Origin of the sequence: Mesorhizobium sp. L-2-11 (genome assembly GCF_016756595.1) — a bacterium.
Classification (GTDB): domain Bacteria; phylum Pseudomonadota; class Alphaproteobacteria; order Rhizobiales; family Rhizobiaceae; genus Mesorhizobium.
In genome coordinates this window covers 968,303-1,196,211 of sequence record NZ_AP023257.1, presented here as the reverse complement: position 1 = coordinate 1,196,211, position 227,909 = coordinate 968,303, and the positions used below count along the sequence as shown (strand labels likewise).

216 protein-coding genes, 2 tRNA genes, 1 other RNA gene, 5 pseudogenes and 1 riboswitch (2 of these 225 running past the window's edge) are annotated in these 227,909 nt (G+C 63.3%); of the genes and pseudogenes, 94 read left to right on the top strand and 130 right to left on the bottom strand.

The genetic code is table 11. The features are described from left to right. From JG739_RS05695 to JG739_RS05655, 9 genes are all read left to right on the top strand, one after another. Window positions 1–546: the 3' portion of an amino acid ABC transporter permease gene (locus JG739_RS05695; RefSeq protein WP_023797032.1), read on the top strand. It extends 120 nt beyond the left edge of the window; only the last 546 of its 666 coding nucleotides appear in the window; its start codon lies off the left edge, out of view; it ends in the stop codon at window positions 544–546. 1 nt (window position 547) lies between these two features. Next, window positions 548–1,198 (top strand): amino acid ABC transporter permease, encoded by a 651-nt coding sequence (locus JG739_RS05690; RefSeq protein WP_202365633.1) that lies wholly within the window; start codon window positions 548–550, stop codon window positions 1,196–1,198. A 4-nt stretch (window positions 1,199–1,202) separates the two neighbouring features. Beyond that, window positions 1,203–1,997, top strand: coding sequence for an amino acid ABC transporter ATP-binding protein (locus JG739_RS05685; RefSeq protein WP_202365632.1), 795 nt, complete (start codon window positions 1,203–1,205; stop codon window positions 1,995–1,997). A 36-nt stretch (window positions 1,998–2,033) separates the two neighbouring features. Next, a complete protein-coding gene (locus JG739_RS05680; RefSeq protein ID WP_202365631.1) occupies window positions 2,034–2,495 on the top strand; it encodes a RidA family protein in 462 nt (153 codons plus the stop codon). A 24-nt stretch (window positions 2,496–2,519) separates the two neighbouring features. Further along, window positions 2,520–3,725, top strand: coding sequence for an aminotransferase class V-fold PLP-dependent enzyme (locus tag JG739_RS05675; protein WP_202365630.1), 1,206 nt, complete (start codon window positions 2,520–2,522; stop codon window positions 3,723–3,725). Between the two features lie 102 nt (window positions 3,726–3,827). After that, a complete protein-coding gene (gene purE / locus JG739_RS05670) occupies window positions 3,828–4,325 on the top strand; it encodes a 5-(carboxyamino)imidazole ribonucleotide mutase (protein WP_202365629.1) in 498 nt (165 codons plus the stop codon). Then, window positions 4,322–5,398: a 5-(carboxyamino)imidazole ribonucleotide synthase gene (locus tag JG739_RS05665; protein ID WP_202365628.1), complete on the top strand. Its 1,077-nt coding sequence runs from the start codon at window positions 4,322–4,324 to the stop codon at window positions 5,396–5,398. The genes purE and JG739_RS05665 overlap by 4 nt, the downstream gene beginning before the upstream one ends. Before the next feature lie 178 nt (window positions 5,399–5,576). Next, window positions 5,577–5,702, top strand: a complete 126-nt coding sequence (ykgO, locus tag JG739_RS05660; protein ID WP_006327841.1) for a type B 50S ribosomal protein L36 — start codon at window positions 5,577–5,579, stop codon at window positions 5,700–5,702. Window positions 5,703–5,817: 115 nt separating this feature from the next. Further along, a complete protein-coding gene (locus JG739_RS05655) occupies window positions 5,818–6,402 on the top strand; it encodes a tetratricopeptide repeat protein (RefSeq protein ID WP_202365627.1) in 585 nt (194 codons plus the stop codon). A 108-nt stretch (window positions 6,403–6,510) separates the two neighbouring features. Here the strand turns inward: JG739_RS05655 and JG739_RS05650 are convergent, their stop codons facing one another. Beyond that, window positions 6,511–7,572, bottom strand: a complete 1,062-nt coding sequence (locus JG739_RS05650; protein ID WP_202365626.1) for an NAD(P)H-dependent flavin oxidoreductase — start codon at window positions 7,570–7,572, stop codon at window positions 6,511–6,513. 270 nt (window positions 7,573–7,842) lie between these two features. Between JG739_RS05650 and JG739_RS05645 the strand changes: the two genes are divergently transcribed. Then, window positions 7,843–8,910, top strand: a complete 1,068-nt coding sequence (locus JG739_RS05645; protein WP_202365625.1) for an alpha/beta fold hydrolase — start codon at window positions 7,843–7,845, stop codon at window positions 8,908–8,910. 26 nt (window positions 8,911–8,936) lie between these two features. Here the strand turns inward: JG739_RS05645 and pyk are convergent, their stop codons facing one another. Further along, window positions 8,937–10,373: a pyruvate kinase gene (pyk, locus tag JG739_RS05640; protein WP_202365624.1), complete on the bottom strand. Its 1,437-nt coding sequence runs from the start codon at window positions 10,371–10,373 to the stop codon at window positions 8,937–8,939. Beyond that, window positions 10,370–10,858, bottom strand: a complete 489-nt coding sequence (locus JG739_RS05635; protein WP_202367351.1) for a DUF1036 domain-containing protein — start codon at window positions 10,856–10,858, stop codon at window positions 10,370–10,372. Before JG739_RS05635 ends, pyk begins: the two co-directional genes overlap by 4 nt. Window positions 10,859–11,104: 246 nt before the next feature. Here JG739_RS05635 and JG739_RS05630 point away from each other — a divergent pair, with 246 nt between their 5' ends. The 3 genes from JG739_RS05630 to JG739_RS05620 all read left to right on the top strand — a co-directional run bounded on the left by JG739_RS05630 (window position 11,105) and on the right by JG739_RS05620 (window position 13,784). Next, window positions 11,105–11,902 carry an N-formylglutamate amidohydrolase gene (locus JG739_RS05630; RefSeq protein ID WP_202365623.1) on the top strand — a complete coding sequence of 266 codons (798 nt, stop codon included), beginning with the start codon at window positions 11,105–11,107 and terminating at the stop codon, window positions 11,900–11,902. Window positions 11,903–11,927: 25 nt separating this feature from the next. Continuing rightward, window positions 11,928–12,236, top strand: coding sequence for a DUF1244 domain-containing protein (locus JG739_RS05625; RefSeq protein ID WP_202365622.1), 309 nt, complete (start codon window positions 11,928–11,930; stop codon window positions 12,234–12,236). Window positions 12,237–12,587: 351 nt separating this feature from the next. Continuing rightward, window positions 12,588–13,784 (top strand): MFS transporter, encoded by a 1,197-nt coding sequence (locus JG739_RS05620; protein ID WP_202365621.1) that lies wholly within the window; start codon window positions 12,588–12,590, stop codon window positions 13,782–13,784. On the opposite strand, the pseudogene JG739_RS05615 reads toward JG739_RS05620, so the two are convergent. From JG739_RS05615 to JG739_RS05585, 7 genes and pseudogenes are all read right to left on the bottom strand, one after another. Continuing rightward, a pseudogene (locus JG739_RS05615) lies at window positions 13,742–13,891 on the bottom strand (LysR family transcriptional regulator); the annotation flags it as partial. The gene JG739_RS05620 and the pseudogene JG739_RS05615 sit on opposite strands and share 43 nt — an antisense overlap. 104 nt (window positions 13,892–13,995) lie before the next feature. Then, window positions 13,996–14,154, bottom strand: a complete 159-nt coding sequence (locus tag JG739_RS05610) for a DUF3309 family protein (RefSeq protein ID WP_091593346.1) — start codon at window positions 14,152–14,154, stop codon at window positions 13,996–13,998. A 111-nt stretch (window positions 14,155–14,265) separates the two neighbouring features. Further along, entirely contained in the window at window positions 14,266–17,442 is a 3,177-nt protein-coding gene (locus tag JG739_RS05605; protein WP_202365620.1) for an efflux RND transporter permease subunit, read from the bottom strand. Window positions 17,443–17,444: 2 nt separating this feature from the next. Next, complete coding sequence (locus JG739_RS05600) at window positions 17,445–18,626, bottom strand: efflux RND transporter periplasmic adaptor subunit (RefSeq protein ID WP_202365619.1); 1,182 nt, start codon at window positions 18,624–18,626, stop codon at window positions 17,445–17,447. Between the two features lie 162 nt (window positions 18,627–18,788). Then, window positions 18,789–19,394, bottom strand: coding sequence for a hypothetical protein (locus JG739_RS05595; protein ID WP_202365618.1), 606 nt, complete (start codon window positions 19,392–19,394; stop codon window positions 18,789–18,791). Next, on the bottom strand, window positions 19,391–21,664 hold the full coding sequence (locus tag JG739_RS05590) for a xanthine dehydrogenase family protein molybdopterin-binding subunit (protein WP_202365617.1): 2,274 nt from the start codon (window positions 21,662–21,664) through the stop codon (window positions 19,391–19,393). Before JG739_RS05590 ends, JG739_RS05595 begins: the two co-directional genes overlap by 4 nt. Before the next feature lie 2 nt (window positions 21,665–21,666). Continuing rightward, window positions 21,667–22,128, bottom strand: a complete 462-nt coding sequence (locus JG739_RS05585) for a (2Fe-2S)-binding protein (RefSeq protein WP_202365616.1) — start codon at window positions 22,126–22,128, stop codon at window positions 21,667–21,669. A 121-nt stretch (window positions 22,129–22,249) separates the two neighbouring features. On the opposite strand from JG739_RS05585, the gene JG739_RS05580 reads away from it, so the two are divergent. Further along, window positions 22,250–22,843: a TetR/AcrR family transcriptional regulator gene (locus JG739_RS05580; RefSeq protein WP_202365615.1), complete on the top strand. Its 594-nt coding sequence runs from the start codon at window positions 22,250–22,252 to the stop codon at window positions 22,841–22,843. A gap of 3 nt (window positions 22,844–22,846) precedes the next feature. Here the strand turns inward: JG739_RS05580 and JG739_RS05575 are convergent. The 3 genes and pseudogenes from JG739_RS05575 to JG739_RS05565 form a co-directional block, all read right to left on the bottom strand. Continuing rightward, window positions 22,847–23,976: pseudogene (locus JG739_RS05575) on the bottom strand (patatin-like phospholipase family protein). A 46-nt stretch (window positions 23,977–24,022) separates the two neighbouring features. Next, a complete protein-coding gene (locus tag JG739_RS05570; RefSeq protein WP_202365614.1) occupies window positions 24,023–24,820 on the bottom strand; it encodes a 3-hydroxybutyrate dehydrogenase in 798 nt (265 codons plus the stop codon). A gap of 155 nt (window positions 24,821–24,975) precedes the next feature. After that, the gene (locus tag JG739_RS05565; RefSeq protein WP_202365613.1) at window positions 24,976–25,653 is read right to left on the bottom strand and encodes a TetR/AcrR family transcriptional regulator; all 678 of its coding nucleotides are present in this window, start codon (window positions 25,651–25,653) and stop codon (window positions 24,976–24,978) included. 103 nt (window positions 25,654–25,756) lie between these two features. Between JG739_RS05565 and JG739_RS05560 the strand changes: the two genes are divergently transcribed. Then, window positions 25,757–26,203, top strand: coding sequence for a hypothetical protein (locus JG739_RS05560; RefSeq protein WP_244749710.1), 447 nt, complete (start codon window positions 25,757–25,759; stop codon window positions 26,201–26,203). A gap of 217 nt (window positions 26,204–26,420) precedes the next feature. Here JG739_RS05560 and phaR read toward each other — a convergent pair whose 3' ends face one another. After that, complete coding sequence (phaR, locus tag JG739_RS05555) at window positions 26,421–27,044, bottom strand: polyhydroxyalkanoate synthesis repressor PhaR (protein WP_202365611.1); 624 nt, start codon at window positions 27,042–27,044, stop codon at window positions 26,421–26,423. 313 nt (window positions 27,045–27,357) lie between these two features. On the opposite strand from phaR, the gene JG739_RS05550 reads away from it, so the two are divergent. Together JG739_RS05550 and phbB are read left to right on the top strand one after the other, a co-directional pair. Beyond that, the gene (locus tag JG739_RS05550) at window positions 27,358–28,536 is read left to right on the top strand and encodes an acetyl-CoA C-acetyltransferase (RefSeq protein ID WP_202365610.1); all 1,179 of its coding nucleotides are present in this window, start codon (window positions 27,358–27,360) and stop codon (window positions 28,534–28,536) included. Window positions 28,537–28,654: 118 nt separating this feature from the next. Next, entirely contained in the window at window positions 28,655–29,380 is a 726-nt protein-coding gene (gene phbB / locus JG739_RS05545) for an acetoacetyl-CoA reductase (RefSeq protein ID WP_202365609.1), read from the top strand. An 83-nt stretch (window positions 29,381–29,463) separates the two neighbouring features. On the opposite strand, the gene JG739_RS05540 is transcribed toward phbB, so the two are convergent. Beyond that, window positions 29,464–30,714 carry an FAD-dependent oxidoreductase gene (locus tag JG739_RS05540; protein WP_202365608.1) on the bottom strand — a complete coding sequence of 417 codons (1,251 nt, stop codon included), beginning with the start codon at window positions 30,712–30,714 and terminating at the stop codon, window positions 29,464–29,466. An 81-nt stretch (window positions 30,715–30,795) separates the two neighbouring features. On the opposite strand from JG739_RS05540, the gene JG739_RS05535 reads away from it, so the two are divergent. From JG739_RS05535 to JG739_RS05515, 5 genes are all read left to right on the top strand, one after another. Beyond that, entirely contained in the window at window positions 30,796–31,374 is a 579-nt protein-coding gene (locus JG739_RS05535) for a TetR/AcrR family transcriptional regulator (RefSeq protein ID WP_202365607.1), read from the top strand. 738 nt (window positions 31,375–32,112) lie between these two features. Further along, complete coding sequence (locus JG739_RS05530; RefSeq protein WP_202365606.1) at window positions 32,113–35,544, top strand: helicase-related protein; 3,432 nt, start codon at window positions 32,113–32,115, stop codon at window positions 35,542–35,544. Window positions 35,545–35,558: 14 nt separating this feature from the next. Continuing rightward, on the top strand, window positions 35,559–35,945 hold the full coding sequence (locus tag JG739_RS05525; RefSeq protein WP_202365605.1) for an RNA-binding S4 domain-containing protein: 387 nt from the start codon (window positions 35,559–35,561) through the stop codon (window positions 35,943–35,945). Window positions 35,946–36,194: 249 nt separating this feature from the next. Further along, window positions 36,195–36,533 (top strand): ferredoxin FdxA, encoded by a 339-nt coding sequence (fdxA, locus tag JG739_RS05520; RefSeq protein ID WP_023803892.1) that lies wholly within the window; start codon window positions 36,195–36,197, stop codon window positions 36,531–36,533. Window positions 36,534–37,001: 468 nt separating this feature from the next. Then, window positions 37,002–37,583: a CarD family transcriptional regulator gene (locus JG739_RS05515; protein ID WP_027152934.1), complete on the top strand. Its 582-nt coding sequence runs from the start codon at window positions 37,002–37,004 to the stop codon at window positions 37,581–37,583. A gap of 105 nt (window positions 37,584–37,688) precedes the next feature. Here JG739_RS05515 and JG739_RS05510 read toward each other — a convergent pair whose 3' ends face one another. The 3 genes from JG739_RS05510 to JG739_RS05500 all read right to left on the bottom strand — a co-directional run bounded on the left by JG739_RS05510 (window position 37,689) and on the right by JG739_RS05500 (window position 40,073). Continuing rightward, window positions 37,689–38,462, bottom strand: coding sequence for an amino acid ABC transporter ATP-binding protein (locus JG739_RS05510; RefSeq protein WP_202365604.1), 774 nt, complete (start codon window positions 38,460–38,462; stop codon window positions 37,689–37,691). Then, entirely contained in the window at window positions 38,459–39,139 is a 681-nt protein-coding gene (locus JG739_RS05505) for an amino acid ABC transporter permease (RefSeq protein ID WP_202365603.1), read from the bottom strand. Before JG739_RS05505 ends, JG739_RS05510 begins: the two co-directional genes overlap by 4 nt. Window positions 39,140–39,299: 160 nt before the next feature. Next, window positions 39,300–40,073 (bottom strand): amino acid ABC transporter substrate-binding protein, encoded by a 774-nt coding sequence (locus tag JG739_RS05500; protein ID WP_202365602.1) that lies wholly within the window; start codon window positions 40,071–40,073, stop codon window positions 39,300–39,302. A gap of 347 nt (window positions 40,074–40,420) precedes the next feature. Here JG739_RS05500 and JG739_RS05495 point away from each other — a divergent pair, with 347 nt between their 5' ends. Next, window positions 40,421–41,284 carry an RNA polymerase factor sigma-32 gene (locus JG739_RS05495; RefSeq protein ID WP_202365601.1) on the top strand — a complete coding sequence of 288 codons (864 nt, stop codon included), beginning with the start codon at window positions 40,421–40,423 and terminating at the stop codon, window positions 41,282–41,284. A gap of 234 nt (window positions 41,285–41,518) precedes the next feature. Here the strand turns inward: JG739_RS05495 and JG739_RS05490 are convergent, their stop codons facing one another. From JG739_RS05490 to thiB, 4 genes are all read right to left on the bottom strand, one after another. Continuing rightward, on the bottom strand, window positions 41,519–42,946 hold the full coding sequence (locus JG739_RS05490) for a M48 family metalloprotease (protein ID WP_202367350.1): 1,428 nt from the start codon (window positions 42,944–42,946) through the stop codon (window positions 41,519–41,521). A 304-nt stretch (window positions 42,947–43,250) separates the two neighbouring features. Beyond that, complete coding sequence (thiQ, locus tag JG739_RS05485; RefSeq protein ID WP_202365600.1) at window positions 43,251–44,024, bottom strand: thiamine ABC transporter ATP-binding protein; 774 nt, start codon at window positions 44,022–44,024, stop codon at window positions 43,251–43,253. Next, window positions 44,021–45,637, bottom strand: coding sequence for a thiamine/thiamine pyrophosphate ABC transporter permease (thiP, locus tag JG739_RS05480; protein ID WP_202365599.1), 1,617 nt, complete (start codon window positions 45,635–45,637; stop codon window positions 44,021–44,023). The genes thiQ and thiP overlap by 4 nt, the downstream gene beginning before the upstream one ends. A 239-nt stretch (window positions 45,638–45,876) precedes the next feature. Then, window positions 45,877–46,890, bottom strand: a complete 1,014-nt coding sequence (thiB, locus tag JG739_RS05475; RefSeq protein ID WP_202365598.1) for a thiamine ABC transporter substrate binding subunit — start codon at window positions 46,888–46,890, stop codon at window positions 45,877–45,879. Between the two features lie 43 nt (window positions 46,891–46,933). Continuing rightward, a riboswitch (TPP riboswitch) is annotated at window positions 46,934–47,047 on the bottom strand. A 122-nt stretch (window positions 47,048–47,169) separates the two neighbouring features. On the opposite strand from thiB, the gene JG739_RS05470 reads away from it, so the two are divergent. From JG739_RS05470 to JG739_RS05455, 4 genes are all read left to right on the top strand, one after another. Next, window positions 47,170–47,814 carry a thiamine diphosphokinase gene (locus JG739_RS05470; RefSeq protein WP_202365597.1) on the top strand — a complete coding sequence of 215 codons (645 nt, stop codon included), beginning with the start codon at window positions 47,170–47,172 and terminating at the stop codon, window positions 47,812–47,814. 1 nt (window position 47,815) lies between these two features. Further along, entirely contained in the window at window positions 47,816–49,636 is a 1,821-nt protein-coding gene (locus tag JG739_RS05465; protein ID WP_202365596.1) for an ABC-F family ATP-binding cassette domain-containing protein, read from the top strand. A 191-nt stretch (window positions 49,637–49,827) separates the two neighbouring features. Then, window positions 49,828–50,070, top strand: coding sequence for a type II toxin-antitoxin system CcdA family antitoxin (locus JG739_RS05460; protein ID WP_202365595.1), 243 nt, complete (start codon window positions 49,828–49,830; stop codon window positions 50,068–50,070). Beyond that, complete coding sequence (locus JG739_RS05455; RefSeq protein ID WP_202365594.1) at window positions 50,070–50,369, top strand: CcdB family protein; 300 nt, start codon at window positions 50,070–50,072, stop codon at window positions 50,367–50,369. Before JG739_RS05460 ends, JG739_RS05455 begins: the two co-directional genes overlap by 1 nt. Before the next feature lie 26 nt (window positions 50,370–50,395). Here JG739_RS05455 and JG739_RS05450 read toward each other — a convergent pair whose 3' ends face one another. Then, window positions 50,396–52,006: a hypothetical protein gene (locus JG739_RS05450; RefSeq protein WP_202365593.1), complete on the bottom strand. Its 1,611-nt coding sequence runs from the start codon at window positions 52,004–52,006 to the stop codon at window positions 50,396–50,398. 73 nt (window positions 52,007–52,079) lie between these two features. Continuing rightward, on the bottom strand, window positions 52,080–53,378 hold the full coding sequence (locus JG739_RS05445) for an adenylosuccinate synthase (protein ID WP_202365592.1): 1,299 nt from the start codon (window positions 53,376–53,378) through the stop codon (window positions 52,080–52,082). Window positions 53,379–53,820: 442 nt separating this feature from the next. Here JG739_RS05445 and JG739_RS05440 point away from each other — a divergent pair, with 442 nt between their 5' ends. After that, entirely contained in the window at window positions 53,821–54,711 is an 891-nt protein-coding gene (locus tag JG739_RS05440) for a DMT family transporter (protein WP_202365591.1), read from the top strand. Window positions 54,712–54,811: 100 nt separating this feature from the next. Here the strand turns inward: JG739_RS05440 and serA are convergent, their stop codons facing one another. The 5 genes from serA to glmM form a co-directional block, all read right to left on the bottom strand. Continuing rightward, entirely contained in the window at window positions 54,812–56,413 is a 1,602-nt protein-coding gene (gene serA / locus JG739_RS05435; RefSeq protein ID WP_202365590.1) for a phosphoglycerate dehydrogenase, read from the bottom strand. Between the two features lie 67 nt (window positions 56,414–56,480). Beyond that, the gene (locus JG739_RS05430; protein WP_202365589.1) at window positions 56,481–57,656 is read right to left on the bottom strand and encodes a phosphoserine transaminase; all 1,176 of its coding nucleotides are present in this window, start codon (window positions 57,654–57,656) and stop codon (window positions 56,481–56,483) included. A 187-nt stretch (window positions 57,657–57,843) separates the two neighbouring features. Further along, on the bottom strand, window positions 57,844–58,593 hold the full coding sequence (locus tag JG739_RS05425; RefSeq protein WP_202365588.1) for an outer membrane protein: 750 nt from the start codon (window positions 58,591–58,593) through the stop codon (window positions 57,844–57,846). 191 nt (window positions 58,594–58,784) lie between these two features. Further along, window positions 58,785–59,615: an outer membrane protein gene (locus JG739_RS05420; protein WP_202365587.1), complete on the bottom strand. Its 831-nt coding sequence runs from the start codon at window positions 59,613–59,615 to the stop codon at window positions 58,785–58,787. Window positions 59,616–59,840: 225 nt separating this feature from the next. Beyond that, complete coding sequence (gene glmM / locus JG739_RS05415; protein WP_202365586.1) at window positions 59,841–61,193, bottom strand: phosphoglucosamine mutase; 1,353 nt, start codon at window positions 61,191–61,193, stop codon at window positions 59,841–59,843. Window positions 61,194–61,708: 515 nt separating this feature from the next. On the opposite strand from glmM, the gene JG739_RS05410 reads away from it, so the two are divergent. Then, window positions 61,709–62,374, top strand: coding sequence for a hypothetical protein (locus JG739_RS05410; protein ID WP_202365585.1), 666 nt, complete (start codon window positions 61,709–61,711; stop codon window positions 62,372–62,374). A gap of 537 nt (window positions 62,375–62,911) precedes the next feature. Here the strand turns inward: JG739_RS05410 and ftsH are convergent. The 9 genes from ftsH to ybgC form a co-directional block, all read right to left on the bottom strand. After that, window positions 62,912–64,840: an ATP-dependent zinc metalloprotease FtsH gene (gene ftsH, locus JG739_RS05405; RefSeq protein ID WP_023799979.1), complete on the bottom strand. Its 1,929-nt coding sequence runs from the start codon at window positions 64,838–64,840 to the stop codon at window positions 62,912–62,914. 123 nt (window positions 64,841–64,963) lie between these two features. After that, window positions 64,964–66,343: a tRNA lysidine(34) synthetase TilS gene (gene tilS / locus JG739_RS05400; RefSeq protein ID WP_244749708.1), complete on the bottom strand. Its 1,380-nt coding sequence runs from the start codon at window positions 66,341–66,343 to the stop codon at window positions 64,964–64,966. A gap of 55 nt (window positions 66,344–66,398) precedes the next feature. Further along, the gene (gene ybgF, locus JG739_RS05395; RefSeq protein ID WP_202365583.1) at window positions 66,399–67,442 is read right to left on the bottom strand and encodes a tol-pal system protein YbgF; all 1,044 of its coding nucleotides are present in this window, start codon (window positions 67,440–67,442) and stop codon (window positions 66,399–66,401) included. 202 nt (window positions 67,443–67,644) lie between these two features. Beyond that, entirely contained in the window at window positions 67,645–68,151 is a 507-nt protein-coding gene (pal, locus tag JG739_RS05390) for a peptidoglycan-associated lipoprotein Pal (protein WP_027152911.1), read from the bottom strand. Window positions 68,152–68,426: 275 nt separating this feature from the next. After that, window positions 68,427–69,710 carry a Tol-Pal system beta propeller repeat protein TolB gene (tolB, locus tag JG739_RS05385; protein ID WP_244749926.1) on the bottom strand — a complete coding sequence of 428 codons (1,284 nt, stop codon included), beginning with the start codon at window positions 69,708–69,710 and terminating at the stop codon, window positions 68,427–68,429. 76 nt (window positions 69,711–69,786) lie between these two features. Continuing rightward, window positions 69,787–70,944, bottom strand: coding sequence for a TonB family protein (locus JG739_RS05380; RefSeq protein ID WP_202365581.1), 1,158 nt, complete (start codon window positions 70,942–70,944; stop codon window positions 69,787–69,789). Window positions 70,945–70,951: 7 nt separating this feature from the next. After that, window positions 70,952–71,410: a protein TolR gene (tolR, locus tag JG739_RS05375; protein WP_202365580.1), complete on the bottom strand. Its 459-nt coding sequence runs from the start codon at window positions 71,408–71,410 to the stop codon at window positions 70,952–70,954. A gap of 9 nt (window positions 71,411–71,419) precedes the next feature. Continuing rightward, the gene (gene tolQ, locus JG739_RS05370; protein ID WP_023799988.1) at window positions 71,420–72,130 is read right to left on the bottom strand and encodes a protein TolQ; all 711 of its coding nucleotides are present in this window, start codon (window positions 72,128–72,130) and stop codon (window positions 71,420–71,422) included. A gap of 279 nt (window positions 72,131–72,409) precedes the next feature. After that, entirely contained in the window at window positions 72,410–72,886 is a 477-nt protein-coding gene (gene ybgC / locus JG739_RS05365; RefSeq protein ID WP_202365579.1) for a tol-pal system-associated acyl-CoA thioesterase, read from the bottom strand. Between the two features lie 127 nt (window positions 72,887–73,013). Between ybgC and JG739_RS05360 the strand changes: the two genes are divergently transcribed. Beyond that, the gene (locus JG739_RS05360) at window positions 73,014–74,264 is read left to right on the top strand and encodes a glycoside hydrolase family 5 protein (protein ID WP_202367349.1); all 1,251 of its coding nucleotides are present in this window, start codon (window positions 73,014–73,016) and stop codon (window positions 74,262–74,264) included. On the opposite strand, the gene JG739_RS05355 is transcribed toward JG739_RS05360, so the two are convergent. From JG739_RS05355 to ruvC, 5 genes are all read right to left on the bottom strand, one after another. After that, window positions 74,258–75,172, bottom strand: a complete 915-nt coding sequence (locus tag JG739_RS05355) for a metallophosphoesterase (protein ID WP_202365578.1) — start codon at window positions 75,170–75,172, stop codon at window positions 74,258–74,260. The two genes, JG739_RS05360 and JG739_RS05355, sit on opposite strands and share 7 nt — an antisense overlap. A gap of 125 nt (window positions 75,173–75,297) precedes the next feature. Further along, window positions 75,298–76,335 carry a Holliday junction branch migration DNA helicase RuvB gene (ruvB, locus tag JG739_RS05350; RefSeq protein WP_027152903.1) on the bottom strand — a complete coding sequence of 346 codons (1,038 nt, stop codon included), beginning with the start codon at window positions 76,333–76,335 and terminating at the stop codon, window positions 75,298–75,300. Beyond that, window positions 76,335–76,610, bottom strand: a complete 276-nt coding sequence (locus tag JG739_RS05345) for an AbrB/MazE/SpoVT family DNA-binding domain-containing protein (RefSeq protein WP_202365577.1) — start codon at window positions 76,608–76,610, stop codon at window positions 76,335–76,337. Before JG739_RS05345 ends, ruvB begins: the two co-directional genes overlap by 1 nt. A 40-nt stretch (window positions 76,611–76,650) precedes the next feature. Continuing rightward, window positions 76,651–77,271: a Holliday junction branch migration protein RuvA gene (gene ruvA / locus JG739_RS05340; RefSeq protein WP_202365576.1), complete on the bottom strand. Its 621-nt coding sequence runs from the start codon at window positions 77,269–77,271 to the stop codon at window positions 76,651–76,653. Between the two features lie 152 nt (window positions 77,272–77,423). Next, window positions 77,424–77,933 (bottom strand): crossover junction endodeoxyribonuclease RuvC, encoded by a 510-nt coding sequence (ruvC, locus tag JG739_RS05335; RefSeq protein WP_202365575.1) that lies wholly within the window; start codon window positions 77,931–77,933, stop codon window positions 77,424–77,426. Between the two features lie 399 nt (window positions 77,934–78,332). On the opposite strand from ruvC, the gene JG739_RS05330 reads away from it, so the two are divergent. Then, on the top strand, window positions 78,333–78,620 hold the full coding sequence (locus JG739_RS05330) for a hypothetical protein (RefSeq protein WP_202365574.1): 288 nt from the start codon (window positions 78,333–78,335) through the stop codon (window positions 78,618–78,620). Between the two features lie 66 nt (window positions 78,621–78,686). Here JG739_RS05330 and rcdA read toward each other — a convergent pair whose 3' ends face one another. From rcdA to JG739_RS05310, 4 genes are all read right to left on the bottom strand, one after another. After that, on the bottom strand, window positions 78,687–79,214 hold the full coding sequence (gene rcdA / locus JG739_RS05325) for a protease adaptor protein RcdA (protein ID WP_202365573.1): 528 nt from the start codon (window positions 79,212–79,214) through the stop codon (window positions 78,687–78,689). 387 nt (window positions 79,215–79,601) lie between these two features. Then, window positions 79,602–80,006: a hypothetical protein gene (locus tag JG739_RS05320; RefSeq protein WP_202365572.1), complete on the bottom strand. Its 405-nt coding sequence runs from the start codon at window positions 80,004–80,006 to the stop codon at window positions 79,602–79,604. 245 nt (window positions 80,007–80,251) lie between these two features. Next, window positions 80,252–81,022, bottom strand: a complete 771-nt coding sequence (locus JG739_RS05315; RefSeq protein ID WP_202367348.1) for a sulfite exporter TauE/SafE family protein — start codon at window positions 81,020–81,022, stop codon at window positions 80,252–80,254. Window positions 81,023–81,133: 111 nt separating this feature from the next. Further along, entirely contained in the window at window positions 81,134–81,592 is a 459-nt protein-coding gene (locus JG739_RS05310) for an Lrp/AsnC family transcriptional regulator (protein ID WP_202365571.1), read from the bottom strand. A gap of 134 nt (window positions 81,593–81,726) precedes the next feature. Here JG739_RS05310 and JG739_RS05305 point away from each other — a divergent pair, with 134 nt between their 5' ends. From JG739_RS05305 to JG739_RS05255, 12 genes are all read left to right on the top strand, one after another. Further along, entirely contained in the window at window positions 81,727–82,656 is a 930-nt protein-coding gene (locus JG739_RS05305; RefSeq protein WP_202365570.1) for a DMT family transporter, read from the top strand. Window positions 82,657–82,788: 132 nt separating this feature from the next. Continuing rightward, complete coding sequence (locus JG739_RS05300; protein ID WP_202365569.1) at window positions 82,789–83,436, top strand: thiamine phosphate synthase; 648 nt, start codon at window positions 82,789–82,791, stop codon at window positions 83,434–83,436. A 61-nt stretch (window positions 83,437–83,497) separates the two neighbouring features. Further along, window positions 83,498–84,469, top strand: coding sequence for a tetratricopeptide repeat protein (locus JG739_RS05295; protein ID WP_202365568.1), 972 nt, complete (start codon window positions 83,498–83,500; stop codon window positions 84,467–84,469). Between the two features lie 189 nt (window positions 84,470–84,658). Next, entirely contained in the window at window positions 84,659–85,225 is a 567-nt protein-coding gene (gene efp, locus JG739_RS05290; protein WP_202365567.1) for an elongation factor P, read from the top strand. A 137-nt stretch (window positions 85,226–85,362) separates the two neighbouring features. After that, window positions 85,363–86,160, top strand: coding sequence for an inositol monophosphatase family protein (locus tag JG739_RS05285; protein ID WP_202365566.1), 798 nt, complete (start codon window positions 85,363–85,365; stop codon window positions 86,158–86,160). A gap of 114 nt (window positions 86,161–86,274) precedes the next feature. After that, window positions 86,275–86,982, top strand: coding sequence for a PAQR family membrane homeostasis protein TrhA (trhA, locus tag JG739_RS05280; RefSeq protein ID WP_202365565.1), 708 nt, complete (start codon window positions 86,275–86,277; stop codon window positions 86,980–86,982). Window positions 86,983–87,097: 115 nt separating this feature from the next. Next, complete coding sequence (locus JG739_RS05275; protein WP_202365564.1) at window positions 87,098–88,123, top strand: MotA/TolQ/ExbB proton channel family protein; 1,026 nt, start codon at window positions 87,098–87,100, stop codon at window positions 88,121–88,123. A gap of 1 nt (window position 88,124) precedes the next feature. Continuing rightward, complete coding sequence (locus JG739_RS05270; protein WP_202365563.1) at window positions 88,125–89,156, top strand: peptidoglycan -binding protein; 1,032 nt, start codon at window positions 88,125–88,127, stop codon at window positions 89,154–89,156. 331 nt (window positions 89,157–89,487) lie between these two features. Next, complete coding sequence (locus JG739_RS35995) at window positions 89,488–89,619, top strand: hypothetical protein (RefSeq protein WP_274609425.1); 132 nt, start codon at window positions 89,488–89,490, stop codon at window positions 89,617–89,619. A 219-nt stretch (window positions 89,620–89,838) separates the two neighbouring features. Continuing rightward, the gene (locus JG739_RS05265) at window positions 89,839–90,375 is read left to right on the top strand and encodes a FecR domain-containing protein (RefSeq protein WP_202365562.1); all 537 of its coding nucleotides are present in this window, start codon (window positions 89,839–89,841) and stop codon (window positions 90,373–90,375) included. Window positions 90,376–90,380: 5 nt separating this feature from the next. Continuing rightward, entirely contained in the window at window positions 90,381–92,246 is a 1,866-nt protein-coding gene (locus tag JG739_RS05260) for a CHASE2 domain-containing protein (RefSeq protein ID WP_202365561.1), read from the top strand. A 324-nt stretch (window positions 92,247–92,570) separates the two neighbouring features. Beyond that, the gene (locus JG739_RS05255; RefSeq protein WP_202365560.1) at window positions 92,571–94,070 is read left to right on the top strand and encodes a carboxypeptidase M32; all 1,500 of its coding nucleotides are present in this window, start codon (window positions 92,571–92,573) and stop codon (window positions 94,068–94,070) included. Between the two features lie 92 nt (window positions 94,071–94,162). Here JG739_RS05255 and JG739_RS05250 read toward each other — a convergent pair whose 3' ends face one another. Next, window positions 94,163–95,965: an ABC transporter transmembrane domain-containing protein gene (locus JG739_RS05250; protein ID WP_202365559.1), complete on the bottom strand. Its 1,803-nt coding sequence runs from the start codon at window positions 95,963–95,965 to the stop codon at window positions 94,163–94,165. A gap of 35 nt (window positions 95,966–96,000) precedes the next feature. After that, complete coding sequence (locus JG739_RS05245; RefSeq protein WP_128181536.1) at window positions 96,001–96,189, bottom strand: hypothetical protein; 189 nt, start codon at window positions 96,187–96,189, stop codon at window positions 96,001–96,003. Between JG739_RS05245 and rpmE the strand changes: the two genes are divergently transcribed. Then, a complete protein-coding gene (gene rpmE, locus JG739_RS05240; RefSeq protein ID WP_006327661.1) occupies window positions 96,172–96,393 on the top strand; it encodes a 50S ribosomal protein L31 in 222 nt (73 codons plus the stop codon). The genes JG739_RS05245 and rpmE overlap by 18 nt on opposite strands. A 292-nt stretch (window positions 96,394–96,685) precedes the next feature. Here the strand turns inward: rpmE and JG739_RS05235 are convergent, their stop codons facing one another. Next, window positions 96,686–97,321 (bottom strand): TetR/AcrR family transcriptional regulator, encoded by a 636-nt coding sequence (locus JG739_RS05235; protein WP_202365558.1) that lies wholly within the window; start codon window positions 97,319–97,321, stop codon window positions 96,686–96,688. Between the two features lie 112 nt (window positions 97,322–97,433). Between JG739_RS05235 and JG739_RS05230 the strand changes: the two genes are divergently transcribed. Both JG739_RS05230 and JG739_RS05225 read left to right on the top strand, forming a co-directional pair. Beyond that, window positions 97,434–98,267, top strand: a complete 834-nt coding sequence (locus tag JG739_RS05230; RefSeq protein WP_202365557.1) for an NAD(P)H-binding protein — start codon at window positions 97,434–97,436, stop codon at window positions 98,265–98,267. Window position 98,268: 1 nt separating this feature from the next. After that, window positions 98,269–98,748, top strand: a complete 480-nt coding sequence (locus JG739_RS05225; protein ID WP_202365556.1) for an anthrone oxygenase family protein — start codon at window positions 98,269–98,271, stop codon at window positions 98,746–98,748. A gap of 17 nt (window positions 98,749–98,765) precedes the next feature. On the opposite strand, the gene JG739_RS05220 is transcribed toward JG739_RS05225, so the two are convergent. The 3 genes from JG739_RS05220 to JG739_RS05210 form a co-directional block, all read right to left on the bottom strand. Next, window positions 98,766–99,098 carry a SelT/SelW/SelH family protein gene (locus JG739_RS05220; RefSeq protein ID WP_202365555.1) on the bottom strand — a complete coding sequence of 111 codons (333 nt, stop codon included), beginning with the start codon at window positions 99,096–99,098 and terminating at the stop codon, window positions 98,766–98,768. A 40-nt stretch (window positions 99,099–99,138) separates the two neighbouring features. After that, on the bottom strand, window positions 99,139–99,888 hold the full coding sequence (locus JG739_RS05215; RefSeq protein WP_202365554.1) for a YebC/PmpR family DNA-binding transcriptional regulator: 750 nt from the start codon (window positions 99,886–99,888) through the stop codon (window positions 99,139–99,141). A gap of 224 nt (window positions 99,889–100,112) precedes the next feature. Then, the gene (locus JG739_RS05210; RefSeq protein ID WP_202365553.1) at window positions 100,113–100,436 is read right to left on the bottom strand and encodes an ArsR/SmtB family transcription factor; all 324 of its coding nucleotides are present in this window, start codon (window positions 100,434–100,436) and stop codon (window positions 100,113–100,115) included. Window positions 100,437–100,487: 51 nt separating this feature from the next. On the opposite strand from JG739_RS05210, the gene JG739_RS05205 reads away from it, so the two are divergent. The 3 genes from JG739_RS05205 to JG739_RS05195 are packed head-to-tail and all read left to right on the top strand — an operon-like array spanning window position 100,488 to window position 101,863. Continuing rightward, on the top strand, window positions 100,488–100,970 hold the full coding sequence (locus JG739_RS05205) for an SRPBCC domain-containing protein (protein WP_202365552.1): 483 nt from the start codon (window positions 100,488–100,490) through the stop codon (window positions 100,968–100,970). Between the two features lie 16 nt (window positions 100,971–100,986). Beyond that, entirely contained in the window at window positions 100,987–101,349 is a 363-nt protein-coding gene (locus JG739_RS05200) for a hypothetical protein (protein ID WP_202365551.1), read from the top strand. Window positions 101,350–101,398: 49 nt separating this feature from the next. Next, entirely contained in the window at window positions 101,399–101,863 is a 465-nt protein-coding gene (locus JG739_RS05195; protein WP_202365550.1) for an SRPBCC family protein, read from the top strand. A gap of 9 nt (window positions 101,864–101,872) precedes the next feature. Here the strand turns inward: JG739_RS05195 and JG739_RS05190 are convergent, their stop codons facing one another. From JG739_RS05190 to ssrS, 6 genes are all read right to left on the bottom strand, one after another. Beyond that, on the bottom strand, window positions 101,873–102,160 hold the full coding sequence (locus JG739_RS05190; RefSeq protein WP_202365549.1) for a BrnA antitoxin family protein: 288 nt from the start codon (window positions 102,158–102,160) through the stop codon (window positions 101,873–101,875). Continuing rightward, window positions 102,141–102,341, bottom strand: coding sequence for a BrnT family toxin (locus JG739_RS05185; protein ID WP_244749705.1), 201 nt, complete (start codon window positions 102,339–102,341; stop codon window positions 102,141–102,143). The genes JG739_RS05190 and JG739_RS05185 overlap by 20 nt, the downstream gene beginning before the upstream one ends. A 145-nt stretch (window positions 102,342–102,486) precedes the next feature. Further along, window positions 102,487–103,254, bottom strand: coding sequence for a TerC family protein (locus JG739_RS05180; RefSeq protein WP_202365548.1), 768 nt, complete (start codon window positions 103,252–103,254; stop codon window positions 102,487–102,489). A gap of 72 nt (window positions 103,255–103,326) precedes the next feature. Next, window positions 103,327–104,151 (bottom strand): TIGR00282 family metallophosphoesterase, encoded by an 825-nt coding sequence (locus JG739_RS05175; RefSeq protein ID WP_202365547.1) that lies wholly within the window; start codon window positions 104,149–104,151, stop codon window positions 103,327–103,329. Window positions 104,152–104,233: 82 nt separating this feature from the next. Next, entirely contained in the window at window positions 104,234–104,821 is a 588-nt protein-coding gene (locus JG739_RS05170) for a 5-formyltetrahydrofolate cyclo-ligase (protein ID WP_202365546.1), read from the bottom strand. Between the two features lie 95 nt (window positions 104,822–104,916). Then, window positions 104,917–105,072: non-coding RNA, 6S RNA (gene ssrS, locus JG739_RS05165), on the bottom strand. Window positions 105,073–105,252: 180 nt separating this feature from the next. Here ssrS and JG739_RS05160 point away from each other — a divergent pair. From JG739_RS05160 to msrB, 5 genes are all read left to right on the top strand, one after another. Next, complete coding sequence (locus JG739_RS05160; RefSeq protein ID WP_202365545.1) at window positions 105,253–106,092, top strand: AAA family ATPase; 840 nt, start codon at window positions 105,253–105,255, stop codon at window positions 106,090–106,092. Window positions 106,093–106,262: 170 nt separating this feature from the next. Further along, window positions 106,263–106,709: a GNAT family N-acetyltransferase gene (locus JG739_RS05155; protein ID WP_202365544.1), complete on the top strand. Its 447-nt coding sequence runs from the start codon at window positions 106,263–106,265 to the stop codon at window positions 106,707–106,709. 8 nt (window positions 106,710–106,717) lie between these two features. Next, a complete protein-coding gene (locus JG739_RS05150; RefSeq protein ID WP_202365543.1) occupies window positions 106,718–107,908 on the top strand; it encodes a vWA domain-containing protein in 1,191 nt (396 codons plus the stop codon). Beyond that, on the top strand, window positions 107,909–108,730 hold the full coding sequence (locus JG739_RS05145) for an MBL fold metallo-hydrolase (RefSeq protein WP_202365542.1): 822 nt from the start codon (window positions 107,909–107,911) through the stop codon (window positions 108,728–108,730). Window positions 108,731–108,841: 111 nt separating this feature from the next. Continuing rightward, window positions 108,842–109,246 carry a peptide-methionine (R)-S-oxide reductase MsrB gene (gene msrB / locus JG739_RS05140; RefSeq protein ID WP_202365541.1) on the top strand — a complete coding sequence of 135 codons (405 nt, stop codon included), beginning with the start codon at window positions 108,842–108,844 and terminating at the stop codon, window positions 109,244–109,246. 36 nt (window positions 109,247–109,282) lie between these two features. Here the strand turns inward: msrB and JG739_RS05135 are convergent, their stop codons facing one another. Then, a complete protein-coding gene (locus JG739_RS05135) occupies window positions 109,283–109,627 on the bottom strand; it encodes a hypothetical protein (protein WP_202365540.1) in 345 nt (114 codons plus the stop codon). Window positions 109,628–109,833: 206 nt separating this feature from the next. Here JG739_RS05135 and JG739_RS05130 point away from each other — a divergent pair, with 206 nt between their 5' ends. After that, window positions 109,834–110,343 (top strand): arsenate reductase ArsC, encoded by a 510-nt coding sequence (locus JG739_RS05130; protein WP_202365539.1) that lies wholly within the window; start codon window positions 109,834–109,836, stop codon window positions 110,341–110,343. Window positions 110,344–110,365: 22 nt separating this feature from the next. Here JG739_RS05130 and JG739_RS05125 read toward each other — a convergent pair whose 3' ends face one another. The 13 genes and pseudogenes from JG739_RS05125 to JG739_RS05070 all read right to left on the bottom strand — a co-directional run bounded on the left by JG739_RS05125 (window position 110,366) and on the right by JG739_RS05070 (window position 124,549). Beyond that, window positions 110,366–110,821, bottom strand: a complete 456-nt coding sequence (locus JG739_RS05125) for a hypothetical protein (RefSeq protein ID WP_202365538.1) — start codon at window positions 110,819–110,821, stop codon at window positions 110,366–110,368. A gap of 48 nt (window positions 110,822–110,869) precedes the next feature. After that, window positions 110,870–111,130 (bottom strand): DUF2312 domain-containing protein, encoded by a 261-nt coding sequence (locus tag JG739_RS05120; protein WP_023800031.1) that lies wholly within the window; start codon window positions 111,128–111,130, stop codon window positions 110,870–110,872. A 31-nt stretch (window positions 111,131–111,161) separates the two neighbouring features. Beyond that, a complete protein-coding gene (locus JG739_RS35990; protein ID WP_274609423.1) occupies window positions 111,162–111,284 on the bottom strand; it encodes a hypothetical protein in 123 nt (40 codons plus the stop codon). 7 nt (window positions 111,285–111,291) lie between these two features. Continuing rightward, window positions 111,292–114,750, bottom strand: coding sequence for a pyruvate carboxylase (gene pyc / locus JG739_RS05115; RefSeq protein WP_202365537.1), 3,459 nt, complete (start codon window positions 114,748–114,750; stop codon window positions 111,292–111,294). 231 nt (window positions 114,751–114,981) lie between these two features. Beyond that, window positions 114,982–116,100 (bottom strand): branched-chain amino acid ABC transporter substrate-binding protein, encoded by a 1,119-nt coding sequence (locus JG739_RS05110; RefSeq protein WP_202365536.1) that lies wholly within the window; start codon window positions 116,098–116,100, stop codon window positions 114,982–114,984. 139 nt (window positions 116,101–116,239) lie between these two features. Beyond that, the gene (locus tag JG739_RS05105; protein ID WP_202365535.1) at window positions 116,240–116,587 is read right to left on the bottom strand and encodes a DUF6867 family protein; all 348 of its coding nucleotides are present in this window, start codon (window positions 116,585–116,587) and stop codon (window positions 116,240–116,242) included. A gap of 18 nt (window positions 116,588–116,605) precedes the next feature. Beyond that, window positions 116,606–117,334, bottom strand: a complete 729-nt coding sequence (locus tag JG739_RS05100) for an ABC transporter ATP-binding protein (RefSeq protein ID WP_202367347.1) — start codon at window positions 117,332–117,334, stop codon at window positions 116,606–116,608. A 17-nt stretch (window positions 117,335–117,351) separates the two neighbouring features. Then, window positions 117,352–118,479 (bottom strand): annotated as a pseudogene (locus tag JG739_RS05095) (ABC transporter ATP-binding protein); the annotation flags it as partial. Further along, window positions 118,479–119,981, bottom strand: a pseudogene (livM, locus tag JG739_RS05090) (high-affinity branched-chain amino acid ABC transporter permease LivM); the annotation flags it as partial. The pseudogenes livM and JG739_RS05095, both read right to left, overlap by 1 nt. 97 nt (window positions 119,982–120,078) lie before the next feature. Beyond that, complete coding sequence (locus JG739_RS05085; RefSeq protein WP_202365533.1) at window positions 120,079–120,981, bottom strand: branched-chain amino acid ABC transporter permease; 903 nt, start codon at window positions 120,979–120,981, stop codon at window positions 120,079–120,081. A 335-nt stretch (window positions 120,982–121,316) separates the two neighbouring features. After that, a complete protein-coding gene (locus JG739_RS05080; protein ID WP_202365532.1) occupies window positions 121,317–122,318 on the bottom strand; it encodes a 4-hydroxyproline epimerase in 1,002 nt (333 codons plus the stop codon). Between the two features lie 12 nt (window positions 122,319–122,330). Then, on the bottom strand, window positions 122,331–123,581 hold the full coding sequence (locus JG739_RS05075) for an NAD(P)/FAD-dependent oxidoreductase (RefSeq protein ID WP_202365531.1): 1,251 nt from the start codon (window positions 123,579–123,581) through the stop codon (window positions 122,331–122,333). Window positions 123,582–123,655: 74 nt separating this feature from the next. Then, window positions 123,656–124,549 carry a dihydrodipicolinate synthase family protein gene (locus tag JG739_RS05070; RefSeq protein ID WP_202365530.1) on the bottom strand — a complete coding sequence of 298 codons (894 nt, stop codon included), beginning with the start codon at window positions 124,547–124,549 and terminating at the stop codon, window positions 123,656–123,658. Between the two features lie 69 nt (window positions 124,550–124,618). Between JG739_RS05070 and JG739_RS05065 the strand changes: the two genes are divergently transcribed. Continuing rightward, complete coding sequence (locus tag JG739_RS05065) at window positions 124,619–125,311, top strand: GntR family transcriptional regulator (RefSeq protein ID WP_244749704.1); 693 nt, start codon at window positions 124,619–124,621, stop codon at window positions 125,309–125,311. 127 nt (window positions 125,312–125,438) lie between these two features. Here the strand turns inward: JG739_RS05065 and JG739_RS05060 are convergent, their stop codons facing one another. The 3 genes from JG739_RS05060 to JG739_RS05050 all read right to left on the bottom strand — a co-directional run bounded on the left by JG739_RS05060 (window position 125,439) and on the right by JG739_RS05050 (window position 128,076). Further along, window positions 125,439–125,780 (bottom strand): hypothetical protein, encoded by a 342-nt coding sequence (locus JG739_RS05060; RefSeq protein ID WP_244749702.1) that lies wholly within the window; start codon window positions 125,778–125,780, stop codon window positions 125,439–125,441. Between the two features lie 236 nt (window positions 125,781–126,016). After that, complete coding sequence (locus JG739_RS05055; RefSeq protein WP_202365528.1) at window positions 126,017–126,313, bottom strand: hypothetical protein; 297 nt, start codon at window positions 126,311–126,313, stop codon at window positions 126,017–126,019. Between the two features lie 266 nt (window positions 126,314–126,579). After that, window positions 126,580–128,076: a CoA-acylating methylmalonate-semialdehyde dehydrogenase gene (locus JG739_RS05050; RefSeq protein WP_202365527.1), complete on the bottom strand. Its 1,497-nt coding sequence runs from the start codon at window positions 128,074–128,076 to the stop codon at window positions 126,580–126,582. A 221-nt stretch (window positions 128,077–128,297) separates the two neighbouring features. Between JG739_RS05050 and JG739_RS05045 the strand changes: the two genes are divergently transcribed. Then, window positions 128,298–129,179, top strand: coding sequence for a LysR family transcriptional regulator (locus tag JG739_RS05045; protein ID WP_202365526.1), 882 nt, complete (start codon window positions 128,298–128,300; stop codon window positions 129,177–129,179). A 99-nt stretch (window positions 129,180–129,278) separates the two neighbouring features. Here JG739_RS05045 and JG739_RS05040 read toward each other — a convergent pair whose 3' ends face one another. From JG739_RS05040 to rsfS, 8 genes are all read right to left on the bottom strand, one after another. After that, a complete protein-coding gene (locus JG739_RS05040) occupies window positions 129,279–130,535 on the bottom strand; it encodes a D-amino acid dehydrogenase (protein ID WP_202365525.1) in 1,257 nt (418 codons plus the stop codon). A 153-nt stretch (window positions 130,536–130,688) separates the two neighbouring features. Further along, window positions 130,689–131,840 (bottom strand): alanine racemase, encoded by a 1,152-nt coding sequence (alr, locus tag JG739_RS05035; RefSeq protein WP_202365524.1) that lies wholly within the window; start codon window positions 131,838–131,840, stop codon window positions 130,689–130,691. Between the two features lie 89 nt (window positions 131,841–131,929). Continuing rightward, window positions 131,930–132,451, bottom strand: a complete 522-nt coding sequence (locus JG739_RS05030) for an RNA pyrophosphohydrolase (protein ID WP_202365523.1) — start codon at window positions 132,449–132,451, stop codon at window positions 131,930–131,932. A gap of 2 nt (window positions 132,452–132,453) precedes the next feature. Then, window positions 132,454–133,680: a divergent polysaccharide deacetylase family protein gene (locus JG739_RS05025; RefSeq protein WP_202365522.1), complete on the bottom strand. Its 1,227-nt coding sequence runs from the start codon at window positions 133,678–133,680 to the stop codon at window positions 132,454–132,456. 131 nt (window positions 133,681–133,811) lie between these two features. After that, complete coding sequence (locus tag JG739_RS05020) at window positions 133,812–135,137, bottom strand: S41 family peptidase (protein WP_202365521.1); 1,326 nt, start codon at window positions 135,135–135,137, stop codon at window positions 133,812–133,814. Between the two features lies 1 nt (window position 135,138). Next, window positions 135,139–136,521: a murein hydrolase activator EnvC family protein gene (locus JG739_RS05015; protein WP_202365520.1), complete on the bottom strand. Its 1,383-nt coding sequence runs from the start codon at window positions 136,519–136,521 to the stop codon at window positions 135,139–135,141. A gap of 147 nt (window positions 136,522–136,668) precedes the next feature. Next, entirely contained in the window at window positions 136,669–137,151 is a 483-nt protein-coding gene (gene rlmH, locus JG739_RS05010) for a 23S rRNA (pseudouridine(1915)-N(3))-methyltransferase RlmH (protein WP_202365519.1), read from the bottom strand. Window positions 137,152–137,256: 105 nt separating this feature from the next. Further along, window positions 137,257–137,634, bottom strand: a complete 378-nt coding sequence (gene rsfS, locus JG739_RS05005; RefSeq protein ID WP_202367344.1) for a ribosome silencing factor — start codon at window positions 137,632–137,634, stop codon at window positions 137,257–137,259. A gap of 240 nt (window positions 137,635–137,874) precedes the next feature. Here rsfS and JG739_RS05000 point away from each other — a divergent pair, with 240 nt between their 5' ends. Then, window positions 137,875–138,726 (top strand): mechanosensitive ion channel family protein, encoded by an 852-nt coding sequence (locus JG739_RS05000; protein ID WP_202365518.1) that lies wholly within the window; start codon window positions 137,875–137,877, stop codon window positions 138,724–138,726. Window positions 138,727–138,749: 23 nt separating this feature from the next. Here the strand turns inward: JG739_RS05000 and JG739_RS04995 are convergent, their stop codons facing one another. The 5 genes from JG739_RS04995 to obgE all read right to left on the bottom strand — a co-directional run bounded on the left by JG739_RS04995 (window position 138,750) and on the right by obgE (window position 144,524). Beyond that, complete coding sequence (locus JG739_RS04995) at window positions 138,750–140,045, bottom strand: MFS transporter (RefSeq protein ID WP_202365517.1); 1,296 nt, start codon at window positions 140,043–140,045, stop codon at window positions 138,750–138,752. Between the two features lie 251 nt (window positions 140,046–140,296). Continuing rightward, a complete protein-coding gene (locus tag JG739_RS04990; RefSeq protein ID WP_202367343.1) occupies window positions 140,297–140,929 on the bottom strand; it encodes a nicotinate-nucleotide adenylyltransferase in 633 nt (210 codons plus the stop codon). A gap of 98 nt (window positions 140,930–141,027) precedes the next feature. Beyond that, window positions 141,028–142,314 carry a glutamate-5-semialdehyde dehydrogenase gene (locus JG739_RS04985; RefSeq protein ID WP_202365516.1) on the bottom strand — a complete coding sequence of 429 codons (1,287 nt, stop codon included), beginning with the start codon at window positions 142,312–142,314 and terminating at the stop codon, window positions 141,028–141,030. Window positions 142,315–142,317: 3 nt separating this feature from the next. Continuing rightward, window positions 142,318–143,493, bottom strand: a complete 1,176-nt coding sequence (gene proB, locus JG739_RS04980; protein WP_202365515.1) for a glutamate 5-kinase — start codon at window positions 143,491–143,493, stop codon at window positions 142,318–142,320. A gap of 2 nt (window positions 143,494–143,495) precedes the next feature. Next, a complete protein-coding gene (obgE, locus tag JG739_RS04975) occupies window positions 143,496–144,524 on the bottom strand; it encodes a GTPase ObgE (protein ID WP_202365514.1) in 1,029 nt (342 codons plus the stop codon). A gap of 130 nt (window positions 144,525–144,654) precedes the next feature. On the opposite strand from obgE, the gene JG739_RS04970 reads away from it, so the two are divergent. Continuing rightward, on the top strand, window positions 144,655–145,524 hold the full coding sequence (locus JG739_RS04970) for an endonuclease/exonuclease/phosphatase family protein (protein ID WP_202365513.1): 870 nt from the start codon (window positions 144,655–144,657) through the stop codon (window positions 145,522–145,524). Window positions 145,525–145,775: 251 nt separating this feature from the next. Here JG739_RS04970 and JG739_RS04965 read toward each other — a convergent pair whose 3' ends face one another. From JG739_RS04965 to rplU, 3 genes are all read right to left on the bottom strand, one after another. Continuing rightward, entirely contained in the window at window positions 145,776–146,363 is a 588-nt protein-coding gene (locus JG739_RS04965; RefSeq protein ID WP_202365512.1) for a GNAT family N-acetyltransferase, read from the bottom strand. Window positions 146,364–146,481: 118 nt separating this feature from the next. Then, the gene (rpmA, locus tag JG739_RS04960) at window positions 146,482–146,751 is read right to left on the bottom strand and encodes a 50S ribosomal protein L27 (protein WP_202365511.1); all 270 of its coding nucleotides are present in this window, start codon (window positions 146,749–146,751) and stop codon (window positions 146,482–146,484) included. Window positions 146,752–146,850: 99 nt separating this feature from the next. Beyond that, window positions 146,851–147,576, bottom strand: coding sequence for a 50S ribosomal protein L21 (rplU, locus tag JG739_RS04955; protein WP_202365510.1), 726 nt, complete (start codon window positions 147,574–147,576; stop codon window positions 146,851–146,853). Window positions 147,577–147,913: 337 nt separating this feature from the next. Here rplU and JG739_RS04950 point away from each other — a divergent pair. The 3 genes from JG739_RS04950 to JG739_RS04940 all read left to right on the top strand — a co-directional run bounded on the left by JG739_RS04950 (window position 147,914) and on the right by JG739_RS04940 (window position 149,953). Then, window positions 147,914–148,003, top strand: a tRNA-Ser gene (locus JG739_RS04950). A 356-nt stretch (window positions 148,004–148,359) separates the two neighbouring features. Next, window positions 148,360–149,478, top strand: coding sequence for an alpha/beta hydrolase (locus JG739_RS04945; RefSeq protein ID WP_202365509.1), 1,119 nt, complete (start codon window positions 148,360–148,362; stop codon window positions 149,476–149,478). A 121-nt stretch (window positions 149,479–149,599) separates the two neighbouring features. Next, window positions 149,600–149,953 (top strand): cyclophilin-like fold protein, encoded by a 354-nt coding sequence (locus tag JG739_RS04940; protein WP_244749700.1) that lies wholly within the window; start codon window positions 149,600–149,602, stop codon window positions 149,951–149,953. Window positions 149,954–150,222: 269 nt separating this feature from the next. Here JG739_RS04940 and JG739_RS04935 read toward each other — a convergent pair whose 3' ends face one another. Further along, window positions 150,223–151,203, bottom strand: a complete 981-nt coding sequence (locus JG739_RS04935) for a Tim44 domain-containing protein (RefSeq protein WP_202367342.1) — start codon at window positions 151,201–151,203, stop codon at window positions 150,223–150,225. Window positions 151,204–151,392: 189 nt separating this feature from the next. On the opposite strand from JG739_RS04935, the gene JG739_RS04930 reads away from it, so the two are divergent. The 4 genes from JG739_RS04930 to JG739_RS04915 all read left to right on the top strand — a co-directional run bounded on the left by JG739_RS04930 (window position 151,393) and on the right by JG739_RS04915 (window position 154,247). Then, window positions 151,393–152,286, top strand: a complete 894-nt coding sequence (locus JG739_RS04930; RefSeq protein ID WP_202365507.1) for an alpha/beta fold hydrolase — start codon at window positions 151,393–151,395, stop codon at window positions 152,284–152,286. 78 nt (window positions 152,287–152,364) lie between these two features. Next, complete coding sequence (locus tag JG739_RS04925) at window positions 152,365–152,688, top strand: hypothetical protein (RefSeq protein WP_202365506.1); 324 nt, start codon at window positions 152,365–152,367, stop codon at window positions 152,686–152,688. Between the two features lie 42 nt (window positions 152,689–152,730). Beyond that, window positions 152,731–153,084, top strand: coding sequence for a hypothetical protein (locus JG739_RS04920; protein WP_202365505.1), 354 nt, complete (start codon window positions 152,731–152,733; stop codon window positions 153,082–153,084). Window positions 153,085–153,161: 77 nt separating this feature from the next. Beyond that, on the top strand, window positions 153,162–154,247 hold the full coding sequence (locus JG739_RS04915; protein ID WP_202365504.1) for a DUF1186 domain-containing protein: 1,086 nt from the start codon (window positions 153,162–153,164) through the stop codon (window positions 154,245–154,247). Between the two features lie 36 nt (window positions 154,248–154,283). On the opposite strand, the pseudogene recQ reads toward JG739_RS04915, so the two are convergent. The 9 genes and pseudogenes from recQ to uxaC all read right to left on the bottom strand — a co-directional run bounded on the left by recQ (window position 154,284) and on the right by uxaC (window position 163,679). Beyond that, window positions 154,284–156,118: pseudogene (gene recQ / locus JG739_RS04910) on the bottom strand (DNA helicase RecQ). Between the two features lie 424 nt (window positions 156,119–156,542). Next, a complete protein-coding gene (locus JG739_RS04905; protein ID WP_202365503.1) occupies window positions 156,543–156,881 on the bottom strand; it encodes a cupin domain-containing protein in 339 nt (112 codons plus the stop codon). A 28-nt stretch (window positions 156,882–156,909) separates the two neighbouring features. After that, the gene (kduD, locus tag JG739_RS04900; RefSeq protein ID WP_202365502.1) at window positions 156,910–157,677 is read right to left on the bottom strand and encodes a 2-dehydro-3-deoxy-D-gluconate 5-dehydrogenase KduD; all 768 of its coding nucleotides are present in this window, start codon (window positions 157,675–157,677) and stop codon (window positions 156,910–156,912) included. Continuing rightward, complete coding sequence (kduI, locus tag JG739_RS04895) at window positions 157,674–158,525, bottom strand: 5-dehydro-4-deoxy-D-glucuronate isomerase (protein WP_202365501.1); 852 nt, start codon at window positions 158,523–158,525, stop codon at window positions 157,674–157,676. Before kduI ends, kduD begins: the two co-directional genes overlap by 4 nt. Window positions 158,526–158,552: 27 nt before the next feature. Next, a complete protein-coding gene (locus tag JG739_RS04890; protein WP_202365500.1) occupies window positions 158,553–159,329 on the bottom strand; it encodes a FadR/GntR family transcriptional regulator in 777 nt (258 codons plus the stop codon). A gap of 9 nt (window positions 159,330–159,338) precedes the next feature. Next, window positions 159,339–160,619 carry a TRAP transporter large permease gene (locus JG739_RS04885; protein WP_202365499.1) on the bottom strand — a complete coding sequence of 427 codons (1,281 nt, stop codon included), beginning with the start codon at window positions 160,617–160,619 and terminating at the stop codon, window positions 159,339–159,341. 4 nt (window positions 160,620–160,623) lie between these two features. Next, window positions 160,624–161,151, bottom strand: coding sequence for a TRAP transporter small permease (locus JG739_RS04880; RefSeq protein ID WP_202367341.1), 528 nt, complete (start codon window positions 161,149–161,151; stop codon window positions 160,624–160,626). Window positions 161,152–161,254: 103 nt separating this feature from the next. Then, entirely contained in the window at window positions 161,255–162,232 is a 978-nt protein-coding gene (locus tag JG739_RS04875; RefSeq protein ID WP_202365498.1) for a TRAP transporter substrate-binding protein, read from the bottom strand. A 37-nt stretch (window positions 162,233–162,269) separates the two neighbouring features. Further along, complete coding sequence (gene uxaC / locus JG739_RS04870) at window positions 162,270–163,679, bottom strand: glucuronate isomerase (protein ID WP_202365497.1); 1,410 nt, start codon at window positions 163,677–163,679, stop codon at window positions 162,270–162,272. Window positions 163,680–163,845: 166 nt separating this feature from the next. Here uxaC and JG739_RS04865 point away from each other — a divergent pair, with 166 nt between their 5' ends. Then, on the top strand, window positions 163,846–165,324 hold the full coding sequence (locus JG739_RS04865; protein WP_202365496.1) for a mannitol dehydrogenase family protein: 1,479 nt from the start codon (window positions 163,846–163,848) through the stop codon (window positions 165,322–165,324). Window positions 165,325–165,564: 240 nt separating this feature from the next. Here JG739_RS04865 and JG739_RS04860 read toward each other — a convergent pair whose 3' ends face one another. From JG739_RS04860 to JG739_RS04830, 7 genes are all read right to left on the bottom strand, one after another. Further along, entirely contained in the window at window positions 165,565–165,972 is a 408-nt protein-coding gene (locus JG739_RS04860) for a F0F1 ATP synthase subunit epsilon (RefSeq protein ID WP_202365495.1), read from the bottom strand. 99 nt (window positions 165,973–166,071) lie between these two features. Further along, entirely contained in the window at window positions 166,072–167,655 is a 1,584-nt protein-coding gene (gene atpD, locus JG739_RS04855) for a F0F1 ATP synthase subunit beta (RefSeq protein ID WP_202365494.1), read from the bottom strand. A gap of 73 nt (window positions 167,656–167,728) precedes the next feature. Beyond that, entirely contained in the window at window positions 167,729–168,613 is an 885-nt protein-coding gene (locus tag JG739_RS04850; protein WP_202365493.1) for a F0F1 ATP synthase subunit gamma, read from the bottom strand. A 34-nt stretch (window positions 168,614–168,647) separates the two neighbouring features. After that, complete coding sequence (gene atpA / locus JG739_RS04845) at window positions 168,648–170,177, bottom strand: F0F1 ATP synthase subunit alpha (RefSeq protein WP_202365492.1); 1,530 nt, start codon at window positions 170,175–170,177, stop codon at window positions 168,648–168,650. Further along, entirely contained in the window at window positions 170,177–170,737 is a 561-nt protein-coding gene (locus JG739_RS04840; RefSeq protein ID WP_202365491.1) for a F0F1 ATP synthase subunit delta, read from the bottom strand. Before JG739_RS04840 ends, atpA begins: the two co-directional genes overlap by 1 nt. 246 nt (window positions 170,738–170,983) lie before the next feature. After that, window positions 170,984–171,379, bottom strand: a complete 396-nt coding sequence (locus tag JG739_RS04835) for an AGROH133_08824 family phage infection protein (RefSeq protein WP_202365490.1) — start codon at window positions 171,377–171,379, stop codon at window positions 170,984–170,986. A 195-nt stretch (window positions 171,380–171,574) separates the two neighbouring features. After that, window positions 171,575–173,758, bottom strand: a complete 2,184-nt coding sequence (locus tag JG739_RS04830) for a primosomal protein N' (RefSeq protein ID WP_202365489.1) — start codon at window positions 173,756–173,758, stop codon at window positions 171,575–171,577. Window positions 173,759–173,947: 189 nt separating this feature from the next. On the opposite strand from JG739_RS04830, the gene fsa reads away from it, so the two are divergent. After that, window positions 173,948–174,601, top strand: a complete 654-nt coding sequence (fsa, locus tag JG739_RS04825; RefSeq protein ID WP_202365488.1) for a fructose-6-phosphate aldolase — start codon at window positions 173,948–173,950, stop codon at window positions 174,599–174,601. A gap of 92 nt (window positions 174,602–174,693) precedes the next feature. Here the strand turns inward: fsa and lptE are convergent, their stop codons facing one another. Both lptE and leuS read right to left on the bottom strand, forming a co-directional pair. Beyond that, window positions 174,694–175,281: an LPS assembly lipoprotein LptE gene (gene lptE, locus JG739_RS04820; protein ID WP_202365487.1), complete on the bottom strand. Its 588-nt coding sequence runs from the start codon at window positions 175,279–175,281 to the stop codon at window positions 174,694–174,696. Then, the gene (gene leuS / locus JG739_RS04815) at window positions 175,268–177,892 is read right to left on the bottom strand and encodes a leucine--tRNA ligase (protein WP_202365486.1); all 2,625 of its coding nucleotides are present in this window, start codon (window positions 177,890–177,892) and stop codon (window positions 175,268–175,270) included. Before leuS ends, lptE begins: the two co-directional genes overlap by 14 nt. 147 nt (window positions 177,893–178,039) lie before the next feature. Between leuS and JG739_RS04810 the strand changes: the two genes are divergently transcribed. The 4 genes from JG739_RS04810 to JG739_RS04795 all read left to right on the top strand — a co-directional run bounded on the left by JG739_RS04810 (window position 178,040) and on the right by JG739_RS04795 (window position 180,629). Then, on the top strand, window positions 178,040–178,702 hold the full coding sequence (locus JG739_RS04810) for a YggS family pyridoxal phosphate-dependent enzyme (protein ID WP_202365485.1): 663 nt from the start codon (window positions 178,040–178,042) through the stop codon (window positions 178,700–178,702). An 86-nt stretch (window positions 178,703–178,788) separates the two neighbouring features. Then, window positions 178,789–179,043: a type II toxin-antitoxin system Phd/YefM family antitoxin gene (locus tag JG739_RS04805; protein WP_202365484.1), complete on the top strand. Its 255-nt coding sequence runs from the start codon at window positions 178,789–178,791 to the stop codon at window positions 179,041–179,043. Further along, window positions 179,043–179,444, top strand: a complete 402-nt coding sequence (locus JG739_RS04800) for a type II toxin-antitoxin system VapC family toxin (RefSeq protein ID WP_202365483.1) — start codon at window positions 179,043–179,045, stop codon at window positions 179,442–179,444. Before JG739_RS04805 ends, JG739_RS04800 begins: the two co-directional genes overlap by 1 nt. 135 nt (window positions 179,445–179,579) lie before the next feature. After that, entirely contained in the window at window positions 179,580–180,629 is a 1,050-nt protein-coding gene (locus JG739_RS04795; RefSeq protein ID WP_202365482.1) for an aldo/keto reductase, read from the top strand. 49 nt (window positions 180,630–180,678) lie between these two features. Here JG739_RS04795 and JG739_RS04790 read toward each other — a convergent pair whose 3' ends face one another. Further along, a complete protein-coding gene (locus tag JG739_RS04790; RefSeq protein WP_202365481.1) occupies window positions 180,679–181,587 on the bottom strand; it encodes a LysR family transcriptional regulator in 909 nt (302 codons plus the stop codon). A 137-nt stretch (window positions 181,588–181,724) separates the two neighbouring features. Between JG739_RS04790 and JG739_RS04785 the strand changes: the two genes are divergently transcribed. Together JG739_RS04785 and JG739_RS04780 are read left to right on the top strand one after the other, a co-directional pair. After that, a complete protein-coding gene (locus JG739_RS04785; RefSeq protein ID WP_202365480.1) occupies window positions 181,725–182,903 on the top strand; it encodes an MFS transporter in 1,179 nt (392 codons plus the stop codon). 39 nt (window positions 182,904–182,942) lie between these two features. Next, the gene (locus JG739_RS04780; RefSeq protein ID WP_202365479.1) at window positions 182,943–183,977 is read left to right on the top strand and encodes an aldo/keto reductase; all 1,035 of its coding nucleotides are present in this window, start codon (window positions 182,943–182,945) and stop codon (window positions 183,975–183,977) included. Window positions 183,978–184,149: 172 nt separating this feature from the next. Here the strand turns inward: JG739_RS04780 and JG739_RS04775 are convergent, their stop codons facing one another. Further along, window positions 184,150–184,422 (bottom strand): usg protein, encoded by a 273-nt coding sequence (locus JG739_RS04775; protein WP_202365478.1) that lies wholly within the window; start codon window positions 184,420–184,422, stop codon window positions 184,150–184,152. Window positions 184,423–184,729: 307 nt separating this feature from the next. Between JG739_RS04775 and acs the strand changes: the two genes are divergently transcribed. Continuing rightward, a complete protein-coding gene (acs, locus tag JG739_RS04770; RefSeq protein ID WP_202365477.1) occupies window positions 184,730–186,685 on the top strand; it encodes an acetate--CoA ligase in 1,956 nt (651 codons plus the stop codon). A 147-nt stretch (window positions 186,686–186,832) separates the two neighbouring features. Here the strand turns inward: acs and JG739_RS04765 are convergent, their stop codons facing one another. From JG739_RS04765 to JG739_RS04755, 3 genes are all read right to left on the bottom strand, one after another. Next, window positions 186,833–188,101: an SAM-dependent methyltransferase gene (locus JG739_RS04765; RefSeq protein ID WP_202365476.1), complete on the bottom strand. Its 1,269-nt coding sequence runs from the start codon at window positions 188,099–188,101 to the stop codon at window positions 186,833–186,835. A gap of 430 nt (window positions 188,102–188,531) precedes the next feature. Next, window positions 188,532–189,950 (bottom strand): pilus assembly protein, encoded by a 1,419-nt coding sequence (locus JG739_RS04760; protein ID WP_202365475.1) that lies wholly within the window; start codon window positions 189,948–189,950, stop codon window positions 188,532–188,534. Window positions 189,951–190,288: 338 nt separating this feature from the next. Next, entirely contained in the window at window positions 190,289–191,158 is an 870-nt protein-coding gene (locus JG739_RS04755) for a transglutaminase-like domain-containing protein (RefSeq protein WP_202365474.1), read from the bottom strand. Between the two features lie 172 nt (window positions 191,159–191,330). On the opposite strand from JG739_RS04755, the gene JG739_RS04750 reads away from it, so the two are divergent. Beyond that, entirely contained in the window at window positions 191,331–191,996 is a 666-nt protein-coding gene (locus JG739_RS04750) for an HAD-IA family hydrolase (protein WP_202365473.1), read from the top strand. Window positions 191,997–192,125: 129 nt separating this feature from the next. Here JG739_RS04750 and JG739_RS04745 read toward each other — a convergent pair whose 3' ends face one another. Continuing rightward, window positions 192,126–192,365 (bottom strand): DUF1674 domain-containing protein, encoded by a 240-nt coding sequence (locus tag JG739_RS04745; protein WP_202365472.1) that lies wholly within the window; start codon window positions 192,363–192,365, stop codon window positions 192,126–192,128. A 123-nt stretch (window positions 192,366–192,488) separates the two neighbouring features. On the opposite strand from JG739_RS04745, the gene htpX reads away from it, so the two are divergent. The 4 genes from htpX (at window position 192,489) to purH (ending at window position 198,456) form a co-directional block, all read left to right on the top strand. Continuing rightward, entirely contained in the window at window positions 192,489–193,499 is a 1,011-nt protein-coding gene (htpX, locus tag JG739_RS04740; protein ID WP_202365471.1) for a zinc metalloprotease HtpX, read from the top strand. Continuing rightward, the gene (locus JG739_RS04735) at window positions 193,490–194,890 is read left to right on the top strand and encodes an RsmB/NOP family class I SAM-dependent RNA methyltransferase (protein WP_202365470.1); all 1,401 of its coding nucleotides are present in this window, start codon (window positions 193,490–193,492) and stop codon (window positions 194,888–194,890) included. The genes htpX and JG739_RS04735 overlap by 10 nt, the downstream gene beginning before the upstream one ends. Before the next feature lie 133 nt (window positions 194,891–195,023). Next, on the top strand, window positions 195,024–196,748 hold the full coding sequence (locus JG739_RS04730; RefSeq protein WP_202365469.1) for a heparinase II/III family protein: 1,725 nt from the start codon (window positions 195,024–195,026) through the stop codon (window positions 196,746–196,748). A gap of 91 nt (window positions 196,749–196,839) precedes the next feature. Continuing rightward, on the top strand, window positions 196,840–198,456 hold the full coding sequence (purH, locus tag JG739_RS04725) for a bifunctional phosphoribosylaminoimidazolecarboxamide formyltransferase/IMP cyclohydrolase (protein ID WP_202365468.1): 1,617 nt from the start codon (window positions 196,840–196,842) through the stop codon (window positions 198,454–198,456). Between the two features lie 206 nt (window positions 198,457–198,662). Here the strand turns inward: purH and JG739_RS04720 are convergent, their stop codons facing one another. Both JG739_RS04720 and JG739_RS04715 read right to left on the bottom strand, forming a co-directional pair. Beyond that, entirely contained in the window at window positions 198,663–200,042 is a 1,380-nt protein-coding gene (locus tag JG739_RS04720) for an MFS transporter (protein WP_202365467.1), read from the bottom strand. 92 nt (window positions 200,043–200,134) lie between these two features. Next, a complete protein-coding gene (locus tag JG739_RS04715) occupies window positions 200,135–204,943 on the bottom strand; it encodes an NAD-glutamate dehydrogenase (protein ID WP_202365466.1) in 4,809 nt (1,602 codons plus the stop codon). 44 nt (window positions 204,944–204,987) lie between these two features. Between JG739_RS04715 and JG739_RS04710 the strand changes: the two genes are divergently transcribed. Both JG739_RS04710 and JG739_RS04705 read left to right on the top strand, forming a co-directional pair. Continuing rightward, the gene (locus JG739_RS04710) at window positions 204,988–205,131 is read left to right on the top strand and encodes a hypothetical protein (RefSeq protein ID WP_202365465.1); all 144 of its coding nucleotides are present in this window, start codon (window positions 204,988–204,990) and stop codon (window positions 205,129–205,131) included. Window positions 205,132–205,279: 148 nt separating this feature from the next. After that, window positions 205,280–205,603 (top strand): YciI family protein, encoded by a 324-nt coding sequence (locus JG739_RS04705; protein ID WP_202365464.1) that lies wholly within the window; start codon window positions 205,280–205,282, stop codon window positions 205,601–205,603. Between the two features lie 9 nt (window positions 205,604–205,612). Here the strand turns inward: JG739_RS04705 and JG739_RS04700 are convergent, their stop codons facing one another. After that, window positions 205,613–206,227: a LysE family translocator gene (locus tag JG739_RS04700; protein ID WP_202365463.1), complete on the bottom strand. Its 615-nt coding sequence runs from the start codon at window positions 206,225–206,227 to the stop codon at window positions 205,613–205,615. Window positions 206,228–206,579: 352 nt separating this feature from the next. On the opposite strand from JG739_RS04700, the gene JG739_RS04695 reads away from it, so the two are divergent. Next, on the top strand, window positions 206,580–207,743 hold the full coding sequence (locus JG739_RS04695; RefSeq protein ID WP_202362951.1) for an IS4 family transposase: 1,164 nt from the start codon (window positions 206,580–206,582) through the stop codon (window positions 207,741–207,743). 91 nt (window positions 207,744–207,834) lie between these two features. On the opposite strand, the gene typA is transcribed toward JG739_RS04695, so the two are convergent. The 3 genes from typA to JG739_RS04680 all read right to left on the bottom strand — a co-directional run bounded on the left by typA (window position 207,835) and on the right by JG739_RS04680 (window position 213,405). Further along, window positions 207,835–209,664, bottom strand: coding sequence for a translational GTPase TypA (gene typA / locus JG739_RS04690; protein WP_202365462.1), 1,830 nt, complete (start codon window positions 209,662–209,664; stop codon window positions 207,835–207,837). Between the two features lie 746 nt (window positions 209,665–210,410). Next, window positions 210,411–211,979 carry an alkaline phosphatase D family protein gene (locus JG739_RS04685; RefSeq protein WP_202365461.1) on the bottom strand — a complete coding sequence of 523 codons (1,569 nt, stop codon included), beginning with the start codon at window positions 211,977–211,979 and terminating at the stop codon, window positions 210,411–210,413. Window positions 211,980–212,121: 142 nt separating this feature from the next. Further along, entirely contained in the window at window positions 212,122–213,405 is a 1,284-nt protein-coding gene (locus JG739_RS04680; RefSeq protein WP_202365460.1) for an MFS transporter, read from the bottom strand. Window positions 213,406–213,485: 80 nt separating this feature from the next. On the opposite strand from JG739_RS04680, the gene JG739_RS04675 reads away from it, so the two are divergent. Beyond that, window positions 213,486–214,091 (top strand): TetR/AcrR family transcriptional regulator, encoded by a 606-nt coding sequence (locus JG739_RS04675; protein WP_202365459.1) that lies wholly within the window; start codon window positions 213,486–213,488, stop codon window positions 214,089–214,091. Window positions 214,092–214,369: 278 nt separating this feature from the next. Here the strand turns inward: JG739_RS04675 and ppa are convergent, their stop codons facing one another. From ppa to JG739_RS04650, 5 genes are all read right to left on the bottom strand, one after another. Continuing rightward, window positions 214,370–214,903, bottom strand: a complete 534-nt coding sequence (gene ppa, locus JG739_RS04670) for an inorganic diphosphatase (RefSeq protein ID WP_202365458.1) — start codon at window positions 214,901–214,903, stop codon at window positions 214,370–214,372. 315 nt (window positions 214,904–215,218) lie between these two features. Next, window positions 215,219–215,725 carry a GNAT family N-acetyltransferase gene (locus tag JG739_RS04665; protein WP_202365457.1) on the bottom strand — a complete coding sequence of 169 codons (507 nt, stop codon included), beginning with the start codon at window positions 215,723–215,725 and terminating at the stop codon, window positions 215,219–215,221. Window positions 215,726–215,837: 112 nt separating this feature from the next. Beyond that, on the bottom strand, window positions 215,838–216,476 hold the full coding sequence (locus tag JG739_RS04660) for a TPM domain-containing protein (RefSeq protein WP_202365456.1): 639 nt from the start codon (window positions 216,474–216,476) through the stop codon (window positions 215,838–215,840). 8 nt (window positions 216,477–216,484) lie between these two features. Beyond that, window positions 216,485–217,390, bottom strand: coding sequence for a TPM domain-containing protein (locus JG739_RS04655; protein WP_370463542.1), 906 nt, complete (start codon window positions 217,388–217,390; stop codon window positions 216,485–216,487). A 124-nt stretch (window positions 217,391–217,514) separates the two neighbouring features. Next, the gene (locus JG739_RS04650) at window positions 217,515–218,147 is read right to left on the bottom strand and encodes a LemA family protein (protein ID WP_202365455.1); all 633 of its coding nucleotides are present in this window, start codon (window positions 218,145–218,147) and stop codon (window positions 217,515–217,517) included. Between the two features lie 162 nt (window positions 218,148–218,309). Between JG739_RS04650 and JG739_RS04645 the strand changes: the two genes are divergently transcribed. From JG739_RS04645 to JG739_RS04620, 6 genes are all read left to right on the top strand, one after another. Then, window positions 218,310–218,552, top strand: coding sequence for a hypothetical protein (locus JG739_RS04645; protein ID WP_202367339.1), 243 nt, complete (start codon window positions 218,310–218,312; stop codon window positions 218,550–218,552). A 7-nt stretch (window positions 218,553–218,559) separates the two neighbouring features. After that, the gene (gene pdxY / locus JG739_RS04640; RefSeq protein ID WP_202365454.1) at window positions 218,560–219,444 is read left to right on the top strand and encodes a pyridoxal kinase PdxY; all 885 of its coding nucleotides are present in this window, start codon (window positions 218,560–218,562) and stop codon (window positions 219,442–219,444) included. Further along, window positions 219,441–220,196, top strand: a complete 756-nt coding sequence (locus JG739_RS04635; RefSeq protein ID WP_202365453.1) for a DUF429 domain-containing protein — start codon at window positions 219,441–219,443, stop codon at window positions 220,194–220,196. Before pdxY ends, JG739_RS04635 begins: the two co-directional genes overlap by 4 nt. Window positions 220,197–220,486: 290 nt before the next feature. Further along, entirely contained in the window at window positions 220,487–221,131 is a 645-nt protein-coding gene (locus JG739_RS04630; protein WP_202365452.1) for a carbonic anhydrase, read from the top strand. A gap of 9 nt (window positions 221,132–221,140) precedes the next feature. Beyond that, complete coding sequence (locus tag JG739_RS04625; protein ID WP_202365451.1) at window positions 221,141–221,551, top strand: nuclear transport factor 2 family protein; 411 nt, start codon at window positions 221,141–221,143, stop codon at window positions 221,549–221,551. A 97-nt stretch (window positions 221,552–221,648) separates the two neighbouring features. Further along, window positions 221,649–223,703, top strand: a complete 2,055-nt coding sequence (locus JG739_RS04620) for a M3 family metallopeptidase (protein ID WP_202365450.1) — start codon at window positions 221,649–221,651, stop codon at window positions 223,701–223,703. A 67-nt stretch (window positions 223,704–223,770) separates the two neighbouring features. Here JG739_RS04620 and JG739_RS04615 read toward each other — a convergent pair whose 3' ends face one another. Then, a complete protein-coding gene (locus tag JG739_RS04615) occupies window positions 223,771–224,100 on the bottom strand; it encodes a DUF167 family protein (protein WP_202365449.1) in 330 nt (109 codons plus the stop codon). An 11-nt stretch (window positions 224,101–224,111) separates the two neighbouring features. Then, window positions 224,112–224,402 (bottom strand): YggT family protein, encoded by a 291-nt coding sequence (locus tag JG739_RS04610; RefSeq protein ID WP_023800489.1) that lies wholly within the window; start codon window positions 224,400–224,402, stop codon window positions 224,112–224,114. Between the two features lie 154 nt (window positions 224,403–224,556). On the opposite strand from JG739_RS04610, the gene JG739_RS04605 reads away from it, so the two are divergent. From JG739_RS04605 to JG739_RS04590, 4 genes are all read left to right on the top strand, one after another. Beyond that, window positions 224,557–224,632 (top strand) — tRNA-Ala (locus JG739_RS04605). 489 nt (window positions 224,633–225,121) lie between these two features. After that, a complete protein-coding gene (locus JG739_RS04600) occupies window positions 225,122–225,904 on the top strand; it encodes an SDR family oxidoreductase (RefSeq protein ID WP_202365448.1) in 783 nt (260 codons plus the stop codon). A 274-nt stretch (window positions 225,905–226,178) separates the two neighbouring features. Beyond that, window positions 226,179–227,093 (top strand): sugar phosphate isomerase/epimerase family protein, encoded by a 915-nt coding sequence (locus tag JG739_RS04595; RefSeq protein WP_202365447.1) that lies wholly within the window; start codon window positions 226,179–226,181, stop codon window positions 227,091–227,093. 45 nt (window positions 227,094–227,138) lie between these two features. Next, window positions 227,139–227,909: the 5' portion of an ABC transporter substrate-binding protein gene (locus tag JG739_RS04590; RefSeq protein WP_202365446.1), read on the top strand. It continues 264 nt past the right edge of the window; only the first 771 of its 1,035 coding nucleotides appear in the window; it begins with the start codon at window positions 227,139–227,141; its stop codon lies beyond the right edge, outside the window.

Genomic DNA, 227,909 nt, shown 5'->3' with positions numbered 1-227,909 from the left:
CTTCTGGCGGTCTGGTACGTGTCGGCCGGGCGTGCGGTGCGGACCGTCATCGCCGCCTATGTCGAGTTCATCCGCAACGTGCCGCTGATCCTGCTCGTCTATCTCGTCTTCTACGGCCTGCCGACGGTGGTCGACATCGCCTACAGCGCGCAAACATCGTTCATTGCCACGCTGTCGCTCTATAGCGGCGCTTATCTGGTCGAGGTGTTCCGCTCGGGGCTCGAAGCGGTACCGCGCGGGCAGCTCGACGCCGGCAAGGCGATCGGCCTGACGCCATGGCAAAGGCTGGTTCATGTGCGCCTGCCGACGATGCTGCGCATAACGCTGCCCGCGCTTTCCAACACGTTCCTGTCGCTGTTCAAGGACACGTCCGTTGCCTCGGTCATTTCGGTGCCCGAGCTCACCTACGGCGCCCAGTGGATCAACTTCAACACCTTCCGCATCGTCGAGGTCTACCTTGTGGTGACGGCGATGTATCTCCTGACGGGCTACGCGCTTCTTTTTGCGCTTCGGCTTGTCGAGCGCCGGTTCAGGGCGGCGCACTAGGATGCTTGGCCAGATCGCCTATGCCTTGCCCTTCCTGGCCCAGGGTTTTGCCGTGACGCTATGGGTGTCGCTGCTGGTCGTGGTGTTGTCGCTCGTCGCCGGCGTGATGATGGGCGTCGGCCTTGTCTATGGCCCGGCTCCGCTGCGCTGGCCGGTGCGCATTTTCAGCGATACCATACGCGGCATTCCGATCCTGGTGCTCATCTTCTTCGTCTATTACGGCCTGCCTGCCATCGGCCTCCATCTGGAATCCTTCTGGGCAGCCGTACTGGCGCTCACCCTGTTCAAGACGGCGCAGGTCATCGAGTATCTGCGCGGCGCGGTCGGTTCCATACCGAAGGGGCAGTCCGAAGCGGCGATGGCGATCGGACTGACCTTTCGCCAGCGACTGGCCTACGTCATCTTCCCGCAAGCGTTCAGGCGTTTCCTGCCGCCATGGATCAATGGCGTCACCGATGCGGTGAAGGGCAGCGCGCTGGTCTCGCTGCTCGGCATCACCGACCTGATGCACGCCATCAACCAGGTCATCGGCCGCACCTACGAAGCGATGCCGCTCTACATCCTCGGGGCGGTCATCTATTTCGCCGTCAATTACGCGCTCTCCCTGGCCAGCCGACGGTTGGAGCGGCGTTTCTCCTTCATCCGGGAATAGCAAGATGCCCATCGCCACGCCCGCCAGTCCGGCGCTTCTCGATGTCTGCGAGGTTTCCAAATCGTTCGGATCCGTCGCGGTCCTGCGCTCCGTCAGCCTGCAGGTGACGCGCGGCGAGGTGGTGACTGTCATCGGGCCTTCCGGCAGCGGCAAGACCACGCTGCTGCGCTGCGTCAACTTCCTGGAGAGCTACGACAGCGGCTCCATCCGCATCGACGGCAGGGAGGTCGGCTACCGCGGGACGGGAACACGCCAGCGCCGCAGCGAGCGCGACCTGGCGAAGATGCGGGCCGAGACCGGAATGGTGTTCCAGAGCTTCAATCTGTTTCCGCATCTGACGGCGGCCGGCAACATCATGCTTGGCCTGCGCAAGGTGCGCGGCAAGAGCAGTACCGAGGCCCGCGGCATCGCCGAGCACTGGCTCGGCCGGGTCGGCCTTGCCCACAAGGCCGACAGCCTGCCGGCCGAGCTTTCCGGCGGCCAGCAGCAGCGCGTCGGCATCGCCCGCGCTGTGGCGATGGAGCCGAAAATCCTGCTTCTCGACGAGATAACCTCCGCGCTCGATCCGGAACTCGTCGGCGAGGTGCTCGAGGTCGTGCGCAGCCTGGCCGAGGACGGCATGACGATGGTGATGGTCACGCACGAGATGGCCTTTGCCCGCGACGCTTCGAGCCGCATCGTCTTCATGGCAGACGGCGGCGTCAGCGCCGCAGGCCCGCCTGCCGAGATTCTGGGCGCGGAGATCGACAACGAGCGTCTCCGCAGCTTCCTGGCGCGGTTTCGCGCCTCGCATTTCTGACATCGGACGGCGAAAGCTGTCGCAAGGAGCCCTTTCATGACGCCTTACATCCGGCTCGCCGAATTGGGCCTGACGCTGCCCGAAGCGCCGGCGCCGATCGCCAACTTCGTCACCCACGCCGAAAGCGGACGGCTGATCTTCCTCTCCGGCCAAGGGCCGCTGCGCGCCGACGGCACTCTTTGCACCGGCAAGGTCGGCGAGGACGTCACGGTTGAAGAGGCTTACAAGCATGCCCGTCTCACCGGCCTGAACCTGCTCGCGGTCATGCACGCTGCGGCAGGCGACCTCGGCCGGATCGTGCGCATCGTCAAGCTGCTTGGCTTCGTCAACGCCATCCCGACCTTCGGCGACCATCCGAAGGTGGTGAATGGCTGTTCCGATCTTTTCGCCGCTGTCTTTGATAGTATCGGCGGGCACGCCCGTTCGGCGATCGGTGTCGGTTCGCTGCCGGGCAACATCACCGTGGAAATCGAGGCGGTCGTCGAGATCGCCGCCTGAAATCTACCAATGGGACCTCTAGAAATGAAAGCCTATTCCGCAAACGGCTCCAACACGACAATCCGCGAACGGCTCGGCCTTCGTCCGATCATCAACGTTTCCGGCACGATGACGGCGCTCGGCGCCTCGATCATCGTCCCGGAAGCGATCGCCGCGATGTCGGATATCGCCTCGCAGTGGGTGGAGATGGACGATCTGCAGCGCGCCGCAAGCACGGTCGTCGCGCGCCTCACCGGCGGTGAGGCCGGCTTCATCACCGCTTGCTGCGCCAGCGGCATCACCATGGCCATTGCAGGCACAATGACCGGCACCAACCTTCTGGCGATCGAGCGGCTGCCGGACGACACCGAGGGCCTCAAGACCGAGGTCATCGTCCAACTCGGCCACATCGTCAATTACGGCGCGCCGATCGACCAGTCGATCCGGCTGGCCGGGGCCAGGACCGTACCCGCCGGTACGGTCAGCGTGACGCAGGATTATCATGTGCGCGAGGCGATCCGCGACCGCACCGCGGCAGGTCTCTATGTCGTTGCCCATCACACGGTGCAATACGGCATGCTCTCGCTGGAGGAGTTCTGCGAGATCTGCCACGCCAAGGGCGTCCCGGTGATCGTCGACGCCGCCTCCGAGTACGATTTGCGCGGCTTTCTCGCACGCGGCGCCGACATCGTCGTCTACAGCGGCCACAAATTCCTCTCGGGACCGACAAGCGGCATCGTCACCGGGCGCAAGGATCTGGTGCGGGCCGCCTATCTGCAGAACCGTGGCGTTGCGCGGGCGATGAAGGTCGGCAAGGAAAGCATCGCCGGCACCATGGCCGCGCTGGAGGCCTGGGAGCGACGCGACCATGTTGGCATCCGCAAGCGGGAAGCAGCAGCGCTCGATTTGTGGAAAGACGCATTGCAGGGGCTGCCCGGTATCGCCGCGCATATCATTCCCGATCCGACCGGCAATCCGCTCGACCGCCTGCAGGTGTTAGTTGCGGCTGAGAGCAGGTTCACCGCCGCCGGTTTTGCCTCGGCGCTGGCGGCCGGCACGCCGCCCATAATCGTGCGCAACCACGAGGTCGAGCGCGGTCACTTCTTCCTCGATCCGTGCAACCTTCATCCCGGCGAGGCGGAAATCGTCGCCGAACGCCTGCGGGCGGTGTTGAGCGCGGCCGATCGTCCCGCTGATGCGATGAAGTCGGCCCGCAAGGATAGCGCCGGCGCCTTGCGCTGGCCGGATTAGGTAACATGGCGCCATGCGCCCGAATGCTGCGCCGGGGCATGGTCTCCTTGCCGTCGATCTCGAATTCCGCTAAGGCGCGCCTTTGCCGCCGGGAGCAGAAGCTTGGACGATCACCGCGCCGACGTCGCCATCATCATGGGCAGCCAGTCCGACTGGGCGACGATGCGCCACGCCGCCGAAACGCTGGAGGCGCTGGGCATCGCGCACAAGCGGCTGATCGTCTCGGCCCACCGCACCCCCGACCGGCTCTATGACTTCGCCAAGGGCGCCAAGGCGGCCGGCTTTCGGGTGATCATCGCCGGCGCCGGCGGTGCGGCGCACCTGCCCGGCATGACGGCGGCGATGACGCCGCTCCCGGTTTTTGGCGTGCCGGTGGAGTCGAAGGCGCTTTCCGGACAGGACTCGCTGCTCTCCATCGTGCAGATGCCGGCCGGCATTCCGGTCGGCACGCTGGCCATCGGCAAGGCGGGCGCCACCAATGCCGCCCTTCTGGCCGCGGCCGTGCTGGCGCTGACCGACGAAAAGCTCGCCGCCCGGCTCGATGCCTGGCGCGCCGCCCAGACCGCCAAGGTCGCCGCCGAGCCCACGGACACGCCATGAGCCTGGCCGCCGGATCGACCATCGGCATCATCGGCGGCGGCCAGCTCGGCCGCATGCTGGCGATGGCCGCGGCGCGCCTCGGCTACCGCACGGTCGTGCTGGAGCCGCAGCCGGATTGTCCGGCGGCACAGGTCGCCAACCGGCAGATCACTGCCGCTTATGACGACACGGCCGCGCTCGCCGAACTGGCTGCAGTCAGCGCCGTCGTCACCTACGAGTTCGAGAACGTTCCGGTCATGGCCGCCAGCGCGCTTGCCGTCACGGTCCCCGTCTACCCGCCGGCGCGCGCGCTGGAAGTGGCGCAGGACCGGGTGGCGGAGAAGAAATTCCTCAACGGCATCGGCATTCCCACCGCGGATTTCTGCCCCGTCGACAATGACGACGAATTGACGGCGGCGCTGAAAAAATTCGACGGCAGCTGCATATTGAAGACGCGACGCATGGGCTATGACGGCAAGGGCCAGCGCGTCTTCCGCAACATGGAAACGGGCGGCTTTGCCGGCACCTGCGAGGCGATGGGCAACGTGCCGCTGATCCTCGAATCCTTCGTCGCCTTCGAACGCGAGATCTCGGTGATCGCGGCGCGCGGCATGGACGGTTCGCTCGCCGCCTACGATCCGGCAGAAAACGTCCACCGCGACGGCATCCTGCACAGCTCGACCCTGCCGGCCGGGATAGAGTCCGAAACCGCCGCTGCAGCGCAGGCGGCGGCAGCAGAGATACTTGCCGCGCTCGATTATGTCGGCGTCATCGGCATCGAGTTCTTTGTGCTTGCCGACGGCGCGCTGCTGGCCAATGAGATCGCGCCGCGCGTTCACAATTCCGGCCACTGGACGGAAGCCGCCTGCATCGTCTCGCAGTTCGAGCAGCACATTCGCGCCGTCGCGGGACTGCCGCTGGGAAACCCCGGCCGCCATTTTGACTGCGTCATGGAAAACCTGATCGGCGACGACGTCCTGCGCGTCCCGGCTCTGCTCGCCGAGCCCGATCTGATGCTGCATCTCTACGGCAAGGCCGAGGCGCGCCCCGGCCGCAAGATGGGCCATTTTACGCGAATGAGCCGCCACCGTTGAGGCTGTTGGACAGCGCCGCTCCAATGCCGTCGGTAGGGCAGAAACTCAAACTCCGCCACATGCTTGGTTGACACGGGCAAGGCTCCTCGTTTATGAGCCACGCACAAGTTGAGAGGCGCGCTTTCCGAGCGCGCCTTAATAATTCGGCCCAAGCGGGCCCAGACCGACGGGCAAGACCATGAAGATCAAGAATTCGCTCAAGGCGCTCAAGGCGCGTCACCGCGACAACCAGCTGGTTCGCCGCAAGGGCCGCGTATACATCATCAACAAGACCGCTCCGCGCTACAAGGCGCGCCAGGGCTGAGTCTTTTCGCGTGGAGGCGCCTGCCTCGGCGCCTGCATGATGTAATTTGCCGGCCTGCCGGCCTCTCACGCTAAATTCAGTTTGACGATCCGCTGTCCGGGGTTAGATTCCGGTCATGCGGATTCTTTTTGCATTCTTGGCGGCGCTTTTTCTTCTCGGTTTCGCCCCGCTTCCGGCTCGAGCGCAAGACCCGGTCACCCCTCCGGTTGCCACCACCAGGGAGGCAAGGCTCGACCAGCTGTTTGTCGACCTGAAGCGCGAGCGCAATGAAAAAGCCGCCGAGCGCATCGCGGCGCGCATCTCGCACGAGTGGTCGCAATCCGGCAGCGCCTCGATCGACCTGATGATGCAATGGTCGCAAAAAGCGGCCGAAGACAAGAAGTTCGACGTGGCGCTCGACTTCCTCGACCAGGTGGTGACGTTGCAACCGGCCTATGCCGAAGGCTGGAACCGGCGCGCCACTGTACATTTCATGATGAATAACTTTGGGAAATCGATGGCGGACATCGACCGCACGCTGCAGCTCGAGCCGCGCCATTTTGGCGCGCTGTCCGGCCTGGCGCAGATCATGGCGGTAACCGGCCACAAGCAGTCGGCGCTGGAAGCCTGGCAGCGTGTGCTCACCATCTACCCGATGATGCGCAGCGCCCAGGATCAGGTCGGTACGCTTTCGGAAGAACTTGCCGGCGAAGGGATATGATGCCAGCAGCGTCGAGACCGAAAGTCTGGTGAGACTGTCGCGTCGGCCCCAATTCAAGGGCGCATACCACGTTTCCAGCTACCGATGTCTCTTCCGCAGGTGGCATTGTCAGTGCCGATATGAACCAGCTTCCGCGACGAGTTTCTCCACAAGGGCTTTTGCCGGCATCTCCCGCAACCTCGCAACACCCTGCCCGGCCCAAATGGGCAGGAAATCAGCCCGCCTGCTTTCATCCGCTGCCATTGACAGCGGCAAGACCAGGCTCGCCTGCAACGGAAACGCCAGCGCGGCATCTTCCTCGCCGGCCATCTCCATCACAAACCGGTTGCGCACCACGCGCGCCGGCCGGCCAGTGAAGCAGCGGGTCACCGACGTGCTCTCGTCAGTGGCCGAGCGCAACGCCGCGCGATAGGCCGGCTGCACATTGGCCTCGGGGCACGCCAGGAAGGCCGTGCCGATCTGCACACCTGATGCACCGAGTGCAAAGCTGGCAGCAATGCCGCGACCGTCGAAGATACCGCCGGCTGCAATCACAGGCACGCGCACGGCATCAACGATCTGCGGCACCAGCGCAATCGTGCCGACTGTGCCGATAGCAGGGTCGCCGGTGAATGTGCCGCGATGGCCACCGGCTTCGTATCCCTGAGCGATGATAGCGTCCACCCCCGCCGCCTCAAGCTGCCGCGCTTCAGAAACGGTGGTGGCCGAGCACAACAGAACACAGCCGGCCTCTTTCAGCAGCTGAACAATTTTGATGTCGGGCAGGCCAAAGTGGAAGCTGACCACCTTTGGGCGCAGTTCAAGCACAACGCCCAGGCGCTCTTGATCGAAGCTGGGAAAGGGCTCGCCCGGCTGGAGTACCGGCCCGAGGCCGACCTCGTCGTAGTAGCCTTGAAGGCGATCGCGCATGTATTGGGCCGCCTCATCATCGTGGACTGGCACCGGGTGCGCAAAGAAGTTTACATTGATCGGGCCATTGGTAGCGCGCTGTGTCGCCGTGAGCTGCTCCCGAATGGCCGCCCCTGGCAGAATGCCACATCCGAGCGAGCCAAGCGCTCCGGCATTGCTGACTGCCGCCGCCAGTTCCGGCATGCTGATACTGCTCATCGGAGCCTGGATTATCGGGTGCTCAATGCCGAGGAGCTTCAGAAGATCGGTGCGAGTCCACATTGGATCACCTCCTCTTTCCCTCGAAGAGACTACCTCAACCGACTTCAAGCTCAAGTACAATGGGACCTACGACCCGCCTCAAATCCGGATGCCGCCGGAGATAATCCGCCGAGTGCATCCGGCCTGGAAACTGATAATGCCGGCCCAGGCGCATTTCGACGCCGAGATTGCCCGCCAACCATCAGTGATGGTTGGCGGGCAATTCCACTTGAGCGAAAAATCTTTTAGCTGGACAGTGAACTAATTTCCCTCCGGTCCGTAGCTCTCCGCATGAACCCGATCTACGCCGCGCTCGCCTTCCTCCTCGCGCTTGTGTTCACCCTTGCAGGTGTCACCCGCGCCGGTTCATGGCTGATCGAGCGCCGCAATCCGCCGATCGGCGACTTCGCGGATGTAAACGGTGCCCGCATCCACTACGTTCACGTTCCGGCGCGGGAAAACGCCGACCTGCCGCCAATTGTCTTTATCCACGGCGCCAGTGCCAATCTCAGGGATCAGATGCTGCCGTTGAGGCCGTTGCTGGAAGGCCGTGCCGAGATGCTATTCTTCGACCGCCCGGGTGCAGGCTGGTCGGCGCGCGGCCCCGGCAACAACGAGACCCCATCGGCACAGGCCAGCACCATCGCAGCACTGATGGACCATCTCGGCATCAGGAAAGCCATCATCGCCGGCCATTCCTTCGGCGGCTCGGTGACCACGGCCTTCGGCCGCGAGCATCCCGACAAGACGCTCGGCCTGGTGTTCATGGCGCCTGCCACCCATCCCTGGCCGGGCGGCGCGACCGCCTGGTACTACAATTTGACGACCATTCCGATCGTCGGCCGGCTTTTTTCCGAAACACTGACCTATCCGTCGGGAACGCTGCAGATGAATGCCGCCACCGCCTGCGTCTTTGCCCCCAACAAGGTGCCGGACTTCTATGTCGCCGAGGTCGCGATCCCACTGGTGCTTCGGCCGAACGCCTTTCGTTCCAACGCCAGCGATGTCGCAGGGCTTTATCGCTACACGCTCGATGCCGCACCGCACTACCGCGATATCAAGGCTCCGACTGTGGTCATCTCGGGCGACCGCGACAAGGTGGTCTATGCAACGATCCATTCGGTCGGCCTCGTCCGCGATATCGCTGGGGCCGAGCTAGTCTGGGTCCACAATCTCGGCCACAAGCCGGACTGGATAGCACCCGATCTCGTTGTCGGCGCGATCGAAAAGGTCGCCGGCAGGGACGTGGACATTCAGGCAATGGCGAAGGCGGTGGAAATCAGGATTGCCGGCGACACCTACGGCGCCGGCAAATGCGCCGACATCACAGCGCCGGAAGCCGAACTCGCGCCAACTTAGAGCAACCTCGCTGAAGGCTGAGCGGCCTAGCGGCGGGCCTGCACGTCGGATCCGACATAGGCGATGCGCAGCATGTTGGTGGAGCCGGGCGTCCTCAACGGCACGCCGGCCGTGATGATGACCCGGTCGCCGGGCTTGCCGAACCCTTCATCCAAAGCGATGCGGCAGGCGCGGTCGACCATATCGTCGAGGTCGATGGCGTCGGGCGAGACGACGCAATGCGTGCCCCACAAAAGCGACAGCCGCCGCGCCGTGTTGACGATCGGCGAAAGCGCGACGATCGGCACCTGCGGCCGCTCGCGCGCGGCGCGCAGGCCGGTCGTGCCCGACGCCGTATAGCTGATGATCGCCGACAGTTTCAGCGTCTCGGCGATTTCGCGGGCGGCGAGCGAAATGGCGTCGGCGCCGGTCGCTTCCGGCTCCGAGCGCTGCGCGTTGATGATGCCGGCATAGGTCGGGTCGGTTTCGACCTTGCTGGCGATGCGGTTCATCATCGCCACCGCCTCGACCGGGTAGGCGCCAGCCGCGGATTCGGCCGAAAGCATGACCGCGTCGGCGCCTTCGAACACGGCGATCGAGACGTCCGACACCTCGGCGCGGGTCGGCACCGGCGCGGTGATCATCGATTCCAGCATCTGCGTGGCGATCACCACCGGCTTGCCGGCGCGGCGCGCGGCGCGGGTGATCTGCTTCTGGATGCCGGGCACGGCTTCGAGCGGCATTTCGACGCCGAGATCGCCGCGGGCAACCATCAGTGCGTCCGAAAGTTCGATGATCTCGGCCAGCCTGGCGACTGCCTGCGGCTTTTCGATCTTGGCCATGATCAGTGCCCGGCCGCGCGCGATCTTGCGCGCTTCCGCCAGATCCTCGGGCCGCTGCACGAACGACAGCGCCACCCAGTCGACGCCGGTCGCCAGCACAGCATCGAGATCGCTGCGGTCCTTTTCGGTCAGCGCGCCGACCGGCAGCTCGGTGTCGGGCAGGCTGACGCCCTTCTTGTCGGAGATGCTGGTGCCGGCGACGACGGTGCAGACGATCGCCTCTCCGTCACTCTTCACCGCCTTCAGCTCGAGCTTGCCGTCGTCGATCAAGAGACGGTGACCGGCCTCGACCGATCTCAGGATTTCCGGATGGGGCAGATAGACCCTGGTCGAGTTGCCGGGCTCGGGATTGTCGTCGAGCGTGAAGGTCTGGCCGAGTGTCAGCGTCTCCTTGCCGTTGGCAAACTTGCCGACCCGCAGCTTGGGTCCCTGCAGGTCGGCGAGAATGCCGATCGGCCGGCCGACCGCTGTCTCGACGGTGCGGATGCGACCGACAAGTGTGCGCATCAATTCATGATCGGTGTGGCTCATATTGATGCGAAACACGTCGGCGCCGGCTTCGAAAAGCTTCTTCAGCATGTCCTCGGAGGAGGAGGCCGGACCGATGGTGGCGAGTATCTTTACCTTGCGGCTGCGTCTCATTGACTGTTTGTTCCCGGGGCGGCTGGAACGCCCCCCGTTGCGGGGTCATCGGTCAGCTGGACCATCCAGCTTGCCTGCTCGCCCGTGTCATATTCCTGGAATCCGGCGCGCTGGAAGCCGCGGGCGACGCAATCGCTAACGCCGGCGATCTTGAACTCTTTTTCGGCCACGCACATGTTGATCGGACCATCCCAGCGCCCGCCGCGCTCGGCGTCTTCTGCATAAAGATAGTAAAATCTTGATGACAGCGGGCCCTCGATCAACGTCTTGCAGCTCGATCCCTCGATGTGCCACCAGCCTTCAGTGATCCAGCCGGCCTTGGCGCGATAGCCGATGCCAACGCCGACCAGGTTCTGCGTGGCGTTGCAGACGCGGAAGTCGGCGCGCGCCGGCGAGGCAGCTACCATCGCGGCGAGCCCCACGGCGAAGGTCAGGAACGGCATGGCGAAGGCATAGCGCACACGCGGCCTGCCGGCGGGACCCATCCTGAAACCTCTCAAGAACCACATTTGCATCTCTCAACGCCCCTTTTCGGAAAAGTCCGGGCGCATGTCAACGCGCCCTTTTGCTCAATTCCAATCGATTTAGAAAGGCCTCTAGCGCACCGTCTGTCGCCTTCTGCCAGATTTCCGCAGAAACCGTGGCCAAACGACGGCATTGCGAAATCATCCCCTTCGTGGAATGACGATACCATCCTCCCCGAAAGCCAGCGAACAGACCATTTCCCGCCGATGACCCGATCCACAGTTTTCACGCCTTTCGACATCGTCGAAGGCGACCGCAAGCGAGGCATCGTGCTCCTGGCCGACCATGCCCGTCGCGACCTGCCGGAAGAGTATGGCAGCCTCGGCCTGCCGGCGGCGGAATTCGACCGCCATATCGCCTACGACATCGGTGTCGAGACGGTGACGCGCGAACTGGCCGCGTTGCTCGGCGTGCCGGCAGTACTCGCCAACTTTTCGCGGCTTCTGATCGACCCCAATCGCGGCGAGGACGATCCGACGCTGATCCGCCAACTCTATGACGGCACCGTCATTTCGGGAAATTATCCACTTGCTCTGAAAGAACGTGAAAGGCGGCTCGACCGCTTCTATCGACCCTATCACGATGCGGTCGGGGCCATGATCGCCTCGGTGGCGCAGGCTTGCGCAAGCGCCCCCTTTATCTTGTCGGTGCATTCCTTCACCCCGTTCATGCAGGGATTCGTGCGCCCTTGGCATGTTGGCATCTTGTGGGATCGCGACGACCGGGTGGCGCGCCCTTTGATCGACATGCTCGCCGAGGACAGAAGCCTTATCGTCGGCGACAACGAGCCCTATGACGGCGCGCTGCGCGGCGACACCATGTTCAGACATGCCATCGTCAACGGCTTTGCCCATGCGCTGATCGAGATCCGTCAGGACCTGATCGCCGATCGGCAGGATGCGGTCGCCTGGGCCGAACGGCTGACGCCGATCGTTGACGCGATCAACCGCCGTCCCGATATACATCAGGTCAGACGATTCGGCTCGCGCACCGGGCCGCTCTAAGGAGGCCCAGGGAGGCCAAGAACACATGACCGAACTCAGCGACGAGCAAAAACGCGATTTCGAAGCCGCCGCCTTCCGCCGGCTGGTGGCGCATCTGCGCGAACGCACGGACGTGCAGAACATCGACCTGATGAACCTCGCCGGCTTCTGCCGCAACTGCCTCTCCAACTGGTATCGCGACGCCGCGGAAGCCGAAGGCGTCGATCTCAGCAAGGACCAGTCGCGCGAGATCATCTACGGCATGCCCTATGCCGAATGGCAGGCGCTCAACCAGACCGACGCCTCCGATGCCAAGAAGGCCGAATTCGAGGCAAGACGCCCCAGGGATCATTGAGTCTCGCCGTCGTCGTCCTAGGGCGGAGCAGTCGCGAAGCGACGTCGCAGAGACCCTAGGATCCATTCCGTGACAGTCGCCGGGGAATGCGGCAGCTCAGAATAATGCGCCAGCGATTTCCGACAGAAGTTCTGCGCCGCAGCGGCGCTCGCACGTTGCGGCATGGATCCTGGGGTCTGCGCTGCGTCGCTTCGCTCCTTGCTCCGCCCCAGGATGACGAACAGGAGATGCGCGAACGGGACGGTCCTGTGTCCTTGTTTGGCCCAAGCACTTTCAAGAACCAGCGCTTGACTGAGGATTGAATCGATCTAATTTGCCGCGCCAAGCTTTTTTCGCACCGGATTCCACACGATGGACACGCTAAACCGCATGCAGGCCGCCATTCGTGGACGATGGGCCGTGGCGGCCATCTTCCTGGCCAATGGCTTTCTGACCGGCGCCTGGGCGCCGCAGATCCCGGTGGTGCTGACCCGACTGGATATCAGCAAGTTCACGCTTGGCCTGCTGATCCTGCTGTTCGGCGCCGGCGCGGTCACAGCGATGACCTGGTGCGGCCACCTGATCTCCAGGCATGGGTCGCGCAGCGTGCTGCGCTGGTTCGGTCTCCTCGGCAGCTTCGGCCTGCTGGTTGTGGCGCTGGCTCCCAACGTGCCGCTGGCGGCCATCGCCATGTTCATCTTCGGCGGTTCGATCGGCGGCATGGATGTCGCCATGAACGCCAATGCGGTCACCGTGGAACGGCGCTTGTCCCGCGCCATCATGTCGTCCTCGCACGGCTTCTGGAGCCTTGGCGGTTTTGCCGGCGGCGCTCTCGGTGGCCTCGCCATCCAGAATTACGGTCATCTCGCCCATGCGACAGTGGTGACGGCTCTCGCCTTCGCCATTATTGCAGTGGCAGTCCGCTACCTGATCGCCGATGCCGCGCCACCCCAAGCATCATCGGGGGTCACCAGGCATCGCAAATTCGCGCTGCCTGGAAATCCGCTGGTCTATCTGGTCGGGCTGATGGCGCTGATGACGATGATCTCCGAGGGTGCGGTGCTCGACTGGGCCGCGCTTTACCTGCAACAGGAACTCGGCACCGACCTCGCCGTAGCTGGTTTGGCCTACGCCGCTTTTTCCGGCGTCATGGCCGTCATGCGCTTCGTTGGCGACGGCGTCCGCAACCGTTTCGGCGCCGTGACGACACTGCGAGTTTCGGCGCTTGTCGCCGCTGCCGGCATGCTGGTGGCGGGGCTAGCGCCCTCACCCTGGCTCGCCATCTCAGCTTTTGCCTTTTGCGGTTTCGGCATCGCCAATATGGTGCCGATCCTGTTTTCGGCCGGCGGCAACCAGGAAGGCATGTCGTCCGGCACCGGCATGAGCGTCGTCACCACGATGGGCTATTCCGGCATTCTGGTGGCGCCGTCGGCGATCGGCTTCGTCGCCGAGCACTCGAGCTTCAGTCCGATCTTCGTCGCTTTGTCGGGACTGCTGGTCGTCGTCTTCTTGATGGCCGGGCTCGCTCACCGCGCCGAATTCGCTCCCGACGCGGCCCCGGCCGAATAGCGCTTCAAGGCCTCGTAGAGGAAATCCGCGGCACGGCGAATGCGCATGCTGGTGCGCGCGTCGCGGTGCATGGCCAGCCATACCGGCAGTGTCGGCAGCGCCACGCCGAGAGTGCCGCGTTTGGAAAGGACCATCCCCAAAATCAAAAGCTGCAGCGCTTCGCCTTTAAAGCGCGCAGCGCTGCACCTCGTCGACCGCACCAATCTCTGGGTCAAATCCTGCCCATCAGCAGCAACACCAAGAGCACGATCAGGATGACGCCGACGATGCCGGAGGGACCATAACCCCAGGAACGCGAATGAGGCCATGCCGGCACCGCGCCGATCAGAATGAGGATCAGAATGATGATGAGAATGGTGCTGAGCGTCATAAGAAACTCCCCGCTTTGAGGCATTGCACGACAGGACAATGCAAAAGGCCGCTGGGTTGTTCCCGGCGGCCTTTTCTACCCTGGGGCTGAAATGGGGCTGAAGGGAGCGACCTATTCGGCGGCCTTCGGGAAGTCGATCGCCGGCTTGTCGAGCAAGCCCGGCCTTGCGGCAGTCTCCATAGCCGCATCGGCTGGCGTTCTGCGCCGGAACACCCGACGGAAGAATGCATAGAAGCGGCTGTTCTTGCTACGCGTGAACACCATCAGCATCGACGGCGTCACCACCAGCGTCAGCAAGGTAGCGAAGGACAGGCCGAAGACGATCGCCGAGGACAGTGAAATCCACCATTGCGTCGACGGCGCGTTGATCGTCGTCTCGTGATGGAAGATTTCGAGACCGAGGCCGAAGGCGATCGGCAGCACGCCGAGGATCGCCGACACCGCCGTCAGCACGACCGGTCGGGCGCGTTCGCGGCAGGTCTGCAGCACCGCGTCCATCTTGTCCCAGCCTTCTTCGCGCAGCCGGTCATAGGTGTCGATCAGCACGATGTTGTTGTTCACCACCACGCCGGCCAGCGCGATGACGCCGATGCCCGACATGACGATGCCGAACGCCTCTCCGGTCAACAGCAATCCGAGGAACACGCCGACCGTCGCCATGACCACGCAGGACAGCACCAGCCAGACGCTGGTGAACTTGTTGAACTGCATCAGAAGCACGAGGAAGATCAGGAAGATCGCCGCCCCGAAGGCTTTGCTGAGGAAGGCGCTGGCCTCGGCGCTGTCCTCGTTCGAGCCAGCAAGCTTCCAGCGTATGCCGCTGCCGAGATCCATCTCGGCGACAGCCTGGGTTACCTGCTGCTGGACAGAAGCGACCTGCTCGCCGGCGGCGACATTGGCCTGGACGACCACCGTGCGCGCGCCGTCGATGCGGTTGAGGATGCCGACGGTCGGCTCGGGCTTGCGCACGACGAAATTCGAGATCGGCACCGACCCTTGCGACGTCTGCACCCTGAGGTCGTCGAGCGTCGACAGCGTGCGTCGGTCCTCGGGCAGGCGCAGCCTGATGTCGACGGCGTCGTCAGCACCGGCCGGCCGGTATTCACTGAGCTTCAGCCCGTTCGTCACCAGTTGCACCACCGTTCCGACCGAGGTCGGGCTGATGCTGTATTGCGCCGCCTTGGCGCGATCGACGTCGAGCGCCCAGTCGACGCCGGGCGGCGGCAGGCCGTCGGAAATGTCGATGACGCCAGGCACCTTGGCAATGCGGGCGGCGACGGCGCGCGCCTTGTCGTCGAGGCCTTTGGGGTCGACGGCCGAAAGCCTGATCTGGATCGGCTTGCCGGTGGGCGGGCCGGCCTCGGGCACGCGAACCTCGACGTCTACGCCGGGAATGCCGGCCATGACGCCGCGAAGTTCGTCCAGGATCGCGTTCGCCGATTTGCGCTCGCGCCAGTCGACGAACTCGTACTGGATCACGCCGACCACGTCTTCCGGAATGTCCTGGCCGCCGCCTTGCGTCTTGCCGACGCGGGTATAGACCGATTTCACCCCTGGCCAGCCGAGAAGCCGGTTTTCAGCGGTCTTCGTGGCGGCATCCATTTCGGCGAGCGAAAGATTGCCGCGGGCGTGCACATAGAGCAGGCCGTAGTCGGGCTCGACATTCGGGAAGAACTCGACGCCGGCGCCGTATTTCGAATAGGCAAAGCCGACACCGAACAAAAGCCCGACGGTGAGCAAAAGCACGGTGATGGGAAAGCGAACCGCCTGCTTGACCACCGCCATGTACCAGCCGTCACGGTTATCGCCCTCGTGGTGCGGCGGCGCCTTGGCGAATAAGGCGCCCAGCGCCGGCGCAAAGACCAGTGCATAAAGCATCGAGGCCGAGAGCGTGACGATCAGCGTGATCGGCATGTATTTCATGAAGTCGCCGATGATGCCCGGCCAGAACAGCAGCGGCGAGAAAGCGGCGATGCGAGTCATCGTCGCGGCGATGACCGGACCGGCCATGCGCTTGGCGGCCAGCGCGAAGGCCTCTGCCTTCGGCATGCCTTCGCTCATCCGCCGCTCGGCGAATTCGGTGACGATGATGGCGTCGTCGACCAGCATGCCGACCGCCAGGATGAGGCTGAACAGCACGATCATGTTGATCGTGTAGCCCATCATCGCCAGCAGCAGGATGCCGATCAGGAAGGACGATGGAATGGCGAGGCCAATCAGCAGCGAAGCGCGGCCCGACAGCGCGTAGAGAATGACGATGAACACCAGGATCACGGCGATCATGACGTGGTTCTGCAGATCGCCGAGCAACTGGTTGACGAAGACCGACTTGTCCTGCGTGTAGGTGACGTGCATGCCTTCCGGCATGGTCTTTATGAAGGCATCGGACACCGCCGTGACCTGGGCGATCGTGTCGATCAGGTTGGCGCCGATGCGCTTCTTCACCTCGATGGCGATCGCCGGCTTGCCGTCGAGACGGGTCACCGTCTCGGCGTCCTTGAAGGTGGAGCGGACGGTGGCGATATCCTTGGCCTGAACCACGGCATTGGGGCCGGCGACGATCGGAAGCGCCGCCACGTCCTGCGGCGTTTCGATCAGCGACGGCACCTTGACCGCGTATTTGCCCTCGGACCCTTCGATGTTGCCGGCGGCGACAAGACTGTTGGAATCGCCGACCGCACCGATCAGCTGCTCGAGCTGCAGCCCATAGGAAGATAGTTTCATCGGATCGATGACGACTTCGACGAGATCGTCGCGGGCGCCCTGCAGCGAGCCCTCCAGCACGCCAGGCACTTCCTCGATGCGGTCGCGCAACTCGCGCGCCGCCGTCGTCAGAAGGCGCTCGGGCACCTCGCCCGACAGCGTCACGACAAGGACGGGAAATTCGGAGACGTTGACTTCGGAGACGACCGGCTCCTCGGCTGCCTGCGGCAGGTCGGCCTTGCCATCCTGGACCTTGCTGCGCGTGTCCTGCAACGCCGTCGCCAGATCCGTCTGCGGGTGGAATTCGACCAGCACGTAACCGCCGCCCTGGAAGGCGGCCGAACGCATCTCCTTGAGACCTTTGAGGCTTTTCAGCTTGGCTTCCATCGGCCGCAGCAGCAGGCGTTCCGAATCTTCGGGCGAGATGCCCTGATAGATCAGGCTGACATACATCATTGGAATCGGAACGTCGGGCTCCGCTTCCTTCGGTGTCGACTGATAGGCGACCGCACCGGCAAGAATGAGGAACACCAGCACCGAAATGGTCAGCCTGGCATTGCTGATTGCAAGTTTGACGATATCCATGATTACTGCGTCCCGGCCGTCGCTTCGCCCAGCAGCTTCTGGATGGTCGCCTGGTCGGCCTCGACCGGCTTGACCACTTCGCCTTCCTTCACCAGTTCCTGGCCGGCGACGATGATGCGCGCATCGGCAGGGATGCCGCCGAGCACCAGGCCGGTTGGCGTATCGTCGACCAGGTCGATCGGGAAGAACACGACCTTGTCGTCCTTGTCGACGGCGCGAATGCCGAGATCGCCCTTGTCGCCGAGCGTCACCACGGAGCGCGGCAACATGACTGCGTCGGTCGGCTGGGCGCTCAGCGCGATCTCGGCGGTCATTCCGGCGGGGATAGTGGCGTCGGGGTTGGGGATTGCGATCTCGACGCGGAAGGTGCGGGTGGCGGACGAGGCGTCGCGGCTGATATAGCGCACGGTGCCCTCGACATTCTGGCCGCTGACCAACCGTACCTTCGCCTTGTCGCCGATCTTCAGATAGCCGAGATCACGTTCGCTGACCTCGCCGCGGGCGATCACCGGATCGAGGCTCAGAATGGTCGCCACTTCGCCGCCCTGCATCACGGAACTGCCAAGCTCCACCGGCACCCGGTCGATGACGCCGTCGAACGGCGCCTTCACCTCGTTGCGGTCAAGCTCGGCCTGCGCGGCTTCCAGGTGCGACTGGGCCAGCGTCAGGTTGGAGCGGGCGGTGTCGAGCTGCAGCTTGGGCAGATTGCCGGTTTTCATCAGCCGCAATGCTGCATCGAGTTCGGCCTGACGCTGAACCAGAAGCTGCTTGGCGTTGCTGACCGCCGAAAGCTTTTCCTCGGCTGCCAACATCAGCACGAGGTCGCCGGTCTTGACGCGCTGGCCTTGGCTGACCGGCAGCTTGTCGATGATGCCGGCGACGCGCGTCGCCAGGACAGCGCGCTTGTCGGCTTCGGTCAGACCGGAAATCCGGATGGCGCGCGCATAGCTACGCCTGGGCGGAGTTATGGTCGCGACAGTGCGCAAGCTCGCCTTGGGCTGTTCTGCCGCATTGGGCTTGGCCTTGCCGGCGTCAGCCGCCTTTGGCTGCTCGACCTCCCCCGCCTTGGGTTCGCTGTCGGCGGCCGCGCTGCCGACCGATGAGAACTCGCCCGTCGCCATCCACGCAGCGAAACCAACAAGCACAACAATGGCTGCAAGCTTGTGAAACCTGTAGTTCGGCATCGTCATTTTTCCAGTGCGCGGGATTCGGCCAGGCCGCGTCTTCTAACTCGGGCGCGTCGCCGATATGGGTGCGCGCAAGGCCGCGTTCAACTTGCCGTGATCGGCGAACGAGCTTCTACATTAAAGCTGCACCGCAATATAGTCAGAAAAGTTGATGGGTTATTACTTCGCTGGGCAAGGCGCGCCCGCCGCCATCCAGCTTTCGATCGTCACATAAGTCTCTTCTGCCGAGCCCGGCGCCGGCTCGCGATTCGCCCCCGGCGCCCAACCCCAGGCGACCAGCTTGTCGTCACGGACATGCAGCGCGACATCCTGTAAGCTGCGACCGCCATTGCGTGCGGGATCCTTGATCTGGGCGCAGATTTCCGCGGAGGATTCTTCGAACCAGGCCATCTCGACCGGCGCCAGATGCCAGTTCTCGGCCCCGGGAGGTCCATGCAATTCATTGGAATTACTGGAGAAATGGCAGGTCATGCAACGCAGGCCCGGATTACCGAAGCCGGAACCGTCGGAGCCGCGCTGGACGTTGAAGGCGTGAACGCGCGTGCCGCCATAATGCGCGTCCGACCAGCGCGGCCGGTCGTCGGCGACATGGCAGCCGGCGCAGCGCGGATGCGAGAACACTGCGTAAATCTTGTCCCATTCGGGCAGGCCTTTGGCAGCATCGACGGTGACCGGCGCCGGCTGCCGGGCTTCCTGCGCGGTTGCGAAAGGCGACGCCCAGAACATGATGGCAGCAGGCGTCAGCATGATGAGGAACTTTTTCATGCGAAGGTCACCTCCTTCGACAACGGCAAGGACCTGATGCGTTTGCCAGTAAGCGCAAAGATGGCATTGGCAAGCGCGGGGGCCGCCGGGGGGGTGCCAATCTCACCAACGCCGCCCATTTTGTGGAAGTTTTCCAGAACAGCGACTTCGAACTCGGGGCATTGAAAGATCCGCATGGCGTCGAAATCGTGGAAGTTGGATTGTTCGACAGCGCCGTCAGCGAAGGTGATTTCCTGACTCATGGCCGCCGACAGGCCGTAAATGGCGGCGGAGGTGAGCTGGGCCTTGATGATATCTGGGTCAAGTGCTGTGCCGACATCGGCGGCAATCCACATCTTTTCAATCCGGATTCCGTTAGGGGTATCGGCCACTTGGACGACCTCGGCGACCCAGCTGCCGAACGACAGCGAGAAAGCAATCCCTTTGGCCTTGCCGGCCGGCAACGCCTCGCCCCAGTTCGCCATTTCGGCGACCTTCTCGACAACCTTCACCGCCGCCGGATGGTCGGCCATCAATTTCTTGCGCAGTTCGACCGGATCGATTTTTCCGGCAACCGCGATCTCGTCCATGAAGCCTTCATGGAAGAAGCCGTTGATCGAGGCGCCTACCGACCGCCAGAAGCCGGCGGGAATGGAGACGGGCGCGGCAATGCCGCTCACCCTGTAGTTCGGGATGGTGTAGGGCTGGTCGAAGGCGCCGTCGACGATGGTCTTGTCGGGACCGATCGGCGATATCGAGGGGAACAGCCGCTGCAGCACCCCTGCGATAACCGAGGGCGAGGCCAGCTTTATGTCAAGGGCGATCGGCAGGCCGTCGTCGCCAAGCCGCGCCTGGAATTTGCCGACGGCAGCCGGGCGATAGGCGTCGTGCCGGGTGTCTTCCTCTCGGGTCCAGGTCACCTTGATCGGACGCCCGCCCGTTTCCTTGGCCATCTGCGCCGCATAGAGTGCATAGTCCATCTCGATGCGGCGGCCGAAACCGCCGCCAAGGAAGGTGGTGTGCACCGTGATCTTGTCCTGCTCGATGCCGATCTGATTGGCGCAAAGCTGGCGCAAGATGGTCGGCGCCTGATTACCGCACCAGATGTCGAGGACGCCGTCCTTGAGCTGTGCCGTAGCGTTCATCGGCTCCATCGTCGTATGCGCGAGATAAGGCACGGCATAGTCGGCCACGACAATCCTCTCGCGCGGCGCATCGGCGAAGGCAGTATCGACATCGCCGTCGTCGCGCAGGGCAGAACCCTTTTCGCCGAGCGCCTGTTTCAGCACACCGTCGATGACTGCACTATCAAGCGGATAATCGGGGTCGGCCCATTTGGCCTCGATCGCCTCCGCTGCCTTGAACGCCGCCCAGGTGTTTTCCGCGATGATGCCGAAGCCGTGGCCATAATTGGTCTCGATCGGAACGATTTTGACGACACCAGGCATCTTCTCCGCCTTGGAGAAATCGGCGGCGACCGGCTTTGCCCAGAAACGCGGGCTCATTTTCACTGTGCCGTAAAGCATGTCCGGCAGCCGGACATCGATGCCAAAGATCGGCGCGCCGGTAACCTTGTCCAGCATGTCCAAGCGCTTTTGCGATTTGCCGAGCAGTTTCCAGCCGGCCTTGTCCTTCAGCTTGACCTCCGCCGGCGGCGGCAGGGTTGCGGCAGTCGCAGCGACGTCGCCATAGGTGACCGACTTGCCCGACGCCTTGTGCAGGATCGACCCGTTCAGCGTTTCCAGTTCCCCGGCGGCAACGCCGAGCGACTGCGCCGCCGCTGCGATCAGCATTTGCCGCGCTGCAGCACCTGCCTGCCGCATCTTGTCGAAACCGTCACGAGTCGAGCTGGACCCGCCAGTCCCCTGCAAGGCGAGCAGTTTTCCGACCACAAGCAGGCCTGAACGCACGGCCTCGGCGGTCGCACTTTCATCGAAAAACGCAAAGGGCCCGCCGTCTTCCATGACGCCGGAATTATAGTAGGCGTATGAAGCCGGGCCATGTTCGACCTTGACCTGATCGAGGCTGACATCGAGCTCCTCGGCGACCATGGCGGCCAGAGTCGTCGAGACCCCTTGCCCCATTTCGGCGCGCGGCGCGACGATGGTGATGGCACTGTCGGCGCCGATCTTCACATAGGGGTTGAAGGTCGCTTCGCCCTCGCCGAGTCCGGCCTCAAGCGGATTGGCAAAAGGTTTGCGGTAGTAATAGTAGCCGACGGCGACGCCACCGGCGATGGCCGCGGCGCCGATGAGAAAGGTGCGGCGGGCGATCTTTCCGACACTGGCCATGATCAGAGCTCCGCCGTCTTGAGTGCCGCGGCCTTTTTGATAGCCGCGCGGATCTTCGGATAGGTGCCGCAACGGCAGAGATTGCCGCCCATGGCATTGTCGATGTCGGCATCGGTCGGCTCGGCCACCTCGTCGAGCAGCGCCACCGCGCTCATGATCTGGCCGGCCTGGCAGTAGCCGCATTGCGCGACCTGCTCTTCCAGCCAGGCCTGCTGCACCGGATGCAGCTTGCCGTCGGTGCCTATGCCTTCGATCGTGGTGACGGCGCCGCTGACCTCGCCGACCGGCAAGGAGCAGGAGCGCACCGGCTGCCCGTCGACATGCACGGTGCAGGCACCGCAAGCGGCAATGCCGCAGCCGAATTTCGGTCCGGTCTTGCCGACGAGATCGCGCAGCGCCCACAGCAGCGGCATTTCGGGATCGGCATCGATGTCGAATGATTGCCCGTCGATGGTGAGGCGCATGGGGATACCCTTTGTTGTCGTCCATAGCCGAAGGCGTTATGGCTAATTGGCCATTTCCATCTTACTTATTGACAAATTCCGTCATTTTGTCAATTAGCTCTTGCAGGATAACGTCGCAACCATGATCGAAACCGACGACATCGCCGCAGATCCCAAGCGCGCCCGCATACTCGAGGGCGCGATGAAGGTGTTTCTGGCCTATGGCTTTTCCCGCACCACCATGGACGACATTGCGCGCGCCGCCGACATGTCGCGGCCGGCGCTCTATCTCGTGTTCAAGAACAAGACGGACATTTACCGCGCCACCGCCATGATGGTCTTGTCCCGCTCGGTCGAACAGGCGAAGGCTGAACTCGCCGGCGATGGCGCCTTCGCCGACCGCATGACGCGCGCCATCGATGCGGCGCTGATCTCGATGATGAGCACCATAGCCGCCTCGCCGCACGGTGCCGAACTGCTCGACCTGAAATCGAGCCTCGCCGACCTCGTCGGCCTATGGCGTGCGGGGCTTGTCCAGCATGTCGCCGCGGCGATCGAGGATCAGGCCAGGCAAAATGGCGCCGATCTCGCGGCCAAGGGCCTGTCGGCAAAATTGCTTGCCGACATGCTGCTTGATGGGCTGGAAGGCATGAAGCTGCGCATCAGCGATCCGCATGAGCAACGGCGCGCCGCTGCCGCGATGATCAAGGTGATCGACCTCACTCTGGCAGCATAGATTTCAGGCTCGGCGGCGCGCTGCCTGGGGCTTCAAGCGGGCCGCAAGGAACTCCTTGACCCGCCGCCCCGGTGCCGGGCCGCGCACCGGCTTGAAGCCGTCGTCGAGCTCGCCTGAGAGGTCAAGCGTCGGCCGCTTGCCGACGGCGTCGTAATTCTCTTCCAGCCAGTCGCTCGCCGCGGTGCGGCCCAGGTCGCGCAGATAGGTCAGGAACGCCCATTCGGCATTGACCTTGGACGATGCCGACAGATCCTTGAATGCCTCGTGCATCGATCCGGTGCATGCGGATGTCGCGGTATTCGCCATGCGGCAGCCGGCCGGCGGCGATCAGTTCCTTGACGAAGGCGATCGAACGGAATTCACGCAGCAGCCCGGCATTGAAGGTGATCTCGTCGATGCGGTTCTGGATTTCGTTGGCGCTCTTCGGCGTCCCCTCGCGGACCACCGGGTTGATCTGCACCAAAAGCACGTCCTCGGTGGCAGTCGACTTGAAGAACGGGAACAGCGCCGGATTGCCGCCATAGCCGCCATCCCAGTAGGGCACGCCCTTGATCTCGACGGCGCGGAACAGCTGCGGCAGGCAAGCCGACGCCATCACCGTATCGATGTCGATCTCGCCATCGGAAAAGACCCGCAACTGCCCGGTCTCGACATTTGTCGCGGAGATGAACAGCTCCATCGACTTGCAGGCGCGCACATTGCCGAAATCGATCTGCTGTTCGATCACGTCGCGCAGCGGGTTGAGGCCGAGCGGGTTGGCGATATAGGGCGAAAACACCCGCGACATGGTGTCGAAAAACAGATAGCCCGGCGTGTTCTCGATCGACCAGTTGCCCCAGGCCACGTCCCACGGCATGCGCTGCACCGGGCTGAACCGGCCCTTCCGCGCCACCGCGCGCCAGAAATCGTCGAGCTTCTGCCGCGCGCCCTCGACGCCGCCGCGAACGAAGCCGTCGGCCAGCGCCACCGCGTTCATGGCGCCGGCGCTGGTGCCCGAAACCGCCGCGATGTCGAGCCGTCCGTCCTCCAGCAGCTGGTCGAGCACGCCCCAGGAAAAGGCGCCGTGCGAGCCGCCCCCCTGCAGCGCGACGTTGATCTTCTTGGGTTCCTCCGCCTTGCCGATTTGTCGTCATGGCGTTGCCCTCGATTTGTCGGCCGGATTTGTTCGCACGCTCAAACTCACTGCGCAGTCCAGCCGCCGTCGACCGAAATATGCGTGCCATTGATCTGCGCTGCCGCATCCGAGCACAGGAACACCGCGGCAGCGGCAACTTGCTCGACCGTGACGAATTCCTTGGTCGGCTGCCTGTCGAGCATGACCTCGCGGACCACCGTGTCGCGATCCATCTTGTTGGCCTTCATCTGGTCGGGGATCTGCGCCTCGACCAGCGGCGTCAGCACATAGCCGGGACAGATGGCGTTGCAGGTGATCTTGTCGCGCGCCAGTTCCAAAGCGACCGTCTTGGTCAGCCCGATGATGCCGTGCTTGGCCGCGACATAGGCCGATTTGAACGGCGAGGCGACCAGCCCATGGGCCGAGGCGATGTTGACGATCCTGCCGCCGCCGGCTTCTCTCATCAGCGGGATGGCGGCGGCGATGGTGTGAAAGGCCGACGACAAATTGATGGCGATGATCGCGTCCCACTTCTCGATGGGAAATTCTTCCACCGGCGCGACATGCTGGATGCCGGCATTGTTGACCAAAATGTCGACCGAGCCGAAGCTCTCGGCTGCCTTTGCGACCAGCGCCCGGCATTCGGCCGGCTTCGACATATCTGCCTTGATGTACACGGTCTTCACGCCATGATGCCTGGCGATCGCGTCGGTGACGGCCTGGTCGTCGGCCGTGTCGGAAAACGAATTGACGACGATGTTGCAGCCATCGGCCGCGAGCGCATGGGCGATTGCCAGGCCGATGCCCGAGGTGGAACCGGTGACGATGGCGGTTTTTCTGCTGGGCAAGGCGAAATCCTTCATTACGGCGCTGACGGACCATATTGCAGTGCAGCATATATGTCTCGTGTGGCGCAAGAACAGCGGCACAGAGTGGCGATGACATGAAATTTTTGTCATGAATGAGGACACCCTCACTCGAAGCTGTACGCCTGACAACCAGTGCGAAGACAGTTTTGTCAGCGATCCCCGCAAGCCACGTCAGGGCGCTTTTGCGTTTTGGAATTTGTCATCTGGCTCATGAAAAGGCGAAGAGCCTTCCGTACGGCGAGCGATGGCGGCTCGGACGGATGCCACTCCGGGAAATGGCCATCGATCGCCATGCGTGCCAAGCCGTAGACAAATGCGCGGGCGGCAAGCACCAGATGATCGAAGTCGGTGTCTGAGGCAAGCCGACCTTGTTGTTGCGCTTGGGTCAGCAGGTCGATCATTTTCCGGCGAACGGCTTCATTCTGACCACGAAGACTTTCCGATGAGTCGAAATCAATCAGCGTTCGGGAACTGATGATCTGGAAATGCGTAGGATTGCTGATCGCCCACTCCAGATAGCCTTGCCCGATCGCTTCGAAGGCCACGATGGGATCGGCGCTGGCGACTTTGGCCTGTGCATCGGCAACGGCCTCGGTCAGCCGGTTCATGGCCTGTTCGGCGACGGCGGTCAGCAGTGCTGATTTCGACCGAAAATGCCGGAATGGCGCGCCGGGCGAAACGCCGGCACGTTTTGCCGCCTCGCGCACGGACACATGCTCTGCTCCGCGCTCTTCGATGATCTCTACGGTAGCGGCGATCAAGGCCTCAACGAGATTGCCGTGATGATAGCGCTTGGCGGCTTCGCCGGAATCCGTGGGGCTGGTCATGCCTGCCAATAGCACGACGACGCCGACATGTAATCACCGATTATATTCTTGCGCTCAAGCGTTTCGTATGTAATCAGTGATTACAACATCAATGGAGGTTACCATGCTTCGCATCATCGCAACGACTGCCCTTGCCTTTTCCCTATTGTCGCTTGGGTCTGCCCAGGCCGAAGACCGGCCAACCCTGCAAATCGTCTGGCCGGCGGCCGGTTCGGTCATCGAACTCGGCAATGACCCGGAGAGGGCGATAGGCGTCGTCGTCAGCAGCAACTTCACGCTCATGCCTGCGGGTGAATGCAACGGCGTCAGCCAATGCGGCCATTTGCATATGAAGATCGATCCCACCGGAGATACCTGCAACATCCCCGGCAAGCCATACAACAGCATGAACAGCGACTTTGGCGGCGATCTTGTCAAGGCTCGTTTCGGCCATTGTCCGGATGCCGCCGGCACGCACGTGATCGGCGTCCTACTTGCCGATGATCATCACAAGCCCATTCTTGTCGACGGCAAACCCGTTACCGCGCTGGTGACGGTGACGACGAAATAATGCATGTCGCGCAAAAGCATGCCCTCGGGCTTGAACCGAGGGTGTGCAGCGGTTTTTGCGTTAACGACATGCGTCAAACAACAACCTAAAGCGCTTCGCATGAGGCCGGTCAAATGCGACGCGCTATAGCGCGGGTCGGGCGGCACTCAGCCTGGATTCCAGGCGGAGATTTCCGACACGGCCTGCTGATAAAAGATTTCGGCCCGGCGGCCGGCGATCACGACATCGTGTCGAGCTTGCGCTGCATGGCGGCGATCTGTTCCTTCAGTTCCTGAAGGTCGTCGGGCTTTTCCGACGTCTCTTTCCTGGCCGGCTCCGCCAGCGCTGGGGAAGTGCCATTCGAACCTGCGGGTGTGCCTGCGGGTGGGAATGGCGTGAACAGGCGCATGGCGTTCTGGAACATCTCCATATTGCGGCGCGTCTGCTCTTCCAGGGCCTTGATCGGCGTGGCGATCTTCATCATGTCCAGCGGCGACTTGCCCAATGCACCCTTCATCTGCTCGCGGAAGCGTTCCTGCTCCTTTGAGAAGGCGATCATCGACTGTTCGAGGAAGCTCGGCACGATCATCTGCATCTGATCGCCGTAAAAAGCGATCAACTGGCGCAGGAACGGAATCGGCAGCATGTTCTGCCCTTCCTTGTTCTCCAGTTCAAAGATGATCTGGGTCAGCACCGGATGGGTGATGTCGTCGCCTGTCTTGGCGTCCTGGACGGTGAACTCCTCGCCCTTCTTGACCATTTCGGCAAGGTCCTCGAGCGTCACATAGGTGCTGGTGCCGGTGTTGTAGAGGCGGCGATTGGCATATTTCTTGATGATAATCGGTTCGTCTTTCGCGGCCATCAGCATCCTCCCGGGACTCCGGCGCACTTGAGTAAGCTGCCGGTAACGATTGCGCCTTTTTCAAGGATATGCGCAAAAGCGTCACAATTCCAAGCGGTTTGTGCAGTGCGGCATCAATTAATGCTGCACGGCGGGCTAAAAATGCTGCGCAGCAATGGGCGGGCTGTATCCACCGCGATGCGCAAACCTGCTTGCGGCGCATGGCCGGTATGCCCATTTCCGGTTTGACTTGGATCATTGAAAGGGCAAGAAAAGCCCTGACGATACAAACTGCGATACCAAAACCTCGATACCTCGAAGTCTGGAGAAGAACATGTCCGCTGCCATCGTTGTCGCCAGTGCGGCGCGCACGCCCGTCGGTTCCTTCAACGGCGCCTTCGCCACCACGCCGGCGCATGAGCTTGGTGCCGTGGTCATCAAGGAGTTGCTGTCTCGCGCCGGTGTCGAGCCGGCGGAAGTCGACGAGGTCATCCTCGGCCAGGTGCTGACCGCGGCTCAGGGCCAGAACCCCGCCCGCCAGGCATCAATCGAAGCCGGCCTGCCAAAGGAAACCACCGCCTGGGGCCTCAATCAGGTGTGCGGCTCAGGTCTGCGCGCTATTGCTCTCGGTATGCAGCAGATCGCCACCGGCGATGCCAAGGTGATCGTCGCCGGCGGGCAGGAATCGATGTCGCTGGCCCCGCACGCTCAACACCTGCGTGCCGGCGTCAAGATGGGCGACTACAAGATGATCGACGTCATGATCAAGGATGGGCTGTGGGATGCCTTCAACGGCTACCACATGGGCAACACGGCCGAAAACGTCGCTCGCCAGTTCCAGATTACCCGCGAGGACCAGGACCAGCTCGCATTGGCCTCCCAGAACAAGGCAGAGGCCGCGCAGAAGGCCGGCAAATTCAAGGACGAGATCGTCGCCTTCACCGTCAAGGGCAAGAAGGGCGACACCATTGTCGACCAGGACGAATATATCCGCCACGGCGCCACGATCGAGGCCATGGCCAAGCTGAGGCCGGCCTTCGACAAGGACGGCACGGTGACCGCCGCCAATGCCTCCGGCATCAATGACGGCGCCGCTGCCGTGCTGCTGATGACCGAAGCGGAAGCCGCAAGGCGCGGCATCACGCCGCTGGCGCGCATCGTGTCCTGGGCGACCGCCGGCGTCGATCCGCAGATCATGGGCACCGGGCCTATTCCCGCCTCGCGCAAGGCGCTGGCCAAGGCCGGCTGGACGGTCGGCGATCTCGACCTGGTCGAGGCCAACGAAGCCTTCGCCGCCCAGGCCTGCGCCGTCAACAAGGACATGGGCTGGGATCCGTCGATCGTCAATGTCAATGGCGGCGCCATCGCCATCGGCCACCCGATCGGCGCCTCCGGCGCCCGCATCTTCAACACGCTGGTTTACGAGATGCGCCGCAGGAGTGCCAGCAAAGGCCTTGCCACGCTGTGCATCGGCGGCGGCATGGGGGTTGCCATGTGCGTGGAAGCGCTGTGAAGTCATCTGCAAAGCGCAGTGAGGACGGAGTGAGCAAGCCGTGAAATGAAATGGTCGGTGGCAAACGGGGCTCGATCGCCGTTCGTCGCCCGCCGCTCATGAAAAAAGGGAGGAAACCATGACCAAGGTAGCACTCGTCACCGGCGGGTCGCGCGGTATTGGCGCCGCGATTTCGATCGGCCTGAAAAACGCCGGCTATCATGTCGCCGCGAACTACGCCGGCAATGACGAAGCGGCGCAGAAATTCAAGGCAGAGACCGGCATCCCGGTCTACAAATGGTCGGTCGCCGACTACGATGCCTGCGCCGCCGGCATCAAGCAGATCGAGGCCGATCTCGGCCCGGTTTCCGTTCTGGTCAACAATGCTGGCATCACCCGCGACGCCATGTTCCACAAGATGACGCGCGAGCAGTGGAAAGAGGTCGTCGATACCAATCTTTCCGGCGTCTTCAACATGACGCACCCGCTGTGGGGCGGCATGCGCGACCGCAAGTTCGGCCGCGTCATCACCATCTCCTCGATCAATGGCCAGAAGGGCCAGGCCGGCCAGGTCAATTATTCGGCGGCGAAGGCCGGCGATATCGGTTTCACCAAGGCGCTCGCCCAGGAAGGGGCGCGGGCCGGCATCACCGTCAATGTCATCTGCCCCGGCTACATCGCCACCGAGATGGTCAGGGCGATGGACGAGAAGGTGCTCAACGAGCGCGTCATCCCGCAGATCCCGGTCGGCCGCCTCGGCGAGCCGGAGGAGATCGCACGCTGCGTCGTCTTCCTCGCGTCAGACGATGCCGGTTTCATCACCGGCTCGACCATATCAGCCAATGGCGGCCAATATATCACCTGAGGCGGCCCGTTGACGGTGACTGTTGCGCGGGTCTAACCACCCGCACGGCCGAGTTCGCGGCCGGGACCGGATTAATCCGGCTGTCAGGCGACACGCTTCAGCTCTGGTTCGGCTGCCGACTTGGTCTGGGCGACTGGACCCGGCTGGCGCCAAGGTGCCGGCAGGCGGGCAAGCGACGCCCGGCTGAGGCCCGACAGTTTCAAGGCGATGCGACGCTTCAGAAATGGACTGAGGTTCAGCGCCGAAAGCACGAGATTGCGGACGAACCGCTTCACCGAATTGCGGGAAAGCGCCATCTCGGTCATCGTGCCCGCCAGTTCAAGCACTTCCTCGGCCGCCGGGCGGCGCAGCGTTTCGTAGAGGTCGAGCGCGGCTTCCGGGCGCACGCCGTTCACCACGTCGCCAAGCAACCGGCCAAGCACGACCGCATCGATGATGCCGGTGTTCATGCCTTGCCCTCCCGCCGGGCTGTGCACGTGCGCGGCATCGCCGATAAGGAACAACCGGTCCTTGCGATACGAGCGGACCAGGCGGTGATGCACGCGAAAACGCGAACTCCACCCCAGTTCAAGCACCCGGGTTCTTTTCTTGGTCGGACCACGGCTGTCGAGCAGCGCCTGGATGTCGGCGACCGCCGGGTTTTCCGGTGCCTCATCCATTGTCGCGACGACCCGGTACGAACCGTCCGGGAGCGGCGCCACCACCACCAGCCCGGCCGGTGCAAAGAACAGCGACACTTCCGTCGGCCCAACCGGCCAGTCGAGACGAACATCGGCGAGTACGAACGAAGCGTCATAGGCGGCGCCGTCGAACTCGATGCCGGTCGACCTGCGCACCAGGCTGTGCATGCCGTCGGCACCAACGACGTAGCGTGCCGATATCAGTTTCTCGCGGCCGTTCTCGATCACCGTCACGCGAGCGCCGTCAGCGTCCTGAACGACTGCCTTGGCCTCGACCGTCCGATGAATCACGCCGCCCAGGGCCGCAATTCGTTCGGCGAACACCTGTTCGGTCAGGTTCTGAGGCAGCATCATCAGATAGGGATGCTTTGACGGAAGCTTGCTGAAATCGAGCCTGAGCAGCGCCCGGCTGCGGTCGCGGATGGTGAAATTCTGCAGCTTCAGGGCAAGTTCGCTCAGCCGCTGCGTGACGCCGAGAGGCTCCAGAGTTTCCAGCGTCTGCGCGTGGATGACGCCAGCCCGCGAGGTCTGAAGGCCCTCAGCCAGCCTATCGATCAGGACATGATCGACACCGGCCTGGTGCAGCACGATGGACAGCGCCATGCCGGTCGGGCCGGCGCCAATGATCAGGACTTCGGTGGTTTCGGGCAGCATTTCTCTCTCCATTTGTCAACGATCGTTGACTTTCTAGACGAAGCCATTGCGTTTGTCAACGACCGTTGGCATATAGCTTCCATGACCGAGACTCAGCCGAAAAAGCCCAGCAAGTCGGACCGCACGCGCGCCCAAATCCTGGAGGCCGCGAGGCTCCTGTTCGCCGAGCGCGGCTATGACGGCGCCTCGATCCGCGACGTCGCGGCGCATGCCTCGATCGATCCGGCCATGGTGATCCGCTATTTCCGCAACAAGGACGAGCTGTTCGCCAGGGCGGCGGTCGTCGATCTGCAATTGCCGGCACTGCGGGTGATCGACCGAAACGCCATCGGTGAAAAGCTGATCAGGCGTTTTCTCGAAATCTGGGAGGGCCCGGCCAGCGGCCCTGGCATGGCAATTCTGCTGCGTTCGGCGACGTCGAACGAATTCGCCGCGGAAAAATTGCGCGACGTGTTTGGCAACCAGGTGAGGCCGGTGATTGCGGCGGTCGCTGACCCCGCCGATGCGGGTCGACGGGCCGGGCTCGTTTCGAGCCAGTTGCTGGGTCTGGCGATGTGCCGATACCTGCTGCGGCTTCCGCCCGTCGTCGCCCTGTCCCACGACGAAATTATCCAGAACGTCGGCCCTACTTTGCAGCGCTATGCCGTGGGAGAGGCTTGAACCAAGCCGTTCTGCATTGCTGGCAGTCTGGTCAGTGACTGCGCCGACCAATGGTCGTGACGCCGATTTGTGCCAATGCGGCACGCAAAGGTTAACGGCAGCCGTGCGGCCTGTGCAAAACCCTGTTCCCCACCTGTTGATAACAGGTGGAAAACCTGTTCATGACACAACATATTGGGGTGAACAAACCGGGAAACATGCGCCGGCGCCGATTCGTCGCCGTTCCGTTCCGGCTTTGAGCGCAGCGTTAATCGACAAAGGCTGAAAACATCCAAAAATGGTTAAGGCGCGTTAAGAAAGATAAATAATTTCAAAATGTTGGATGACGCCCGCCGACCCGCGTCGATCGTTCGGCGGCAAAGGTTAACGGCGACGTCAGCCCTGCATGAAACAGGCCAATTCGGCGATTCAGCATGTGGTGAGACTCGCAGGCGAGATATCCAGATGTAGCCCTGAACAAACCATGAACCCCCGCGAGTCAGCGATTCGTAGCCGATTCGTTCCAGACTCGTTCCAACTGTTAAATGACCAACTGTTAAATCGGCCAACTGTTAAATCGGCCAACTCTTAAATCGAAACGGCGGAACGGATTGTCGACGCCGACGAAAGGCTTTGAGCTGCCATCGGAATATTCTGCTTTCGCTTCGCGCCCGAAATCCCTATGTGTCGGCTGTCACCCGCGCCACCACGGGGCGCGCTCCCGACAACGCGAGGCAGAGAGCCTTAAATTCCAGGTCGATGAACATCCAGCCGAAACACACTGAGCCACTGATCCTGTCAGGCCGCGACGTGACTGCGGTGCTCGGGCCGACCAACACCGGCAAGACCCATCTCGCCATCGAGCGCATGGTGGCGCATGAAAGCGGCATTATCGGCCTGCCGCTCAGGCTGCTCGCCCGCGAGGTTTATACACGCGTCTGCGAGAAGGTCGGCGCTCACAAGGTGGCGCTGATCACGGGTGAGGAGAAAATCCAGCCCGACGGCGCCAGATATTCGGTCTGCACCGTGGAAGCCATGCCGCGCGAGACCGACGCCGCCTTCGTTGCCGTCGACGAGGTCCAACTGGCCGGCGATCTCGAGCGCGGCCACATCTTCACCGACCGCATCCTGCATCTGCGCGGCCGCCAGGAGACGCTGCTGCTCGGCGCAGCGACCATGCACGGCATCCTCCAGCGCCTGCTGAAGGGGGTGTCGGTGGTGACGCGGCCACGGCTGTCGCATCTCGCCTATGCCGGCTCGAAGAAGCTCACCCGCCTGCCGCGACGTACGGCGATCGTCGCCTTCTCCGCTGACGAGGTCTATGCCATCGCCGAACTGATCCGCCGCCAGCAGGGCGGTGCGGCAGTCGTGCTCGGTGCGCTATCGCCGCGCACCCGCAACGCGCAGGTAGAGCTGTTCCAGTCGGGTGATGTCGATTATCTGATCGCCACCGATGCGATCGGCATGGGCCTCAACCTCGATCTCGATCATGTCGCCTTCGCCCAGAACCGCAAGTTCGATGGCTACCAGTATCGCAACCTGACGGCGGCCGAGCTCGGCCAGATCGCTGGCCGCGCCGGCCGCCACTTGCGCGACGGAACCTTCGGCGTCACCGGTCAGGTCGATCCGTTGGACGAGGAACTGGTCAAGAAGATCGAAGCGCATGATTTCGACCCGGTGAAGGTGCTGCAATGGCGCACCGCGCGTTTCGATTTCGCCAACCTCGACGCGCTGAAGCGCTCGATCGAGACCAACGCGCCGGTTGAAGGCCTGACGCGCGCGCTGCCGGCGGTCGATGCGCAGGCGCTCGAGCATCTGTCCCGCGACGAGGACATCCGGGCGCTGGCCACCGACGCCAGGCGCGTGGCGCTGTTGTGGGAGGCCTGCGCCCTTCCCGATTACAGGAAGATCGCCCCGGCTCAGCATGCCGACCTGATCGCCTCGATCTACATGGATCTTGCCAGGCATGGCCATGTCGACGAGAATTACATGGCCGAGCAGGTGCGCCGTGCCGACACCACCGAGGGCGACATCGACACGCTGTCGCACCGGATCGCCCAGATCCGCACCTGGACTTTCGTTTCCAACCGGCCCGGCTGGCTGGCCGATCAGGCACACTGGCAGGAAAAGACGCGCGAAATCGAAGACAGATTGTCGGATGCGCTGCATGAGCGGTTGACGAAACGCTTCGTAGACCGCAGGACTTCCGTCCTCATGCGGCGCCTTAGAGAAAATACCATGCCTGAAGCCGAAATCAGCCCAACCGGAACCGTCCTCGTCGAAGGCCATCATGTCGGCGAGTTGCAGGGGTTCCGCTTCACCGCCGACCAGAGCGCCGGCGGCGAGGATGCCAAGGCGGTGCGGACAGCAGCCCAGAAGGCGCTTGCAGCCGAATTCGAGGCGCGGGCCGAACGCTTCGGCGCCGCGGCCAATGGCGACATCGCGCTCGGCTCCGACGGCACCCTGCGCTGGATCGGCGCGCCGATCGGCACGCTGGTCGCGGGCGACGAGCCGTTGAAGCCACGCCTGGTGCTGCTGGCCGACGAGCAGCTCACCGGTCCCGCCCGCGACAAGGTCGCGGCGCGCGCCGAGCGTTTCGTCAATTTCCAGATCGAGTCGCTGCTGAAGCCGCTGGTCGACCTCAAGAACGCCGAGCAGATCACCGGCATCGGCCGCGGCATCGCCTTCCAGCTCGTCGAGAATTTCGGCCTCATCAACCGCCGCGACATCGCCGAGGAGATGAAGTCGCTTGACCAGGAGGGCCGCGCCGCCCTGCGCCGGCTCGGCGTGCGCTTCGGCGCCTACCACGTTTTCGTGCCGGCGCTGATCAAGCCGGCCCCGGCCGGACTGGTGACGCTGTTGTGGGCGCTGCAGAACGACGGCAAGGACAAGCCCGGCTTTGGCGACGTGGTTCACGCGCTGGCCTCCGGCCGCACCTCGGTGGTCATCGATCCCACCTTCGACAAGACTTTCTACAAGCTGGCCGGCTACCGCAATCTCGGCCGTCGCGCGGTGCGCGTCGACATCCTCGAACGGCTGGCCGACCTGATCCGGCCCGCGACCAACTGGAAGCCGGGCCTCGGCCAGCGCCCCGACGGCGCCTATGATGGTCAGTCCTTCATGGTGACGCCGCCGATGATGTCGATCCTCGGCGCCACGGCCGACGACATGGAAGAAATTCTGAAGGGCCTCGGCTACCGGGCCGAGCCGAAGCCGGCTGTCGAGGTGAAGGCACGGCTCGAGGCCCAGGACAATGCCGCGCGCGAAGCCGCCGCGGCCAAGCAAGCGGCGGAAGAACAAGCCGGGCAGGCCAAGGCAGCCGAAGCCGCGATCGCGGACACAGCCGCCGAGGCGCCGGCCGACAGTTCTGAGCCGGATGCGGTGGCGGAGGCTGCAGCCGATGGCTCGGCCAAGCCCGCCGCCGAAGCGGCAGCCGAGCCCGCCACGGGAGAGCAGCCCGAAGCTGCACCCGAGATCACGCAAGAGACAACGGAAGCGGTCGGTGCCAGCGCTGCCGCCGAAGGCGCCGACGCCCTCACCTCCCCCTCGATGGGGGAGGTCGCGGCGAAAAGCGACGCGGGTGGGGGTGATGGCGCCGACGATGCAGATAGGGCTGACGGCGCCGTCGCTCCCCCCACCCCGGCGCTGCGCGCCGACCCTCCCGACGAGAGGGAGGGTGAGGCCAGCGGGCCCGCCGCAGAGGCAGAAGAACCAAAACCCATCCTGTTGTGGCGGCAGGGCCGCTTCGACCAGCGCCCACGCCACCGCCACCACGACAACCGGCCCCGTGACAGGGACAATCGCCCGCGCGGCGGACAAGCCGCGCGCGATGGCCGCAGCAACGCGCCGGCAGAGGCCGGGCAGCAGGCCGGCGCACCGGGCGGCCGGCCCGCCCGTGAAGGACGCCGCGACGGTGACGGCGCCGGCAAGCCGCGCTTCGACCGCAGCAAGATCAAGCCCAAGCCCCAGGGCGAGGCAGGGGAACGGCGCGACGGCAAGCCGCAGGGCGAGCGTCCCGATCGTCGCGAAAGCCGGCCCGACTGGAAAGGCGGCAGGCCGGACGGCAAGGCTGGCGCGCCTGGTGGAAAGCCCGCGTTCCAGCCGAAGCCTCGCGAGGAGCGTCCGGTGCGCTTCGACCCGGATTCCCCCTTCGCCAAGCTCGCCGCGTTGCGCGACCAGCTGAAGAAGTAAGTTCGTTCGCTCCGATGGTCGCTGAAGGCCGCCAGCGCATCGACAAATGGCTGTTCTTTTCGCGTGCCGTGAAATCGCGCTCGCTGGCAGCGAAGCTGGTGGTGGCCGGACGCGTTCGCATCAATCGCGACAAAGCAGCGCAGGCCTCCGATCTGGTCCGCGCAGGCGACGTCCTGACCATCACTCTCGAGCGGCGCATCTTCGTCTGGAAGGTGCTCGGCACCGGAAGCCGGCGCGGTCCCGCCGAGGAAGCGCGCTTGCTCTACGAGGATATCTCGCCACCGCCGGCGCCAAAGGGCGAAGCCGTTGCCGATGCGATCCCCGCACTGCGCGATGCCGGCAGCGGCCGCCCGACCAAGAAGCAACGCCGGGAGACCGACCGGCTGCTCGGCGACGACTGACGCATAACCGGCTTTCGCCGCATCGCCCGGAATTCCATTCCGGAAACACCGGCATCACGCGCAATGGCTGCCCTTGCAAGCGGCGGGCAAAGACGTTACCTCACCAAAAAAGGCCCACCGCGTCGGCCCGAAAATCGATATCGATTTTCCAAGAGCACGATGCGTCGATTCAAAGTGTCAGAGCGTACTTTGTGCGTCCGATTGGAAGCACGGCGCTCCAACAAAAACGGGATGTCCCGGAGCCGACCGATGACCTATGTCGTGACCGATAATTGCATAAAATGCAAATACATGGACTGTATTGAGGTCTGTCCGGTCGACTGTTTCTACGAGGGCGAGAACATGCTCGTCATTCATCCCGACGAGTGCATCGACTGTGGCGTCTGCGAGCCGGAATGCCCGGCCGACGCGATCAAGCCGGACACCGAGCCGGGGCTCGACAAGTGGCTGCAGATCAACACTGAATACGCCGATAAATGGCCTAACATCACCGCCAAGAAGGAGCCTCCGGCCGACGCCAAGTCCTTCGATGGCGAGGCCGGCAAGTTCGAGAAATATTTCTCCCCCGAGCCCGGCCAGGGCGACTAGCGCACGACCGCGAAAATCGAAATCGATTTTCGTAAAGACTGTGCGTGAGATCGAAGTGCAACAGCGTCCCCCTACGCGTCCAGTACGGGACGTGGCGCTGTAACGGCGACGTTGTTTTGATCGGCATGATGCATCGTGATAGGCACCGCACGTTAACTGCCTTGACAGGCCGAGATCGCGCTTGACCTTCGCGCGTGCAGCAAAACCTTGATTCTCCCGACTTTTTGTGCTACATCAACCAAACATGCCGGTGACACAACGTCGATTTATGGCGCAAACGCCCCAAATCACTGAAAGGTGAATTTCTCAATCCGGACCAGAGCGATCTGGGGCAGGCAGGCGCAACTATGCGGTTTGCCGGCCTTGGCTTTTCCGGCGGTTTCATCGTTGTGCGGCTAACGATCGGCACCCGATCGCGCGAGTTCGGCCGGCAGAATGCCGGTTCCACACCAAGGAGTTCATGGCGTAATGGCAACAATCACCCCGCAGAAGAAGTCCAGCGCAGCGCGTCACGGTTTTAAGACCGGCGAGTACATCGTCTATCCGGCGCATGGCGTCGGCCAGATCGTCTCGATCGACGAGCAGGAAGTAGCGGGCCACAAGCTGGAACTGTTCGTCATCGACTTCCAGAAGGACAAGATGCGTCTGAAGGTGCCGGTCGCCAAGGCGACCTCCATCGGCATGCGCAAGCTGTCGGAAGAGGATTACGTCGATCGCGCGCTGAAGGTCGTGCAGGGCCGCGCCCGCGTCAAGCGCACCATGTGGTCGCGCCGCGCCCAGGAATATGATGCGAAGATCAATTCCGGCGACCTGATCTCGATCTCGGAAGTTGTGCGCGACCTCTACCGCGCCGACAACCAGCCGGAGCAGTCCTATTCCGAACGCCAGCTTTATGAGGCGGCGCTCGATCGCATGGCGCGCGAGATCGCGGCCGTCAACCGCATGTCGGAAACTGAAGCGGTGCGCCTCATCGAAGTGAACCTCAACAAGGGTCCGAAGCGCGGCGCCAAGGCCGACAACGAAGAAGCCGAGCAGGAAGAAGCAGCCTGAGCGCTTCTCGCCTTCGAATTTGAAAAACCCGGCCTCGTGCCGGGTTTTTTGCTTTTTGGGTGATCGTCACCCCAAAACCGCTACGCACTTTTTGGGCGACAGGCATTAACCTTCGCCGCCGGTTTCCTTCTCTGCCTCCTGCTTCAGCGTCGCGATGAACCGCTTGGTTCGCTGGCGCTCGGGATTGCTGAACAAAACAGCGGCGGGGCCTTTCTCGACGACGCTGCCGGCGTCGAGAAACACCACCTCCTGCGCGATTTTGGAGGCGAGCCGCAAATCATGCGTCGCCATTACCATGGTGGTGCCCTCACTGGCGAGCCGGCCGAGCACGTCGACCACCTCCTGCGCCAGTTCCGGATCGAGCGCCGAGGTCGGCTCGTCGCACAGCAGCACTTTCGGCGATGGCGCCAGCGCCCGGGCGATCGCCACGCGTTGCTGCTGGCCGCCTGACAACGTCGCCGGCCAGGCGTCGGCCTTGTGCGCCATCCCAACCTTTTCGAGCAGGGCGAGCGCCCGCTCGCGCGCTCGCCCGGCCGGCCATTTCAACACCGTCACCAGCCCCTCCATGACGTTTTCGATCGCCGTGCGGTGCGGGAACAGCTGGAAATTCTGGAACACCATGCCGGTCTGCAGCCGCAGGCGCTGGATGGCCCTGCCGGGAACCTTGCCGCCGGGGTGGAATTCGAGTGCGTCGTCGCCGATCCGCACCGTGCCCGAGGTCGGGATCTCGAGCAGGTTGATGCAGCGCAGAAGCGTGCTTTTGCCGCCGCCCGAGGGGCCGACAAGCGCGGTGACGCTGCCTTCCTCGATGGTGACCGTCACGCCCTTCAGCACGAGGTTGTCGCCGAAGCGCTTCTCGATGTCGGTGAGGCCGATCATGAGCGCGCCTCCAGGAAGCCGCCATAGCGGCTGAGCCGCTTTTCCAGGCGCGTCTGCAACGCCGACAGCACCGAGCTCAGTGCCAGATAGAGAGCCGCCGCCTCGACATAGAGGATCAGCGGCTCATAGGTGGTGGCGACGATGCGCTGCGCCGCCTGGAACATCTCCGGCACCGTGATGGCGGCGGCCAGCGACGTATCCTTGACCAGCGAGATGAAGGTGTTGGACAGCGGCGGCACCGCGACGCGGCCGGCCTGCGGCACTATGGTGCGTCGCATCGCCTGGCTCCAGGTCATGCCGATCGAATAGGCCGCCTCCCACTGCCCCTTCGGCACCGAGCCTATGACGGCGCGGATGATTTCCGACGTATAGGCGCCGATATTGAGTGTGAAGCCGATCAACGCGGCTGAAAAGGCGTCGAGCAGGATGCCGACCGAAGGCAGGCCGTAGAAGATCAGGAAGAGCTGCACCAGAAGCGGCGTGCCGCGGAAGATCCAGACGTAGAAGCGGACCAGCGCGACCAGCGGCTTCGGGCCGAACAGCCGGACAAGCGCTGCGACCAGTCCTACCAAGAGACCGAATGCGAACGACAGCAGCGTTAGCGGTACGGTGAAGATCAGCGCCGCCCATAGCAGCGTGGGCAACGAATCCAGCATCAATTGCAGCCAGTGCGGCACGAAAGCCCTCCTTGCGAGATTGCGCCCAAAAATCGGCCCGACAGCATCGAGGCGCGACCATAGGGGGTCGTCATATCACGCCAAAAGCGGCGGCCGTCAAAGACGGCTCGCCGCGATAATTTTGCCGTGCCGGCCGACAACCGGCCTTCGGGGAATGCGGTTAATTCGAAACGTCCTGGCCGAAGTAAGTGTCGGCGATCCTCTGGTAGGTGCCGTCGGTCTTGATATCGGCTAGCGCCCGATTGATGGCGGCGACCAGTTCCGGATCGCCCTTGCGCACGAGCACGCCGGAATAGTCGGCGTTTTCTTCCTGCGCGGCGATCTTCACATTGGCGTCGGGCTTGTGCTTCTTGAAATCGAGGAAGGACAGGCTGTCGTTGATGGTGGCGTCGGCGCGGCCGGTAAGAAGCAGCTGGATAGATTGGTCGAAACCATCGGTGGCGACGAGTTCGGCGCCGTTCGCTTCGGCGAGCTTGCCGAAATTCGAGGTCAGCGACTGCGCCGCCTTCTTGCCCTTCAGGTCGGCAAAGCTCTTGATGTCGGTATTGTCGCCGCGCACGATCAGCACCGCCTTGGAAGCAATATAGGGATCGGAGAAATCATACTTGGCCTTGCGCTCCTCAGTGATGCCGACCTGGTTGATAACGGCGTCATAGCGCTTGGCGTCGAGGCCGGCGATCAGCCCATCCCATTTGCCTTCGAGGAATTCGGCCTTGACGCCGAGCCGCTCGGCGATCGCCTTGGCAATCTCGACTTCGAAGCCGACCAGTGCGCCCGAGGCATCATGATAGGTGAAGGGGGCATAGGTGCCTTCCGTGCCGACCTTGAAGACACCGGCCTGCTTGATCTGGTCGAGATTGGCGCCGGCATGGCCTGATGTGCCGGCCAGCACCTGCAGTGTTGCGGCGACGATAAGCGATTTGAGCCATTTCATTTTTCTGTGATCCCGTCATTGACCGGCGTCCGGCACATTTGTCAGCGCCGGAATCTGGCAGATGCAGGCAGCGAAATAAGGAACCAGATTTCAAAAATGAGACGTTTTCGAAATCCCATTCTCAAAACCACCCAATTCCCAAACTGCATCATGTCACGCCAACCGGCCACGGAGCGACCGCCGCATCGCGCTTTCGAACAGTGCAATCCACGCGACATCAGCGGCGGAACCATTCGCGCGGGTGGCACGTTTGTTGGCTGTTGTAGGGCGCGGCGTCGCCAATTCAACCACGATGCCAGCTCAGGGTCGAGCGATCGCACCGCAACGCCCGGAACAGGGAGCATGGCATGATGGAAGATACGGCGGGGCGAACCATGGTCCGCGCGGCGATGAAAGCCCCCTATCTCGAGCGCGACGAGGAGCATGTTCTCGCGCTGCGCTGGAAGCAAGACAACGATCAGCAGGCACTGCACCAAATCGCCATGGCGCATATGCGGCTGGTCATTTCCATGGCCTCGAAATTCCGCCACTATGGCCTGCCCTTGGGCGATCTGGTGCAGGAAGGCCATGTCGGCCTGCTGGAGGCAGCGGCCCGTTTCGAACCGGAGCGCGAGGTGCGGTTTTCGACCTATGCGACGTGGTGGATCCGTGCCTCGATGCAGGACTATATCCTGCGCAACTGGTCGATCGTGCGCGGCGGCACCAGTTCGGCGCAAAAGGCGCTGTTCTTCAATTTGCGGCGCCTGCGCGCCCGCTTGGCGAACGGTGCCGAGCCGATCTCGAACACCTCGCTCTACCGCGAGGTGTCGGAGGCGCTCGGCGTCTCCGAGGCCGACGTGGCGATGATGGATTCGCGCCTTTCGGCCCCAGATAGTTCGCTCAACCAGCCGCTCGCCGACGATTCGGGCGCCACCGAGCGGATGGAGTTCCTGGTTTCGGACGATCCTTTGCCGGACGAGGTCGTGGGCGACACGATCGATGTCGAACGCCGCTCTGTCTGGCTGAAAACCGCGCTCGGCGCGCTTAACGCCCGCGAGCTCAGGATCATCGAGGAACGCCGGTTGAGCGACGAGGGCGCGACGCTCGAAGCCCTCGGCGAGGCGCTTGGCATCTCCAAGGAACGCGTCCGCCAGATCGAGGCACGCGCCATGGAAAAGCTCAAAATAGCGCTGGTGAAGCAAAACCCCGAGTTTCTGGCGACCGCCGCCTAATCAGGGTGTGTTGAGAGTCAGGTTAGGCCGAGCCCGAGTCGAAGACGGGCGCGAAGCGACCAAACCAGGTGGTTTCCGAGAACCGGAGCGGAGCGTACTTAAAGTACGTGAGGACCGGCCTACGCCGGCTGTAGCCTTAACTGCCGCGACCGCATGAGCGCTTCGGCCGGCGAAGGCCGGAAGCGCAGGAAACTACCGTTTGCAGGGCCGGCATCACCCGAACATCGACACACCCTATTTGTCGGTGATGATCTTGACCTTGTCGCCGGCCGAAACGGCTGCGCCCGGCGACATTGCATTGAGCACCCTGAACAGGTCGAGCTTGCGGTCGACGCCGACCATCTGCGCCGCGAGCGAACCCATGGTCTGTCCGGGCCGCACCGTGACGACGCGGATGTGCAGCGGCTTCAGCGCCGCTTTTTCGGCCGCGCTCAAGATACGGAACGAGCCGCTGACCGAGTTCGCCACCGCGTCCAGCGAGGTGCTGGCAGAGGGGACTGCCGTCAGCAGCCGGTAGACCTGTCCGCCGGCGCGGATCACCGCAATACCGAACTGCCAGCCCTCGGCGCGGGCATGCGCCGTCGCCGCCTCGTTGCCGTTGATTGTTTCCTGGCGCACGCTGCTCTCGTCGAGACCGGCCACCCAGCCGCTGCGGATGTAGTCGGTCAGCGAGCGGTTTTTGTCGATCGAGACGCCGTCGAAGCGGATCGCTATGTCGCCCGGCCCGGTTGCCGTCACCGCCGCGGCCGAGTTGTCGATGATGAAGCCGTCGGGCACCGAGAACGACACGCCGAGCCCCGGATGCAGGAAGGTTTCGCCACGCACATAGCCTTCCTCCGGCGCGTCACCATAGAGCAGGCCGTCTATGCCGGCGAGGAAGGCGTCGCGGTCGCGCGTGCCGACGCCGGGCGCGCCGAACTGGCGGGCATGGCGCTGCGCCAGATCGATGCGTTGCGGCGTGTTCGGATGCGTTGCCAGGAAGTCGAGGCTGGCGTCGGTGGCGCCGCTGATCGAGCGGAAATCGGTGTAGGCCGACATCGATTGCAGGAAGCGGCCGGCGGCAAACGGATCGAAGCCCGCCTCGCCGATCGACTTGATGCCGATGCCGTCAGCCTCCAGCTCCTGATTGCGCGAGAACTGGGCAAGCCGCAGCTTGCCGCGGATCAGTGCCGCCTTGGCGGTCGGACTGTCGCCGAGCACATCCGAGACGACTTTTGTTGCAAAGCCCTCCTCGGCCTCGAGCTGCTGGCGCTGCAAGCCGTGGTTTGCGGTGACATGGCCCATCTCATGCGCGATGACCGCGGCGAGCTCGGCCGAATCGTTGGCCAGCGCCAACAGGCCGCGCGTGATGTAGAGATAGCCGCCCGGCAATGCGAAAGCGTTGACGTTGGGCGAATTGAGGATCGTTATGCGGTAGGTCTGGCTCGGATTGGCCGACACCACGGTCAGGTTGCCGACGACCTTGGCGACCATGCGCTCGAGCTTGGGATCGGAATATTCGCCGCCATAGGTCGCAAGGATGCGCGGATGCTGCGCCTTGGCCATTTCGGCGAGCTTGCTGTTGGCAGCAACATTGTCGACGGTGACCGGCCTGCTGGAAGGCTGGAAGCCGGATTCCTGAACGTCCGGAGGCGTGAACATCTGGCAGCTTGCCAGCGCCATGGCAAAGCCGGCCAGCGCCAGGAAGCGCGCCAGCGGTTTCCTTCTCACTCTGTCTGTGCCGGTCGGCAGAACAGCTTCCTTTCGGCTCTCAGCACATGGCTCCGAAATCGGGCATCGATTTTCAGAACATGCGTAAAATCAAATGCCACAGCGTCCTTCGCGCCCACGAGCACGGCCCACGACCACTCATGGCAGCGTAGTGGCAAATCACAACCTATGCCGGACCAGTATCGGAGGACCTAGCCACACTACTTTGACCATGGCAAGCAAACGCCACATCGCCTGAAGCCGGTTTGGCCGTAAATTATGTCCGCTTCCGGGCAACATCTCGTGATCCTGCGCCAAACGGACCTGCACCGATATAGCGCCGGAAGGCTTCCGGTCCAGCCTTGGTAAAAAAATCGGCGACAGTCCCGGTTGCGGCAACCGTGCCATTATCCAGGAACACCATGTCCTGGCCGATACGGTGGGCGTCCTCCGGCTGATGCGTGACGAACAGCACCGTCATGCGCCGCTCCGCTTGGACGTCGGCTACCAGATCGATCATGTCGTCGCGCAAGGCCGGTCCGAGCGAGGCGAACGGTTCGTCGAGCAAGAGCACCGGCCGGTCGCGCACCAGGACGCGGGCGAGCGCGACGCGCTGCCGCTCGCCGCCGGAGAGTTCGCGCGGCAGGCGCTGTTGCTTGCCGGCAAGGCCGACGCGCTTGAGCGCCGCGGCGATTGCGCCGTGGTCGGCCTCGGTCAGCCTGAGCGACGGCGAGCGGCCAAGACCGACATTTCGTTCGACCGAAAGATGGGCGAAGAGATTGTTTTCCTGGAACACCATCGACACTGGCCGCGCCGAAGGCGGTTTGCCGCCGACGTCGCCGCCACCGATCAGCACGCGTCCCGATTGCGGCGTCTCGAAGCCGGCCACCAGGTTGAGCAGTGTCGATTTTCCCGAGCCGCTCGGCCCCATGATGGCGGTGATCTTCGAGGCGGCGAACCGGACATCGAATAAAAACGGCGCTTCGCCATAGCTGAACGAGACCTTTTCCAGCCGCACAGCCGTACCGTTTTCGCTGTTGAGCGTCATCATCTCTCTCCCCGCCCCAGCCGGTCCGCGGCCAGGACAAGCGCGAGACAGACCAGACCGAGCAGCAATGCCAAGCCGGCCGCGTCCATGGTGCGGTAGCTGCCCATGCGGGCCAGCAAGAGATAAGGCAGCGTCTGCAGGGAGTCGCTGCCAAACAGGGCAATGACGCCGAGATCGCCGAGCGACAAAGCCATGGCGAACGCGAAACCGGTGGCGAGCGGCCGCCGCAGCGACGGCCAGTCGACCAGCCGGAACCGGTTCCAGCCGGAAATGCCAAGCAGCAAACAGAGCCGTTCGTGGCGTTCACTCGCCGCATCATAGCCGGGGCGAATGGCGCGGATGGCAAACGGCATCGCCATCACCGCATTGACGGCGACGACCATGACAGGGGCGATGGCAAAGACGTCGCTGACGGAACGCAGGAGCAGGAACCAGCCGGCGCCGATGACGACGGGCGGTACGACGAGGACGAAGCCGGCGCCGGTATCGGTGGCGTATTCGAGCAGTGTCCTGGCGCCGACGCGACGCCTCAAGGCCAGCGCCCGTCGCGCCATGACCAGCGACAGCGACAGCGACACTGAAAGCAGCGCCGCCAGCAAGGCGAGCACGGCGCTGGTCAGCGTCGCTTGCCGCACCGCGCTCTCGCCCGCCAGCCGGCCGAGATCGGCGCCAAGGCCGGACATCACCGTGGCCGCCATCGGTCCGGCGACGAACAGCAAAGCCAGGATGATCAATGCTGCGTTCAGCACGGTCTCGGCGGCGCCGGCCGAAAAATGCCGGCGCGAAGCCACCGGCAGGTTGGCGTCGCCGACGGTGTTGGCGCCGAGCCGCATCAATGCCAGCACGACGACGAAGGTCAGCGCGATCTGCAGCACTGTCAGCGTCACCGCGCGGGCAGGATCGAAATCGAAACGCAGCGCCTGGTAGATGGCGACCTCCAGCGTCGTCGCACGCGGCCCACCGCCCAGCGTGAGCACGATCGTAAAGGATGTGATGCAGAGCATGAAGACAAGCCCGGCGACGCCCGGCAGCGCCGCGCGCAGCGTCGGCCATTCGATCAGCCGGAAGGCGGGCCTGGCGCCCATACCGAGCTGGCTCGCCAACCGCCACTGGTCGTCCGGCACTGTCCCAAGCGCTTCGAGGAACAGCCGCGTGGCCAGCGGCAGGTTGAAGAAGACATGGGCGACGAGGATGCCGGACAGGCCGTATATGCCCGGCCAGCCCTGGCCGCCAATCGCAGAGAACACGCCGGCGAAATAACCGGCACGGCCATATAGAGCCAGAATGCCGAGTGCTGCGACGATGGCCGGCAGCGCGAGCGGCACGGCGAAGAGCTGCAGGATCAGGCCGCGACCAGGAAAGCGCGGATGCCGCGACAGCGCCCGCGCCACGAACAGCGCCGGCACGACGGAAAGCAGCGTCGACAGAGCCGCCTGCCAGAGCGTGAAGCGGGCGACGCGCAAGAGGTAGGAATCGAAGGCCGACGCGGCCCCGGACGGATCGCGTGCGCCTTCCACGATGAGCCCGGCGAACGCGCCGCCGACCAGCAGCGCAACAGCGGCAAGCGCAATGGTGCCGGCGGTGACGCGGGGGTCGGGTGATTGTGCGCGTTGCACGCTAGACCACCTGACGCGAGATTGTTAGCGAGGATTGCGTTCCTTCGCGCCCCCCTCTGTCCTGCCGGACATCTCCCCCACGAGGGGGGAGATTGGCCGTCACCCACGCGTTAGCCAATCTCCAATCTCGCTGGAGAAGGGCCGGCAATGGAGCTGCCGATCTCCCCCCAAGTGGGGGAGATGTCCGGCAGGACAGAGGGGGGCGCCATAGGGTGATCACCTTGATCAGCTCGCTACGATTACTTGCTCATCACCGACAGCCATTCGTCGACCCAGGCCTTGCGGTTGGCGGCGACTTTTTCGGGGCTGAACAGCAACGTCTTGGTCGGCTTGACGAGCTTGTCGAAAGCCGGATGGAGCGGCTTCTCGGTCTTGCCGGCCGGGAACATCCAGTTAGTCTCGGGAATGACATCCTGGAATTTCGGCCCGGTCATGAAAGTCAGGAACTGTTTCGCCAACGGGTTCTTGGCACCTGATTTGGTGATTCCGGCAACCTCGATCTGCAGATACGCGCCCTCCTCGAAGGACGCCGCCTGGTAGCGTCCGGTGTTTTCGGCGACCATATGATAGGCCGGCGACGTGGTATAGGACAGCACCATCGGCGCCTCGCCCTTGGTGAACAGGCCGTAGGCCTCGCTCCAGCCCGGCGTCACCGTGAGCACCTTTGCCTTAAGCTTGGCCCAGGCTTCCGGCGCCTTGTCGCCATAAACCGACCTCACCCACAACAGCAGGCCGAGACCGGGCGTCGAGGTGCGCGGATCCTGGATGACGATCTTCTCGTCGGCATCGCCCTCGACCAATTCCTTCAGGCTCTTCGGCGGGTTTTTGAGCTTTTCGGTGTCGTAGACGACGGCGAAATAGCCGTAGTCGAACGGCACGAAAACATCGTCGCTCCAGCCGCCCGGCACCTTGGCGTCGATGACGGCGCCATGCGATGAAAACAGGCCGGTGGCCTTGGCTTCCGCCGTCAGATTTGTGTCGAGGCCGAGCACGACGTCGGCTTTAGTCGCGGCCCCTTCCAGTCTGACGCGGTTGAGCAGGGCGACGCCGTCGGCGACCGCGACGAATTCGAGAGTACAGCCGCATTCGGCCTCGAACGCCTTCTTGACCGCCGGGCCTGGACCCCAGTCGGCGGTGAAGCTCTCATAGGTATAGACGGTGAGTTTTTCCTGCGCGGATGCCTGCCCGATGCCTGCGAGAATGGTTGCCGCGAGCAGCACTGCCGAAACAAGTGTGTATAAAAACGTGCGCATCGGCGCCTCCTTCGTTGGCGTTGAAGGGAATTGAGGCGTCGGCTTGTCCGAAACGTCTAATCCCTCCGCCGGTACAAACCGGATCAGGTTCAGCGGGTTGGCAGGTTGCCTCTCAGCTGGTCCGCGAAGATCGCGTCCAGCACCCCGTTAGAGCGTTTCGACACATAGGCCCGGTCCAACTGCGGCGCAAGCGCAAGTTTGTCGGGCGCAAGCAAGTTTGCCGGCCCATCCGGAACGCGGCCTTCCGTTTCGCAAGCAGGGCTGGTAAGGGCCACGCATATGAGCAAATTCACCATCCTGCTTGGCGGCGACCTTATCCGCACGCCGCTACTCGACCGCCAGGTCGAAGGCACGCGTGTCATCGCCGCCGACGCCGGCATCAACCATGCCCGGACGCTGAGCCTGACGCCGGAACTCTGGGTCGGCGACTTCGATTCGGTGCCGGCGGATTTGCCGGACGAGCTCGCCGCCGTGCCGCGCCAGGTGTTTCCGGCAGAAAAGGACAAGACCGACGGCGAACTGGCTATCGCCGCTGCGCTCGAACGTGGCGCGACCAGCCTCGTGCTGGCCGGCGCGTTCGGCGGCAAGCGCACTGACCACGCATTCCTGCACCTGGCGCTCAGCGTCCGGCTGGCCGAGGCAGGGACAGAGGTGCTTTTGACCAGTGGCGCACAGGAAGGCGTCCCCTTGCTTCCCGGAAAGGCCGGCTTCGACTACGCCGACGGCATGCTGTTTTCGATTCTCGGTTTCTCCGACCTTGGCGGCCTGACCGTGAGCGGCGCCAAATGGCCGCTGAACCATGTCGAGGTGGCGTTCGGCTCGTCGCTGACCATTTCGAACGAGGTCAAGGGCCGGCTCGAAATCGCGCTGGGCAGCGGCCGCGCGCTGCTGCTCGCCCATCCATTTCCCCTGCCTGAGAGCTGACATGGCGCCGCCGCTTCTCAATCTCGACGGGATAAAACTGACCTTCGGTGGCACGCCGCTGCTCGACGGGGCGGAACTGACGGCGTCGGCGGGTGACAAGATCGCTCTGGTCGGCCGCAACGGCTCGGGCAAGTCGACGTTGCTGAAGATCGCTGCGGGATTGATCGAGCCGCAGGATGGCGAAGTGTTCCGCCAGCCTTCGGCAACAGTGCGCTACCTGCCGCAAATGCCCGACATGGATGGTTACGCCAGCGTCCGCGCCTATGTCGAGGCGGGGCTCGGACCTGCCGACGATCCCTACCGCGCCACCTATCTGATGGAGCATCTCGGACTGTCCGGCGAAGAACGGCCGAACGATCTCTCCGGCGGCGAAGCCCGCCGTGCTGCCCTTGCCCGCGTCATGGCGCCGGAGCCCGACATTCTCCTCCTCGACGAGCCGACCAACCATCTCGACCTGTCGGTCATCGAATGGCTGGAGGAGGAGCTTGCCCGCACCTCTTCGGCGCTGATCGTCATCTCGCACGACCGCCGCTTCCTCGAGCGCGTGTCGCGCGCCACCATCTGGCTCGATCGCGGCCAGACCCGCAGGCTGGACAACGGCTTTGGCCATTTCGAGGAATGGCGCGACACCGTGCTGGAAGAAGAAGAGCGCGAGCAGCACAAGCTTGGCCGCCAGATCGTGCGCGAGGAGCACTGGTTGCGCTATGGCGTGACCGCAAGGCGCAAGCGCAACATGCGCCGGCTCGGCGAATTGCAGACCATGCGCCAGCGCTTTCGCGGCCATCGCGGCGCCGAGGGTGCGGCGACCATGGTGGCCAGCGACGCCGCCGAATCCGGCAAGCTGGTGATCGAGGCCCGGAACATCGAGAAGAGCTTTGGCGACCTCACTGTGGTCAAGGGTTTCTCGACCCGCATCCAGCGCGGTGACCGCGTCGGCCTGGTCGGCCCGAACGGCGTCGGCAAGACGACGCTGCTGAAGATGCTGACCGGCGAATTGAAGCCGGACTCGGGCACGGTGCGGCTCGGCACCAATCTGGAGATCGCCACGCTCGACCAGAAACGCGAGGCGGTCGATCCGCAAGAGACGCTGGCGCAGTATCTCACCGACGGCCGCGGCGAGAACCTCGTCATCAACGGCGAGCAGCGCCACGTCGTCTCCTACATGAAGGACTTCCTGTTCAAGCCAGAACAGGCGCGCACGCCGGTGCGCGAGCTTTCGGGCGGTGAGCGGGCGCGGCTGCTGCTCGCCCGCGTGCTGGCGCGGCCGGCAAATCTTTTGGTGCTCGACGAGCCGACCAACGATCTCGACATGGAGACGCTGGAACTGCTGCAGGAATTGGTCGCTGGTTTTGCCGGCACCGTCATCCTGGTCAGCCACGACCGCGATTTCCTCGATCGCACGGTGACCAGCCTGATCGCGCCGGACGGCGGCGGCCGCTGGATCGAATATGCCGGCGGCTATTCCGACATGCTGGCGCAGCGCGGCGGCACCAGGCTGGACGACCGCAAGACGCGACCGAAGGCCGAGACCAGCGAGGTGGCGGCGGCTGGAAGGACCGAAGCAGCTGCGCCGAAGGGCCCGGCGAAAAAACTGTCGTTCAAGCAGAAATTCGCGCTGGAATCGCTGCCCAAGAAGATCGAGGCGGTGACCGCCTCGATATCACGGCTGGAGGACAACATCGCCGATCCGGCCTATTACGAGCGCGACCCGGCCTCGTTCCAGAAAACCATCGCAGCCCTCGACAAGGAGCGCGCCACGCTGTCAGCGCTCGAGGAGGAATGGCTGGAACTTGAAATGTTGCGCGAGGAGATGGAGGGATAATGCATGTCGCGCAAAAGCATGCCCTCGGGCTTGAACCGAGGGTGTGCAGCGGTTTTGCGGTAACGACATGCATAAAACAAGAACCTAAAGCGCGTCGCATGAGGCCGGTCAAACGCGACGCGCTTTAGACGCTTCGCCGTTGCTCCAACACGAAAATGCGCATAAATTATGCGCATGCTGCGGAGGTTATCATGCGAAAGATAGCTATGAATGCGGTTCGTCAGCCGGCAAATCTGTCGATCGACTCAAAGCTCATGAAGGAAGCCAAGGGGCTCGACGTGAATGTCTCGCGCGCCGCCGAAGCTGGCATCGCAGAGGCGGTGGCTGCCGAAAAAACCCGACTATGGAAGCTTGAGAATCGCGCCACGATAGAAGCGTGGAACGAATACGTCGAAAAGCACGGTATTCCGTTGGAAGAACATCGGCAGTTCTGATGGCACGCTATGATGTCTTCGCGGGTCGGGTCGAAGGCAGCTATTTGCTGGACGTCCAATCCGACCTGCTCGACGATTTTAAAACACGGGTGGTGATCCCGCTGCTTCCGACAACGATGACGCCGCCGCCGATGCGAAAGCTCCATCCCCTCGTCGAGATCAATGGGCGAAAATTGGTTGTGGCCACCCATCTGATCGCCACGGTTCCGGCCGAGGAATTGGGCGAAAGTCGACTGAATATCTCCAGGCATCACGACGACATCGTGGCCGCGCTCGACATGCTGTTCCAGGGCTTCTGAGCCGAAGCGAGGCCGGTGAGCCCGTCTCAGCCCGCCTCTTTTGTTTGCCAGGCCTTCAGCGCCTCGTCGAACACCTTCTCGCCGGGAATGCCCTTTTCCATGGTGAGCAGCGCCCGCCGTCCAGTCTTGTATACGACCGGCACGTCGATCCATTTCTGGCCCCGGAGCAGGGTCAGGTTGGCATCTTCGTCCGGCTTTGTGTCGTTGAGAGCGACCAGGAAGAAGCCGTCGGCGATCTTGGCCGGGATGCCGATCAGCGGACTGCCGGCATCCTGTTCCGAGCCCTTCATGGCGACGCGCAGGATGTTGTCGACACCGCCGCCATCGAAACCATCGGGCGTCAGGAAAATCATCTCGATGATGTGGCTGGCCGGCAGCGTCTGGTCGGTGTTGCGGCGGATGGTCATGCGCAACTGCACGTCCTTACCCGGAATGCTCGCCTCGGCGCGGATTGCCGGCTCGGGCGGCAGATTGCCGCCGGGCGATTCCTGCACCAGCGACCAGACGATGCTGCCGGGCTCAGCCGAGCCTTGCGCGGTGCTGGTGCGCTCCTCGTAGAAGATCGCCTTTTGGCCGACCGCCAGCGCGGCTTCCGCAGGCGCGGCTGTCGGCGCGGCACCCGGGGCCGGCGCTGCCGGGGCGGCTGCGTTCGGCGCCGCCGGCGTCGGCGTGGCGCCGGCGGCAGGCGGCGCTGCGGGGGCCGCACCCGGTGCGGGCACATTCGTGGCTGGCGTGCCGGCAGGCGCTGCAGGCGCAGGTGCGGCCGGCGGCGGCGTGGTCAGTGCGGCGACCGATTCGCCCTCTCCGATGCCGCCTTGTCCTGAAGCGGGGCCGGGATCGACCTCACCGCCCTCAGGTGTCAGCCGCTGGGTGAACTTTGTGCCCTCGGCATCCGCCGGAGCCGCTGCGGCCGGCGCCCTTGCCGCGGCATCGTTAGCCGGCCGTTCGGCCGGGCTCGGCTTCACCAGCGGTTCTACGGTTGCGACCGTCGTGCTGTTGAGACCCAGCATGTTGCTGAACGCGTCCTTGTTCAGCCAGATGCCGTAGCCGCCGCCGGCGATGACCAGCAAGGCGACGACAGCGGCGATCAGCCCGCCATAGCTGCGCCTGCGCTCGGCAGGACGCTGACGCTGAAAAATGTCCGGCGCCGGCTCCTCGTCATCGGGGAAGACATCGTCTCTAAAGCTGTCGCTCTTCTCGTACGCCGCTGGAAGTTCCGCGTCCGAAGGTTCCGAATCGATGTGTTCTGGAGGAGAAGCAGCGGATGGCGGTTTTTGCCAATTCGGCGCGGCCTGGGCGGCAGGTGCCGGCTGCCATGCCGGCTCGGCCTTTGCCGGCTGCCGGACATGGCTGGGTTGGTTCTTGTTGCGGTCGATGGAGGAAAAGATGTCTTCCAGCTCCGACAGTGGATCGGATGCCGGCGCAGGCTTGGCGTAGCCCCGCTCGACGCTGGCGATGGCATCTTCCAGGGTGCGCTTGTGCTGGGCAACGACCGACGGCGCCAGCGGCGGTATGTTCTTCGCCAGCTTGTCCGCGATTGTCGAACGGGCCTTGTCATAGACCCTGGCGCGTATCTCCGGCGTCGGATTGCCAAGACCGTCGAGCGTCTTTTTCAGAGCACCAACAAAATCTGCCATGCTTCAGTCGACCTGCATTTCGTTTCTGGGCCGGCCCCGCAAATCGGCCGCGATGCCCGGAACAGCTTGGAATCTAGTCTTGAAACGGATCGGTCACAAGTATTGTGTCGTCCCGTTCAGGGCTGGTGGAAAGGAGTGCGACCGGCGCGCCGATCAGTTCCTCGATGTGACGGACATATTTGACTGCCTGGGCCGGCAAATCGTTCCAGCTTCTGGCGCCGGCGCTGGTGCCTTTCCAGCCCTCCAGCGTCTCATAGATTGGTTCGACGCGCGCCTGCGCACCCTGGCTGGCCGGCAGATAGTCGATCGCCTCGCCATCGAGGCGGTAGCCGGTGCAGACCTTGATCTCGTCCAGCCCGTCGAGCACGTCGAGCTTGGTCAGGGCGATGCCCTTGATGCCGTTCACGGCAACCGCCTGGCGAACCAGCACGGCATCGAACCAGCCGCAGCGACGCTTGCGGCCGGTGACGACGCCAAACTCGTGGCCGCGCGTGCCCAGGAACTCGCCGATCTCGTTCTTCTGTTCGGTCGGAAACGGACCTTCGCCGACCCGCGTCGTATAGGCCTTGGTGATGCCGAGCACATAACCGATGGCGCCCGGGCCGACACCGGATCCAGCGGCCGCTTGACCGGCGATCGTGTTGGACGAGGTGACGAACGGATAGGTGCCGTGGTCGATGTCGAGCATCGTGCCCTGCGCGCCCTCGAACAGGATGCGTTCGCCGGCGCGGCGCTTGTCGTCGAGGATCTTCCAGACGCGGTCCATATAGGGCAGGATCTCGTCGGCGACCGAAATCAGCTCACTCATGATCGCGTCATGCGTGACTTCGGCGTGGCCGAGCCCGCGGCGCAGCGCATTGTGATGCGTCAGCAGCCTGTCGACCTTCAAGGGCAGCGTTTCCAAATCCGCCAAATCCATCACCCTGACCGCGCGCCGGCCCACCTTATCCTCATAAGCGGGGCCGATGCCGCGACGGGTCGTGCCGATTTTTGTTCCGGAATTGGAAGCGGCGTCTTCGCGGAATCCGTCCAGCTCCCGGTGCAAGGACAGGATAAGCGCGGTGTTTTCGGCTATTTTCAGGCGCTCCGGCGTCACCTCGACACCCTGCGCCTTCAATTTCGTCACTTCCGCGACAAAGGCATGCGGATCGAAGACGACGCCATTGCCGATGATGGACAGCTTGCCTTGCCGCACCACGCCGGACGGCAGCAGCGACAGCTTGTAGACCTTGCCGTCGACGACCAGCGTATGGCCGGCATTGTGGCCGCCCTGGAAGCGCACGACGACGTCGGCGCGTTCCGACAACCAGTCAACGATCTTGCCTTTGCCCTCGTCGCCCCATTGCGAGCCGACGACCACCACATTGGCCATGTTCTTTTCCCTTGAGGCGCCGCTCCGAGCGGCTTGAATGGTTCGAAACGACAGGCTTCTATCGCATCGGCCAGAAAATCGGAATCGATTTTCGGAAAGCACGACGCGAACGTTCAAAGCCTTGAGACGCGTACTTTGTGCGTCCAGGTGGACGTACGTCGTTCTATAACGTCAACATCCGGCGAGCGCGACCATTCTTTGCCGCCGAAAGCCCCCTCAGGCACAACAATTTTCGCCTTTGACATCATTTACTTGGGCGAATCACCACAATAATGCATGTCGCGCAAAAGCATGCCCTCGGGCTTGAACCGAGGGTGCGCAGCGGTTTTGCGATAACGACTTGCGTAAAGACAAGAACCTAATGCGCGTCGCATTTGCTCCGTTCAGATGCGATGCGCTTTAGGTCGGCAGTGACCCTGCCTACCCCGGCTGGAATTTCGCGATGCATCGAACCGCCTATCTGTTCCTGCTGTTCACCACCTTGCTGTGGGGCGGCAACGCCGTGGCCGGCAAGCTGGCGGTCGACCATATTTCGCCGATGACGCTGGTTTTCCTGCGCTGGGTCCTGGCCGTCCTGATCCTGCTGCCGATCGGCTGGCGAACGTTGCGCGAGGACTGGCCGGTGGTGCGCAGGCACTGGTTGCTGCTTGGCGGGCTCGGCGCTTGCGGCTTCACCTTTTTCAACGCGATCTTCTACACGGCGCTCAGCTACACGACGGCGATCAACGTCTCGATCGAACAGGCGGCGATACCGATCGTGATCATCCTCGCCAATTTCATGCTGTTTCGCCTGCGTGTGAACCGGGTGCAGATCGCCGGTGTCGTGCTGACGATCATCGGTGTCGCTCTGACCGCCAGCCACGGCGATCTGCGCCAGCTTCTCAATCTGGATCTCAACTTCGGCGACGCCATCATGCTGATCGCAGTGCTTTGCTACAGCTTCTACTCGGTCGGTTTGCGGCTGAAGCCAGCCCTACGCTGGCAGAGCCTGATGTTGACGCTGTCGATTGCCGCACTCGTCACCTCGCTGCCCTTCTTCCTGTGGGAAGTGGCTGCTGGCAAGGTCATCGTCCCCGATGCGCGCGGCTGGGCGATAGCGTTCTACACTGCGATCGGCGCTTCGGTCGTCTCGCAGATCCTTTATATCAGGGGCAACGAACTGATCGGCGCCAACCGGGCCGGCCTGTTCATCAACCTGGTGCCGATCTTCGGCACGCTGCTGTCGGTGCTGATCGTCGGTGAGACATTCCAGCTCTATCAGGGCGTGGCCCTCGCGCTGGTGCTCGGCGGCATCAGCCTGGCCGAATACAGCGGACGTAAAATGGCGATTTGACAGCCCCATCCTGTAATGGGCCGTGAAACAACTCTCTCGATAACGACATTGTCGAAACGCCCCGTAGCCTTACAAAGCCAGCGGGGCGTTCGCGCATGATTCAGGCGACGCCGACGTCAAAATGCAGCCGCTTGGCGGAGTCGATCGACTTGTGCGCCCGCACCTGTTCCAGCACCTTCTCCGGAAATGGCGCATCGAGATAGAGCAGCGCGATGGCATCGCCGCCAGGCCGGTTGCGGCCGAGTTGGAAGTTGGCGATGTTGACGCCGTTCTCGCCGCAGACCGTGCCGAGCAGGCCGATGATGCCGGGCGCGTCGGCATTCGTCGTGTACAGCATGTGCTGGCCGACCTCGGCGTCGAGGTTGATGCCCTTGATCTGGATGAAGCGCGGCTTGCCGTCCGAGAAGCAGGTGCCGGCGATCGAACGCGTCTTGTGCTCGGTCTTGACCGTCAGCTTGATATAGCCGTCGAACACGCCCGATTTGTCGCGCTTGACCTCGGCGACGATGATGCCGCGCTCCTTAACCATGATCGGTGCCGACACCATGTTGACGTCGGAGACCTGCGGCCGGATCAGCCCGGCAAGCGTGGCGCTGATCAGCGCGCGCGTGTTCATCGTCGCGGTCGAGCCGTCGAACAGGATCTCGACCTCCTTGATCGGATCCTCGGTGACCTGGCCGACAAAAGCGCCGAGCACTTCGGCCAGCTTGACGAAAGGTTTTAAGCGCGGCGCTTCCTCGGCGGTGATCGACGGCATGTTGATGGCGTTGGAAACGGCGCCCTTGATCAGATAATCGGCCATCTGCTCAGCGACCTGCAGGGCGACATTCTCCTGCGCCTCCATCGTCGACGCGCCGAGATGCGGCGTCGCCACCACATTCTCCATACCGAACAGCTCGCTTCTCTCCGCCGGCTCGACCTCGAACACGTCGATGCCGGCGCCTGCCACCTTGCCGCTTTTCAGCGCCGCGATCAGGTCGGCCTCGACGATCAGCCCGCCACGGGCGCAGTTGATGATGCGCACGCCGGTCTTCATTTTGGCGATTGCCGTGGCGTCGATGATGTTGCGTGTCTTGTCAGTCAGTGGCGTGTGCAGGGTGATGAAATCGGCGCGGGCGAACAGCTCGTCGAGTTCCACCTTCTCGACGCCCAGCTCCTCGGCGCGGCTGTCCGACAGGAACGGATCGAAGGCGATGACGTGCATCTTCAGGCCGACGCCGCGCGTCGCGACGATCGAGCCGATATTGCCGCAGCCGATGATGCCCAGCGTCTTGCCGGTGATCTCAGTGCCCATGAAGCGGTTCTTTTCCCACTTGCCGGCATGGGTCGAGGCATTGGCCTCCGGTATCTGGCGGGCCAGCGCGAAGATCATGGCGACGGCATGCTCGGCGGTGGTGATCGAATTGCCGAAGGGCGTGTTCATCACGATGATGCCTTTGCGGCTCGCCGCCGGGATGTCGACATTGTCGACGCCGATGCCGGCACGTCCGACCACCTTGAGCCTGGTGGCGGCGTTGATCAGCTTTTCGGTCACTTTGGTCGCCGAACGGATGGCAAGGCCGTCATACTGGCCGATCACTTCGAGCAGCTTTTCCTTGTCCTTGCCGAGATCGGGCAGGTAGTCGACCTCGACGCCGCGATCCTTGAAAATCTGCACGGCGGTGGTGGAGAGTTTGTCTGAGACGAGAACGCGGGGCGCCATGGCGGCCTCCTTCAAATGAGATTTGATCCGTTTGGGAATGGGCGGCCCGAGGGCCGCCATCGGAAACTCAAGCGGCCGCCTTGAGCGACGCCTTTTGTGCGGCAAAGGCCCAGTCGAGCCACGGCAGCAGCGCTTTGAGGTCGGAAGTCTCGACCGTCGCGCCGCACCAGATGCGCAGGCCCGGCGGCGCATCGCGATAGGCGCCGATATCGTAGGCGACGCCTTCCTTGTCGAGCGCCGAGACGATGCCCTTGGCGAACGCCGCCTGTCCGTCGGCATCGAGCGCGGCGACGTCCGGGTCGGTGAAGGAAAGACAGACGGACGTGTTCGACCGCGTCGCCGGGTCGGTGGCCAGATGGCCCAGCCACGCGGATTTATCGACGAAACCATCGATAGTTGAGGCATTGGCGTCGGCGCGGGCAATCAATGCGTCGAGGCCGCCGATCGACTTCGCCCAAAGCAGCGCGTCGATATAATCCTCGACGCACAGCATCGACGGCGTGTTGATGGTTTCGCCCTTAAAAATGCCTTCGATGAGCTTGCCGCCCGAGGTGAGGCGAAAAATTTTCGGCAGCGGCCAGGCCGGCTTGTAGTTTTCCAGCCGCTCAACGGCGCGCGGGCTGAGGATCAGCATGCCATGCGCACCTTCGCCGCCCAGCACTTTCTGCCAGGAGAAGGTGACGACATCGAGCTTCCCGAAATCGAGCCTTTGCGCAAAGGCCGCCGAGGTCGCGTCGCAGATTGTCAGGCCCTTGCGGGCGGCCGGGATGAAATCGCCGTTCGGCACGCGCACGCCTGACGTCGTGCCGTTCCAGGTGAAGACCACGTCGCGGTCGAAGTCGATTTTTGTAAGATCCGGCAGCGCGCCGTAGCTGGCTTCAATCCTGCGCACATCGGCGAGCTTCAGCTGCTTGACCACATCGGTGACCCAGCCGGAACCGAAACTCTCCCAGGCGACCATGTCGACGCCGCGTTCGCCGAGCAGCGACCACATCGCCATCTCGACCGCGCCGGTGTCCGACGCCGGCACGATACCGATGCGATAATCTGCCGGAATTTGGAGAATTTCCCGCGTCAGCTCGATTGCCTGTTCGAGCCTGGTCTTGCCGATCTTGGCGCGGTGCGAACGTCCGAGCGCGGCATTGCTCAGCGCCTCGACCGACCAGCCGGGGCGTTTTGCACAGGGACCTGAGGAAAAATTGGGATTTGCCGGGCGCAGTCCGGGCTTCGTATGGATCGTCATCGTGGTCTATCCTTCCAGATAGTGGCCCCTCGTTGGGGAGGGGTGGCCCACGGACGGCGATATGCGTTCAGGCTCCCGGCGTCAAGAGGAAAGTTTTTGTCGCTGACGGGATACTGGTTGCATCCGCCACCAAAACAGAACGGCGGACCGAAGTCCGCCACTGGCATTCCCGTGGCTTTCGCGGTGCCTACCAGAGATCGTAGCGCAGCCCGACCTTGACCTGATGATTGCTGATCCCTTTGTCGATCGGATAGGAATCCAAATCCTGTGCGGTGGTATATTCGGCGTCGGGTGCGGAAAAATATTGATAGCCCAGATCGACTGAAAGGTTCTTGGACACCTGGTAGGCAAGGCCGGCGTTCAGCGTATAGGCTAAAGAGTAATGGGTCTCGTTGTCATCGCGGACGAAATCGTCGGCGGGGTTGGCGTTGTCTGTGAAGTAGTCCGCCGAGAGGCGCCGCCTGGTCTGGACAATACCGATACCGGCGCCGAGATAGGGTGTGATCCCGACATAGCTGCCAAGATCGACATAGCCGTTGAGCATGCCCGAGAACGCGTAGTTCTCCAGGTCCGCCGATGCCACGGTCGTTCCGTTGTCATAGCTGACGCTGATCTCGTTGCCGGGCAGATAGCCGAGATTGAGATCGGCGCGCAGATAATCGTTAAAATGGTAGCCGAAGCCGATGCTGGCGAAAATGTGATTCTCTTCTTCGTCGAAGTTCGCTGGCGCGAAGGCGAAGTCCTCATTGTCGAAGCTCTTGTGCACCAGATAGGAGACATCGCCGCGCAGATACCATCCCGAACCGACTTCGACCGGCACATAGTCCGGCGCCTGGTCGACATAGATCGGCGGATCGTAGTCGGCGCCAAGTGCCTGCGACAACGGCGTCAGGGCGATTGCTGCAAGCGCCAGTGCTATGCGCGATTTGACTGTCATGATCCCCGGCTCCCGAAGCTGGCGCCGTTCGCGATCGCGAGCGCCGTTTCAGGGCATTGTTAACCATAGTGGTTAAGTGGCGGTTAAGGATAACAGGGCGTTAGCGAAATGATTTGATGCGCGTCGCCGCCACCACGAAAAAAACCGCCCGGCTTTTGCCGGGCGGTCCGCAAACCCTGCTCTCGAAGCGATTACTTGGTGTAAACCGGTTCGGGTTCGTAGGCGATCGGCTCCGGCTGGACGCAGTCCGAGTTGCCGAACTGGTAGCGCAGACCGCCGCGCACTTCGTGCACATTGATGCCCTTGTCACGACCGGGACCGACATTGCTGGCGAAGTCGAACATCTTGCCGCCCTCGATATGGCTGAAGCGGTAGCCGAGATCGAGCTTGACGCGATCGGTCAGGCAGTAGGAGGCGCCCGCCATCGCCGCATAGGCAAAGCGCCAGCCCTTGCCGCCATTGTGGAAGAATTCGCCGTCTTCAATGGTGTTGTGCAGCTCATCCCACTTGACCCAGGCGCCGCCGATGCCGGCGCCGACATAGGGCGTGATGCCGTGCCAGGTGCCGATATCGACATAGGCGTTGGCGAGCAGCAGCAGCGCCGTATAAGACGACCTGTCGGTCGAAGTACAGGGATCTCCATCGAGGCAGATGCCGGTCGTCGAGCCGCGGAAATCGGATTTGCTCATCCAGTCCGCGGTCAGGTCGGTGCGGAAGTGCCGGTTGATCTGGTAACCGACGCCGGCGCCGGCCGAGAAGGCGCCGTCCAGCTCGCCGCTGTCAAAGCGGCCGGTGCCTGGATCCGCCCCGTAGGTGATGTAGTCGCCGCCTCGAAACTTCGACCAGTGATAGTCGATGTCGCCGCGAATGTACCAGCCGCCATATTCGACCGGCTGCTCATAGACGGCCGGCGGCGGGGCCGGCTCGACCACGGGCGGCTCGACGAAGTCGGCGGCGAACACTGGTCCGGCCACGCCGGCGAGCAGCGCGGCAAAGACGGCCATTCTTGCTGTATTGAACATGCTTGTCACCCCTGAGAACCCTCGGCACAGCGAACGCGTCCGAATCTGTTTGGCTTCAGTCGTGGATAATGAATTGGAAACGTTAAAAGGCGTTTAACCCTATCGCTTAACCATGAATCACTAAAATCTTTCATGATTTTCGCGTTTTCCACCAATGACTTGGCGTGCGAATACGCAAAAAAAGCCCGCCGGAGGCGGGCTTTTCAACCTGGCAAAAGCTTGGGATCAGGCGGCGCTGCGGGTTTCCGAAATGACCCCGACAATATCGTTGACGACGGCCTCGACCAGCTGCTGATCGTCGCCCTCCGCCATGACGCGGATGAGCGGTTCCGTGCCGGACGGCCGGATGACCAGGCGGCCGGCCTTGCCCAGGCGGTGGCGTCCATCTTCGATCGCCGCCTTGACCAGGGCTTCCTCGAGCGGCTTGCCGCCGGAAATATGAACGTTCTTCAGCAGTTGCGGCACCGGCGCGAACTTCTTCGACAGTTCGCTGACCGGTCGGTTCTGCCGTTTGATGCAGGCGAGCACCTGGAGCGCCGAGACGAGGCCGTCGCCGGTGGTGGAAAAGTCCGACAGCACGATGTGGCCCGACTGTTCGCCGCCGACGTTCAGGCCGTGCGCACGCATGTGCTCGACGACATAGCGGTCGCCGACCTTGGTTCTGTGCAACTGCAGGTTGATGTCGCCGAGGAAGCGTTCGAGGCCGAGATTGGACATCACCGTCGAGACGACGCCACCGCCGGCCAACCGTCCGCTCTGATGCCAGGACTCGGCAATCAGCGCCATGATCTGGTCGCCATCGACGATCGCGCCGTTCTCGTCGACGATGACGACGCGGTCGGCGTCGCCGTCGAGCGCGATGCCGATGTCGGCGCGCACCTCGTGCACCTTCTTCTGCAGTCCGGCCGGATGGGTCGAGCCGCACTCCTTGTTGATGTTGAAGCCGTTGGGCTCGACGTTGATGGCGACAACCTCGGCGCCGAGTTCCCACAGCGCCTCGGGCGCCACCTTGTAGGCGGCGCCATTGGCGCAATCGACGACGATGCGCAGGCCCGACAGCGACATCGAGCGTGGCAGCGTGCGCTTGGCAAATTCGATGTAGCGGTCATGGACGCCGTCGACGCGCTTGGCGCGGCCGAGCCCGTCCGAATCGGCGAGCGCCAGGTCGATATCCTTGTCGAGCATCCCCTCGATGCGCTCCTCGATCTCGTCGGAGAGCTTGTAGCCATCGGGGCCGAACAGCTTGATGCCGTTGTCGTAGTAGGGATTGTGCGAGGCCGAGATCATCACGCCGATGTCGGCGCGCAACGAGCGCACCAGCATGGCAACCGCGGGCGTCGGAATCGGGCCGAGCAGGAACACGTCCATGCCGGCGGCGCACAGACCCGACACCATCGCATTCTCGATCATGTAGCCGGAAAGTCTGGTGTCCTTGCCGAGCACGACGCGGTGGCGATGGTTACCGCGCTGAAACGAAAGGCCGGCGGCCATGCCGACCCGCATGGCGACCTCCGCCGTCATTGGAAACCTGTTGGCGCGCCCGCGAATGCCGTCCGTTCCGAAATAACTTCCTGCCATGCTAGTCAGCTTCCCGATGGTTCTTTTTCCAGCACGTCATGCCACAAATTGGCCCGAGCCCTATCATCACAATTCATGATTATAGGGCACCAATCCTTAGAAAACTGTTGTCTTGTGTGTTTTGTGTCACGTCAGTGCTGTGATTTCGCCTGCCCTGGTTGCAGCACAGCGTTCAGGAACTTCAGACCGCATCTGGATTCTTTCATGTGCCAGTCGATAGGCATTGAATTCGGAACCCACACTTCGTGTTGCTCCGTGCCGGCATTCAGGTCCGCCGCACTGGCCGGCCCGATCTGCCCTCCATGTGAGGCAGTTCCTGAGAGTGGTCCGCCCCATGCAAGTTTTCCGTGCAAATGCGCCCGGAAAAATCGCCTGGCGGACAGGCCCCGGCACCTATTTTGTAAAAATAATGCGCTTTCCGACAGCTTTTACGCCATTTAGCCTCTGGCGCAACCTTTCGTTGAGTGCTATTGCTTTCTTGGTACATAACGTGAACATCCAGAGGGAGAAGACACATGCTCATCCATCGACTTGCCACTTTGACGGGTCTTGCCGTCGCGACCTTATTCCTGGCGGCGCCCTCCAATGCGCTGACCATGGCCGAATGCAGCACCAAGTATAACGCAGCAAAGGACGCCGGAACACTTGGCGGGCAGAACTGGAACCAGTTCCGCAAGGCAGAATGCGGCACCGTGGCCGCCGCAACCGACGCCGTGCCAGCCAAGGCGGACAGCACGAGCGCTGCAGCTCTCGATGCGGCCGCCGCAGCGACGACCAAGGCAGCGGCAACCGCCGATGCAGGCAACGGCCTCAGCAGGGCGGAGTGCGGTGCCAAATATCGGGCGGCCAAGACCGCCAACACGCTGAACGGCATGAAGTGGAACGACTTCCGCATGAGCCAGTGCGGTGCCAGTGCTTTCGACGACGACATCAAGCCGGCAGCCGATCAGGCAAGCCTCACCAGCAAGTCGGAAAAGCCGGCCGTCATCGCTCCCCAGGGAGTGACGTTGCCGAAGACGATCTCCGCCAAGTATAGCAGCGAAACCCCGGCCAAGGCCCGCATGTACACCTGCCGCGACCAGTACCACGCCAACAAGGAGGCCGGGACACTCGGTGGCCTCAGGTGGATCCAGAACGGTGGCGGCTTCTACAGCCTGTGCAATGCCGCGCTGAAGAGCTGATCGGCATCAACATTCGAAGATGGCAAGGCCCGCGAACCGCAAGGGACGCGGGCCTTTTTGTCGGCGGCGGACACGCCAACGTCACCGCTGAATGCCACGCTATTTTTGCAGAACTTGACGCACACAATTTGGCGAGGCCACTGCCAATCTCGCCTTTGACGGGAGATTAGCAGGACAGAGGGGAAGGATCGCGGCATCATTCCAGCTTGGGTTCCTCGCCCCCACGAAGTGGGGGAGAGGTGGCTCGGCGAAGCCGAGACGGAGAGGGGGACTGCGCCCTACGAAGCCCCCTCTCCGGCCGCTTCGCGGCCACCTCTCCCCCGCCCTTGGCGGGGGCGAGGAACCAGACTTTGAGAGGTCGGCAGGACAGAGGACAGCGCCCACTGTAACCCAACATTTTCCGATTCCAGTTATGGGAGCGGATGCGATGGGGGGCTGAAAGGCTTTTAGGCCGCGATCGGCTGTCGGCACCTCCTGAACTGAAAACGCCGCGGTTCGAGCCGCGGCGTTTTCGCAATCAATCTCCTCAGCCGGATCCTAGCTTGACGGCTGAGGCTCCATGCCGCCTTCGGGCTCCGGACCCTTCTTGCGGCGGCTGCCGGACTTCGGCACGGCCGAGCCACGGCTCGGCGGCGTGTCGTCGCCGAGATCGCGGGCCGGCTTGTGGCCGGCGATCAGTTGCTTGATCTCGTCGCCGGACAGCGTCTCATATTCCAGAAGCCCCTGCGCCAGCGCGATCCATTCCTTCTTCTTCTTGGTCAGGATGGATTTCGCCGTCGAATAGGCCTCGTCGATCAGCCGGCGCACTTCGGCGTCGATGATCTGCGCCGTCTCTTCCGAGACGTTCTGCGTGCGCGCCACCGAATGGCCGAGGAACACCTCCTCCTGGTTGTCGCCATAGGCGACGTGGCCAAGCTTGTCGGAGAAACCCCAGCGCGTGACCATGGCGCGCGCCAGCTTGGTTGCCTGCTCGATGTCCGAGGAGGCGCCCGAGGTGATGTTCTCCTTGCCGAACTTGAACTCCTCGGCGACGCGGCCACCCATCATGATGGCGAGGCGCGAAATCATGTATTTGTAGCTCATCGAATAGCGGTCGCCTTCCGGCAACTGCATGACCATGCCAAGCGCCCGGCCGCGCGGGATGATGGTCGCCTTGTGCAGCGGATCGGCCGACGGCACGTTCAGCGCCAGGATGGCGTGGCCGGCCTCGTGATAGGCGGTGAGTTCCTTCTCGGCCTGGGTCATCGCCGACGAGCGGCGCTCGGCGCCCATCATGATCTTGTCCTTGGCGTCCTCGAACTCGGCCATGGTGACAAGGCGCTTGTTGCGCCGCGCCGCCATCAGGGCGGATTCGTTGACGAGATTCATCAGATCTGCGCCGGAAAAGCCCGGCGTGCCGCGTGCGATCACCTTGAGATCGACATTGGGGGCCAGCGGGACGTTGCGCACATGCACCTTCAGGATCTTCTCGCGGCCGACGATGTCGGGGTTCGGCACCACCACCTGGCGGTCGAAACGGCCGGGCCTGAGCAGCGCCGGATCGAGCACGTCCGGCCGGTTGGTGGCGGCGATCAGGATGATGCTTTCGTTGGATTCGAAGCCGTCCATTTCGACCAGCAACTGGTTCAGCGTCTGCTCCCGCTCGTCGTTGCCGCCGCCGAGGCCGGCGCCGCGATGGCGGCCGACCGCGTCGATTTCGTCGATGAAGATGATGCAGGGCGCATTCTTCTTGGCCTGGTCGAACATGTCGCGGACGCGGCTGGCGCCAACGCCCACGAACATCTCGACAAAGTCCGAGCCGGAAATGGTGAAGAACGGCACGTTGGCCTCACCGGCGACCGAACGGGCAAGCAGCGTCTTGCCGGTCCCGGGAGGGCCGACGAGCAGCACGCCGCGCGGAATCTTGCCGCCAAGCCGCTGGAACTTCTGCGGATCACGCAGGAATTCGACAATCTCTTCCAGGTCTTGCTTGGCTTCGTCGACGCCGGCGACATCCTGGAAGGTGACGCGGCCATGCGCTTCAGTCAAAAGCTTGGCCTTCGACTTGCCGAAGCCCATGGCGCGGCCGGAGCCGGACTGCATCTGGCGCATGAAGAATATCCAGACGCCAAGGATGAGGATCATCGGCAGCCAGGAAATGAGATAGCTGAACAGCGAATTGGAACCATCGGATTCGGGGCGCGCGTTGATGGTGACGTTCTTGTCCTGCAGCCTCGAAACCAGCGACGGATCACCCGGCGAATAGGTCTGGAAGCCGGTAGAGGTGTCGGTATAGGTGCCCGAGATGCGGGCGCCCGCGATGGTCACCGTCTTGACCCGGCCCGCCGCGACGTCCTGCAGGAACTGCGAATAGGGGACGTCACTCGCTGCTCCGCGCGTCTGCGGCGTCTGGAACAGATTGAAGAGAGCGATGAGCAGGACCGCTATGATCGCCCAGAGCGCGAGATTGCGATAATTCGGATTCATCAATTGTCCCGTTGGCGTCCGCTGGCGGACACGCGTCGTGAGAGGAAACTTGGGTCTAACATAGGGATGGCGCCCTTCATTGCCAAGCAGAACAGCATGTCGCGGTTAAGCTTTCGCCCATGATCAACCGGCAGTGTGGCCGCCGAAAGGCGGGGCAGGAAGTCGCGGCGCGCCGATCAGCGCCGCGACAGTTCCGGCCGGCGCCAGGTCGAAGGACGGCAGGAAGCGGGCAAAGGGCGCGACGACCGGGTATACCGCCATTCCCGGCAAGATCGGGCTGTCGCTTGGATGTTCGCTTGTGCGCCACAGCACCGGCTCGGCCGCCAGAGCTGCGCGGACAAGGCTTGGCGGCGTGCGGTTTTCGGCAATCGCCTGTTTTGCGGCACCAGCCGCGCCGAGCGGCGCGATCAAAAATTCACCCGGTCTGTCGCCCAATGTGATCCTCCGTCGGCCGTCCCAGAGGGCATTGTCTACGGCAGGAGCAGCCGGCGGCAGGTTGCGGGTTTCGCGACGCAGGAAGATGCCGGCACGCCGCGCATCGACCACCGTCCGCGACAAAGTAGCGCAAAACGGGGCAGCCAAAAATGGGGTTGTGCCAAGTGGTTCGGGCCGCAGCCGGTTGAGCAGCGCCTCGCTGCGAGCCTGGTCGGGCAGAAAGGCAACGCCACCGACAGTCGCCAGCATGACGCGCATCGCGTAGACGGCCGCCGCCTCGTCGCCGGCCGTCGCAAAGCCCGGATCGAGACGGACAAGGCCGGCGGCGGGCCTGCTGGCAAAGCCACGGATCAGCGCGGCGGTGCGATGGCCAAGCTGCTCGCGCTCCACCGCAGCCAGCGCGGCCAGCGCCAACGCGTCTTCCCGCGCACCATTGCGGTCGGCAAGCGCTGCGCGGATACGCGGCCGCTCGAAAGCCTCGTCTTCATTGGTCGGGTCTTCTGCCCAGCCGACATTCGCGCGCCGCAGGACTTCGCGCAGCGCAGCACGCCGTGTGCCGAGAAGCGGCCGTGCGATCCAGATCCGCCAGTCATAGAGGGTGGCCGGTGCCATACCGGCCAGACCTCGCCCTGGCTCTCGCTCCCCCTCCTGGCGAGCTTGCCGCATCAGCACGGTCTCGGCCTGGTCGTCGGCTGTGTGGCCGGTCAGGATCAGGCCGATAGCTTCCGCCTGCGCCGCCTCGGCCAGCAGCCGGTAGCGTGCCTCTCGCGCGGCAGCCGGCAGGCCGGTCGAAGGCTTGCGTCCGGACCAGACCAGGATGCGGTGGGCAATACCGCGCCCGGCGCAAAGCCTGGCCACGGCCTGCGCTTCCGCTGCCGAGCCCGGCCGCAGACCGTGATCGATGGTCACAGCCAGCAATTTCGTTGCCGGCGCGGTACGGTCGAGGTGATCTTTGAGGAGAAGGAGAAGGGCGGTCGAGTCGCTGCCGCCGGACACGGCCGCAACAGCGCCGCTGGTAAAGTCGATCTGCGAAAAAACCGAACGGTCAGGCTCGGTTTCGGGCGTCAAAGCATGTCGCCCAAAAGTCGCCCCGGCGCAGGGGCAACGACATGCGAGAGAAAAACTAACACGCCGCGAGCGCCCTTTCCTGCTTGACGCGTTCCTTGAGCGCGCCGGAGACATTCGGATAGCGCTTGCCGATCTCGCTGAAAGTGGCGCAGGCCACGTCGCGCTGGTTCAATCCGACCAGCGACACACCGAGCTTCAGCAGCATGTCGGGAGCCTTCTTGGCCTTCGGATAGTCCTTGCTGGCGGCGAGGAACGTCTCGGCCGCGTCGCGGTATTTTTGCTGGCCGAGCAGCGACTCACCCAGCCAGTAATGCGCGTCCGCCGTCTTGGCGTCCTTGGGGAAGCGGGCGATGTGGTCGCGAAAACCCTGTTCGGCAGTGCCGTAGTCGCCCGACAGGATGAACTGATAGGAATTGCGGTAAAGCTCCTCCGGGTCGTCGGTGGCGGGCAGCGCCGCGACCACCGTATCGTCGGACTTGCCGGCCTGGTCGCCGGCAGCCTGGTCGCCGGGAACGGCGTTCTGCGCCGGCGCCTTGCCCTCGACCACATTGCCGTTCTTGTCGACGGTGATGGTGCCGAACGTCTTCGGCGGCGTGCCCGGGATCACCGCGCCGGGTTCGCCTGTCGGTGACTCGACGATGACCTCCTGGCCGCCGGCGGGCGGTGTGCCTGCATCGGCCGGCGCCTGCGTCGCCGGAGCCTCGGCGACGCTGCGGTCGGTGTCGGTGGTGGCGTCCGACTTCTTCTGCTCGCGTGGCTGCTGCGCGCCTTGCGAGCCGCCTTCCAGCTGCTGGAAGCGGAACTCGTTGTCTTCCTGCTGCTTGCGGATCTGCTCCTGCATCTGCAGCACCTGGAAGTTGAGCTCCTCGATCTTGCCGTTCATTTGCCGGAGCTGTTCCTGCAGCCCGGTAGAGCCGGTGCCATCCTGTGCATATTGCACCTGATCCGGTTTCTTTTTCTCACCGAAAATGCCTAGCGTCGGCAGGCGGAAGGAAAAACCGCTTTTTTCTGTGCCTTGCTCATTGCCTACTGCCGGGGCAGCGACGCTTGATACGAGCAGCAGCGCAAGCGTGCCGCTCAAGACCGATCTGAAATGCATGTGCCTCTCGCCGTGAAATTGATTGCCTGTTGCATGCCTTCCGATCGGAGTGGGACCGTCGGGCGCTCGGCTTTTACCAGGACGCAGGACTTCGGCCAAATTTTGTTTCAAGTCCCATATCCGGACGCCGGACATGAAAAAGGCGGCCGCCGCCGCCTTTCGCACGTAGGTGTTGCATTTCTGCCGATCGGAAAATTGCCGATCAGGAACCGGCGCCGCTGATCGTGGTGACGGCGCGGCGGTTCTGCGACCAGCAGGAGATGTCGTCGCAAACCGCGACCGGACGCTCCTTGCCGTAGGAAATGGTCTTCAGGCGCTGGGCGGAAACACCCCTGGCGACGAGAAAATCGCGGGTGGCGGCGGCGCGGCGGGCGCCGAGCGCCAGATTGTATTCGCGCGTGCCGCGCTCGTCGGCATGGCCTTCGATGACGATGGCATACTGCCTGTACTGGTTCAGCCATTGCGCCTGGCGCGAAAGCGTCGTCTGCGCGTCGGCGCGGATTGAGGACGAATCGGTGTCGAAGAAGATGCGGTCGCCGATGTTGACGGTAAAATCCTGGGCCGATCCGGGAGTTGCCGCCCCAGCGCCGCTGAGACCGAGATCGGCGGCGCTGTTCAGGTTCTTCTTCGAGGCGCAACCGGCGATGGCGAGCAACGCCACCAGCGCGATCATCGCCGGGTTTCTGGTAAGTGCTGCGATACGGCCCATGCCGCCTCTCCTTCGCAATTCGAGTGATTTCGTTGATCGTCCAGTAACCACGTTTGGGTTAACCGGCGTTCAAGAAACACGGTTAAAATTTGGTTTCGGCTGCCGCCCGCAGCCGTTTTGCCGAGCGCCGCCCGAGGGATCCACAATGTGCGCGGACCGTAGGCAGAAATGCGGCTGAAACGCGACCAGGCCGTGGAAAGGAGCGAATTGAAGAGTTGAGGAATCCCTTTTTCTCCATCTCTTCAGTTCCTCAATTCCTCAATTCCCCTTCCAGCCTATTCCAGCAGCGGCGACCAGGCCGGGTCCGAAGCGAAGTTCGCGGTCGGGATCGACTGTTCGTTGCGGCCGGTGAGATCGACCGAAACGAGTTTCGGGCCGCCGGCCGAATCGCGGAAGAACATCAGCACCCGGCCGTTGGGCGCCCAGGTCGGCCCCTCCTGCTGGAAGCCGGTCGAGAGGATGCGCTCGCCCGAACCGTCGACGCGCATGACGCCGATCTGGAACTCGCCGGCGGTCTGCTTGGTGAAGGCGATGAGATCGCCGCGCGGCGACCATACCGGCGTCGAATAGACGCCGTCGCCGAAGGAGATGCGGGTCTGGCCCGAACCGTCGGCGCCCATCACATAGATCTGCGCGCGGCCGCCGCGGTCGGAGGTGAACACCACCTTGCTGCCATCCGGCGAATAGGACGGCGAGGTGTCGATGGCCGTCGAATTGGTGAGCCTCGTCGTCGAGCGGCTTCTCAGATCCATGGCGAAGATGTTGGAATTGCCGTCGTCGCGCAGCAGGCTCATGATCACCTTCTGGCCGTCGGGCGAGAAGCGCGGCGCAAAGGTCATGCCGGGAAAGTCGCCGACCAGTTCGCGCTGCCCGGTCTCGATCTGCAGCAGATAGACCTTCGGCTGGCCGCTTTCATAGGACATGTAGGTGATTTCCTGCCGGCTTGGCGAGAAACGCGGGGTCAGCACGATCGACCTGCCGTCCGACAGGTAGCGGATATTGGCGCCGTCCTGGTCCATGATGGCGAGGCGCTTCTTGCGCGCGTTCTTTGCGCCCGATTCGTCGATGAAGACGACGCGCGTGTCGAAATAGCCTTTTTCGCCGGTCAGCCGCTCATAGATGGCATCGGCGATGATGTGGGCGACACGCCTGGTGTTGGCGTCGTTGGCGAAGAACTGCTCGCCCGACATCTGCTGGCCGGCAAAGGTGTCCCACAACCGGTACTGGGCGCGGACGCGGCCATCGGCCTCCTTGCTGACGCTGCCGGTGACCAGCGCCTGGGCGTTGATCACCTTCCAATCCTCGAAGCGAGGCGTGGCATCGGGGTTGGAGATCTTTTCGATGAAGGCGCTCTTTTCGATCGGCGCGAACAGGCCGGAGCGTTTCAGGTCGGCGCTGACGATGCCGGAAATCTCCGCGCCCAACGCATCGCCGCCCTGGAAATCGGTGATGGCGATCGGCAGCGGCTCGACATTGCCTTTGTTGACGTTGAGCTCAACGAGCGCCCGCGCCGGCAAGGTGGCGGCGGCAGTCATGCCCAGCGCCATCGATACGATCATCAGGAGCGGCTTGAGGATGGATTTCATGTCTTCTCGCTTCTCTTCAATGATTCTACGGATCTTCGAGGCGCCGGGCCTATAGACCCAGCATCTCCCTCGGATCGAACGTGACCCGGACGTCGGCCCAGATGTCTTGCTTGCCCGCGGGAACCTGCAGGCCGGCCACATCGCATTTCTGAACCGCGCGCACGGCACTTTCGTCGAACGGGCGGTTGCCGCTCGATTTTTCGACAGTAGGCCGGCCATCCAGCTTGCCGGAAGCGTCCAGGTTGAACTGGATCACAGCGACGAAATTCTCCGAGCCCTCGAGCCCTACCGGCAGGGTCCAGCAATTACTAAGCTGGGCCTCCAACGCCCCCATCTCAGACTTCGAGAGCTTCTGACCCTGGTTTTTGTCCCCGCCGAGCGATGCTTGCTGGGTCGAGCGCTTGGCGCCGCCGCCGGACGGCTTGCGCTTGTCGAGCAGCGCCGAAATCTCGTCGGCGTTGAACTGCTTGTCTTCCGATTTCGGCCTGGACGAGGCTTCCTTGACCGGCTTGTCGGCGTCCTTGCGCTCGGGTGCCTTGGCGCTTTCGGCCTGGGCCGGCTGCGGCTTCGGCCGCGCCTGCGGGGCGGGTGCCGAGTCCGGAAGCTGCGTCTCCTCGGTTGGCGGTTCCTTGGCAATCGCTTCGGCGACGGCGTCCGGCTTGACCTCAGGCTTCGAGTCGATGGCGGCGGTCTTGTCCTGCGGCGGCGTCGGCGCCGGTTCCTTGGCCGGCGTCGGTTTTGGCTCCGCCTGCTTGACCGGCTCGGGCTTGACCTCTTCCTTCGGCTGCGGCACTGGTGCGACCTCCGTCGCCGGGACGGGCTTGGGCTGCTCCTTCGGTTTCGGCACGTCCTCGGGCTTCGGCTTTTCCTTCGGCGTCGGCGCGGGCGGCGGCGCCTCAGCCTTATCGACTGGCTGGGGCTTGGGATCCGGCGTCGGCGGCTTGTCGGTATCGACGCTGTTGTCACCGACCGTCCTCGCGTCGGCCACGATGTCCGGGCGCTGGGTCGGGAGTGGCGCCGGCTTTTCGCTCACCGCAGCTTTCTTGTCGCCTTTCTGTATCTGCGCTATCGCCTCCATCGGCACGATTTCGACCGCCAGCGACTCGGCATCGGACGCCGGCAACGCCGCCGGCGCAGATAGCGTGAACAGGCCGAAGCCGATCGCGACCGCATGCAAGATCACCGATGTGGTGAGGCCGGTTCTCATCTAGCGTCTACTGATCCTGTTTCGGCAGTGAAAGCAGCGCGATGTTCTTGTAGCCGGCGTCCTGGATGAGACCCATCACTTCCATCGCGGCGCCATAGTTGGTCGTCTTGTCGCCGCGGATGAAGAGGCGCTCTTCGTAGCCGGTCTTGGAAATCGCCTGCAGCTTGGCGACCAGTTCTTCCTGCGGAATTTCGGTCTCCTGCAGGAAAATCTTGCCCGTACCGTCGATTGTAATCGTGATCGGCTGGGTATCGGCGTTCATCGCCTTGGCCTTCGTCTCCGGCAGGTCGACCGGCACGCCGACCGTCAGCAAGGGTGCGGCGACCATGAAGATGATCAACAGCACCAGCATCACGTCGACCATCGGCGTGACGTTGATTTCCGATATCATGGCGTGATGGCGGCCGCGCCGCCTGTGGCCGCGACCACCGCGTCCTCCGCCACCCGCGCCTACAGACATTCCCATGATTGTTCCTCAGGTCTTCTGAGCGACTTTTTCATCGATTTGGCGCGAGAGTATGGCGGAGAACTCGTCCGCGAACCCTTCCATGCGCACGGCGATCTTGCTCGCGTCCGACGACAGCTTGTTGTAGGCGATGACGGCGGGGATAGCCGCGAGCAGGCCTATTGCCGTGGCCAGCAGCGCCTCGGCAATGCCGGGCGCGACCACCGACAGGCTGGTATTCTTGGATGCGGCGATCGCCTGGAACGAGGTCATGATGCCGATCACGGTGCCGAACAGGCCAATGAACGGCGCTGCCGAGCCGGTGGTGGCGAGAAAGCCAAGCCGTCCTTCCAGTTTTTCCATTTCGCGGGTCAGCGCCAGGTCCATCGCCTTGTCGATGCGGGTCTGCAGGCCAAGCGGCGATTTCGCCCCCTTCTCGAAGCTCTTCTTCCATTCGCGCATAGCGGCGACGAAAATGGCGCCCATGCCTGATGTCTTGCGGTCGGCGAGCGTGCGGTAGAGCTCTTCCAGCGACTGCCCCGACCAGAACACCTGTTCGAAGCGATTGAGCGCGAGCCGCATGCGGCCATAGGCGACGAGCTTGTCGACGATGATCGCCCAGGTCCAGATCGAGGCGCAGAGCAGCCCGATCATAACCAGCTTGACCACCCAGCCGGCCTGCGTGAACAGCGCCCAAATCGACAAATGCGCGCCCGGTTCGGCGAGTGCGATATTTTCCATGGTTACGTCCTTAAGAATTTTCCGGGCACGGCTGGCGGCTGGCCCATAGGCATCCCTTGTAATCCGTCGCGCAAAAGCTTGCGGAATAACCCCAAAATGCACCGTTGGCGGCCTTTTCAGGGCAAATCTTGGTGAAAGGAAGGCGCTGGATTCCTCCAATCTTCACCACTCTCTTCATGAACCGTTATGGTTAAGGATGGGTTAGGACGCACAGCGCGGCGCATTGCCGCGCCTTGGCGAGCCGCCTGGCATCGTCAGCAGATCATCGGGATCGATAATTTACCGATTTGATGTCTTGGGCATGAAGGCTGCGATCCATTCCTTCGGAAAGCGCCTTGGCCGGCCGTTCTCGCCGACGATCGCCGCTTCGACCCGCGCCTCGACCAGCACCTCGTCGCCGCGCTTCAGCTGCTGCGCCATGAAGATGCGGGCGCCCGAAATGTCCTCGGTGCGCGTCTCGATGGTCAGGATGTCGTCCATGCGGGCGGAGCCGCGAAAGTCGATCTCCATGCGCCGCACCACCCAGATTATTCTTTCGCCATGCTTGCCCTCGGCAAGCTCGGTGTGGTGAACGCCGGCAAGCCTGAGATAATCGGAACGGCCGCGCTCGAAGAATTCGAGATAGCGCGCGTGATAGACGACGCCGGAGAAATCGGTGTCGGCATAATAGACCCGCGCCATCAGCCGGTGGCCGAATTCGGTCAGCGCCCCGGAAAGCCCGGCGCAGAGCGCCGCCGATTCACCATGATCGTCCATCGCGCTTTCCTTTTTTGGCCTGACCGGGCACCTGAAGCGCGACGCGGTTCAGGTTCCGGGCGCGTCATTGTCGCAAGACCGCTACCAATTTTTTGGGCGACACACATTGACTTGGCGCATGAACCCGATGGCATTGTTGACGGTGATGATCAAGACCTTGATGACGGCGCTGCTTATGCTGGCCGCGCTGGCGCTGCCGGGTCAGGCCGCGAGCTTTTCGATGAAGCGCGGCCTCAATCTCGACCAATGGACGACATGGCCGGGCGAGGACAAGTGGGGCGACCGGCAGGCGATATTGCCGTATCCGGAATGGCGCAAGTTCCTTGGCGATGACGACCTCAAGGCGCTAAAGAGCGCCGGCTTCGATTTCCTGCGCATGCCGGTGGACCCGTCGCCGTTCCTGTCCGGCGAGACGCTGGCGCTGCGCGACGAGCTCTATGCCAGCGTACTGACCTCGGTGCGCATGATCAACCGCGCCGGGCTGAAGGTGATCCTCGACATGCATCTGATCCCCAGCGGCAGCAGCCGCGAGATCGGCATGGGCGAGGTGATGGACGATCCACAAATGTTCGACGCCTATGTCGAAACGGTGCGCAATATGGCGCGGACCCTGGCCAACGAGGATCCGCGCCAGGTCGCTTTCGAGCCGATGAACGAACCGGTCATCGACTGCGACGCCGACGGCGCCGGCCTGTGGCCGGAGCGCCAGCAAAAACTGTTCGCGGCGGCGCGTTCGTCAGCCACCAAGCTCACCCTGATCCTGACCGGCGCCTGCTATTCCAGTGCGGCATCGCTGGCAAAGATCGATCCGAAGGCGATCCCCGACGACAACGTCATCTGGACCTTTCATTCCTACGAGCCGTTCCTGCTGACCCATCAGGGCGCGACCTGGGCCGGCGACTTCATCCCCTACGTCACCGGCCTGCCCTATCCGCTCAGCGCCGTCCCGCGCGCCCAGCTGGAGGCTGTGCTCGATAGGATCCGCGCAAGGATCAAGGCCGAGGCGCCATGGGCGCGCCAGAGCGGCCTGCTTGCCTATCTCTACGAGCAGGTCGCCAGCCTGGACACGGATGAGAAGTTGCGCGAGACGATGGATGCGCCGTTCACCAGGGTCGAGGCCTGGGCCAAAGCCAATGGGATAAAACCGGAGAACATCACGCTCGGCGAATTCGGCATGATCCGCCAGGAATACGGCAATCCCTACGTGATGCCGGCCGAATACCGTGCCGCCTATGTCAGGGACGTGATCGCGCGCGCAGAAGCGCATGGCTTCTCATGGTCTGTCTGGAGCTATGGCGGCGCCTTCGGCATCGTCGATGCTTTTGCTGGCGACAAGGCCGAGCCGGATGTGATGGACGCGATCAGGTCACTTCATTGAAGCGCCGAACCCAATTCGATCGAAACAATCTCTGGTCGCATCCCGAAACGCACCGGCAGGATGCTGAAGCCGAGACCTCCGGAGACGATCAGGTTGCGGTTCTCCTCCACGACATGGCCATAGGCAAAACGGTTGCCGAAGCGTGATGGCACGACCGGAGAATAGCCGAGCAACCGCACCTGTCCACCATGGGTATGACCGGAAAGCGTCAATGATACCCGTGGCGGGACCTTCGGAAAAATGTCCGGCTCATGTGCGAGCAGGATAACGGGAGCCTTGTCGCTCACCTTAGCCAGCGTGCCGCGCAGGTCGTCCAGTCCTTTGAACCTGCTGCGGCCCCAGGTTTTGCCCGGCCGCAGCGCAAGTTGGTCCGCAAGTCCGGCGACCCAGAAGCCATGCCCGTCTTTTTCCAGGCGGACGGCATCGTTTTCCAGGACCGGTATGCCGGCGCTCTCGAGCGCCCGGCGCGCCACCGTCGGCCCCAACCCGGCCTTCTGCGCGGAAAGGTCCTCCCACCAGTCGTGATTGCCAAGGATTGACCACACCCCGAGCGGCGCCCTCAGGCCGGACAAGGCCGGCGCCCATTCGGAGGCATCCACCCAGTCCGTAACCAGGCGTGTGCCGGCTGCATAGTCGCCAAGCAGGACAATCAGATCCGGCTGCAGGCTGTTCGCCCGTTCGGCAAGCGACCTGATCCGCTCCGGCGTCATCCATGGCCGACAGGCATGGATATCGGCGAGAGCGACGACGCGAAGCCGCAATCCGGCAGGCCAGTTTGGCGGGGTCAGTGAATAGCGCTTTACATGCGTCAGCAGCATCGGCTCGAGGCCAACCGCATAAGCGCTGAGCGATACGGCGGATAAGAAGGAACCGCCGATGAGGCGCAGGAAGCCGCGTCTGGTGATCATTGCTCAACCCCATCTTTTGTGGAACCGACGGTCCCCACAGCGAAGCGTTAGAGCCGGCAAATGCGCCGGCAAGCTGACCAGGATTAGGAGATTTTGCGCAGGATGGAGCCGCAAGGCCGCGCGGCCTACTCTTCCTGGAACAGGCTGATCTGCTGCTGAGCCAGGTCCTTCGGCGCATCGAGGCCGAGATGCCGCCAGGCATTGGCGGTCAGCACGCGGCCGCGCGGCGTGCGCTGAATAAAACCCTGCTGGATCAGATAGGGCTCGATGATGTCCTCGATGGCGTCGCGCGGCTCGGAAAGCCCTGCCGCGATGGTCTCGATGCCGACCGGCCCGCCGCCAAAATTCCGCGCGATCATCGAGAGATAGCGGCGGTCGAGCGCGTCGAGGCCGAGCGCATCGACCTCGAGCCGCGTCAGCGCCTCGTCGGCGATCTGGCGGTCGACGTGTCCGTCGCCGGCGACGGAGGCAAAATCGCGCACGCGGCGCAACAGCCGGCCGGCGATGCGCGGCGTGCCGCGCGCGCGCCGAGCGATCTCCAGCGCGCCATCGTCGCCGAGCGGCATGGCAAGAATGCGGGCGCCGCGGCGCACGATCTGCTCCAGTTCCTCGACCGAGTAGAAATTGAGGCGGACCGGAATGCCGAAGCGATCGCGCAGCGGATTGGTCAAAAGGCCAAGCCGGGTGGTCGCGGCGACCAGGGTGAAGCGGGCAAGATCGATCTTGACCGAGCGCGCCGCCGGCCCTTCGCCGATGATCAGGTCGAGCTGGAAATCCTCCATCGCCGGATAGAGGATTTCCTCGACCGCCGGGTTGAGCCGGTGGATCTCGTCGATGAACAGCACGTCGCGGTCTTCGAGATTGGTGAGCAGTGCTGCGAGATCGCCGGCCTTGGCGATGACCGGACCCGAGGTCGAGCGGAAATTGACGCCAAGCTCGCGCGCCATGATCTGCGCCAGCGTCGTCTTGCCGAGGCCGGGCGGCCCGACGAACAGCACATGGTCGAGCGCCTCGCTGCGGCCCTTGGCGGCCTCGATGAATACTTTGAGATTGGCCCGCACCGCCGCCTGGCCGACAAAATCGCCGAGCGTCTGCGGCCGCAAGGTCTGCTCGGCATCTTCGCCGCGCTTGTCGGGAGCAATGAGGCGTGGCGAAAGGCTCATCAGGCGCGCCCACTTCCATCGCGATCACCGGCGACGTGGCGACCAACGACATCCCACACCGCGGCGTCGATTTCCTCCAGCGTGGCAGGCCCGCCGGGCGGATTGCCCAGAAATCCGGCAAGGTCGGAAAATCTAGGATTGCGCGGCGTTCCTATCAGAAGACCGTCCGTGACCGTCCACGCAACCGTATCGCCTGCCTTGAGCGACAAGGCGTCCCGGACTTTCTTTGGAGTCGTAAGCTGCCCCCTGGAGGTCAAACCGGCATATCCACCCATGCTCTTGTTCCTAGTCGGAATTTATTTCTCGGGCAATGTCTCACCGCGCCAGTTCCTTCAGCCCGAAGCGGATCAGCTTCGGCGCATCCGCGTCCTCGCCGGCGCTTTTCAGCGCCGCCGCCACCGCATTGGCGGCGGTATCGCGCGAATAGCCGAGATTGACCAGCGCCGAGACGGCGTCGGTGATCGGCGCCGGCGCGACGCCTTCGCCAAGCTCCTGCTTCAGGCCGATGGTGCCGGACGCAGTGCCCGCAAACGCCGGCGCCTTGTTCTTCAGTTCGGTGACGATGCGCTCGGCCACCTTCTTGCCGACGCCGGGCGCGCGGCTGACCATGGCAATATCACGCAGCGCGATGGCATTGGCGAGTTCGGCCGGCGCCATCGTCGATAAAATGGCCAGCGCCACCTTGGCGCCGACGCCCTGCACATTGCTCATCAACAGCCGGAACCACTCGCGCTCCAGCACCGACTGGAAACCGTAGAGCCGCAGCATATCCTCGCGCACATAGGTTTCGATGAACAGCACCACCGCCTCGCCGGGTGCCGGCAAAGCGGCAAGCGTGCGCGCCGAGCAGTGGGCGACATAGCCGACGCCGTGCACGTCGATGATGCAGAAATCCTCGTCGACCTCGTCCAGCGTGCCTTTCAGCTTGCCGATCATGCCAAAGCTCTCATGGGTACAAGGTTCTCATGGATAGGGCCCTCATGGATCGGTTTCAGGAGACATGATATCGAGATCCGGAAAGCAAAGCACGATGCGTGGATTCAAAGTGCTAGAGCGTACTTTGTGCGTCCAAACGGACGCACGTCGCTCTAGCCTAACGCCGCCAACCTGTAGACTACACTCTGCCGGTGATGCGCGTGGCAGATGGCAATGGCCAGCGCGTCGGCGGCATCGTCGGTGTCGAACGTCGCCTTTGGCATCAGCACCTTGACCATCATGTGGATCTGCTTCTTGTCGCCATGACCGACGCCGATCACCGCCTTCTTGACGGCGTTGGGCGCATATTCGGCGACGACAAGGCCGGCCAGCGCCGGCACCAGCATGGCGATGCCGCGCGCCTGGCCAAGCTTCAGCGTCGCGGCCGCATCCTTGTTGACGAAGGTCTGCTCGACCGCCGCCTCATGCGGCATGGCGGCATGCAGGATCTCGGCAAGCCCGTCATGCAACTGGCAAAGGCGCGTCGCCAGCGCCGACCTGTCGTCGGAGCGCACGGTGCCGGAGGCGACGAAGCGCAGCGAGTTGCCGAGGCTCTCGACGATGCCCCAACCGGTGCGCCTCAGCCCCGGATCGATACCGATGATGCGAATCATTTCCCCCATCCCGCCAAGTCTACCCATGGCGGACAGCGATGCCAGCGAAATGTGAACAAACCAGAAACAGGCTCCGCAGCGTCCCACAGGCTGGTTGAGAATTCGCTCTGACGAGACAGATGGCGTGGTTTTCGAGAACTGAAGCGGAACGGACATTCGGGTCCGTGAGCACCTCAATCAGGCAGGCCGAGCGCTTGGCGCGCCTCAATGCTCAGATCGATGATCGGTCGGGTCCCAAGCCAATTTCCTCCTCCCGCGCTCCACTTTATTGCAAGACGGTCAAATTTGAGCTTTCGCATTCATGTTTTGTCGAGCGTATCTCTTAGAGTCACTTAAACCTTCTGCGCCGTAAGTTTTCACCGTGCTGAATCGCCGTCAGCGCCGATGACGACGAAATGGGAGAATGCAATGACTCGCAATCACGTTGAACGTCTTGAAGAGTTCAGGGAAATCCTGGTCGCGACTCGACGCGAAGGAGTCCGTAACGTGCACCATACCCGCGACGCAATGCGGGCAAGCGGCTTTCAGATCGGGGACAGCGACGGCTCCAGCTACGGAGCCAAGCTAAAGGAGCTCCAAGAGGAAATCGAGGCAGTCGATCGCGCCATCGAAGACGAGAAGCGGTTGGCCGTGGCCCTTGGCAGTGCGGCTCAATCCCGCCGACCAATAAAGCCGAGGATCGTGAAGGGAACATAGAGTCGGCGACGGATTGGCCCGCGAAAGGACGCTTCTGGCGTTTAGCCGAGAATATCGAGCGGCCTGTCAGCCGCGGGCGAAAGCCGTGTTCAGCAGCGTGATCTGATCGGAAACCGGATTGACGCGGCGGCCGGATGGCGCGACCTCGGCCACGGCGCCGTAAATTTCCTCGTCCATGCGACGCACCAGCGCCTGCAGGCGCAGCGAGCGGTCGATGAGGTCAAGAAAATCCTTGGGCAGTTCGGCCCAGCCTGCGGCATCGTTGTTGGCGGAAGCGGTGTCGAGACGCACCTTGGATTTTTCGGAAGCAACCTGATCGCGAGTCATCTCGCCGGAATTCGCCGCGCGCTGCAGAAGCAGCCAGGAGGCGACCTGCATCAGCCTCGTGGTCAGTCGCATCGACTCGGCCGCATAGAGCGTCGCCGCCAGCCTGGACAGTTTCTTCGCCTCGGCCCGGCCCTTGCCGTCCAGATATTCGGCCGCCTGCTCGACCAGGCCCATGCCTTCCTGGTAGAGCGGCTTGAAGGATTGGGAGAAAACCCGGCGCTCCGCCAGCTTGATGGTTTTCGCGCTTCCCTTCGAAGGATCGTTCATCGATACGCCCTGCACTTGCCTTACAGCCGGCCGAATCGGCGTCATCGCCGTCACGCCTGCACCCTATATGACCGAGGCTTGAAAATGCGCTTCGCCGCCGGCGAAGGCAAGCACATGTTTAACAAACGGTTAACGGCGGGCGACCGGCAATCCGGAGCGCGAAAAAAAAGAGCCGCGGATAAGGCGGCTCTCAGGAGTTTAACAGGGAGGCGTCAAACAAAGTGGCTCCAACCACTCGGTAAGAATCCAGATCACTGGATGCGCATAGTAAACGCCCGTAAAGCTTAATGAAGCCTTAACGTCGTGGATATTTTTTGATCAAGCCTCGCCCGCCTGTGCCGTAACAGCACAATAACTCCAGGCCTTTTCGGGCCCAAACCTTTGGACTCAGGCCTTTTGCGTCTCAGGATGCCGCTCGGCTTTCCACACCACCGGCAGCGCGATATAGGCGAACAGCAGCAGCCCCGCGTAAAAAGCCATCGAGGATGTTGCCACCAGCGGCTCGATCACCGGGTTGCCGGCAAGCATAATGTAAAGGCCGATCAACAGGCCGGTGCCACTGATTGCCGTCAACCAGAAATGGACGGTGGCAAGCGTCTTTTCCGCGACTGCCGGAAACAGATGGTAGAAGAAGGCGAACACCGCCGACATCAGCCATCCGGCCACCATGATGTGGGCGTGGGTTGGCATCTGCGCATGATCTTTGCTGATCGCCATCTGTAGGCCGAGCGCCATCCCGACCAGTGCGTAGACGACGGCCAGCGTGAAGAAGTTTCGTGCTACCTTTTGCATTGTGTGCCCCGATTTGCCTTTTCCCGTCATGGGAATGGTTGAGATCAGGCGGTCGCCCCGCCACCGGGTCCCCGGCATCGGCGCATTAGCATCGGCAATGTTTCTGGACGATGTCGCATCGCGCCCGACCCCTCCCGGCGCTGCCAAAATAGCAGAAAACGGCGTGACGCGCTTGCCTTGAGCGGTTCCCTTCCGGCCGTGCCTCATAGGACGCCGAAACAAAGCCGTCTCCCACGCGACGCAATCTAGAGAAGGCCGGCGATCCCGTCCCACAGGAGCTTGACCGCGACGACCGCTACGGTCGCATAGGTGAAGGGGTAGAACAGTTCCGCTCGCATCCGCCGCACCAGCCAGGCGCCGGCGATGGTCGAGAGCGGCGCCAGCGGCACCAGAACCGCCGACGCGGTCAGGTTGGTGGCGTCGAACTGTCCGAGCGCAAAATAGGGGATGAGCTTCAACGCGTTGGTGGCGGCAAAGAAGATTGCGGCGGTGCCCGACAGCACTTTCGGATGGAGTCGGATTGGCAGCGCATAGACCTGAAAGGGCGGGCCGCCGACATGGGCGACGAAGCTTGTGAACCCGGCGACGGTCCCCCAAAATGCGGCAGCCGCGCGGTTGGGCTCGGCTGAGTGGCTCGCACCGTGCCGCATCTGCAGATAGACCCAGCGAAGCACGAAGATAATCGCCACGGCGCCGACGATCAGCCGCACCATTTCCGCTGTCACCAGCGCCGCGGTCAGCCAGCCGAGGCCGATGCCGATCACTGCCCCCGGCATCATGTCCGCAAGCATCTTGCGGTCGTAGACACCCCACCATGTCCACACCGAGACGATGTCCATCAGGCACAGTATAGGCAGCAGGATGGCGGCTGCCTGCACCGGCGGCATGGCCAGCGCCATCAGCGGGACGCCCACGAATCCGACCGCACCGCCAAAGCCGCCCTTGGACAGACCGACCAGGATGACGGCTGGAATGGCGGCGGCATAGAACCACGGATCGAGAAGCAGGCCTGACATCGACGGGAGCAGTTGGAGGGAAAGCGTGCAGACGCTGGAATAGCCGATAAACTTTCGCGCCGCGACTGCAAATGCGCACATGACGCTGTGCGTCGTTCGTGCTGAGGCCTGTCACGGATTCGAGATGGCGGTTGCGGCTAGCGGCGGTGGGCGCCTGCGGATCGGCTGCGCCTTGATGATGGCTGTGCTCGTTTCGGCCTTGTCGGCGATACGGTCGAGAAGCTTGTCGAGATCGCCGATCGAGCGCACGAACAGCCGGGCAACAAAGCAGTCGTCGCCCGTCACCTTGTCGCATTCGCCAAACTCCGGAGTCTCCTCAATCAGCTTCTGCACAATATGCAGCTTGCCCGGCAAGGGCCGGATGCGAACGATCGCCTGCAAGGTGTAGCCGAGCGCTTGCGGATCGATCTCGATGGTGAAGGCCCTGATAACGCCACGATCCTCCAGCCGACGCAGGCGTTCCGCGACACTCGGCGACGAAAGTCCTACCTGTTGGGCCAGTTCCTTCAATGAGGTTCGCGAATCCTTGATCAGGATTTCGAGAAGGCGTCGGTCCAGATCGTCCAGCATTTGACATTCCCAAGAAAAAGGCCGGCTTCACCTTATTTTATTAGGCACTACCAGCATATCACCTAGCGAAAATTATAGAAAGCGCCGATGCGGCATGGAATTATCAATCATCAGCGTTTCGAGAGGCAATATTCATGGACAGCACGGCGCGCGGCACGATCGAAATGACGGCCGCAATGGTGATCCTCGGCACGATCGGATGGTTCGTCGTCATGTCGGGCGAGCCCATCATGGACGTCGTCTTCTGGCGCTGCGCCTTCGGCGCGATAACGCTACTGATCATTTGCGCTGCCCTAGGGCTGCTGCGCGGCAGGCTGTCACTGCGCATCGTGGCGATCTCGGCTCTCGGGGGTGCTGCCATCGTCGTCAACTGGCTGCTGCTGTTCAGCTCGTTTTCCCGCGCCTCGATCTCGATCGCCACGGCTGTTTACAACACGCAGCCCTTCATGCTGGTCGGCTTTGGCTCGCTCTTCTTCTCAGAGCGGCTGACCCTGACAAAGCTGACCTGGCTTGGCATCGCCTTCGCCGGCTTGCTGCTGATCGTGCAAGGCTCGCCTGATGCGGGCTCCGATGCAGGCCCCAATACAGGTAATGTCGGTACGGATTATTTTATCGGCATCGCGATGGCGCTGGGTGCGGCTTTCTTCTGGGCCGTCGCCGCCATCGTCACCAAGAAGCTCAAAGACACGCCGCCGCACCTGATCGCCCTGATCCAGGTCTGCGTCGGCGTCGTCATGCTGGCACCCTTCGCCAGCCTTTCCCACCTTCCCGCCGACGTGTGGAGCTGGAGCATGCTGGCGACGCTTGGCGTCGTCCATACCGGTCTGATGTACATCCTGATGTACGGCGCCATTCAGAAACTGCCAACCTATCTGCAGGGGTCGCTGTCCTTCATCTACCCTATTGTCGCGATCCTGGTCGATGTCGTCGCCTTCGGCCACCGGCTGCATCCGGCCCAGATCGTCGGCGGCGCCGCCATCCTGGTCGCCGCCGCCGGCATGAATCTTGGCTGGACGCTGTGGCAATCGAAGACCCCAGCCGAAAGCACCCAGGCAATCAAGTGAGGCAAGAACGTCGCCGTGCGACAATCATGCGCCAATGGTCCTGGCCGCCCGCCTGTTCAAGGCCGGCACTTTGCTCTATGCCGCAATGCAACCATCTTCGCCCGGCATAGGCGAAAACCGGGGTCAAAAACCATGAACGACGCAACGCCTCCAAATCGCTGCCGCATCGTGCTGATCGCGCCACCCGGCGTGTCGGCTGAGCGCATCGGCGCGGCGTTCGAGGGCGGCGATGTCGCCTCGCTGATCCTGCCCGAAAACGACATGGACGAAGCCTCCTTCCAGGCCTTCGCCGAACAGATCGTGCCGGCGGCGCAAGCGGCAGGCGTAGCTGTCGTCATTGCCGGCGACACCCGCATCGCCGGCCGCGTCCAGGCCGATGGTATCCATGTCGAGGCCGGCAAGGCCGAACTCGCCGAGACGATCGAACGTTTCCAGGCAAAAATGATGGTCGGCACCGGCGGCGCCAAGACCCGCGACGATGCGCTGGAACTCGGCGAGCTCAGGCCCGACTACATCTTCTTCGGCCGCTTCGGCTACGACAACAAGCCGGAGCCGCACCCACGCAACCTGTCGCTGGGGCAATGGTGGGCGGATGTGATCCAGATCCCTTGCATCGTCATGGCCGGGTCCGACATCGCTTCGGTAGAAGCGGTGGCTGCCACCGGCGCCGAATTCGTGGCGCTGTCCAGCGCCGTCTTTGCCGAGGGCGTCGACCCAAAGATGGCAGTCGCCAGCGCCAACGCGCTGCTCGACGAAACCGCGCCGCGTTTCGAGGACTGACGTGCCGGCGCGGACAATCCTTTTCGGTGCTTTGCTTGCGCCGCTCACGGTGCAGGCCGCCATGGCGGAAACCGTCCCGTTGCCGCAAGCCGAGCCCGGCATCGCTGCAAGCACGGACAAGCCGATCGCCACTCCGCTGCCGCAGCCGGCCACCACGGCGCCGCTGCCGTCGGCCGACGCCATCAATCCCGACCGCTTCGGTGCCAAGCCGTCGGATTCCGCCTATGGCGCCTTCCAGCGCGGCCTGTACAAGACGGCCTACAACCTCGCTCTGGTTCGCGCCCAGAACGGCGATCCGGCGGCGCAGACATTGATCGCCGAGATATTGTCGCGCGGCCTTGGCGTGCCGGTCGACGCGGCGGAGGCGGCAAAGTGGTACGCGCTTGCCGCCGAGCAGGGCATACCGGAAGCGCAGTTCCAATATGCGCTGATGCTGCTCGACGGCCGCTACGTCAAGAAGGACGAGAAAGGGGCCTATGCGCTGATGCAGGCCGCCGCCGAGGCCGGCAACCGTCTGGCGCAGTTCAATTTCGCGCAGCTGCTGGTCCAGCAGGACCCCGGCGATGCCGGCATCGCCAAGGCGGTGTCCTATTATCAGCGCGCCGCCGCGACCGGCCTTGCCGACGCGCAATATGCGCTGGCGCAGGTCTATGCCAATGGCGTCGGCGGCAAGCTGCGCGACGATGCCCAGGCGCGCGGCTTGCTGGCGCAGGCAGCAAGGCAGAACTACGATACGGCGCAGATCGATCTCGCTGCCTGGATGATCGAGGGACGCGGTGGCGCCCGCGACCTGAAGTCCGGCTTCGGCTGGATGAAACAGGCCGCCGAGGGCGGTAATGTCGCCGCCCAGAACCGCCTCGCCAAGCTTTACATGGGTGGCATCGGCACCGATCCGGACCCGGTCCTTGCCGGCGCCTGGTACGTCGTCGCACGCCGCGCCGGGCTGATCGATCCGCAGATGGACGATTTTCTGCAGGGCCTGACCGACGACCAGACCAAGCAGGCGCTGCAGAAGGCCAACCGCCTGCCGTAAAGCGTCGCGGACAGTGAACATCGGCAGCGGATGCTGACGAGGGGAGGCTCCGCCGTTGCGCCCCTCCTGTCCACTCCGCCTCTTGCCCACTCCCCCGCTTGCCCAGTCCCTTGCCTCTCCCGGCGATTTGTGGTCTTGGAGGCGCCAATTCGCTTTCGTCGCGAAAATCTCATTCCGGATCACATCATCATGGCCAAGATCAACGGCAACGAAATCCGTCCCGGCAATGTCATCGAGCATGATGGCGGCCTGTGGGTGGCGGTCAGAACCAACACCGTCAAGCCCGGCAAGGGCGGCGCCTACAACCAGGTCGAGCTGAAGAACCTGATCAACGGCACCAAGCTCAATGAGCGTTTCCGCTCGGCCGAGACCGTCGAGCAGATCCGACTGGAGATGAAGGATTTCTCCTTCCTCTACGAACAGGGCGAAGCGCTGGTGTTCATGGACACCGAAAGCTACGAGCAGCTTGAATTGCAAAAGGATTTCGTCGGCGATCGCGCTGCCTTCCTGCAGGACGGCATGATGGTGACGGTCCAGCTCTATGACGAAAGGCCGATCGGCATTTCGCTGCCCGACCAGGTGACGCTGACGATCACCGAGGCCGACCCGGTGGTGAAGGGCCAGACCGCAGCTTCGTCCTATAAGCCGGCGATGCTGGAAAACGGCATTCGCGTGCTGGTGCCGCCGTTCATCGGCTCGGGCGAGCGCATCATCGTCGACACCAACGAAATCAGTTACGTGCGCCGCGCCGACTAAGGCATGATCCCAAAAAGTTGCAGACTTTTTGGACGAGATCATGCTTCAAGCAAACAGCCATGATCCCAAAAAGTTGCAGACTTTTTGGATAAGATCATGCCTCAAGGCAAATAGGCGCACCGGCAGGAAGATGAGCAATGGCGCGTTCAGCGATCCTCAATGTCATGGTCCAGGCCGCTATGAAGGCCGGCCGCTCGCTGTCGCGCGATTTCGGCGAAGTGCAGAACCTGCAGGTCTCGATGAAGGGACCGGCCGACTATGTCAGCCAGGCCGACCGCAAGGCCGAAGAAATCCTTTTCACCGAACTGTCGAAGGCGCGGCCGGGCTACGCCTTCCTGATGGAGGAGCGCGGCCTGATCGAAGGCGACGACGGCCAGCACCGCTGGATCGTCGACCCGCTCGACGGCACCACTAATTTCCTGCATGGCATTCCGTTGTTCGCCATCTCGATCGCGCTGGAGCGCCAGGGCCAGATCGTCGCCGGTGTCGTCTACAATCCGGCGATGGACGAACTCTACACCGCCGAGCGCGGTGGTGGCGCGTTCATGAACGACCGCCGGCTGCGGGTTGCCGGCCGCACCAAGCTGATCGACACGGTGATCGGCTGCGGCGTGCCGCATCTCGGCCGCGGCCAGCATGGCAATTTCCTCATCGAGTTGCGCAACGTGATGGCCGAAGTTTCGGGCGTCCGCCGCCTCGGCTCCGCCTCGCTCGATCTCGCTTACGTCGCTGCCGGCCGCATGGACGGGTTCTGGGAAACCGGCCTGTCGGCCTGGGACGTCGCCGCCGGCATCCTGCTGATCCGCGAGGCGGGCGGCTTCATCTCCGACTTCGCCGGCGGGCAGAACATGCTGGATGGCGGCTCGATCGTCGCCGGCAACGAGACCATCCAGCGTGCGCTGTTGAAGACCGTCAGGAAGCCGGTGACGCGCTAGACTCTAGCTATAGCCAGCGGACTTGGCGCGCTGAACCGCCGCAGTCGCAAAACCGCAACGAAAGCTTGAAATGCTGTCCGGCATCCGCCCAAATAGGCGGATGCAGGATCGTTCATGACGCATATCGGCTCGAAATCCCAGATCGACATACCCCAGATCGAAATCCCCTTCATGGGACGCTGGCACTATTCGCGCGCCGAAATGATCGCCGACGGCATCGTCCATGCGGTAGGCATCGTGCTCGCCATTGCTGCCGGCTCGACGCTGCTGGCGCTGGCTGCCTTCCATACCGGTCCGGGCGAATATATCGCCGCCGCTTTCTATGTGATTTCGCTGCTCACCGTGCTGTCGGTGTCGCTGGCCTACAATCTGTGGCCGGTGTCGTCGCCAGCCAAGTGGATATTGCGGCGCTTCGACCATGCCGCGATTTATCTGCTGATCGCCGCGACCTACACGCCTTTTCTCGCCCAGCTCGACGGCTCGCCGCTGGCCATCTCGATGATCGTCCTGGTCTGGGTCGCGGCAGCGATCGGCATCGCCATCAAAGTGCTTCTTCCCGGTCGCTTCGACCGGCTGGCGGTCGTCTTCTATCTCGCCATCGGCTGGAGCGGCATCGTGCTTGTCGAGCCGCTCGTCCAGACATTGCCGACGACATCGATCGCGCTGATCGTCGCCGGCGGCATCGTCTATTCCTGCGGCGTCATCTTCTTCGCCTGGAAGGGCCTGCGCTTCCACAATGCGCTGTGGCACGGCTTTGTCGTCACCGGCGCCGGCCTGCATCTTGCCGCCATGGTCGACTGCCTGGTCATCAACCGACTCTAACGCAATGGTCCGCTTGGCAATATTGCCAAGCGCCATTCAATTTGGTCACAATTGCGTTTAGAGTCGCCGTCAAACGTGAATTGGCGGCGGCGGCGGCATCGGAAACGGGGCACGGATGGCTTTTTTCAAATCCTTCGGCATGGGCAGACGCTCCGACGTGCTGATGTACGACCCGCACAAATTGTCGAGCCCGCAGGTCTTTCTCCTGACCATGGTCATCTTCCTGATGATCGTCGCTTTCATCGCCGCCATCCTGACCCGGCAGATCTCGACAGCCTTTGCCACCAATCCCGGTCTCAACGGCCTGATCGTCGGCGTGCTTGCGGTCGGCATCCTGCTGGCTTTCGCACAGGTCGGTCGGCTGTTTCGCGAAGTGCGCTGGGTCAACTCTTTTCGGGCCGGCTCCGAAACCACCGAACCGGTGCTGCTGGCGCCGATGAAGGCGATGATCGGCCGCTCGCCGACGATCGCCTTCTCGACCAGCTCGATGCGCACCATGCTCGATTCGATCGCCACCCGCCTCGACGAAACCCGCGACACCTCGCGCTACCTTGTTGGGCTGCTGGTGTTCCTCGGCCTGCTTGGCACCTTCTGGGGCCTGCTCAACACGATCGGCTCGATCCGCGAAACCATCGAGTCGCTCGATCCCGGCACTGGCGATGCCGCAGCCGTGCTCGAATCGCTGAAGGCCGGGCTTGCTGCGCCGCTGGCCGGCATGGGCACCGCCTTCTCGTCCTCGCTGTTTGGCCTGTCCGGTTCCCTGGTGCTCGGCTTCCTCGACCTGCAGGCTGGCCGCGCCCAGACACGCTTCTACACCGAGCTCGAAAACTGGCTGTCCTCGGTCACCGACCTGTCCTCCGACATCGTCGTCGCCGAACCGCCCAAGGTCGAGTCCTCCGACGAGATCCGCGTCCTGTCTGAAAGACTGCGCAGCATGCAGGAGAACGGCGGCGGCGCCAATCCGCGTGTCGCCACCGCCATGGCCAACCTTGCCGACGGCATTTCGGGCCTGGTCAAGAACATGCGCTCGGAGCAGCAGATCATGCGCGACTGGGTCGAGGCCCAGTCGGACGAGCAGAAGGCGATGCGCAACACGCTGGAGAAGATCGCCGACGCCCTGAAGAAGACTGGAGTCCATTAGCATGGCTCTCGCCAGGAGCCGGCGTGCCGATCGCCGTATCGACTACTGGCCGGGCTTCGTCGACGCGCTGTCGACGCTGCTGCTGGCGATCATGTTCCTGCTTACCGTCTTCGTGCTGGCGCAGTTCCTGCTCGGCCGCGAAATCTCCGGCAAGGACACGGTGCTCAACCGCCTCAATTCGCAGATCAACGAACTGACCCAGCTTCTGGCGCTGGAGCGCTCGACGACGCAGGACAGGGAAGATTCGCTTGCCAATTTACGGGCGTCGCTGTCTGCGTCGGAGGCGGAAAAGAGCCGGCTCGAGCAGTTGCTGGCGCAAGGCGCCGGTGCCGGCGACGCCGCCAACCAGCGGGCCACGGCGCTTTCGGGCGAACTCGACAACCAGCGCCAGATCAGCCAGCAGGCGCTGAGCCAGGTTGAAATCCTCAACCAGCAGATCTCGGCTCTGCGCAGGCAGATCGGAGCGCTCGAAGAAGCGCTCAACGTGTCCGAAGCGCGCGATCGCGAGTCCAACACCAAGATCGCCGATCTCGGCCGCCGCCTGAACGTCGCGCTGGCGCAACGTGTGCAGGAACTGAACCGCTATCGGTCCGACTTCTTCGGGCGCTTGCGCGAAATCCTCGCCGACCGCGAGAACATCCGCATCGTCGGCGACCGTTTCGTCTTCCAGTCGGAAGTGCTTTTCCCGACAGGCTCCGAAGTGATCAACGATGCCGGCAAGGACGAGATGAAGAAGCTCGCCGACGCCATCATCGACCTGCAGAAGGAGATCCCGCCGGAGATCAACTGGGTGCTGCGCGTCGACGGCCACACCGACGACAAGCCGCTGTCGGGCACCGGCCGCTACCGCGACAATTGGGAATTGTCGACGGCGCGCTCGACCTCGGTGGTGAAGTTCCTGATCGAGAACGGCGTGCCGGCCAACCGCCTGGTTGCCGCCGGCTTCGGCGAATTCCAGCCGCTCGACCCCGCCGACAGCGAAGACGCGCGCAACAAGAACCGCCGCATCGAGCTGAAACTGACCGAGCGTTGATCGCCCCGGCTCCAGGCGGGGCTTGCGCACGCAGGTCGCTCAACTTGATCGGGCGGCGCGAGAGGCCGCGCGAGATGGAACGATACCGACCACGCAATGGCGGCGATGGCGGGTACTATCCAAACGGCTACGGCCCAAACTATCCAAGAGGCTGAAATCGTTCGGTATAGCTCCACGCGTTTTTCCGGCCTTCGGCTTGGGATCATGCGCCAGTTGATCAAAACCTGACGCTTGGTGCCGATGCGAAATACCTGTTCCGACCCTAAGCGGAAGCTCGTTCGCGCTCGACCGAATTCACGCCCACTCTTCAGTTAATGCGGAGGCCGGAGGTTTGACTGACGATCGCGAAGGTCGGCCGCTGCCGCTGCTCGAAGGTCAGCTTTGGAGAAGCGGGCAGAATGTCGCGAAATGGCGCGACCTGCTCGTTCTGGCAGATGAGCCGAACAGCAGCGTCGCCGCATGACGTTCGCGACATTCGCATCGCTTCAAAACGGCTTGATGTCGCCTTATTTGGTGCTGGAGCAAGCTATCGTGTTAAGATCGCTGGTCGGCACCGTGCTACCTCAGGGGCAACGCGGCTACAAGTGCCGGTTCATACGCATGAGTAAACTGCCAAGCTGACCGCAGAAGACAATGCAAAGATTTTCTTGCCGCAGATTTTCGCAAAAGCAAGGAGAGGTTCATGAGCGCAAGTGGCCGATATCTCCGGAGCCTGATGGCATGCATGCTTGCCTGTGTCTTTTGGGTGGCTACCGCTTCAGCGCAGTCGAATAACTCCGGCTGTACGTTCCGACTGGTAGCAGGTACGTCCCGACAAATTCTGAGATGCCAGGAGGGCCTTACCATCATTGCGGAAGATGGCGCTCGTTTTGCACTGGTGGACCGTGATCGAAATGGTAGCGCCGATGCGGTCAGATTACGGCGCAAGGCGCTGTTGCTCGATGCTCCAGCCGGCAGGGTCCGAGGTGGCTTCGCTGTCGTCACCCCGCAGGCGATTGCCGCAGTGCGAGGTACAAAATGGGCAGTCGACGTTGCCCGTGGCAAGACGTCTGTTTTCGTCGTCAAAGGTCGCGTCGCCGTGCAAAGGCCGGCGTCCAATGCTGGCGTAGTCCTCGGGCCGGGCGAAGGCGTCGATGTGGAAACAGGAACAGGCACACTAACGGTCAAGCGCTGGCCCGCCGCACGTGTTTCGGCTTTGATGGCCCGTTTCGGTCAGTAAGCTAAATGAGCGGGCGAGCGCTTCAGACGCTGATCGCGCTCGTTCTGGCGGGTCTTTGGGGGGCCGGCCTTGGCTTTGCGCACTGGCGCGGCAACTTGTGGTCCCTCGATCGCGTCGAAGCAACGATGACGGATCTTCGAACGCTTGTTCGGGGAACGGCAAAGCCGCCGGAACTGATTACCATTGTCGCAATAGACGACGAAGCGGTCCGAAACGACGGCCGCTATCCCCTTAGCCGCGCCACCCTTGCCCGGATTGTCGATACGATAGCTCGCTTTGGGCCGAAAGCCATTGCGGTCGACCTGCTACTGGTCGATCCCGGGAAAAAAAGTGATGATGAGGCGCTCGCGCGTTCGCTGCGTGGGACTTCAACCGTAATCGCTGCTGCAGCGGTCTACTCGGGAGGTAAACAATCGATTGCAGTCGAGGGCGATGGCCCTCTCGCCCGAGTGCCGAATGCCCAGCGGTTTCTGTGGCCCCTGAAAGCGTTCTCGGATATCGCCGCTGTCGGCGTCGTGAACGTGGTTACCGACTGGACGGGAACGCCTCGGTTCGTCCCGTTGCTGTTTCGGGCCGGAGATCGGACGGAAGCGTCTTTCTCCTTGCGCGTTGCCGCCATGGCGGTGGGAGAGGATCCGGGAATTGCGCCCGACTATCTATCTCTGGGCGGACAGCGGATTCGGACGGACATTGGTCACATACTCCCTCTGACATTCTATGGCCCCCGCGGCACAATCCGCACGATCAGCGCCACGACGGTGCTGGGGGGCCAAGCCGATGGCGGCATTATTCGGGATCGAATTGTTGTGATCGGTGCAACTGCAACCGGCACCGGCGATGTTTTCCCGACACCGTTTGATCCCGTGCTCCCAGGCGTCGAGGTCATGTCGACGGCCATTGCCCATCTTATGACCGGCGACGGCATAGTGCGAGATCAGTACGTTCGCCTTGCAGATGCCGGCTTTGCAATGGTGCTGCCAGTGGTTCTTGTGGGGCTGTTGGCATGGCGTCGCAACGCCATCGGCCTTGCAGCGGTCTTCGGCGTGGTTGTGATCTGGTTCGTGGTCAATATGACCGCATTCTCACACCATATCTGGCTGAGCGCGGCGTTGCCTATGGCCGCCGCCGTTCCGCCAGCTATTTTGTTCGGGGCCGCGCAGCTTTGGTTGGGCAGGAACCAGGCCCAGTATTTCGCCACGCAGAGCGAATTGCTTCAACGAGTTCAGGCCCCGGGCTTTGAGGGGTGGCTCGCGAAGCATGGCGACTTTCTCCTGGAACCTGTCCGGAGGGACGCCGCCATCATATTCATTGACCTGTCCGGTTTCACCGGACTGAGCGAAACATTGGGGCCGAACGCCACACGCGAACTTTTGAACACGTTCCATGCGTTGGTGGACGAAGAGGTGACAAGCTGCGGTGGCGTTGTCACGAATTTCATGGGTGACGGAGCCATGATCCTGTTCGGTCTACCGGAAGCAGCGACAGATGATGCCTTCAATGCTGTCCGCTGCTGCGCAGCGCTCTCCAGCCGTACGAACAACTGGCTCGTCTCGTTGCCCGCATCGACTGCGTCGAGGCTCGGCTTCAAGATCGGAGCGCATTACGGAACAATCGTTGCGTCGAGACTCGGTGGCAAAGGCCGTCAGCACATCGCGACTACGGGTGATACGGTTAACGTCGCCAGTCGCTTGATGGAGATCGCGGCCGACCAAAATGCCGAAGTCGCAGTGAGCGACAAAATGCTGCAAGTCGCCGGCCGCGACTGCGAGTTGTTCAAATCTGGTGCTCTAAGAGGACCTGTGGAAGCACAGGTCCGCGGGCGTTCAGGCTCGCTCGCAATCTGGCTGTGGCAGAGTTCGCAGACGCTGTAGGATACCAGGCCTCGTGAACACCCTCGGCCAACCCGAACGGGAGATTCTGAAAAAATCCGCATTTGATGCAAGGCAGCTTCGGGTCATGGGCGTGAATTCGGCCCGGGGCGAACGAGCTTCTGCTTAGGGCGATCATGCTTCGTCTCCCCGCTGCGACACGGCGCCGCCTCGCGATATTGATCACGCACGCCACCGCTCCTGCAAGACCCATCGCGGCGTGCATCCTGGCCAGCAACCAATGTGCCCATCGTCGACGGCCTTCAGGCTTGCCAATATCAGCGCAGTGGTATCTTTTCCCGCCGTTCAAATTCAGCGGAACCCGCCATGTCCTTTCAAAAACTCGACGACCTCGGCCAAAAGCTCGAAGCACTGGAGCATGCGCTCGCCATTCTCGGCGCCGACGAGGCGACCCACATGGCCGTCGGCGGCGGCGAAAAGCGCGCCGAGGCGATGTCGGCGCTGGCCGGCATGCATCACGCCAGAGCGACCGCGCCGGAGATCGCCGACTGGATCGCGGCGGCCGAACAGGAAACGCTGAACGAAGAACAGCAGGCGGCGGTCAAGGAGTTCCGGCGGCAATACACCAACCTGACCTGCCTGCCGGTCGAATTCGTCGAGCGCCAAACCACCGCCCGGATGCGCTCCGAGCAGTTGTGGCGCGACTTGCGTGCAAAGAACGACTGGGCCGGGTTCTTGCCGGCGCTCGAAGGCGTCGTCGCGCTGGTGCGCGAGGAAGCAGCGCTTCGCGCCGACGTGCTCGGCCTCGATCCGTACGACGCACTGATGGAGCAGTACGATCCCGGCAACCGCACCGCCGACATCACGCCGGTCTTCGCCGAGTTGAAGACCTTTCTCAGGGATTTCGTGCCGGAGGCACTGGCCGTGCAGGAAGAGCGACTGGCGAAACATCCGCTGAAGCCGCTTTCGGGCAGCTATGCGATCGAAAAGCAGCGCGAGCTCGGCCTCGCCATGATGGCGGCGGTTGGCTTCGATCTCACCCATGGCTCGCTGTCGGTATCGCATCATCCGTTCTGCGGCGGCGTGCCGAGCGACGTGCGCATCACGACCCGCTACAAGACCTCCGATTTCCTTTCGGCGCTGATGGGCGTACTGCACGAGACCGGGCACGCGCTTTACGAACAGAACCTGCCGCAGGCGTGGGCGCACTGGCCGCTCGGCAAGGCGCGCGGCATGGCTGTGCATGAAAGCCAGAGCCTGTTCGTAGAGAAGCAGATCGGCCGCAATCCGGAATTCTGGCGCTGGGCGCTGCCGGTGGTCGAAAAGCACCTCGGCGAGACCTGGTCGATCGACGACATCCTGCCGCATGTACACCGGGTCGAGCGCGGGTTGATCCGCGTCGACGCCGACGAGGTCACCTATCCGCTGCACGTCATCCTGCGCTACGAGCTGGAGCAGGAGCTGGTTTCGGGGCGGCTGGAGGCCGCCGACCTGCCCGAGGCCTGGGACGCCAAGATGCGCTGTTATCTCGGCCTGTCGACATCAGACAATCCGGCCGACGGGCCGATGCAGGACGTGCACTGGCCGGGTGCTGCCTTCGGCTATTTCCCGTCTTATACGCTGGGCGCGATGATTGCGGCGCAGCAATGGGCCGCCTTGACCAGAGAGCATCCCTCGGCCGACGAAGACCTCGCCAAGGGAAATTTCGCAGCGATCAACGACTGGCGCCGTGAAAGGATCTGGTCGCAAGGCTCGCGCTGGTCGACGCCCGAGCTGCTCGAGCGCGCCACCGGCGAGAAGCTCAACGCCACGCATTTCACCGATCATTTGAGGAGAAGGTACGGGGAGGTGCTGAATGGGGCCTGACATATCTTCAAGCGCATAGAACGCGGCGGCACTTCGTCACTGCCGACCAGCGCCATTTGCAAAAGACGAAGCCGTTTGGCAGCGTCGTCCCACTACTCCGCGGCGCCCCTGAAAGCGTTCGCCCCGGTTTCGAACTGCAGCTTGGCCAGCCGCGCATAGATGCCGCCCTTGGCGACGAGGCTCTGGTGGGTGCCTTCCTCGACGATGCAGCCGCCATCCATGACCAGGATCCGGTCCGCCTTCAGCACCGTCGCTAGCCGGTGGGCGATGACGATGGTGGTGCGGTCCTGCATCAGCCGCTCCAGCGCCGTCTGCACCAGCGTCTCGCTTTCGGCGTCGAGCGCCGAGGTTGCCTCGTCAAGCAGAAGGATCGGCGCATCGCGCAGGATCGCGCGGGCAATCGCCACGCGCTGGCGCTGGCCGCCGGACAAGGTCACGCCGCGCTCGCCGACCTGGCTGTCATAGCCTTTCTCGAGTTTCAGGATGAACTCGTCGGCAACCGCATCCCTGGCCGCCGCCTCGATCTCGGCCTGGCTGGCGTCCGGACGGCCGAAGCCGATATTGTCGCGCGCGCTGGCCGCGAAGATGGTGACATCCTGCGGCACGATGGCGATGCGCTCCCGGATCGCGGCAGGGTCGGCCTCGCGCACATTGACGCCGTCGATCATGATCTTGCCGGTCTCGGGGTCGTAGAAGCGCAAAAGCAGCGAAAAGACGGTGCTCTTGCCGGCGCCCGACGGGCCGACGATCGCCACCGTCTCGCCGGGCTTGACCTGGAAACTCAGACCGTGGACGGCGGCGCGGTCGGGCCCAGCGGGGTAGGAGAAGGACACGTCGTCGAAACTGATTGCGCCTCTGGCCGTCGCCGGCAGCGGTTTCGGATGCGCTGGGGCCTGGATCGCGGGCTTCTCGGCCAGGATCTCGGTCAGCCGTTCGGCAGCACCCGCCGCCTGGGAAAGCTCGCCCCACACTTCCGACAGCGCGCCGAGTGCGCCGGCGGCGAACACCGAATAGAGCAGGAACTGGCCGAGAGTGCCCGGCGACAGCGTGCCGTCGAGCACGTCGCGCGAACCGAACCACAGCACCGCCACTACCGAGGAAAAGATCATGAAGATGGCGAAGAAGGTGAGGAAGGAGCGGGCAAAGATCGAGGACCGCGCCGCTGCGAAAGCGGCTTCCACGGCAGCTGAAAAATGCCCGGTGACCAGCTTCTCGTTGGTGAAGGCCTGCAGCGTGCGCACCGCGCCGATCTGCTCGCTGGCATAGGCCGTGGCGTCGGCCAGCGTGTCCTGCGCCAGCCGTGATTTGCGCCGCACCGAGCGGCCGAAGGCGACGAGCGGCAGCACGATCACCGGAATGGCGGCGATGACGAGGCCCGACAGTTTTGGGCTGGTGAAGACCATCATCGCCACGGCGCCAAGCCCAAGAATGACGTTGCGCAGCGCCACCGACGCGGTGGCACCGACCGCCGACTTGACCTGCGTCGTGTCGGCGGCGAGCCGCGAGACGATCTCGCCCGACTGTGCGGTGTCAAAAAAGGATGGCGACAGCGTCGTGACATGGCGGAATACGTCGCTGCGGATGTCGGCGACGACGCGCTCGCCCAGCGTGATGACGAAATAATAGCGGCAGGCTGACGCCACGGCGAGCAAGGCAGCCATCACCACCAGCATGGCGAAATACTCGGCGATGAAGCTGGAGTCGGAGGCGGAAAAGCCGTGATCGATCATCCGCCGCACGGCCAGCGGCAGCGCCAGCGTCGTCGCCGCAGCAATGGTCAGCGAGACGACCGCGCCAATGACCATTTTCCGGTAGCGGGTGATGTAGGGGAACAGGCGCCGCAGCGGCTTGAGCGAGCGCCTGCGCTCGTCTGCATCGCCGCTGGTGTGCGCCATGACCGTTTCCTCTGGCCGCCTTCTGGGCATGCGCCTCAATATGCGCTTGCCGCGGCCTTGTGATTCAATTCCGGCTGATGTATAGGCTCGCCGACCGTTTTTAAAAGCCGTGGCTCCTCAATAGCTGCGGCTTCGAGTTTTAAAAAGGGGCGCATCGACGCAGGCTTTACGCCCGTCAGCGGCGCCAGCGAACCAGGAATAGCACAATGAAGACCGATATCCATCCCGACTACCACACCATCAAGGTCGTCATGACCGACGGCACCGAATACATGACCCGTTCGACCTGGGGCAAGGAAGGCGATACGATGAACCTCGACATCGACCCGACCACCCATCCGGCCTGGACCGGCGGCCAGCAGACCCTGCTCGACCGCGGCGGCCGCCTGTCGAAGTTCAAGAAGCGTTTCGAAGGTTTTGGGCTGTAGGCCTAAACTTTTAGCAGATCAAAACCCGCCTTCTGGCGGGTTTTTTGTTCATGGAGCCTCTCGTTCCAGGTTCTGCGCTGCGCTGCCCTCACCTTCTGCCGGCGACCTCTCCCCGTATAGTGACGGGGAGAGGGACGCTCTCGACTATTTTCCGCCAATTGTCAGCGTTGCAGGAAGTGTGCCGCGGTGGCGGCCGGCTCTTTCTCCTCGTCTCATACGGGAGAGAAGGTGCCGGCAGGCGGATGAGGGGCGGCGCTCGCTTCGGCCGTTAGTCATCGTTACACGGGCCGGTCTATTCGCCGACCAGTTCGCGCAGCGCCATCCGCTTGTAGGCAGCGACCAGGTCGTCGCCTTCCTTTCGATCGACCGAGATCGCCAGCCGCATGGTGGCTTCGCCCATCTGCCAGACGAGAAACGCCGTCGTTTCCAGCGCCGCCGGATCGGCGGTCGGCCGCAGCCGCTTCAGCACCGCGGTGAGGAATTCGGCGTTGGCCCGGCTGTCGGCGAGCTCGAGTTCGTGCAGTGCCTTGTCGGCCTGCGTGCCTGACCAGATGTCGCGCATCACCGGCTCGGCCAGGAACAGCCCATAATAAATATCCACCAGCTCGGAGAATGCCCGCCGCAGCCCTTCGGCGTCGCGAACCTCGGCAAGTGCTGCCGCGATGCAGGCCTGGCTTTCGGCGGTGTAGCGTTCGGCCAGCGCCCAGATGATCGCCCGCTTGTCGGGGAAGAACTGGTAAAGCGAGCCGATCGACACGCCGGCCCGTTCCGCCACTTCGGCCATGCGCATGGCATCGCTGCCTTGTTCGGCGATCAGCGCAGAGGCGGCGGCCAGCATCCGCTCGACCCGCTCGCGGCTGCGCTGCTGGCTGGGCGCCCGGCGCGGCGATGCGATCTGGCCATCCTGCGAACCCGATAAGCCTTCCATCACTGTCTCCCCGGCGAATGATCAACAAATTGGCTTGACTCAAGAAATACGAGGGTTTATCACGTTTTGCAAATGTGAGGATTACTCATATTTCTGAGCAAAGGAAATCGCCATGACCGACACAGCAACAAAACCGATTTTGATCCTCGGCGGCACCGGCAAAACCGGCCGTCGTCTCGCAGACAGGCTGACGGCGCAGGGCCTGCCGGTACGGATCGGCTCGCGCTCGGGCACGCCGCCCTTCGACTGGGAAAACGACGCGACCTGGGAACCCGCGCTCGATGGTATCGGCGCCGTCTACATCAGCTACTATCCCGATCTCGCGGTGCCCGGTGCGGCCGAAGCGGTCGGCGCCTTCTCTCGTCTTGCCGTGGAACGTGGCGTCAACCGGCTGGTGCTACTGTCAGGACGTGGCGAAACCGAAGCGCAACGTGCCGAAGAGATGCTCAAAGCCTCGGGCGCCGACTGGACGATCCTGCGCTGCGCCTGGTTTTCCCAGAATTTCAGCGAGAGTTTACTGCTCGATTCGCTGCTCGCCGGTGAGGTGGCTTTGCCGGTCGGCACTGTCGGAGAACCGTTCGTCGACGCCGACGACATTGCCGACGCCGCCGTGACGGTGCTTACCCGTCAAGGCCATGTCGGCCAGCTTTACGAGCTGACCGGGCCACGGCTGCTGAGCTTCGCCGACGCGGTCGCCGAGATCGGCAACGCGGCCGGCCGCGACATTCGCTTCGTCAGGATTTCGCATGCCGAGTTCACCGCCGCTGTAGCCGGGTACAACTTGCCGGCCGAGTTCGCCTGGCTGCTCAACGAGCTGTTCACCGAAGTGCTCGACGGCCGCAACGAGGCGCTGACTGACGGCGTCGAGCGCGTGCTCGGCCGCGCCCCAAAGGACTTTTCCGCCTATGCATCCGAAACTGCTGCTACGGGCATCTGGAGTGACTGACATGATCATGAAACTGCTTCCCAGCCTCACCTTCATCTCCGCGCTCGGCTCAGGCGTCGTCGCTGGTGTCTTCTTCGCCTTCTCCAGCTTTGTCATGCCGGGCCTCGCCCGCATGCCGGCCGCGGGCGGCATCGCCGCCATGAATTCGATCAATGTCACTGCGGTGACGCCGATGTTCATGACCGCGCTCTTCGGCACCGGACTGATCTGCCTTGTGCTTGCCGTCGGCGCTGTCATCGGCTGGGGCCAACCGGGTTCATTCTGGATTCTCGCCGGCGCCCTGGTCTATCTCGTCGGCAACCTGATCGTGACGATGATCTTTAACGTGCCGCTCAACAACGCGCTGGCCGCCGTCGATCCGGCGAGCGCCAACGGCGCCGCTGTGTGGACCACCTATCTCAGGGATTGGGTGATGTGGAACCACGTCCGCACCATCACTGCCATCGCAGCACTGGCCTGCTTCATCATGGCGTGGCGGTGAAATGCAGGGACCCTGCGTCAGGCAGGGTTTTTTGACGTGGTATCTTTTTCTGTTGACTTGTCGATCTTGCGGTCGACATGGCCAAGATCGCGGTCCGGATCGATCACGTCGCGAACCAGCTGCTTGAGCCTTGCGGCATCGGGAAAGCCGCCGTCCCGCTTGCGGTCCCAGATCAGGGTGTCGTTGCAGGAAATGGTGAAGATGCCGCCGGTGCCGGGCACCAGCGTGACTTCGCCCAGATCCGTTGCGAAGGTCGAAAGCAGCTCCTGAGCCATCCAGCCGGCCCGCAAGAGCCAGTGGCACTGCACGCAATAGCTGATGCGGATGGTGGGCAGCACCTTTTCGGCCATGTCAGATTGAACTCCGCTCATATCTCGGACTGAGCTGTGCTCATGCAGCGCTGAGTTTCGCCATGGTTTCGTCGTCGACCTCGAAATTGGCGTAGACGCTCTGCACGTCGTCATCGTCCTCGAGCGTGGCGACCAGCTTCATCAGCGACTGTGCCCGCTCCTCGTCGACCGCAATGCTGGTTTGCGGCTTCCAGATCGGCTTCACCGATTCAGCCTCGCCGAGCGCGCCTTCCAGCGCCTTCGACACTTCGCCGAGATTCTCGAAAGCGCAATAGATCGTGTGACCTTCCTCGTCCGACTGGACGTCGTCGGCTCCGGCCTCGATCGCCGCGTCCATGACCTTCTCGGCGCTGCCGACCGACGCCGGATAAAAAATCTCGCCGACACGGTCCCACATGAACGACACCGAGCCGGTTTCGCCCATCGCCCCGCCGGCCTTGGTGAAGGCGGCGCGCACATTCGACGCCGAGCGGTTGCGGTTGTCGGTCAGCGCCTCGACGATCAGCGCGACGCCGCCTGGCCCGTAGCCTTCGTAGCGCACGGCTTCGTAAGTCTCGGCATCGCCCATCGACGCCTTGTTGATGGCGCGCTGGATGTTGTCTTTCGGCATCGACACCGCCTTGGCGTTCTGCACGGCAAGACGCAGGCGCGGGTTCATCGACGGATCCGGCGTGCCGCTCTTGGCGGCGACGGTTATTTCGCGCGCCAGCTTGGAAAACATTTTCGACCGCACCGCATCCTGGCGGCCCTTGCGGTGCATGATGTTCTTGAACTGTGAATGGCCAGCCATGGCACCCCTGTCGTCTTCTTGGCGGAGCATCCTGCAGCGAGGTAGTCACCTCGCCTTTGCCAAAATGCTCGAATTCAAAATCTCAGAACGTCCCTGCTGCGTCCGGATGGACGTACGGCGCTCTGTCTCGGAATGGCCGGCTTATAGATAAATCGGCTCAATTCGTCCAGCCGCGCCGCAAGGGCGGTGCTCAACACGCCGGCCAGCTGCATGCCTGCGGCCGCTCACCCCTCCAGATCGGATCTCAGCCGGTCGAGAATGCTGATCGCATGCGTGGCATACTGGCTGATCCAGCGGTCGTGGATCTGCTTGATCGGCAGCGCATTGAGATGGTTCCAGCGTTCGCGCCCCTCGCGCCGCGCCACCACCAGGTCGGCTTCCTCCAGCACTTTCAGATGCAGCATGACGGTGCAGCGGTCCATGTCGGGAAAGGCATCGCACAGCATGCCGGTGGTCCGCGGCGCGTCCTTCAGCTCGTCGAGCAGCGCACGCCGGCGCGGATGCGCCAGCGCCTTGAAAACATTGTCGTCCTGCGTTTTGCTTGACATGTTATATTTTTATAACATAATGCGGTTCTGATCAAGGAAGGAGCTGTGGATATGTCTCTTGGATTCAGAGTTTCGGGCCGCATCGGCAAACCGGTCGCCGAAGTCTTCGATGCGGTCGTCAATCCGAACAAGCTCAGCGGCTATTTCACCACCATCGGCGGCGCCAGTGCCCCGCTGGTGGCCGGCGCCAGGGTCGTCTGGTGGGGCAAGGTCCCGGTCGAGGTCGATGAGGTGGAGAAAGACAGCCGCATCGTGTTGCGCTGGGACGCCACCGACGCCGACCGCAAGCCGGCTTACAAGACGCGCATCGAGATGAATTTCGAGCCGCTGGACGACGGCGGCACCTTCGTCACCATCTCCGAGGCCGGCTGGCACGAGGACGCGGTCGGTCTGAAAAAATCCTACCTCAATTGCGAGGGCTGGTCGCAAATGCTGGCCTGCATGAAGGCCTATGTCGAATACGGCATCAATTTGCGCGACGGCTACTATCGCAGCGAGATGAAGGGCGAGCCCGCCAATGAAGACAATATCTGAGAAGACGGAGCAAACAATGGCTGCGAAAATCACCGGCGGCATCAACATCGCCATGAAAGTGCCGCCTCACCAATACCAGGAGACGATCGCCTTCTACCGCGATGTCGTCGGCCTGAAACCGTTCACGGCGAAGGCGCCGGCCGTCGGTTTCGAGCTCGGCCCCAATCGCCTGTGGCTCGACGAGGCCCCGATGCTGAGCCAGGCCGAGATCTGGCTGGAGTTGTTCACCGACGATTTTGCGGCCGCGGCCGATCATCTCGCCAAGGCCGGCGTTGTGCGCTGCGACGCCATCGAGGCGCTCGGCGAAGGTTTTCGCGGCGGCTGGATCACCAATCCGGCCAACATCATTCACCTGGTGCGAGAACCCGACGCCTGGTGACCCCGACGCCCGCTGACAGAGGCTGCGTCGACTTCAAGAGGAGGACAACATGGAAATCCGTGAGGCACCGGTCGCCGAAGCCGGCATGCTGATCCGGCGGCGGGTTGCCGACGTGTTCGAAGCCATCGTCGATCCGGCGATCACCACGAAATTCTGGTTCACCCATGGCAGCGACAGGCTCGAAAGCGGCAAAGAAGTTCGCTGGGAATGGCGGATGTATGGTGTTTCGACGCCGGTCACGGTCAGCGAGTTCGTCAGGAACGAAAAGATCGTCATGCAATGGAGCGATCCGCCGACCACGGTGGTCTGGACTTTTACCGAGATGCCGGGCGGCACCTTTCTCGAGGTTCGCAATTTCGGGTTTGCCGGCAGCCCCGATGAACAGGTCAAACAGGCGATCGGCTCGACCGATGGCTTCGCGCTGGTGCTCGCCGGCGCCAAAGCCTGGTTGGAGCAAGGCTTGACGCTTGGCCTGATCGGCGACCGTCATCCGAACGGCGTGCCGACCGCTTAGCTGAAGCGCTTAGGACCGCCGCTTTTCCTGCTCCGCCACATGACGACGGAGCACGCGATTGATCTCGGTTTGATAGCCGCCACCCTCGACATGCTCCTTGAACCAGGACAGCACATCCGCGTCGAGCCGAATGGTCACCGGTTGCTTGAGCGGTCGATAGAGATGCCCGCGGCGAGCGTGAACCCAGTTCTCGGTCGGGGCTTCTGGAATGTCGGAAGTATCGATTTCGTCGTCAGGCAAATCAGCCAGCTTGGCAAGCTGGTCGCGCTGATCCTGGCTAAGCTCCTTCCTGCTCATAGCGCCTCCTTTCATGCGGCGTCGCTTTTCGGGCGCCGATAATCCGAACCCGTTCTCCATCGTCGAGATCAGGGTATGTGTGCACAACGAGCAAAACCACCAGCATCTCAATCATCCCGATCGCATGCCATCGTTGCTCCCCATCTTCGAACCGGTCAGGCACGGAGATGAAGCGGATCATCGAAGACGCCCTTTGCAAGATCGAATGCGACACCGTGCTTGCCAAGATTGCGCCTGGCCTTTTCAGCATCCCACTCGAATTGCAAGGCCGCACCATAATTTACAATATTGTACGTACAATTCCGTAAGAGTCAAACATCGATGACTCAGTGCCCCGCGCCGGCCTTTGCCTTCCTCCGACGTCGCGCCAGCATGTTGAGGCCCTCGACCAGCGCGGAAAAACCCATGGCGGCGTAGATGTAGCCCTTCGGTACATGGAAGCCCATGCCGTCGGCGATCAGCGTCATGCCGATCATCAGCAGGAAGCTCAGCGCCAGCATGACGATGCTGGGATTCTTGGCGATGAAATTGGCGAGCGGCCCGGCCGCCAGCATCATCACGGTGACCGCGACGATGACGGCGATGTACATGATGGCGATCTCGTCGGTCATGCCGACCGCGGTGATGATCGAATCGATCGAAAAGACAAGGTCGAGCAGCAGGATCTGGAAGACGGCTCCGGCCAGCGAAAGCTGCAGCGCCTCGCCGATCATCGTATCCTGGTGATCCTCGAGATCGACCGTATGGTGGATTTCCTTGGTCGCTTTCCAGACGAGGAATAGGCCGCCGGCGATCAGGATCAGATCGCGCCAGGAAAAGCCATGGCCGAAAGCGGTGAACACCGGCGCCGTCAACTGGACGATGATCGAGATGGTGGCAAGCAGCACCAGCCGCATGATCAGCGCCGCAGAAATGCCGATTCGCCGGGCGCGGGCCCTCTGCGTCTCCGGCAATTTGTTGGTCAGGATCGAGATGAAGATCAGATTGTCGATGCCGAGCACGACCTCCAGCACGATCAGCGTCAGCAACGCGACCCATGCGGTCGGATCGGAGACAAAGGCGAAATGTGGCGCCAGGAATTCGATGAGCTGCATGGAGGTCGTCCCCTCTTACGATCTGAAGCAGGCGTAGCCGGCAATTAGGTACTACAATCGCTTACATCAATGTCATGACCAGAACGAGGGCGCGGTTTCTTCGAGCCGCGGCCCGCGGCGAAACGGCGCAATCCGCTCGGTCAGTCCGCTGCGATCCGAAATGTCGACGCCGACGCCGCACAATGTCGCCGGGCCGCTCGCCGCTTCGAAGCGTCCTTTCGGCACCTTCGACAGAAACCGGTTGAGCGGCTCCTCCTTGTCCATGCCAAGCGAAGAATCATAGTCGCCGCACATGCCTGCGTCTGAGATGTAGCCGGTGCCGCCATTGAGGATATGGTGGTCGCCGGTCGGCTGATGCGTGTGGGTGCCGACGACCAGGCTGGCGCGGCCGTCGACGAAGTGCGCAAAGCACATTTTTTCAGAGGTCGCCTCGGCATGGAAATCGATGACCACCGCATCGGCCTGCTCGCCGAGCGGGCAGGCGGCAAGCTCGCGCTCGCCGGCCTGGAATGGATCGTCGAGTTCAGGATGCATGAACACCCGGCCCATGATGTTGGCGACCAGAACGCGCGCGCCGTTCCTGGCGATGTAGACGCCCGAGCCCCGCCCCGGCGTGCCCTTGGGGAAATTGGACGGACGCAGGAACCGTTCCTCGCGCGGCGCGAAAGCCAGCGCATCGCGCTGGTCCCAGACATGGTTGCCGGTGGTGACGACATCGGCGCCCGCCGCGATCGTCTCGCGAAAGATCTCTTCGGTGATGCCGAAGCCGCCGGCGGCGTTCTCGCCATTGACGATGACGAAGTCGAGTTTGAAATCCGAGATCAGGCCGGGCAGTTGTTCCCACACCGCCGTGCGTCCCGTCTTGCCGACCATATCGCCGAGGAAGAGAAGTCTCATATAAGCCTGATCCCGAACCGAAGGTCAGCGAAGCAGAAAAGCTGCATGACTTTCGGAAAAGACCATGCGTCCAGGAACTTTACTACAATTTCGGCGCGAACCGGCGCAACCCGCTCTCGGTGAGTATTTCCGGAATGGTCACGTCATGCGGCTCGTCCGGCACCAGCGCCACCTCCTGGCAGTCGAAAGCAATGCCGATCAGCCGCGGCGGCTGCCCCTTGTCGACCAGCCGCGCGATGGCACGGTCGTAATAGCCGGCGCCGTAGCCGATGCGGTGGCCGCGCGCATCGAATGCGGCAAGCGGCACCAGCATCACCTGGGGATCGAGCACCTCGGCCTCCTCATGCGGCCCGACGGTGCCAAACCCCATCTCGATCATCGGTGCGCCGCGCACCAATTCGCGAAAGACGATGGTGGTCTTGTCGAGAATCGCCGGCAGGCAAAGCCGTGCACCTTTTTCGCGCAACGCGAACATCAGCGGCCGGACGTCGACTTCCGAGCGCATCGGCCAGAAGCCGGAGACGATCTGGCCCGGCTCTATCGCGATGCTGTCCCGCGCCGTCTCGGCCATTTCGAGTGCTGCCTCCACCCGCCAGAACGGATCGAGCGCGTCGCGGCGCCCGAGTGCTTCGCGTCGCAGTTTTTTTTTCAGTTCTTTCAAGGATGTCATGCGCCGACGTGTAGAAAAGGTCAGATTTGGATGGAGTTTTAGGAGCGACGTTTTCCACCGCATGATCCACCGAGGCGTGGACCCTTTGCGTCGAGTGACGATCCACACAACCGGTGGAGAGAGCGATCCCGGGAACCTACAAAGTAGGTGGGCGCCGTATGAGAAAACCCACGGGTCTTCCCAGGGACAGCTCCCTAGGGATCATTAAGGCCCCGGGGAAAATGTTCTCCTGCCGGGAAGCGCAGACCGTCTTGCCCAATATAGGCCGACGATCAACCAAGCGCCATAGAGATGGCCATGCTCGGTGGCTTAATTCGTCACTCAGCCCTGCGTGAGAGTTTCCAGGCACAAGGTTTTACCGCGCCCTCCCGCTGCGCCTTGCATGGGCCGGGCTGCCTCCTTACGGTTGCCGTGAAAACCGAGGAGCAAAAATGCGTTTCGAAGGCACGGCGGCCTATGTCGCCGACAAGGATCTGATGGTGGCGGTCAATGCGGCGATCGCGCTGGAGCGGCCATTGCTGGTCAAGGGCGAGCCCGGCACCGGCAAGACCGAACTGGCCAGGCAAGTGGCGGCCGCGCTCGGCCTCGATCTGATCGAATGGCATGTCAAGTCGACGACAAGGGCGCAGCAGGGCCTCTACGAGTATGACGCCGTCTTGCGGCTGCGCGACAGCCAGCTCGGCGACGAGCGCTTCAACGACATCAGGAACTACATCAAACGCGGCAAGCTGTGGGATGCCTTCGCGGCGGCCAGGAAGGTCGTGCTTCTGATCGATGAGATCGACAAGGCCGACATCGAGTTCCCCAACGATTTGCTGCAGGAACTCGATAGGATGGAGTTCTTCGTCTACGAGACCGGCGAGACGATCCGCGCCGCCGTGCGCCCGATCGTCATCATCACCTCCAACAACGAGAAGGAACTGCCGGACGCCTTCCTGCGCCGCTGCTTCTTCCACTATATCCGCTTTCCCGACGTCGAGACGCTGCACAGGATTGTCGACGTGCACTATCCCGGCATCAAGCAGAACCTGGTGCGCGCCGCACTCACCCAGTTCTACGAGATCCGCGACGTGCCGGGCCTGAAGAAGAAGCCGTCGACCTCCGAGGCGCTCGACTGGATCCGCCTGCTCGTGGCCGACGATATCGCGCCCGAGGATCTGCGCGCCGACCCGAAAAACGCGCTGCCCAAGCTGCACGGCGCGCTGTTGAAGAACGAACAGGACGTGCATCTGTTCGAGCGGCTGGCTTTCATGGCGAGAAGGCAGGGGTGAGGAGCGGTCGGCCAAAGCCGACGAAAAGCCAGCGATTTGGCTTTTCGAGCGACGAACGCCCGAAGCCATAGCGGCCGGGCATGCGGCGGACAGCGCTTTCCCGTTGCTGGACCGTTGCCGCGGGCCGGGCACCGAGGCAGCTTGAGCCGAAAGCTTCGGAAGGAAATGAAATGACCGAGATCACCGTCCGCCCACTCGCACAATCCGACCATGCCGACTGGCAGCGTCTGTGGACTGCTTACCTCACCTTCTACGAAACCAAGCTGCCGGAAGACGTCTACGCCGTCACCTGGAAGCGGCTGTTCACGGCGGGTGAGTTCGAACCAAAAGGGTTCATCGCCACGCTCGGCGGTAAGGCGGTCGGCCTCACGCACTACCTCTACCATCGCTCCTGCTGGTCCGAAAAAAACAACTGCTATCTGCAGGATCTGTTCGCCGACCCGGATGTGCGCGGCAAGGGCGTCGGCGCCGCCCTGATCGAGGCGGTCAAGCAGGAAGCCGGCAAGATCGGCGTCAAAAACGTCTACTGGATGACGCATGAGACCAACACAACCGCGCGCAAACTCTACGACCACGTGGCACGGCGCACCGGCTTCATCGAATATGATCTGCTATAGATGGTGCCATGTTCATCCCCTTCTTCCTCGAACTGAAGGTTGCGCGGGTTCCGGTCTCGCTCCGGGAATATCTGTCGCTGCTGGAAGGGCTGGAGATGGGGCTGGTCGACTATGACGTCGAGGGTTTTTACTATCTCGCCCGCTCGGCACTGGTGAAGGACGAGCGCCACATCGACCGTTTCGATCAGGTCTTTTCGCACGTTTTCAAGGGCGTCGAAGCGTTGGCTGGCGAAAACCCGGTCGACGTCCAAAACATCCCGGAGGAATGGCTGCGGCGGCTTGCCGAAAAGCACCTGACCGATGAGGAGAAAAAGCTCATCGAGGCGCTCGGCGGTTTCGAAAAGCTGATGGAAACGCTGAAAAAGCGGCTGGAGGACCAGAAGGGCCGCCATCAGGGCGGGTCGAAATGGATCGGCACCGGCGGCACCTCACCGTTCGGCGCCTATGGCTACAATCCCGAAGGCGTTCGCATTGGCCAGCATGAGAGCCGCAACCGCCGTGCGGTGAAAGTCTGGGACAAGCGCGAGTTCAGGAATTTCGACGATGCCGTCGAGCTCGGCACCCGCAACATCAAGATCGCGCTCAAACGCTTGCGCCGTTGGGTGCGCGAAGGCGCCGAGGAGGAGTTCGACCTGCCCGGCACCATCCACGCCACGGCCGAGCACGGCTATCTCGACGTGCAGACACGGCCCGAGCGGCGCAACGCCGTGAAGCTGCTGATGTTCTTCGATGTCGGCGGCTCGATGGACGATCACATCAGAAGCGTCGAGGAGCTGTTTTCCGCTGCCCGCGCCGAATTCCGCCAGCTCGAATATTTTTACTTCCACAACTGCCTCTATGAGGGTGTGTGGAAGGACAATCGCCGTCGCCATGCGGAGGTGGTTCCGACCTTCGATCTGCTCCACAAATACGGTCCGGACTACAAGGTGATCGTCGTCGGCGATGCCTCGATGAGCCCCTATGAGATCGCCCATCCCGGCGGCTCGGTCGAGCATTGGAATCCGGAGGCCGGCGTCGTCTGGCTCGGCCGCCTGCTGCAGCAATGGCCGAACGCGGTATGGCTCAACCCCGAAAGTGAAAAGCACTGGGGTTTTACCCGTTCGGTCGCCATGATCCGCGACATCTTCGGCGGCCGCATGTTTCCGCTGACGCTCGCCGGGCTCGAAGCCGCGACGAAGCAGCTTTCAAGGAAGCACTGAATGGATTCGCACAAAACAGGACGGCCGACCTGTTTCCTCTGCCTGCAATGTGGCGTCCAGTTCGCAGCGGCAGCGATGCCGCCGCAACATTGCCCGATCTGCGAGGACGAGCGGCAATATGTGCGCTGGGAGGGCCAGGCCTGGATCACACCGCAAGAGCTCGCCGCCGGGCATCGGCTCGTGATGAAAGACGACGCCGGCGTGCTCGCCTTCGGCGTCGAGCCGCGCTTCGCCATCGGCCAGCGGGCGCTGCTGGCACAGACGCCGCATGGCAATGTGCTGTGGGACTGCATCTCGATGGTCAGCGACGAGGCGGTGGCCGAAATCAACCGACGAGGCGGCCTCACCGCAATCGCCATTTCGCACTGCCATTATTATTCGGCGATGGTCGAGTGGAGCGAAGCGTTTGGCGGCGTGCCGATCTATTTGCATGCCGACGATCGTCAGTGGATCATGCGGCCGCATCCGGCTGTTGTCAGTTGGCAGGGCGAGACGCGCGCCCTGAATCCCTCGCTGACACTTATCCGTTGCGGCGGTCACTTTGCCGGCGGCCAGGTGCTGCACTGGAAGCGCGACGGCGGCGACGCCATCCTGGCCGGCGACATCTTGCAGGTCACCCCGACGCGCCGCCATGTCAGCTTCATGTACAGCTACCCGAACTACATCCCGCTCAATGCGGCGAAGGTGCTCCGCATCGCGTCGGCACTGGAGCCTTTCGCGTTCGACCATATCTATGGCGCATGGTGGAACCAGAACGTCATCGGCGAGGCAAAGGCGGCATTTGCAGGGTCTGTTGCGCGTTATCTCGCGGCGATCGCCTGAGGATTCTTCGCGGGCAGGATTGGAAATACGGGCAAACGCCGTAACAAATGCCTATTTTTAGGCGAACTTGGGAAGACAACCCCCAATAGCGGCATGAACCAAGAGGCAAAAATGGACAGTCACACCTACCCCGTCACCCGCACCGATGCCGAATGGCGCGCCCGGCTGACGCCGGAGCAATATGCTGTGATGCGCAATCACGGCACCGAGCGGCCGGGCAGTTGCGCCCTGCTCCACGAGAAGCGCGCCGGCACTTTTTCCTGCGTCGGCTGCGACCAGCCCTTGTTCGAATCCAAGCTGAAGTTCGAGAGCGGCACCGGCTGGCCAAGCTTCAACGATCCGGTGCCCGGGTCGGTCGAGACGACCGTCGACCGCAGCTACGGCATGGTCCGCACCGAATGCCACTGCGCCCGCTGCGGCAGCCATCTCGGCCACGTCTTCGAGGACGGCCCGCCGCCGACCGGCCTGCGCTATTGCATCAACGGGGTCGCGCTGAAATTCGAGCCGGCTACCTGACTGCAATTTAAGGTTGTGCAATTCAGCACTGTCCCGTCAGATCACCACCACCAGTATCAGCCACAGCACAGCTCCCAGCGTCATCAGCGAAGCCTTGACGCCGCCGGATTTTTCGGCGGTACGCCACACCGCAAAAGTCAGGAAAAAATTGTACGGCACCGGCGCGAAATGCACCGCCAGAACCAGAGCGAGCGGCAGCTTCAGCCCGAGCAGGATCAGCGCCAGCACCGACGCTGCGATGTTGATCGCCGTGCCGACAACGACAAGATCGCGCCAGAACAGCCGGTCTAGCGGCGCCGTGCCTTGCCAGCGCGAACGAAAAAAACCCGCCGCACGGCCTGCCTTGCCGTCTTCGCTTTCGAAAGTCTCCGGCGCACTCATCGATGCGGCTTTCTCTCATTCGACAGCCGCAGAGATTTCCAAAGCAGCAAGCCTGTCAACGCAAATCGATCGTCGGCACGCAAGCGTATGATTTGACAGATTGTCATCAAACGGTCGTGAAACCTTTCTACGTCGGCATCTTGGCAAGGATACCTTGCCCGCATCTGCCGCCCCATCATCCAGTCGCCTGCCAAGGAGGTCTAGAGATGAGCGATAATGTCTACAACGTGCTGTTTCTTTGCAACGCCAATTCGGCGCGATCGATCATGGCCGAAGCCATCCTCAGCCGGATCGGTGGCGGCAGGTTCAAGGCGTTTTCCGCCGGTTCGCAGCCGAAGCGCGAGGTCAATCCCTACGCACTGCAGCTGCTCGAAAGCCTCAGCTACGACACGAGCTTCGCCCGTTCGAAAGGCTGGGACGAGTTTGCCGAGCCCGACGCGCCGGAAATGAATTTCATCTTCACGCTTTGCGACAGCACCGCGAATGAATCCTGTCCGATCTGGCCGGGTCATCCGATGACCGCGCTCTGGTCGATACCGGACCCAGCCAAGGCAGACGGCACCGAAGCCGAACTGCATCTTGCCTTTGCTGATGCCTATCGCATGCTCAACAACCGCATCTCGCTGTTCACCAATCTGCGGGTGGATGCGCTCGACCATCTGGCGCTGCAACAGCATCTCGACCAGATTGGCCGCGACACGGCGCAGCCGACCTGACTCAAGCCACTGCGACGCGAATTCACGGACCGGCTTGCCCACCCTCGCCCAGCACCTCGGCAACGGCGCGCTCGAAACGCGATGCTTCCGTCACCAGCCAGTCGGCCATGGCCGGCCAATTGTCCTCGGCAAAACAGTTCACGCGCCACAGCGAATTGATGCCAAGGCCCTCGCAACTCTGTTCCGGCCTGAGCTTCAACCTGTCTTCGATCGCCGGCTGGAACGGCTTCAACCGCGACCAGGCTTGCGTGGCACCGAACTTCTCGTTGCGGCCGAAGAAGACGCCGACATGGTTCTGCGCCGGCGCGACATACATGGAAAGGACCAAGGCGAAGTCGGGCAGCCCGCGCTGCCAGAACCAGGGTCCGCTCCGCGCCATCAGAGGCCTTTCTTCCGGATGCCGTTCCGCGAACAGCGTCCAGAAGCCGCGTTGGCGGAACTCAGAGGCGCGGCGGCCGCCAAAGTCGAATTCGCTCATGGTTCGACCCGTTGCGGGCGCAACCGGCGCCCAGGGCGGTTACCAGCCTTACACCATGCCGAGTGCGGCTTTGTAGAGATCGAGGATGGTTTCCTCCTCTTGCCGCTCAGCCTGGTCCTTCTTGCGCAGCCGGATGATCGACCGCATCGCCTTGGTGTCGAAGCCGGTGCCCTTGGCCTCGGCGAACACTTCCTTGATGTCGTCGGCGATCGTCTTCTTCTCTTCCTCGAGCCGCTCGATGCGTTCGATGAAGGCTCGCAGCTGGCCGGCGGCAACAGTCTGGCTGGTTTCGGTGATGTCGTCGGCCATTTTTTCTCCGCGTCGTTTTCCATGCCGCGACTCACGAACCGTCGCGGCGAATTTGCAGCGGTTCGATGCCCGACCGGGGGCGGCGGGTCAAGCTGTTATCGATGCGGCCTGAAGGGCTGCCGCCGGACGCAGACAAACTCTGCTTGGGCGACATTTGTGTCTCATCCGAAGGCTATCAACAAATCCTTGGCGTCGATCTGATCGCCGGCCTTGACCAGCACTTCGGCGACAACCCCATCGCGCTCGGCATGCAATGCCGTCTCCATCTTCATCGCCTCGATCGACAAAAGCACGTCGCCGGCCTTGACCGCCTGGCCGGCGGCAACGGCGAGCGCCGAGACGACGCCCGGCATCGGTGCGCCGACATGCGCCTCGTTGCCCGGCTCGGCCTTGCGCCGCGCCTTGGCGGCGGAAGCGCCGTGCGCCCGGTCCGGCACTTTGACCCGGCGCGGCTGACCGTTGAGCTCGAAGAACACGGTGACCATGCCCTTCTCGTCGACATCGCCGATGGCCAGGCAGCGCACCACCAGCGTCTTGCCCTTCTCGATGTCGACAAAGATCTCGTCTTCCGGCTTCATGCCGTAGAAATAGGTCGGCGTCGGCAGCACGCTGACCGGCCCATAAGTTTCCTGCGCTGCGGTAAAGTCGGAGAAGACCTTCGGGTACATCAGCCACGAGGCGAATTCGAATTCGCTGAGCTTGCGCTCGAGCTTGTCCTCGATCTCCTTGCGGCTGGCCTTGAGATTGGCTGCTTTCAGCAGCGAACCGGGCCGCACGGTGATCGGTTTGTCGCCTTTCAGCACCTTCTTTTGCAGCGCCTCCGGCCAGCCGCCGGGCGACTGGCCGAGGTCGCCGCGCAGCATCGACACGACCGAGTCAGGGAAGGCGATATCCCTAGCCGGATTTTCGACATCGGCAACCGTCAGGTCCTGGCTCACCATCATCAGCGCCATGTCGCCGACGACCTTGGACGACGGCGTCACCTTGACGATGTCACCGAACATCAGATTGACGTCGTGATAGGTTTGCGCCACTTCGTGCCAGCGCGTTTCCAGCCCGAGCGAGCGCGCCTGCTCCTTGAGGTTGGTGAACTGCCCACCCGGCATTTCATGCAGGTAGACTTCCGAGGCCGGCCCCTTCAGGTCGCTCTCGAAGGCTGCGTACTGATTGCGCACCGCCTCCCAATAGAACGAGATGTTCCTGATCCATTGCGGGTCGAGCCCCGGATCCCGCTCGGTGCCCTTCAGCGCCTCGACGATCGAGCCCAGGCAAGGCTGCGAGGTGTTGCCGGACAGGGCATCCATCGCCGCATCGATGGCGTCGACACCGCTGTCCACCGCCGCCAGCACCGTCGCCGCCGACAGGCCTGACGTGTCGTGCGTGTGAAAGTGGATCGGCAGATCGGTCGCCTCGCGGAGCGCCTTGAACAGTACGCGGGCGGCATTCGGCTTCAAGAGCCCGGCCATGTCCTTGACCGCGATGATATGGGCGCCGGCCGCCTGCAACTCCTTGGCCAGGGCGACGTAGTATTTGAGGTCGTACTTGGCTCGGGCCGGGTCGAGTATGTCGCCGGTGTAGCAGATCGCCGCTTCGATCAGCTTGCCTTCGGCGCCGACAGCGTCCATGGCGACGCGCATGTTGTCGACCCAGTTCAAACAGTCAAAGACTCGGAACAGGTCGACGCCGCCGCTTGCTGCCTGTTTGACGAAATGCTGGACGACATTGTCGGGATAGTTGGTGTAGCCGACGCCGTTGGCGCCGCGCAAAAGCATCTGCAGCAACAGATTGGGCGCTGCCTCGCGCACCAGCGCCAGCCGCTCCCACGGGTCTTCGGTGAGAAAGCGCATGGCGACGTCGAAGGTCGCCCCACCCCAGCATTCGAGCGACAAAAGCTGCGGCAGTGCGCGCGCATAGGTGCCGGCAATGCCGGCGATGTCATAGGTGCGCACGCGCGTCGCCAGCAGGGATTGGTGTCCGTCGCGCATCGTCGTGTCGGTGACCAGCACTTCTTTGCGTGCGCGCATCCAGGCCGCGAATTTCTCCGGCCCGAGCGCGTCGAGCTTCTGCTTGCTGCCATCGGGCACATTGCCGTTGAGGTAGGGCACCATCGGTGCCGCCGCATCGGCCTTCGGCTGCGGCCGGCCGCGCGTTTCGGGATGGCCGTTGACGCTGACATCGGCGAGGTAGTTGAGCAGCTTGGTCGCGCGATCCTGCCGCTTCACGCTGGCGAACAGTTCCGGCGTCGTGTCGATGAACTTGGTCGTATAGGAATTGTCGGCGAAACTCGGGTGATTGATGATCGCCTCGAGGAAGGTGAGGTTGGTCGCCACGCCGCGTATACGGAATTCGCGCAGCGCCCGGTTCATTCGGGCAATGGTCTCGGCCGGCGTCGGCGCCCAGGCCGTCACTTTTTCCAGCAGCGGGTCGTAGAAACGGGTGATGACCGCGCCCGAATAGGCGGTGCCGCCATCGAGGCGGATGCCGAAACCGGTAGCGCCGCGATAGGCGGTGATGCGGCCATAGTCGGGGATGAAATTATGCTCGGGATCCTCCGTAGTGATGCGGCACTGCAGCGCATGGCCGTTGAGCCTGATATCCCCCTGCGCCGGCACGCCCGAGTCCGGCGTGCCGATGGCGAAACCGTCGAGGATATGAATCTGCGCCTTGACGATGTCGATGCCGGTCACCTGCTCGGTGACCGTGTGCTCGACCTGGATGCGCGGATTGACTTCGATGAAGTAGAATTTGCCGGTGTCGGCATCCTGCAGGAACTCGACCGTGCCGGCTCCGATATAGCTCGTCTCGCGGGCGATCTTCAGCGCGTAGCCGCAAAGCTCTTCGCGCTGCGACATTTCGAGATACGGCGCCGGCGCGCGCTCGACCACCTTCTGGTTGCGGCGCTGGATCGAGCAATCGCGCTCGAACAGGTGCACGGCGTTGCCGTGTGTGTCGCCCAGCACCTGGACCTCGACATGGCGGGCGCGCTCGATCAGCTTTTCGAGATAGACCTCGTCCTTGCCGAAGGCGGCTTTCGCTTCGCGCTTGCCCTCCGTCACCTCACGGGCGAGATCGGCTTCCGAGCGGATGGCGCGCATGCCGCGGCCGCCGCCGCCCCACGACGCCTTCAGCATCACCGGATAGCCGATCGTCCTGGCGAGGGCCTTCACCGTCTCGATGTCGTCCGGCAGGGGATCGGTGGCGGGAATTACCGGCACGCCGACCTCGATCGCCAGGTTGCGTGCGGCGACCTTGTTGCCGAGCCTGCGCATCGTATCCGGCTTGGGTCCAATGAAAATAATGCCCGCCTTGGCGCAGGCTTCGGCGAATTCGGGGCTTTCCGACAACAGCCCATAGCCAGGATGGATGGCATCGGCGCTCGAAAGCCTGGCGACGCGGATCACTTCCTCGATCGACAGATAGCTTTCGATCGGCCCCATATCCCTGTTCAGATGCGGCCCGCGCCCGACCTGATAGCTTTCGTCGGCCTTGAAGCGGTGCAGCGAGTATTTGTCCTCCTCGGCCCAGATCGCCACGGTTTTGAGGCCGAGTTCGTTGGCCGCGCGGAAGACGCGGATGGCGATTTCGGACCGGTTGGCGACAAGGATCTTCGTGATTGCCAAGGACAAGGCTCCGGACGTATCGGGAAAGAACTGGTGCCATGATTAACGCGAAAATGCTGCAGCGCAAACAAAATCAGGCAGAGATTAAACCGATTTAGTTGATCTCGCCTTGTCACATTGCGTGTCGGTCCGGACAACGCATCGCAGTCCCGATCCAGGCTTTCGGAAACTCCCATGAAAAATGCCCGGCGCGAGACGCCGGGCATTCCGAGATTGTTGTCGTCGACAGGCTTACATCTTCTGGACGTAGGTGTACTTGCCGTCGTCGCCCTTCTTCCATTCGTACATGACGTAGCCAGGCAGTGTCGGGTCGCCCTTCTCGTCGTAGGAAAGCTCGCCCAGCACCGTCTTGAACGGGCCGTTAGCCTTGAGAGACTTGGCAACTTCCATCGGATCGTTCGACTTGGCGGCCGTGGCGGCTGCCGCGATCGCCTGCATGGCGGCGTAGGAATAAAGCGTGTAGGCCTCCGGCTCGAAGCCCTGCGCACGGAACTTCTCGACCAGTTCCTTGTTCTCCGGGATCAGACGCGGATCCGGGCCGAACGTGTTCAGCGTGCCCTCGACCGCGTCACCGGCGATCGAGGCCAACTCGTTCGACACGATGCCGTCGCCGGAAACCAGCGTGGCCTTGAGGCCCTGGTCAGCCACCTGGCGGATGATCAGTCCCGCTTCGGTGTGCAGACCACCCCAATAGATGATGGAAACGCCGGCTTGCTTCATCTTGGCGATCAGCGCCGAGAAGTCCTTGTCGCCGATATTGACACCTTCATACATGACTTCCTTCACGCCGGCAGCGTTCATCGCCTTCTTGGTCTCGTCGGCAAGACCCTGACCATAGGTCGTCTTGTCGTGGACGACCGCGATCTTGGCATCCTTGAAGTGCTCCGCGAGATAGGCGCCGGCGATGCTGCCCTGCTGGTCGTCGCGTCCGCAGGTGCGGAAGGTGTTCCACAGGCCGCGCTCGGTGAACTGCGGGTTGGTCGCGGCCGGCGTGATCTCGAGGATACCGTTTTCCGCGTAGACTTCCGATGCCGGGATCGAGACGCCGGAGTTGAAGTGGCCGACCACGAACTTGACCCCGTCGCCGACGAACTTGTTGGCGACTGAAATGCCCTGCTTCGGATCGGAGACGTCGTCGCCGACCGTGAGCTTGACCTGCTCGCCGTTGATGCCGCCAGCCGCATTGATGTCGGCGACAGCCTGTTCGGTGCCCTTCTGCAACTGCGCGCCGAAGGCGGCGTTCGGACCGGTGATCGGACCGGCAACACCAACCAGGAGGTCAGCCCACGCGCTTCCGCTGAACGCGACAAGCGCGGTCAGGGCGACGGCGGACAAAAGTGATTTTCTCATGTAAAACGCTCCCATTTACAGAGTGGGCGTGGATGATGCTTTCATGCGATGCCCACCTTTACTCGCAGAAAGCGTACTTTGCCGATTTTCAGGCACTTGTCACGCCGATTCATCCCCGAAACGGCGTTAATGATGAACGTCAACCTTTTGGTTTCCAACTCAAAAGCGATGCTCTTTCGTAGAGCCAGCTATACTGTGTCACCATCTGGTTGGTGCGCGTGTATTGATAGCCGATGAAGCCCAATATCATCAGGACGATGGTGTCGACGATGTAGTAATGCAGCGAGAACATCGTGCCGTCGAACAGCGCGTGATGGATGAACCTTACGGCTATACCGAGGCAGAGCAAATAGGCGAACAACTGGACGACGCTGCGCCATGTCTGGGCGCAGGCCTTGCCCGTCATCCACGCCGCCCAGCCGCCAAGCAGGCAGGTGACGAAGAAGAACTGCCAGACCGAGGGTTCCTCATAGAGAATGCCCTGCATGATTGAAGTCTCCTGAACTCAGTGATGGCCGCCTTCGAGATAGGCGGCGCGCACGTCCGGATCGGCGAGCAGCTCCTTGCCGGTGCCGCTCATCGTCACATTGCCGTTGACCATGACATAGCCGCGCGTGGCGAGCTTCAGCGCGCCGAAGGCGTTCTGCTCGACCAGGAACACGGTCAGCCCCTGCGTGCGGTTCAACTCGCGGATCGCGTCGAAGATCTGCTTGACGATCAGCGGCGCCAGGCCCAGCGACGGCTCGTCGAGCAAGAGCAGTTTCGGCCGCGCCATCAGCGCACGTCCGATCGAAAGCATCTGCTGCTCGCCGCCCGACAGCGTGCCGCCGCGCTGGGCAATGCGTTCCTTGAGGCGTGGAAACAGCGTGAACACCTTCTCGACGTCCTCGTCGAAGTGCTTGAGGTCGTCGAGGCTGGCGCCCATCTGCAGGTTTTCCATCACCGTCATGCGCGGGAAGATGCGCCTGCCCTCCGGCGACTGAGCGATGCGCATGCGCGCGATCTCATGGGTCGGCAACTGGGTGATGTCGGTGCCGGCGAAGGTGATGGTGCCGGCCCGCGCCCGTGGTGCGCCAAAAATGGTCATCATCAGCGTCGACTTGCCGGCGCCATTGGCGCCGATCAGCGCCACGATCTCGCCCTGCTTGACGGTGACATCGACGCCGTTCAGCGCCCTGATGTTGCCGTAGTAGGTCTGGACGCCCTTGATGTCGAGCAGCGTTGTGCCGGCCATCATTCATTCCCTCCGCCCCGGTTGGAGTCGCCCGGTGTCTTGGGCTTTGCCGCGGAGGATTTCTCGGCGGAAGGTTTCTCCGTCGGTTTGGCTTCGGCCGGCGATGCGGGCCTTGCCGCCGCGCCCGACCTTGCATCGACCTGCCCGGCTTTCGAGGCGCCCTTCGACACCGTGACGCGCTCGCCCTCAGTGTGTCCGACGGTGTCGGCCACCGGTCCGGCGAAATACGAAGACGATGAGTCCGGACCGTGTGTCGAATCCGGGCCGGTGTCGAGTTGCTCGATGACGTCTTCGTCGCCGACCTCGATCAGCACCGTCTCGACGTCCTCGTCTTCGACCCCGAGATAGGCGGCGATGACACGCGGGTCGGTGCGCACCGCATGCGGACTGCCGTCCGAGATCTTGCGCCCGTATTCGAGCACCACGACATGGTCGGAAATCTGCATGACCACCGCCATGTCGTGCTCGATCAGCAGGATGGAGGTGCCGGTGTTGTCCTTGATGTCCATCAGCAGCGCGTTGAGCGCCATTGATTCCTTCGGATTGAGACCGGCGGCCGGTTCGTCGAGGCACAGTAGTTCCGGACCCGTGCACATGGCCCGCGCGATCTCCAGGCGCCGCTGCGCGCCGTAGGGCAAGTCGCCGGCCGGATCGTCGGCTCGATCGACGAGGTCGGCCTTTTCCAGCCAGTGCCTGGCGAGGTCGATCGACTCGGCCGACGCCGTCCGGTAGCCACTGAAGCCAAACAGGCCGAGGACAGTGTAGCCGGACGCCTTCATCAGCTTGTTGTGCTGCGCCACCAGCAGATTCTCCAGCAGCGTCATGCCGGAAAACAGGCGGATATTCTGGAAGGTGCGCGCCACCTTGGCGCGCGCCGGAATCTCATGGTTCGGCAGCCGTTCGAGCAGATAGCTCGAGCCGTCGCGCCGGTTGAGCGTGAGCATGCCCTCAGACGGCTTGTAGAAGCCGGTGATGCAGTTGAACACCGTGGTCTTGCCGGCGCCGTTCGGCCCGATCAGCGCGGTGATCTCGCCGCGCTTCGCCTGGAAGGACAGGTCGCCGATGGCGACCAGACCGCCGAACTTCATCGACAGATGTTCGACCTGCAGGATGGCATCGTTCATGGATGGGCTCGCATCGCTCATCAGCCGTGGCCCTCCTTGGTGAAAGAGCCGGATACAGCCTTGCTCTCCTTGAGAAAGGCTGTCGGTTCACGACTGCCGACGAAGCCGCGCGGCTTCCACAGCATGACGATGACCATGGCCATGCCGAACAGCAGCATGCGGTAGAGTTCCGGCGTGAAGTCGGGACCGAAGACCTGCTTCAGGAAATCGAGTTCGCGCAGCACCTCGGTGCCACCGATCATCACCATGGCGGCTACGGCGATGCCGACCAGCGAACCCATGCCGCCGAGCACGACGATGGCGAGGATGATCGCCGATTCCAGGAAGATGAAGGATTCGGGGCTGACAAAACCTTGCCGCGCGGCGAAGAACGAGCCGGCGAAGCCGCCGAACATGGCGCCCGTGGCAAAGGCGGTGAGCTTGGTGGTGGTGGTGTTGATGCCAAGCGAGCGGCAGGCGATCTCGTCCTCGCGCAGCGCTTCCCAGGCGCGGCCGACGGGCATGCGCCTAAGCCTTATGGTGACGAAGGCGGTGAGCAGGCAGAGCCCGAGGATCAGGTAATAGAGGAAGATCTTGTAATAGGCGCTCGACGTGGCGATGTCCAAGACCTTGGCGATATAGTTCTCATCCGAGACGTTGAACGTCATCAGCCCGAAAAAGGTCACCTTGGGGATGCCGGTAATACCGGCCGAGCCGTTGGTTACCTCCCGCCAATTGATCAGCACGAGACGAATGATCTCGCCGAAGGCCAGCGTCACGATTGCCAGGTAGTCGCCACGCAGGCGCAGCACCGGAAAGCCGAGCAGCACGCCCCAGAAGGCGGCCATGACGCCGGCGGCCGGCAGCAGGATCCAGAACGACAGGCCGTATTGCGTACCGAGCAGCGCATAGGCATAGGCGCCGACGGCATAGAAGGCGACATAACCAAGGTCGAGCAGGCCGGCGAGGCCAACGACGATGTTCAGCCCCCAGGCCAGCATGACATAAATCAGGATCTGAATGCCGTAATTGTCGACCCATTTCAGAGAACCCTGGAACCCGGCGGCCACCGATCCTCCGTACAGAGCAAGCACCAGCACGACGATAACCGGGTAGAGCGCCAGTGCGGTTATGCCCAATGCCGAGAAATGGGCAAGGATGAAGGTTCGGAAATAGAACATCACCGAGGCGAGGGCGTAGATGATCGCCAGCGCCCTCAGGAACCGGGCATAACCGGCCAGGCCGGGACCCAGCAATCCGTCAAGGGAGCCGGCAAGGAAACCCAGCACAGCCACTATGACGATGGCAGCGATGAAATAGGGCAAGCGGAAGAACCGCACCGCCATGCTCTCCGGCAGCAGGCCGGTGGCGACGTCGACGATCTTCTGATTTGCCAGGAAAGGCTGTCCGTAGGCGACATAGAGAAAACGGCCGGCCATGGTCAGCACAACCACGGCCGCGAGAAGCCACCAGCGCTGAACGAGGATCAGCTCGTTGGAGATGTTCTGGTGGGTCTTCAGGCCGATGAACAGCACGAACATGCCGAGCGCGATGGCGCCGGCGTAAAGCGCCTCGCGCGTGGCGCGCTGCATGGGGGTGGCGACGATGTCGCGCTCCGGAGACGTGGTGACCGCCATGATCTCAGACCTTTTCGACTTCTGGCCGGCCAAGAATGCCGGAAGGCAGGAAGATCAGCACGATCGCCAGGATGGAGAAGGCGGCGACATCCTTGTAGTCGATCGAGAAATAAGCCGACCACATGCTTTCGATGAAGCCGATCATCAGCCCGCCGAGCACAGCGCCGGGCAGCGAGCCGATGCCGCCGAGCACCGCCGCGGTGAACGCCTTCACGCCGGGCACGAAGCCGTCGGAGAAGGCGACGACGCCGTAATACATCAGGAACAGCGTGCCGGCGACGGCGGCAAGTGCGGCGCCCATGATGAAAGTGATCGAGATGGTGCGGTCGACGTCGATGCCGAGCAATGCCGCCATCTTGCGGTCCTGCTCGCATGCTCTCTGCGCTCGACCGAGCGAGGTCTTGTTGACCAGGTACCAGAACAGCGCCAGCAGCAGCGCGGTTACGATGACGATGACGATCTGCTTCAGCGACACGCTGATGCCCTCGATATTATAGACCTTGGACACCATCGGCGGGATCGGCTTGTTGCGCGGCCCCTGCGTCACCTGGACGAAGTTCGACAGCGCGATCGACATGCCGATCGCGGTGATCAGCGGCGCCAGCCGGAACGAACCGCGCAACGGCCGGTAGGCCACTTTCTCGATCGTCCAATTGTACAGGCTGGTCAACAACATCGCGACGATCATCATGATCAACAGTGCCAGGACCACCGGCACCGAATAGAACATCGCGCCGAGGATGAGGAAAACGACGAGCGCGGCGAAGGCCCCGACCATGAAGATGTCGCCATGGGCGAAATTGATCATGCCGATGATGCCGTAGACCATCGTGTAGCCGATCGCTATCAGCCCATAGATCGATCCCAGCGTCAGCCCGTTGATAAGCTGCTGGACAAAATACTGCATGCTGTCGTGGCTCCCCTGGAATGTCGCCCATGCAGACGCATTCCTTTTCGTATTTCCCCTAGTCGTAAAGTTTCGAGCCCGGATTGCAACGTCATTCTTTAATCGGCATGCGTGATTTTGAAGCACGCAATCGGATTGCCCGTTCTTTCCCGTCCGGCCTCTGGACTATCGCGGACCCTATCATTGGCATAACGCAATGTCTTTGGCGATTCGTCGTAAAAATGCACGCCGTTTCGAAGGAATCGCCGTCAAAATAAGTTGATGAGCGGGATCGTTGCGCCGTCGCAGCGATCGATCTTTGCGTTCCGTTCGTCTTTCCTAGGTCTGGATTCTCTCTACTTGACGACGAATCCGTGCGCGAACGGATCGCGGTCGTCGATGAAGATCGTGTTCAATCCGGTCATCCGCGCCCAGCCGCCGATCGAGGGAATGATCGCCGGCTTGCCCGCCACCGTGACTTCCTTCTCGACTCTGCCCTTGAACAGCGAGCCGATGATCGATTCGTGGACGAATTCGTCGCCGGTCCCCAGCTTGCCCTTGGCGTGAAGCTGCGCCATCCGCGCCGAGGTGCCGGTGCCGCAAGGCGAGCGGTCGATCGCCTTGTCGCCGTAGAAGACGGCGTTGCGTGCATCCGCCAGGCTGTCGGTCGGCGTACCCGTCCACAGTATGTGCGACAGCCGGTCGATGCCGGGATTCTCGGGATGCACGAAGGCGTATTTTTCGTTGAGCCGCTGCCGCACCACCGGGCTCCAGGCGATGAGGTCGCCGGCAGAGTGGTCGGCCATGTCGCGATAGTTCTTCTGCGGCTCGACGATGGCGTAGAAATTGCCGCCATAGGCGACATCGACGCTGATCTCGCCGAGCTGCGGGCATTCGACGGTCAGGCCCTCGGCGTGGAGGAAGGACGGCACGTTGGTGATGCGCACCTCCTCGACATATTCGCCGACCTGCTTGTACTCGGCGGTGACTAGGCCGGCCGGCGTGTCCAACCTGAGCAAGCCCGGTGTCTTCGGCTTGACCAGCCCGTGCTCGATGGCCATCGTCACCGTGCCGATGGTGCCGTGACCGCACATTGGCAGGCAGCCCGAGGTTTCGATGAACAGGATGGCGATGTCGCAATCGGGCCGCGTCGGCGGGTAGAGGATCGAGCCGGACATCAAATCATGGCCGCGCGGCTCGAACATCAGCCCGGTGCGGATCCAGTCGTATTCGGCCAGGAAATGGGCGCGCCGTTCCATCATCGTCGCGCCGTTGAGCAGCGGCCCGCCGCCGGCGACCAGCCGCACTGGATTGCCGCAAGTGTGGCCGTCGATGCAAAAGAAGGAGTGGCGCGCCATTTCTAGATCCCGTCAGAAGCGGTTCGGAGAAAACGGAAACAGATCAAACACCGGATTTTGGCCGAGAATGAGATCGCGGACCAGGCGTCCGGTGGCAGCCGCCTGGGTGAGGCCGAGATGGCCGTGGCCGAAGGCATAGACTATCGTGCCGGCCTTCCTGGCGCCACCGATGACCGGCAGCGAATCCGGCAGCGACGGCCGCAATCCCATCCATTCGCGGCCGCCGGCCGGGTCAAGCCCCGGCAGGAATTTCTGTGCCTTGTCGAGCAGCGCTTTCGCGCGGGCGTAGTTGGGCGGCCGCTCGATGCCGCCGAGCTCGACCGAGCCGCCGACGCGCACGCCGGTTTCAAGCGGCGTGACGACGAAGCCGTGGCCGGAGAAGATCAGTTGCCGCTTCACGTCGAAGGCAGTCTTCGGCAGCGTCGTGTTGTAGCCGCGCTCGGTTTCGAGCGGGATACGGTCGCCGATATGTTTTGCCAGGAGATGCGACCAGGCGCCGGCGGCGATGACGAGGCATTTTGCTTGCCGCGCCGAGCCATCGGCCAGCGTCAATGTCACGCCGTCCTGTCCCGCCCCGACATGGTCGATCCTCGCCTTTTCGAAACGCGCGCCGTTCCTCTCGGCATAGGCCCAGATCGCCTTACCCAATAATTTCGGATCCGTAACGGTCTTCCATCCCGGCACGAAAGTGCCCTTGACGAAACGCGGAGACAGGCCCGGCTGCAAGGCGGCGAGCACATCGCCCTCGACATGGCTGAAGCCGATGCCGAAGCGTTGCCTCGCCGCCCAGCCGGGCAGCGACGCCTTGAACTCGGCCTCGCTCTCGTAAAGTTCGAGCGAGCCGTCCTCGCGCAGCATGTTTTCGGTGCCCGAGCGCGCCATCAGCCCGGCCCATTCGGCCTCGGCGAGCCGCATCATCCCGGCCTGCGCCGCGAGGCTGGCCTGGTAGCGGTCGCTTCGTCCGGCGCGCCAGAAGCGGATAAGCCAGGGCAGCAGCTTCGGCAGGTAGGCCGGCGGGATGCTGAGCGGGCCGAGCGGATCGGCAAGCCATTTCGGCAGATGCCTGATCATGCCCTTGTGGGCCAGCGGCAGTACATCGGAGAAGGCCAGGGCAGCGGCATTGCCGGAACTCGTTTCCTCGCAGATCCCCGTCCGATCGAAGATCGTGACGTTTCGCCCCGCCTCGGCCAGATAGGCGGCGACGCAGATGCCGATGATGCCGCCGCCAATAATGGCGATGTCGATTGCAGCATCGCTATTCATGGCTGCGCGCCAACTGCATGGCTCTGCCTCCGCATCGCTCCGTACCTTGTAGGCAGACCCCCACATCGCAACCCTTAGAATTGCGGCAGCTCCGGCCGCGCCGCCAGCGCGTCCCGGACGATCTTTTCGACCGTCTTGCGGCGCTCGCCCGACAGCGGCTGGCGCGGCATGCGCACGCGGTCGTTGGTGTTGATCGCCAGGACTTCGGCGAGCTTGATGTTCTGCACCAGGTAGGTCGACACGTCGAGGTCGAGCAGTGGCCGGAACCAGCGGTAGATTGTCAGCGCCTCCTCGCGGCGGCCCTGCTTCATCAGCTGGTAGATCGCGACCGTCTCGCGCGGAAACGCGGTGACCAGCCCCGCCACCCAGCCGATGGCGCCGACCGACAGCGCCTCGAACGCCAAATTGTCGACGCCTGTGAACAAATCGTAGCGGTCGCCGAAACGGTTGATGATTTCGGTCGAGCGGCGGATGTCGTCGGAGGATTCCTTGATGGCTACGAAACGCTTGTCCTTCGCCAGTTCCGCCATCTGATCGACGGTGACGTCGACGCGATAGGCAAGCCGGTTGGAATAGATCATCACCGGCAGGTCGCCGGCCTCGGCGACGGCGCGCAGCGCGGCGACCGTCTCCTCCGCATTGGTGTGGTAGATCGGGCTCGGCACAACCATCAGGCCGTTGGCGCCCTCCTTGGCGGCGCGGCGCGCGATCGCCGCCGCCTCGCGGGTGCCTGGTTCGTTGACCGTCAGCAGAACCGGCTTGTTGCCGGCGATCTTCTGCGCCGTCTTCAGCACGTCGATCTTCTCGTCATGCGAGAGCATCGGCCCTTCGCCGAGCGAACCGCAGACGATGATGCCGTCGCAGCCGGCCTCCATCTGCAGCGCAAAGCAGCGCTCCATCTCAGCGTGGTCGAGGCGGTCATCCTCGGTGAATTTCGTCGTGACGGCGGGTAAAACTCCGGTCCACATGGCGGTCGCTCCATCTGATATATCAGTCGTATATTTGTTAAGAAACGGACTGTCAACACGGATTCGACTATGATATACCAAAAATATATCAGGAGTTCGCCTTTGATATTCAATGAAACAAGCCCGGCATTCGAGCCAGTGGCGGCGAAAGCCTACCGCGTGCTCGAGCACATGATCGTGACGCTCGAACTGGCGCCTTCAAGCTTCATCACCGAGGGCTCCCTGATCGACAGGCTGGGGCTCGGCCGCACGCCGGTGCGCGAGGCGATCCAGCGGCTGGCGTGGGAGGGACTGCTGGATGTCCGGCCACGTGCCGGCATCGCCATTGCCCCGCTGCATCCCGGCGACTGGTTGCGCGTTCTCGATGCACGGCGTGGCGTCGAGGTGGTTCTTGCCCGCTCGGCCGCCCGCTTCGTCACGCGCGAGGCGGCCGACCTGTTTCACGACGCGGCACTGGCCATGCAGAAGGCGGTGATATCGGGCAATGTGCTGGCCTTCATCCAGGCCGACAAGGCGCTCGACGAGGCGCTGGCGCTCGCTGCCGACAATCCCTTCGCCGCGCGGCTGGCGGCTCCCTTGCAGACCCACAGCCGCCGCTTCTGGTTCCGCTACAAGGCCGATACCGGGCTTGCCGAATCGGCCGAGCACCATGTCGCGCTGATCCGCTCGATCCTCGACGGCGACGAGGATGCCGCCGCCAAGGATGCCAAGCGCCTGATGGCGCTGCTGCGCGGCCACGCCGAGGCGGCTGCCACGCGCTAGGAGATCGGCAGAAAACTTCGGCAGGCATTTTTGCCGCAAGAGATCGCCGAACGGGTCGCCTTCCTTGTTTCGGTTCAAAGATCGCAAAGCGCCCGCGCTGCCAGGCGCTGAACATCGTTCAATTCGGTCATGCGTCCTGGTCGGCCGGGATCACCACGTTTTCCCAATGTTCGCCGGCCGCGACGATGCAGCTTCTGCCGGCGACATCGGTGACGATGATCGTCCAGGTACCGGTGTCGGCGACATAGACTTCCATAATCGCCATTTGACCGATCAGCCCGAAAGCAAACTGTCTTTCCTGGAACTGCTCGCTCAGGTGGGCGACGAGATCGCCATGTTCAACGCAATGATATTGGGCGCTTGCGACGTTCGTACCCGCCGCCAATGCACCAGCAAGAACCAGGGTTTTCAGCCAACCCAACAGCGATTTGCGTGCCATAGGCACCTCCTTTGCCATCGCGTCCGGCAAAGGGAGACGCCTCATTTTGCCGGAACGATCCAGGCCGGTCCCGACGTCATCACCATCGCGTCGTTCCTTTCCGTGTTCCGGTCTGTCACTAGCGGGACGATTTCAGATGTTCCCACTATGTTCCATATATGGTGTTGACAAGGAAAAAGCGCAAGCAGGCGCCCTTTGGGGCGCCTGTGGATCCGTTTCATGGTCGTCACGAGAACCGCGGCCTGGCGCGGCTATGCTAAGGCGGCTCAGGTACCTGGCAGCGCTGCTGTCGTCACCGCGCTCTCCCAGCCTTCACCCACCGAAACCACGCAGCTTTGACCGCGTGTGTCGCTGGCGAGGATGGTCCAGGTGCCCTGGTCAGAAACGAAGACTTCAACAATCACATTGGGATTGACGACGCCGAGCGCGGTCGGATTTTCCCGAAACTTCTCGCCAAGCGCCTTGATCATGTCGGCTCGTGGCGCGCATTGGTCGGCCGCTGTTGCCGGGGCGGCGGAAAGCGCCGCAACCGCTAGGAACATCGTCGCTATTAGACGTGTCATCTGACACCTCCTTGCGCCGGCCGCCCCCGAAGCTGTTGCCAGCGCCGTTGGTTGGTCTACCGCGCCTGCTTCGCTGCAGGATTGCAATCTTAAGATTTTTGCCGCCGCCTGGTTCCATCACATTAGCGCTCACCCAGATACCGTGCGAGACAGCCAACAGACAGGTCCGGTTTTCAGCCGGGCCTTTTCGTCTTCAATCATGAAATCTGGAACTGCCCGCGCGCCCGCAGCCGGAGGCGAGGACGCGCAGACAAAAAAACGTCCGGCTAGTTCATCGTCGGGATGACGAATTCGGCGCCGTCCTTGACGCCGGACGGCCAGCGCGAGGTCACCGTCTTGGTCTTGGTGTAGAAACGGAAGGCGTCCGGTCCGTGCTGGTTCAGGTCGCCGAAGGAAGACGCTTTCCAGCCGCCGAACGTGTAGTAGGCGATCGGCACCGGGATCGGCACATTGATACCGACCATGCCGACCTGGACCCTCGAGGCGAAGTCGCGGGCCGCATCGCCGTCGCGGGTGAAGATAGCGACGCCGTTGCCCATCTCATGGTCGTTGGCGAGCTTGATCGCGTTCTCGTAAGTCGGCGCGCGCACCACCGAGAGCACCGGCCCAAAAATCTCTTCCTTGTAGATGCGCATATCGGCGGTCACGTTGTCGAACAGGCAGCCGCCCATATAGTAGCCGTTCTCATAGCCCTGCATGGAAAAGCCGCGCCCGTCGACAACCAGCTTGGCGCCTTCCCTGACACCGGTATCGACATAGGACTTGACCCGGTCCAGCGCCTGCGCCGTCACCAGCGGGCCGAAATCGGCGGACGAATCCGTCGACGGGCCGACCTTCAAGCTTTCGACGCGCGGCACCAGCTTTTCCATCAGCCGGTTGGCGGTGTCGTTGCCGACCGGGACCGCCACCGAGATCGCCATGCAGCGCTCGCCGGCCGAGCCGTAGCCGGCGCCGATCAGCGCGTCGACGGTCTGGTCCATGTCGGCGTCGGGCATGATGATCATGTGATTCTTGGCGCCGCCGAAGCACTGCACGCGCTTGCCGGCCGCGCAGCCGCGCGAATAGATGTACTGGGCGATCGGCGTCGAGCCGACGAAGCCGATCGCCTTGATGTCGGGATCGTCGAGGATGGCGTCGACCACGTCCTTGTCACCGTTGACGACGTTGAGGATGCCCGCCGGCAGACCGGCCTCGATGAACAGCTCGGCGATGCGCATCGGCACGCCCGGGTCGCGCTCCGAAGGCTTCAGGATGAAGGCATTGCCGCAAGCGATAGCCGGCGCGATCTTCCACAATGGGATCATCGCCGGAAAATTGAACGGCGTGATGCCGGCAACGACGCCGAGCGGCTGGCGCATCGAATAGACGTCGATGCCAGGGCCCGCGCCGTCGGTGAACTCGCCCTTCATCATATGCGGCGCGCCGATGCAGACCTCGACCACTTCCAGGCCGCGCTGGATGTCGCCCTTGGCGTCGGCGATGGTCTTGCCGTGTTCGCGCGCCAGAATGTCGGCCAGCTCATCATAGTCCCGGGCGACCAGTTCGAGGAATTTCATCAGGACGCGCACGCGCCGCTGTGGATTGGTCGCCGCCCAACCGGGCTGCGCCGCTTTGGCGTTCTCCACCGCCGCGCGCAGTTCCGTCTGCGAAGCCAGCGCCACGCTGCCGCGCACCGTGCCGTCCATCGGCTGCATCACGTCCTGCTTGCGGCCGCTGGTCCCAGCGACACGCTTGCCGCCGATGAAATGACCGTATTCGATCATGGTCTCTCTCCCTGTATGTGTGATGCGGCATTGTCCGCCTTTGCGCCGCCGATGGCAACGTGAGTGAAAACGCAACCGTTGTGCGGGAAATAGATAGCGGTTCGCGCCTGTGCATCAATTCCCGCAAATGATAGGGTGCTGGTTCGCAGCAGCAAGGATTGAGAAGTTGAGTTCCTTCGCCGTAGAGCGCTGTCGTAGTCGTCGTCATCGGGACCATCCTCATGAACTGGGATGACGTCCGCATCTTTCTTGCAGTGGCGCGTGCCGGCCAGATCCTTGGCGCGGCCAAGCGGCTGGAGCTGAACCACGCCACTGTCTCGCGCCGCGTCGCCGCACTGGAGGATGCGTTGCGCACAAAACTCTTTCGTCGGCTGACCACCGGCAGCGAGCTGACGCCGGCGGGCGAGCTTTTCCTCGACATCGCCGAGCGCATGGAAGGCGACATGATCGCCGCGCGCGCGACCGTGGCGGGCGAGGGCGACGACGTCTCCGGCACCGTGCGCATCGGCGCGCCTGATGGTTTCGGCGTCGCCTTCCTGGCCAAACGCCTCGGCGCGCTGACGGCGCTTCACCGTGAACTCACCATCCAGCTGGTGCCGGTGCCGCGTTCCTTCTCGTTGTCCAGGCGCGAGGCCGACATCGCCATCACCGTGGAGCGGCCGACCGAAGGCAGGCTGGTGGCGGGAAAGCTGGTCGACTACACGCTCGGCCTGTTCGCGTCCCGCGCCTATGCCGACGCGCATGGCCTGCCCCAGACGCCGGCCGAGCTTGGCCGGCACACGCTGATCGGCTATGTGCCGGACCTCATCGTCAGCCCCTCGCTCGACTATGCGGCCGAGTTCAGCGCCGACTGGCGCACGAGCTTCGCCATCTCCTCGGCGCTCGGCCAGGCCGAAGCGGTGCGCTCCGGCGCCGGCATCGGCATCCTGCACACTTTTGTCGCCCGCTCGATGCCGGAACTGGTGGCCGTCGACATCGTCGCGCCCATCCGCCGCGCCTACTGGCTGGTCTATCACGAATCGGTCAGGCCGCTGCGCCGCGTCCAGATCGTCGCGAGCTTCATCACCAGGGCGGTGGAACGGGAGCGAGGCCTGTTCGTCTGACGATTTTCTCTGACGCGGCGAGGTGTGTTGGAGCCTGATCCCGAGTCACGCGGCAAGTTCCTCGCCGCGCTCAACTGGCGTGAAGAACAATTTCCGATCCTACCGCTGATATCGCTCCGGTCCGAGGTCGCGGACATCGATGTCCGGCACCCGGCTGGAAATGATGTCGGCCAGGACCTTGGCTGAGCCGCAGGCCATGGTCCAGCCGAGCGTGCCGTGGCCGGTGTTGAGATAGAGGTTGGAAAACTCGGTGCGGCCGATCAGCGGCGGCCCGTCCGGCGTCATCGGCCGCAAACCGGACCAGAAGGTCGCCGACCGCATCTCGCCGCTGCCCGGAAAAAGGTCGCCGAGCGAATGTTCGAGCGTGCGCCGCCGCGATTCATGCAGCGTCAGGTCGAAGCCGGAAACCTCCGCGGTACCACCGACCCGGATGCGATCGCCGAGCCTGGTAATCGCCACCTTGTAAGTCTCATCCATCACCGTCGAGACCGGTGCTGCGGCAGCATCCTTGATCGGCACCGTGATCGAATAACCCTTGACCGGATAGACCGGAATGGGCCGTTTCAGGCTGCGCATGAATTTTGCCGAATAGCTGCCCATCGCCATCACATAGGCGTCGGCGGCCTTCGCGCCTTTGCTGGTATTGATGTTGGCGATATGGCTGCGCTTGCGGACGATGCGCCGTATCTCCGTGTCGTATTCGAAGGTGACGCCGCGCGCCACGCAGAGCTCGGCCAGACGGTCGGTGAACATCTTGCAGTCACCGGTTTCGTCGCCCGGCAGCCGCAGACCGCCCACGAACTTTTCACGGATCCCTGCCAAGCCCGGCTCGGCCGCGATGCAGCCGTCGGGATCGAGTATCTCGTAGGGAACGCCATATGTCTTCAGCACCTCGACATCGCCTGACGTGCCGTCGAGCTGTCGTTGCGTGCGAAAAAGCTGCAGCGTTCCCTTGCTGCGCTCGTCATAGGCGATGCCGGTCGCCTCGCGCAGCGCTTTCAGCGTGTCGCGGCTGTATTCGGCCAAAGGCACCATGCGCGCCTTGTTGACCGCATAGCGCTCGGCCGTGCAGTTGCGCAGCATCCTGACCAGCCATACCCACATGTGCGGATCGAGAGTCGGCCGCACCACCAGCGGACCATGCTTCATCAGCAGCCATTTGATCGCCTTCAGCGGGACGCCGGGACCGGCCCAGGGAGAGGCGTAACCGGGCGAGATCTCGCCGGCATTGGCAAAGCTGGTTTCCAGCGCTGGACCCTTCTGGCGATCGATCACCGTCACTTCATGGCCGGCCTCGGCCAGGTAATAAGCAGTGGTGACCCCAATGACGCCGCCGCCCAGCACGAAGATCTTCATCGCATAGTTCTCCAGAACGAGGTCTTGTCAGCGGGCGGCATCGTGGCTTTCTGTCTGCCGGATTTCACCGCGTCCGCCAAGTGCCCAGGCATGTCGTCCAAAAGTACGCAGGAGGTTTTGGGACGACGACACATGCCTAAAAAAGCCCGCGCGCTATCCATTCACATAGCGCCGGTGAAAGCGGTGCCCGAGGCTGGTCAAGATTTCATAGCCGATGGTGCCGGCATGGCCGGCCGCCTGGTCGACCGTCTGCGACGGGCCGATCAGTTCGACGAGGTCGCCCGCCTTCAGCCTGCCGGGCGGCAGGGCCGAAATGTCGAGAACGATCGAATCCATCGACACACGGCCCAGGAACGGCAAGCGCACATTTTCGAACCAGGCGGCCGAGGCCGCGCGTCGATGCCAGCCATCGGCATAGCCAAGCGAGATCGTTGCGGCAATCAGCGAATCGGTGACATGAAAAATATGGCCATAGCCGACGCCGGCTCCCCTCTCGAGGCTGCGTGTCTGAATGATTTTTGCTTGAAGCCGCACCACCGGCAGCATCGGATTTTCCTGCGCTGGCGTCGGATTGATGCCGTAGAGCGCCGCACCGGGCCGGGCGAGGTCGTAGTGAAAGGGCTGCCCAAGAAAGATACCGGAGGAATTGGCGAGCGAGGCCGGCGCCGGCGGCAGCATCCTGCGCAGCCGCTCGAATTCCAGCCGCTGCTGCTCGTTGGCCGGATGTTCGGGCTCGTCGGCGCGAGCGAGATGGCTCATCACCAAGGTGACGTCGATACCGTCGAAAGCCTGCGGGTCGGCAGCGACGGCCTCCACCTCGGCTGCCGCCATGCCGAGCCGCGACATGCCGCTGTCGACCTGGATTGCAGCCTTAAGCTTGCGGCCGGCCCGCCGCGCCGCCGCGCGCCAGGCGGCGAGCTGGCTGGCGCTGTTGATGACCGCGCTCAGCTGCGCTTCGACCGCTTCGCTTTCGGCGCCCGGCTGAATGCCGTTCAGCACATAGATCGCTGGCCATGCGCCGAGCGCCTGGCGCAGCAAGGCACCTTCGGCCAGATGCGCGACGAAAAAAATAGCGCAGCCTTCGGCCGCCAGCGCCGCCGCCACTTGCGGCCCGCCGAGCCCGTAGCCATCGGCCTTGACGACACCGGCGCAGTTAACGCCGCCCAACCGCACCTTGAGCCGCCGGTAATTTTCGCGGATGGCGCTGAGATCGACGGTCAATATGGCGCCGGCCGCCGCTTCGCTGATCGGCGCGGCTTTGACGGCGACCGTTTCAGAAAGCGTTTTTTTGGAAGTGCCGTTCATGCCGATCCCGTCTGCAGCGGATTGGCCATCAATAAGGCCACCGCGCCGACGCGGCAACCGTGGTCGGCGCGAGAGCGGCCTGCGCCAGGCTACGCAACCAGATGCCGGAATGCCGCAACCACATCCTCATAGACCTGACGCTTGAACGGAACGATCAGGTCGGGCAATTCCTCCATTGGCCGCCAAGCCCATTTGTCGAACTCGGCGGTGTGGCCGCCCGGCGGCGGATTGATCTCAATCTCGCTCAAATCGCCATGAAAGCGGAAGGCGAACCATTTTTGCGTCTGGCCGCGATACCTTCCCTTGAAGGCGACGCCGACGAGATGGGCCGGCAGGTCGTAAAATATCCAGTTCGGCGCCTCATCCAGCAACGAGACGCTGCGCATGCCGGTTTCTTCGTAGAGTTCCCGCTGTGCCGCCTGCAGCGGCTCTTCGCCCTTGTCAATGCCGCCCTGCGGCATCTGCCAGAGCTGCGTCGTGCCGGCGAATTCGCTGTCCGGCTCGGCAATGCGATGCCCGACCCAGACCAGCCCCTCTCCATTGAGGACCATCGCTCCGACGCAGCGACGATAGGGCAGCGTCTCGGGGTCGACCGGTTTTTTCTTCGCCATGCTCAACCTTTTTCCGGATCCGCCGCCACTGCCGAAATCGGCACGATCTCGACACCGCGCTTCTTGGCCTCGATCACCCAGGATGACACGGTATCGACCGTCAGGTCGAAGGCCGAGCCGATGCCGACGGCAAAGCCTTTCGCCCGCGCGGTTGCTTCCAGTTCGTCCAGCTTCTTCAATATAGCGCCGCGGTCGCGCACGGCGTCGATCAACGTGTCGCCAGCGGCGAACGGCACACCGTTCTTCAACGCCAGGTCGGGCGCGAGGCTGCGTGCCGACGAACCGTCGTCGACATAGGCCAGGCCGCGCTTGCCAAGCTCGGCCATCAGCGGCCCCATCGCCGCAGCATCAGCCGAAAAACGCGCGCCCATATAATTCATGACGCCGGTGTAATTGGTCGTCCGCGACAGCGCCCAACGCAAGTTCTCCAAATTCTCGTCCGGGGTCGCCACGACCGTCAGCGTGTTGCGGCCGGGATTGACGTTCGGATAATCGAAAGGTTCGAGCGGCACCTGCATGACGATCTCATGGCCGCCCTGCCGCGCCGCCTGCATCCAGCGGCCGATGCTGTTGCCCTGCGGCGCGAAGCCCAGCGTCACTTCGGCCGGCAGCTTGGCGATGGCCGCCTGCGTGCCGGTCTGTGACACGGCAAGCCCGCCGATGACGATCGCCACGCGCGCACCGCGCGCACCGGACCACGGTCGCGCATAGACATCGAACGGCCGCCTGCCGTCGGCAGCACGAACTGGCAATGGACCGGTTTCGCCGGACTCAACCAGCGCCCTGTCGGGAATATGCGCGATCCTCAGGTTCTGGCCGGTGGTCGAAGGGTCGTGGATGACGATGGCCCCGGGTGGACCTTCGCCCGCTTCGGTCGGCATTTGGATGATCTGCGGCCCGCCCGTCTTCGATCCGCTTGTCTTCGATCCGCTTGTCTTGGACCCACTTGTATTGGATCCGCTCATCTTGGACGCTGCTTCGGTCTTCGGCGCCGATTCAGTCACCGGCGCTGCGGAATCGACCACCTCAGTCGACTTCTGCGTCGAGACGGCGACTTCTTCCGGCTTTCGAAATGGCCTTTCGCGGAGCGCAATCGCGCCTGAGACGCCGATCACCGCCAGCACCACGACAGTGGCCGCGACCACGCCAGCGCTGATCCTGCGGGCCGCGCGCGGCGGCCGGACGGCCTGCCCGAGTGGGCGTTCGATGTCACTACCGATGTCAGCCAAGCCGCATCCCCAGCCGCGGTCCCCCGAATCAAACTGCCGAGGCCTTGCAGCCCCGGCAGCATTACATCGCTTCGATCAGGCAGCCAGACCTGTTGTCCGGCTGATCGACGTTTACTGGTTCTGCACGGCCCCTACTGGTTCAGGACGGCCTTGTCCGGATTCGGCGGGAACGCCGGATCGGTCTTCTCGCCGCGCAGCAACTGCTGGGCGAAGATGAGCTGCAGATCGTCCTTCGGCTCCGGCGGCACATAGGCTGCCGAGCCCGAACCGTCATCGCCCTCCTCGCTGCCCTTGATGTGGCCCTTGAGGTCCGATTCGCCGCGCGTCAGGTCCCTGCCCTGCAGGTTCGGCGGCAACGGCTGGTCGACCTTGATATCGGGCGTGATGCCCTTGCCCTGGATCGACTTGCCGGACGGCGTGTAATAGAGCGCCGTCGTCAGGCGCAGCGCGCCGTTCTCGCCGAGCGGGACGATGGTCTGCACCGAACCCTTGCCGAACGACTGCGTGCCGACGACCGTGGCGCGGCGCAGATCCTGCAGCGCGCCGGCGACGATTTCGGACGCGCTGGCCGAGCCGCCATTGACGAGCACGACCAGCGGCTTGCCGTCGATATCGTCGCCCGGCCGCGCGTCGAAGCGGGTGACGTCCTTCGGATCGCGGCCGCGCGTCGAGACGATCTCGCCACGGTTGAGGAAGGCGTCGGACACGCTCACCGCCTGATCGAGCAGCCCGCCCGGATTGAGGCGCAGATCGAGCACGTAGCCCTTGAGCTTTTCGTTCGGCACCTGCTTCTCGATGGTTTCGATGGCGTTCTCGAGATCATCATGGGTCTTTTCGGTGAAGGAGGTGATCTTGATGTAGCCGATGTCGTTCTCGACCCGGAACTTGACCGCCTTGACCTTGATGATGTCGCGCACCACCGTCAGTTCGATCGGCTTGTCGGCGCCCTGACGCAGGATGGTGAGCTTGATCGGCGTGTTGACCAGCCCGCGCATCTTCTCGACCGCATCGTTGAGGCTCAGGCCGCGAACCTCCTCGCCGTCGATCTTGGCAATATAGTCGCCGGCAAGCACGCCCGCTTTGGCAGCCGGCGTATCGTCGATCGGCGTGATCACCTTGACCAGGTCGTTTTCCATGGTGACCTCGATGCCGAGGCCGCCGAACTCGCCCTTGGTCTGCACGCGCATGTCCTGCGCCTCTTCGGCGTTCATATAGGAGGAGTGCGGGTCGAGCGAAGTAAGCATGCCGTTGATGGCGTTTTCGACCAGCGACTTGTCGTCGGGCGGCGTCACATATTGCGCCCGCACCCGCTCGAAAATATCACCGAAGATCGCCAGTTGCTTATAGGTCTCGGAGCCCGCAGCGTTCGCCGTCGAGCCGGGCGCGCCATAGACCAGGCTCATCGCGGATGCGCCCATCAGCGCACCGGCAAACAGAAGCGACAGTTTCCGCATCATCTCACGTCCTTCCAGACAAACGGTCCGCCCACCATGGGGTCGGATCGACGGGTTTTCCATCCTTGCGGAACTCAACATAGAGTTCCGGCGTGGCATTTCCATTCTTCGATGCCGAGGTGCTCGCCACCCGGGCCTCTCCCATCGCGCCGACCGGCTCTCCTGCGAGCACCGACTGGCCAGACGCGACGCTGATTCTGCTCATCCCCGCGAGAACGACATGATAGCCGTCACCTGCGTTCAGGATCAAGAGTTGACCATAAGAGCGAAAAGGTCCCGCATAAAGTACATTTCCGTCCGCTGGCGCGGTGACGATGGCTCCCGATTGTGTCGCAACCATGTCACCGAGCATCACTGCGCCGTTACCGTCGCTGGCCCCGAACCGCCGCTTGATCTTGCCGGTGACCGGCAACGCGATCTGCCCCTGAAGCGCCGAAAACGGTGCAGCGGCGGTGAGCCGGTTGGCTTCCGGCACCGGCAGGGCCGCCAGTTCCGGGGCCTTCTGCGCCGGAGCGTTGTCGGCACCCGCTGCCTTCTGCTCCGCGGCTTTCTGCTCCGCGGCTTTCTGCTCAGCAGCCTTCTGCTCGGCTGCCTTCGCCGCGTCCGCGGCCTTGCGGGCCTTGTCGGCCTCGAGCGAGGCGATCAGTTCTTTCAGGCTGCCGGCCTTGGCCGCCAGTGCTGCGGATCGCTGCTTTTCCGCCGCCAGGGCCGTTTGCGTCTCGGCCTCGAGCTTCTGCTTGGCTTCGAGCAGCATGCCGAGCCGCTTCTTTTCCGCCGTCTGCTCGGCGACTGCCGCCGTCAGCCGCGCCCGCTCCGCCTCAATCGAGGCCGTCACCCGTGACTGCTCCTTGAGCTCCGCCAGCAATATTTCGGTCTGCTGGCGCAGTTCCGGCACCACGGCGCCGAGCAGGATGGCGCTGCGCACCGACGACAGCGCGTCCTCCGGCTTGACCAGGATGGCCGGCGGCGGATTGAGCCCCATGCGCTGCAGCGCGGCCAGCACCTCGGCCAGAACGTCGCGTCTGGCAGCCAACGAGGCACGGATTTTCTGCTCGTCGCGCTTCAGCCCTTCCAGCCTGGCACCGATGTCCTCGATGTCCTGGCCGAGCTTCTGCTCGGTCATCGCCGACTGGATCAGCGCCGCGGTGATCGAGGCATGGTCCTTCTTGACCGTCGCCATGTCGGCGGCGAGCTTGGCCAGCCGCTCCGACGACAGCGTGATCTCCTGCGATATCCGTTCGTATTCGGCGCGGCTCTGATCCGGGTCAGGCGCCATTTCGAGCCTGCTCTGCGCCTGCGCGGCAGCGAGCGACAGCATAAGCGCCGCCGCTGCCAAGCCGCAGCCTGCGCGCCAAAAGCCCGTTCGCGATTTCCAACCTTCAGCCATTGAAGCCCGACTCTATGCGTGGCTTCGTTAACGAACAATCAACCATGTTCGAGAGCCCGTCGACCGAAAAACAGCCTCGTGACGCATTGAGGCGAAAATCCGGGCGGCTCACGCCAATCCACCGGTTTCGGTTGAACCTGCAACGGCTCACGAGCGGTGATAGGGATGGCCGGACAGGATTGTGGCCGCCCGGTAAAGCTGCTCGCCCAACATGACACGGACCAGTTGGTGCGGCCATGTCAGCGCGCCGAACGACACCATCTGGTCGGCCTGATCGCGCAGCGACTGGTCGTGACCGTCGGCGCCGCCGATGGCGATGACCAGCGCCTTGCGGCCGCTATCACGCAGCAGGCCGATGCGCCCGGCGAAATCCTCGGAGGAGAAATTCTTGCCGCGTTCGTCGAGCAGCATCAGCGCGGCGCCAGGCTGCAACTGCGCCTGCAGCTTCTGGCCCTCTTCGCGGCGACGCTCGTTGGCGGTCTGCGCGCGGCCCTCCGGGATCTCGACCACCCCTGAGAATTCGAGGCCCACGGCCTGCCCGCTCTTGGCGAAGCGCTCGAAATATCGGTCGGCGAGCAACTTCTCGGGGCCGGCTTTCATCCGGCCCACGGCATGAACGGTGATTTTCATCCCTGCCCCGCAGAGCCGCTAATGCATGTCACCAAAGCATGCCCTCGGGCCTGACCCGAGGGTGGTCACCGATTTTGGCAAACGACATACATTAACCAATACGGCTCAGTGGAGGGTCTCTTCCTCGAGGTCCGGCGCCTGCCACATCTTTTCGAGATTGTAGAAGTCGCGGACTTCGGGGCGGAAGACATGGACGATGATGTCGCCCGAATCGATCAAGACCCAGTCGGCGCCTGCCAGTCCCTCGACGCGCGCCGTGCCGAGCCCGGCATCCTTGAGCGCCTTGAGGAGATGATCGGCGACAGCCGAGACATGACGGTGCGATCGGCCGGACGCGATGACCATATAGTCACCGAGGCTCGATTTTCCCTGAATGTCGATTGAGACGATGTTTTCGGCCTTGGAGTCTTCCAGACTGGCAAGGACTGTCTTGATGGCGCGGGACACGGCGTCGTTTACGCTGATCCTGGCCGGCGAAGGCACGATGTCGGCCTTCTTCCACAGTGCTGTTCTCAGTGTATTTCCTTTCGCAGCAAGAACAACCAAATCACCCTTCAAAGCAGGTGACACCCCTTAGATAGGCAGAGTTGCGTTGCAGTTTCAAGACGGCAGCCCTGCCGTAGCCAACGAAGAACCGTTCTTCCGGTTCCGCAGTTGAAGAAAAATCGGAACTCTTGCCGCCCGGCGAGGGTTATCGGCGCATTGACCAATCGGATCCCCCTCATGCCTGTCGACCCTCAGAACGCTCTCCTTACCGTGCAGTCCGGCCTTGCGCAGCTCAGCGCGCTGATCGTCTCGTACTCGTTCTCGGCCATTGGCGCCGTCATCCTGCTGGTCCTCGGCTATATCGTCGCCGGCCTTGCCCAGCGCTCGATCTACGCCGGCCTCGGCCATATCCATGGCTTCGACACGACGCTGCGCCACTTCTTTCCGAGGATCGTCCGCTACGCCATACTGATCCTCGTCGTCGTCATGGTGCTCGGCCAGTTCGGCGTCCAGACGACCTCGATCATTGCCGCCATTGGCGCCATCGGCCTGGCCATCGGCCTGGCGCTGCAAGGCACGCTGCAGAACATCGCCGCCGGCATCATGCTGCTGGCGCTGCGACCGTTCCGTATCGGCGAATATGTCGAGGTCGGGGTCATTTCCGGGACCGTCGAGGAAATCGGGCTGTTCGCCACCCGGCGGACAGTCGAGGGCGTCTACGTCCTCGCCCCCAATTCGACGCTGTGGAACCTGCCAGTCCGCAACTTTACCCGCAGCGGCGTCCGCCGTGCCGACATCACCCTGACCATCGGCTCGTGGAACGACATCGATCTGGCGCAGAAGACCATGCTGGGCGTCGCCGCCGCCGACCGACGCGTCAGGCGGGAGCCGGCGCCGATTGCCTTTGTGGCGACCGTCGGCGACAGCAACGTCGCCATCACCTTGCGCTACTGGACCTCGGCTGGGGATTTCTTCGCCGCCCAGATCGATCTCACCAAACGCGCCAAGCAGGCTTTTGACAGCGAAGGCATTTCAATACCCGCGCCGCCACCGGAAGCACCGCGGCAGGAAACCGTCACCAGACAGTGAGACAGTCAATCCGCGGCGCAGGTCTACTTATCCGCGCGGCGCTGCTCTTCGGACGGAAAGGCGAGGTCGACCGGCAGCGGCGCTTGCGCTGTCATCGGCGCGAAATTGCCGGTCTCGGCGGCGGGAACAGGCGACATCGCCACCACGCGCCACAGCACGAACAGGCAAAAGGCAGCGGCGATGACGATGGCCACATGGATGAAGGCCTGCGTTCCGTAGACAGCGGAAAGCCCGGTCACGATGCCGGGCACGATGAAGCCAGACAGCGACCACGCAAACAGCAGTGAACTGGACAGCGCCACCATGTCGTCCTTGCCGGCGCGGTCGGCGGCATGTGCGCTGGCCAGCGAATAGATCGATTCCGATGCGCCGGCCCAGACCACATAGATGACGACCAGCGCCGCCAGCGCACCACCATCGAAGCCCATCGCAAACAGGCCCGCCACCATGGCAAGCGCCGAAGCGGCGACCAGAACAAAGCGCCGGTCGGTTCGGTCGGAAATCCATCCGAGCGGGATTTGCAGGATCAAAGTGCCGATCGGCATCGCCGACAACAGCAGTGCCACATCGGCCTGGCTGTAGCCCTTGGCCGTGGCATGGATCGGCGCAAAGCCTGAAATCGTCATCGACAGGCCGCCGACGGCAAGCATGCCGGCGACGCCGACCGGTGAAATCCGCCAGGCCCTGCCAAGCGCCACCGACGCCGCCTGCGGCGGCGGCGGCTGGGCGAGCCGCGTCAACCCGACGGGGAGGATCGACAGCGCGGTGAAGGCGATGCCGATCAGCGGCGCGTCCGCAGCCCTTATGTCGATCAGCGCCAGTGTCGAGTAGCCGACACCGAGCCCGGCGACATAGGCGACGTAGAAGAAGGCCATGACCCTGCCGCGTATGGTGTTGGCGATAACGTCGTTGAGCCAGCTCTGCGCGACGATGAACAGGCCGCATATGGCAAAACCGTAGAGCGCGCGTGCCGCAATCCACGACAGCGGGTGCGGCCCGGCCCCGACGGCGGCGTTGGACAGCACGATCAACGCCGACAGCACCATGAATGCGCGCGCATGGCCGACGCGCCGTACCAGCGGACCGGTCAGGATGCAGCCTGCCAGGCCGCCGGCCGAGAGGCCGGTGACGATCAGCCCGGCCCAGGTCGGATCGAAGCCTGCGGCGCCGAGCCTGACCGGGATATAGGCGAACATCAGTCCGTTGCCGACCGCTACCAGCGCCATCGACAGGACGACGCTGGCGATGGCGATCGCCGGGGCCGGCGGGCTGCCCTGCGCCGGGTCGCGTCTGGTCTGGTTTCGCTCGAGAATCGCCATACTCGCGCAGGATCGCTCACGGACCGGGGAAAGGCAGCCGCAAATGCGACATGGCCCGACTTGCCTTATCCCCTTGTGGGAGAAGGTGGATCGGCGCGTAGCGCCGAGACGGATGAGGGGTGCTGGAAGAAATCCGGCGTAAAAAAGACCAAAGAGTTTCGAGTGCTTAGGTCTTCAGGGTAGCGATCCTTCCAGCACCCCTCATCCGGCCGCTTCGCGGCCACCTTCTCCACAGGGGGAGAAGGAGATTCTCACCCCTGCGCCATGTTGCGGATCGCGGTCGACGACAGCGACGAGCGCGGCCCGTGGATGAAGGTCCAGGCCGGCGCCTTCATGCGGGCGAGCCGCGGCGCGTCGCCCTCGTCGATACGCGCGTAGTCAAAAGTCTTGGCGACAACCGACGACAGGAACGACAGCGTAGCACCTGGGCGATCGATCACCGCGATCGGAAACGTCATCACGATCTGGCGCCAGCGCTGCCAGCGGTGAAAGTCGCGCAGCGAATCGGCGCCCATGATCCAGACGAAGTCGACGCCGGGGTTGCGCGCCTTGACCAGGGCCAGCGTGTCGGCGGTGAAGCGGACATGATGGCTCGCCTCGAAGGCGGTGACCTTGACCTTCGGGTTCCGGGCAATCTGCTCGGACAGGCGTAGCCGCTCGGCCAGCGGCGCCAGTTCCCGCGCGCTCTTGAGCGGATTGCCCGGCGTCACCATCCACCACAGCTGATCGAGCGCCAGGCGCCTGAGCGCGATTTCGGCGACCAGCGCATGGCCGGCATGGGCAGGATTGAACGAACCGCCGAACAACCCGACGGCGAGGCCCTTTGCGGCATGCGGCATTTTTAGAGAGTGGGAAGGAACGGTGGGGTCGGAAGGGGAGAGCATCGTGCTAGGCACCCCCCTCTGCCCTGAGGGGGAGATGCCCGGCAGGGCAGAGGGGGGTGGCTGGGCGCACGCCTCTCAGGCTCTAACCGCGAACAGCTTCAAGGCCTCACCTGTCCGGTCCCCCGCACGCGGTACTTGAACGAAGTCAGTTGCTCGACACCGACCGGGCCGCGCGCATGCATCTTGCCTGTGGCGATGCCGATTTCGGCGCCCATGCCGAATTCGCCGCCATCGGCGAACTGGGTCGAGGCGTTGTGCAGAAGGATCGCCGAATCGATCTCGTTGAAGAACCGTTCGACGGCGTCGGCATCCTCGGCGACGATCGCCTCGGTATGATGCGAGGAAAAAGTCTCGATGTGCTCGATCGCGCCGGCAACGCCATCGACCAGTTTTGCCGCGATGATGGCATCGAGATATTCGCTCACCCAGTCGGCGTCGGTCGCCGGCTTGGCGTCGGCAAACACTTTCAGCACCTCGGCGTCGGCGTGGATTTCGCACCCTGCCGCGCGTAATGCGTCGAGGATCGGCACCAGATGGGTGGCGGCAACCGCGCGGTCGACCAGCAGCGTCTCGGCCGCGCCGCAGACGCCGGTGCGCCGCATCTTGGCGTTGACGGCGATCCTGACTGCCATGTCGAGATCAGCAGAGCGGTCGATGTAGAGATGACAGATGCCTTCGAGATGAGCGAAGACCGGCACCCGCGCCTCGTTCTGGACGCGTTCGACCAGGTTCTTGCCGCCGCGCGGAATGATCACGTCGATGTTGCCGGAAAGCCCCTTCAGCATCTCGCCGACGGCGGCGCGATCGGTGGTCGGCACCAGCTGGATGGCATTTTCGGGCAAATTGGCCACCTTCAGCCCTTCGACCAGGCAGGCATGGATCGCCGCTGAGGAGTTGAGCGAATCCGAGCCGCCGCGCAAGATCACCGGATTGCCGGCCTTGAGGCACAGCGCGCCGGCATCGGCGGTCACGTTCGGCCGGCTTTCGTAGATGACGCCGACAACCCCGAGCGGCGTGCGCACGCGCTCGATATGCAGGCCGTTCGGCCGGTCCCATGCGGCAATGACGTCGCCGACCGGATCGCGCAACCCGGCGATTTCACTGATGCCGTCGGCCATGGCGCGGATGCGCGCCGGATCAAGCTTCAGCCGATCCATGAAAGAAGCCGAAAGCTCCGACTGCTCGCCATTTTTGATGTCGATGGCGTTGGCGTCGAGAATATCCTGCTCGTGGCGAAGGATCGCCTGCGCCATACCGATCAACGCGGCGTGCTTGCGCTCGGCTGTGGCGACGGCCAGCGGCCGGGCGGCGGCTCGCGCGCGACGGCCGATGTCGGCCATCGTTGCTGCGGTATCGTCCCGGGATTTTTCATGCAGCTTCAGCATGGCTCATCCTCCGCTATGGACCTTGTCACCGACTACTTGGTCACCGGCCCGTACTTGGTCAGTTGAATGGCTCACCACAAGGTCGTCGCGGTGGATCATCGCCGATCGTGCTTCATAGCCAAGCACCGTTTCGATCTCGGCTGTCTTCAAGCCAGCGATTCTTACGGCATCGGCGGCATCGTAGGCAACCAGTCCGCGCGCGATCTCGCGGCCTTCGGGCGACAGGATCGCCACCGTGTCGCCGCGCGAGAAATTGCCGCTGACCAGCTTGACGCCGGCCGGCAGCAGCGACTTGCCCGACTTGAGCGCGCCGATGGCGCCTGCGTCGACGGTCAGCCGGCCTGCCGGTTCGAGCTGCCCGGCGATCCATGTCTTGTAGCCCTTGACCGGATTGGCGCTCGGCCGGAAGAACGTCGCCCGCTCGCCACGCTCGATCGCCAGCAGCGGCGACAGCCGTGTGCCTGATGTGATGACCATGGCGGTGCCGGCGGCGGTGGCGATCTTGCCGGCGTCGAGCTTGGTGCGCATGCCGCCGCGTGAAAACTCCGAAGCAGCCGCACCCGCCATCGCCTCGATCTCAGGAGTGATGCGGTCGACGACAGCAATGAACCTGGCTTGCGGATCACGTGCCGGCGGCGCGGTGTAGAGCCCGTCAATGTCGGAGAGCAGCACCAGGAGATCGGCGCCCATCATCGTCGCCACCCGCGCCGCCAGCCGGTCATTGTCGCCATAGCGGATTTCGGAGGTCGCCACCGTATCGTTCTCGTTGATGACCGGCACCGCCTTCATCTTGAGCAGCGTCGAGATCGTCGCGCGCGCATTGAGATAGCGGCGGCGCTCTTCGGTGTCGCCGAGCGTCAGCAGGATCTGGCCCGATTTCAGGCGGCCCTTGCCAAGCGCATCCGACCAGGCGCCGGCCAGCGCAATCTGCCCGACGGCGGCAGCCGCCTGGCTTTCCTCGAGCTTCAGCGCCCGCTTGCCAAGGCCTAAAATGGTGCGGCCCAGCGCGATGGCGCCGGACGACACGACGAGGATCTCGGCGCCATTCTCGGCCAGCACTGAAATGTCGTCGGCAAGCGAGGCCAGCCAGTCGCGCTTCAGGCCCGCCGTGCGGTCGACAAGCAGCGCCGAGCCGATCTTGACGGTGATGCGCCGGTATTCTTTCAGCTGCGCGGCCATCGCTATCTCCAGCGCGTCTCGACCGGCGTGGCGACGGCTTCGCGCGCCTCGGCCACGACCGTCATCAGCGCCCGCAGAACCGCCTCGACGCCTTCGCCGGTGACCGCCGACAAAAGCATCGGCGCGCGGCCGGCGGCGCGTTTCAGCGAAGCAACCTTGTTCTTGCGTGCCTCGGCATCGAGCGTGTCGACCTGGGAAAGTGCGACGATCTCGACCTTCTCGACCAGCCCATGGCCATAGGCGTCGAGTTCGGCGCGCACGGTCTTGTAGGCCTTCCCCGGGTTTTCTTCCTGCGCCGAGACGAGGTGCAGGAGGACGCGCGTGCGCTCGACATGTCCAAGGAAACGGTCGCCGATGCCAACGCCTTCATGCGCGCCTTCGATCAGGCCGGGAACGTCGGCGATGACGAACTCGCGCCCGTCAATACGGGCGACACCGAGGCCCGGATGCAGCGTGGTGAAGGGATAGTCGGCGATCTTCGGCTTGGCTGCGGTGACGGCGGCCAGAAATGTCGACTTGCCAGCATTGGGCAGGCCGACCAGGCCGGCGTCGGCAATCAGCTTGAGCCGGAGCCAGATGTTGAGCTCTTCGCCCGGCTGACCCGGATTGGCGCGGCGCGGCGCCTGGTTGGTCGAGGTCTTGAAATGCTGGTTGCCAAAGCCGCCATTGCCGCCCTTGGCCAGCAGGAAGCGTTGGCCGACGACGGTCAGGTCGCAGATCAGCGTCTCGTTGTCCTCGGCAAAGACCTGCGTTCCCGCCGGCACTTTCAGCGTCACGTCGGCGCCCTTGGCGCCGGTCATGTTGCGGCCCATGCCGTGCGTGCCGGTTTTGGCCTTGAAATGCTGCTGGTAGCGATAATCGATCAGCGTGTTCAGCCCATCGACCGCCTCCACCCAGACGTCGCCGCCGCGGCCACCGTCGCCGCCGTCGGGACCGCCGAACTCGATGAACTTTTCGCGCCGGAACGACACCGCTCCGGCGCCCCCGTCGCCGGAGCGGACATAGACCTTGGCCTGATCGAGAAATTTCATCGTATTGCCGAGTTTCTGCTAGTGGCCTTGCGGCATTGCTCTAACGTTCGGCACTGCTCTAAACCAAGGCGGGGCGAAGGGCGAGGCTGTTTATCAACATCGCCCCAGTCTGAACATCGCCGGAGTCGCAATGAGGCTTGTAACCTACAACATCCACTACGGCGTCGGTCTTGACGGACGCTACGATGTCGGCCGCATCGCCGATGCCGTGCGCGGCGCCGACGTGATCGCGCTGCAGGAGGTCTCGCGCAACAACCCCAACAATGGCGGCCGCGACATGGTGGCCGAGCTTGGCGAGGCGCTGCCCGAATATTTCGCCGTCTACGGCAGCAATTTCGAGGCCAATGTCGGCTCGCGCCTGGAAAACGGCCGCGCCATCACCACCACTTTCCAGCTTGGCAACATGGTGCTGTCGAAAACCCCCGTTCATCTGTCGCGCAATCTCCTGTTGCCGCGCAGCCGCAGTTTCGAAGTGATGAATTTCCAGCGCGGCGCGCTGGAGGCGCTGATCGAGACGCCGCTTGGTTTCATCCGCTTCTATTCCACCCATCTCGACCGTCGCAACCCGGTCGAACGCGCCAGCCAGATCCGGTTTCTGCGCCGGCGCCTGTTGAACTATGCGATCGAGGGCGGCGCGCTGTCGGGCGTCGCCGAAGTCGGCCTGCCGGACCTGCCTTGTCCCGAAGGCTTCGTCGTCATGGGCGACTTCAACATGCTGACCGGATCGCCGGAACATGTCGAATTCGTCGGCCACCTGGATCACGAATTCGGCATGCCGGTGACCGCGGATCTTGCCGTCGATGCCGCCCTGCGCCTTGCCGCCGCAGGCGCCGACCTCGTCACCTGGGTCGACCCCAAGCGGCCTGACGACACCAGCCGCCACAAGCGCATAGACTATGTCTTCACCAGCGCATCGCTGGCCAGATCGCTGAAGCGCCTGTGGGTCGACCGGCAAGCAGTCGGTTCGGACCACTTGCCGGTCTGGGTAGAGATGGCCTGACAAGCGCGGTGAGGTGTGTCGAGATTCAGGTTGGGCCGAGCCGAGAATGACGGTTTCCGAGAACCGGAGCGGAGCGTACTTAAGTACGTGAGCCCGCGCATGACCCCGAAATCGAGATCGATTTCGGAAAGGTCATGCGCAAAATCAAAGTTCTACAGCGTCCTATGCGCGCCCAACAGGGCGCGCGGCGCTGTAGGCAAGCGCAGGAAACCGCCATTCGCAGGCCGGCATCACCTGAATATCGGCACACCTCAAAAATGCACCCAGTTCCTGAGGCTCGTCCAGGTCCTGCGGTCGAGGCGGTAGCGCTCGACCGGCACCTGACCGGCAACGATCGAGTTCAGCATGCCCTGGCCGGCATATTGGAAGCCGCATTTGTGGATCACCCGGCGCGAGGCCGGATTGATGACCCGCGTCGAGGCATGCAGCACCTGGATCGGCGTCTTCTGGAAGGCGAGGTCGACCAGCGCATGCGCGGCCTCCGTCGCATAGCCGCGCTTCCAATAGGGCTCGCCGATCCAGTAGCCGAGCTCCAGCCCGCGATCGGTGGTGTTGAGCCCGGCGCAGCCGACGAAGGTTTCGGTCCCGGCCAAGGTCAAGGCATAGGCAATGCCGGCCCGGCGCGATGCCGTCATCGCCAAGAGGGCGCGTGCCTCGGCCTCGCCATAGGGGTGCGGCATGCGGGCCAGCATTTCGGCGACATGGCGATTGTCGGCGAGCGCCACCAGTTGCTCGATGTCGCTTTCGCGCGGCGCTCGCAGGACCAGCCGCTCGGTCACCAGGACCGGACAATCTATCGCGTAACTTTCACCGTCTGTGTCTTCCGCTTCGGCAACCATGTCAGTCCTCCAGGCACAAGAAAAAGGGGAGATGGAAACCCATCTCCCCTGATCCATTTCCTGGCTTGGCCAGACACCGGTTCCCGAGATGGGTGCCGGTGTTCTCGTGCGGAACCGGCTACTCCGCGGCCTTGGTCATCGGGTTCACCGATACGTAGGTTCGGCCATTGGCTTTTTTGTTGAAGGTGACTGCGCCAGCTTCGAGCGCAAACAGCGTGTGATCCGTGCCAATGCCGACATTGGTGCCGGGATGCCACGTCGTGCCGCGCTGACGAACAATGATATTGCCCGCAATCACGGCTTCGCCGCCGAATTTTTTCACGCCGAGCCGCTTGGAATGGGAGTCGCGACCGTTGCGCGACGAACCGCCAGCTTTCTTGTGTGCCATCTAACTAACTCCGATGCGCCGCTAGGCGCTTAAAAGGTCTTATGAACGCGTTCGCGTTCCGTTTCAAGTCCGAACCGGCGACGATCGCGCCGGCCTGCTTTACTTCTTCGCCAGTTCTTGGGCCTGCTCGCGCCAGTCCGTGATCTGGTCGGTGCTGAACGGCATATGCTCGTCGATCCTGGCGATATCCTTGTCCGACAGCTTGGCTATCTGGGCGAAGGTCGTGATGCCCTGCTCGTTCAACTGGCCGGCCGCAACCGGGCCGATGCCCTTGATCACGGTCAGATCGTCCGGCTCGCCCTTCGGCGCCTTGAACAGCGGCGCGGCGGTTTCGGTTGCCTTGGCCTCGGTTTCCTTCGACGCAGCATCTGCCTTGGTCTTCGCTTCGGTCTTAGGCGCGGCTTCAGCCTTCGCGCCAGTCTTTGCAGCACCTTCGGCCTTTGCAGCAACTTCGGCCTTCGCCTCGGTCTTCGCTTCGGCCTTGGCCGCGGCCTTCTTCGTCGGCTTGGCGCCACCCAGCAGGATCTCAGCGATCCGCACGGTGGTCAGAAGCTGGCGATGGCCGATCTTGCGGCGCGAATTCTGCCGGCGGCGCTTCTTGAAAGCGATGACGGTGCGGTTCTTGCCCTGTTCGACGACTTCGGCGGTAACCAACGCGCCGTCGACGAACGGTGCGCCGAACGTCACATTCTCGCCCTCGCCATGCGCGAGCACGTGGCCGATCTCGACGATGTCGCCGACCTGGCCTTCGACTTTTTCGATCTTCAGAAGATCGTTGGCGGCGACGCGATACTGCTTGCCGCCCGTTTTGATGACTGCGAACATTTTTTGCCTTTCGCTGTTCGGTCGGCCTTGATGAACCGCTTCAGGCGGTTCGGCCGTCTTTTTGTCAGTCTGCGGGTTCAAAAAACAAGCGGCGCGGAAGAACCCTCCACGCCGATTGCGCGCTGTCACTAGCCGAAGGTTCGCCGCGAGTCAAGGCAAACGGCCGCAGGCTGGCCGCAGGCGAGCCGCGAACGTGCTCAGGCCAAGCGCGCGGCAACACAGAGAGCCGGGCGGCAAGCCCGACAAGAAGCCGGATCGCGGGCAAGATTGGCCCTTGTAACCTGTCCGCCCAGCCGTTATCTAGTGCGCCGCGCCGGCAACGGCGGACCATGACCGCGGAGAGGTGGCAGAGTGGTCGAATGCACCGCACTCGAAATGCGGCATGGGTGCAAGCCCATCGGGGGTTCGAATCCCTCCCTCTCCGCCATCCTGCTTCGCGCTGCGCGCATCGCAGAACAAGTCCGGCAACTCCCTCTCTGCGCCTAGCAGGATGCCCTCCGAAGCCTTGGCGAAGGAGGGCTTCGTCGAACTTGGCGAGCACGGTGACCTTCTTCCTGTGCATGAAGATGCAGCAGCAGGGGGTGGTGAACCTGTTCACCTTCTCGCGACCGGCCTGCCGCTAACTGCGATTGATGAATCTACCTCATAACGACATGCGGATTTTGCCACCTAATCGATCGGCGGCGTCGTCGCTATTCTATTTGGACATTCGCAGCACTGCCGCGCATGCCGAGGAATGAGCGGCAAGCCTGCGACAGTTCAGGACGTCCAAAGGAGACAGGCATGAACAAGCAGATCGAAATCGAGAGCACGGCGCAACCGCAGTCCAGTGTCGACGTTGGCCGGCGTGATCTGCTGAAGCTGACCGGCGCCGGCGTTGCCGCGCTCGGTGCGGCGTCGCTGTTCAACATCCCCTTCGCAAAGGCTCAAGACATGTCAAACGGCGCCAACAACTTCTACACCAGCGATAAGGTGACGCTCGAAAAGATTGCCTTCAAAAGCCAATACAAGATGAACGTCGCGGGCAACCTGTTCATTCCCAACGACCTCGACCGCAAAGCGCGGCATCCGGCGCTCGTCGTCGGCCATCCGATGGGTGCGGTGAAGGAGCAGAGCGCAAATCTTTATGCCACCAAGATGGCCGAACAGGGCTTCGTCGCCATGTCCATCGACCTGCCGTTCTGGGGCGAAAGCGAGGGCGAGGCCCGCCAGATCGTCTCGCCGGACGTCTACGCCGAAGCGTTCAGCGCCGCGGTCGATTTCCTCGGCACGCGGCAATTCGTCGACAGAAACCGCATCGGCGCGATCGGCGTCTGCGGCAGCGGCAGTTTTGTCATCAGCGCGGCCAAGATCGACCCGCGGATGCGCGCCGTCGCGACCGTCAGCATGTACGATATGGGGGCCGCCAACCGCAACGCGCTTAATCATTCGCTGAGCGTCGAGCAGCGCAAGCAGACCATTGCTGCAGCTGCCGAGCGGCGCTGGGCAGAGTTTGAAGGCGGAGCGGTCGAATATACCAGCGGCACGGTGCATGAGCTGACCGCCGACACCCATCCGATCCAACGGGAATTCTATGACTTCTACCGCACGCCGCGGGGTGAATTCACGCCCGCCAGCGCAAACCCGCAGATCACCACGCATCCGACGCTGACCAGCAATGTCAAGTTCATGAATTTCTACCCGTTCAACGACATCGAGACGATCTCGCCGCGCCCGATGCTGTTCATCGCCGGCGATCAGGCCCACTCGCGCGAGTTCAGCGAGGATGCCTACAAGCGAGCGGCCGAACCGAAGGAGCTTGTCTGGGTTTCCGGCGCCGGGCACGTCGACCTCTACGATCGCGTCGACCTGATCCCGTTCGACAAGCTGGCCAGCTTCTTCAACCAGCACCTCGCCGCGTGAGCGGCGCGATGGAGCCTGTACCGGACGGAACAGGCTCCATCAGCATATCGGGAGACACGACGGCATGCTGAACCTATTGCTGAGCGCCGCTGTAATCGCACTCGGAACGGTTGGATCTGCCATGGCTCAAGAACGCATTCGCATTTCTTCGGATTGGGGCGAGGTCACGGCCGATCTCGCCGATAACGAGGCCGCAAAATCTCTGGCGCAGATGCTGCCGCTCACGATCGAGATGTCCGATCATCTGCGCCAGGAAAAGACCGGCAATCTGCCTTCCGCCTTGCCCGAGCTGGCGCGGCAGCGCGACTTCTCTGTCGGCACGCTTGGACTGTGGAGCTCCGATCATTTCGTGATCTACTATCGGAGCGGTCGCGTCCCGGCGCCCGGCATCATTGTGGTCGGCCAGGTCACTGGCGATGTCTCGATCTTTGATCGTCCCGGTCCCGTCACTGTCCGCGTCGAACGCACCGACTGAAAACCTGCGCCATCCGCTCACAGCCTGTCGCCGGAGGGCGAGCGGTGGACTGGATGAAGTCTCTGTGTCTGCCTTCGATTTATCCGGGTATAATCGAGTTCTGGCGATCAAAGGATTCATGAGTGTCGCGGCAGAATGTCAACGATCTGCTCGCGTTCCTGGCCGTTAACTTGCCGCGGGCTTTGACGGCCTTGCCACTGAAGCCACGCAGCGAAAGTCGACGACAACCTTAAAGCGCGCCGCATGAATCCAGTCAGCCGCGACGCATTTCAGGGCTGCTGTATAGCCGCCAGCTTCCAGTCGCCGCCGTTCTGGCGCGTGAAGGTCCACAGTTCGGTGGTTTCCGTCGGCCGATCGGCTTCGCCGGCGACGATCTTGCCGCTGGCGCGATCGCGCATCACGTCAAGAGACTCGTAGCGCAGGGCAGCCGTCGCGTAGTCGCGATCATCTTCCCGCCAGCTCTCCGCAATATCGGCCTCCAGCAGGCTAACGTTCGACACCTCGTTCCTGATGCCGTTCTTGGCATTGTCGGCAAGTTCTTCGGACAGGTAAGACACCATCTCGGGGGTCGCCAGCCGGCGCAGGCCAGCATGGTCTTCACGCCCGAATGCTTCCTGGACTTCGGTCAACCGCTGCTGGAATGTATCGAGATCGGCCGACGTCATCGTAATTTGATCGTTAGCTGGAGCCGTCCGGCCAAACCCGGAGCCGATGCCTGGAATGGGAAAAGACGAGACATTGTCCGCCTCGCGCTGGGCTGCCGCGTTTCGCCCAAAATTGTCCATGCCCTGGGGAACGCCGGCCATGGCAGGCGCCTGGTTGCGTGCCGATTGCGACCGGAAAAAGCGGATGATCAGCATGATCGCGCCGCCGATCAGCAGTCCTTGCAGCAGCAGGCCCAACATGCCAGCCAGGCCGCCGAACCCCTGGCCCAAAAGAAGTCCGATCAGACCGCCGAGCAGCAAGCCGCGCATCATCGAACCGCCGAGGCCGCTGAACATCCCTGGTCGTTGGGCAGCCGGTGTCTGGCGGGCCGCATTATTCGTTGTGGTGTTGGGCGTCATCGAGCGCTCGACCGGCGCGGCCGGCTGTGGCGCCGTCCTGGTCGGCGGGACCGACTGGAAGGTGCGCGTGCCGCGGCTGCCGAAGCTGCCGCCACGCCGCGCCTCGGCGTAATCGGCCGTTACCATGGAAAAAGCCAGGAACAACCCTGCAAACAAAACGGCAAACCGGCTCGAACGCGAAATCATCATGACAAATCCTCAAGCGACACTCTGGCGCTATATGGGGTGCGCCGATCGAAATATCAGTGGCCGCAGCTTCCGTACCTGGCAATTGAGGAGAATTCCAGGGTCGCCACAAATTCAGCCAAAGCAGCCGACCGTGATCCTTCTGCCACCTTGCGCGTTGTCGCCTGAGGCACACCGAGGAGAAAAACGGTGTTTGCAGGTTTCAGGGCCACCAGTTTGCAACTGGACGACACGACCATTTTCGCAAGGGTCGGCGGAACCGGTCCGCCGCTGCTGCTTCTTCATGGTTTTCCCGAAACGCATCTGATGTGGAGGGATATCGCCGTGGCCTTGGCGCCCCGCTTCACAGTCGTCGCCGCCGATCTTCGAGGCTATGGGCAAAGCGGCTGCCCGGTCTCCTCTGCCGATCATGGCCCATACGCCAAACGCGCCATGGCCGGAGACATGGCTCAAGTCATGCAGCAGTTGGGATTTGGGCAGTTCATGGTTGCCGGACACGATCGCGGCGGGCGGGTTGCCTATCGCCTGGCGCTCGATCACCCCGATGAGATATCCAGGGTCGCGGTCCTCGACGTCATCCCGACCGCCGCCGCGTGGGATAGGGCGGACGCCAGACTGGCCCTTGGCTTCTGGCCCTGGAGCCTTCTTGCGCAACCGGAACCGCTGCCGGAGCGACTGATAGGCGCGGCGCCCGATGCCATCGTCGACAATGCAATTGTGCAGTGGGGATCGCCGGCAGAAATGTTCTCCGAAAGGATCAGGGAGGCCTATGTCAAGGCGCTTCGCGATCCCGTTCATATTCATGCGATCTGCGAAGAATATCGGGCCGCTGCCACGATCGATCGTGAACATGACGCGCTGGACCAGGCAAACGGTCGTCGCATCAAGTGTCCGCTGCTGGCGCTGTGGAGTAGCCAAGGCGGCCTCGAGACCTGGTACCCGGAGGAAGGCGGACCGCTGGCTATTTGGCGGCAATGGGCCGACAGAGTTGAAGGAGGTCCCGTTCCGGGCGGGCACTTCTTTCCAGAAGAGCACCCTCACCAGACCGCAGCGGCTCTCTCGAAATTCTTCGAGGATGAATAGGGGAATGACGCCCAGAGCAGAGTGTTGTAGAGGTTCACATGCCTCATTCGCCCGTCCGGCGTCAAATCTGCTGATAAAATGAAAGCCATCTCGCCAGCCACGGCCCTGATATGCAGCCTCGTGTTTGTCGGAGGTTGCGCATCGCCCTTCAATGCATCCTTTGATGCCGCGCAATACGACAGGATGAATTGCGTCGAACTCAACGTGGCCATGGGTGAAGTCGCCAAGGAGTTGTCGGCGACAGCGATCACCCGGGGCAAAGTCGCGAAAACCAACATTCCGAACTGGCTATGGGGAGCCCGGCGCGTCGCCTCGACCGTGACTGCCCGCCAGAGCGCGAAAATTGAGCGCTTGCAGCAGCAGGAGGCCGCGATCGCAGCGGCGAGACGAAGCAGGTGCTGATTGCGGCGCCGGCGTGAGGGCCTGCAGCCGCCCCCTGCGGCTATGCCGTTCGCGGGTCGCCTGCAGCCGGCGGTCGAAGTCGCCAATCGTCCGCCGCTCCTCGGCAATCGCCTTGAGGTCGAGCAGAAGACCCGCGGCCGTATCGTAGCCGGGAGCGTTGCGGCGCTCGATTTCGGTCTCCACCTCGCCCCACACGGTTTCGCCGCGCCGCATCATCGCATCGAGCCGGGCGCGGCGGGCGCTTGCCTCTTCCGCCTGCCGCCGTTCCCTTTCGGCCTCCCGCCGCTCGCTTTGCTCGCGCTCGCGAGCCTCGCGGATCGCATCGGCACGGGACGCGTAGACAAACCGCGCAAGACCTGGCGATCAGCTTCACTGAGCGGACGGTCGACCGCCTGAAACTCGTAATATTGGTATTCGCTCATAGCAGCTTCATAGCCGATCCTCGGCTCACAAGTCAGTTCCGAGGCTGAGCTTTGTCGAAGCGATCCGCGAGTCTGAGACCTTCTGCACAGGTATTTGCCGTTCATGCGACGGATGGACTGTTGAAAGGCAGTCGGTCTGTCGTAGATTTGCCAAGCACGAACGACAGCGAGGATGCCATGAAGAAGCAAGAGCTGGAATCCGTCCTTGGCCGTGGCGGGCCCGGCTTCGATCTTGGTCCGATCGAAGATCAACTGCATGACCTGGCAAACGACCGGCAATTTCCGGACGTCGCAATCGCTCACTGCATCGCAAGGATTGAAGAATCCGCTCCCGCGCTGCGGGCGATCCTCACAAGAGCGGCCGAAGGAGAGCATCTGTCACGGGAAGATGAGATGCGGCTCTTGCGAGGCATTTACATTCTGGGCGGCGGTCGCGACACTGGAACGTTCGGACCGTTGCTGCGCCTGCTGCGCCGGCCGGGACGCGAGCTCGATGACCTGCTCGGCGACGTGGTGACCGAGAGCATGGCGCGTATCGTCGCCGGCGTATTTGATGGCGACGCCGACGCATTGTTCAGCTTGGTCAGCGACCGCTCTGTCGATGAATACGTCCGCGACGCAGTTTTGGGCGCAGCGACCTTCCTGACCTGGGAAGGCCGCATCGAGCGTGACCGAATGCGAGATTTTCTCGAGCGATTCCACACCGAGAGGCTGGCCGGTGACGACAATTTCGCCTGGATCGCCTGGCTGGAGGCAATCGCCCGGCTTGGTTTGCGCGATCTGGCGTCGCTTGTTTACAGCGCATGGGACGACGGCCGCATCCCCGAAGGGATAATCGACCGCAGTGATTTCGAAGACGATCTCCTGGTCGCCGAGCAACGCCCGAACGACATCGATCGATTCGAGCGCGTCGGTCTCGGCTATATCGACGATGTGATTGAAGCGCTGGAATGGACCAGCCACCTTGAGTATTTTAGCAAGGAAGATTTGCAATCGCCCTTGCCGGAACAAACTTGGCTTGACGACCTGCCGAGCCTGACAGCGCCGGTCACAAACCCTTGGCGCCATGTCGGACGAAATGATCCATGTCCCTGTGGAAGCGGCAAGAAAGCGAAGAAATGCTGTCTCGCAAACTGACCTGCTGCGGCACCGCTGATTTGATCTTTGGCTGTCTCAGACCGGCACCCCGGACTGGTGCGCGGCGATTGCGCCGAGGAAGATCTCGCCGAATTCCCTGAGTTTTGCGGCGCCGACGCCATTGACTGCAGCGAAGGCGTCGAGGTCGCGCGGGCAGCGTTCGGCCATATCGATCAGCGTGCGATCGGAGAAGATGACGAAGGCCGGCACCTGGCGCTCCCAGGCGAGACGCAGCCGAACCGCCTTGAGCGCAGCCAAGAGCGCGGTATCCAGCTCTTCCGTGCCGGCGGCAGCATCGGGACGTGTCTTGCCTCGCGCCGCGCGGTTCCGCATCTCTACGCGATACCGGAACGTGCCTTGACCACGGGCCAGCTCACGGCCCTTTTCGGCGATGGCGAGGCCGCCATGGCGCCTGGGTCCAATGACAGAAACCCTGCCGCGACGAGCTGGCGGATCAGCGACTGCCAGACATTCTTCTTTTGCGCCACACCGGTCCCGAAGCTGGCAAGCCTTTGGTGGTTCCTGGCCAGGACCTTCTCGCTTTCATGGCCGAGCACAACATCGACGATATGGCCAGCACCAAAGCGCTCGCCGGTCTGCGCGATGGCTGCGAAGACGATCCGCGCCTCCGCCTCGCCATCTTCATGCGGCGTCTGGTCAAGGCAGTTGTCGCAATTGCCGCAAGCCGCAGCATGCTCGCCGAAATAGCCAAGCAGGATCTGGCGACGGCACTGGGCCGTTTCGCAATAACCGATCAGCGTATCGAGCCGGCCATGCGCGCGTCTTTTGTGCTCCGCCGGCGCGTCCTCGTCGTCGATGAAAAGCCGTCGCATGCGGATATCGCCGAGACCGAAAAGCATATGTGCCTCGGCGGCCCGCCCGTCGCGGCCGGCGCGGCCGATTTCCTGATAATACGCTTCGAGGCTGCCCGGCAGGTCGGTGTGGAAAACATAGGCAACGTCAGGCTTGTCGATCCCCATGCCGAAGGCGATGGTCGCCACCATTACCACGCCCGACAGGGTCATGAATGCGTTTTGATTCGCTTCACGCGCGTCCTTGCTCATGCCGGCATGATAGGCGAGGGCGCGCACGCCGTTCTTCTCGAGGAACGCCGCCGTCTCTTCCGTCTTCTTGCGCGACAGGCAATAGACAATGCCGCTGCGGCCGGCATGACGCTGCACGAAGCCCAGCAATTGGCGCTTGCTGTCCTGCTTGGGCTCGATGCCAAGCTTGATGTTCGGCCGGTCGAAACCCAGCACCAGGGTTTCGACGCGCCCGGCGAACAGCTGTGCGGCGATATCGGTGCGCGTCGCCTCGTCCGCTGTCGCCGTCAGCGCAATGATCGGCACTTCGGGGAAAATGTCGCGCAGCCGCGACAACTCTTCATATTCGCGCCGGAACGACGGCCCCCACTGGGAGATGCAATGCGCCTCGTCGACAGCGATCAGCCGGATATCGAGCCTGGCCAGCGCCTCGAGCATCCGCGCCGTCATCAGCCGCTCCGGCGCAAGATAGAGCAGGCGCGTCTGGCCCGCCGCAACACGGCGCCAGGCGGCGACATTGGCATCGCGGTCGAGCGAGGAATTGATCGTATCGGCGGCCACGCCGGCAAGACGCAATGCGGCGACCTGGTCCTGCATCAGCGCCACCAGCGGTGAAACGACAATGGTGAGGCCGCCCAGGACCAGCGCCGGGACCTGATAGCAGAGCGATTTGCCGGCGCCGGTCGGCATGACAGCCAGCACATGACGCCCGGCCAGCAGCGCCTCCGTCACGGCGTCCTGGCCAGGACGAAAATCGTCGAAGCCGAACACGTCCTTCAGGACGCGCCGCTTGGGATCCTCCAACGGCACGCTCGCCGCTGCCTGCATCAGGGAATTTCTATCCACGGCGCCGCCCGAAATGGCAGTGGGGAACGGCCAGGTGAAGCGCGGACGTGACCTGCCAAAGACTGGCGAATCGCCGGGTGACTGCCCGGACAGCCGATTCGAACATTCGAACGCTCCTCAAGTCCTGTCTCCGTCGGCACCGTCTGAAAGGTATCCCCCCTCATTGACGGATATGCGAGCGTGATTCCAGCCTCTATTCGCTTTGGCTGTGAATACCGCGCAATGGCCCGGGCCGATTAATCCTATCTTCACCATGATTCGGCAGGTTCAGGTCCTGCGGTGATGTTTTGAGTACCGCGGCGCCACAAGCGCCCAGGCAACACGCCCGCGTCTCTCCGGAGGCGCGGGCTTTTCGTTTGCGGGATATGCTGCCGCTGCGTATTGACCTGCGGGCGTTCTCGTACCGTCAGACGAGGAAATCGGCGCGATGCGGGGTAAAACTGTCGACGAGGCGGCCGGCCTCGAGCGCCTTGACGCCGTGGACCAGATTGGAAGGGACGATGAAGCTGCTTCCCGTTTCCAGGATCTCGGTCCTGCCGTCGATGGTGACCTCGAAGCGACCTTCGGCGACATAGCTCGCCTGGACGTGCGGGTGCGAATGCAGCGCGCCGACACCGCCCTTGTCGAAACCGAACTCGACCATCATCAATTCGCCCGTGTGCAGCAGCACACGCCTGCGGTTACCATCCGGGGTCGGCGACCACGCGCCCTCGCCGGCATGCGAAAAGATCTTCGTTCCGGTCATCGCCACATCCTCGTCATGGGCATGCTCCTCATCGCGCCAGCCAGCCGCCGTCCACCGGCACCACCGCGCCATGCATGTAGTTTGACGCCGGCGCCAGCAGGAAGACGGCCGCGTCGCCGATGTCTTCCGGTCCGCCCCAGCGTCCGGCCGGAATGCGCGCCAGAATGGCCGTATTGCGGTCAGGGTCGGCACGAAGCGCCTCGGTGTTGTTGGTCTCGATGTAGCCGGGCGCAATGCTGTTGACGTTGATGCCTTTCGACGCCCATTCGCAGGCGAGCAACCGGGTGATGCCGAGCACGCCATGTTTCGAGGCGGTATAGGAGGCGACGCGGATGCCACCCTGGAAGCTCAGCACCGAGGCGATGTTGACGATCTTGCCGCGCCGTTCCGGATCGGCAAGCACGCGCCGGGCAAAGCTCTGGCTGAGAAAAAACACCGTCTTCAGATTGACGTCTATGACGTCGTCCCAATCGGCCTGCGTCAAATCGACGGCGTCGGCACGCCGGATGATCCCGGCATTGTTGACTAGCCCGTCGAGCGGCCCGGTTTGGTCCCAGACGCGATCGAGCATCGCCTGGGCGGCTGCGTGGTCGGCAAGATCGCAGCGCACCGCCTCGAAGCCGCCGCCCGCCGCGGCGATCTTTTCCGCAGTCTCATCCATTGCAGAGCGGCCGACGCCGACCACTGCACCACCGGCCCGCGCGATCGATAGGGCGATGCCCTGGCCGATTCCGGTGTTGGCGCCGGTGACGAGAATGCGCTTGCCGGCCAGGCTGAAAGCCGAGAAGTCGCTCATCGCAGCTCTTCCATCGCTACCGGGTCGACATCGGTATAGTCGACATTGTCGCCGGCCATCGCCCAGATGAAGGCGTAATTGGAGGTGCCGGCTCCCGAATGGATCGACCATCCCGGCGACAGCACCGCCTCCTCGTTGCGCATGACGAGATGGCGCGTCTCGTCCGGCTCGCCCATGAAATGAAACACCCGCGCCGTCTCCGGCAGGTCGAAATAGAGATAGGCCTCCATGCGCCGGTCATGCACATGGCACGGCATGGTGTTCCAGACCGAGCCTGGGGCGAGCTGGGTCATGCCGACGACGAGCTGGCAGGTTTTCACGCCTCCGGCATGGATGAACTGGAAGATCGAGCGCTCGTTGCAGGTCGCCTGGCTGCCGAGATCGAGCCGCTTGGCATCGCCGATGCGGATCAGCTGGCTTGGATGGCTCTGATGCGCCGGCGCGCTGAGCAAATAGAATTTGGCCGGCTCGGCTGGGTTGACTGAGGCGAACGAGACCTCATTGGCGCCCATGCCGAGATACAGCATGTCGCGCGGCTGCAGCTCGTAGGACTGGCCGCCGGCCTTAACGATGCCGGCGCCGCCGATGTTGACGGCGATCATTTCGCGGCGATCGAGAAAGTTCTTTGTCCCGGTCGGCTTGATCGCCTGCAGCGGAAGCGGTGTTCCGGCAGGCATGGCGCCGCCGACGATCATGCGGTCGTAATGCGTATAGGTCAGGCCGATGCGGCCGAGCTGGAACAAGCCTTCGATCAGGAAATTGTGACGGAGTTCGTCCGTCCCCATCGCCGCGGCGGTGACAGGGTCGATGGCGAAGCGGGAGGTGAAGTGGTTGTCAGTGTGATTCATTGCTGTCCCATTGGGCTGCCTCATTGGTCATTCGGTTGCCGCGGCCTTGACCGAATCGGCATAAAAAATCTGACGTGCGTGCAGGCGCTCGCGATAGCGCTGCTGGCTGGCGCTGAGATGCGCGCGCATCGCTTCGCGCGCGGACTCGGCATCGCCCGTCATAATGGCATTCAGGATCACCAGATGCTCACCCTGCAGGCCGCGCTGATAGGCGTCGGATTGGGCGAGCTCGGTCGACCACGGCGATGTCACGTCGCAAGGAATGGCGCGCCGGCCGAGCACGTCGAGCATCTCGACATAAAACGGATTGTTGGTGGCGCTGGCGATCGCCCGGTGGAAGGCAAGGTCGGCCGGACCTGTCGGCTCGCTGTTCAACAGCAGCCGCTCGAACTCGAAGAACGCTTCCTGGATCGCTGCTTCCTGCGCGGCATTGCGACGGATAGCGGCCAGCCCGGCGGATTCGATCTCGATCGCCAACCTGACTTCGAGCACGTTGAGCGCGATCGAATCCTTGCTGCCGATGTCGGCAGCCAGCGTGCCGAACATCGTCGAGATATGCTCGGTGACGAAGACCCCGGCGCCCTGGCGCGGCTCGACCAGCCCGTCGGCGGCAAGCTTGGCCAGCGCCTCGCGGATGACGGTGCGGCTGACCCCGAAGGTTTCGGTCAGTTGGCCCTCGGTCGGCAACTTTTGACCCGGTGGGATCTCGCCCGCCTGCAACTGCTTGCGGATCGCCGCGACCACGGTCTCCGACAGCTTGGGCTTGCGTTCGACCTTCAGGCTGATCGCCATATCCGATGCCATTGCCAACCCCTATTTGAAGACGCTCGGCAACCATAGCGAGATGGCCGGAATGTAAGTGACGAGCCCCAGCACCACGAGGCCGGCCCCATAGAACGGCCAGATTGAGCGCATCGCTTCCCAGACGGATATCTTGCCCACTGCGCACGCCACGAACTGCACTGCGCCGACCGGCGGGGTGTTCAGCCCGATGCCGAAATTGAGGATCATGATGACACCGAAATGCACCGGATCGACGCCGTAGGCCTGCGCCACGGGCAGGAAGATCGGCGTGCAGATGATGATCGTCGGCCCCATGTCCATGAAGGTGCCCAGGAACAGCATCAGGAGGTTGAGCAGGAGCAGCACGACCAGCGGATCCTCCGAGATCGCGTTCATCGAGGCTATCAGCGCTGCCGGCACTTTCAGGAAGGCCATCAGCCACGAGAACGCCGCTGCCATGCCGATGATGAGCAGCACCATGGCCGTGGTGCGCACGGCGCCATGGGTGGCTTGAACGAAACCCTCCCAGGTCATCTGCCGGTAAACCAGGACAGTCACGAGCAACGCATAGATGACGGCGATGCAGGAACTCTCGGTGGCCGTGAAAACGCCCGATCGCACGCCGCCGAAGATGATCGCAATCAAAAGCAAGCCTGGCACCGCGACAGCCAAGAGATGCGCGACGGCGGCGAAGCCCGGAAACGGCTCGGTCGGATAACCGCGAGAGCGCGCCACGAAGTAGGCGGTGATCATCAGTGCCAGCGCCAACAGCAGGCCCGGGATGATGCCGGCCGTGAACAGGTCGGCAATGGAGATCTTTCCGCCTGCCGAGATCGAGTAGATGATCATGTTGTGCGACGGCGGTAGGAGCAGCGCGATCAGCGCCGCCATCGACGTGACGTTGACGGCGTAATCCGCTCCATAGCCACGCGCCTTCATCTGCGGGATCATCAAGCCGCCGACCGCCGCTGCCTCCGCCACCGCGGAGCCCGAAATGCCGCCGAACAGTGTAGCGGTGGCGATGTTGACCTGCCCGAGGCCGCCGCGCATGTGGCCGACGAGCGAGCCGGCGAAGGCAACGATCTTGCTGGCGATGCCGCCGCGCACCATCAGGTCGCCGGCGTAGATGAAAAACGGAATGGCCAGCAGCGAAAAGACGCTCATGCCGGAATTCAGGCGCTGGAACACGATGAGCGGCGGAAGGCCTATGTAGAGGACGGTGGCAAAGCTTGCGACGCCGAGGCAGAAAGCGATCGGCGTGCCGATGAGCATCAGGACGGTGAAGACGCCGAAGAGTATCCAGAGTTCCATGGCGTCAGACCTTCACGTTGGCTGTGTCGAGTTCGGCTGCGACTTCCGCCGGCGGCAATTCGTCGAGCGCATCGTCGATCGGCGCACCGGAAAGGCGAAGCACGATGCGCTCCAGCGTAAACAGCACGATGAGCGCGCCTCCCGCGACAAGCGGGACGTAGTCCCAACCCCCCGATATGCCGAGCGACGGCAAGGTTGCGTTCCAGGTCAATGCGACCAGCTGGCTGCCATACCAGATCATGCCGATGCCGAAGGCGAGCGCGACGAGATCCGAGATCATCCTCAGCCAACGCTTGCCGCCCTTCGGCAGCACGTAGAGCAGGACGTCGAAGCCGAGGTGATAGTTCTCGCGCACCCCGACGGCAGCGCCGAGGAAAATGAACCAGCTCATCAGCATCACCGAGCCCTGCTCGGTCCAGCTCGGCGAGCGGTTCAGAACATAGCGGCCGAACACCTGCCAGGCGACGAAGGCGGTCATCAGCACCAGTCCGATGCCGGCGATCCACAGCGCCGCCGTGCTGACGCGTGACATCACCCGCGCGATGCCGGACGGGGGCGCACTCTGTTCTTGGCTCGAGGTCACCGGTTCTCTCCGCAAAAGGATGGCGGCGCGGACAGTCCGCGCCGCCGCTTGATCACTGCACGGCTTTGATCGCCTCGACCATCGCCTTCAGCTTGTCGTCCTTGACGTGCTTTTCGTAGACCGGGCCCATCGCATCGATGAAGGGCTGCTTGTCCGGGGTCGTGATCTGCGAACCGGCCGCCTCGACCTTGGCACGCGATTCCTTGACCTTGGCGGCCCACAGCTCACGCTGCTTGGCGACGCTTTCCTTGGCGGCCGCCTTGAAGATCGCCTGGTCTTCCGGCGTCAGCTTGTCCCAGCTCGACTTCGCCATGACGAAGGCTTCCGGCACCATCGTGTGCTCGTCGAGCGAATAGAACTTGGCGACTTCGGCATGCTTGGCGGTGTCGTAGCTCGGAAAATTGTTCTCCGCGCCGTCGATGACCCCGGTTTCGATCGCCGAATAGACCTCGCCATACGGCATCGGCGTCGCGTTGGCGCCGAGTGCGGCCACCATGTCGACGAAGATGTCGGACTGGATGACGCGGAATTTCATGCCGGCCATATCGGCGACAGAGTTGATCGGCTTCTTCGAATTGTAAAAGGAGCGCGCGCCGCCGTCATAAAAGGCGAGCAGCACCAGCCCGACCTGTTCGAACGCCGCCGCTATCTGGTCGCCGACCGGTCCGTCCATGACCTTGTGCATATGGTCTTCCGAGCGGAAGATGTAGGGCAGCGAAGGCACGGTGGTTTCGGGGATGAGTCCGTTGAACGGCGCCATCGAGACGCGGTTGAGGTCGATCACGCCCGAGCGCACCTGCTCGATCGTGTCCTTTTCCTCGCCGAGCTGCGCGGAATGATAGACATCGACCGAATAGCGGCCAGCCGTGCGCTCCTTGACAAGCTCGCCGAAATATTTGACCGCCTCGACCGTCGGATAGCCGTCCGGATGGGTGTCGGACGAGCGCAGGACCGTCTGGGCGCTTGCCGTTCCGGCCATCAGCGCGGCGGCCAGTAGCGCAGCTCCCGCCAGTCTAGAAAAATGCAGCATTAGGTTCCTCCCGTTTGAACGATGGCGGCAAGCGCCGTTAGAGCCGGTACGCCTTTGTTGCGAGCGTATAGGCAAGTTCCTGCGCCAATTCATGCGCCTCGTCCTCGCGGAGCCGGTGCTCGGCGACGAGACGCGCAAGAAAGGCGCAATCGACCCGACGCGCCACGTCGTGGCGGGCCGGGATGGATGGAAAAGCGCGGGTGTCGTCGTTGAAGCCGACGGTGTTATAGAAGCCTGCCGTCTCGGTGGTCATCTCGCGGAACCGGCGCATGCCCTCCGGGCTGTCGTGGAACCACCAGGCCGGCCCGAGTTTCAGCGCCGGATAGACGCCGGCGAGCGGCGCCAGTTCGCGCGCATAGCTGCTCTCGTCGAGCGTAAAGAGGATGATTGTAAGGTCGCGCTCCAGCCCGACGCAGTCGAGCAGCGGCTTCAGCGCCGTGACATAGTCGGTCCTGGCCGGGATATCGAAGCCCTTGTCCCTGCCGAACTTCTGGAAGACGGCAGGCGAATGATTGCGCCAGGAGCCGGGATGGATCTGCAGCACCAGGCCATCGTCGCGGCTCATCTTGGCCATCTCGGTCAGCATCTGGGCGCGAAACAGTTTTCGCTCGCGCTCGTCGTCCGAGCCCCGGCGGATGCGGCTGAACAGCTCCTGCGCGGCGGCATCCGACAGATTGGCGGTTTCCGCCGTCGGATGGCCGTGATCCGACGCAGTCGCGCCGAAACTTTTGAAGAACGCCCTTCTCTGGCGATGCGCATCGAGATAGCCGGCCCACGTGCCGGTATCGCAGCCAGTGATGTCGCCGAGCCGATCGAGATTAGCCGAAAAGCCTTCGAAATCGGGGTCGACGACGGCGTCCGGCCGGTACGCGGTGACGACGCGGCCCTCCCAACCGCTGTCGCGGATCATCTGGTGCCAACCGAGATCGTCGAGCGCGCCTTCGGTCGTCGCGATGACTTCAATGTTGAAGCGCTCGAACAACGCTCGCGGGCGAAAATTCTCCCACTGCAGCAAGGTCGAGATCGTGTCGTAATGGCGGTCGGCGGTTGCCGCCGTCAGCGGCTCTTCGATGCCGAACAGATGGGCCAGCACATGGTCGAACCACAGCCGCGTCGGCGTGCCGCGGAACAGATAATAGTGCTCGGCGAAGCGCCGCCAGATCGTCCTGCCGTCAGTCTCCACCGGTGAGCCGTCGAGCGTTGGCACACCAAGGTCCTCGAGCCGGACGCCCTGGCTGAACAGCATGCGGAAGATGTAATGGTCCGGCACAACAAGCAATTGCGCTGGATCGGAAAACGCCTCGTTGAGGGCATACCAGCGCGGATCGGTGTGGCCGTGCGGGCTGACGATCGGCAGATCCTTGACAGCTGCGTAAAGATCGCGGGCAAGCGAGAGCGGACGCCCCTCCGACGGAAACAGCAGATCCGGATCGGTCAATGCGGCCACGTCGTTCCTCCCAACCCGGCCATCGGTAGGATCGGAAGGAAATAATGTCAACATACAAAAAATAGATTGTTGTATGATGACTTTTCAGCCCATTGTGCGGGAACCAAACGGATGTTACGCTGCATGCCGGCCACGCCCGGCACGAGCTCGATCAGACCATCGCACAATGACAGCCAGACGCCTTTCCAACAGCAGGCGGCAGGCATTGCCGGCCTCGGTCGCCGTCCCCGGCTACGACCGCAACCGCGTCGTGCCCGGCATCATCCATCTCGGCGTCGGCGCATTCCACCGCGCCCATCAGGCAGCCTATGTCGACGACTGCTTGGCGGCGGGAGACACGGATTGGGGCATTGTTGGCGTCTCGCTGCGCAGCGCCGACACACGCGATGCGCTGGCGCCGCAGGACGGGCTCTACACGCTGGCGGTCAGGAGCAGCGACAGCGAAAGCCTGCGCGTCGTCGGCTCGATCCTGTCGATGCTGGTGGCCCCGGAAGATCCTGGTGCAGTGCTGGCCGCGCTGACCGATCCGCGCACCGCCATCGTCACGCTGACGATCACCGAAAAAGCCTATCTCAGGGCGGCGGGTGGCGGACTGGACACAGCCCATCCCGACATCGTCCACGATTTGGCCAACCCGCAAATGCCGCGAACGGCGCATGGTTTTCTGGCCGAAGCGCTTGCGCGCCGCCGGGTCGCCGGTATCCAGCCATTCACCGTGCTGTGCTGTGACAATCTCCCGGCCAACGGCGCCACGCTGCACCGGCTGCTGGTCGAATTTGCCGCTTTGCGCGGCACCGATCTCGCCCGCCATATCGCCGACCAGGTGGCGTTTCCGTCGAGCATGGTCGATCGCATCGTGCCGGCGACCACCGATGCCGACCGGGCACGGATATCAGGCCAGCTCGGCGTCGAAGACGCCTGGCCTGTCATGACCGAGCCGTTCTGCCAATGGGTGGTCGAAGACGATTTCCCGGCGGGCAGGCCGGACTGGGAAAGGTTCGGCGTCACCATGGTCGGTGACGTCGGGCCGTTCGAAGACATGAAGCTGCGCCTGCTCAACGGCTCGCATTCGGCGATCGCCTATCTTGGCCTGCTCAGCGGCTATGAGACGGTCGACCGCGCCTTCGCCAATCCGGCGATCCGGCAATTCGTCGACGGATTGTGGGCCGAGGCGATCACGACGCTGCCGAAGGATGTCGGGCTCGACACGGCCGACTACACGGACCAGCTCGCCAAGCGCTATTCGAACACCGCGCTCGCCCATCGGACGGCGCAGATTGCCAATGATGGCAGCCAGAAGCTGCCGCAGCGCATCATTGCCTCGGCCATGGAGCGGATGAGCGGCGGTGCCCCGCCCGCTTATCTGATGCTGGTGGTAGCCGCCTGGATCGCCGCTTGCGAGGCGCGCGGCAAATCCTTGCCGGAAAACCATTTCACCGATCCGCTCGACTTGGCCCTGGCTGCGCTCGACACGCGGCATCTGTCGGCTGGCGAAGCGGTGGCGGCGGTGTTCGACCTGGCCGGCTTCGCCAAGGACGGTGCTGAGCGCTTGACGCTGATCGACCTCGCCGCCGCCCATCTCGAACACCTGCGCCAGGGCGGTGTGGCTGCTGCTTTCGCAGCGCTGGGCATTGCAAGCGAATGACTATTGGGCGGCCTGCAAAGCGCAATGCGCGCGGTAGATTCGCTAACGGGCTGAGCCACTTACCTTCTCCCCTTGTGGGAGAAGGTGGCCTCGCGAAGCGAGGTCGGATGAGGGGTGCTCCAGCTTGGCACCGACGGCGCTCCGTCCAACACCCCTCAACCGTCTTGGCGCTGCGCGCCAATCCACCTTCTCCCACAAGGGGAGAAGGGAAGTGGGCGCCCGGCCGAGGATTCGTGCCCTCTATGCCGGCAGGACGGCGCCTTCGAGTGTGGTGAGCTGGCTAAGGAACTGCTCGGCCTTGCTGCGGGTCTCGTCGTCCTTGGCGTCGGCGACGTCTTCCCTGGCTTCCTGGATACGGCGGGCGAGGTCGGCGCGATCGATGTCGCCGACGGCTACCGCCGATTCTGCCAGCAGCGTGCAGCCGGCCGGAACGATGTCGGCGAAGCCGCCGAACACGACGTAGCGTTCCGCCTTGCCTTCCGCGGTGTTCACCGTGACGACGCCGGGCTTGATCGTGGTCATGACCGGCGCATGACGGGCCATGACGGTCATTTCGCCTTCGGCGCCCGGAATGACGACGGATTCGACCTGCTCGGAAACCAGCAGGCGCTCCGGCGAGACCAGTTCGAACTTGAAAGCTTCAGGCATGATCAACTTAGCAAATAGCGAGTAGTGAGTAGCGAATAGACAAAAACGCTCGGCTCACATCGCCCCCTATTCGCTACTCCCTATTCGCTATTCGCTTGATTACGCCGCTTCAGCCGCCAGGCGCTGAGCCTTCTCGACCGCTTCTTCGATGCCGCCTACCATGTAGAAGGCGGCTTCCGGCAGGTGGTCGTAGTCGCCGTTGCAGAGGCCCTTGAAGCCCTTGATGGTGTCAGCGAGATCGACCAGCTTGCCAGGCGCGCCGGTGAACACTTCGGCGACGAAGAAGGGCTGCGACAGGAAGCGCTCGATCTTGCGGGCGCGGGCCACCGTCTGCTTGTCCTCTTCCGACAGCTCGTCCATGCCCAGGATGGCGATGATGTCCTGCAGCGACTTGTAGCGCTGCAGGATCGACTGCACCTGGCGGGCGACTTGGTAGTGTTCCTCGCCGACGACCATCGGGTCGAGCATGCGCGAGGTCGAATCGAGCGGATCGACGGCCGGATAGATGCCCTTTTCCGAGATCGCGCGGTTGAGCACGGTCGTCGCGTCGAGGTGGGCGAACGAGGTCGCCGGCGCCGGGTCGGTCAGATCGTCCGCCGGCACGTAGATCGCCTGCACCGAGGTGATCGAGCCCTTGGTCGTCGTCGTGATGCGCTCCTGCAGCGCGCCCATGTCGGTGGCCAGCGTCGGCTGGTAGCCCACGGCCGAAGGAATACGGCCGAGCAGCGCCGACACTTCGGAACCCGCCTGCGTGAAGCGGAAGATGTTGTCGACGAAGAACAGCACGTCCTGGCCCTGGTCGCGGAAATATTCGGCAACTGTCAGCCCGGTCAGGCCGACGCGGGCGCGCGCGCCCGGCGGCTCGTTCATCTGGCCGTAGACGAGCGCCGCCTTGGATCCTTCGCCGCCGCCCTGCTTATTGACGCCGGACTCGATGAACTCGTGATAGAGATCGTTGCCCTCGCGGGTGCGCTCGCCGACGCCGGCGAACACCGAGAAGCCGCCATGCGCCTTGGCGACGTTGTTGATCAATTCCTGGATCAGCACCGTCTTGCCGACGCCGGCGCCGCCGAACAGGCCGATCTTGCCGCCGCGGGCATAGGGTGCCAGAAGGTCGAGAACCTTGATGCCGGTGACCAGGATCTGCGCTTCCGTCGACTGCTCGACATAGGTCGGCGCCGGCTGGTGGATGGAACGCATCTCGATGCCGTCGACCGGGCCTGCCTCGTCGACCGGCTCGCCGATGACGTTGATGATGCGGCCGAGCATGCCCGGGCCGACCGGCACGGTGATTGGCGCGCCGGTGTCATAGACCTCCTGGCCGCGAACCAGACCTTCGGTCGAGTCCATGGCGATGCAGCGCACCGTGTTCTCGCCGAGATGCTGAGCCACTTCGAGCACGAGACGATTGCCGACATTGGACGTTTCCAGCGCGTTCAGGATCGCCGGCAGATGTTCGCCGAACTGCACGTCGACAACGGCGCCGATGACCTGGCGAACCTTGCCGGCCAAGCCGGTCTTCTTGATGGCAACGGTCGGCGCCTTCGCCGCGGCGGCCTTGGCGGGCGCTGCCGCCTTCCTGGCCGGAGCCGCCTTCGCTGCAGCTGCCGGAGCCTTTGCCGGTGCTGCCGCCGTCGCGGCGGTCTTCGGGGCCGCCTTCTCTGGGGTCGCTGCTTTCGCCATCGTCTTTACCCTTTTCGTCTGTTTGTTTCTCGCGCGATCCGCCTGAAGGTCGCTGACCTTCATCGGAGCGCGCCTAGAGCGCCTCGGCGCCCGAAATGATTTCGATCAATTCCTTGGTGATCTGCGCCTGCCGCTGGCGGTTGTAGGTGATCGACAGTTTGTTGATCATGTCGCCGGCATTGCGCGTCGCATTGTCCATGGCGCTCATCTTGGCGCCCATCTCGCCGGCGGCGTTCTCGAGCAGCGCGCGAAATACCTGGACGGAAATGTTGCGCGGAATGAGATCGGAGAGGATTTCGCCCGGCTCCGGCTCGTATTCATAGACGGCACTGCCGCCGTCGGTCGCTTCGGCGGTAGCGGCAGGCACGCCTGCCGGGATGATCTGCTGGGTTGTCGGGATCTGGCTGATCACCGATTTGAACTGCGAATAAAACAGCGTGCAGATGTCGAAGCCGCCCTCGTCGAAGAGCTGGATGACTTTTTTGGCAATGGCATCGGCATTGACGAAGCCCAGCGTCTTTACCTCGCGCAAGTCGACGCGTTCGAGGATCAGCGCTGCGTAGTCACGACGCAGGATGTCGAACCCCTTCTTGCCGACGCAGATGATCTTGACCTGCTTGCCGTCGGCCAAAAGCTTGCGGATATGGTCGCGGGCAAGGCGTGCGATCTGCGAATTGAAACCGCCGCACAGACCACGCTCCGCGGTGCAGACGACGAGCAGATGCACGTCGTCCTTGCCGGTGCCGGTCATCAGCGCCGGGGCCTCGCCACCGCCGCCGATCGCCTGGGTGATGTTGGCCAGCACTGCACCCATGCGCTCCGAATAGGGGCGCGCGGCTTCCGCCGCCTCCTGCGCGCGGCGCAGCTTCGCCGCGGCGACCATCTGCATCGCCTTAGTGATCTTCTGTGTCGCCTTGACCGAGGCGATACGGTTACGAAGGTCTTTTAATGAAGGCATGCTTCAAACCTGATCCCGTCCGTCCGGCCGTCGTTCAAGCAAAGGTCTTGGCGAAGGTGTCGATCTCCGCCTTCAGCTTGGCGCGCAGATCGTCCGACAGCGCCTTCTCCTTGCGGATGCCGTCGAGCACCTCCTTGCCGGCCGAACGCATGTGGCTGAGCAGGCCATGCTCGAATTTGCTGATCTGATCGATTGCCAGCTTGTCGAGATAGCCGTTGACGCCGGCGAAGATCACCGCGACCTGTTCTTCGACCCTGAGCGGCGAGAACTGCGGCTGCTTCAGGAGTTCGGTCAGGCGCGCACCGCGGTTGAGCAGGCGCTGCGTCGCGGCGTCGAGGTCGGAGCCGAACTGGGCGAAGGCCGCCATTTCGCGGTACTGCGCGAGTTCGCCCTTGATCGAGCCGGCGACCTGCTTCATCGCCTTGATCTGCGCCGAGGAGCCGACGCGCGACACCGACAGGCCGACATTGACCGCCGGGCGGACGCCCTGGAAGAACAGATTGGTTTCCAGGAAGATCTGGCCGTCGGTGATCGAGATGACGTTGGTCGGGATATAGGCCGACACGTCGTTGGCCTGGGTCTCGATGATCGGCAGAGCCGTCAGCGAACCACCGCCATTGTCGTCATTGAGCTTGGCGGCCCGCTCCAGCAGGCGCGAATGCAGGTAGAAGACGTCGCCCGGATAGGCTTCGCGGCCAGGCGGGCGGCGCAGCAGCAGCGACATCTGGCGATAGGCGACGGCCTGCTTCGACAGATCGTCGTAGCTGATCAGCGCGTGCATGCCGTTGTCGCGGAAATATTCGCCCATCGTGCAGGCGGTGAACGGCGCCAGGAACTGCATCGGCGCCGGATCGGAAGCGGTGGCGGCGATGATGATCGAATAATCGAGCGCGCCGCGCTCTTCGAGAACTTTCACGAACTGCGCGACGGTCGACCGCTTCTGGCCGACGGCGACGTAGACGCAGTAGAGCTTTTCCTTCTCCGGCCCGTGCTCGTGCACCGATTTCTGGTTGAGCATCGTGTCGAGGATGATCGCGGTCTTGCCGGTCTGGCGATCGCCGATGACCAGTTCGCGCTGGCCGCGGCCGACCGGGATCAGCGCGTCGATGGCCTTGAGGCCGGTCGACATCGGCTCGTTCACCGATTTGCGCGGAATGATGCCGGGCGCCTTGACGTCGACGCGTTTGCGCTCGGTCGCCTGGATCGGCCCCTTGCCGTCGATCGGGTTGCCGAGCGCGTCGACGACGCGGCCGAGCAGGCCCATGCCGACCGGCGTATCGACGATGGCGCCGGTGCGCTTGACGATATCGCCTTCCTTGATGTCGCGGTCAGCGCCGAAGATGACGACGCCGACATTGTCGGCTTCGAGATTGAGCGCCATACCGCGGATGCCGCCGGGGAACTCGACCATCTCGCCGGCCTGGACGTTGTCGAGGCCGTAGACGCGGGCGATGCCGTCACCGACGGACAGAACCTGGCCGACTTCGGAGACCTCGGCCTCCTTGCCGAAATTCTTGATCTGGTCTTTCAGAATTGCGGAAATTTCCGCGGCGCGGATGTCCATCAGCCGACCTCTTTCAGTGCAAGCTTGAGCGAATTGAGTTTGGTTTTGAGAGACGTATCGATCTGGCGCGAGCCTATCTTGACCACCAGCCCGCCGAGCAGCGACGGATCGACGGTCACGGTGATCGCGACGTCCTTGCCAGCAACGCTTTTCAGCGCCGCCTTCAGCTCGGTTTGCTGGGCGTCGGTCAGCGCATGCGCCGAGGTCACTTCAGTGGCGGTCTCACCACGATGCTCGGCGGCGATCTGGCGGAATGCCTTGATCATGCCGGGGATGGCGAACAGCCGGCGGTTCTGGGCGACGACGCGCAGGAAATTGCCGGTGAGGCCGGTGATCCCTGCCTTGTCGGCGATCGCCGCGATGGCCTTGGCCTGGTCCTCGCTGGAGAACACCGGGCTATTGACCAGGCGGGCCAGATCCGCACTGACTTCGAGCATCGCCGCGAAACTGTTGAGGTCGGCCTCGACCTGGGCGACCGAATTCGCCTGGAGCGCGAGCTCGAACAGCGAACCCGCATAGCGTTCTGCGACACCTGAGATTGGCGATGACGATTGGGCCACGGACCGTCTTTTCTCTTGTCTGACAGGCCGCAGATTGTTGGCGCGAGCAAAAACTCTAGCTAAATCTTTGACCTTACTGCATTTTTCCAAGCACGGAGACGCGGCTTCCGCTATCCCCGGCCGAAAGTCGATTGCCGTCTAGCACAGGCATTTTAAGACCGCAATGCGTCGCCCCGCATGGTTTTCAGGCACTATTGTCGCATCCGGCGGCGCGGTTCGACCGCCGCTCCCGAATTAGCCTTTGATTCAAGGCACAAAGCCGAAGGCGAAGGCAAGCGGCAACGTCGCCAGCACCAGTTCCACCACGATGGAAGCCCAGTTGAAAGGTGTGTTGGCGCCATCCGACATCATCGACAGCAGGCGGCCGAAGGCGGTGAACAGCCAGGAAAAGCCAAGCGCCATATAGAGCAGCGGTTGCGCCAGCAGAATGCAGCACAGGCCGACGCCGAGATAGAAGCCTGACATCCTGCCGCGCCCTTCGGCGATCGCCGCCGCCTTTTCGGGATTGACCTGCAGTCTGAGAACCCGGAAGCCCAGCCTCGGCGCCAAGAACAGCAGCAGCCCGAACAGCAAGGTCACGACGGCGCTCGACCACGCCAGCCACTCGCCCTGGCTCATCGGCCACGGAAACGCAAATTCCATACTGTCCCCTCGCAAATCGCTGTTTCGAAATTTCGGGCATTCTAGCGAAGCAAGAGACCTGCGCCAGATGCGCGTCGGCGAATTGCGTAAAGCGCATCAACCCAGAGCGAATTCGACCGCCGCTTCGGCATCGATGCGCGTGAGGCCAAGGGTTTTCATCTCTTCACAGCTCCGGTCCAAATTGCACGGTCGGCCTCACAGAAAGCTCTGCGGGTCGATGTCGACCTGCACGCGCACCGAGCCCCGTAGCTTCGGTCCCTCGGCCAGCATGGTGCGGATGAATCCTTGCATATCGGCGCGCCGCTCGCCCTGGATCAGCAGGCGGAAGCGATGGCGGCCGCCGATCAGCGACAGCGGCGCCTCGGCCGGGCCGAGCACGAACAGGTCGGCGGCCTGGGGTGCGGCGCGCCGCAGACCCCGCGCATGGCCCTCCGCTTCCGCCCGCGTCGCCGCGCTGACGATGACGCCGGCGAGCCGGCCGAAAGGCGGCAGCACCGCCCGTTCCCGTTCAATGATCTCGCGCTGGTAAAAAGCCTCGGCGTCGCCGGAGACGATCGCCCGCATGACCGGGTGGTCGGGCTGGAAGGTCTGCAGCAGGCCCAGGCTCTTCTTGCCGGTACGGCCGGCGCGGCCGGTGACCTGGCTGAGCAGCTGAAAGGTGCGCTCGGCGGCGCGCGGATCGCCATTGGCCAGGCCGAGATCGGCGTCGACCACGCCAACCAGCGTCATGTCAGGGAAATTGTGGCCCTTGGCGACAAGCTGCGTGCCGATGACGATGTCGGCCTCGCCATTGGCGATGGCTTCAAGCTCCAGCCTCAGCCGCCGCACGCCGCCCATCAGGTCGGACGACAGGACGATGGTTCGGGCGTCGGGGAAATGCGCGACGACTTCTTCAGCGATGCGCTCGACGCCCGGCCCGCAGGCGACCAGATGGTCGAGCGTGCCGCATTCCGGGCAGGCCTCGGGCCGCCGCTCATTGTGTCCGCAATGGTGGCAGACGAGCTGGCCGCGAAAGCGGTGCTCGACCAGCCAGGCCGAGCAGACCGGGCAGCCGAAGCGATGGCCGCAGACCCGGCACAGCGTCAGCGGCGCATAGCCGCGCCGGTTGAGGAACAGCAGCGACTGCTCCTTCTTCTCCAGTGTCTGGCGCATATGGCCAAGCAGCACCGGCGACAGGAAGCCGCCGCGTGCCGGCGGGGCGCGGCGCATGTCGATCGTCTTCAGGTCGGGAAGCGCCGCCTCGGCGAAGCGCGCCGAAAGCACCGCCCTGCTATAGCGGCCCTGGCTCGCATTGACCCGGCTTTCGACCGATGGCGTCGCCGAGGCGAGCACGACCGGAAAACCGCCAATATGGCCGCGCACCACCGCCATGTCGCGGGCATTGTAGAAAACGCGGTCTTCCTGCTTGTAGGCGGGGTCGTGCTCCTCGTCGACGACGATCAGCCCAAGCTCGCTGAACGGCAAAAACAGCGCCGAACGCGCGCCGGCAACGACGCGCACGCCACCTTCCGCAACCTGCCGCCAGACACGCTCGCGCATCCTTGGCGGCAGGTCCGAATGCCATTCGGCCGGCTTGGCGCCGAACCGTTCCTGGAAGCGCTCGAGGAAGGCGTGGGTCAGCGCAATCTCCGGCAGCAGGATCAGCACCTGCTTGCCGCGGTCGAGCGCCGCGGCCACCGCTTCGAAATAGACCTCGGTCTTGCCCGATCCGGTCACCCCGTCGAGCAGCGTGACGCCGAATGCGCCGGCCGCGACACTGGTGCGCAGCATCTCGGCCGCATCGCTCTGGTCCGGCATCAGCGATGGCTGGGCGTATCCTGTGTCGGGTGCTGCGACCACCGGTCGCGGCGGGATCATGACCGTCTCGAACACGCCTTGCGCCTTCAGCCCGTCGATGACCGTCGACGACACGCCGGCCGCATGCGCCAGCCCGGATCGCGTCCAGGCGAGCCCGCCTTCGGCTGTCTCCAGAACGCGCAACCTTGCATCCGTCATCCGGTCGGGTTTGGCCAAGGTGCGTTGCAGCCCTTCGATCCACGGTTCCGGGTCGAAGGCCTCCGGCGCCCGCAGCAGCATGCGCGCCACCATGCCGGGCGGCGACAGCGTGTATTGCGCGATCCAGTCGACGAAGCGGCGCATGGCGCGGTCGATTGGCGGGCAGTCGAAGACCTGCTCGATCGGGCGCAGTTTTTTGGCATCGACCTTTTCGACGGCACCGTCCCAGACGATGCCGGCAACCTGGCGCGGTCCGAGCGGCACGCGCACGATCGAGCCCGGCACCACGCGCATGCCGGTGGGCACGGCATAGGTGTAGGGCCGCTCGGCGGGCATCGGCACCAGCACCGGTGCGGCCGCGACAAAGGGCGAATCTTCGATCATGAGGCGTGACCTTGCCCCGACTTTCGTCTAGATCAAAGTCCGACCCCAGAGGTGCATGACATGCACTAGAGCGACGTGCGTCCATCCGGACGCACAAAGTACGCTCTAGAACTTTAAACCTCGCATCGTGCTTGCCGAAAATCGATTCGATTTTCGGGCCGATGCGATAAAAATCTTCAGGAGACCGTCATGAAATTTTTTGTCGACACCGCCGACGTCAAGGAAATCCGTGAGCTGAACGATTTGGGGCTGCTCGACGGCGTTACCACCAATCCTTCGCTGATCCTCAAATCCGGCGGCAAGATCGCCGACGTGACCAGAGAAATCTGCGAGATCGTCAAGGGCCCGGTCTCGGCCGAAGTCGTCGCCACCGAATACAAGGACATGATGGCCGAGGCCAATATCCTGGCCAGGATCGCCGACAATGTCTGCATAAAAGTGCCGCTGACGCTCGACGGCCTGAGGGCCTGCAAGGACATCCGCTCGGACGGCCGCATGGTCAATGTCACGCTGTGCTTCTCGGCCACCCAGGCGCTGCTCGCCGCCAAGGCCGGCGCCTCCTTCATTTCGCCCTTCGTCGGCCGCATCGACGACAGCGGCTGGGACGGCATGGAACTGATCTCGGACATCCGCACCATCTACGACAATTATGATTTCCAGACCGAGATCCTGACCGCCTCGGTGCGCACGGTGAACCACGTCAAGCAGGCTGCATTGATAGGCGCCGACGTCATCACCGCGCCGCCGGCGACGCTGAAGGCGCTGGTCAAGCACCCGCTGACCGACAAGGGCCTGGAGCAGTTCCTCGCCGACTGGGCCAAGACCGGCCAGAAAATCGGCTGAAATCAAGACGTCGCGTTCCCGCAAAAAAGGCCGAGCAATCGGCCTTTTTCTGCGCCAGGGATAACCGGAACGTCTCGATTCAGCCGAAAAGTTTAACCCGCCACCGTCTTGCCGTGCTTGACCAGATCCTGGGCGATCGACAGGCGCAGCAGCTCCGCCAGTTCGCGCGCCGCGCGGTTCTCGGCATCGATCTGCGCCCGATAGGTGGCAAACTCCTGACGGGGCCGGTCGTAGGACGACGCTATCGAGCGCCTGCCGGTCGCGATCGTCTTGCCGGTCTTGGCGTCGGTCAGCACATAGTTCGCGGTCAGTGTCACCGTGCCCGCGGTTGGTTCGTCGTCATCGGTCGTGACCTGCACATTTGCAGCGGATTCAACAAGTTCGGTAACGCCGAGATCGAGCGAATAGGCGGGCGACGCCGGCTCGCCCGCACCCTGGCCGAGCGCGAAAATCAGATTGTTGCGGACCTGCTGGGCGTAGCGGGTGTTGACCGGCTTGACCGAAATGGACCCGAGTTCGGCAGCAGCGCCGACTTGCGAGCCGGCCGACAGCGGCGCGCTCGAATAGAGCGGGCGCACCGTGCAGGCCGAAACCAGCGCAACCGAAGCGACCAGGCCATACAGCGTGGCACGGCGCAGCAAATGCGTCACTTCTGTCTTCCTCGGATCAGGCAACGACATTGACGATCCTCTGCGGGACGATGATCACCTTGCGCGGTGCCTTACCTTCGAGCGCTTTCTGCACGAAGTCGAGAGCCAGAACCGCTTTTTCGACGGCACCTTGGTCCGCGTCGCGGGCAATTGTCAAATCGCCGCGCTTCTTGCCGTTGACCTGGACCGGCAGCACGATCTCGCTGTCGACGACAAGCGACGGATCATAGACAGGCCAGGGCCGTTCGGCGACCAGATCAGTGCCGCCGAGCGTCTGCCAGCATTCCTCGGCCAGATGCGGCATGACCGGCGCAATCAGATGCACGAGGATGTCGACGGCTTGCCGGCAGGCAGCCTGGAGCGCCGGATCGGCCTTGCCTGCGGTCGCCTCGCTAAGCGGCATGGTGAGTGCATTGGCGAGTTCGTAGATGCGGGCGATGGCGCGATTGAAGGCAAGCTTTTCGATATCCTCGCCGACCGATTTCAACGCCTTGTGCGCGGCCTTGGAAACAGTCCCTGCCTCGCCCTGCTTCGCCGCTGCCGGCTGGATTCCGGCGAGCGATTCGGCGGCCGTCGACACCAGGCGCCAGATGCGCTGGATGAAACGGTGCGCGCCGGCGGCGCCCTCGTCGGTCCATTCGACGTCACGCTCGGGTGGCGAGTCCGACAGCATGAACCAGCGCGCGGTATCGGCGCCGTAGCCGTCGGTGATCTCTTCCGGGCTCACCGTATTCTTCTTCGACTTCGACATTTTTTCAAGCGGGCCGATCACCACCTCTTCGCCGGTCGCGATTTCGATGGCGCGGCGCTTGCCGTCGACGTCCTCCAGCCGCACCTCGCTGGGCGCAAGCCAGCGGCTGTTCGAGCCACTGCCGACCCGATAGGTCTCGTGCACCACCATGCCTTGCGTGAACAGGCCCCTGAACGGCTCGGCGAGGTCGACATGGCCGGTCTCGCGCATGGCGCGGGTGAAGAAGCGCGAATAGAGCAAGTGCAAAATGGCGTGCTCGATGCCGCCAATATACTGGTCGACCGGCAGCCATTCGGTAGCTGCCTTGGGATCGGTCGGATCGTTCGCCCAGGGCGCGGTGAAGCGCGCGAAATACCACGACGAATCGACGAACGTGTCCATCGTGTCGGTTTCGCGGCGTGCATCCTTGCCGCATTGCGGGCATTTGACGTGCCGCCAGGTCGGATGGCGGTCGAGCGGATTGCCCGGCCGGTCGAACTCGATGTCGTCCGGCAGCCTGACCGGCAGGTCCGCCTTCGGCACCGGCACGACGCCGCAATCCTCGCAATGGATCATCGGGATCGGACAGCCCCAGTAGCGCTGGCGCGAAATGCCCCAGTCGCGCAGGCGGAAGTTGACCTTGCGCTCGGCCATCGGCCGGTTGCCGATGGTCTTTTGTTCCAGCAGCTTCGCCACCTCGTCGAACGCCCGATCAGGCTTCATGCCGTCGAGGAAGCGCGAATTGATCATCACCCCATCGCCGACATAGGCTTCCTCGATGATCTGGAAGTTTCCCTGGATCTCGCCTTCCGGCATCACCACCGGAATGACCGGCAGGCCATATCTGTTAGCAAAATCGAGGTCGCGCTGGTCACCGGACGGGCAGCCGAAGATGGCGCCGGTGCCGTACTCCATCAGCACGAAATTGGCGACATAGACAGGCAGCGTCCAGTTCGCGTCGAATGGATGGACGACACGGATGCCTGTATCGAAGCCCTTCTTCTCGGCCGTCTCCAGTGCCGCCACCGACGTGCCCATGTGATGGACTTCATCGATGAACTTTGCCAGCGCCGGATTGCTTTCGGCAGCCTTCTTGGCAAGCGGATGATCAGCTGCGACCGCCATGAAGGAGGCGCCGAAGATGGTGTCCGGCCGCGTCGTGTAGACTTCCAACTCATGCTCGCCAGCAATCGGCTCGGCCAGCGGCCAGCGGATCAGCAGGCCTTCCGAGCGGCCGATCCAGTTCGCCTGCATCAGCTTGACTTTTTCCGGCCATTCGTCGAGGCCCTCCAGCGAGTCCAGCAGATCCTGCGCATAGTCGGTGATCTTGAAGAACCACTGCGTCAGCTCGCGCTGTTCGACCAGCGCGCCCGAGCGCCAGCCGCGTCCGTCGATGACCTGCTCGTTGGCAAGCACCGTCATGTCCTCCGGATCCCAGTTGACCCTGGAGGATTTGCGAGTCACCAGCCCCTTCTCGACGAAATCGAGGAACAGCATCTGCTGGCGGTGGTAGTAGTCGACATCGCAGGTGGCGAATTCGCGTGCCCAATCGAGCGACAGGCCCATGACCTTGAGCTGCTCGCGCATGGCGGCGATGTTCTGATAGGTCCAGTCCTTGGGATGGACCTTGTTCTGCATCGCCGCGTTCTCGGCCGGCATGCCGAAGGCGTCCCAGCCCATCGGGTGCAGCACGTTGAAACCCTTGGCCCGCTTATAGCGCGCCACCACGTCGCCCATCGTGTAGTTGCGGGTATGGCCGATATGGATGCGCCCCGACGGATAGGGGAACATCTCGAGCACGTAGTATTTCGGACGCGGGTCGTCGTTGTCAGCCTCGAACAGCTGCTTGGCGTCCCAGGCCTTCTGCCATTTGGGCTCTGATGCGCGCGGATTGTATCGTTCGGTTGCCATCGGGTGTTTTTCACTTAAAAAGCATGCGCGAACAGCCGGACATGCCCGGCGGTCGAGGTAAATGTCGTCGCGGTGTTCACCATGGATTGCCGGACCCGTCAACTGCGACGCCCCGGTGAGGATAGAAACTTAGGGACGGATATAGGCATGGCGAGCGCCGTCGAACAGTATTTCACGGTCAAGGCGAGGATCGCCGCCGCCGAGCGCGAGGCAAGACGTCAAGCCGGCGCGGTGGCGCTGGTCGCGGTCTCGAAGACCTTCAGCTCAAACGATATCCGCCCGGTCATCGAGGCCGGGCAGCGCGTCTTCGGCGAGAACCGCGTCCAGGAAGCACAAGCCAAATGGCCGGCGCTGAAGCAAGCCTTCCCCGACATCGAGCTGCATCTGATCGGTCCGCTGCAATCGAACAAGGCGAAGGAAGCGGTCGCGCTGTTCGACGTCATCGAGACGGTCGATCGCGAAAAGATCGCCGCCGAACTCGCCAAGGAAATCGCCAGACAAGGCCGGTCGCCAAAACTCTATGTTCAGGTCAACACCGGCTCGGAACCACAAAAAGCCGGCATCGAACCGCGCGAAGCCGTACCCTTCGTTACGCGCTGCCGCGAGGTCCATGGCCTCGCCATCGAGGGCCTGATGTGCATCCCGCCGGCCGACGAGAACCCCGGCCCGCATTTCGCGCTGCTGGAAAAGCTCAGCGCGGAGGCAGGGGTGGAGGAGCTTTCGATGGGCATGTCCGGCGACTACGAAACCGCGATCGCCTTCGGCGCAACCAGCGTCAGGGTCGGCTCGGCGATCTTCGGCAGCCGCTAGCGGACATTTCGTTTGGCGGCAATTTAGCGATCAGCCTTGATAGTCGGGCTCGTCAGGATTATAGCTAGCCAAGCTAGCTAGCAGCCATGGCCTGGCATCTTCAGGATGCGAAAAACAACTTTTCCAAAGTGGTTCAGCGCGCGCGCAGCGAGGGGCCGCAGACGGTGACCCTGCGTGGCAAGCGCGCGGCCGTGGTGCTTTCTGCCGAAGACTATGACCGCTTGTCGGGAAAAAGGAAGTCACTGGCAGAATATCTTCTGACCGGTCCCGTCTGGGATGATGATTTCGCCGAGGAGGTCAACCGTCGCTCGGATACAATGATCCGCGACATCGACCTCTGATGTACCTGCTCGACACGAACATAGTTTCGGATGTGGAACGACGCTTGCCCAATCCGACCGCCTGGCTGGCTTCGGTGGATCCGGCTTCGGTCAATCTCAGTGTCATCACGCTTGGGGAGATCGAACGCGGGATCGTCAAGCTGCGCAAGGTCGATCCCGAACGGGCAACACGCCTCGATCTGTGGTTGCGAGAGCTTCGGCGCGACAATGCCGACCGCATCCTTGCGGTTACTGAAGAAGTAGCGTTGTCGTGGGGTCGCATTTCGGCTGGCCGCACACGCGGCAGCGCCGACACGCTGATCGCCGCCACAGCTTTTGTCCACGACCTCATTCTGGTTACGCGCAACGTCACCGACTTCGACGATACCGGGGTGACGGTCCTCAATCCTTGGACAATCTGAACGTTCCCCACTACGACGGATCGTCGGGTCGCGGAACTTGGTCCAGAAACCTCCAGGCCGCTACGCCAACAAGTGGAAACGAAACGTATCGTTCCTATATCGACAGGGTTATTCGAAACTTTTCGGAGCCGCACCATGCGTTATAGTCAACTTGGAAACACGGGGATGTTTGTCTCCGAACTTTGTCTCGGCACCATGACCTTCGGCGCCGCCGAGCAAAACAACCAATGGGGCCTGATCGCCAGCCTCGACCAGGATGGCGTCGACAGGATCGTCCAGCGCTCGCTCGCCGCCGGCATCAATTTCTTCGACACGGCGGATGTCTATTCCTTCGGCGTATCGGAACGGCTTCTCGGCCAGTCGCTGCGCAATCTCGGCATCAAGCGGCAGGACGTGGTCATCGCCACCAAGGTCCATGGCGCCATGGGCGACGGCCCGAACCAGCGCGGCTCCTCGCGCGGCCACATCATGGATTCGGTCGAGGGCAGTCTGGAGCGGCTGCAACTGGACCATATCGATCTCTACCAGCTGCACGGCACCGACGCGGTGACGCCGATCGACGAGACGCTGCGGGCGCTCGACGATCTGGTTGCCAGCGGCAAGGTCCGGTATGTCGGCGTCTCGAACTGGGCGGCCTGGCGCATCGCCAAGGCATTGGGCATCGCCGAACGCAAGGGCTTTGCCCGTTTTGAGACGGTCCAGTCCTACTATTCGATCGCCGGCCGCGATCTGGAGCGCGAGATCGTTCCGTTGCTCGACGAGGAGAAGCTTGGGCTGATGGTCTGGTCGCCGATGGCGGGCGGGCTGCTTTCCGGCAAATACGGGCCCGGCGCGCCCGGCAATGGCGAGGGCCGCCGCGCCAGCTTCAATTTCCCGCCGGTCAATGAAGACCGCGCCTGGGCGGCGGTCGCCGCCATGCGCGAGATCGCCGGCAAGCACGGCGTCAGCGTCGCCACGGTAGCGCTTGGCTATGTGCTGGCCAAGCCTTTTGTGATGAGCGTGATCATCGGCGCCAGCCGCATGGAGCAGCTCGAACAGAACCTTGCCGCCACCGAGTTGAAGCTCGACAGCGACGATCTTGCTCGTCTCGACGAGGTCAGCGCGCTGCCATCCGAATATCCGGCCTGGATGCTCGAGCGCCAGGCGGCTGGCCGGCGTCCGGCGCCCTTTGCGCCGAAAAAGTAAATCTCATCTTCGATTTCGGGAGCCGGCGGGCTCCCGATCTTTTTTGGGCTCAGCTCAGCCGGACCGTCTCGACCAGAAAGTCGAGAAAGGCCCGCACTCGCGCCGGCAAATGTTTGCCCTGGCCGACGTAAACAGCGTGGGTAAGCTCCTCGTCGCCAGGGTTGAAGTCCTCCAGAAGCGGGACCAGCCGGCCGGCGGCGATGTCGGGCTCGACATGCCAGCGCGCCAGCCGGGCGATGCCAGTGCCCGAAAGCGCCATCAGCCGCATCGCCTCGCCGTCGCTGACCAGCGCATTTCCGGTGATCGGGACGAGAACGACCTCGCCGGCCGCACCGACGAAGGGCCAGCCGTCGACGTGGCGAACGAAGCAGAAGCCCATCCGGTTGTGACGATCGAGATCGGCCGGCGTTTGGAGCGCGCCATGCGTCCGGATGTAGGATGGCGCGGCGACGACGACCAGCCGGCTCTGCCCGAGCTTGCGCGCCACCAAACGTGATTCGCCGAGCGGTCCGGCGCGGATCGCGACATCGGCGCGCTCCTCCATCAGGTCGATGACATTGTCGGTCAAAACCAGATCGACGGCGATTTCCGGATAGCGTTCGAGAAAGCGCGGCAAGAGCGGGATCAGCCGGTGCTGCCCGAACGGCACGTAGCTGTTGACCCTTAGCCGGCCGCGTGGCGCAGCACCGGCCGCCGCCTCGCGCTCGGCTGCCGCCATGTCGGCCAGGATGCGCATGCCGCTGTCGAAGAAGGCCGCGCCTTCTGGAGTCAATTGCAGCTTGCGCGTCGAACGGCTGATCAGCCGCGCGCCAAGCCGGGCCTCAAGCCGCGCAATCAGCTTGCTTACCGCCGACGGTGTCATCCGCAGCATCCGCGCCGCAGCCGAAAAACTGCCCGCTTCGACGACACGGACAAACACTTCGATCTCGCCGGAGCGGTTGATGTCAGGCCTCGCCATTCGTGAATCTATTTCACAGACAATGTGCCCGACGCAAGGCTGGTTCACAGCACATGGCAACACGATCTTCCCCGTCGGGGCGCAGGAGGATACGGCGTCCTGTCGTCAAAACTGCTGTCATCGAAGTGGGAACCGCGATGCCTCTTGCTCTTTATGCTCTCGCCGCCGGTGCGTTCGGCATCGGTGTCACCGAATTCGTCATCATGGGCCTGCTGCTCGACGTCAGCACCGATCTCGGCGTCTCGATTTCGACCGCCGGCCAGCTGATCTCCGGCTATGCGCTGGGCGTCGTCATCGGCGCGCCGCTGCTGACGATCGCCACCGGCCGCTGGCCGCGCAAGACCGTGCTTCTGGCGCTGATGGCGGTCTTCACGCTGGGCAACCTCGCCTGCGCGCTGGCCCCCGACTACTGGACGCTGATGGCTGCCCGCGTGCTGACCGCCTTCGCCCACGGCACCTTCTTCGGCGTTGGTTCGGTCGTTGCGACCGGGCTGGTGGCTCCCAACAAAAAGGCCTCGGCGATCGCCCTGATGTTCACCGGCCTGACCATCGCCAATATCCTCGGCGTGCCCTTCGGCACCTGGCTCGGTCAGGCCTTCGGCTGGCGGGCGACCTTCTGGGCGGTAACCCTGGTCGGCATCGTCGCCTTCGCCATCATTCTCCTGCTGGTGCCGCGCAGCCCGGCAGCGCTGGAAAAGAGCGACCTGCGCGGCGATCTCGCCGTGCTCGGCCGCGCGCCGGTTCTGCTTGGCTTCGCCGTCACCGTACTGGGCTATGCCGGTGTCTTCGCCGTCTTCACCTATATCGCCCCCTTGCTGACCGAGATCACCGGTTTTGCGGAAGCAGCGGTGTCGCCGATCCTGCTTGTCTTCGGCGGCGGCCTCATCGCCGGTAATCTCGCCGGCGGCAAGTTCGCCGACCGCTGGCTGGTGCCTTCCGTCCTCGGCAGTCTCGTTGTGCTGGCGCTGGTGCTCGGCACGATGACCTTCGCCCTGCACAGCCGGGCGATGGCCGTCATCTATGTCGGCCTGCTCGGCGCCGCCGCCTTCGCCACCGTAGCGCCGCTGCAGATGTGGGTGCTGGAAAAGGCTGAAGGCGCCGGCCAAAGCCTCGCCTCGTCCTTCAACATCGCCGCCTTCAACCTCGGCAACGCCGCCGGCGCCTGGCTCGGCGGCATGATCATCGCCCATGGCCCCGGCCTTGGCGCCGTCACCTGGGTCGCCGCCCTGCTGCCGCTCTCGGCGCTCGCCGTGGCGGCGCTGGCGCTGCGCCTCGATCGCCCGACGCTTGGAGAACCGGCATCTGCCCGCTCGTAGCAAACTGACGAACCCCTTAGACATCACAGGAGAAAAAAGATGGATTATCGACGTCTTGGCGCCTCGGGCCTGAAGGTCCCGGCGCTCTCGTTCGGCGCTGGAACTTTCGGCGGTTCGGGGCCGCTGTTCGGCGCCTGGGGCAACAGCGATGCGACGGAAGCGCGGCGGCTGCTCGACATCTGCCTGGAGGCCGGCGTCAACCTGTTCGACACCGCCGACGTCTACTCGAACGGCGCCTCCGAGGAAGTGCTCGGCGCGGCGATCAAGGGCCGCCGTGACGCCGTGCTGATCTCGACCAAGACCTCGCTGCCGATGGGCGACGGACCCAACGATGCCGGCTCCTCCCGTTCGCGCCTCATCAATGCGGTCGAGGACGCGCTGAAGCGTCTCGGCACCGATTACATCGACCTGCTGCAGCTGCATGCTTTCGATGCCGCAACGCCGATCGAGGAGGTACTGTCGACGCTGGACAGTCTCGTGCGCGCCGGCAAGCTGCGCTATGTCGGCGTCTCCAACTTTTCCGGCTGGCAGGTGATGAAATCGCTCGGCCTGGCGGACAAGCACGGCTACCCGCGCTACGTCGCCCATCAGGTCTATTATTCGCTGGTCGGGCGCGACTATGAATGGGAGTTGATGCCGCTCGGCCTCGACCAAGGCGTTGGCGCGCTGGTGTGGAGCCCGCTCGGCTGGGGCCGCCTGACCGGAAAAATCCGCCGCGGCGAGCCACTGCCGGAAAAAAGCCGGCTGCACGACACCGCAAGCTTCGGGCCGCCGGTCGAAGACGAGTTGCTCTACAGGGTTGTCGATGCGCTCGAAGCCGTGGCCAGCGAAACCGGCAAGACCGTGCCGCAGATCGCCATCAACTGGTTGCTGCAGCGGCCGACCGTCGCCTCCGTCATAATTGGCGCGCGCAACGAGGATCAGCTGCGCCAGAACCTCGGCGCCGTCGGTTGGTCATTGACATCAGACCAGATCAAGACACTCGACGCGGCAAGCGCGGTGACCGCAGCCTATCCATATTTTCCGTATCGCCGGCAGGAGGGTTTTGCCCGGCTGAGCCCGCCTGCGGTCTGACCCGGTTCGATACCTTAAACGCCCGGCGACAGGGCATGTTGAGATTCAGGTCAGGCCGCGCCGAGAATGGTGGCTTCCGAGAACCGGAGCGCAGCATACTTAAAGTACGTGAGCACCGGAAGCGCAGGAAGCCGCCATTCGCAGGCCGGCCTCACCTGAATATCGACATGCCCTAGTGCAGCATGAACTCGCCGTCGACCTTGTGCCACTCGTTGGGCGCGATCAGCTTTTGGTGGGTATAGCTCACCGAATGCAGCGGACCATCGAGCTTGGTCTGCCAGAACTCGATGAACCGGATCAGCACCGGAAATTTCGGAGCGATGTCGTAGTCCTGCCAGATGAAGCTCTGCAGCAGATGCGGATGATCGGGAAAATGATAAAGAATCTTGGCCGTGGTCAAGCCGTAGCCCTTGAGCATCAGGTCCATTTCGGAATGGTCGCGCATTGCGGTCCCCTGGTTGATTCTCCTTCCTCCCATTTGAAATTGTGCGCGCAATTTGCTTAATCGTCTATTGATATTTCGTAGGTAGTTGCCAGATTTACGACGTAAAAACATGCAGTTAGCAGCGATCATGGTCGAGTGCTGATAGCGGCGAAAACGACGTCTGCGGCATCCCGCCGCGCGAATCCAACGTCTAATGTTGCCGTCACCGCGGAACTGTTAATAATGCGCGCGAATTCGCGGCCGCATCGCCGCGATGCCGCCGGCGGTCAAGCCGGGCGGCCTGGTTTCGGGAGGAAGGCAAAAAGATATGTCCGAGGTTCATGTCCATCGCGTCCAGCCGGCGTGGAAGAAGAATGCGCTGATCGACAATGACACCTATTTGAAATGGTACGCCGACAGCGTGAAGAACCCGGACAAATTCTGGGGAAAGCACGGCAAGCGCATCGACTGGTTCAAGCCCTACAGCAAGGTCAAGAACACCTCCTTCGACGGTAAGGTCTCGATCAAATGGTTCGAGGATGGCGAGACCAATGTTTCGTGGAACTGCATCGACCGGCATCTGAAGAAGCGCGGCGATCAGACTGCCATCATCTGGGAAGGCGACAATCCCTACGACGACAGGAAAATCACCTATAACGAGCTCTACGCGCATGTCTGCCGGCTCGCCAATGTGATGAAGAAGCACGGCGTCAGGAAGGGCGACCGCGTCACCATCTACATGCCGATGATCCCGGAAGCCGCCTATGCGATGCTTGCCTGCACACGCATCGGCGCCATCCATTCGGTGGTCTTCGGCGGCTTCTCACCCGACGCGCTGGCCGGCCGCATCGACGACTGCAAATCAAGCTTCGTCATCACCGCCGACGAGGGCCTGCGCGGCGGCAAGCCGATCCCGCTGAAGGACAACACCGACAAGGCGATAGAGATCGCCGCCAAGGCCGGAACGAAAGTCGAAAAGGTCGTCGTCGTGCGCCGCACTGGCGGCAAGACCGGCTGGGTGGCCGGACGCGACGTCTGGTATCACGACGAGGTCGCAACGGTTAAGGCGGAATGCAAGCCGGAGAAGATGAAGGCCGAGGACCCGCTGTTCATCCTCTACACATCGGGCTCGACCGGCAAGCCGAAGGGCGTTCTGCATACCACGGCCGGCTATCTCGTCTACGTCTCGATGACCCACCAATATGTCTTCGACTACCATGACGGCGACATCTACTGGTGCACCGCCGATGTCGGCTGGGTCACCGGCCACAGCTATATCGTCTACGGGCCGCTCGCCAACGGCGCCACCACGCTGATGTTCGAAGGCGTGCCGAACTATCCCTCGCAATCCCGCTTCTGGGAGGTCATCGACAAGCACAAGGTCAACATCTTCTACACCGCGCCGACGGCGTTGCGTGCGCTGATGGGCGCCGGCGACACCCATGTCACCAAAACCTCGCGCAAATCGCTGCGCGTGCTCGGCACGGTCGGCGAGCCGATCAATCCGGAAGCCTGGGAGTGGTATTTCAATGTCGTCGGTAACGGCAAGGTGCCGATTGTCGACACCTGGTGGCAGACCGAGACCGGCGGCATCCTGATAGCGCCGCTGCCCGGCGCCACCCCGCTTAAGGCGGGTTCCGCGACGCGGCCGTTCTTCGGCGTCAAGCCGCAACTGGTCGACGGCGACGGCAACGTGCTGGAAGGCGTTGCCAGCGGCAACCTCTGCATCGCCGATTCGTGGCCGGGCCAGATGCGCACTGTCTATGGCGACCACGAGCGCTTCGTGCAGACTTATTTTTCGACCTACAAGGGCAAGTATTTTACCGGTGATGGCTGCCGCCGCGACGCCGACGGCTATTACTGGATCACCGGCCGCGTCGACGACGTCATCAACGTCTCCGGCCATCGCATGGGCACGGCCGAGGTCGAATCCGCGCTGGTTTCGCACGACAAAGTCTCGGAAGCCGCCGTCGTCGGCTATCCGCACGACATCAAGGGCCAGGGCATCTACTGCTACGTCACATTGATGGCTGGCGAGAATCCGAACGAGGAACTGCGCAAGGAACTTGTCGCCCATGTCCGCAAGGACATCGGCGCCATCGCCACGCCCGACAAGATCCAATTCGCTCCGGGCCTGCCGAAAACCCGCTCTGGCAAGATCATGCGTCGCATCCTGCGCAAGATCGCCGAGGACGATTTTGCCGCACTCGGCGATACCTCGACGCTGGCCGACCCGGCGGTCGTCGACGACCTCATCGCCAACCGGCAGAACAAGAGGATCTGATGTAGGGCCCGTGTCGGGGTGGGGCGATTTGATGCGGTTCGTTTAGTCGGTGCAGAATATTTGAGATGTAGCCGGGACAGCGCCCCCTCTGTCCGGCGACAAAAGGGGGGCGCGAAGGATCGCTGCAGAACGCAATACGTGTGCTGATCACCGATAAAGATCTGCCCGCGTCGGCGGCAGTCCGCTCGGGCCCCGCGCGCGCTTGGTGACGACGGTTTGGAAAACCTGCGCCGAGGCGCGTTCGAAAGTGATCGAACAGCCGGTGAGATAAAGCAGCCAGAGGCGCGCCTTGGCTTCGCCGACCTCGGCGATCGCTTCGTCGAAGCGGGCGTGGAGGCGCTCGGCCCACAGACGGCAGGTGCGGGCGTAGTGCTCGCGCAAATTCTCGACATCGTAGACGAGGAACCCGTGCGCCTCGAGATTGCCGAGGGTCATGCCGATCGTATCGAGCTCGCCGCCGGGAAAGATGTATTTGATCAGCGCCTTGAATTCCGGGCCCTTGCGCAAGGTCTTCTTGATGCTGCCCTTGTCGCGCCGGGTGATGGCGTGGTGCAGATAGACGCCGCCCGGCTTGAGCAGGCGATGAATGGTCGAGAAATAGGCGGCGTGGTTGGCCAGCCCGAGATGCTCGAACATGCCGATCGACGAGATCTTGTCGAAGGAGCCGGACAGCTCGGCATAGGACTTTATCTCGATGGTGATGCGATCCTCCAGTCCCTCAGCACGGATGCGCTCGCGGGCGAGCTCAGTCTGGGCTTGCGACAGCGAGACGCCATGGCCTACGACGCCGTAGTTTTTCGCGGCATGGATGAGCATGGCTCCCCAGCCGCAGCCGATGTCGAGCAGCTTTTCGCCCGGCTTCAGCCGGAGCTTGCGGCAGATATGATCGAGCTTGTCTTTCTGCGCCTGGTCGATGCCGTTGGTGAAATCGGTGAAATAGCCGCAGCTATAGACCATGCGTTCATCGAGGAAGAGCCGGTAGAAGGCGTTCGAAATATCGTAGTGATGCTGGATCGCTTGCCTGTTCGACCCGCTGACGAAGGGGTTGCGCCCGGAAAGGTCGGTCCGCGCCGTCATCTGCTTTCGCGAAAACAGCACGGCCGGCAGGTCGCGCAGGACCGCGAGCTTGGGCAACGACTTCAGCTTCGTCCTGAGCTTGCCGTTCGCAGGCAGAGCGTAGAAATCGAACAGCGACCCGTCTTCCACGTCGATGGTCTTGGAGATCCACATTTCGATCAGCGTCGAGAGGTTGGGCCGGCGCATCACCTGCCAGACGATGTCCTGGTCGTTGATGGTGACCACCGGGCCGGTGGCGGGGCCGATTCGCTCGCCGTTCCACAGCCTGACCGCGAAACCCGGCTTCAACGTCTCGATAACTGTTCGAACGATCCGTGCGGCTCTGTCGGCTGCCTCCATCCCCGTCCTTCCTACTCATCCCGCTGGTCCGGCAGCGACTTTGCCTGTCCGATCTGATAGCCGCAAGCGGTTAGCGGCAAGCCCACACCGCATTTTCACGATGGCGCCTTGCCATTTGCGGATCGACACCCCATCATGAGGACGTCTTCAACAAATCGAAAGGAGGTGATCCGATGTCGAGTGATTTCGTTTTCCAGAACGTGGCCTCAGCGGATTGCACTTTCGGGAAGCAGTCTTCCCGTTAAGGCGCGAGATGCGCGGCCGGCGACGCCTGGAGCGCCGCGCGTCCTTTGGACGCGCAAGGGACGCTGCAGCACTTTAAGTCACGTCGCCGCCATGAGCCGCGCCATGGACGGAAACACGGAAGGCCGCCGGCTTCGAAAGAAGCGGCGGCCTTTTCCTTGCGTGTATTCACCCCGGTCGGGGAAGATCAGCGTTTGATGGCAAGCTTCTCGATATTCTTGCTGATCTCGTAGAAGGCGGCGGCCAGCTCCGTGCCCGTGGCGGCCTCGTAGTAATGCTTCAGCGAGGACGTGTCCGCTGTAGAGCAATTCTTGAGCACGCTCTTTGCCTGGTACCGCTCGGTCGCCGTCATGGTCGGATCGTTCAGGTCGAAGCCGATCGTGAATATCTCAATCCCGTCGCGCTTCATGTTGGCGCAGATGGCTTCGGCATTTTTTCGCGAGGTCTCGCCCTGACCCTGCGAGCTGGGCGCACCACGCCCCTTGGCAAAAGCAGTGTTGAATTGGCCGTCGGTCATCAGGATGGCGATCTTGGCCACCTTCCTTTTATCGAAATTGGCGGGGCCGGCACCCAGACCGGCATCGACAATCGCCGAGCGCCACGACGGCGAAAGCATGTAATAGCCCCATTGCGTGGCGATACCGCCGGCCGTGACGCCATCCGCACTGAAATCCGCGATTGTGTTGAGCAGTTTGTCTTTGTCGGCCGTCAGGGGGATGAGCTCGGCGAACGGGCAACTGCGCATATTGTAGTCCCGATTGACTTTGGCCAGATAGGTTTTGCCGTTGTTGTCCAGGCGCGGCGTGTAAGGCCCGTCGGGCGAATAATCGGCGTAACCATCCTTGTCCTTGCGTTCGGTGGCACATTTGTCCGACGACAATGTCAAAGACACCGAGACCGGAGCATCGATCGGGGGCGGCACCTTTGATCCATATCTCGTCTCGACGAATACCGTGCTGGCCAGACCGCCTGTGTTGACGGCTTCGGCGTAGGGAACGATCGCGATGCGTATGCGGGGATCGTTCTCGTCGCGGTTCCATTTGAGCAGGTCTTCGACGGCTCCCGAAGCCGCGTCCCGCAGGTCGCCAATTTTGTCGGTCCTCTTATACGAGTTGGCTTCCATCGATCCGGTCACGTCGAGCATCATCGCCACTTCAATCTGCCTGTCCGAAAAGAGTGCCGTTGTCGATACTGTGACACGCTGCATATCGCCCATGCTGAAAAGCGGAAAATAGAGGCCGAGATCGACATGCACGTCCGCCTGAACCGTGCTGGCGGTCCTGTCGATGGTCAATTTGTCGAGGACGATCCGATCCGTCTGCAGGATGCCCGCTCGGCTGTTGGCATCGAGAAACGCCTGCACCGACTTGTTGGCGTCGGCCTCGTTGATGACGCCGGTGGTCAGGTCGCGTGCCGTCGAGGTCACCGCCGCATCGACGACGCCCTGCAAGCTCGACTTGGCGTTGTAGAGCTGGGAAACATTGACGGCAAAGCCGACGCCAAGCGCCAGCACCGACGCAACCATGCCGAACAGAACCGCCAAATTTCCGCTGCGATCTCCGGCAAAGCCGCCGATTGCGTCAACAAGACCCCCAAAATGCCGCATGCTCGCCTCCATTCGCCACGACTCGAGCCGTGTGAAGGCCGCACTGCAGGATTCCGGCCGGACGGCGTGGTCAACGCAGAAAAAGCCGGCGGCTCATCGTCAAGCCGTTGTTTTTGCTTGGTTTCGAAATGCGGCAAGGTAAACAGCCAGTAAACGAGGAACCGCTCCGGCAGTTTCGTTTACGAAACGCTTACCATGATCCCGACGTCTGCCGTGGAGCACAAGAGCCGGATCCCGATCCGGCACAGAGGTTCTGTGCCGAAGCGGATCAGGCGCATCAAATCTATAGGGAAGCCCGGTGATCGTAACGGCCGGACGCGCCGTTCGCGCTTGCGCCTCTATGCCAGCATCTGCGCGCTGGCCGTCCTGTCGACGCCGCGATGAGGCGGGTTGAACAGATTGCTTTCCTGCTCGTAGGTCCAGACCTTGAACAGGCTGAGCCGGTGCGGGCCGAAACTGTGCAGCAGCGGCACGTCGGTCGCGTCGCGGCCGCGCGCGATGACGACGCGGCCGATCCTCGGCATGTTGTGGCGGGGGTCGAACGTGTACCACTTGCCGTCGAGGAACACTTCCAGCCACGCCGAAAAATCCATCGGTGCCGGGTCGACCGGCACGCCGATGTCGCCGAGATAACCGTTCACGTAGCGGGCTGGGATGTTCATGCAGCGGCAGAGCGTGATCGCCAGATGTGCGAAGTCGCGGCAGACGCCGACGCGCTCCTCATGCGCCTGCGCCGCCGTGCGGGTCGGGCGCGCATAGCCGTAGCCGAACGACAGGCGGTTGTGGACATAGTCGACGATCGCCTGCACCCGCGCCCAGCCGGATGGGACCGGCCCGAAAACCTGCCAGGCCAGATCGCTGAGATGATCGGTTTCGCAATAGCGACTGCCGAGCAGATAGCAGAGCACCTCGTCGGGCAACTCCGCCACCGGCACTTCCCTGGCCAGCGTGTTGACTTCGTCGGGCTCGCCGCTGTCCTCGACGACGGCGTCGTAAAGAATGCGAAAGCCTCCGCCAGGCGCAGTGAAGCGGCGGCAGGTGTTGCCATAAAGATCGTGATAGAGCCTGGTTGGGACGGAAGGCGAGGTCAGCACGCGCGTCTGCCGTTTGATGTCGGCCTGGCGCTCTCTGTGGATCTCGAGCAGCGAAATCACCGGGGTTGAATCAGCACAGTCGATAGCGATTTCGTAGCCGAGCCGAATCAGCATCGCGGTTCCCCTCTTGTGAGTGTCGTGGAAGACGAATGGATTAACGCAAGATGGCCCGCCGTGGTTCCCTGGTCTGTCGAAAAAGGCGATCTCGCGCCTTCCCATGCCGCCGGTGCGACGTTACGGTCGATCGACAGGCTTTGGTTCCTTCCGAAACAACTTGGGGTAGCAGATGTTCGCAGGCAGAAAATTCGCAGCCTTGCTGTTCGACATGGACGGCACGGTGGTCAATTCGATTGCCGCGGCAGAAAGGGTCTGGGCAGATTGGGCTCGCCGGCAAGATCTCGACGTTGCCGCATTCCTGCCGACGATCCACGGCGTGCGGGCGATCGAGACCATCGCTCGGCTGGCGCTCCCAGGCGTCGACCCGATGCGTGAAGCCGATGCGCTTCTGCAGGCCGAGGTGGCCGATATCGACGGCATCCTTCCGATCGCCGGCGCCGCGGCGTTTCTAGCGTCGCTGCCACCCGAGCGCTGGGCAATCGTCACTTCGGCGCCGCGAGAGCTGGCTCTCCTGCGCATCGCGGCCGCCGGCATCCCGCTTCCCGCCACCCTTGTCGCCGCCGAGGACGTTTCCCGCGGCAAGCCGGCGCCGGATTGCTTCCGGCTGGCGGCCGAGCGGCTGGGCGTCGATGCGCGCGACTGCCTGGTTTTCGAAGATGCGCCCGCCGGAATAGCGGCGGCCGAGGCCGCAGGAGCCACCGTCGTGGTCATCAGCGCCACGCACCAGCATCCGTTGCAAACGCCGCACGCTGCGATCACCGGTTATGACGGGCTAGGTATCACCGTCGACGAGCGCGGCTGGATTGTCCTCGGCGCGGAGCGCGCTGCGGCTTAGGGTATGTTGAGATTCAGGTCAGGCCGAGCCGAGAATAGTGGGTTCCGAGAACCGGAACGGAGCGGACTTTCAGGTCCGTGAGAAGCGCAGGAATCCGCTATTTGCTGGCCGGCTGAATATCGCATACCCTTAGAAATCGCTGGTCAGGCCCTTGACCTCCCAATCGCCGTAGCGGCCGGGTTCCCTGCCGCCACGGCCGCCGATCTCCCGGGGCATCGCGGCTTCCTGCCGGCGATAGTGTTTGCGCCGTGCTTCGGCTTCCGCCAAAGCGCGGCGGGCTGCCGGTGTCAGCGTCTTTTGCGGCGCGTCGTGACCGGCGCCAACGTTTGTCTTGCTGATTTGGCCCGTTTTATCGGTTTCATCGGTCATGCGATATTCCCGGCGGATTGAAACATGCCCAATTGAAACAGGGCCACACGTTTCCCATCATATAGCGATGAGCCGACAGGGATCGACCCTTTTTCCGGAAGGCCGGCAGAAACGGAGCAGACAATGAACACACTTCGCACCGCCATGCTTTTGGCAGCGATGACCGCGCTGTTCATGGGCGTCGGCTATCTGATCGGCGGATCGGGCGGCATGGTGATCGCCTTTCTGATTGCCGCCGCCATGAACCTGTTCAGCTATTGGAACGCCGACAAGATGGTGTTGTCGATGAACCGCGCCGTCGAGGTCGATGAAAGGAACGCCCCGGAATATTACGCCATCGTGCAGAACCTCGCCAGACAGGCCGGCCTGCCGATGCCGAAAACCTACCTGATCGACAACCCGCAGCCCAACGCTTTCGCCACCGGCCGCAACCCGCAGAATGCCGCGGTCGCCGCCACCACCGGGCTGTTGCAGCAGCTGTCGCATGAGGAGGTCGCGGCTGTCATGGCGCACGAGCTCGCCCATGTCCAGCACCGCGACACGCTGACCATGACGATCGTTGCCACGCTTGCCGGCGCGATCTCGATGCTCGGCAATTTCGCCTTCTTTTTCGGCGGCAACCGCGACAACAACAATTCCCTCGGCATTATCGGTGTGCTGGTGGCGATGATCGTGGCGCCGTTCGCCGCCATGATCGTGCAGATGGCAATCAGCCGTACCCGCGAGTACGAGGCCGACCGACGCGGCGCCGAGATCTGTGGACAGCCACTTTGGCTTGCCTCGGCGCTTGACAAGATCGCCCGTGGCGCCGAACGCATCCGCAACCCGGATGCCGAACGCAACCCGGCGACCGCCCACCTCTTCATCATCAATCCTCTTTCCGGCGAGCGCATGGACAGTCTGTTTTCCACCCACCCGAACACCGACAACCGCATCGCCGCCCTGCAGGCGATGGCGCAGGAGATGGCATCCGCCCCTGCTCAGCGGCGAGCCCCAATGCCGGGGCAGGCGGGCGGGCAGCGGCCATCAGGCCCGTGGGAGAGAGCAGCCGAACAGCCTGAGCAGCCGCCGGCCACGCCGAAATCCAATCCCTGGGGCCGCAACCCGACCGGACCCAAGGGTCCGTGGTCGTGAACGAAGCGAAACGCCGGCACCGAATTTCAGGCGATCATGAACACAATGCGGCGAGCCCCGGCGAGCCCGTTGCCGGCCTCGCCGCGCGCAAGGCGGCTGCACGGCTGCTCGCCGCCGTCATCGATGCCAAAACGCCGCTCGACGGGCTGACCGACCACGAGAACGGCCATCCGCAATACAAGGCGCTCGACCTGCGCGACCGGGCGCTGGTGCGCGCCATACTGGTCACTGCGCTGCGCTTCCGCATGACCATATCCGGGTTGCTGGCCCGCCGCCTGGAAAAGCCTCTGCCGCCCAACGCCACCGCGCTTTCGCATATCCTGCATGTAGCAGCGGCGCAGATCCTGTTCCTCGATATTCCCGACAGCGCCGCAGTCGACCTTGCCGTGACCCACGCCAAGTCCGATCCGCGCACGGTGCGCTTCTCCGGTCTCGTCAATGGCGTGCTGCGCACGCTGGCGCGGTCCAAGCAGGCCGAACTGGCTGCAGCGCTTGCCGCCACCGACGAAGCGCCGAAATGGTTTTCCGACCGGCTCAATGCCGCCTATGGCACTGAGAAAGCCAGGCAAATTCTCGCTGCCCATCGGCACGAGGCGCCGGTCGACTTTACGGTCAAGACCGATCCTGCGCTGTGGGCCGAGCGGCTCGGCGGCATCCTGCTGCCGACCGGCACTGTGCGCGTACAGAAACTCAGCGCCTCGGTCACTGAACTGCCCGGCTTTGAAGACGGCGCCTGGTGGGTCCAGGATGCCGCCGCCAGCCTTCCGGCCCGGCTTTTCGGCGACGTCAGGGGCTTGCGCGTCGCCGACCTCTGCGCCGCCCCCGGCGGCAAGACCGCTCAGCTCATTCTCGGCGGCGCCACGGTCACCGCGATCGATTCCTCGAAGAACCGGTTGGCGCGGCTCACGCAGAATCTCGAACGGCTCGCTTTGTCCGCAGAAATTGTCCAGGCCGATCTGCTCAAATACGAGCCGGAACAACTGTTCGACGCCGTCCTTCTCGACGCGCCCTGCTCCTCGACCGGCACGGTGCGGCGGCATCCCGACGTGCCCTGGACGAAGACGGCGGCCGACATCGAAAAACTCGCCGATCTGCAACGCAGGCTGCTCGCCCGCGCCGTCAGCCTGGTCAGGCCTAGCGGGCGCATCGTCTTTTCCAACTGCTCGCTCGACCCGCTTGAAGGCGAGGCGCTTCACCGCGCCTTCCTCGCCGGGGCGTCTGACATCGTCGACGATCCGCTCCGCCCGGGCGAGATCGCCGGTATTGATCCGTTCCTGACGCCGCAGGGCACGCTACGCACCACGCCCGCAGATCTGGAGCTCGGCTCACCGGAACAGTCCGGGCTGGATGGGTTCTTCGCCGCCCGCATGCGCAGAGCCGGCCAACGCTGAAAATTTGAAGAGTGTTTTAGCAAGAATCCTGCGGAAAACAGGCTGAATTTCAAGGCCTCCTTGGAATTCGCCTTCGCATAAGTTCTTGAATCATATAAACTTGTCGTCGGATTGGGCGTTACGAGGAGGGCTTTTGGCGATCGCTGTCGGCAGCACGACGCGTCTATGGACGCTTGTCGCGAAGGAGTTCTGGCGCAAGACGCGCCGGCGCCTGCGTGCCGGGCCGATCCATCGCTGGCGTTACTCCGGCCGCACTCCGGAACGCGTGTTGATCGCTCCGCCGGACCTGCGCCTGGCCGACCGGCAGATCGCGCTCGAGATTTATTATGGCCGCTATCCGCTGTCGGGACATCTGATCGAGACCGGCGGCACGTCGCCCTTCCAGATCGCCGTGGCCAATCCCGGCTGGCAAAAGGCCCTGCACGGCTTTCGCTGGCTGCGCCATATGCGCGCCGCCGGCACCGAGCTTGCCGCCGCCAATGCCCGCGCGCTGGTCTCCGACTGGATCACCATCCATGGCAGCAATATCTCCGGTGTCGCCTGGGAGCCTGGCACGACGGCCAAGCGCGTCATTGCCTGGCTGCAGCATTCCTCGGTGGTGCTGCAGGGTGCTGAATTTCCCTTCTACCGGGCCTTCCTGAAATCGCTGGCCATGCAGATCCGCTATCTCAGGGCGATGGCACGCGAGATGCCGGACGGCAAGGACCGGCTGCGCGCCCGCATCGCGCTTGCCTTTGCCGCTCTGTCGCTACCGGCGCCGGCATCGGCGCTACGCGGCGCGACCCGCAACCTCGCCGAGGAACTCGACCGTCAGATTCTGCCGGATGGCGGCCATATTTCCCGCAATCCGATGGCCGTGCTTGAAATCCTCGCCGACCTTCTGCCGCTGCGCCAGACCTATGCCAATCAGGCCGAAACGCCGCCGGCGGCGCTGATGGGCGCCATCGATCGCATGCTGCCGGCGCTGCGATTCTTTCGCCACCAGGACGGCAGCCTCGCCCGCTTCAACGGCATGGGCGCGACCATCCACAACCGCATCGCCACCATTCTGCGCCACGACGACACCGCCGGCGCGCCATTGCTGCACGCACCGCATTCGGGCTACGAGCGCCTCTCCATGGGCGGCGTCACCGTGATCGCCGATACCGGCCCGCCACCGCGCATCGATGTTTCCAACGCGGCGCACGCCGGATGCCTTTCCTTCGAGCTGTCTTCCGGCCGCCGTCACTATGTCGTCAACGCCGGCGTCGACACCTATGGCGCCGCCGAATTCCGGCCGCTTGCCCGCGCCACGGCCGCCCATTCGACAGCCACCATCAACGACACCTCATCGGCGCGTTTCAGCCATTCGCTGCGCGTCAACGATCTGCTCGGCACGCCGCTGATCGGCGGCCCGCAGCATGTGCCTTGCAAGCGCACCGACCAGCAAGGCAGCCAAGGTTTTCTGGCTCGCCATGACGGCTATGTCGCGCGCTTCGGCTTGCTGCATGAGCGCGAGCTGAAATTGTCGACGAACGGCAATGTGCTCGCCGGCAGGGATCGCCTTCTGCGGCCGGGCAATGCTGCGATCCGCAACAACGGCCGCGATTTCGTTACCATTCGCTTCCACATCCATCCCGACATTGGCCTGCTCCAGGACCAGCACGACCGCCTGGTGCTGACCGCCGATGAAGCCGACACATGGGTGTTCGCCTGCACCGAGGTGGCGCCCGAGGTCGAGGAATCCATCTATTTCGCCGGTCTTGGCGGCCCGCGCCGCAGCCGGCAGATCGTGCTGGCCTTCAAGGCATCGGAGGTTTCCGAAGTCCACTGGCAACTGACACGGACGGCCATCGCCGGTCATTCGGCAAAAAGCTGAGACTGCGGGTAGCCCCGCAGTTTGATTTCCAGGCCTCATGTGCTACGGCGCGCGGACACTTTCCCAACCAGCCGTGAAAGGCCGCCAGCCCATGGCCGTCGCCGCCAAGAACATTCCCGCGCCCGACCTCGTTCCCGTTCGTCGCGCGTTGCTTTCCGTTTTCGACAAGACCAGGCTCATCGATTTCGCCAGGGCGCTGGCCGCGGCCGGCGTCGAGCTAGTCTCCACCGGCGGCACCGCAAAGGCGATCGCCGAGGCAGGCATGGCTGTACGCGACGTCTCCGAACTCACCGGCTTTCCCGAGATCATGGACGGCCGCGTCAAGACTCTGCATCCGTCCGTGCACGGCGCGTTGCTTGGCGTGCGCGACGATCCCGAACACGCCGCGGCGATGCGCGATCATGGCATTGCGCCGATCGATCTCGTCGTCTCCAATCTCTACCCTTTCGAGGATGTCCGCCACTCCGGCGCCGCTTACGCCTCGATCGTCGAGAACATCGACATAGGCGGCCCGGCGATGATCCGCGCCGCCGCCAAAAACCACGCCTATGTCGCCATCGTCACAGACCCCGAGGACTATGCCTCGGTGCTCAACGCGCTTGAGATGAATTTCGGCTCGCTCTCGCTGGATTTCCGCAAGAAGCTGGCGGCCAAGGCCTTCGCCCGCACCGCGACCTATGATGCGGCGATTTCCGGCTGGTTCGCCGAAGCGCTGGAGATCGAGCATCCCACATGGCGCGCCTTCGGCGGCAGGCTCGACCAGGTGATGCGCTACGGCGAGAACCCGCACCAGAGCGCCGGCTTCTACGTTGACGGCGACAAGCGGCCGGGCGTCGCGACGGCGCGCCAGCTTCAGGGCAAGCAGCTTTCCTACAACAACATCAACGACACCGACGCCGCCTTCGAGCTGGTCGGCGAGTTCGATCCGACCCGCTCTGCCGCCGTCGCCATCATCAAGCACGCCAACCCGTGCGGCGTCGCCGAGGGCGCTTCGCTGAAGGCGGCCTACGCCAAGGCGCTTGCCTGCGATCCGGTGTCGGCCTTCGGCGGCATTGTCGCGATGAACCGCACCCTCGATGCCGAGGCCGCCGAAGAGATCGTCAAAACCTTCACCGAGGTCATCATCGCGCCGGGCGCCGCGGACGAAGCAATCCGCATCGTCGCCGCCAAGAAGAATCTGCGCTTGCTGGTCACCGGCGGCTTGCCCGATCCGCGCGCGGCCGGCTCCACTGTGAAATCGGTTTCCGGCGGGTTGCTCGTCCAGGGCCGCGACAATGCGGTGGTCGACGACCTCGACCTGAAAGTGGTGACCCGGCGCGCACCGACGCCGGCCGAAATGGCCGATCTCAAATTCGCTTTCCGCGTCGCAAAGCACGTCAAGTCGAACGCGATCGTCTATGTCAGAGACGGTGCCACCGTCGGCATCGGCGCTGGCCAGATGAGCCGGGTCGATTCCTCGCGCATCGCCGCGCGCAAGGCGCTCGACGCGGCCGAGGCAGCCGGCCTGGCCGAGCCGCTGACCAAGAATTCTGTCGTCGCCTCGGACGCCTTTTTCCCGTTCGCCGACGGGCTTTTGTCTGCGATCGAAGCCGGCGCCACCGCCGTCATCCAGCCGGGCGGCTCAATGCGCGACGACGATGTCATCGCCGCCGCCGACGAGCACGGTATTGCCATGGTGTTTACCGGCGTCAGGCATTTCAGGCATTGAGCGCTTCTTGCCTTCTCCCCTTGTGGGAGAAGGTGGCCGAGCGAAGCTCGGTCGGATGAGGGGTGCTGGACGGAGTGCTGCGGCAAGTACGTAAGCATTTAAAATTCTTGATGTTTTCACGTTGAGTTTCTTCCAACACCCCTCATCCGTCTCGGCGCTGCGCGCCGATCCACCTTCTCCCACAAGGGGAGAAGGGAAGAGCAGCGCTACTCCGCCGGCGGATTATCTGCCGGATATGGCGTGCGGATCAGGATCGCCAGGCCGACGCCGAGGAACAGCACGATTGCAGCCATGCCTAGCCGCGACGAGCCGCTGGCCAGGGTGATCGTGGCCACCATGAATGGCGCAGCAAAACTGGTCGCCCGTCCGGCCAGCGCATAGATGCCGAAATAGCGGCCCGATTCGGCCGCGGTGACGCTGCGCGCCATGTAGGAGCGCGACGATGCCTGCACCGGCCCGAAGGCAAGCCCGATCAGCAGGCCAAAGAAGATGTAGGCTTTTTCCGCCGGCGTACCGAACAACCCGCCGCTATCGGCTCCGGGCATCATCCAGGCACCGAACAGCGTGTAGCCCGGCCCGGTCGAGACGATGCCGATCGTGGCGAGGCTGAGCAGGACAAGCGCAATCATCACTATGGCCTTGGAGCCGAGCGCCAAGTCGAGGCGTGCGGCCACCAGGCAGCCGACGATGGCGACCACGTTGAGGATGATGCCGAACAGGCCGATCTCGGTGATCGACCAGTGGAACATCGCCGCCGCAAAGGCACCGCCCAGCGCGAGCAACGCGTTGACGCCGTCCTGATAGATCATGCGGGCGACGAGAAAGCGGAAAATGCCGCTGCGCTGGCGTATTTCGCCCAGCGTCGATTTCAGCTCCGACAGTCCCTCGCGCACCGCCGGTCCAAGCGGAAGGCCCTTCACCGCGTCTGGTGTGAAAAAGAACATTGGCAGGATGAAGAGCAAATACCAGGCCGCCGACAGTGGTCCGGTGGCGCGCGCGTCCTCGCCGAGCTTCGGATCGAGCCCGAAGAGCGGGTCGAGGCCGATGATCGTCTTGCCGGTCTCCGGCGAACCCGCCATGAAGGCGACAACAAAGATCAGCGCGATCATGCCGCCGAGATAGCCGAGCCCCCAGGCCATGTTCGAGATTCGGCCGATTTCGCCCTTCGGCACCAGACGCGGCATCATCGAATCATTGAAAACGGTCGAGAATTCCGCCGCGACCGAAGCCAGCGAGAAGAACAGCACGACCAGGAAAAGGTTCGAACCGGGAGCAGCGAACCATAGCAGGCAAAGACTGGTGATCTTGACCGCGGCGAAGAGTGCGATCCACGGTTTTCGCGGGCCGGTCTGGTCGGCGATCGAGCCGAGGATCGGCGACAGAACGGCGATGGCCAGACCCGCCGCGGCGATGCCGTAACCCCAGGCCGCCTGGCCCGTTTCCGGATCGCTCGCCATGCGCGAGACGAAGTAGGGACCGAAGATGAAGGTGGTGATGACGGTGAAGAACGGCTGCGCCGCCCAGTCGAACAGCATCCATCCCCAGATGCCGCGTTCCGGCGCTCGCTGCACTGCTATTTCGGCCATATGCCCTCCCACCAACGGCGCCCCGAAGTGCGGCACCGTCTCGCTCTATAGCGCAGTTCCTGCTGGCAATCGCGCGCGATGTGGAAGACGTCTCACAGCGCTGTCAGGTCGCTGATCAGCCCCGATGCCACCGACAGCCGCGACACGGTGATGTCGCCGCCCTCGGTCAGCGCCTGCAGCCGCTCGCGGATGCGCCCGACTCTCTCGCCGCCGGCCTCCAGCCATGCCGCCACCGGGTCCGCCGCCTCGGCATGGCCGGTGAGCGCCGCCACGGCGATGCCGCGCCTGGCTGCGCCGATCGTGTCGGTGGCGCGGGAAAGCGCCAATTGGTCGTAGTAGTCGGACGGCGCGATCGAGCGCGCCGCATCCTCGACGCGCGGAATGCGGAAGGCATCGCTGACCGCGAAAAACGCCTTCGCGGCGGCGACGATGTCGGCATTCGCCGTTCGGGCCGTCAATGCGATGTCAGGCACGACGCCGGCCACATCGGTCAGCGCCAGATGTTCTGCCAGCTGTTCGGGCGCACCGCCCTTGGCCAGACCATGCCGCCGCTCCTCTATCCGCTCGCGCGAGAAGGCCGGCAGCAGCGAAGTGAGCTTCGGCTCCAGTGCCTTGCGGGCGTTCTGCAATTCGGCGATCCGTTGGCCGAGCGGAGCGGTGCTGGTATCGTTCTTGAGATACCAGCCGCTGGCGACATAGATGAGGCGGCTAACCGCCTGATAAAGGTCGAGCTGCACCTGACCGTCGATCTGGTTGTCGAGCGCGTCGATCTGGCGATAGAGCGCCGGCAAGCCAAAGCCGTCGCGCACCAAAGCGAAGGTCCGGACAATGTCGGCGGCGCTGCGGCCGGTCGCTTCCTGCAGCCTGTTGACGAAGGGTGGGCCGCCGCGATTGACCAGATCGTTGGCGACGACACGGGCGATGATTTCGCGGCGCAGGCGATGGCCATGGATTTCGGCCGCGAATTTCTTCGCCATACGGTCCGGGAAATAGCCCATCAGGTCACGGTCGAAATGCGGATCGTCCGGCACGTCGCTGGCGACGATGTCGGAAAACAGCACGATCTTGGCATAGGCCAAAAGGACGCCGAGCTCGGCCCTGGTCAGCGGCTCGCCACGCGCCTCGCGCTCGGCAAGGGCTGCCGGCGACGGCAGAGCTTCGACATTGCGGTCGAGCAGGCCGCGCGCCTCGAGCGCTGCCATGAAACGGCTCTGATGGGCGATATCGGCAAGGCCACGCTTGCGGGCAAGGGACAGCGCCAGCGTCTGCTGGTAGTTGTTGGACAACACCAGCGCGCTCACCTCGTCGGTCATTTCGGCGAGAAGCTTGTTGCGCGCTGGGCGGGTCAGCGCACCCTTGCGCATGGCGGAAGCCAGCGCGATCTTGATGTTGACCTCGACGTCGGAGCAGTTGACGCCGCCCGAATTGTCGATGGCGTCGGAATTGCAGCGCCCGCCATTCAGCCCAAACTCGATGCGGGCCCGCTGCGTCGCGCCGAGATTGGCGCCCTCGCCGATGACCTTGGCGCGCACTTCGAGCGCGGTCACCCGAATAGCGTCATTGGCGCGATCGCCGGCGTCCTGGTTGGTTTCCGACGATGCCCTGATATAGGTGCCGATGCCGCCGAACCACAAAAGGTCGACCGGCGCCTTGAGGATGGCGCTCATGATCTCGACCGGCGAGGCGGTCGTCTTGCCGAGGCCGATCGCCGCGGCCGCGGCCGGCGGCAGCGTGATCGATTTCTGGCTGCGCGAGACGATGATGCCGCCTTCGGACAGTTTTGTCTTGTCGTAGTCCTGCCAGCTCGAACGGGCGAGGGCGAACATGCGCCGGCGCTCGGCCATCGAGGCCGCCAAGTCGGGATTAGGGTCGATAAAGATATCGCGATGGTCGAAAGCGGCGATCAGCCGGGTCTGCTCGGACAGGAGCATGCCGTTGCCGAACACGTCGCCCGACATGTCGCCGACGCCAACAACGGTGAAGGGCGCAGTCTGGATGTCGCGGTTCATTTCACGGAAATGCCGCTTGACAGCTTCCCAGGCACCCTTGGCGGTGATGCCCATCTTCTTGTGGTCGTAGCCGGCCGAGCCGCCGCTGGCGAAAGCGTCGTCGAGCCAGAAGCCATGCTTCTCGCTGATGGCATTGGCGGTGTCGGAGAAGGTCGCGGTGCCCTTGTCGGCGGCGACGACGAAATAGGGGTCGTCCAGGTCGCGCCGCACGACGCCGGCCGGCGGAATGACGCCGTCGAGGCCGATATTGTCGGTGATCGACAGCAGGCTGGAGACGTAATTCTTGTAGGCGGACGCGCCGGCTTCGAAGATGGCGTCGCGGCCGGCGCCCATCGGCAGCTTCTTCGGATAGAAACCGCCCTTGGCGCCAACCGGCACGATCACCGCGTTCTTGACCTGCTGCGCCTTGACCAGGCCGAGCACCTCGGTGCGATAGTCCTGGGCGCGGTCCGACCAGCGCAGGCCACCGCGGGCGACCGGGCCGAAGCGCAGATGCACGCCCTCAACCTCGGAACCGTAGACGAAGATCTCCCGCCAAGGCCGCGGCGCTGGCAGGCCTTCGACCGCTTGCGAGTCGAGCTTGATCGCCAGCGACTGGCCCTTCTCCTTCAGATCGGGAACGAAATGATTGGTGCGCAGCGACGCTTCGATCAGATTGAGATAGCGACGGATGATGGTGTCGTCGTCGATGTTGGGAACCTCTTCCAGCGCATCTCTGATCTTTGCCTTGAGGTGCCTGGCCGCGACCGCCCCTTCCGTCTGCGCCGTCGGTCCGAGGCGGGCGACGAACAGCTCATGCAGGCCACGCGCGATCTCCGGATAGCGATTGAGCGCGGCGGCTATGAAATCCTGGCTCTGCGGGATCCCGGCCTGCTGCAGATAGCGGCCATAGGCGCGCAGGATGGTGACTTCGCTCGACCACAGGCCGGCGGTCTGGGCAAGGCCGTTATAGCCGTCATTGTCGATGTCGCCGCGCCAGACGGAAAGGAATGCGTCCTCGAACAGCGCGCCGCGGTCGCCAAGGTCGATTGGCTTGCCGTAGCTGTTTTCGAGCTCCATGTCGTGGATGAAGACCATGCCCGGCTGATCACTATTGATCATGCCGGAAGCCTCGTCGCCGACCTCGAAGGTGCGCTCGCTGATTACGCGGAAACCGATGTTCTCCAGCACCGGTACCCGCCGCGACAAGGCTACCGGGCTGCCATGGTGATAAATCTTCAGCGCCGCCTGATGTGGCTCCTGGTTGGCATGACGATAGTAGTCGATGGCGATCGGATTGGCCGCGCTGATCCTGGCGATGCGACCGGCATCGGCCAACGCCTCCGCCGGCGAGAAGCTGTCGCGATAGCTTCCCGAGAAGCGCGAGGCGATCGTCGTGAGCGCCGCGTCGGCGCCAGTCTCTTCGGCGGTCTCGCGCAGAATGTCGTCCCAGGTCCGCACGATGGCGCGGATCGCCGCCTCGATCGTCGTCTGGTCGACCTTCGGCGTCTTGCCGCCGGAACGGCCGATGATGAAATGAACACGCGCCAGTCCGCCTTCCGGAAAGGCGGGGTAGTAGGCCGAAAGCCGGCCCTGGAACACCGTCTTCAGATAGGTGCCGATCTTCTCGCGTACGACGCTGTCGTAGCGGTCGCGCGGCACGAAGACGAGGATCGAGACGAAGCGGTCGAACTGATCGGCGCGCACCAGCGCTCTGACGCGTGGCCGCTCGATCAGCCCCAGAATGGCTTCGGCGTGCTTGCGCAGGATCGGCACCGGAACCTGGAACAGCTCGTCGCGCGGATAGCTCTCCAGCACATTGATCAGTGCCTTGCCGGAGTGATCTTCAGGGTTGAAACCGGATTTGGCGATGATGATTTCGGCTTTCGACCTGAGATAAGGGATCTTCATCACCGAGCGCGTGTAGGCAGTCGAGGTGAATAGACCGACGATGCGCAACTCGCCGGCAAGCACGCCCTTGGCGGTGTAGGTCTTGATGCCGATGTAATCGAGATAGATGCGGCGATGCACGGTCGACTTGGCGTTGGCCTTGGTGACGATCAGCGGCTCCGGCCCGTGCAGGAAGGCGCGAATTTCCGGCGTCGTCGACACCGCTTCGGTGCCGCGCCGCAGCACCAGCACGTCCGGATCGGAGAGGATGCCGAGGCCGGGCTTTTCGGTGCGCTCCAAGGTGCCGCTTTTCTCGCCGCCGGTATATTTGAACTCGCGCATGCCGAGGAAGGTGAAGTTGTCGTCGCGCAGCCATTCGAGGAAGGCGATCGCCTCGGCGACGTGGGCCTTGTCGAGAGGCACCGGAGAGTAGCGGAACTCGGAGATTGCCTGGTCGAGGCGGGCCAGCATCGGCTTCCAGTCGGTGACAGCGGCGCGCACCTGGCCTAATATTTTCTTCAGCCGCTCGGCCAATGCCTCGGCCTGATCGGCCGAAAGTCGGGCGATATGGACGTGGATGACGCTCAGCCGCTCATGACTGTGATCGCCCTTGGCAAAGCCACCATCGCCGAGGATTTCTTCGACGCCGCTCTTGCCGTGCCTGACGACGATGACCGGGTGGGTGACCAGCAGCGGTTCGCCGGCGCTCTCGGTGATCTCGCCGAGGACGGAATCGAATAGGAACGGCATGTTGTCGTTGACGACAGTGATCACCGTCATTGGCCTGCCCTGGCGCACGACACCGGAATCGACCTCTATGGCGACGAGGCAATCGCCCTTCTTGTGCCTGGCGACGGCGCGCCCGGCGAGATCGGCGGCGCGTTCGAGGGCGGTGACCTCATAGGCGGCGACATCTTCGGCCGGCGCTCGAGCCAGCAGATAGTCGGCAAGCCTGCCCGGCTTCTCGCTGCCCCTGGCCGCGCTTATCTTTTTCAACTGGCTTGCAGATTTCAGGCCGGCCATGTCGCTAGTCCCTCCCGTCATATGTTTTGCAACTATGGTAGCAGATGGCCGAGATTGGCGACAAAGGTTTGACCGCTTGCGACGAAATGTCGGAGTTCGGCAGCAAATCATCAACAAAGGAGGAAAAACAGCCCATGGCCGGAAAAATCACAGCACTCGATCTCGCACCCCACGCAATCGCTCGGTGAGAGCATGGCGGTTGCGAGCCAACGGACCTCACATTAGTGATTTGCATTCTCGTTGCGTCTTTGCCGGTTTGGTCCGATGATTGCCGCTGCGGCGTGACCGCATGTCGGTTCGACGCCGCCGATCAACGGAAGATCAACGGAGGAGAACATGGCGAAATTTCTCTATGTCTATCACGGCTCCGGCAAGATGCCGACCGACGAGGCCGAACGGCAAGCTGCGATGGATGCCTGGAACGGCTGGTACGACAAGCTTGGCTCGGCCGTGGTCGACGGCGGCAATCCAGTCGGCATGTCGAAGACCGTGCTGCCCGGCGGCAAAGTCGAAAACAATGGCGGCAGCAATCCGACCGCCGGTTACACAATTGTCGAAGCGACAGACATCGACGATGCCGTCGACAAGGCCAAGGATTGTCCTATCCTGAAGGATCCGGCTTTCAGCGTCGAGATCGCGCCGATCATCGAAATGAGTTGACGCAATGGCTCAGGATCGAGCCGCGATCGCCGCCGCGGCACCGGCCATGGTGGTGGCGCTGACGCGGTTGGCGATCTTCATCGCCCGTTTGCTCTTCAGGAGTTTTCGCGCCTGCGCTGCCGCCAGTACCCAGGCCAGATCGATGGCGACCAGAACCACGGCCATAGTCAGCGTCAGCTCGATCCAGCCGACGACCGTCACCGAGGCGAGATCGATGATGGTCGGCAGCAGCGCCAGGTAGAACATCATGATCTTGGGATTGCCGAGCGTCACCGCCATGCCGGCAAAGAACAGTTTGACGGCCGATTCCTCGCGCGGCATCTCGCCCTCGCGCGCCTCGACCGGGGCCGTCCACATCTTCCAGGCGAGGTAGGCGAGATAGGCGACGCCGACCCATTTCAGCACGACGAAGGCGAGATGGAAGGTCTGCGCCACCACCGCCAGCCCGAACACCGCCAGCGACAGCCAGATGGCCTCGCCGATCCACATGGCGAGCAGGAACGGGAACACGTCGCGAAAGCCCTTTGCGATGACACGCGCCACCAGAGCGGCAATCGAGGGGCCGGGCGAGCCGGCGGCGACAAAAAGGGCGGCGGCGAAGATCAAAAGCGAGGTGAATTGCATGTGAGTGCCTTCGAGCGTCAGGGAGCCAAGGATATCCGATCGGCAGCGAAATGGCACCCCTGCAGCGTACAGAGAACTTTGCCCTCTGAAGAGGCGCCGGCGCTGCCCCTCATCTGGCTGCCGCCATCTTCTCCCCGTCAACGGGGAGAAGGGCGCCGTCATCGACGGTTCCGCCAATTACCAGCGTTGCAAAAAATGAACGCCGAGGGTGCGGTCAGAGGTCTTCTCCCCGTTCACGCAGGGCTGTCCGGGGAAAGTTTTGAGTGAATCGAAATGCCACATGTGCATGCCCCGTAAAACGGGGTTTGTCCGTCTTTTCTCTGGTTGTCGAGACTCAGAAAAGGAACGGGGCATGCGCTTTGCACCTAGCATCTTCGGGCAGCTTCTTGAACCCATCGATCGGCGTCAATTCCAAGCAATTGTGGATCGCCACGACGGGGATGCGTACGACAAATCGTTCAGAAGCTGGGATCATCTGGTGGCGCTGATCTATGCCCAGTTCTGCGGCAGCAGCAGCTTGCGTGGCCTGGAAGCCGGCTGGAACGCCAACAGCCAGCATCATTATCACCTGGGCAGCGGTCCGTTGATGCGTTCGACCTTGTCGGATGCCAACAGACGGCGTCCGGTCGCCATCTTTGCCGAGGCGTTCGGTCTGGTGGCGAACCTGCTCGACAGGCAAATGCGGCGCGAGGGCGAAGCGATGCTGCGGCTGATCGACTCGACCCCCATTCCGCTCGGCAAACTGTGCGATTGGGCCAAGTCGAACGGGCGCATCCGCGGCATGAAGGTGCATGTCGTCTATGACCCGAAGACCGACTGTCCGCGCATCCTCGACATCACCGACGCCAACGTCAACGACGCCCAGGTCGGTCGCCAGATCACGATCGAAGCTGGAGCGACCTACGTGTTCGACAAGGGCTACTGCCATTATGGCTGGTGGACGGCGATCGCCGAAGCCGGATCGATCTTCGTGACGCGGCCCAAATCCAACATGAGGCTGGCGCTGCTGCGTGATCGCCCTATAGCCGAGCCGCAGGGCGACGGCTTCCTGGTTGTGGAAGACAGTGAGGTAAGCTTGGTCAGCAAGGCTGCTTGCAAGCTGCCGATGCGGCTGCGTCGCCTGCGCGTTCAGCGCGAAACGGGCGACACCATCACGCTTTTGACCAACGATCTGGAGCGCTCTGCCGTCGAGATTGGACGGCTTTACAAAGGCCGCTGGCACATCGAGCTTCTGTTCCGATGGATCAAGCAGCACCTCAAGATCCGCAAGTTCCTCGGCAACAACGGCAATGCAATCCGCCTGCAACTCTTTGCCGCAATGATCGCCTTTGCGCTGCTGCGCATTGTCGCGCGCACCCGCCGCGTCACTATTCCTATCTTGAGGTTCACAGAACTGGTCGCTCAATACTTGTTCGGGCGGCGGAAACTGCACACCATCGATAAGCCGCCACCGGTCAATCCAAGCCGACCAAGGGACCGAGCCTCTCCCAATCAGATGGCCTTCATTTATGAATAACTTTCCCCGGACAGCCCTGCCGTTCACGGGGAGAAGGTGCCGGCAGGCGGATGAGGGGCAGCGCCGACCTCCCTTCAATGAGACATCGCGCTTACGCCGCGCCGACCACTTTCGCCGACTTCTCAAAACGCTTGCGCTCGTTCGGGTCGAGATAGAGCTTGCGCAGGCGAATGGTCTTCGGCGTCACTTCGACCAGCTCGTCGTCCTGGATCCAGGCCAGCGCGCGTTCCAGCGTCATGCGGATCGGCGGCGTCAGCTTAACTGCTTCATCCTTGCCGGCGGCGCGGATATTGGTCAGCTTCTTGCCCTTCAGCACGTTCACTTCGAGGTCGTTGTCGCGTGAATGGATGCCGATGATCATGCCCTGATAGACCTTGACGCCCGGATCGATGACCATCGGGCCGCGGTCTTCCAGGTTCCACATGGCATAGGCCACTGATTCACCCTGCTCGTTGGAGATCAGCACGCCGTTGGTGCGGCCCGGCAGCTCACCCTTGTAAGGTTCGTAGGCATGGAAGAGCCGGTTCATGACTGCCGTGCCGCGCGTGTCGGTCAACAGTTCCGACTGGTAGCCGATCAGCCCGCGCGTCGGCGCGTGGAAGACGATGCGCTGGCGGTTGCCGCCCGACGGGCGCAATTCGACCATCTCGGCCTTGCGCTCCGACATTTTTTGCACGACGACGCCGGCATGCTCCTCATCGACGTCGATAACGACTTCCTCGATCGGCTCGAGCAATGCGCCATTGTCGCCCTGCCGCATGACGACGCGCGGCCGCGACACGGCGATCTCGAACCCTTCGCGGCGCATGGTCTCGATCAGCACGGCGAGTTGCAATTCGCCGCGGCCGGAGACGAAGAACGAATCCTTGTCCGGCGATTCCTCGATCTTCAGCGCGACATTGCCTTCGGCCTCGCGCAGCAGGCGGTCGCGGATGACGCGGCTGGTCACCTTATCGCCCTCGGTGCCGGCCAGCGGGCTATCGTTGACGAGGAACGACATCGTCACGGTCGGCGGATCGATCGGCTGGGCATGCAGCGGCTCGGTCACCGACGGGTCGCAGAACGTGTCGGCGACGGTGCCCTTCGACAGCCCGGCAATGGCGACGATGTCGCCCGCCTGCGCTTCGTCGATCGGCTGGCGCTCAAGACCGCGGAAAGCCAGGATCTTCGAGATGCGGCCGGTTTCGACCTGGGTGCCGTCATGATGCAGCACCTTGACCGCCTGGTTGGATTTCAGCGTGCCGGATTCGATGCGGCCGGTGATGATTCGGCCGAGGAACGGATTGGCTTCCAGGATGGTGCCGATCATGCGGAACGGGCCGGGATGAACGGTCGGCGCCGGCACGTGCTTGACGACGAGGTCGAACAGCGGCGCCAGACCCTGGTCCTTCGGGCCTTCGGGGTTTTCCGAGACCCAGCCGTCGCGGCCCGAGCCGTAAAGGATCGGGAAGTCGAGCTGCTCGTCGGTGGCGTCGAGCGCTGCAAACAGGTCGAATACTTCGTTGACCACCTCGACGTGGCGGGCGTCCGGCCGGTCGATCTTATTAATGACGACGATCGGTTTCAATCCGACCTTGAGCGCCTTGCCGACGACGAATTTGGTCTGTGGCATCGGCCCTTCGGCGGCATCGACCAGCACGATGGCCGAATCCACCATCGACAGGATGCGCTCGACTTCACCGCCGAAATCGGCGTGGCCGGGGGTGTCGACGATGTTGATGCGGGTGTCCTTCCAGTCGACCGAGGTCGCCTTGGCCAGGATGGTGATGCCGCGTTCCTTTTCGAGGTCGTTCGAATCCATGGCGCGTTCGGCGACGCGCTGGTTGTCGCGGAACGAACCGGACTGTTTCAGGAGCTGGTCGACGAGGGTGGTTTTCCCATGGTCGACGTGCGCGATGATCGCGATATTACGAATTTTCATGTTGTGGTCTCGGGAGCGTTGCAGGCAGCAGGCCAAAAGGCGCTGCCTCTTTCGGTTGGGCGGCTCATACAGGGTTTTTCGCAATTGCGAAAGAGGAGGCGTGCCACCAAATACATGGTCACCAAATCTTAAGCGTCTTGGTGTGAAATTGAATTATTAACCAAAGCGGAACCTTTCACTGTCGGGACAGTTCAAATTTCATGAGCAAAACTGGCATCAGATACTGGCCAATCCTTGCATGGGCTGCCCTCGCCGTTCTGCTTGCGGCAGGCGTGGCACAGTCAGCCGCGAGGTCGAAGGAGGCACGGCCTGCCCTGCCGTCCGACACTCGAACGGCGGAGCAGTTGTTTGCCGATGCTCCCGATGGCGTCGACCCGGTGGTGACCGGGCCGGTTAGCGCCGCCTTCAAGCAAAGGCAGGAGGCCGCCAACTGCGACCGCGCTGTTTGGCCCAATATTCCGGCCGTTTGCTATCCAGATTGACGACGCGCCCGGCGGTAGTCATCCCGAGATCCCGTTCCGCTGCGAGCCTTCACGCCCCCCTCTGCCCTGCCGGGCATCTCCCCCACGAGGGGGGAGATCGGACGTCGCCGCCGCTTTCGCCAACCTCCAACGTTGCAGGCGCGAGCGGAGCGCCCAAGCTGCCAATCTCCCCCCGCGTGGGGGAGATGCCAAGTTTTGGCCAAGACGGCAGGACAGAGGGGGCGCTGGCCCGCCTGCGTTTTGGCCACTATTGAAACCATTCTCTCACGCCGAATGCACCGGATCGAGCGTGACCTTGTAGAGTTCATTGTCGTCGCGATCCATCAGCCGCACCGTCATCTGTTCAGTGGCGCCGTCGATGTCGACGAGGCCGAAGAACTGCAGGCCGGCCGAGGGTGGCAGGTTCTGCCCCTGCTCGGCTGTCGGCGCCTTGATGAATTTCAGCTCCGGGCCGAAGGTCATGTCGAAATCGTTGGGTCCAAAGGTGCCGGCATGGAGCGGACCGGAAACAAATTCCCAGAACGGATTGAAGTCTTGGAACTGCGCCTTGTCAGGATTGTAGTAGTGCGCCGCTGTATAGTGCACGTCGGCGGTCAGCCAGACGGTGTTGGTGACGCCGGCATTCTTTATGTAGCGAAGCAGGTCGGCAATTTCCAGTTCGCGGCCCTTGGCCGGGCCATTTTCGCCATTGCTGACGGCCTCGGCGCCGGCCTTTTTGGTGGCGTCGTTCCAGACGACGAGACCGAGCGGCATGTCGGCGGCGATGATTTTCCAGGTCGCGTTGGAGTTTGCCAGTTCGCGCTTCAGCCACTTCATCTGCTGTTCGCCCAGAATGCGCGATTGCGGCGTCACCGCATCCTGCATGCCGGGGCCATTGGCGCCGCGATAGGAACGCATGTCGAGGAAGAACACTTCGAGCAGCGGCCCGTAGGCGATCTTGCGATAAACGCGGCCGGGTTCCGACGGTTCGTAGCGGATCGTCGTCATCTCGTGGAAGGCACGTGCCGCGCGTGCCGCCAGCACATGAATGTTTTTTTCCGAGTAGCGGTCGTCGGCGCCCAAATCCTTCGAATCCGACCAGTTGTTGACCACCTCGTGGTCGTCCCACTGGTAGAAGGTCGGGCAGATCGCGTTGAGCCCCAGCACATGTCTGTCCATCATGTTGTACTTCCACTGGCCGCGGTACTCGTCCAGCGTCTCGGCAACCTTGCGCTTTTCGTCGATGAGGACCTTGTTCTTCCAATTGCTGCCGCCGGCAAGCTGGACCTCGTCCTTCATCGGGCCGTCGGCATAGACGGTGTCGCCGGAATGCAGGAAGAAGTCGGGCGTATGCTTGCCGATCGTGGCATAGGTCTTCATGCCGGTGTCGTCGATGCCCCAGCCCTGGCCGGCGGTATCGCCCGACCATGCGAACCGAATATCACGCTTCGAGGCCGGCGCCGTGCGGAAGCGGCCGACGATCGGCTCGGAGACGGCGTTGATGTCGGCGAGATCGGCCGCGATCATGCGGTAGAAGATGTCCTGGTCGGAGGCGAGGTCGGTGAGCAGCCGCTTTACCGTGTAATCGCTGGCCGGCGACGTATCGAGCGGCGCAAGACGGACGGCGTTGGCGAAATTTTCCGTCGACGACACTTCGAACATGACACGCGAAGGGCGGTCGGTGCGGGTCCACACGACGCCGCTGGTGGCGTCGACGTCGCCCGACTGGATGCCATGGGTGAAGGCGGGCCGCTGATTGGCGCGCGAATAATAGGGAAACGCGAAGCCCGATATGCCGACGAGGCCGGCGGCGCTCGCCGACGTGACAAAAGCGCGGCGTGAAATCCTGTTCATGGCTGTCTCCTGGATGGCTTAAACGTCGCCGCCAAGGTCCAGCCTCAATGTTTCACGCACATCTCGAAACCATGAAGGTTTTATTACACTGAACAGGTGATCTCCCCCCTTGAGGGGGGAGATTAGCGCCAGCCGTCACAACTCAAGCCGCCTGCGGTTCCGGCTCGAAGGCCGGACGGTTGGTGTTGATCAACAGCGAGATGCAGGCTGCGGCTATTGCCGTCATGCCGGCGATGAGGAAGGCAAGCTCGTAATCGCCCTGCAATTCACGCATGGTGCCGCCGAAGAAGGCGGCGGCCGCCGCACCCACCTGATGGCCGGCGACGATCCAGCCGAAGACGATTGGCCCGCTGCGGTCGCCGAACGCCTCGTTCGACAGCCTGAGCGTCGGCGGCACGGTGGCGATCCAGTCCAATCCGTAGAGCACGGCGAAGATGATCAGGCTGGTCGACGAAAAGCCGGAATAAGGTAGATAGATCAGCGACAGGCCGCGAATCGCATAATAGACGCCGAGCAGCTTGCGCGGGTCGAAACGGTCGGTAAGCCAGCCCGACAGCGTCGTGCCGATCAGGTCGAAGATGCCCATCAGCGACAGCAGGCCGGCGGCTTGCACCTGCCCTATGCCCATGTCGCCGCAAAACGCGATCAGGTGCGTGCCGACCAGTCCGTTGGTGGTGAAGCCGCAGATGAAGAAAGTGGCGAACAAATACCAAAACACGCGCGTGCCGGCGGCACGACGCAGCGTGCTGAGCGTGTGCATGAGAAAATTGCCTTGCGAGGCCGGCGGAACCGGCGGCACGTCGTCGACGTCCGCGCCGTAGCGCACCATGCCGATCGAGGACGGACGTTCCGGCACCAGCAGCCAGACCAGCGGCACCAGGCAGGCGGTGGCGACAGCAATGGCGATGGCGACCGGCTTCCAGCCGCCGGATTGGGCGAGCGCGGCGAGCAGCGGCAGGAACACCAGCAGGCCGGTGGCGGCGGAGGCCGACATCAGCCCCATCACCAGGCCGCGATTGGTCTTGAACCAGCGATTGACGATGGTGGCCCCGAGCACCGTGGCGACCGCGCCGGAACCGACGCCGGAGAATACGCCCCAAGTGAGAAGCAGGTGCCACGGCTGAGTCATCAACAGGCTGAGCGCCGTCGAGCCCGACATCAGCACCAGCGCCGCCAGCAGCGTGCGGCGCAGCCCGATCCGTTCCATCAGGGCCGCGGCAAACGGTCCGGTCAGGCCGTAGAGGAAGATGCCGATGGCCGCGGCGAGCGAGACGACATCGCGCCGCCAGCCGAAAGTCTCCTCCAGCGGCAGCATCATGACGGCCGGCGCCGACCGCAAGCCTGCCGCGATCAGCAGGCACAGGAAAATGACGGCCACCACGACAAATGCATAGCGCTGGCCAAACGGGCGGGATTGGACTATCATGTTACTGACCGGTACGTTGCGATTGCACCAACGTACGTACCGATCGGTAACATTGTCAAGCAGGCAACGGCGCGTCCTAGATGAAAAGCATTGAGCCAACGATCAAAGCCGATGAAGTAACCCCGCCCCGCGCCGGCGAAAAAATTCTTCGCGTTGCCCGCGACCTGTTCTACCGGCAAGGCATCAGGGCGATCGGCGTCGACGAGATCGTGCGGCGCGCCGGCGTCACCAAGCCCAGCCTCTATCGCAGCTTTCCGTCCAAGGACGAATTGGCCGCCTCCTACCTCCGCCAATTCGACCTCGAGTTCTGGGCCCGCTTCGACGAGGCGGTGGCTGCCCATCCCGGCGATCCGCGCGCGCAGATCGCCGCCTTCCTGACACGCATCGGCAAGCGCACGCAAAAGCCCGACTATCGCGGCTGCGGCATGACCAATGCGGCCGTCGAATATCCCGAACGGGGCCACCCGGCCCGCGTGGTGAGCGAGGCCAACAAGCAGGAATTGCGCCGACGCCTGCGCGCCATGGCGGCGGCGATGGGTGCCAGCGACGCCGATACGCTGGGCGATGGGCTGCTGCTTCTGATCGAAGGCGCCTATATCAGCGGCCAGCTGTTCGGTGCCGGCGGACCGGCGAAGTCTGTGGCCCGCAACGCCGACCTGCTGATCGAAGCGAGCTTGAAGAAATAGCGTTTGGCATTACAGCGCCGCGCGTTCTTCCGGATGCGCAAAGGACGCTGTAACACTTTGCAGGCCGACGCTGCCCTCATTGCCCTGCCGGGCATTTCTCCCCGTATAGTGACGGGGAGAAAGACGCCGCCATGAGTGGTTTCGCCAATCACCAGCTGCTGAATGGGTGCCAAGGTCGAGGTCAGCGGGCTTCTCCCCGTTCACGGGGAGAAGGTGCCGGCAGGCGGATGAGGGGCGGCGCTACGCCGGGGTTTGCCCGCAAATTTCAGGCGTTTCGGCTACTTGCTTGCCTTGGCCCGCTCGATCGCCTCGACGATCATCCTTTTGGCATAGGCGGCGTCGTGCCAGCCCTCGATCTTGACCCATTTGCCGGGTTCGAGATCCTTGTAGTGCTCGAAGAAATGCTGCACCTGCTGGCGGGTGATGTCTGGCAGGTGCGTGTATTCGGTGACGTTCTCGTAGCGCAGCGTCAGCTTGGGCGAAGGCACCGCGATGATCTTTTCGTCGAGGCCGGAATTGTCCTCCATCACCAGCACGCCGATCGGCCGCACATTGATGACGCAGCCCGGCACCAGCGCGCGCGTGTTGCAGACCAGCACGTCGATCGGGTCGCCGTCACCCGACAGCGTGTGCGGCACGAAGCCGTAATTGCCGGGATAGCGCATCGAGGTGTGCAGGAAGCGGTCGACGAACAGCGTGCCGGCCTCCTTGTCCATCTCGTACTTGATCGGCTCGCCGCCGATCGGCACCTCGATGATGACGTTGATGTCCTCCGGCGGGTTCTTTCCGATGGCGATGGCTTCGATTCGCATGGCTTTTGTCCCTCTTTCGATTGGAGACCGATAGCGGGCAGCGGCGCATGGTGCAATGCGGCGAATGGTACTGAGGACATCATCACTTCGTCATCCCAGGCCGGAGCGAACGCGAAGCGGAGCGCAGACCCTGGGATCCATTCCGTGAAATCAGCCGAAGAATGCAGCGGCGCAGAATGAAAGCCGCGATCCTCTCCGCCCTGTTCGGCATCAGAGGTTCTGCACCGTCGCTACACCCTAAAGTTACGGCATTGGATCCCAGGGTCTCCGCGACGTCGCTTCGCTCCTGCTCCGCCCTAGGATGACGAGGCCAGGTCATTCCCAGACGAAGGCGACCTTCTTCAGAGCCTTTTGCTCGAAGACCTCGACGCCCTCGGCGACGTCGCGGCCGCCGGCGCCGGCATAGAAGCTGAGCGCGCTTTGGTTGTCCTCCAGCGCCCACACCACCATGCCTTTCAGGCCATGATCCGCCAGTCGCGCCCGTGCGGCCGAGAATAGCCGGCTGCCGAGCCCGATGCCCTGATATTCCGGGCGCACGTAAAGTTCGTAGATCTCGCCCTGCTGCTTGAGCTCACGGGCGCGGTTCTTGCCGATCGTGGCGTAGCCGGCGACCTTGCCGCCGATCTCGACGACCAGGACGGTGGCGGCACGGCGAATCGCGTTCGCCCACCAGTCGGCGCCGCGGCGGTTGATCATCGATGTCAGCGTGCGATGCGGGATGATGCCGGAGTAGGCGCCGCGCCAGGCCAGCAGGTGCACGTCGGCGATGGCGCTTGCGTCGCGCGGCTCGGCTTTCCTGATGTCGATACTCAGCGTCTTCATGATTGGTTAACCATAAACCCGCGTTGCCCGATTGCAAGAGTCCGGTCAGCGGCTCCCAAGCTTTCGCACAGACGATAGACGTGCCGTTGAGTGCTGAAAAAGCCGTAGCGACTCAGATTTCGACCAGATGGTCGTCCAGCTCGTTGCTGTCGCCGGAAGAAACTGGGAAATGCTCGGCCAGCACCGCACCCGTCTCTTCGATCGCCTTGATGAAGCCGTCGGCGAGACGATCGTCGCGGGCATGCGCGGTAAGGTCGCGGACGACGTCGTCCCAGACATGTTGGCCGACGCGGCTGTTAATGCCGCTGTCGGCGATCACTTCGGCGTAATGCTCGGCGATCGAAACGAACACCAGCACGCCGGTTCGCGCTGTGGTACGGTGGACGTTGCGGGCGAGAAACTGCTTTATCGCATTGGCGTGCGCGGCCTGGTAACGCAGCCGTCTCGGCACCAGGTGGATGCGCAAGCCGGGCACCGCCCACAACAGGACAAGTATCGAGGCCATCGCCAGAAGCTGGGCGATGACGAAATGCGGCAGGCGGATCGACAGCCACCACGCTTCCAGCCCGTAGCCGACGGCGAGGCTGACGACGAGCATCGCCAGCGTCGCCATGAAGGCGGCCGGAAAGAAATAGCCGTCGCTGGCATAGGCGACCACGCAGTAGATTTCGCCGTCGGTCTTTGATTCGGCGACGCGGATCGCTTTGGCGATGCGGTCATGATCTTCGGCGCTGATCGGTCGCGTTGCCATGTCGTGTCTCACCAGCTTCCTGAAGAACCGCCGCCGCCGGACGAGCCGCCGCCGCCCGAAAAGCCGCCGCCACTGCCTGAGGACCAGCCTCCTCCGCCCGACGACCAGCCTCCCCCGCCGGAACCACCCGACCAGCCGTCAGATGATCGCCGGCCCGGCTCGAACGTCATGCCCAGCCAGCGATAGCGACCGGGACCGATCTTCCGGCCGAAGATCGGCGGCAGGATGGAGGCAGCGATGCTGCCGAAGAAGATGATCGCCCAAATGCTTATGAAGATCGCAAAGAACAGATCGTCGGTGTTGAATGGCGGCTGCTGGTTGCGGGTCCCGCGCGCTTCCAGTTCTTCCGGATTGCCTTCCAGCACCATGACCATGTCGTCGACGGCCTTGGCTATGCCGCCGGAGAAATCGCCGGCGCGGAAGGCCGGCACCATGTCGTTTTCGATGATCAGCCTGGTGTGCAGGTCGGTCAGCGTGCCTTCCAGCCCGTAGCCGACCTCGATTCGCATCTTGCGGTCGTCCTTGGCGACCAGCAACAGCACGCCATTGTCCTCGCCGGCCTGGCCGAGGTTCCAGGCGCGGAACAGCCGGTTGGCGTAGGGCTCGATCTCCTCGCCGTCGAGGCCAGGAAGCGTCGCGACGACGATCTGGTCAGAGCTCTTGGCCTCGAAATCCGCAAGCTTCCGGGTCAGCGCCGCCTCGGTGGCGGCATCGATGATACCGGCATTGTCGACAACCCGCCCGGTCAGGGCAGGCAATTCGGCGGCAAGGGTGGTGAGGGGGAGGAAGAGAAGGCTTAGGACGATGAACAGGATTGCCAGGCTGGCGTTCCGTGGCGCCCCCCTCTGTCCTGCCGGACATCTCCCCCACTTGGAGGGAGATTGGCAGCTTTGTCGAACGCGCCCTCCTTGCAACGTTGCAGGTTTGCGAAAGCCGTGATGACTGCCGATGTCCCGCCTTGTGGGGGAGATGTCCGGCAGGACAGAGGGGGGTGGGACGGAATGCAAGGCCAATGTAACTGCGCTCGCCAAGCGCCGATCACCCGCCCTGCTGCGTGCCGAAATCGACCTTCGGCGTCTGAATCTTGTCTTCCTCGATGGTGAAGTTGGCGAACGGCTGATTGTCGCGGAACCACAGGGTCGCCCAAATCACCGACGGGAAGGTCCGCAGCGTCAGATTATACTCCCGCACCGCCTCGATATAGTCGCGGCGGGCGACCGAGATTCGGTTCTCGGTGCCTTCGAGCTGCGCCTGCAGCGCCAGAAAATTCTGGTTGGCCTTGAGGTCGGGATAATTCTCCACCACTGCCAGCAACCGCGACAGCGCGCTGGTCAGGCCGGCTTGACTGTCCTGGAATCTCTTGACCGCTTCCGGATCGCTCAGCGTCTCGGGCGTCACCGTCACCTGCGTCGCCTTGGCGCGCGCCTCGACCACGGCATCGAGCGTATCCTTCTCATGTGCGGCATAGCCCTTGACCGTCTCAACCAGGTTGGGGATGAGATCGGCGCGGCGCTGGTACTGGTTCAGCACCTGGCTCCATGCGGCCTTGGCGTTTTCCTCCGCCGTCGGAATGGTGTTGTAGCCGCAGCCGGCCAGCAGCGGCAGCACGATCGCCATCATCAGCAAGGCCGGAAGGTTGCGGAAGACGAAAGGGGAGGAAAGGGCAGGCATGAAAAATCCCTCAACAAGACTGACGGGCGAAGCATTACCACAATCCGCGCGCAAGAACATGGCCTCGACCTGGAGCGCTGCTGGTGCTTTGTCATTCACTGTCAGGCCCTGTGATTGGCCGGGCGAACAGGTTAAAGTCGCTGCGAAAAACAGGGCATGGAAATGGCGGGACGCCAGGACAGCGACGACGAATCGCGCCGTATCATCGAGCGCGTGGCACGTGAAACCGACCCGGCCTCGTCCGTGGCGCGGACCGCGAAGGGCGCGCGCGATGACGTCACTGCTGCAGATGCCGACCGGGCGGACCCGATCGAATATTGGGGCACGCGCATCGGCCGGGCGCTGGGGCTCATTGTCGGCATTGGCCTGTTGATCTGGCTCGTGCTTTTCATCATCCAGAGTTAGGAACCTCGTGAGCACCGAAGAACACGACGCGCCGCGCGCGGTCATCGTCATTTCCAGCCATGTCGCGCGCGGCTCGGTCGGCAACCGCGCCGCAGTCTTTGCGCTGGAGACGCTGGGCTTTCCGGTGTGGGCGGTGCCGACCGTCATCCTGCCCTGGCATCCGGGCCATGGACGGGCGACGCGCATCGTACCGCCGCTCGATCAATTCAGGGCGCTGATGGCCGATCTCGAGCGCGCGCCGTGGCTGGGCGAGGTCGGCGCGGTGCTGTCCGGCTATCTCGGCGAAGGTGGCCAGGCCGACGCCGTCGCCTCGCTGGTCGGCGCGGTCAAGGCGAAGACGCCGGACGCCGTCTATATCTGCGACCCGGTCATGGGTGATTCGGGCGGGCTCTATGTGCCGGAGACCACCGCCATTGCCATGCGCGACCGGCTGATGCCGACCGCCGACATCGCAACGCCCAACCGCTACGAGCTGGAATGGATGGCGGGATCGCCGCTGCCCGACCTCAAAACGGTGATGGCGGCCGCCCTTCATGCCGGGCCGTCGACCATGCTGGTCACCTCGGCGCCGGCGATGATGGCCGGCGGCACCGGCAATCTGCTGCTCAACGGCAACCAGGCGCTGCTCGCCGAGCATCGCCTAATCGACAAGCCGCCCAAGGGCCTCGGCGACCTGACGGCGGCCGTCTATCTGGCGCGCATTCTGTCCGGCCAGACGGCGATCAAGGCGCTGCAGTCGACCACGGCGGCGGTCTACGAGATCCTGGCGCGCACCGCCAAGCGCGGCGGCGACGAATTGCAGCTCGAAACCGACGCACAGAGCCTGTCGCACCCGATGGCGATGGTGCAGCTTCGCCATCTCCTGCATCCGGGGCGGGACAAAAGAGCGTGACTATCGTCGGTGTCGACGGCTGCAAGGCCGGCTGGATCGCCGTTCGCCGCGATCCGGGGGCAGCACCTTCGGCAGCCGTTTTTCCCAGCTTCGCAGCACTGCTCGACGCATTGCCGGCCGATGCGACGGTCGCCGTCGACATGCCGATCGGCCTGCCTGATGTTTCGCAAAAGGGCGGACGCGGGCCCGAGGCGCTGGTGCGGCCGCTGCTCGGCAACAGGCAATCCAGTGTCTTCGCCATCCCCTCGCGTGCGGCGCTTTATGCGCATACGGACGGCTTCACCACGATCGAGGCCTGGTATGCCGCGCATCGCAGGGCAAGCGAAGTGGCCAAGGCGACCTCCGATCCGCCGCGTGGCATCTCGATCCAGGCGTTCGGCATTTTTGCCAAGATCCGCGAGATCGATGTGGTGCTGATCGCGCGTCCCGAACTGCGCCGCCGGGTCTTCGAATCGCATCCGGAAGTCGCCTTCTGCCGGCTGAACGGCGATCAGGCGATGCGCTTGCCGAAGAAGATCAGGGGCGCCGTCAACCCGGCCGGCATGGCGGAACGCAAGGCGCTGCTTTGCCGGCACGGTTATGTCAGCGGCTTTCTCGACCGGACGCCGCCGCGCGGCGCTGCTGCCGACGACTTTCTCGACGCCGCAGCGATGATGCTGATCGCCGGCCGCATCGCCGGCGGCGAGGCAAGGCCGTTTCCGGATCCGCCGCTCGCCGACCGCTTTGGCATCCCCGTGGCGATCTGGGCATGAATTTCTTCGTCTAACGGCGAGACAATCGCATTGGGCGAAGGCCCCTCATCCGGCCTCCGCTTCGCTACGGCCACCTTCTCCCCTAAGGGGAGAAGAGGTCGCAGGCGCAGTTGCCAGCCTCTTCTCCCAGCGGGGAGAAGGTGGCCCGAAAGGGCCGGATGAGGGGGCCTTCCAGCATGGCAATTGCCGCCATCTGCGATTCGGCATTGCTCGCGACCGGCTTTTGCCGCTAGAGCCTTGCTGACCTAAAAGAGCTGCCGCCTAACCCGGAAAGGCTCCAGACGCCGCCTATGCCTCATCTGCCTGAACATCTGCTCACCGGCTACCGCAATTTCATGAACGGCCGCTATCTCGCCGAAAGCGGACGCTATCGCTCGCTCGCTCGCGAGGGCCAGTCCCCGGAAACGATGATCATTGCCTGCTGCGATTCCCGCGCGGCCCCCGAGGCGATCTTCGACGCTGGCCCCGGCGAGCTCTTCGTGCTGCGCAATGTCGGCAATCTGGTGCCGCCCTATGCGCCCGACGACCAGTTCCACTCGACCTCGGCGGCGCTCGAATTCGCCGTGCAGAGCCTCAAGGTGAAGAACATCGTGGTGATGGGCCATGGCCGCTGCGGCGGCATCCGCGCAGCACTCGACCCTACAGCCGCGCCACTGTCGCCCGGCGACTTCATCGGCAAGTGGATGAGCCTGATTGCGCCGGCCGCCGAGACCGTGTCGTCAAGCACCTTCATGACGGCGACCGAGCGGCAGACCGCGCTCGAGCGCATTTCGATCCGCTATTCGATTGCCAATCTCAGGACCTTTCCCTGCGTCTCGATCCTGGAAGGCAAGGGACGGCTGTCGCTGCACGGCGCCTGGTTCGACATCTCGACCGGCGAGCTCTGGGTGATGAACAAGGACACCGGTGACTTCGAGCGGCCGGAGATGACGTAGGAGGGTTGCATGGCATGCCGTTCGATCGCTTTGGCCGCAGCGGCGCTGCTGTTTTCACTGATATCCGTCCGCGCCGACGACGGCGCGCTCATCGGCCGCTGGTACGCGGCGCTGCTGGTCGCCGATCGCACAGAATTGTCGGACCTGCTTGCCGACGACGTCCGGATAAAACTCGACGATCTCGGCGTCGTCCAGACCAAGCAGGAATTCATCGCCTCCATCGACGACTGGGAGGGCGCAGTCGCCGGGGCTGAAATCCGGCATCGGATCGAAAAGACTGAAGGCGGCGTCACCACGGTCATCGCCTGTTATGATTTCCCCAACAACGACGTGCTGATGCAGGAAACCTTCGCGATCGCCGACAACCGCATCACTGCCAGCTCGCAGGCGGCGATCGCAGAAAACTGCGACAGCTACTGACCAGCCGCGATATTGCGTGCGACAAGCCAGCGCCTTTACATCGGTGACGATCCGTCTCATCCCGCCACTCAGCGAAAGCCCCTCACTTAACGGAAGATTGCCCATGCCGTCCGCTGTCGACCTCGCCGCCCATCCGCTGACCAGCTGGCAAGGGCCGCTCGGCCTGCCCGATTTCACCCGCATCGGCGACGGCGATTTTTCCGGGGTTTTCGATGCGGCATTGACGGCGCACGAGGCCGAGATCGAGGCGATAGCGGGCAATGCCGAGACCCCGACCATCGAGAATACGCTTGCAGCACTCGAACTCGGCGGCGAGGCGCTCGACCATGTCTCATCGATCTTCTGGTGCCGGGCCGGCGCCCACACCAACGAAGCGATCCAGGCGCTGGAGCGCGAAATATCGCCAAAGATGTCGCGGCATTTCTCGGCGATCTCGATGAACGAGAGATTGTTTGCCCGTATCGACGATCTCTACCAGCGCCGCGACGCGTTGAAGCTCGACTCTGAGACGCTGCGGGTGCTGGAAAAGACCTGGAAAAATTTCGTCCGCTCCGGCGCCAAGCTCGACGCCGAGGGCAAGAAGCGGCTGGCGGCGATCAATGAGGAGCTGTCGTCACTCGGCACGATTTTCGGCCAGAACCTGCTTGCCGACGAGCGCGACTGGGCGCTGTTCCTCGACCAGGCCGATCTTGCCGGCCTGCCGGAATTCCTGAAAAGCGCGATGGCGGAAGCCGCCGAGATGCGCGGCCAGAAGGGCCGTTATGCCGTCACCCTGTCGCGCTCGATCTACGAGCCGTTCTCGACCTTCTCCGAGCGCCGCGACCTGCGCGAGATCGCCTTCCGCGCCTTCACCATGCGCGGCCAGAATGGCGGCGCCACCGACAACACCGCCGTGGTGCGCGACATGCTGCGCCTGCGTGCCGAGAAGGCGAAGCTGCTCGGCTACCCGTCCTACGCAGCGCTGAAGCTCGACGACACCATGGCAAAGACGCCACAGGCGGTGCATAAGCTGCTCGACCCGGTCTGGGAAAAGGCGCTGGAAAAGGCGGCAAGCGACCAGATCGAATTGCAGCGGCTGGCGGCCGAGGCCGGCAGCAACGAAGAATTCGCCGCCTGGGACTGGCGCTTCTATCAGGAGAGGCTGCGCGCCGAGATATTTGCCTTCGACGAGGCCGAGCTGAAGCCATATCTGCAGCTCGACCGCATCATCGACGCCTGCTTCGACGTGGCGACAAAATTATTCGGCATCAGCTTCGAGGAGAAGCAAGGCATTGCCACCTGGCATCCGGAAGCACGTGTTTTCGTCGTCAGGAATGCCGACGGCAGCGAGCGCGGTCTGTTCCTGGCCGACTATTTCGCGCGGCCCTCGAAGCGCTCCGGCGCCTGGATGAGCGCGCTGAAGTCCGGCTACAAGCTTGGCGATGGCTCCAGGCCGGTCATCTACAACATCATGAATTTCGCCAAGCCACCGGAGGGCGAGGCAGCGCTTTTGTCGGTCGATGAAGCCAAGACCCTTTTCCACGAATTCGGTCATGCGCTGCATGGCATGCTGACCGAAGTCACCTGGCCGTCGGTCGCGGGCACCTCGGTCAGCCGCGATTTCGTCGAACTGCCCTCGCAGCTCTACGAGCACTGGCTGACCGTGCCGGCGGTGCTGGAAAAGCATGCGCTGCACGTGACGACCGGCAAGCCGATGCCGAAGGCGCTGGTCGACAAGATGCTGGCGGCGCGCACCTTCGGCGCCGGCTTCGCCACGGTCGAGTTCACCGCCTCGGCACTGGTCGACATGGCCTACCACGCGCGGCAGGATGCGCCGGTCGAGCCGCTTCGTTTCGAAGCCGAAACGCTTGAAAAGCTCAACATGCCCAAGACCATCGCCATGCGCCATCGCACCCCGCATTTCGGCCACATATTTGCCGGTGACGGCTATTCGGCCGGCTATTATTCCTACATGTGGTCGGAGGTGCTCGACGCCGACGCCTTCGCCGCCTTCGAGGAGACGGGCGACCCATTCAATCCGGCGCTGGCCGAGCGGCTCAGGAAAAACATCTATGCCGCCGGCGGTTCCAAGGACCCGGAAGAGCTCTACACCGCCTTCCGCGGCAAGATGCCGTCGCCCGAAGCGATGATGGTCAAGCGCGGCCTGGTGTAGAGCGAGGGCCAACGGACCAATCGCCAACCTCGACCGACTGATCAAAAGCATCTCGCAGCAGGCCACCTTAACGCGGCGCGCTTGGGCCGCCACCCAGCGCCTCGATGGCTTTCGTCAGCGCAGCCGGATCGCCGAGGACGTGCAGCGTCTTCAGCCGGGCCGTGCCGCCGGCGACGACCGAGACGGCCGATCGCGGCACTCCCAGCGCCTTGGCGACCAGCTGTTCCAGCGCCTGGTTGGCGGCGCCGTTTTCCGGCACGGCGCGGACGCGAGCCTTAAGATGGCTTCGTCCATCCGCCGAGGTCTCGATGCCCTCGAGCCTGTCCAACGCCGCTTTCGGCGTCAGCCGGACGAACAGGTCAAGGCCGTCGTTACGCGGGCGAAACGGCCCAGCCATGCAACGCCGGGTCAGACGACCAGCGGCGCCACCGTGGTGAGCAGGAACTGCCTGAGGAAGAACAGGATCAGAAGCAGGATGATCGGCGAAATGTCGATGCCGCCGAGGTCGGGCAGGAAGCGGCGGATCGGCCGCAGCGCCGGCTCAGTCAGCCGGAAGAGCATGTTGCTGACGCTATCGACGAACTGGTTGCGCGAGTTGACGACGTTGAAGGCGTAGAGCCAGGAGAAGATCGCCGAAGCGATGATGATCCACCAATAAATGTCAAGCGCCAAGACAATGGTCTGAATGAGGGCTATCATGCCGGTCTCCGATTGTTGCCGACATTTAGCCATTGCGGGCGAAGGCGGCAAGAGCCAGCTTCCGCGGCGGCCGGTGCCTGGCCGTGCAGTATTGGGCAAAACGCCGTCTTGACAGGAAACCGCCGCGCCCGATAAATGCGCCGATCCGCTGGACGGGGCTGTAGCTCAGCTGGGAGAGCGCGTCGTTCGCAATGACGAGGTCAGGAGTTCGATCCTCCTCAGCTCCACCAGCGGAAATTTACCCAAATAAAATCAGGAAGATAGCTTTGGCGGCGCACCCCGAACGCGCTCTGGCGGACTTTGAGCTTGGGGCTTTAAACCTGGCCATCAAGCCATTCCCGCAGATCGGGGTCCTCGTGACCTTCAGGGCCAGGCGGTCTCGTTCTGACGTACCAAATCACGCCAAATCCAACTGCCGCCCACGCGCCAGCAACCACGAATGTGATGATGTCCGTCACTTAAAACCCCTAAGCCCAACCCACATTTAGCTCGACCGAAATCGCCCCACAAGAGCAAAATCAGGTCGTTGCCGGAGTGGACTAATGGTGCCCAGCCAGGGAAGTCATGCTGTGGTCAGATGCCCAAATCAGCCGCATCTTTGCAGCGGCCCAAGGCCAATCTGCAGTTTCACCGCATCGACAATGGGCTCGACATCGCTTCGAGCGCATGGTTGATCTGCTGGCTTCTGTGAAAACGGAAACCTTGTCCCGGGAGGAGGAATGGAGTTTCGGTTGGAAGGCAAGGTGGTGCTGGTCACCGGTGCGACGCAGGGCGTCGGCCGGGCGATCGCCGAGGCGCTGGCGCGTTCCGGTGCCGGCGGCCTGCTGGTCACCGGCCGCGAGCCCGTGCGCGGCAGCGAAGTGGCGACCTCGCTCTGCCAGGCCGGCACGCCAACCGCATTCGTCGCCGCCGATCTGGCGGATACCACGGCGCCGGCGCGGCTGGTTGACGAATGTATCAGTCGCTTCGGACGTATCGATGCCTTGGTCAACGCCGCCGGGCTGACCAACCGCGCCTCATTCCTCGATGCCGATCTTGACGACTGGGCGGCGCTGTTCGCCGTCAATGCGCGGGCGCCGTTCTTTCTGATGCAGGCGGCCATCAGGCAGATGCGCAAGCAAGGTCAGGGCGGCGCCATCGTCAACATCCTGTCGATCAACGCGCATTGCGGCTCGCCGGAACTCGCCGTCTATTCGGCCACCAAGGGCGCACTCGCGACGCTGACCCGCAACGCCGCCAACGCGCACCGTTTCGATCGCATCCGCGTCAACGGCATAAATGTCGGCTGGACCGACACGCCGGCCGAACGCATCATGCAGGCGCAGACGCTGGGGCATGGCCCCGGCTGGATCGACGCCGCCAACGCGTCGCAGCCTTTCGGACGGCTGCTGGCGGCCGACGAGGTGGCCAACCTCGCCGTGTTCCTGCTCTCCGACGCCTGCGGGCCGATGACCGGCGCGCTGATCGACCAGGAGCAACGGGTTATCGGGGCGAACCGGTGACGGTTTTCGCATCGCCCGAAACGCTAAGTCCGGCACTGCTTAGCCGGCTTCCTCCCGCTACAACCGGTTGGCGCTGGTCCCGGGGATGACTCATGGCGGACGGGATCGCCACCGACGATGATTTCCGCACAGCTGTCACAGCCACTCACGACGGTCTGCTCAGCGACAATCCGATGGCGTTCGTCGACAGGTTTGCGCATTGCCGGCGGCCACACGGTTGAAGCGGCCCGCACAATCGGCATAGTAGGCCGGTCGTGAACCACGGGAGGGCCACATGAAGCTCGGACTGCTCACCGCACCGTTTGCCGACACCCCGCTCGGCGAGGTCGCCGACTGGGCAAGTTCTGCCGGCTTCGAGGCGCTCGAGATCGCCTGCTGGCCGAAATCCTCGGGCGCTGCCCGGCGCTATGCCGGCACCAGCCATATCGACGCCGCCTCGACCTCGGCCTCGCAGGCCAAGGAAATCACCGCAGCACTGACGGAAGAGAACCTGTCGATCTCGGGCCTCGGTTTCTACCCCAATCCGCTGCATCCCGATGCTGCCCACCGCAAGGCCGTCATCGATCATTTGAAGAAGGTGATCGTGCTGGCCAGCCATATGGGCGTGCCTGTTGTCAACACTTTCTGCGGCGGCGACGCCTCAAAAACCATCGACGCCAACTGGCAAGAGGCACTCAAACTATGGCCCGCCATCATCGCCCATGCCCGCGACTACGGCGTCAAGCTGGCTTTTGAGAACTGCCCGATGATCTTCAGCTATGACGAATGGCCAGGCGGCCACAACATCGCCTATTCACCCTATATCTGGCGCCGCATCCTAGACGCCTGGGGCGGCGACGTCGGCATGAACTTCGACCCGTCGCACCTGGTCTGGCAGATGATCGACCAGGCCCGCTTCATCAGGGAGTTCGGCCCGTACGTGCTGCATGTCCATGCCAAGGACCTGATGATCGATCGTGATGGGCTTTACGAGCGCGGTATCCTCTCGGCCGGGATGGGCTGGCAGGTGCCGCGCATGCCGGGGCTTGGCGACGTCGACTGGAATGTGATCTTCTCCGGCCTCTATCGCGCCGGCTACGACGGGCCCATCATCATCGAGCACGAGGACCGGCGGTTTGAGGGCAGCGATGAAAACGTCAAGCGAGGCTTTCTGCTGGCCCGCGACGTGCTGCGCCCCTTCGTGAAATAAATCCCTTTTCGAACTGAACTGAAAACAATGTGGAGGAGGACTGAAATGAAAAAATTTCTGGCAATGGTCCCGCTGCTTGCCGGCGCGGCGTTTCTGGCTTCGATGGGCGTCTCGTCCGCTGAAGCCAAATACACGATCGGCGTCTCCAACACGGTGCAGGGCAATGGCTGGCGCGAGGAGATGATCTGCGCCATCAAGGCGCAGGCGCTCGCCTCCGGCGAGGTGACCAAGCTCAACATCGCCCATCGCAACACCGACGCCGCCGGCCAGCTCGAGGACATCCGCAACCTGATCAGCGCCAAGGTCAACGCCATTGTTGTCAACCCGGCCGATCCGGCCGGCATCAAGTCAGCGCTTGAGGAAGCCACCAAGGCCGGCATCGTCGTCGTCGCCGTCGACCAGGCGGTCACCGAGCCCTCGGCCTACATCATCTCCAACAACCAGGAGCAGTACGCTTATCTCGGCGCCAAATGGCTGTTCCAGCAGATCGGCGGCAAGGGCGACGTCGTCTATATGCGCGGCGCTGCCGGCGCCTCGGCAGACAGCGACCGCGACAAGGGTTTTAAGAAGGCGCTTGCCGAATTCCCCGACGTCAAGGTCGTGCATGAGGTCTTCACCGGCTGGCAGCAGGACCAGGGCAAGCAGCAGATTCTCGACTTCATCGCCACCGGATCGCCATTCAACGGCATCTGGACCTCGGGCATCGACAATGTGATCGTCGATGCGCTGGTCGAGTCGCAGACGCCGCTGGTGCCGGTGGTCGGCGCCGACAATGCCGGCTTCGTCGGCCAGTTGAACTCGGTCGAAGGCCTCGTC

Coding starts and splice junctions, on each gene's coding strand:
- JG739_RS04615 (WP_202365449.1), bottom strand. CDS start 224,100: ATGGCTGGGCCGTTTCGCCCGCGTAACGACGGCCTTGACCTGTTCGTC.
- JG739_RS05235 (WP_202365558.1), bottom strand. CDS start 97,321: ATGGAAGGCTTATCGGGTTCGCAGGATGGCCAGATCGCATCGCCGCGC.
- JG739_RS05080 (WP_202365532.1), bottom strand. CDS start 122,318: ATGGCGCGCCACTCCTTCTTTTGCATCGACGGCCACACTTGCGGCAAT.
- JG739_RS04665 (WP_202365457.1), bottom strand. CDS start 215,725: ATGAAGACGCTGAGTATCGACATCAGGAAAGCCGAGCCGCGCGACGCA.
- JG739_RS05600 (WP_202365619.1), bottom strand. CDS start 18,626: ATGCCGAACTACAGGTTTCACAAGCTTGCAGCCATTGTTGTGCTTGTT.
- JG739_RS05380 (WP_202365581.1), bottom strand. CDS start 70,944: ATGAGAACCGGCCTCACCACATCGGTGATCTTGCATGCGGTCGCGATC.
- JG739_RS04830 (WP_202365489.1), bottom strand. CDS start 173,758: ATGATCGAAGATTCGCCCTTTGTCGCGGCCGCACCGGTGCTGGTGCCG.
- JG739_RS05065 (WP_244749704.1), top strand. CDS start 124,619: ATGATATACCAAAAATATATCAGGAGTTCGCCTTTGATATTCAATGAA.
- JG739_RS05620 (WP_202365621.1), top strand. CDS start 12,588: ATGGACACGCTAAACCGCATGCAGGCCGCCATTCGTGGACGATGGGCC.
- JG739_RS04920 (WP_202365505.1), top strand. CDS start 152,731: ATGCCGTTCGCGGGTCGCCTGCAGCCGGCGGTCGAAGTCGCCAATCGT.
- tolR (WP_202365580.1), bottom strand. CDS start 71,410: ATGGGAATGTCTGTAGGCGCGGGTGGCGGAGGACGCGGTGGTCGCGGC.
- JG739_RS05460 (WP_202365595.1), top strand. CDS start 49,828: ATGCGAAAGATAGCTATGAATGCGGTTCGTCAGCCGGCAAATCTGTCG.
- JG739_RS05580 (WP_202365615.1), top strand. CDS start 22,250: ATGATCGAAACCGACGACATCGCCGCAGATCCCAAGCGCGCCCGCATA.
- JG739_RS05570 (WP_202365614.1), bottom strand. CDS start 24,820: ATGAAGGATTTCGCCTTGCCCAGCAGAAAAACCGCCATCGTCACCGGT.
- JG739_RS05195 (WP_202365550.1), top strand. CDS start 101,399: ATGGAAATCCGTGAGGCACCGGTCGCCGAAGCCGGCATGCTGATCCGG.
- JG739_RS05220 (WP_202365555.1), bottom strand. CDS start 99,098: ATGGCCGAAAAGGTGCTGCCCACCATCCGCATCAGCTATTGCGTGCAG.
- fdxA (WP_023803892.1), top strand. CDS start 36,195: ATGACCTATGTCGTGACCGATAATTGCATAAAATGCAAATACATGGAC.
- purH (WP_202365468.1), top strand. CDS start 196,840: ATGGCCGTCGCCGCCAAGAACATTCCCGCGCCCGACCTCGTTCCCGTT.
- JG739_RS05215 (WP_202365554.1), bottom strand. CDS start 99,888: ATGGCTGGCCATTCACAGTTCAAGAACATCATGCACCGCAAGGGCCGC.
- pyk (WP_202365624.1), bottom strand. CDS start 10,373: ATGAGACGCAGCCGCAAGGTAAAGATACTCGCCACCATCGGTCCGGCC.
- rcdA (WP_202365573.1), bottom strand. CDS start 79,214: ATGAACGATCCTTCGAAGGGAAGCGCGAAAACCATCAAGCTGGCGGAG.
- rpmA (WP_202365511.1), bottom strand. CDS start 146,751: ATGGCACACAAGAAAGCTGGCGGTTCGTCGCGCAACGGTCGCGACTCC.
- JG739_RS04675 (WP_202365459.1), top strand. CDS start 213,486: ATGAAAAGCATTGAGCCAACGATCAAAGCCGATGAAGTAACCCCGCCC.
- JG739_RS04835 (WP_202365490.1), bottom strand. CDS start 171,379: ATGGAATTTGCGTTTCCGTGGCCGATGAGCCAGGGCGAGTGGCTGGCG.
- tolB (WP_244749926.1), bottom strand. CDS start 69,710: ATGATCGTATCGATGGCGCTGGGCATGACTGCCGCCGCCACCTTGCCG.
- thiB (WP_202365598.1), bottom strand. CDS start 46,890: ATGCGCACGTTTTTATACACACTTGTTTCGGCAGTGCTGCTCGCGGCA.
- rplU (WP_202365510.1), bottom strand. CDS start 147,576: ATGTTCGCAGTCATCAAAACGGGCGGCAAGCAGTATCGCGTCGCCGCC.
- JG739_RS05100 (WP_202367347.1), bottom strand. CDS start 117,334: ATGGCCGGCACAACGCTGCTCGACATCAAGGGCGTCCAGACCTACTAC.
- JG739_RS04660 (WP_202365456.1), bottom strand. CDS start 216,476: ATGGCAACGCGACCGATCAGCGCCGAAGATCATGACCGCATCGCCAAA.
- JG739_RS05675 (WP_202365630.1), top strand. CDS start 2,520: ATGAAAGCCTATTCCGCAAACGGCTCCAACACGACAATCCGCGAACGG.
- JG739_RS05585 (WP_202365616.1), bottom strand. CDS start 22,128: ATGCGCCTCACCATCGACGGGCAATCATTCGACATCGATGCCGATCCC.
- JG739_RS05135 (WP_202365540.1), bottom strand. CDS start 109,627: ATGAGTGCGCCGGAGACTTTCGAAAGCGAAGACGGCAAGGCAGGCCGT.
- ppa (WP_202365458.1), bottom strand. CDS start 214,903: ATGCGAATCGAAGCCATCGCCATCGGAAAGAACCCGCCGGAGGACATC.
- JG739_RS05665 (WP_202365628.1), top strand. CDS start 4,322: ATGAGCCTGGCCGCCGGATCGACCATCGGCATCATCGGCGGCGGCCAG.
- JG739_RS05155 (WP_202365544.1), top strand. CDS start 106,263: ATGACCGAGATCACCGTCCGCCCACTCGCACAATCCGACCATGCCGAC.
- ftsH (WP_023799979.1), bottom strand. CDS start 64,840: ATGAATCCGAATTATCGCAATCTCGCGCTCTGGGCGATCATAGCGGTC.
- JG739_RS04775 (WP_202365478.1), bottom strand. CDS start 184,422: ATGCGCGACCATTCCGAAATGGACCTGATGCTCAAGGGCTACGGCTTG.
- JG739_RS04645 (WP_202367339.1), top strand. CDS start 218,310: ATGGCGGGACGCCAGGACAGCGACGACGAATCGCGCCGTATCATCGAG.
- JG739_RS05595 (WP_202365618.1), bottom strand. CDS start 19,394: ATGAAAAAGTTCCTCATCATGCTGACGCCTGCTGCCATCATGTTCTGG.
- JG739_RS05210 (WP_202365553.1), bottom strand. CDS start 100,436: ATGTCAAGCAAAACGCAGGACGACAATGTTTTCAAGGCGCTGGCGCAT.
- acs (WP_202365477.1), top strand. CDS start 184,730: ATGTCCGAGGTTCATGTCCATCGCGTCCAGCCGGCGTGGAAGAAGAAT.
- JG739_RS04685 (WP_202365461.1), bottom strand. CDS start 211,979: ATGAACAGGATTTCACGCCGCGCTTTTGTCACGTCGGCGAGCGCCGCC.
- JG739_RS05020 (WP_202365521.1), bottom strand. CDS start 135,137: ATGATGCGGAAACTGTCGCTTCTGTTTGCCGGTGCGCTGATGGGCGCA.
- JG739_RS04720 (WP_202365467.1), bottom strand. CDS start 200,042: ATGGCCGAAATAGCAGTGCAGCGAGCGCCGGAACGCGGCATCTGGGGA.
- kduD (WP_202365502.1), bottom strand. CDS start 157,677: ATGAGCGACTTCTCGGCTTTCAGCCTGGCCGGCAAGCGCATTCTCGTC.
- JG739_RS04800 (WP_202365483.1), top strand. CDS start 179,043: ATGTACCTGCTCGACACGAACATAGTTTCGGATGTGGAACGACGCTTG.
- JG739_RS04630 (WP_202365452.1), top strand. CDS start 220,487: ATGCCTCATCTGCCTGAACATCTGCTCACCGGCTACCGCAATTTCATG.
- JG739_RS05320 (WP_202365572.1), bottom strand. CDS start 80,006: ATGCAAAAGGTAGCACGAAACTTCTTCACGCTGGCCGTCGTCTACGCA.
- JG739_RS04745 (WP_202365472.1), bottom strand. CDS start 192,365: ATGACCGATGAAACCGATAAAACGGGCCAAATCAGCAAGACAAACGTT.
- JG739_RS05650 (WP_202365626.1), bottom strand. CDS start 7,572: ATGTGGACTCGCACCGATCTTCTGAAGCTCCTCGGCATTGAGCACCCG.
- glmM (WP_202365586.1), bottom strand. CDS start 61,193: ATGGCAGGAAGTTATTTCGGAACGGACGGCATTCGCGGGCGCGCCAAC.
- JG739_RS05355 (WP_202365578.1), bottom strand. CDS start 75,172: ATGATCACCAGACGCGGCTTCCTGCGCCTCATCGGCGGTTCCTTCTTA.
- JG739_RS05015 (WP_202365520.1), bottom strand. CDS start 136,521: ATGGCTGAAGGTTGGAAATCGCGAACGGGCTTTTGGCGCGCAGGCTGC.
- JG739_RS05465 (WP_202365596.1), top strand. CDS start 47,816: ATGGCGCCGCCGCTTCTCAATCTCGACGGGATAAAACTGACCTTCGGT.
- JG739_RS05160 (WP_202365545.1), top strand. CDS start 105,253: ATGCGTTTCGAAGGCACGGCGGCCTATGTCGCCGACAAGGATCTGATG.
- JG739_RS04890 (WP_202365500.1), bottom strand. CDS start 159,329: ATGGCATCGGATATGGCGATCAGCCTGAAGGTCGAACGCAAGCCCAAG.
- JG739_RS04795 (WP_202365482.1), top strand. CDS start 179,580: ATGCGTTATAGTCAACTTGGAAACACGGGGATGTTTGTCTCCGAACTT.
- JG739_RS05295 (WP_202365568.1), top strand. CDS start 83,498: ATGGCGGAAACCGTCCCGTTGCCGCAAGCCGAGCCCGGCATCGCTGCA.
- JG739_RS04750 (WP_202365473.1), top strand. CDS start 191,331: ATGTTCGCAGGCAGAAAATTCGCAGCCTTGCTGTTCGACATGGACGGC.
- JG739_RS04695 (WP_202362951.1), top strand. CDS start 206,580: ATGCGCTTTGCACCTAGCATCTTCGGGCAGCTTCTTGAACCCATCGAT.
- JG739_RS05610 (WP_091593346.1), bottom strand. CDS start 14,154: ATGACGCTCAGCACCATTCTCATCATCATTCTGATCCTCATTCTGATC.
- JG739_RS05500 (WP_202365602.1), bottom strand. CDS start 40,073: ATGAAATGGCTCAAATCGCTTATCGTCGCCGCAACACTGCAGGTGCTG.
- JG739_RS04875 (WP_202365498.1), bottom strand. CDS start 162,232: ATGCTGCATTTTTCTAGACTGGCGGGAGCTGCGCTACTGGCCGCCGCG.
- serA (WP_202365590.1), bottom strand. CDS start 56,413: ATGGCGCCCCGCGTTCTCGTCTCAGACAAACTCTCCACCACCGCCGTG.
- JG739_RS05105 (WP_202365535.1), bottom strand. CDS start 116,587: ATGCAGGGCATTCTCTATGAGGAACCCTCGGTCTGGCAGTTCTTCTTC.
- JG739_RS05535 (WP_202365607.1), top strand. CDS start 30,796: ATGACCGAGACTCAGCCGAAAAAGCCCAGCAAGTCGGACCGCACGCGC.
- JG739_RS04860 (WP_202365495.1), bottom strand. CDS start 165,972: ATGCCTGAAGCTTTCAAGTTCGAACTGGTCTCGCCGGAGCGCCTGCTG.
- ruvA (WP_202365576.1), bottom strand. CDS start 77,271: ATGATCGGCAAGCTGAAAGGCACGCTGGACGAGGTCGACGAGGATTTC.
- JG739_RS05425 (WP_202365588.1), bottom strand. CDS start 58,593: ATGACAGTCAAATCGCGCATAGCACTGGCGCTTGCAGCAATCGCCCTG.
- JG739_RS05285 (WP_202365566.1), top strand. CDS start 85,363: ATGGCGCGTTCAGCGATCCTCAATGTCATGGTCCAGGCCGCTATGAAG.
- typA (WP_202365462.1), bottom strand. CDS start 209,664: ATGAAAATTCGTAATATCGCGATCATCGCGCACGTCGACCATGGGAAA.
- JG739_RS05275 (WP_202365564.1), top strand. CDS start 87,098: ATGGCTTTTTTCAAATCCTTCGGCATGGGCAGACGCTCCGACGTGCTG.
- pal (WP_027152911.1), bottom strand. CDS start 68,151: ATGGGCCGTATCGCAGCACTTACCAGAAACCCGGCGATGATCGCGCTG.
- tolQ (WP_023799988.1), bottom strand. CDS start 72,130: ATGGAAAATATCGCACTCGCCGAACCGGGCGCGCATTTGTCGATTTGG.
- JG739_RS05260 (WP_202365561.1), top strand. CDS start 90,381: ATGAGCGGGCGAGCGCTTCAGACGCTGATCGCGCTCGTTCTGGCGGGT.
- JG739_RS04805 (WP_202365484.1), top strand. CDS start 178,789: ATGGCCTGGCATCTTCAGGATGCGAAAAACAACTTTTCCAAAGTGGTT.
- JG739_RS04945 (WP_202365509.1), top strand. CDS start 148,360: ATGAACAAGCAGATCGAAATCGAGAGCACGGCGCAACCGCAGTCCAGT.
- JG739_RS05450 (WP_202365593.1), bottom strand. CDS start 52,006: ATGGCAGATTTTGTTGGTGCTCTGAAAAAGACGCTCGACGGTCTTGGC.
- JG739_RS05000 (WP_202365518.1), top strand. CDS start 137,875: ATGCCTGTCGACCCTCAGAACGCTCTCCTTACCGTGCAGTCCGGCCTT.
- JG739_RS05490 (WP_202367350.1), bottom strand. CDS start 42,946: ATGGCGCTGGCAAGCTGCCAGATGTTCACGCCTCCGGACGTTCAGGAA.
- JG739_RS05360 (WP_202367349.1), top strand. CDS start 73,014: ATGGCATTGTTGACGGTGATGATCAAGACCTTGATGACGGCGCTGCTT.
- JG739_RS05225 (WP_202365556.1), top strand. CDS start 98,269: ATGATCATGAAACTGCTTCCCAGCCTCACCTTCATCTCCGCGCTCGGC.
- JG739_RS05130 (WP_202365539.1), top strand. CDS start 109,834: ATGAGCGATAATGTCTACAACGTGCTGTTTCTTTGCAACGCCAATTCG.
- leuS (WP_202365486.1), bottom strand. CDS start 177,892: ATGGCAACCGAACGATACAATCCGCGCGCATCAGAGCCCAAATGGCAG.
- JG739_RS05495 (WP_202365601.1), top strand. CDS start 40,421: ATGATGGAAGATACGGCGGGGCGAACCATGGTCCGCGCGGCGATGAAA.
- JG739_RS05525 (WP_202365605.1), top strand. CDS start 35,559: ATGGTCGCTGAAGGCCGCCAGCGCATCGACAAATGGCTGTTCTTTTCG.
- JG739_RS05045 (WP_202365526.1), top strand. CDS start 128,298: ATGAACTGGGATGACGTCCGCATCTTTCTTGCAGTGGCGCGTGCCGGC.
- JG739_RS05330 (WP_202365574.1), top strand. CDS start 78,333: ATGACTCGCAATCACGTTGAACGTCTTGAAGAGTTCAGGGAAATCCTG.
- JG739_RS04935 (WP_202367342.1), bottom strand. CDS start 151,203: ATGATTTCGCGTTCGAGCCGGTTTGCCGTTTTGTTTGCAGGGTTGTTC.
- JG739_RS05470 (WP_202365597.1), top strand. CDS start 47,170: ATGAGCAAATTCACCATCCTGCTTGGCGGCGACCTTATCCGCACGCCG.
- JG739_RS05445 (WP_202365592.1), bottom strand. CDS start 53,378: ATGGCCAATGTGGTGGTCGTCGGCTCGCAATGGGGCGACGAGGGCAAA.
- JG739_RS05455 (WP_202365594.1), top strand. CDS start 50,070: ATGGCACGCTATGATGTCTTCGCGGGTCGGGTCGAAGGCAGCTATTTG.
- JG739_RS04985 (WP_202365516.1), bottom strand. CDS start 142,314: ATGCTGAAGCTGCATGAAAAATCCCGGGACGATACCGCAGCAACGATG.
- trhA (WP_202365565.1), top strand. CDS start 86,275: ATGACGCATATCGGCTCGAAATCCCAGATCGACATACCCCAGATCGAA.
- JG739_RS05530 (WP_202365606.1), top strand. CDS start 32,113: ATGAACATCCAGCCGAAACACACTGAGCCACTGATCCTGTCAGGCCGC.
- msrB (WP_202365541.1), top strand. CDS start 108,842: ATGGACAGTCACACCTACCCCGTCACCCGCACCGATGCCGAATGGCGC.
- JG739_RS05410 (WP_202365585.1), top strand. CDS start 61,709: ATGCTCATCCATCGACTTGCCACTTTGACGGGTCTTGCCGTCGCGACC.
- JG739_RS05540 (WP_202365608.1), bottom strand. CDS start 30,714: ATGCTGCCCGAAACCACCGAAGTCCTGATCATTGGCGCCGGCCCGACC.
- JG739_RS05605 (WP_202365620.1), bottom strand. CDS start 17,442: ATGGATATCGTCAAACTTGCAATCAGCAATGCCAGGCTGACCATTTCG.
- JG739_RS04940 (WP_244749700.1), top strand. CDS start 149,600: ATGGCTCAAGAACGCATTCGCATTTCTTCGGATTGGGGCGAGGTCACG.
- JG739_RS04595 (WP_202365447.1), top strand. CDS start 226,179: ATGAAGCTCGGACTGCTCACCGCACCGTTTGCCGACACCCCGCTCGGC.
- JG739_RS05420 (WP_202365587.1), bottom strand. CDS start 59,615: ATGTTCAATACAGCAAGAATGGCCGTCTTTGCCGCGCTGCTCGCCGGC.
- JG739_RS04715 (WP_202365466.1), bottom strand. CDS start 204,943: ATGGCCGGCCTGAAATCTGCAAGCCAGTTGAAAAAGATAAGCGCGGCC.
- JG739_RS04785 (WP_202365480.1), top strand. CDS start 181,725: ATGCCTCTTGCTCTTTATGCTCTCGCCGCCGGTGCGTTCGGCATCGGT.
- JG739_RS05205 (WP_202365552.1), top strand. CDS start 100,488: ATGTCTCTTGGATTCAGAGTTTCGGGCCGCATCGGCAAACCGGTCGCC.
- ybgC (WP_202365579.1), bottom strand. CDS start 72,886: ATGGACGATCATGGTGAATCGGCGGCGCTCTGCGCCGGGCTTTCCGGG.
- JG739_RS04995 (WP_202365517.1), bottom strand. CDS start 140,045: ATGGCGATTCTCGAGCGAAACCAGACCAGACGCGACCCGGCGCAGGGC.
- JG739_RS05075 (WP_202365531.1), bottom strand. CDS start 123,581: ATGAATAGCGATGCTGCAATCGACATCGCCATTATTGGCGGCGGCATC.
- JG739_RS05230 (WP_202365557.1), top strand. CDS start 97,434: ATGACCGACACAGCAACAAAACCGATTTTGATCCTCGGCGGCACCGGC.
- JG739_RS05655 (WP_202365627.1), top strand. CDS start 5,818: ATGCGGATTCTTTTTGCATTCTTGGCGGCGCTTTTTCTTCTCGGTTTC.
- JG739_RS05245 (WP_128181536.1), bottom strand. CDS start 96,189: ATGGATATCGGTCTTCATTGTGCTATTCCTGGTTCGCTGGCGCCGCTG.
- JG739_RS05440 (WP_202365591.1), top strand. CDS start 53,821: ATGCATCGAACCGCCTATCTGTTCCTGCTGTTCACCACCTTGCTGTGG.
- JG739_RS04905 (WP_202365503.1), bottom strand. CDS start 156,881: ATGACCGGAACGAAGATCTTTTCGCATGCCGGCGAGGGCGCGTGGTCG.
- JG739_RS35990 (WP_274609423.1), bottom strand. CDS start 111,284: ATGTCGCCCAAGCAGAGTTTGTCTGCGTCCGGCGGCAGCCCTTCAGGC.
- JG739_RS04710 (WP_202365465.1), top strand. CDS start 204,988: ATGGCCGAGATTGGCGACAAAGGTTTGACCGCTTGCGACGAAATGTCG.
- JG739_RS05685 (WP_202365632.1), top strand. CDS start 1,203: ATGCCCATCGCCACGCCCGCCAGTCCGGCGCTTCTCGATGTCTGCGAG.
- JG739_RS05120 (WP_023800031.1), bottom strand. CDS start 111,130: ATGGCCGACGACATCACCGAAACCAGCCAGACTGTTGCCGCCGGCCAG.
- JG739_RS05190 (WP_202365549.1), bottom strand. CDS start 102,160: ATGAGCAGGAAGGAGCTTAGCCAGGATCAGCGCGACCAGCTTGCCAAG.
- JG739_RS05305 (WP_202365570.1), top strand. CDS start 81,727: ATGGACAGCACGGCGCGCGGCACGATCGAAATGACGGCCGCAATGGTG.
- JG739_RS05085 (WP_202365533.1), bottom strand. CDS start 120,981: ATGCAGTATTTTGTCCAGCAGCTTATCAACGGGCTGACGCTGGGATCG.
- JG739_RS04990 (WP_202367343.1), bottom strand. CDS start 140,929: ATGCTCTCCCCTTCCGACCCCACCGTTCCTTCCCACTCTCTAAAAATG.
- JG739_RS04760 (WP_202365475.1), bottom strand. CDS start 189,950: ATGCGGCATTTTGGGGGTCTTGTTGACGCAATCGGCGGCTTTGCCGGA.
- JG739_RS05270 (WP_202365563.1), top strand. CDS start 88,125: ATGGCTCTCGCCAGGAGCCGGCGTGCCGATCGCCGTATCGACTACTGG.
- lptE (WP_202365487.1), bottom strand. CDS start 175,281: ATGTCGTTGCCTGATCCGAGGAAGACAGAAGTGACGCATTTGCTGCGC.
- JG739_RS05310 (WP_202365571.1), bottom strand. CDS start 81,592: ATGCTGGACGATCTGGACCGACGCCTTCTCGAAATCCTGATCAAGGAT.
- JG739_RS05300 (WP_202365569.1), top strand. CDS start 82,789: ATGAACGACGCAACGCCTCCAAATCGCTGCCGCATCGTGCTGATCGCG.
- JG739_RS05550 (WP_202365610.1), top strand. CDS start 27,358: ATGTCCGCTGCCATCGTTGTCGCCAGTGCGGCGCGCACGCCCGTCGGT.
- JG739_RS05515 (WP_027152934.1), top strand. CDS start 37,002: ATGGCAACAATCACCCCGCAGAAGAAGTCCAGCGCAGCGCGTCACGGT.
- JG739_RS05175 (WP_202365547.1), bottom strand. CDS start 104,151: ATGAGACTTCTCTTCCTCGGCGATATGGTCGGCAAGACGGGACGCACG.
- JG739_RS05630 (WP_202365623.1), top strand. CDS start 11,105: ATGACCCGATCCACAGTTTTCACGCCTTTCGACATCGTCGAAGGCGAC.
- JG739_RS05510 (WP_202365604.1), bottom strand. CDS start 38,462: ATGATCGGCCTCACCGACATCGAGAAGCGCTTCGGCGACAACCTCGTG.
- atpA (WP_202365492.1), bottom strand. CDS start 170,177: ATGGACATCCGCGCCGCGGAAATTTCCGCAATTCTGAAAGACCAGATC.
- JG739_RS05150 (WP_202365543.1), top strand. CDS start 106,718: ATGTTCATCCCCTTCTTCCTCGAACTGAAGGTTGCGCGGGTTCCGGTC.
- JG739_RS05315 (WP_202367348.1), bottom strand. CDS start 81,022: ATGTCAGGCCTGCTTCTCGATCCGTGGTTCTATGCCGCCGCCATTCCA.
- JG739_RS05050 (WP_202365527.1), bottom strand. CDS start 128,076: ATGATCGAATACGGTCATTTCATCGGCGGCAAGCGTGTCGCTGGGACC.
- JG739_RS04790 (WP_202365481.1), bottom strand. CDS start 181,587: ATGGCGAGGCCTGACATCAACCGCTCCGGCGAGATCGAAGTGTTTGTC.
- efp (WP_202365567.1), top strand. CDS start 84,659: ATGGCCAAGATCAACGGCAACGAAATCCGTCCCGGCAATGTCATCGAG.
- atpD (WP_202365494.1), bottom strand. CDS start 167,655: ATGGCGAAAGCAGCGACCCCAGAGAAGGCGGCCCCGAAGACCGCCGCG.
- JG739_RS05430 (WP_202365589.1), bottom strand. CDS start 57,656: ATGACGATCCATACGAAGCCCGGACTGCGCCCGGCAAATCCCAATTTT.
- JG739_RS05345 (WP_202365577.1), bottom strand. CDS start 76,610: ATGGGTGGATATGCCGGTTTGACCTCCAGGGGGCAGCTTACGACTCCA.
- JG739_RS04600 (WP_202365448.1), top strand. CDS start 225,122: ATGGAGTTTCGGTTGGAAGGCAAGGTGGTGCTGGTCACCGGTGCGACG.
- rpmE (WP_006327661.1), top strand. CDS start 96,172: ATGAAGACCGATATCCATCCCGACTACCACACCATCAAGGTCGTCATG.
- JG739_RS05170 (WP_202365546.1), bottom strand. CDS start 104,821: ATGACATCCTTGAAAGAACTGAAAAAAAAACTGCGACGCGAAGCACTC.
- JG739_RS04780 (WP_202365479.1), top strand. CDS start 182,943: ATGGATTATCGACGTCTTGGCGCCTCGGGCCTGAAGGTCCCGGCGCTC.
- JG739_RS05070 (WP_202365530.1), bottom strand. CDS start 124,549: ATGTGGACCGGAGTTTTACCCGCCGTCACGACGAAATTCACCGAGGAT.
- JG739_RS05635 (WP_202367351.1), bottom strand. CDS start 10,858: ATGGGTCCCGCCGGCAGGCCGCGTGTGCGCTATGCCTTCGCCATGCCG.
- JG739_RS04610 (WP_023800489.1), bottom strand. CDS start 224,402: ATGATAGCCCTCATTCAGACCATTGTCTTGGCGCTTGACATTTATTGG.
- JG739_RS05265 (WP_202365562.1), top strand. CDS start 89,839: ATGAGCGCAAGTGGCCGATATCTCCGGAGCCTGATGGCATGCATGCTT.
- JG739_RS04810 (WP_202365485.1), top strand. CDS start 178,040: ATGGCGAGCGCCGTCGAACAGTATTTCACGGTCAAGGCGAGGATCGCC.
- alr (WP_202365524.1), bottom strand. CDS start 131,840: ATGAACGGCACTTCCAAAAAAACGCTTTCTGAAACGGTCGCCGTCAAA.
- phbB (WP_202365609.1), top strand. CDS start 28,655: ATGACCAAGGTAGCACTCGTCACCGGCGGGTCGCGCGGTATTGGCGCC.
- JG739_RS05565 (WP_202365613.1), bottom strand. CDS start 25,653: ATGACCAGCCCCACGGATTCCGGCGAAGCCGCCAAGCGCTATCATCAC.
- JG739_RS05200 (WP_202365551.1), top strand. CDS start 100,987: ATGGCTGCGAAAATCACCGGCGGCATCAACATCGCCATGAAAGTGCCG.
- JG739_RS05145 (WP_202365542.1), top strand. CDS start 107,909: ATGGATTCGCACAAAACAGGACGGCCGACCTGTTTCCTCTGCCTGCAA.
- JG739_RS05680 (WP_202365631.1), top strand. CDS start 2,034: ATGACGCCTTACATCCGGCTCGCCGAATTGGGCCTGACGCTGCCCGAA.
- JG739_RS04755 (WP_202365474.1), bottom strand. CDS start 191,158: ATGCTGATTCGGCTCGGCTACGAAATCGCTATCGACTGTGCTGATTCA.
- obgE (WP_202365514.1), bottom strand. CDS start 144,524: ATGAAATTTCTCGATCAGGCCAAGGTCTATGTCCGCTCCGGCGACGGG.
- phaR (WP_202365611.1), bottom strand. CDS start 27,044: ATGGCCGCGAAAGACGAACCGATTATCATCAAGAAATATGCCAATCGC.
- htpX (WP_202365471.1), top strand. CDS start 192,489: ATGAACACACTTCGCACCGCCATGCTTTTGGCAGCGATGACCGCGCTG.
- JG739_RS04925 (WP_202365506.1), top strand. CDS start 152,365: ATGAAAGCCATCTCGCCAGCCACGGCCCTGATATGCAGCCTCGTGTTT.
- JG739_RS04625 (WP_202365451.1), top strand. CDS start 221,141: ATGGCATGCCGTTCGATCGCTTTGGCCGCAGCGGCGCTGCTGTTTTCA.
- JG739_RS05185 (WP_244749705.1), bottom strand. CDS start 102,341: ATGATCCGCTTCATCTCCGTGCCTGACCGGTTCGAAGATGGGGAGCAA.
- JG739_RS05055 (WP_202365528.1), bottom strand. CDS start 126,313: ATGACACGTCTAATAGCGACGATGTTCCTAGCGGTTGCGGCGCTTTCC.
- JG739_RS05590 (WP_202365617.1), bottom strand. CDS start 21,664: ATGGCCAGTGTCGGAAAGATCGCCCGCCGCACCTTTCTCATCGGCGCC.
- JG739_RS04865 (WP_202365496.1), top strand. CDS start 163,846: ATGACAGCCAGACGCCTTTCCAACAGCAGGCGGCAGGCATTGCCGGCC.
- JG739_RS04705 (WP_202365464.1), top strand. CDS start 205,280: ATGGCGAAATTTCTCTATGTCTATCACGGCTCCGGCAAGATGCCGACC.
- JG739_RS05180 (WP_202365548.1), bottom strand. CDS start 103,254: ATGCAGCTCATCGAATTCCTGGCGCCACATTTCGCCTTTGTCTCCGAT.
- ruvB (WP_027152903.1), bottom strand. CDS start 76,335: ATGAGCCTTTCGCCACGCCTCATTGCTCCCGACAAGCGCGGCGAAGAT.
- JG739_RS04880 (WP_202367341.1), bottom strand. CDS start 161,151: ATGTCACGCGTCAGCACGGCGGCGCTGTGGATCGCCGGCATCGGACTG.
- JG739_RS04965 (WP_202365512.1), bottom strand. CDS start 146,363: ATGGTTGCCGAAGCGGAAGACACAGACGGTGAAAGTTACGCGATAGAT.
- rlmH (WP_202365519.1), bottom strand. CDS start 137,151: ATGAAAATCACCGTTCATGCCGTGGGCCGGATGAAAGCCGGCCCCGAG.
- ykgO (WP_006327841.1), top strand. CDS start 5,577: ATGAAGATCAAGAATTCGCTCAAGGCGCTCAAGGCGCGTCACCGCGAC.
- ruvC (WP_202365575.1), bottom strand. CDS start 77,933: ATGGGGGAAATGATTCGCATCATCGGTATCGATCCGGGGCTGAGGCGC.
- JG739_RS05255 (WP_202365560.1), top strand. CDS start 92,571: ATGTCCTTTCAAAAACTCGACGACCTCGGCCAAAAGCTCGAAGCACTG.
- JG739_RS05125 (WP_202365538.1), bottom strand. CDS start 110,821: ATGAGCGAATTCGACTTTGGCGGCCGCCGCGCCTCTGAGTTCCGCCAA.
- ybgF (WP_202365583.1), bottom strand. CDS start 67,442: ATGCATTTCAGATCGGTCTTGAGCGGCACGCTTGCGCTGCTGCTCGTA.
- JG739_RS04885 (WP_202365499.1), bottom strand. CDS start 160,619: ATGGAACTCTGGATACTCTTCGGCGTCTTCACCGTCCTGATGCTCATC.
- JG739_RS05110 (WP_202365536.1), bottom strand. CDS start 116,100: ATGAGAAAATCACTTTTGTCCGCCGTCGCCCTGACCGCGCTTGTCGCG.
- JG739_RS05625 (WP_202365622.1), top strand. CDS start 11,928: ATGACCGAACTCAGCGACGAGCAAAAACGCGATTTCGAAGCCGCCGCC.
- JG739_RS05560 (WP_244749710.1), top strand. CDS start 25,757: ATGCTTCGCATCATCGCAACGACTGCCCTTGCCTTTTCCCTATTGTCG.
- JG739_RS05690 (WP_202365633.1), top strand. CDS start 548: ATGCTTGGCCAGATCGCCTATGCCTTGCCCTTCCTGGCCCAGGGTTTT.
- JG739_RS04680 (WP_202365460.1), bottom strand. CDS start 213,405: ATGATAGTCCAATCCCGCCCGTTTGGCCAGCGCTATGCATTTGTCGTG.
- JG739_RS04970 (WP_202365513.1), top strand. CDS start 144,655: ATGAGGCTTGTAACCTACAACATCCACTACGGCGTCGGTCTTGACGGA.
- JG739_RS04700 (WP_202365463.1), bottom strand. CDS start 206,227: ATGCAATTCACCTCGCTTTTGATCTTCGCCGCCGCCCTTTTTGTCGCC.
- proB (WP_202365515.1), bottom strand. CDS start 143,493: ATGGCCGCGCAGCTGAAAGAATACCGGCGCATCACCGTCAAGATCGGC.
- JG739_RS04765 (WP_202365476.1), bottom strand. CDS start 188,101: ATGGAGGCAGCCGACAGAGCCGCACGGATCGTTCGAACAGTTATCGAG.
- kduI (WP_202365501.1), bottom strand. CDS start 158,525: ATGAATCACACTGACAACCACTTCACCTCCCGCTTCGCCATCGACCCT.
- fsa (WP_202365488.1), top strand. CDS start 173,948: ATGAAATTTTTTGTCGACACCGCCGACGTCAAGGAAATCCGTGAGCTG.
- JG739_RS05040 (WP_202365525.1), bottom strand. CDS start 130,535: ATGAAGATCTTCGTGCTGGGCGGCGGCGTCATTGGGGTCACCACTGCT.
- JG739_RS04850 (WP_202365493.1), bottom strand. CDS start 168,613: ATGCCTTCATTAAAAGACCTTCGTAACCGTATCGCCTCGGTCAAGGCG.
- JG739_RS05250 (WP_202365559.1), bottom strand. CDS start 95,965: ATGGCGCACACCAGCGGCGATGCAGACGAGCGCAGGCGCTCGCTCAAG.
- JG739_RS05645 (WP_202365625.1), top strand. CDS start 7,843: ATGAACCCGATCTACGCCGCGCTCGCCTTCCTCCTCGCGCTTGTGTTC.
- JG739_RS05030 (WP_202365523.1), bottom strand. CDS start 132,451: ATGGCGAAGAAAAAACCGGTCGACCCCGAGACGCTGCCCTATCGTCGC.
- thiQ (WP_202365600.1), bottom strand. CDS start 44,024: ATGATGACGCTCAACAGCGAAAACGGTACGGCTGTGCGGCTGGAAAAG.
- JG739_RS04650 (WP_202365455.1), bottom strand. CDS start 218,147: ATGCCTGCCCTTTCCTCCCCTTTCGTCTTCCGCAACCTTCCGGCCTTG.